Source organism: Nitrosomonas sp. (assembly GCA_016703745.1).
In the GTDB taxonomy this organism is placed as follows: Bacteria; Pseudomonadota; Gammaproteobacteria; order Burkholderiales; family Nitrosomonadaceae; genus Nitrosomonas.
The window spans coordinates 1,786,374-2,017,059 of record JADJBK010000006.1 but is presented as its reverse complement, the minus strand read 5'-3'; the positions used below and the strand labels follow the sequence as shown (position 1 = coordinate 2,017,059).

Genomic DNA, 230,686 nt, shown 5'->3' with positions numbered 1-230,686 from the left:
CCCTTCCTGCCCCCTATCGTCGATATCGGTAAAACCCAGGATATGAGCGGTCCGCTCGCGTGTTGGATAATAGCGATAATATTCCTGTTTGAAATGTAGCCCCTTGATATTGAGTTGCGCCACATCCGCCGCCAGATCGGGGGATAGCCGCCTTTTCAGATAAACAAATCTTCTGTTGCTGCTGACGCGCTCCTGCAGAGCATCCCGTGACATGCCGAGCAATTCGGACAAGGCTTTGAATTGCGCCTGAGTCATGTCGATCTGCTGTGGATCAATCCAGACGGATTTAACTGGCGCGCTGATCGCCAGAATTTCGCCATTCCGGTCCTTGATACTACCGCGTGGCACGCTTTGTTCGATTATCCGGCTATAACGCAGCTCACCTTGTTGCTGTAAAAAATCCTTGTTAAATTTTTGTAGATAGACTGCGCGTCCAGCCAATATGACCAGCCCGAACATCAACAAACCCAGCACCAGACGGGAACGCCAGCCGGGAAGGATTTCAGTGTCTCCAGCTTGATTTGATTTAACTGAGGTACGCTTCATGTCATCTGGCCCGGGTTTTACCTGATTGAATTACCAGCAAATTTGTAGTCGCTGGCATGGTCATCTTTAATTGAGTTCTGGCGATGTTCTCAACGCGGGCATGCATAGCAAGTGTGCCTTGTTCGAGTAATAACTGATCCCGTTCGGTAGCGAACTGTTTTGCCAGCGTCTGTTCTTTTTCCTGTGCCGTGAAGAGGTTACGTGCTTCATGGCGAGCGGTCACAATGCCCAAAGCCGAAATAATCAATATCAGAAACAACGCCATGTTTAACTTGATCATCTGTTTATAGCACTGGCCTTAATTTTCTCGGCAACACGCATAATTGCGCTGCGCGCGCGCGGGTTGGCGGCAATCTCATTTGTATCCGGGCGAATCTTTTTCCCGATCAGCAACAATTTTTGCTGACTATGCCGCATGCGCTCATCCTCACGAATCGGCAGCTTGCGCGGCAAGGTATCTGCCATGGCTTGTGCGCGCATAAAATTCTTGACAATGCGGTCTTCCAGCGAGTGAAAGCTGATCACAACCAGCCTGCCGGCAGGGTTTAGTCTGGCCAAGCACAGGGGCAGTGTTAGCGATAATGCCTCAAGCTCCTGATTGAGATAAATCCGGATCGCCTGGAAGGTACGCGTTGCCGGATGCTGCCGGTACTCCCGCCCATGGCTGCGCGCGCGCACGACCGCTGCAACAGTTTCGGCAAGCTGAAGCGTGGTAGTAATGGGCCGCCTGCTCCGTTCCATAACAATTGCGCCTGCAATCTGCCCAGCATACCGTTCTTCGCCATAATCTCTGATTGCCTCCCGCAATGTCACTTCATCAACCGTTGCCAGCCACTGCGCTGCTGTTTCCCCTCGAGTGGTATCCATCCGCATATCCAGTGGCCCATCATGACGAAAACTGAATCCACGATCCGCCTTTTCCAGCTGCATCGATGACACTCCAAGATCCAGCAGGATGCCGTCCACTCCTGTTATCGCCAGCGATTGCAACGTCACTTCGAGCCCGGTGTAACTGTTATGCACCACATGCAGCCGCTCGTCCTGAATGGATTTTGCTGTGCTGATGGCAACCGGATCCTTATCAAACACAATCAGCCGACCCCGACTGCCCAGTTTCGACAGAATTAAACGGCTATGCCCGCCATGGCCAAACGTACCGTCAACATAAACCCCATCCCTCTTGATCGCCAGCGCATCGATTGCCGCGTTGAGTAAAACGGGGATATGCAAAACTTCAACCACGCACTACAGTGAAAACCCTTCCAGTTCAGGCGGGATATTGCCATTCGTGTAAACCAGCGCTGCTTCAATTTCCTGATTCCATCGATCACCATCCCAAAGCTCGAATTTTGTCCCCTGTCCGGCAAGAACAACTTCTTTCGTCAATCCCGCAAATTGCCGCAGGGGGGGGCTGATCAGTATTCTTCCGGAGCCATCTATCTCAACATCACAGGCATTGCCAACAAGCAAACGTTGTAAACCGCGTATTTGAGGATCGAAACTGGGAAGACTGTTTAGTTTTTGTTCTATTGGCTCCCAGGCGGGCTGGGGGTAGATCAGTAAACATCTGGAAGGATCGGCTGTGACGACAATATTTCCCCCGCAACTGGCAGTCAGCTCGTCCCGATATTTCGCCGGGATTGCAAGCCTGCCTTTGCTGTCAAGGCTTAATTGCGTGACGCCACGGAACATTCCGCCCCCTCATTCATTCGTTAAAGCGAGATTCCAATCGATCAAGTGAGTCAATTTTATCCCATAAAACTACACTTAATCCACATTATTTGCTACTTAATCCCACTTTAATTAAAAATTATTTGCGGGTCAAGTAGAATCAATTTTTTTATATTCGTTAACAGTTGGTTAAGCTGAATACTTACGCATTCTGTCGAATGACGAAATACTGAATTTCTATGACCCCTATCTATTGGCAACAAGCCGTAACGGAACTGTCATTGCGCGATCCAATTCTGTGTCGTCTTTTTCAGCAATTCAGTGAAGCTTCTCTTGGGCAGCAGAATGATGCTTTCACGACGCTGGCACGTGCAATCGTCGGTCAGCAAATTTCAGTCAAAGCAGCGGCCAGTATCTGGAAACGCGTCTGTATAGCGCTTCCAGAAATTACGCCGCCAGCATTCATGGCTGTGGAACCAGATTTGCTGAGAGATTGTGGCTTGTCCGCCCGAAAAATTAACTATCTGCAGGACTTGGCGGGTCATTTTGAACATGGCCTCTTAGGTCGAACAGACTGGAGTAATCTGTCAGATGAGGAATTGATCCGGCAGTTGGTTTGCGTCAGGGGTGTGGGTCGCTGGACAGCGGAGATGTTTCTGATTTTTCACCTGCATCGCCCGGATGTTTTGCCACTGGATGATATTGGTCTGCAACGTGCGATAAGCATCCATTACAATGGCGGTTTGCCCATGCACAAGCGCGAGATCAATGCTGTTGCACAAAACTGGCAACCATGGCGTTCTGTCGCTACCTGGTATCTGTGGCGCAGCCTGGATCCTTTTCCGGTTATTTATTGAATGCCTGGGTAGCCAAACACCAGGAAAAATACCGATTTAATTTCATATGTACTCTTGAAAATGCAAAAACAGCGTGTCGTTGTGGGTATGTCCGGCGGAGTGGATTCCTCGGTTGCCGCTTATCTGCTTAAACAGCAGGGCTGGGAGGTTATCGGGCTTTTTATGAAAAACTGGGAAGATGACGATACCGACGAATATTGCTCCTCTCGTCAGGATTTTATTGATGCGGCTTCAGTCGCTGATCTGCTGGATATGCCGCTGGAAGTAGTCAATTTCTCGGCGGAATACAAGGAGCGGGTATTCACTCAATTTTTAGCGGAATATCGGGCAGGTCGTACTCCCAATCCGGATGTGCTCTGTAACAGTGAAATTAAATTTAAAGCATTTCTCGATCATGCGTTGCGTCTGGGCGCAGATTGGATCGCAACCGGACATTATGCGCAGATCCGTGAAATCGCCGGGACATTCCAGCTGCTTAAAGGTGAAGATGGCAACAAGGATCAAAGCTATTTTCTGTATCGACTCAATCAACAACAACTTTCTAAAACTCTTTTTCCAGTCGGTCATCTTTACAAGCATGAAGTCCGTCAGATCGCCCGTGAGCAAGGGTTACCCAACGCCACTAAAAAAGATAGCACCGGTATTTGCTTTGTGGGTGAGCGTCCCTTCCGGGAATTTCTCAGCCGCTATTTGCCGGTGGAGCCGGGAGAGATCCGTACACTCGATGGCAAAATTGTCGGCACTCATCAAGGACTGATGTATTACACCCTGGGGCAACGGCAAGGGCTTGGAATTGGTGGGATATCAGATAAAAATGAGCAGCCCTGGTTTGTTGCCGACAAAGACATGACCCAGAATATCCTTTACGTCGTCCAGGGACACGATCACCCCGCGTTGCTTCATGCCGGCCTGACGGCAGATTCGTCTACCTGGATCAGCGGCATACCCCCCCGTCCACACTGGGTTTACGCCGCCAAGATTCGCTATCGTCAAACCGATGCCCCATGCGCCATCCTGGAAATTGAGAAAAATACCTTCCAGATTGGCTTTGCTGCCAGGCAGTGGGGTATTACCCCGGGGCAATCGGTGGTGGTATATGAAAGCAAGGTTTGTCTGGGCGGGGGAATGATTGTTCAGCAATCTGACAAATATTGATGCCAACTATTTTGTCGTCACTCATAACGCTCCTCCTGTAAAACAGTTAACGGGGAGATAGCAGCATAAATCCGCAAGATGACATTCTATGTACGTCCTTGCGGCGTATGAATTGCAGGGTGATTCCGCTTCAGTGAACCACCCTGAGCGCAGTCCGTCATGCTGGCCTTCATGACGACAATCTCAGACGTGAGATTTTTGTCTGGAAATTTTTCTTAATAAGTGATGCGCCCACCTATTGGCCGATGTGCCACACATGTTTTTCACAAAGTGTTAACTGGTATTTTGAGGTAAGTCACGCCATTGTCTTCTGCTGGCGGCAGTTGTCCTGCTCTGATATTGACTTGCACGGACGGCAGTATCAGAACAGGCATTCCCAGTGTGGCGTCTCGCGCAGTTCGCATGGCGACAAACTCTTCTTCGCTAATGCCATCATGCACATGAATGTTGTGCGCTCGTTCTTCAGCCACGGTACTTTCCCATTTTACCGGGCGATCGCTGGCAGGATAATCGTGACACATGAACAGCCTGGTTTCTGGCGGGTAATCCAGTAATTTACGGATTGAACGGAAGAGCTGTCGCGCATCTCCGCCGGGGAAATCTGCGCGCGCGGTGCCGGCATCCGGCATAAACATGGTATCGCCAATGAAAACGGCCTCTCCAAACTGGTAAGCCAGGTCAGCCGGAGTATGGCCGGGGACGAGTATTGCCCTGCCACGAACCCCGCCCACGTCAAAGTATTCTCCATCAGCAAACCGGTGATCAAATTGGGTGCCATCAGTACTAAAATCTTTTTCCAGGTTAAACATTTTTTTAAAAACGGCTTGAACTGTGGAAATTTTGTCGCCAATCGCTGTCTTTCCACCCAACTCCATTTTTAGATAATGCGCCGATGAAAGATGGTCGGCATGCGCATGAGTTTCAAGTATCCAGTCCACAGTCAGATTTTGTGAGCGGATGAAGTTAATCAGTTTGTCAGCTGCCTGATGCGATGTCCGCCCGGATTGGGGGTCGTAATCGAGCACGGGATCAATAATTGCACAATGGCCGGATGGTTGATCAAACACAACATAACTGACCGTAGCGGTAATGGGATCAAAAAAACCTTCAATGTTGGGTTGCATGATATTCTCCTGTTAGTTAATGCAGAAACATAATATCATTAAACGATATATTTAAAAATATTTTTTTTTAATATATTATATTCTGCTATGATGATTGGCATGGCGAGTGGGTGAGTACTTCAACTGCCAGTAGTTAGTGATAAATTATTACAGCAACACTTCATAATGAATACAGATACTAAAAATAAAGTAGAGTCCATTCCTGCGGGGCAAGATATGTCTGCTTTGCTACAGGAGAAGGCTTCGGCAGCCAAGGCATGTGCTCTCTTAAAAATATTAGCGAATGAGGACAGACTGCTGATTCTGTGCCAGCTCATGCTGGGTAGCAAAAGCGTAAGTGAGCTGGAGCAGTTGCTGGGCATCCGGCAGCCGACGTTATCACAACAATTGACCGTGTTGCGTGAGGAACAGCTGGTCACCACGGAGCGCAGCGGGAAATATATTTTCTATACCCTGGCAAGCCACGAGGTATCTACTGTTATGCATACCCTGTATATGCTTTATTGTCAGAAAAATGAATAAAATTTTTCTTCCTGGCATATTTCCCACGTAACCAAAGTAAATTCCTAAAATCAACTCTATCCTCACATCGTCTCCAATCCTTTTAAGTTTTTTCATAAGGAACACACCATGAATACGACAACTGAAGCAAGCTGGAATAAACTAAATGAGAATTTTTCCGTATCCGGCCAGATCAATCCGGAAGACATTCCTGCAATTGCAGCGGCGGGCTACAAATCGATTATCTGTAACCGTCCTGATGGAGAGGGTGGCGAGGCGCAGCCGACAAGCGATGCCTTAAAAATAGCCGCAGAAGCAGCAGGTTTGCAGTTTTCCTATCTACCCGTTGTCATTGGCGGGGTGAATGCTGAGAAGCGCGAGGCCTTCCAGCAGCTACTAAAAACGCTGCCTGAACCCGTATTTGCTTTTTGTGGCTCAGGCAAGCGTGCCACGGCGTTATATGCTGTGGACGAGTCGACACAGATCCCGCTGCCCGAGCAAGACACGATTACCGACGCGTGTAACTGGGAAGGGGGTGCACCAGAAACGCATGCGTTTACGTATCAACATCCTGAACAAAGAACAGCACCCGTTATCCCCGCATGCCATTGGGACAATGCTTTCGATATTGTTGTAGTAGGCGGGGGATCGGCGGGTATTGGTATCGCCGCCAGTCTGCTGAACCGGCGTTCTTCAATACGTATTGCCATCATCGAGCCAAATGACAAGCATTATTATCAGCCAGCATGGACACTGGTTGGCGGCGGTGCCTTTGACCCGGCGGATACGGTACGTGACATGGCTTCGGTTATGCCCAAAGGCGTACAGTGGATTCAGGCAGCCGCAGCGGGCTTTTTGCCGGATAACAATCTGGTGCAGTTGGCCGATGGTCGGGCCATTAGCTATCAGCAGCTGATCGTTTGCCCCGGTATTCGTCTCGCGTGGGAAAAGATCGAGGGTATTGAGCAAACACTTGGCAAGAATGGCATCACTTCCAACTATCGGTTTGACCTTGCACCTTATACCTGGATGTTGGTCAAGCAGTTAAAAAACGGCAAAGCTCTGTTCACTCAGCCACCCATGCCGATCAAGTGCGCTGGCGCGCCGCAAAAAGCCATGTATTTATCCTGTGATCACTGGCAGAAGCAAGGGGTACTCGATAAAATCGATGTCGAATTCAATACGGCGACTCCCGCTTTGTTTGGTGTGGCCGAATTTGTCCCACCGTTGATGGCGTATATCAATCGTTATCATGCCAAACTGGCCTTCAATTCCAATCTGGTCAAGGTTGATGGTGACAGAAAGCTGGCTACATTCGAAGTCAAAGATGAGCACGGACAAGTCACGCGTGTTGAAAAACCGTTTGATATGCTGCATGTCACCCCGCCGCAGGCTGCACCAGATTTTTTGCGCAACAGCCCACTGGCCGACAGCAGCGGTTTCTGTGAAGTCAATCCTAAAACCCTGCAGCACGCGCGCTTCCCAAATATTTTCTCATTGGGTGATGCTTGTTCCTCGCCCAATGCCAAGACGGCCGCTGCCGCCAGAAAACAGATTGTCATCGTTGCTGAAAATCTGCTGGCCGCACGTGAAGGGCTGGAGCCAAAATTGATTTATGACGGCTATGGCGCTTGCCCGCTGACAGTGGAAAATGGCAAAGTCATTCTTGCTGAATTTGGTTTCGGCGGAAAACTGCTTCCCAGTTTCCCACTTGACCCTACCGTTGCCCGTAAATCTTACTGGTGGCTCAAAGCCAGGTTTTTTCCATGGCTATACTGGAACGCTATGCTGAAGGGACGCGAATGGCTGGCACGTTCAACGGGTGTCAACTAAACACCCTTATCGAATTGTATTGACATGGAAATAGTGCTGATCAGCCTGATGTTGGGAGCAGTTACCGGTTTCATTCTGGCTTTGACCGGTGCGGGTGGAGCGATTATCGCGATTCCCCTGCTGGTTTTTGGTTTGAACTTGTCCATGACACAGGCCGCACCTATTGCCTTGCTCGCCGTGGCATTGTCAGCAGCTATCGCGGCTTACCTCGCGTTTAGCAACCTGAAAATTGTGCGTTATCGTGCGGCAGGTCTGATTGCTGTAATGGGTATGCTGGTTGCGCCACTTGGTATCTGGGTGGCGCAATTTCTGCCTGATCTGCTGTTGACGTTATTATTTTCAGTGGTATTGGCTTATGCTGGCTGGCGTATGTTTCAATCATCCAGCCAGCATGAACTACTTGAAAAATCTGTATTGCCCGAGTCTGCGCACTGTCAGTTCGATACCGTTAAGGGCCGCCTCATCTGGAACGAGCCTTGCGCCAAAGCGCTGGTACTTGCAGGACTATCAACCGGATTCTTGTCTGGCCTGCTGGGCGTGGGTGGAGGATTCGTCATCATTCCCGTACTTAAGCGCGCAACCACGCTTCCCATGCAATCCCTGGTTGCCACCTCTCTCGCTGCCATCGCGCTGATTTCGACGGCAGGTTTTCTCTCTGCTGCTTTTGTCGGCGCCATGCAATGGGTGATCGCGATACCGTTTGGTTTGGGCGCCGTATCAGGCATGCTGGTCGGCCGCTTTTATGCTGGCCGCTTCAACGAAACCCTGCTGCAACGTGGTTTTGCAGCGATAGCAGGGTGTATTGCCTTCGGGATGCTGGTGAGTTTGATTATGAGCTTTTTTTAACTGAAATTTGCTAACATGTCCGGCAGTTATAATCCGGACATCAATTGCGGTTCATTCTGTGCCAGCTATGGCGGTTAAGGAACCTCTGATCAATAACCGATCACCGATATAATTCTGCATCAAACTTTTTCGAGAAGCTATTCATGAAACCTTACCAACAGATGAGTTTTGCTGATGCCGAATACGCCAATAAGGGCAAAGTCACGCGCCGCGAGAAGTTTCTCGATCAACTTGATGGATTATTGCCTTGGCAGGCTATGATTGATGTTATTGAACCACACTATGCGCCAGGCAATGGGCGTGGCCGCAAACCATTTGCCTTGGAATTGATGCTGCGCGCGCATGTTGCGCAAATTATCTACAACTATTCCGATCCGGGCATGGAAGATGCGCTGTATGAGATTGAATCACTGCGCCGTTTTTGCGGCATTCGTCTGGAAGCCGTGCCGGATGAAAGCACCATTTTGCAATTTCGACATTTACTGGAAAAACACGGGTTGATGGATCAAATCTTCCAGGTCATCAACCAAACACTGAGTGAGCGTGGGTTGTTCTTGAAAGCCGGCACCATCGTCGATGCCAGCCTGATTGCCGCACCGACTTCAACCAAAAATAAAAGCCGGTCGCGTGATCCAGAAATGCATTCCAGCAAAAAGGGCAATCAATGGTTTTTCGGCAGCAAGTTTCATATCGGCGTCGATCATGAAACCGGGTTGGTGCATACGCTCAAAGTAACCTCGGGGCATGTCAGCGACGTTGCCGAAGCCGCCGCCCTGCTGCATGGCGAGGAACAGTTTGTCCATGGCGATGCCGGATATCAGGGGCTGGATAAACGCCCGGAGATGCCGGCAGAAAACCCTCCAGTCTGCGTAATCACGATGCGTCCGGGCAAACTGGCCAGGCTCACGAAAGACGATTCCGGCGCGGCTCAACTACTGCGCGGGGCCGCCCGCGAACTGGCGAAACGCCGCGCCAAAGTCGAACACGTGTTTCGGGATATCAAAATCCGCTTTGGGTATGCTAAAAATCGCTATCGCGGCCTGGCCAAAAATGCGGCCCGTTTGACCTTCCTGACAGCCATTGCCAACGTCATCCGTGGTGACGCCTATGAACGTCGACGCCTTGTTGCGTCTGAAATTTGAAAACAAGCCAGTAAATGGACTTGTTTCCAGAGAGAAATAGCTGTTTTCATAAAAATCAGCGTCACTATTTGAAAATAGTGGCTAGTTTTTGAGTGACTGCCGTTCAGAATGTTTGTTTTTCAGAGGTTCCTTAAAAAAATACCATCCTCGGCAACACCACTTCAGCATGAGAAATGTCGTATCGACAAATGGCTGTTTGCTGCCCGTTTTTTCAAGACACGCTCTTTGGCGGCAGAGGCAATTGAAAAAGGCCGGGTACAAGTCAATGGCGTGCGCGCCAAATCATCCAAAACATTGAACGAAGGTGACAGACTGGATATCCGAATTGGCGAGTACCGTTACCATGTCAACGTATTGGCATTATCAAACAGGCGGGGATCGGCTGCCGTTGCACAAATGCTCTATCAGGAGACAGAGGAAAGCCGTATCGCCCGACAGGAACTTACTGAAATACTCAGGATGCAACCTCGTTTGGAAGTAAGAGGACGCCCCACCAAGCGTGTTCGACGCAATCTACAGCGGCTGATCAACGGAGAATGACCACCAAAGCGCGCGCTATTCTCAAAGAAATCTTTGGGTTTTCTGATTTTCGTGGACAGCAGGACAAAATTATTTCACATGTGGTTGATGGTGGCCATTGTCTGGTGTTGATGCCCACCGGAGGTGGGAAATCATTGTGTTATCAGATTCCGGCATTAATGAGAGAGGGTGTCGCTATCGTGGTTTCACCCCTGATCTCATTAATGGAAAATCAGGTTGCGGCACTCAATGAGCTGGGTGTACGCGCGACTTATCTGAATTCATCGCTACCAGCAGAAGATGCATTGAAGGTTGAGCAAGCTATGCTGGCCGGTGTTTACGATCTGATTTATGTCGCGCCGGAGCGGTTATTAACTCAACGTTTTCAGACATTATTGCAACGTGCTTCCCTATCACTGTTTGCAATTGATGAAGCGCACTGTGTCTCACAATGGGGGCATGATTTCCGGCCGGAATACAGTCAGCTTTCACTGCTCCCCAGAAAATTTCCAGAGATACCGCGTATTGCGTTGACCGCCAGCGCCGATGACAAAACTCGTGCTGATATCATTTCCTGCCTGGGTTTGCAGCAAGCGCCCACCTTTATCAGCAGCTTTGACCGTCCGAACCTGTATTACCGAATCGTGGATGGATCCAATAGTCGTGAGCGTTTGCTCGATTTTATCCACCAGGAACACGCCGGTGACAGCGGGATTGTCTACTGTCGCTCACGTAAAAAAGTGGAGGAAACAGCAGTCTGGCTAACTACTCAGGGCATTACTGCGCTTCCTTATCATGCTGGAATGGATACCGCCACACGTAGCCAGCATCAAAAGGATTTTTTGTATGGTGAGAATATCGTAATGGTGGCCACGACTGCATTTGGGTTGGGAATTGATAAACCGGATGTTCGCTTTGTCGCTCATTTGGATTTACCCAAGAGTATCGAGAGTTATTACCAGGAAACGGGACGAGCCGGGCGCGATGGTCTTGCCGCTGATGCCTGGATGACTTACGGATATGGAGACATCATCAAATCCCGCCGCTTGCTCGACTTCAACCCAACACCGGCACCAATCAGACAGGCTGCACTCAATCGGCTGGATGCCCTGCTCAAGTTGTGCGAATCCACAGCCTGCCGCCGAGTGCACCTGCTTCAGTATTTTGGAGAAACACCAAACTATTCTGTTTGTGGTCATTGCGACATCTGTCGAGAGAGCTTGCCCGCTCAGGATGTGACGATCTCCGCGCAAAAAGTGTTGTCCTGTATTTATCGGACGGGTCAATGCTTTGGTGTGGAATATCTGGTTGATGTTCTACTGGGCAAGCTGACCACGCGGATCAAACAATGGAATCACGACAAAATCAGTACATTCGGTATCGGCCAGGAACTGGATGCCGCTGGCTGGCGCGCGATTTTCAGGCATCTGCTGGCACGCGGCTACCTGGAGGTAAGTGATGAGCGCAATACGCTGAAACTAGCCCAGTCTGCACGGGAAATTTTGCGTAATCAGCATAAAATCCTGCTTAGGTTTCAGCCTGAACGGAAGCTGGAAAAAAATAAAAAAGCGAATTACCCCGATCATTTTTCACCCCCCGACCAGCTACTCTGGGAAACACTGCGGCTCTGGCGGCAAACGGTTGCCAAAGATCACGGTGTGCCGGCCTATGTTGTTTTTCACGATACGACTCTGCTGGAATTGATACGTCTGCGACCACAATCCAGCCAAGCGTTACAACAGGTATCTGGTATGGGCACCACCAAGTTTGCGCGCTACGGGGAGTCGTTGCTGAAAATTTTATACAGGACAGGCGGCTAATCTCTAATAAAAGAGTATTTGTCGGCGCATTTCTTCTGGAACAATCGCAACTGTTGCTCAAATACAACAAAAAGTGATCATAAAATCAAAAAATACGGGTTTATTGTTGCATCGATGAAATGTCTTGTGCACAATCCGCCTAACCCTATTGGGTCAGTGAGTATTAATCTAGCAGTGGATAAATTGGTTAATGCGTTCTGTTGGCAGATTACGGACAAGCAGTATGCAATACGATAATTTTTGTTGTTTTTTTCTTAAGGAGAGTTTCAAATGAAAAAAAGACTGATTTCGCTGGCAGTCGCTGGCGCGCTGGCAGCACCTTTGGTGGCTTCCGCTGATGGCACACACGTTACTATCTTTGGCCGTTTGCAAGCTGAATATGCCACTGTCGATGTAGATGGTTTCAATGCACAAACTGCTATTGTTGACGATGCGCTGCAATCCCGCTGGGGACTGCAGGTTGCTGAGGATTTAGGAATGGGCCTGCAAGCAATTGGCCGTGTTGAGTTTTCTTTTAACCCCGGCGCCGGTTCCAACCAGACTGCTCGTGAACAATGGGTTGGTCTGGGTGGCGAACAATGGGGTGAATTGAAATTTGGTCGCGTGCAATCCCCATTCAAGGACTTTGCCGGTGGTCACTCGATCGATCCTTTTGCCTACACCAGCTTGCACGCAAACGGTAGCGGTGGTTTGATGACTGCATCACAAAATGGTTTAGGCGCAGGTGACAACAGTTTCGTCAACAGTGCCGTGCGTTTTGATTCACCCGTAGTTGAAGGCTTCGCGTTGTCCGCTTTGTTGATGCCAGGCGATGCTGATAAGCGTGATCCATTATTGAATCCAGCTAATTCCGGTGGCGAAAACGGTGAGTGGGATTTTCAGGTTGCCGGTAAATACAGCGCGCAATTCAATGACGTTGACTTCAATATTTTCGGTGGCTATTCCCGTGATAATGTTAGCAAATTCCAGAAATTGAGCGGCGTGAGAAAAGATGAGGAAATCTGGCGCGGTGGCGCACTCGTGGGTTTTGCTGGTTTCCGTTTACGTGGCCAGTTTGAATGGGTGAACAACGCCAATCCGTTTGGTGGTGCCGCCACTTGTACCGATGCAGCTGCATTTGGCAGTGCTGCAGGTCCTCTCAGCCTGGATGGTGGCCGTGGCCAATGTAATTCAGCCATGAATACAAATGGCGATGGCTATCTGTGGATGGCAGGTGGCGATTACACGATTGGCAATACCATGCTGGTTGCGCAAGGTGGTATGACTGAAGCAAAAAGCGAAGGCTTCATTGCCAAACGTAATGTCGAAAATATCACCGTTGGTGTGATTCACAGCCTGAGCCGTCGTTCCAGCCTGTTTGGTGGTTATCAGCGTGTCTGGGTTAAAGACAGAAACCTGGTAGGCGTGGATGCCGATCGTAACGTTTACTCGGTAGGCTTGCGTCACGATTTCTAATCAATACGATTAGTTAACTTGCTGTAAAGAAGGGTGCCTGTTGGCACCCTTCTTTATTCTGGAGTCGATTGGATAAGGGATTCGTCAGTAGCCGTTTCATCAGCGGGGATATGATGAGCAAACAGGCTTAATTGCTGGGAGTGCGCAACCGGAAGCAGATTAAAATGTTGATAGGTGGCCGCTGTTGCAATCCGACCGCGAGGAGTACGTTGCAGAAATCCCTGCTGGATCAGGTAGGGTTCCAGAACTTCTTCGATAGTGTCTCGCTCTTCACTGATGGCAGAAGCCAGGTTATCTACGCCGACTGGGCCTCCGCCAAATTTTTCCATGACTGCCAGCAACAATTTTCTGTCAAGCACATCCAGCCCGATCGCATCCACATCGAGCATACGGAGCGCGGCATCGGCTACCTGACTGTCGATGACGCCATTTGCCTTGACCTGTGCAAAATCACGAACGCGACGCAGTAAACGATTAGCAATACGCGGTGTGCCGCGTGAGCGGCGGGCAATTTCCATTGCACCGTCATCTGCGGTGATAATTTCAAGCAATCTGGCCGAGCGCGCCACAATTCTGGTGAGCTCGTCAGCGGTATAAAACTCTAATCGGGAAACTATGCCAAAGCGGTCACGTAATGGATTGGTCAGCATACCCGCACGGGTCGTTGCTCCCACCAGAGTAAAAGGTGGTAGATCGATCTTGACCGATCGTGCCGCAGGGCCTTCACCAATCATAATGTCGAGCTGATAATCCTCCATTGCCGGATAGAGAATTTCTTCAACGATAGGTGATAAACGGTGAATTTCGTCAATAAACAGCACATCGTTGGGTTGTAGATTGGTTAGTAATGCCGCCAGATCACCTGCGCGTTCCAGCACCGGACCGGACGTGTGACGCAGATTGACACCCATTTCACGAGCAATAATATGGGCAAGCGTAGTTTTTCCCAAGCCAGGCGGGCCAAACAGCAACACATGATCGAGTGCTTCCTGACGTTGCCGTGCAGCTGCGATAAAGATTTGCAGTTGCTCACGTATTTTCTCCTGCCCGACATACTCATCGAGTTGATTGGGGCGCAAAGCGCGTTCCAGCGCTTCTTCGCGAGGAGAAAGGGAGGAAGTGGAAATGATTCTATCCGGTTCGATCATGATCAGATTGTATTACTTGGGTTTGGATAGATACTGCAATGCCTGCATGATGCCATCAGATACCGCGACAGCCTCAGGCAACTGCTTAACTGCCATGTTAGCCTCACGGGCATTATAGCCCAGCGATAACAGGGCGTTGAGAATGTCCTTGTCAATTCCTTGTGAAATCGTCGTTACATCAGGCTGAATTAGATTTGAATCAAGCTTATCACGCAGTTCCAGTAATAAACGCTCTGCGGTCTTTTTGCCAATGCCGGGAATTCTGGTCAGCCATGCGCCATCCTGCAGAGCAACTGCCTGACACAGATCGGCAACACTCATCCCGGACAAAATAGCCAATGCAGTTCTGGCACCGATGCCCGATATTTTGTTCAATTGGCGGAACAAAACGCGCTCACTTTCAGCCGCAAATCCAAACAATATGTGGGCATCTTCGCGCACAATCAAATGTGTCTGCAATGTGATTTTTTCGCCAATCGCAGGCAATTGGCACAATGTACTCATCGGTACATTGATCTCGTAACCCACGCCTTGTACATCGACCAACACCAATGGCGGATGTTTTTCAAGCAGCAAGCCACTTATGCGTCCAATCATGAACGTCTACCTCGCCTCATGCGGGGAGATCGGAGCGATAGCGCACTGCCAGCAAGGTTGGTGCTGCCATGAGCATGACAAATCGCACATGCCAGAGCATCAGCCGCATCAGGGCGAGGTCGCCCGGTCAGTTCCAGTAGACGCATCACCATTTCTTGAACTTGCTCCTTGTGGGCATGGCCATTACCAACGACGGCCTGTTTAATTTGCAGGGCGGTATATTCTGCTACGGATAATTCGTGCTGTACTGCAGCGCAGATTGCTGCTCCACGCGCCTGACCAAGCAATAAGGTTGACTGTGGGTTGATATTAACAAATACCTGTTCAACAGCTACCTGTTCGGGGCAATATTTCCGGATGATTTCATCCAGTCCATCAAGAATAACTTTCAGGCGCTGTGGCAGCGAGGTGCCCGTGGTCGTTACGCAGCCACTGCCTATATAGACGATTTGTCCGTCAATATAATCGATTACGCCAAAACCCGTAATGCGCAAACCAGGGTCAATACCAAGGATACGAATACTTGCTCCGATTAGGTTAGATTTCGTCGTCCATTACGGCATTGGTATAAATATTCTGAACATCATCAATATCTTCAAGAGCATCCAGCAGCTTCTGCATTTTAATTGCGTTATCACCGGTCAATGCAATTTCAGTGTCAGGTTTCCAGGTAACTTCTGCCAGCTCCGCCTTGAGACCCGAGTGGTCGATTTTTTCCTTAATGGCGGCAAACATGATTGGGTCGGTTGCTACTTCGATGCTGCCATCATCGTGAGTGACAACATCTTCCGCACCAGCATCCAGTGCCACGTCGAACAATTTCGACTCGTCCGTACCTGGTGCGAATAAAAGCTGGCCACAATGCTTGAACAAATAGGCAACCGAGCCATCCGTACCAAGATTACCGCCATGCTTGGTAAAGGCATGACGCACATCCGCCACGGTTCTGACGCGATTATCCGTCATGCAATCCACTATGACTGCCGCACCAGCGATCCCATAGCCTTCATAACGTATCTCTTCATAGCTGACACCTTCGAGTTCGCCACAACCACGCTTGATCGCGCGCTCAACGTTGTCCTTAGGCATGTTGTGCTCGTAGGCCTTGTCCACTGCCAGCCGTAATCGTGGATTGCTGCTGATATCTCCTCCGCCGAGTCGCGCTGCGATTGTGATTTCCTTGATCAAGCGAGTAAATATTTTTCCACGCTTGGCATCCTGTGCGGCTTTTTTATGCTTGATATTCGCCCATTTGCTATGACCGGCCATCAGTTTCCTCGGTTTTTGTAAAAAAGGATAATGCTACCATCCGTCAAGCATTGTATAAAGAATATGTCTGGATATCACGATAGGGCACCTCTAAAAATCCATGTCTCCTTGCCTGTCCATGTCTCGCGTCAGTATTTTTTATTCTTGCCTTATTTTATTTAACACCCTGAACTTTTAAAGCCAAAATCTGGCGGTATAGCGTTTTTTTAGTTATGCAAGGTAACGAAACCTCAAGATTGTTAATGCCTCTAAAATCAGCCACCCGGATGGCAAGGTGGACAACTGTCAGGTGGGCGTGTTTGCCAGCTTGTGCCAGAACGGCATGGCCAGTTTGATTGATGCACGCCTGTATTTGCCGGAACATTGGGTGAGCGATACGGATCGCTGCGATAAGGTCGCAATACCTGAGGAATGTCAGCATTATCAAAGCAAGTATATGCTGCCTCGAAGGCAGCTTACGGCCGAAGAGCTGGCTGAAATTATTCATAAGCGGCATCAGAGGAGACTCAGTGCCAAACAGTCTTCCACCCGACGGAAATGGCTTTGGAGTAATCTGACAAAGTAGAATTAGCCGGAAATAATGGAATTCACCAAGAGATCGATCGTGGGAGCAATTTTTGCTTTTCCAGGCAGAGTTACCTGATTTTTTGGATTTCAGAGCCACGTTTGAGTGCATCAAAGAAAATTGCGAGGGTGGATGCGATTCAATCCGGTAGTCAGTAATCCTGTGCGGTGGCGGCGATTACAGGTCTTATGATTTTAACTTGTGCGTGGTTCCCGATTCTCTGGAAAACCGAGATTTCAGTTTTGCCTGATGCCGCCGCCCGGAAGCCCTTTTGCGCCACCAGATGACAGCGCCGGTTATGGAAAGCGTTACAACGATCAGGCCCGTCATGCAGATCAGAATCTGCATCGGCAGGCCGAAAACCCGCGCGGTATGCAGCCAGGTAATCCAGCGGTGAACAACATCACCGACAGAATCGTCATTCAGTGTGATGAGCAGCTTTAATGTGCCTGTGTCAGCATCCAGCGCGACGACTGTTTCGCCGTATTTACCACCCAGCTCCTGATCGGTTTTGACGTGATAAAAATAGACACCGCGTTCCCGGTCGAGAAGCAGGAATGTTTCGTGTTCTACCGTAAAGCCTTGTTGCTTCGAAACCGCATCGATGATCGATCGTCCAAGTATCTGTGCTGTGCGCATGTTCACTCGGGGCGTTTCAACTGGATTTTCCCGTGTTGGTAATGCTGCATCCAGATTACGCTTATTCAGTATCGTACTCATGACTGGCTGATAAACCGCATGCAGATTAAAGGCTACTGATGACCAGGCCATGACCAGCAGCATCGGCCATAGCCATAAACCGCCGGCGCGGTGTAGATCGTAATTGAAACGGCCGGCTTTGATCTGCCAGGCGGATTTCCAGCGCCGCCAGAAATAATAGGCGTGTTGTTGCCGTTGATTCGATTGTACATCGGCAGGGCTGAACGGTTTCTTTCCGGGAGGCAGTGTCAGATAAAATCCGGTGAGACAGTCGAAAAACCAGAGCAGCGCGGCTATTCCCAAAATATAGACACCAAACATCAAAAGATGCTCCGGCATCGCCAGCGAATAGTGTAGTCGGAACAGAAATGGCATGATATTTTCTTTGGCGAGCGATGCCTCTCCCCAGACGCGTGTACCGGTCGACTCACCGGTATAAGGGTTGATATAGAGCTCGGTATATGGCAGTTCGAATGGTTTCCCCGTTTCCGGATCGATACGCGGCCGCAAGGAAAAGTGCCAGACTTTGTCCGCTTCATGTCGCAATCGGATTATGTCGATCTGCGCTCGGGGCTCCCGCTGCCCGATCTGCTCATGCAGTGTAAATAAATCAAATGCAGGAGCGGCATCTACTGAATCCGGTACCGGCACCGTTAATAAATCCGGATTCAACCAGCGATCCATTTCATCATGAAATGCCAGCAGGCTGCCGGTTAATCCGACAACCACCAGAAACGGCGCCAATAGCAGACCGGCATAGCGGTGTAACTGAATCAGAGAGTGACGCATGCAGCTTCCTGGACTTTACGTTACAGATACGGGTCAAATGGATATGAGGGACACGCAGGCATACCTGCCAAAATACAGAATATGCACCACTATCTCATAGGCGCATCAAGCAAGTCTTAAGTCCGACATGCTAAGGAGTTGTCCATAATTATTTCTTCACGGCTCCTAATGTTCAATTCTTAGCATACCCGTAAAGGTACGCGGTGCGCCATACAGTGCAGAAAAGGAAGTGCCATTCTCAAAGTATTTTTCATCAGATACGTTGTGGATATTAAGTTGAGCGGTTATTCGCATCAGCCGCATTTTGAACTGATAGCTGGCCATCAGATTGCCTATAACAAATGTGGGTAACTGCGCAATATTCTCTGCGTTGGATTGTCGTTCTCCTGTAGCCTAAATGCCACCACCAATCTTTAACCCACGCAGCAGCTCGTTTCGAAATTCATAGGTGTTCCACAAACTGCCCATGTGTTTTGCAGCAAACGGCAGGCGGTTGCCTTCGTTACCTGAGTTGGTGCTGACAGGGTCTCCGTTCTCATCAAAAACCGATGCATGATCCTTAGTTATTTTGGCAAATGGCAAATGGCTATAAGTAGCAATGATATTCCATCCCGGCAATATTTCGCCGGCTACATCTAATTCAATGCCCTGGGTTTCTGCTTCACCAATGGCTCTGGAGAAACGAGGGTTGCCGGGATCGGGTACCGCGATACCCTGTTTGGTTAATTCAAAATAAGAGAAAGTGGATCGCAGGCGCCCGCCAAAAAATTCGGTTTTTAATCCGGTTTCCCATTGTTGTGCGGTTTCGGGTGGCAGCTTTCTGCGATTTGAATCGATACCATTGGACACGCCAAAATTCTCGGTGTAACTGCCGTAAAGCGATAACCATTCTACAGGCCGCCATAATAAACCACCGCGCGGAGAGAAGCGATCGTCCTTTCCGGTAGTTTCATTAGCAACTTTATCGCGGCTGGTTGCATAGTCGTAACGAAAACCGCCCATGGCATGCAGGTTGAAAGGCAATTTGACCTGATCCTGGAAATAGGCGCCATGCCATGATGTGGTGCTTTCGGCTTTACCAAAAACATCATTCGGATTGGGATTGACAATCGAATCTGGTGGCACAGTCAAAAAAGTGCGATTAAAAATATTGAATGGTTCAGGGTCGGATGGGCAACAAATGCTGCTCGCCTGGAAAAAATCCTGATAATAATAATCGTACCCAAACAGTAGCTTATGCTCCAGCATGCCGGTGGTGATATTGCCGGTGAGATTCAACATGCTCTGATAATCGGTTTGACGAAATGGCGCAGACACTGCGTATCGATCAATATCGCCATCTGGCGTGGCGACTGAAAAAGGAAAAACACCTTTGTTCTGCCTGATATCGTAATGATGAATAGAAAGCCGGTTACTGATCTGCCAGTTTTCATTGAGCTGATGAGACCAGTTGATACCACCAAAATAACGATCTCCCGCCCATTTGTTGAAATGAGGCTCATGAGATACCGCATTACGAGGAAGCGGCGCTGGCCGGTTTCCCAATATTGGAATTCCTCCGAGCTGTGGAGTATTGAAGGACAGGTACTCCATCTCGGCTGTGATCTGTGTTTGTGGGCTGATATTCCATCTCACAACCGGTGAGAAAAAGACTGTTTTCCGATGTGCAGCTGCATCCTGAAATGATCCGGAATTCTCATAGGACAGATTCATCCGGTAAAGCAGGGCACCATTTGCTGTCAATGGGCCAGTCGCATCCACTGCAGTACGATAAAAATCAAAGCTGCCTGCCTGCTGTTGCAAAGAATAATAAGGTGTTGCTAATGGCTGCTTGGTGACAGTATTGATGATACCCCCGGGATCAGCACGGCCAAACAGGATGGAACCCGGGCCTTTCAGTACTTCTACTCGCTCCACGTTGGCCATTTCAATGAAGTTATTAAGTGGAAAAAAAACACCGTTGCGATAAGTTGAGCTAGTGCTGAATCCACGAATGACGGATGAATCTTGCGGTAATGTGCTTGGAGAAAGAAAGGACACGCCACTGACATTTCGCAAAGCGTCTTCAAGCCTGAATGACTGCCGGTCTTGCAGTACCTGACGCGGAACGATCTGGATAGAAAAAGGCGTTTCCATAATAGGCGTATCGGTCTTGGTTGCCGTGCTGGCATTAGCGCGTTTGTAGCTCGTGTTGTAGAGTGAATCCGGTTCCATCGGACTCGTCACCGTAATCTCGGGCAACGGGGTCGGCTCCGAATTTTTCTGCTTGATCACGATCAGGCTGTTATCCACCAGATCATAATCCAGTCGGCGTTTGTCCAGCACCTGGTCGAGTGCTTGCGCGACGGTATACCGTCCTTTAATCGGAGCGGCGGTCAAGCCCTTCACCGCTTTGTCAGCATAAAGCAGCTTGGTCTGCGTGGCCTGGGCCAGATTGTCCAGGGTAACGGACAGCGGTTGCGCGGGCAAATCAAATGAATAGGTTGATTGCGCATGAACAGGATTGGTTAGCCATGACAGCAGTAAAACGGGCAATACAATTTGAAGCAGAGGCAGCATAATTTTTCTCCAGAGTCGAGGATGAACGATGAGCAATATAGTTTGCCCTTCACCTGATAAGACGAGAGACGGATCATGAACTGGTCAATTATTTTTTTCGTTTTGTCTGTGCAAGCGCCGTAATCCTGTGGCTCGTCTACAGCGGAGTGAACTATGGGAAATGGATCGCTTTGGTTGATGGCTCCCGGATTAAGCAGCGTTCCATCTGGGTCATGCTGGTATTGTGAGCTAGCGTGTCTTTCGCCAGTCCAGTCGAATTAATTGCTCTCTGGGAATTTGCGTTACTTTGACCGGTAGGATTTTTTCAAGACCCTCGAGAAACAGGGCGAGATCATTGGCGGCGAAACTGCCGCTGATGGTTTTATCCGCCAAGGCGGTATCGGCAAACACAAAGCGTATCGGGTGGTAGCGCTGCAGCTCAATGGCGACATCATGCAGAGATGTCTGGCGGAAGATCAGGCGATCATGCTGCCAGGCTTCGACTTGCTCGATATCAATAACCTGCTGCACGATCTGGCGATTGCCATCAGGAAAACTCCGGTAGGTATGCTGATACCCTTCGCCCAGACGTTCTCCATTGATTTCGACCGCACCCTGCAACACGGCTACCGTACTCGTTTCGCTTTGCAGGCCAATATTGCCCAGACGAACATTGAATTGTGTGCCGATGTCGCGAATCTTCAGTTTCCCAGTTTCAACGATAAATGGTCTCAACCATTCGTGCTGGACATCAAACCAGACTTCTCCCCGCTCCAGTTGCAGCGTGCGCGATAACAGCGAAATCCGGGCATGTAGACGAGTATCTGTATTGAGTTTGACCATGCTGCCGTCAGTCAGGATTATCTCCTGCCGCTCGCCAAGCCGGGTAGTATAAGTCAGTGTTTCAGATTGATATTCGCTCCAGCCAGCTGTAATCAACAAAGAAGCAGCCAGCAATAGAACGCTGATCCCAAGCGCACGCACCGCCCTTTTTTTGTAGGGCGACTGGCGTGTTCTGAACAGCTCGGGAAGTTCGGCTGCATTTTTGAGTTGATCCAGTTGTGACCACAGTTTTTCGGCATTCTGGTAGGCGGCCCGATTAGCCTCGCTAGCCTGATACCAACGGTCGAAACGTTGTCTGTCCTCATCGCTACAGTGTTCCGACTGCAGCAAAAAAAACCATTCCAGTGCCCGTTTTAGCAATTTTTCCTGCATTGAAGAAACGGGCATGGAATGGACGAGGGAGGGATGAAACAAAAAATGGATGGGGTCAGGTCAGCAGATGCCCCATGTTGCGATGGCAGTGCAGCATCGCCTGAACTAGCCGTCGCTGCACCGTTTTTTCTGAAATCTCCAGACGTGCGGCAATCTGTCTGTAACTTAGCTCATCGAGCTTGCGCAGCAAAAACACATCGCGGCAGGCAGGCGGTATCGAAAGAATGGTATCGAGCAGAATGCGGCACTGCTGGCGCAATTCTACGAGTTTCTCCGGCGTGGGCGCGGGACACAGCAGATCTTCATCGAGCGGGACAAACTTTGCTCTGCCCAGTGGACTACGCCGCAGATCCATGGCGAGATTGTGCCCCACCTCGAAAAGATAAGCAGGCAGATTGATAATGGCGGAGATATCCGAGTGCGTCAGTAGCCGGATATAAGCATCCTGCGCCAGATCCGATGCAGTTTCACGACAACCGGTCAGGCGAACCAGGCTATCAATCAGGCGCGAGCGGTAGAGGTGGTAGAAATCGGTGAGTAATAGCGTATGCGGTAGCGACATGTCCGGTGCAAAAATATATTCGTCAGAATCGACTGAAACCGTATTATCGTAGGAATAGTGCTGTTTGGGAATGTGGCAAATTGTCGCACCCGGTTAACGCCCCCCAAAACGTGCCTGGATGTCTGCCAGCACAGCATAGCTCACTGGTACCAGCAGCAGGGTGGCGAGCATACCGAAAGTCAACCCTGCCGTCAGTGACAATGTTACCGGCACCAGAAATTTAGCCTGTTCGCTGGTTTCGAATAACATCGGTGCAAAACCAGCGATGCTGGTCAGCGCGACCAGCAGAATCGGTCGAAAGCGCGCCATACAGGCGGCGCAGATCAATTCGATCAGTGGGCTGTCCGTCTGCTGGGCGCGACTGCGCTGGATGAAATGCAGCAACACTACGCTGTCATTGACGACGATACCGCTCGCGGCAATCATGCCGATCAGTGACTGAAACGAAAAGTTGAGGCCGACTACCCAGTGAATGAATACTGCACCAAGCCAGGCGACAGGTACGGCCAGCAGGAACAGCAGGGGTTGCAGGTAGGAGCGGAAGCCCACGGCAAGCAGCAGATAGATTACGGCCAGCGCAATCAGAGTATTACGTTTCAGATCCTGCATGATCTCGTCGGCTTCCTCGGCAGCTTCACCACGCGAAACTTCGAGTCCGGGATAGCGCTGTTCCAGCACCGGGAAAAGTTCCGTGGTCAGTTCCTGTTCGATCGTCCGGGCGCTCACCGGCGGGGATTTGACGAGTTGCACATGCAGCGCAATTACGCCCATGCGGTCGGCACGCTGCAATGCCCCGAAACCTGGTGCAAAATCAATTTCGGCGAGCGTCCTAAGCGGGGCCTGATCGCCGTTAGCCAACCTGACCGGCATCGCAAGCAGATGCTCGATCGAGCGGCGTTCATCGATCGGATGGCGGACTTGGATTTTGACTTCCGCGCGATGGCGGATGAAGCGTTGCGCTTCTTCTCCCAGATAACCCTGCCGCACCTGTTCGGCCATATCTCTCAGGTGCAGCCCCAGGCGCTCGCCCTCCGGCCTGAGCCGCAGGCGCAGCTCGGGTTTGCCGGGTTTGCGTGAATCATTCAAATAGGCAATGCCAGGATAATCAAGAATTTTCTCTTTAATCGCGTCAGCAGCCGCATTGAGTGTGGCCGGGTCCTGCGCGCGCAGCTCGATTTCCAGATCGATCAGTTCTTTTTCGGTTGGCGTGTGAAAATCGGGACGGAAATCGCCGATGTCACCGATATGCTTATACCAGCTCTTGATGATTTCCCGGATATGAAAGCGCTGCCGCGCAGGGGTCGTGAATTCGACGTAAATCATCGGATCGACCTCATCAAGCACCACTTCAATGCCTTCGATCAGTTTCGGCAATTCCGGCGTTGGTTCGGGATTGAGTTCCTGTTCAACGGCATCGAGTGCATCGAGAAATTGCTGCACGCGCTGCTGAATCTCGGCGTAAGGCGTGCCAGGCGGTGGTTGTAGATGGACGTGAAATTCGGAATAGCTTACGTCTTCCTCCAGTTTGACGCCGACATAGCCACCCTCTACCACTGCGTAGCCAATCAACAATGCAGCAATAAATGCCGCCAGCGTGGCGTGGTGCCAGTGAATGGCATGTTGCAGCAACGGTCGGTAACGATCGGTGACAAATGCCATAAGGCGTGCATTGAGAGTTGCGCGCACTCGGGCAAGCCAGCCAGTTTTCGGGTTTTTGTCACTGCTGGCTGCCGGCGCCTCCGCCAGATGCGCAGGTAAGATCAGCAGTGATTCAAACAGCGAAAAAACCAGCGTCAGGAGCATAACAGCAGCGACCGGTTTCATGAACTGTGTCGCCCAGCTCGGCGTGACAAAGAATCCGGGCAGGAAAGCGATCAGCGCAATACCTACCCCCAGCGTGACGGGCACGGCAACATCGCGCACGCCTTGAATCGCACCACGCAGCGCCGAACCCCCTCGCTGCTGAATGGTGTGGATGCGTTCGCTGACGATGATGGCGTCATCAACCAGGACACCGGTTGCCAGCACGAGGCCGAACAGGGATAGCATATTCAGGTTCACCCCAACAGCAGGCAACAGCCAGAATGCGCCAAAAAAGGAGAAAACCACGCCCGCTGCCGTCCAGAAAGCCGTGTGCGTATCAAGAAACAGCACCAGCACCAGCAGTACCAGAAGAAAACCCGACATGCCTATCGCCAGCAGCCGGTCGAGCAGCTCGTTGAACGAGCGGGCATTATCGCGGCGGATGATAACTTCGATACCATCGGGAAGCTGTCGCTTCAATTCGGCGATATGTTCCTTGACCACTTCCGCCACCTCGACCAGGTTATGTCGTGGCACGACCGAAATGCTCTCGGACGGTATACCATCACTGGTGTTGTCAAAACGCTGATCGGCAAAACCATCGGTGATCAGAGCCAGTTCACCCAATCGCAGCACGCTGCCATCTGAATGCGTACGTACCACAAGATCGAGCAGCCTGGCCCGATCATAGGCGGTATACCGTGAACGCAGCTGGAAACCGCCGGATTCGGCCTTGAGCTCACCGCCCGGCAGGTCGAGCGATCCTCTGCGAATAGCTTCGGCGACTTCGTTAAGGGTTAACTGATGTTGCCGCAAGCGCGCAGCCGGAATTTCAACGGCGATCTCGTAAGCCACCTTGTTCCACAGCCAGGCACGCTTGACACCTGCCAGCATACCAAGCTCATCACGCACCTGCTCAGCCAGTTGTCGCAACAGCAGTTTATCCACATGCCCACGCAGCACGACCGTGATGGCGGGTGTCTCCCAACCGACATCATCGATTTCGATCCGCTCGACCGCTTTGGGCAGATTACGCAATGACTGGGTGCGCGCCCGCACCGCACTGACAAATGATTGCATGTCGTGCCCCTGTTCAATCTGCACCCGCAGTTCACATTTGCCTTCGGTAGCCATTGTCTTGATCTGCTTGATACCGGTAAGGTCGTGAATAACCTCTTCGATCGGAATACACACGCCTTCCTCGACTTCAGCCGAACCCGCACCGGGATAAAGGGCAGTCAGGGTCACCCACGGTGGTGAAAAACGTGGAAACGCCTGTCTGTCCATTTCCAGCAGGCTGATCATTCCACCCAGCAGGACAATGACCATCAACAGATTCGCGGCAATCGGATTAGCGGCAAACCAGGCGAGAATGCCAGAAGTACGTGAATCGCTCACGGCATGGTTCCGGTGTCGATAATCTGGTAACGCGGCTTACTGTCAATAAGCATCTTTGACGGGGCAGGGGTTACGATCAGCGATCCGGTTTCAATCCCGGCACTGATCCAGGCGTGATCGGTTTCGATCTGATGCAGTCTGACTGGCTGATTACGCAGCACGCCTTCCGCATCGATCAGGGCAATACTGCGGTCACCGCTCAGCGCTTCACGTGGCAGCTGAAAAAGTCCCGGTTGTGGACGCGCCGCAATCTCCGCCTGTACGAACAATCCCGGCAACAAAGGAAATGCTTTTGTCTGCTCCTCCTGGGTGGGATCAATCTCGACCACGGCATGCAGCAGGCCGGTGGATTCACTGAATGCGCCTTCGATACGGACGATATGCCCCTGCCAATGCTGGATCGTGTCACCAAACGGTGCTGTCAACCCGGCCTTGGGACGGGCATTGACGATGGGATTAATCTGGGAAGACTGTTTTGCTGTTGGATCAGGTGCATTGCTTTGCCCAGTCGGCCAGCCAATGACGTTCAGTTGATCCAGCGACAGCGGCAGGCGCACTTCGAATCGATCTGTGGCATACAGCCTGGCCACCCCATCACCAGGACGCACGAATAGCCCCAGCCCTGCCGAATGACTACGAATACGGCCAGTAAACGGTGCTCGCCAGTTACACCGGTTGCGTTGCAACCGTGCCTGCGCGAGATCCGATTCTGCTGCTTTCAGTCTGGCGCGTGCATCCGCGAGTTGCGGCACTCGCAACATTAACGGCGTGGCTGGTTTATCGCCACCGAGCACTTCCCATTCATAATGTGCCTGCGTCGCTTCTTCTTCCTCCACGGCAAGGCGGTGCTTTGCCTGCGCAACTTCTGCCTGCGCCTTAATAATTGCGTGATCATAATCACGTGGATCGACCGTCACCAGCACATCTCCCTTACGAAAAATATCACCACTGATGAATGCGGGATGCAGACCCGTGATACGCCCGGTTACTTCAACGGTCAGATCAATTTCCGTGCGCGGCATGACTACGCCCTGCGAACGCACATCGGGTGTATAGGTTTGTGCAACGGCGCGGATCACCTGTAATGCAGGCGATTTATCAGGGGGTGCCGATGGACGTTGCTCAGGGCGGATGAAAATAAGCCCCAACGCGATGCTGATGCCGACCAGCAGAATGATGATCGGCCATATTATTCTGGTGCTGCTCAAATGCCACCCCCCAGTGCGAGATAAAGACTGATGCGATTGTTCAATAATTGCCGTTGCACAGCGAGATGCGCACTTTGTGCGTTTAACGTGCTGCGGAAGCTGTCGAGCAGCGTTAGGATCTGGATAAAACCATGCCGGTAGGAATAGAGTGCCCGCTCACGGGCGGCCTCGGTCTGGCGTACCGCTTCGCGTAAATCCTGTTCCTGCGCACGCAGCCATTCCTCGGCCGCCAGCGTCTGCTCGACTTCCCGGAAGGCATTGAGCGTCATATTCTGATAGTGATTGAAAATTTCATCCACTCGTGCCTGCGCGAGCTGAATTCCACCGCGAATACGTCCGCCGGTAAACAAGGGCTGCACCGCTCCGGCAAATACATTCCACACTACCGCGCGCGGATCGACGAGTTCTGTCAATGTACTGTCACGCGTCCCACCCGATGCCGTCAGGGAAATCCGTGGCAGCAGCAGTTTAGTCGCACTCTCCAATCGGGCATCGGCTGCGCGCAAACGCGAAAAAAGGGCAGCGACATCAGGGCGCCTGGCCAGCAGTTCAGCGGGTAATCCGGCTGGCAGAACGGGAGGGGGAGCAGGCAGGGAATACGTTGCCTGAGCTGGCTCAGTCTCGCCTGCAGCCGCGATAACATTGTGCAATACCCCTGCAGGATAATGCCCCAATAAAATTTCCAACTGACGGGTGGCAAGCTGCATCTGATTCTGCATCTGCGCCAGTTGTGAGCGAGCATTGGCCAGATCAGTTCTCGCCAGACGCACGTCGAGTCCGCGCGCCAGCCCGCGCTCAAAGCGTCCCTGTACCAGACTGGCAATGGTACCGCGATCGGTGACTGATTGAGCGGCTACCCGCATCTGTTGCTGCGCCTCCAGCAACACAAAATAGGTTTGTCCCACCCGTGCCGCAAGCGATAGTCTGGCTGACTCGAAATCTGCCTGTGTGGCGTGGATCTCCTGCACGGCTGCTTCTCTGAAGGCGCGGATACGTCCCCACAGATCGATTTCCCAGCTCAGATTAAACAGCCCTTCAAACACGCCGAAGCGTGCTGAACCAAAGCCAGCGCTGCGCACTTGTGTATGCTGGTATCCCGGTGCAAAACCCAGTTGTGGCCACAGCCCTGCACCATCAATGCGGGCCTGCGCGATGGCAACCTCCACCCGGGCAGCAGCCGTTTTGAGATCGAAATTGTTTTCCAGTGCCTCGCTGATCAGCAAACTCAGCACCGGGTCATCAAACGATTTAACCCATTGCTGGGGATGGGATTGGCCTGAATTTGCCGCACCACTGCTCCACTGGCTTGGTAACGGGATTGCGAGATTGTCCGCGTGCCGATCTGGTGTGCTCATGCAGCCACTGGTCAGAATCAGCAGAACGAACGGCAGCAGCCATTTGGCTGGATTGTTTTCGTAAATACGAACCAGACAATATGCCATAACAAGGAAAAAGGTCATGTTGCAGGAGCGATAGTCACACTCTTTTGCAGTAATCGCGCCCACCTCTTCCGTCTACCAGGGGGTTGGCTGAGACCGAAGCTACCCAATGCCAGGCTGGCATGCAGCTTGTAAATAAACGACATCAAGTTGTGTCATCCCTCCGAGATTTGACTGCCGGTCAACCCCACCACGATCAGGAAAGCTGCTATAGCCAATCCCGCCCAGCGGTGTAACCAAACCCGGAACGCACGTTGCATGGTCATCCTGATTCATTCCTCAAAGTATAAGTGTGTTCGAAATACACCCTCCCACTCTATAAGACGTATGAACACGCCAAAACCGGACATCAATCGGGTATAAAAAAAGTAATTAATTGATAAACAAGCAGTATATTTTGGGGCTTTAAACTGTAAACCAAAATTACGCCAGGTCATTGCTGCAGTTGGTTCTTAAATCTGCCGCCTGCTTCCAGCGCAATCAGCAACGATGGCAGTAGTATAATAAGGACCTCTCAGTTCCGTTATTTTGATTGCACGGTAAGATGATTAGCCAACAGAGTATTCAGGGCGTCTCTAAAAATTCAGCGTGTTAAACAAGACAAGGCAGGGACGAAAAATATTAACGCAGCACAGGATTGACAGGTCAGGCGATATTGTTTGTGAATCACAACGCATTGTCATGCAATATGGATTTTAGAGATGCCCTTCAATCGGATGTGTCGCATAATCCATGCCTACAGTAGTCCATGCCACGCCTTTTGTGTGGCGTATTCTCACCGCCCAGGCTGGCCGGATAAAGCCGATAGTTTTAACCTTATGATGAACAATAAATTCAATTTGTGTAGTCAAGCATATTTTCTTTCGTCGTCATGAGCGCGCATGCCATTCTTGCTGCCGAGCTTGGTAAATGCCACTACCTGTATGCGCAACCCAGGGATCGTTTGAAGCAATTCCTCTGGCGAGGCAAGCGAAATTTTTTCAAAGAATTTTGGGCGTTGCAAAAACTGAATCTATCAATTGCACCAGGAGAGGTCGTTGGGATTATTGGTCGCAATGGATCTGGAAAATCTACACTTTTGCAACTTATCTGCGGGACATTGACGCCCACCTGTGGAGAAATAATTATTCATGGCAGGTTGGCCGCCTTACTCGAACTAGGGGCAGGTTTCAATCCGGATTTCACCGGGCGTGAAAATATCTGGATGAATGCAACCATTATCGGACTGACCCAGCAGCAAATCAGTGAACGAATAGAATCGATAATTACCTTTTCCGGGATCGGGGATTTTATAGATCAGCCCGTCAAGACTTACTCCAGCGGCATGTATGTCCGGCTTGCCTTCTCTATTGCTATCAATACGGACCCGGATATTCTGGTCATTGATGAAGCCTTATCTGTTGGTGATGGGTCATTTGCCAGAAAATCCTTTGAATGCATCATGCAATTGCGCGATAGGGGTAAAACAATTTTATTTTGTTCTCATTCTTTGTTTCAGGTTGAGTCTCTCTGTAATCGCGCTATCTGGCTGGATCGAGGAAAATTGATGGCTGAGGGAGAAGTCAAGTTAGTCGTAGCGGCTTATCAATCTTTTTTGGACAAACAAGAGACAAAAGATGAGGTGATTGGTGCTGCTTCACAGTTATTTGCAGAAAATGAGCCGGCAGCTTCTACCTCAGGTCATGCCGTATCTGGTCACGCGCGCCTCAAAAGTGTGCAGGTGGAAGTTGACGGCAAATGTTGTCGCCATGCTATCGCCAGTAGCGAACAATCCACACTTTCAGCTTCAGTCAGTTTTGTTTCTGACCTCCATATTCCCTGCCCAACCGTAGGGATCACGCTGCATCTGATAGATGGCAGGGTACTGGCCAGCGCGGGAACTTTCGAGGATGGGATTGTTTTGTCGCGCAAAGATAACGGGGATGGCGCGGTTTCTTTGGTTATCAGTAACCTGCCGCTTCTGAAGGGAGAATACATGCTCAGTGTCTTTTTGCTTTGTGAGCGCGGCATTCACTTATACGATTCAGCCTTGAGTATCGCTACGATACGCGTCCAGCAACAGGGGCGATTACAGGGGTATTTTGCGCTTGCGCACCAGTGGATTTTTAATGATGAAATATAACATGCTCAAATTTGAGCAGACTTCCTGTCAGGTAACATCGAATGTTGTTCCTGGAACAGGCCGCCATACGATGCGTTCATCGGATATCAATCTGGCGGATTGTAAAAACCTGACATTCCCATTAAATGTCTATGCTCATGTGTTGCTGCTGGAAACCGGGCAGGTAGAGGCGCTGCACTATGGTATTTTTGACAATTGTGAAGTGACTATTCCGCAAGCACAACAGGCTGCAACGGATTTGCTGTTATCACATCTTCCCGATACTACAAAAAAAATTCTGGAAGTTGGCGTGGGATTGGGAACCACGTTTGCTGAGCTAAAGCTGCGGGGTTATCAAGTGCAGGGCATTACCCCTGATTCCGCACAAATAGCCATCTTGAATAAACGGTTTGGTCAAGATCTTTCCATTGACTGTCAGCATTTCGAGAATTACCAGGCCAGCCCGGAGAGTTGGGATCTCATCCTGTTTCAGGAATCAGCGCAATACATTGAACCATTGGAGATTTTCAACCAGGCATTGCATTTACTGCCGATTGGCGGCGATATCCTGATCATGGATGAGTTTTCCTTGCGCCGTGAAAAATCAGGCAGTGAAGGGCTGCATTCCTTGCACGACATGATTCGGTTGGCTGAAAGGATGGGGTTCAAGCTGACAGAGCAGATAGATTTATCTACTCTGGCCGCGCCGACCTTAACGCATTTGCTGCGCTTGACAACAAAATTCAAGGATTACCTGATGTCAGAGCTGTCACTGGATGGCGAAACGTTGGACAAACTGGATGAATCCAACAAAAATTATCAACGCCGATATGCTGACGGTTTATTCGGTTATGCCCTGCTCAAATTTAAAAAAACCTCGATTCCCAAATGGCGCGTGGGAATACTTGACGACCGACACACGCCAGAAATGCAGCAGTTGTTCAGCAGAACTTTTGGCCATGACATGTCTCCTCAGATGTGGCATTGGAAATATGGGCAACATGGCAGTCGGGCGCTGGGAGTCTGGCGGAATGATCGCCTGATCGCACATTACGGAGGCATGCTTCGCAGTGCTTTATTATTTGGACAAACCATCACCGCTGTTCAGATTGGTGATGTCATGGTTGATTCAGATGAGCGAGGCATTCTAACTCGTAGAGGTCCTTTTTTTCTCATGGCGGCAACCTTCCAGGAAAGTTATGTCGGCTTCGGCAAACCCATACTGACGGGATACGGCTTTCCAAACGATCGCGCAATGCGGGTTGCCGAGCGCCTCAGACTTTATTCCAGGATTGGCAACATGGTGGAGATCGAATGGCAACCCAAACCAGGAACACCCCATGTATTTACGCGAATCAATGAAATCGATCTGCAGCACGCCATCTGGCAAACATCAACCGTTGATAATCTTTGGCAAAAAATGGCTGTTGATTTCAAAAATGCCATCATTGGCGTGCGGGACAGTGCCTACCTGCGTTATCGCTATCTGGATCATCCGCACCATCACTACCAGCTATTGCTGGTCATTGGCCGCATTGACAGACAGATTCGTGGTTTGATCGTCTTGCGGCATGATTTAAATGAAACTGAAATCATGGATTTGATTGGTCCATTACAGGTCATGCCACTGTTGATCTCGCATGCCAGGAGAGTAACGGGAATGCATCAGAAAAGACGTGTATTTATCCGTATTCCCCAAAATTTCGCTCCCTGTTTCACCCAAACAGGGGGGCGTCGAATCGGGCAGGAAATTCCCATTCCTGCGCCAACCTGGAGTCAGGGTTTACATTCGGAAAAATTACAGGATCTTTGGTGGTTAACGGGGGGCGACATGGATTTTAGATAAAGTACTCTTATTTTTAATGCGGGCACGATATAACCCTTCACTTGAACATGGAGAGAAAAAGTGATCGGAAGCGCCTCGCAACCCCTTTGAGCGTATAAGAAATTCTCGTCGATTGATTGCTATTCGGGTTTGCGGGTATGTTGTACGTAAACTTTTTTTCCAATTCACTGGCCCTTCCGCCAATAAAAGAGCAACTCCCCGCAACGCCTACTGAGGGATATTTTTCTGCCAGATAGCGCAGTCCTGCATGATATCTTTCTGTTACTTTACCATGTGAATAGTGCTGAAATTTAAGCGGAAATACTTTTACATCGATTCCATGCCTTTCCTGCGCGTTAATGGAAAAATCTTCTGCATACAAATCAAATGTCAAATTTTCATCAAAGCGAAGGAGCGCATGCTTAGCGAGCAATGATGTATGAACCAGAATACTCTGGCAATCGAGGGTTTGCACTTTGACTGTATCCGGTATTTCATTTCCAGCATCCAGTGGATTAGAGCCGTCTTTATTGCTACAAATGTGTTTTCCATATCCAACAGGTACATCATGTTCAAAATTTACACCGAAGGTGCCATAGACGTTCTCCGGATCTAAACTATCTACTATGGCCAAGTCACACTTGATTTCGAAATCCTCGTGAACAAAAAACAGCCAGCAATCATTATTGATTTGATTTTCAATGACTTCATTATAAATCATGGGCAAGCCACGATTGAGTTGCCGGTTATCAATGCTGATTAAATCATAACCATTAACATTGGCATTCGATGTGAAAAACCTGCTGTACATTTCCGGGGTAATGAAAACGGTCACCAATTTTATGTCGTGCATACATCAAGCTCTCAGATTAAGTACGGGATGTGTATAGCGGTTACCAATCATTATTGCGTGTCTCAGTTGTCCAAATTGAACAACATCTTCTTCAGAAGCGTAGTCTCGTAATGACTCAAATAATGCCTTGAAATCGTCCGCATGAATGAAATTCAGGGAATCAATATTGTGTTTTTTGATCAGGTGTGCAAAATCGAGTATGCCTTTCTGGATTTCCGCTGAAACAAGTTGTCGTTTTTTCTCATGTTCACTAGTTGTACCGGTCACTGGAACAAAATTCCCGTCAATACAATCAATATGGACTACTCCATTTTTGGGAGACGAGGTTATCAGCTCGATCAAATTAAGATACTCGAGAAACTGTGACTGATCTCCCTCAAACAAGAAGCCGGTTTTGTTCTGCTTGTATGCCACGCCGTCATTCACACCGAGATAAATTCCATGCAGACGTTTCGCCGGGTAATTCCAAAGCTCCAGCAGTTTTACAAGAGAGTTTTGTATGCTTCCTCCCCAGCCCACATCGACAATAACGATATCATCCTGGTCAAAGCAATTCATCTCCGAGAGATAGTCAAAAAGCATGTCACGCTCCGAGACCACCTTTTCCATAATCGACTGCTTATGTCGCAAAATGCAAGTGTGTATGTCTTGTTCAGCCCACTTTGACGGATCCGGACCGATGTTTTTCAGATCCGCTTCCAGGTTATCCAGATCGGTATAGCCGAATCGTTCCAGAATATCTTTCGCACTGGCATTGCCCAATGGCCCAATGAATTGTTTCAGTGCTTCCTCATCATCCGCATGTGTCAGGCTCTTGAGCGAAGGGAAAAGCATGCAGCGGCGGGAAGCCATTAAATACGCAGCTTGGACGTCATCATAAAGCAATTGGTATACCTGGCTCATGATGTCACCATCGCGCGCAAGAAAGTAGATTTTATCGCACGATAATTTTCGGCTCGCAAGCTGTTCATGGATAAAACCGCAGAAAGCAGATATCAGCGCCCCACCGTACAAGAAGCCAAATTGGCTCCAATAATCAGGTGGCTGATCGTGAAAGCCTGATTTCCAGTAGCGGAAAGTAGCGAGTAAGAAAGACAAACCAAGACTGTGCTTCGAATTGAGAAAGTCTACTTTGGAATACAGAAATGAATCTTGCCGATAATATACGTCGTGCTCCATAAAATGGAATGCGTCAAATCCATGGGCTTGTGGCTGTGAAAAATCGGAAATACGGTTGTCTCCAATGTGAATGGTAGAACCGATACTTTCAGGAATATTCTTTTTCAGCCATTCAAATCTGCTGCCATCACCCTTCAATAGATCATCTTCCGATGAAACATATACACCTTCATAAGTGCAAAACCCATTCTCATTCAGAATTCTGGAGACGGTCTCTTTGTCCAGATACATATCCGAAACAAAATATACTTTCTTTCCGGCATCCAGTAGTTTTAAATAAAAGTCATAGACTTCCGGGTGAGCCACGCAGAATTTAAGCTCTGCTGAAATTTCTGCTTCAATTGAGTCGCCTGGCAAGTTGTTATAAATCTCAAGGATGCTGATTTCTTTGCGATCCTTATACTGCTTGCGAGTTTCTGCTTCCTGCTGAATTCGTCTCAAATGAAAATCGGGGGTTTTTGTTCTGAACGAGATATATTCAAATATATCAGTTGGTTTTTTAAAAAACCGACTGATTGCAGTATCAAATACATCGAAGAAGAAATAGTCGTATTTCGTGATGTCAATGGTTGAAAGCGGCAGGTAGTGGTGTTTTTCTAATCTCGCTGCTGGTTTGGCCTTTAATCTGGGAGTAATTGCCTCGTGGTTTTTGTGAAGTGCCCTCAAACGCCACCTTATTCCGTTTAGGCCCTCGTTACGTAAGATGCTAAAAATACGTCGCAAGAGTTTATAACCTGATTCGCGGCGATAGTATTGAAGGGCTAAATGGGATACGGGTTTTCCGTATTGCAAAATTTTTCGTGTTGTTTGACTAAAAAAACGAACAGGCGCTGTCAGCTTCCAGCTTCTTGAATCAAAAATTTCCGCAACAGTGGATCTCAGTTGCATAATCTGCTCATTGCGTTCGGACGTCGTTTGGTTAAGCGCCGCGATTTGCTTCTCGTTTTCGGACACCACTTGGTTAAGGGTTTGGTTAAGCGTGGCGATGCGCTCTTCGTTTTCGAACACCGTTTGGTTAAGGGTAACGATCCGCACTTCGTGCTCAGCTTGCAATCGTTCCTTTTCTGCGAGCAGGCACCGTAATTCATTTTCTGAATGGGCGGAACGTCCCAATTGTTGCTGCAGCAAAATAAGTTGCTGGTGAAAATCCGCCACGAGATGATCGAAATCGTCTGCTGTCCATCTGCGCCACCACTTTTTCCATACCTGCAAACGAAATTGTCGCTGTAGCGGCAAATTATGCGTCAAAGGCTGCGACATGCCGGAGCTACCGAGCTGTACACGGTAGGCGGCACTTACCTTTTCTGAGTGCACAAAATCAGTTTTCCGGGCAACTTGAAGCCAGAAATCCCAGTCTTCGTAGCTGTCAAGATTTTCGTCGAACCTGCAACCCTGCTCAACCAAAATACGCTTGAAAAGTACGGCATGGATGGGAATAAAGTTCCCTGCCATCAATCGGGCTGCAGAAAAGGACTGGTTAAAAACTCCGGAAATTATTCCCGCTTCACCTTCAATTCTCACTCCAGTATAGGCAGCCAAATGGTTTCGCGCATTTTTCAAAGACTCGATCAGATTGGCAATATGATCTGGGTCAAAAAAATCATCATCATCCAGAAAAATGCAATATTCGCCCCTCGCAAGATCCAAGCCACAATTTGCCGCATGGCTGCGTTTTAATGGCCTGCCTGAACCGAATATCCTCAATGGAAATCTTCCGCACCATTCGCTAATTTCACGATGTGTCCCCCCTATCGCATTTACGACCACCACTTCGATATTCGGATAAGTCTGCAATGCAACGGAATCCAGCGCATCGGATAACGTAGCTCGATCCATGCTACGAATAATGACGCTTATCAAGGGAAGATCCTTGCTATCCAGTGGAACACCCAGTGATTTTTGTCGGGTATGCTCGGATTGATATAACTTGAGCGGATCACTCGCCATTTCTTCTGCGGAAAGAAGGATATAAGCTTCAGCTGCCTCGACCTTTGCCGGGAGCGTATAGGTCCGATAATGATTCAGTGATGCGATATGAAGATCGTAACGCTGCCTGGTATTTTGTGAGATAAAACATTTCATGGCAGCAGCTTTGCGCGCTACCACCTCACTGATATCGAGCAGAAGGTTGGGGCGAAGTGGAATACCAACTTCATACAAAGCAACGCGTATATTTGAGCCAATACGCCGGACAGCTTCGATGACAGCCATTGCCAGCATGCGGTGATCCGGGTGCATTTCAAATACAGATGGCGCATAAACCAAATCAGCACCTGTTTCACGAATTGCCGTCAGAATTTCCTGAATCAGTTTTTCATCATAGTGAATCTGTCGATCTGGATAGTTCCAGAAAAGCGGCTTGCCATAACCGAGAATTTCGGCTGCGGCGATACTTTCATTTTGGCGCTGCGATATATAACTATCAGCTTGATCTTCACTGATGTCATACCCGCCATCAGTAACAATAATGACATGGACGGCAGCACCATGTTCAATATGACGCATAATAGCCCCACCGCAGCCAAATACTTCATCGTCGGGGTGTGGCGCAAAGATAAGCGCACAGGTGCAGGAAATTTCTGTTACGGAATGATTAGGTACGAGTAGATTTTCCAAGCGTTTTCTCAGTATCTGGTCTAAATATTTTACATCGAGCGATACCGTATTTTAATTATGCCATCCTGGAATCGGCCCGGTATGTCAATCTGGAACGTTTGTCAGCGACTGACCCGCATCAATTTAGTCGATTCTGCTGTCAAGCCCATGTTCGGCGATTTCTGCGGCGCGCAATAACGCTTTTGCCTTATTTTGTGTTTCAACCCATTCATTTTGAGGAATGGAGTCCGCTACAATACCGGCGCCAGCCTGAACATGCAGCCACCCGTCCTTGATCACGCCGGTGCGTATCGCAATCGCCAGATCAAGATCGCCATTAAAACCGAGGTAGCCAACCGCACCGGCGTAAATGCCGCGTTTGGAAATCTCCAGCTCGTCGATGATCTGCATGGCGCGTACTTTTGGCGCGCCACTGACCGTCCCGGCGGGAAAGGTTGCACGCAACACGTCGATGGCGTTCAAACCCGGTTTGAGCTTGCCTTCCACATTGGAAACAATATGCATGACGTGTGAGTAACGCTCGATTTGCATATTTTCGGTTACCTTTACCGTGCCGGTCTGCGCCACCCGCCCGATGTCATTACGTCCGAGATCCATCAACATGATGTGTTCCGCGCGCTCTTTCGGATCAGCCAGCAGTTCCGTCGCCAGTACCTGATCCTGCTCCGCATTCTGCCCACGCGGCCGGGTTCCCGCAATAGGGCGCACGGTAACGATATCATTTTCCAGTCTGACCAGAATTTCAGGTGAAGCACCGACGATATGAAAATCTCCCAAATGGTAATAAAACATGTAGGGAGAAGGATTGAGACTGCGCAGCGCCCGGTATAACGCCAGTGGTGACGCTGCATAAGGTTTGCTTGTGCGTTGTGAAAGCACCACCTGCATGATGTCGCCTTCGATGATGTATTGCTTGGCTTTCTCCACTGCGGCGAGAAAATCCTGTTCGTGAAATTCACAGCTGGCAGGCTGAGAATCACTCGGTTTTTCATCAGGAATAGGGAGCGCCAGGCGTAATTTTGCGAGCAGTTCCTTTAGCCGATTGATGCCAAGCTGATAGGCATTCTGTTGCGCTGGATCAGCATAGATAATCAGATAGAGCTTGCCAGAAAGATTATCTACCACCACCACTTCTTCCGATAGCAGCAACAAAACGTCCGGGGTGTGCAGTGTGTTTGGTTGTGCCTGCCCTGCCAGGCGGGGCTCAATGTAGCGCACACTGTCGTAGCCAAAATAACCCGCCAGACCTCCGCCAAATCGTGGCAATGCCGCATTGGGCGCAACCTTGAATTTTGCAAGGAATGTTTCAATATAATCAAGCGCATTATCAGTATCAAATTTGCTGGTTATACTGCCCGAAACCGTCTGCACGAGATTATCATAGGCTTCAAGCCGGGTTCTGGCCGGGAGGCCAATTACCGAGTAGCGTCCAAAACGTTCGCCACCTACTACTGATTCAAGCAGATAGGAGTAGGGTTGATTGGCAAGCTTGAGATAAACAGAGAGTGGCGTATCAAGATCGGCGAAGGTTTGCAGCACCAGTGGAATTCGGTTGTAGCCCTGCAACGCCAATGCGCTGAACTCATTTTCAGTCAAACATTGATTCATGAATGGTGATTAGGGTCTGACATGGTGATTGCATCCGTTTATTCGCGGATACGTTAGCGGGACAGAGTAATACATCCGGCTGCTTCAAGAATCGAGCTGACAACAGCATCACAATCCAGTTCGCGCACATCGCGTCCTTCATTGTAGCCATAAGGAACACAAAAAACATGACAGCCAGCTGCCCTTGCGGCAAGGGCATCATTCAGCGAATCGCCGATCAGCAGTGCGGATTCGGGTAAAACTTTAAATTGTTCACAAGCGTGCAGAAGCGGCAGAGGGTCAGGTTTGCAGCGAGGCAGGCTGTCACCAGACAGAACCAGTTCAAAATAATCCAGCAGGCCGGCTGCGCGCAATAACGGCAGAGTAAAGGCTTCTGCTTTATTGGTGATGCAGATCAGATGAAAGCCATTCTGTTTGAGACGATCAAGCCCGGTGATGACATCAGGATAGGGGCGCGTATGAACATGCAGGTGTCTGGCATAGCAGCGTTCATATATGGGCAGCGCCTGCGCGAATAGCTCCGGATCAGGCTCACCATCCAGACTGTTGGTCAATGTTCGTTTGACGAGCCGAGGCACGCCCTTGCCGATAAAGTGTTGAATGGCGGATAACGGTAACGTTTCCCGCTGTAGCTCGCGCAACATCTCATTGGCGGCCTCCGCCAGATCTTCTGCGGTATCGAGCAGCGTGCCATCCAGGTCGATAATAACGATCCGCACTGCTATCGGAAACCGCATCGCACTTGCTGACGAGCCACTTTGAGTATTCATGTGCATGGATACAATTAGAGTTATGAAGTCGCTTTGGCCAATTCTGCACGCAGGGCTGCAATGACGCTATCATAGCGATGTGGATCGCTATCCCTGCCCGCACCAAAAATGGCGGAACCCGCAACAAATGTATCTGCACCAGCACGCGCAATCTGCGCAATATTATCCACCTTCACCCCCCCATCGATTTCCAGCAGAATGCTGCGACCACTGGCATTGATACGTTCCCGGGTAAGCCGCAATTTATTGAGTGCCTCCGGAATGAAGGATTGCCCACCAAAACCGGGATTAACCGACATAATCAGCACCAGATCAATCTTGTCCAGCACATGATCGAGATACGACAGAGGAGTGGCCGGGTTAAACACCAGGCCAGCCTTGCAACCCTGTTCCTTGATCAGTCCGATCGTGCGGTCGATATGACGGGAAGCTTCTGGATGAAAAGAAATAATATTGGCGCCCGCTTTGGCAAAATCTGGAATGATTCGATCAACCGGCTCAACCATCAGATGCACATCGATGACCGCCTTGGTCAATGGACGGATAGCTTCGCATACCAGCGGACCAATAGTCAGGTTAGGTACATAATGGTTATCCATCACATCAAAATGAATGATGTCGGCGCCGGCGTCGAGCACCTGGGTGATCTCCTCCCCCAGCTTGGCGAAGTTTGCTGAAAGGATACTGGGTGCGATTTGAAACATGATTTCTGACCTCAAGTAAAAAGCGTCTATTTTAACTGTAATTCTGCTGGTAGCGGTAACAACGCGCCAAACTTCGTGGAAGAGCCCTGGCGCAGTGCCAGGCACGAAGATATTTACCTGAAAGGGTATGCAACAATGGCTGGGTGCGCTTTAATACTTGTTCTGACAGAGTACGTTACTTTCTACCATACAACGCAGATGCATCAGTCATTGGGATATCACACGCCGGACGAGGCTTACCTGACAGCGAGCGGAAATTATGGTGGCAGTTTACTAAATATACTTAGCTCCCGCCTTTTGCTTTCTTGGGACCGCGTTTCTTCGCCTTAAGTTAACGGCCAGCCATTGCCGTTAACTTTTCGATCTAATCCTTTGAACCAAATAACGGGGTCTTACAATACGAGGTGAGCAAGCCATGCCGACAATATGATGTGGCATAATTGGCGCATTTAGTAAACTGTCGCCGTAATGCGATGCTGCTACATGCTTCCTAAATAGGATTTAGGATTAATTCTTTTCTTCTGGTGAAGACGTGTCTTCCGTCGCTTCCTCAGTCTTGTCGAAATCAGGGGCAGAATCGCGTTCCATAAAAGCAGAGGGAGGTGGTTTTTCCATTGAGTGTCCATCAAGGCTTTTTTTCTCCTCGCATGCACTTAATGCAATAGTCGTGCATGCAATCAATAAATATACATACTTCATAGTTTTTTCCTCAAGTTGATTAGGGTATAGGAAAAATAAATACCTTTTCCCTACGGACTGAATCTACTGAAAGCTGGCTCAATTGTCAAACACGGCGATAATCGATCAAAAAATCGATTAAGGAACCCGGTATCGTATCAGTAGCAAATTTTTCAATTTTTACGTACTCAAAAACGCAGTGATGCTCCTATCATAACGAAATGATAACCTCCCGTTAAGGTATTGAAGGCCTTATCCTGATAGAAGCTGTAGCCATAAGATCCTCTGAGTTTCAGGGAGTCGTTAATGGAATAATTTGCGCCCAGCGCAAGATGATGAAGCATGTTGTCGATTTGCTGGTCTACATCACCCGTTGCTAATCGGAGCTGATTGCCAGTATAGCCAGTTGCTGTATGCCCTCTGGAATGTGAAAGGGTATAGCCGCTGCTGAAGCTCAATTTCCCGGTTGCCTGCCAGTCTGTATTGATTGAGAAGACATAGGTATCGACGAGATAATTGGGTCTGTCACGCAACGCGAACAACACCGTATTTCCGGGTGCCTCGAAGCGTCTGCGGTTAGATGTAATCAGGTATGTCGTAAAATCATTACGCATCCAGCTAAAACTCGCGGTAGTACTCAGTGTTTCATCCGGGGTGAAACTCAGTGAAATTCCCGCAGATTGCTGAGAGTTATTGGTATTTTGCTTGAGTGAAAAGCCATCAGTTATCACCGGCGTGGTCAGGGCGAAAGCCAGACTGTTGTTATTGTTCTTGCGATTTGTGAAATGGTAGTAGCCACTCAACAGAATACTGTCGCTCAGAAGATAGCTCATGGTCGACTTCAAATTAAGTGATTCTGCCGGCTCCGTGAGCAGCCCGGTCTGACTTGCACGCAGATAAGAGGGCGTGATGCGTATGATCAGGCCATCAAGTGGTCGGGTTACCCAATTGATATAGCCTTCGTTGGAGAAGGTGCGCTGTTGATAAAGTGATCGCTGCGGTTGAATACCATTCAGCCCTGTTACTATCGAAGCATCGGTCCAGGTCAGATCCCGGCCAGTATTTTCACCTTTCCAACCAACTGTTATTGTTGATTTGAGTATGCGTGGCCGGAAAGTGGCCGCCAGTCCATAAGTAAAAGATTCAATCGTGTTGATTCTTACCCCGAGTTCCTGAGCACCAAACGGATCGATCAGCCCGCTTGCCGGAAAGGTTGAGTCGTTATCACGGTTGTAATACTTGGCATAACCCTCCAGTCCTGCCCAGGATAATACGGCGGAATTGATGTTGAGAAAGGCGCTATTGGTAACGATCTTACCAGTGCCATAACCGGCAGCCAGCTGATTCTGGGTAAATGAATCCTGATCGAGAATTGACAACCCGTAACCGGAACCTATAGCAGTCAAGCCAAAATTTTTGGTCAATTGGAAATTGTTGGTTAACAGCGTGCTATCTGGTATGAAATGGATGGGGGCATTACTGGGTATGATTCGGTCCGAATTTGCACCAAAGTTGGCAAAATTCGCAAGGGTAAAATCATTCGCCCGATTCTGGAATTTTTCTATTGAACCATCGTAGGTCAGCTGCAAACCGCCTGGTGCACCACTCAGATTTACCGAGAAGCGGTTCATCTGTTCATTAACCGGCATGTCAAAACCGCGCCAGCGCTGTTGCGTTCCTGTATTCGGAGCGGCGCTATTCACATCTCCCCCACCGAGCACAAAGGTGGCAAAACGGTTGCCGTCACGCTGATAACCGTCATAGCTAAAGGTAAGTGAGCCCATACTTCCAAACAGCTCAGGTTTCAAAGCCAATCCACCTCCGTAGGTGAGACGATCGATACTGTAGCGAGTCTGGCCATTTGAATCATCATTGAATCGGGCAACGTAGCCGCTGTTAGCGGAGGTGTAGAGTGGATCGGTGCCACCAGGAACCTGGTTGGGGCTGTAGAGAAAATCAATTCCTCCGGTGGAAGAACGGAAATTTCGGTAATAGCCTGCAAGGCCAATCTTATCCATATCCAGCGCCATCCTGCCTCGATGGGTATAAATGCCATAACCTTGACGCTCCAGTGAGAACACATTGCGCCGTGGATTGCTCACCAGAATGCTGATGTCTGCATCCGGGTAGAAACCGGAACGACTGTTCGAACCGCTTTCCTGATAGTTATAACGCTCCAGAAACTGGGTTCGATCCCCATCCACGCCCCGATGGTAATCAAAGAAGTACAATTTCGGTGTGATTTCAACACTGACTTTATTATCACTTCTGGCCAGTTCATTTTCGGCAAGAAGTAGCTGACTGGTCAAACCTGTGGCTATGAGAAGGGGCAAGCTTATATAAATTTTTATTTTAACGATAGTAAGCTCCTGAGACATCAATATCTGAGATGCTGGTCGATTGAACTACCGTGGACTGCCGCATGACAGCTGCTACAGTTTCTGAGCACCGCACCTGAAATCATTTGCGTGGTCAGCTCGCCTGTCGAGGTACTACCAGATTGACCATGGCGATTGTTGGGTAGCGAGTGGCATTGCAGGCACAGCATGGGCTGACTGACTTCCAGCAGTCGCCGATTGGGTGTACCGTGAGGATTGTGACAACTGGCGCAATTTTCCACCGCCGGGGGATGCTCAAATACATGTGGCCCTCGCACAGCCTGATGACATTGCGTACATTGCTCGGTTCTTCCACCCAGCGTTGTTTTGATGCTGCTATGCTGGTTATGACAATCGGTGCAGGTGATTCCCCCTTCCCGCAACGGGTGATGCGAGATCATGTTGAAGCGGACAAACACATCCTGATGACAGGTGATACACAATTTGGCATGGTTATCCAACCGCAAATTGGCGACATTTGGATCGCCACTGATCTTATCTTTGTGAATGCCATGGCAATCGATACACTGAATACCAGCCTTGCTATGCTCTGAAACTGCAAAATTCATCTTGCCAGCATCCTTCGCATGCCCCTTTCCGGAAATATGGCAGGAGAAACAGGACTTATCTTCCACCTTGCCCGGAAAAATTTCATCTGCCTTGTGACGATGGAGCTCCGCATCGGCATGGCAGGACAGACAATCTCCATGGTACGCAGTGTGAACCTTGGCTTCGGTATTATCGTGGCAGGAAGTACAAGCTTTGACTGGTGGTTTCGGTGATGTGTTTTCTGCCGAATTCACCGGAGAGGACATGATGGAGATGAGCAACAGAAGCACAATCTGAAATTCAGGCAGGCGAAAAAATCGCCCACATAGGGCTAACAGAAATAATGACGGATTAATCTGTCTCCGTACTAACTCGTTTGTAATAGAACAAACCGTGACACCATATAGTTTCATTACCTCTCCCTTTAGCCATCAAAATTAAAAAAACCGTCACAAACAATGCGTGGTTCATTCCGTTGGCAAGGTAAAAGGTTCAATTAATTAGGCTATGTCATCGTTAATTGTTGGTCACTGCAAATAAACACTATTTATCATTTATAAACAAGCCATTAGCCAAAAAACTAATAATTGATATTTTTCTTTAAATTCATTGGGTTACATGACAACCACTAACTAACGATGACATAGCCATTAATTATTGCGACTGCTGCGGAAAGCAGCTTGGAATAGAAAAACTATTCTCGTTTACTAAAGATAGTTTTAATTATTTGATATAAAAAAGAATTAAAGGAGGAAATGTATGGAAGATGCGTCCTGCAATTCGGAATGCAGGACGATTGGGCCAGAACATTGTAGTAAAAAGATTGGGCTGACACCTGCAAGCATAGACTTCCAAGAAGCATCCTTTGCTAACCGGATATCTATTACGGCTGATGGGTTACAACCCTGCCATTGAGGTTTTGTGGTAGACGTGCGTTTTCAGAATAGAGGGCTTTCAGTTGCAGCAGCTGAGCTTCCGAAATAGTGATGGATTCCATCAGAATATACCAGTCAACGCCTTCGCTGCAGGGTGGAGTAGTCAGTGAACCAGCCAGGGAGAAAACCATTCTTTTGTTCCGTGGCAGCAGTTTTTCTGGGTGAATATTGATGGACTCATCGTTTCTGCTTTCCCCCGCTTCAGAAGGAATGTTGTCGAGAATCGACTGAAGCGTCGAGTTTTCTTTACCTAATCCAATTAACACGCCCAGTACGGCGATTTTTCCATCATCACGCACATGAACGAAATGCAGTTCTGCCGGAAAACTCTGATCACCGATCACATGCTCGCTTGGCTCATGAAAGTGGAACTGGATCAGGGAATAATCCTCATGCCCAACAACCAGCTTTCCAGCATAATTTTCCGAGGTATTGACTTGCACGCCATGGCCGCTATTGAAGAAAACCGGGTGATCAGGCAGGTAATGAATGCGGAGGCGATTGGTCTTATGCTGATTGCTCATGATGGATAAATCCACCGGAGATTGGCGCTGCCCTATACTGCAAGTTGCAAACGGGTACATTTCAGGAATACGGGTTTCGGTCAGATGCTGGATAGAACCCCATTCAGCCTGGTGGTCGTGTGACCAATGTATTTCTTCAGCAAGGCCTTTCATGGCGAAGAAAATCAAAATCAACAGACTCCCACTCAAGAAGATTTCTTTTTTCATAACAGTGTGCTCCTGTATTTTTCAGACTAAATCAGCACGGGTTTTTTCGACAGAAATCGATCATCCTGCTTTTTTCATGACGCGCGCCTTGTTCCGGATTGCTTTTGTTTTGTATCCTGGTTTGAGCGGTTGTACTGTTTGGGGTGTGAACAGGTATCTCGACAGCTGGTTGCTGCGCCCGGAATTTCCCTGTTTCCGGCTGACTTTCTGGCGCTGCCAGGCAGGCGCCACTGATGAATAGACTAATCAGAAATATAAACCTTTGTAATCTCATGTGAATATCTCATTACAGAATTGATCAACCATAACACGGCAGAGCCATCCGAGAAAGGATGAGCCTTCTCGGACGGCCTTGTCGACCTTTTTTGTTATTTTATGCGGCAGGTACTGGTTGTTTGAGCAACGGTAAACCCTCTTGCATTGATCAATTGACCCGTTACGCTTCCTTGAATAAAGGTACGAGTGATCGGTGTAGCACCTGCAGTGATATCTCCCGGATCGCTATCGAAATCAAATTCCACTTCATCACCTATCGCTGGTTTAGAGGCAGATTTTTTGGTGTTACTTCCCGAAACGATTCGAGCAACATAATCCCCCGGGACTAGGTCGCCACCATCGACAGAAACCTTGGAGCGGTTTGATTTTTTTTCACATTTTACCCGTATACTCGCTGCGTCAGCATCAGCAGCCGGTAATGCTGCCGCGAACACGGCCAGTGCTGCGGTCAATACGGTTGAGGTCTTAATCATGGTTAGCTTCATCTTTGTTCTCCATCGAATAATTAAAGTTAACATATCTTCGTAAGGTAAGATAAGCATCTACATGCTCTCTTCTTACCACCCGTTCATTCCGCGTATAGATGAAATAGTTCAAACGCATTAAAAAACCTCAAAAAGGCTGATGTGATTACTTCTGAGGCGGATTCAACTTTGAAGTGCATCAATAGATCAAGTTCATGACTATCCCAAAAATACAAAAAAAGTACTTTTATCTGATTCAGGCTTTTTCAGGTATTTCGCTGGTTCTTTTTATTTCCATGACTGGCCATGCTGATTTCAGTGGCAGCGTGACGGCTACAACAGACTATATCTGGCGGGGTTATTCCAAGAGCGACCGGAAGCCAGCGCTCCAGGCCAATATTGACTATGAGTTCAAATCCGGGATTTATCTCGGTGCATTTGTATCCACGGTAAATTTCAATGATGATGAATTCAGAAATCCTTCCCGGATTGAATTCAAGCCCTATGCTGGCTTTGCCTATGCGCTTTCGGATGATTGGCGATTCAATATCGAATGGACGCGTTACATTTTTAACGGCAGGATATTTGGCCGGACAGTGGACTACAACGAGTTTTATCTTTATGGCCATTTCCGTGATCTGCTAACCGTCAATTTCGGTTTTTCCGAAAATGGTTATCAGCAAAATCACATCTCGTTCAATTCCGAGGTTTCGGGGCGTTATCCGATTGCCGAGGCTATCGAACTATCGGGCACTTTCGGCTACAGCAGACAGGCCAAGGTGCTGAACTATGATGATTTTGTATATCTGAATCTGGGTCTGGTCTGGTATGCCTCCCGGAACCTGGGGCTCGATCTTCGTTATTACAAGGGAGAGTATCTGGGGAAAGAAAAAGAAATCCCTTCAGGGTGGCAATTTCATCCCAGAGTGGTTCATAACAGCGTGGTTTTTTCCATCACAATCGGATTTTGATTCTTTTGCTATGTGTACAATGAACCTTTTATGCATGACAAGGAATAGACGGCTGTAAAACCCGAAATCCGTATTTTTGATGAGTGGAGTAATCACCATGCATGGGTCTTCAGTACCTGAAACACGTCAATCCAGGCCATTTGATTCACATGAGCAGCGGGATCAGGAAAAGAACTTGATTGCAGAAATTGCAGCTGGCAATGAAGTCGCTTTTGAACAACTTTATCATCGTTATTTCAAACGACTATATCAATTCATTTTTCATGTCACCAAGCGTCAGAATGGTATCGAAGAAGTCATCAATGATGTCATGTATGTCGTTTGGGAAAAGGCATCGACTTATGATCAGGTATGTCGACCTTCGACATGGATATTGGGGATCGCGTATCTGAAGGGGTTGAAAAATATTGAACAAAGCCTGACAAGAGAGGACCGATTGGTAGAATTTTGTGATGAACTGGATTATTTTCCTGACAACAGCGCACACTGGGTTTCCCAACTGGAGTTAAGTAACTGGCTTGAAGTTGCGCTCAGCAAACTGTCAGTGGAGCAACGGGCCGTCGTAGAAATGACTTACTATCAGGGTTTGCATTACAATGAAATTGCCAAGATCATGCAGTGCCCTGAGAATACGGTGAAAACCCGGATGTTTCATGCTAGAAAAATCTTGGCCAGACTGCTTCCCGAACTTAATGGCAGGAGTAAATAAATGACGATCACAACTACCCGGACTGTCACTGAAAACGAGCATGAAAGGGCATGGAACCTGTTACCGTGGTACATTAATCGCTCCCTGGATTCCACCGAACAGACGCAGGTAAAAAACCATATCAGGAGCTGTGTCGCCTGCAGAATCGAATTACGGCAGCAACAGCAGCTGTTTGACAAGATACAGCAGACCGAACTGCTACAGCAGGTATCGCAGGTTTCATTTGCCAAACTCAAAAATCAGATTAAGGCCGTTCCAAAACCAACTACGCTGGCCGGCCATAAAAAATACAGGAAGTTGCCAACCGCATCTATGCATCACTGCTCCGGAGCAATGAAGTACGCTGCTCTGGCGGCAAGCCTGTTTTTGCTGGCATCAGTATTAATATTTGAGTCTCCGGTGGATATGCCCAAGTTATCCGGCGAATACCGGACGCTGGCCAACGCAACCGAGAGCATGCCAAAGAATATTGCACGCATTGCCTTTGTGGAAGACAAACTGGAACCCCAGCAAATCGAGGCTATTGTGCATGGGGTGTCAGGCCATATTGTGAAAGGGCCATCCAATAATGGTATCTACGAAATTCAGATCGGCAATTACGAAACCAGCCAACCGGTACTTGATGACGCCATCTTGCAGCTGCGTAACAATGCGCTCGTTATTTTTGCCGAGTTTTCCCAAGGGCAATCTTCTTCTGATTAGGACTATCATGCTGTTGAAAACTCAAACAAAATGCTGTTTATTGGTTTTTGCTCTGATCATGCTGCTGTCAGCTGCTTTGCCAATCCGGGCAGAGCAGGCATTATGGATTGATCCCCAGCTCTTCGATCACGAGCAGGAAAACAATATTATTCTGGTAACTTATACCGAGAAACAGTCCAATCGCATTCAGATTGGCACGGCCAATCAGACTTATCGTCGTCGAGGAGAGTACAGCAGCTCAACCTGGAGTAGAAAAGTAGCCTCGACCATTGAAACGGATTACAAACTAAAAACTCTCTCGCAGTGGCTTATCAGTGCAATCAATGAATATTGCGTAGTTTATCAGGTGGATAGCAATCAACCGCTGAATGAAATCATCAACAAATTATCGAGTGATATCCGTATCAACCATGTTCAAGGATTAAATTATTTTCGGGTGATGGCGGATAGCTACAACGATCCTTATTATCGCCTGCAAACTCATATCCAGCCGATGAATCTGGCTGCAATACATAGCAGGATTACTGGCAAAAATGTAAAGATTGCGATCATTGATACAGGCGTAGACGTTACCCATCCTGATCTTGAAGGGCAGATCAGGGAAACCAGGAATTTCGTCGCCCAGAAATCCCCGGAATTTAATAAAGACCTTCATGGCACGGCAATTGCTGGAGTAATCGTGGCCAAGGCAGACAATGAAGAAGGCATTGTTGGTATTGCACCTGACAGTCACGTCATTGCATTGAAAGCTTGCTGGGAAATCAATACAGGCAGTATAGAAGCGGTCTGTAACAATTTCAGCCTGGCGCTTGCGCTCAATACGGCGATCGAAATGAAGGTCGACATCATTAATTTAAGCCTGACCGGCCCATATGATCCTCTTCTGGCCAAATTAATCGAAACCGCCATTCAACGCGGCATCACCATCATTGCCTCTCAGTCGGACAAGGTGGATGGAAACAACGGGTTTCCGGCTTATCAACCCGGTGTGATTGCCGTTCAGAGTCTGGGTAGCAGGGCGATTAAAACCTCCTCAAAAAATCAGCGATCCACCGTATTTGCACCGGGTGAAGAAATACTGACGACCTTTCCCAAAGGCACTTACGACTTTATTTCTGGAAATTCACTGGCAACAGCCCATGTTTCCGGACTTGCAGCACTATTGTTGCAACAACGCAGCATAACCCGCCAGGAACTTCTTGGGTTGTTGGCAAAAGCCAATTATTCTGGATTCTACAAAATCCTCAGCAATGGCTTGCTGGGCGGCCATCCATTCGTGAAACCGGCAGGCCACATCATGACAACCAGAGCAAGCATGGCCAGACCGTGATTAATGAGCGAACAACTCTGCTCCGAATACAGATTACCCGAAAAGATTCAGTACACCATCCAACCCCACGTGGTTGAGGCAATAAGTAGCCTGCGCCTGCACTACCGGTTTAGCATGAAAAGCGATGCCCACTCCTGCCGCACCCAGCATTTTGATATCGTTCGCACCATCACCGATGGCAATCACCTGCTCTTTGGATAGCCCCAGTGCATCTCGTTTTTGCTTGAGAATCTCCCCCTTGGCGGTTGCGCCGATGATATTGCCCAGCACTTTCCCGGTTAGTTTGCCATTCTGAATGTCGAGTGTGTTAGCAAAAGCATAATCCAGCCCCAGACGCTTCATGATCCGCTCGGTAAAAAAGGTAAAGCCACCGGAAACCACCATCGTCTTGATCCCAACTGATTGCATGCATTGCAGCATTTTTTCCGCACCCAGACTCAATCGTAGCCGTTCGTCATAAACTCTTTGCAGCACACTTTCTGGCAGACCTTCAAGCAATGCAGCGCGACGAGTAATGCTCTCCGCAAAATTGATCTCTCCGCGCATGGTGCTTTGCGTAATGGCTGCAACTTCAGCTTTGATCCCATGAAAATCGGCGATTTCATCGATAGACTCGATCGCCAGCAATGTAGAATCCATATCCATGACTACCAGACCAAAATCAGCCAGTTTTTTTCCTGGCGGCACGAATGCAAAGTCGAGAGTAGTCTGCTTGCAAAAAGATTCAATCTCCGGATGCGGTTGCGCATCGAGCATTCGGAATGCTTCTCCCGTTATGCGCTCGATCTGACTCGCCCCGGCCAGTTTGGCCAGCGCCCGCAAGTCGCTGTTTTCTATTTCGGTTCCTTGAATGATCAGATTCATATCGTTTGGTTAAAAGTAGTTCGTCTATTAACAGTCAGCATCACTCGCGCAATCACCACTTAAATTGGTATCAACCGGCATATTGTACCCGTCCTGTGTTGCTCGGGCAGGTCTACTGCCGTTCACCAATATCATCTGGCTACCCCGACTGATTCGCGCACCTTGAGCGACTCCCGCGCAATTAAGGCTTCCCTGGCAGGGATGCTATAATCACGGAAATCAATTTACTGCGACTCCGATATGCCGACGCCCCATCTTACCGCTGATTTGAGCGGCCCTATCTTTGATCTGGAAAAACGTATTCTCGACGCCATGCCAACCATTGAACACTGGTTGCGCAAGCAATGGATCGAGCATGCGGTTCCTTTTTATTGTTCGGTTGATCTGCGTAATAGTGGCTTCAAGCTTGCGCCAGTGGATACCAATCTTTTTCCAGGCGGGTTCAATAATCTGAACCAGACATTCATCCCGTTATGTGTACAGGCGATGATGACCGCAGTTGAAAAGATTTGTCCGGATGCGAGCAATATTCTGCTGATACCGGAAAATCATACCCGTAACACCTTTTATCTGCAGAATGTTGCTACGTTGCAGGCGATCATGCAGCAGGCGGGGTTGAATGTCCGTATTGGCTCGCTGTTGTCGGAAATCACACAGCCTACACCGATCACCCTGCCCAATGGAGATACGCTGCTGCTGGAACCCGTCGAGCGCAGCGGCAACCGGCTGCGTACCAGCAATTTCGATCCCTGCGCGATTCTGCTCAATAATGATCTATCTGGCGGGGTGCCTGCCCTTCTTCAGAATCTGCAACAGATTATTCTGCCGCCATTGCATGCAGGCTGGGCAACGCGCCGGAAGTCATTGCACTTTAGCGCCTTCGATACGGTAGCGCAGGATTTTTCTGAACTGATCGGCATTGATCCATGGCTGATCAACCCTTACTTCACCTCATGCGGCAAGGTGAATTTTCACGAGAAACAAGGAGAAGATTGCGTCGCCGCTGCAGTCGATGAAATCCTGCGGGAGATCCAGGAAAAATATACGCAGTACGGTGTCAAGGAAAAACCGTTTGTCATTGTCAAGGCAGATTCCGGGACTTACGGCATGGGAATCATGAGCATCAAGGACAGCAACGAGGTTTATCAGCTCAACCGCAAGCAACGCAACAAAATGGCTACGGTCAAGGAAGGCCTGCAGGTCAGCAATGTGCTGGTACAGGAAGGGGTCTATACCTTTGAGAGCATCAACCAGGCCGTAGCTGAGCCGGTCATTTACATGATTGATCGTTATGTGGTTGGCGGTTTTTACCGAGTTCACACTGGCCGTGGTGTCGATGAAAATCTCAATGCACCAGGCATGCATTTTGAACCACTGGCATTTGACACCACCTGCGTTCAGCCAGACCGTGCCGCCCAACCGGATGCGGTTCCCAATCGATTTTATGCCTACGGAGTCATTGCCAGACTGGCGCTGCTGGCTGCTGCCATTGAGCTGGAACGTTATACACAGCAGACTGCTGCACTGTCGATAGCCACAACCCGATGAAACTGGCTTTCATTCTCGATCCACTCGATACCCTCAATCCCAGGAAAGATTCGAGTTACGCAATGATGCTCGAAGCGCATGCCCGTCAGCATCAGATTTATGTGCTTCAGCAAGGGGATATCATCTGGAGGAGTGGGGTAGTCACAGGTTTTGCCCGCAAACTCGACTTTGTCGATCCTTCCATCAGGGGCAATGTCTGGTATCAGCAGGAAGAGCGTCAGGAATTGGCGCTTGCGGAGTTCGACGCGGTGCTGATGCGCAAGGATCCACCGTTCGACATGGAGTATGTTTACAGCACTTATTTATTGGAGCTGGCCGAGGAGCAAGGTGCATTTGTAATCAACCGCCCCCGGGCCATCCGTGATCACAACGAAAAGCTTGCCATCATGGAGTTTGCGCCGTTCATTCCGCCGTCTCTGGTGACGCGGCAGGAAGCCCTCATTCGTGATTTTCTGGCTGAACATAAAGATATCATTCTCAAACCACTCGATGGCATGGGCGGCGCCAGTATTTTTCGGGTGCATAGCACCGATCACAATATTGGTGTAATCATTGAAACGCTCACCCACTACGGAACACGTACCATCATGGTGCAGCGTTTTCTGCCGGAAATTGTGGAAGGGGATAAGCGAATATTGCTGATTGCCGGTCAACCGGTCGCACAGGCGCTTGCGCGCAAACCCAAACCCGGAGAAACACGCGGCAATCTTGCCGCTGGTGGTACGGGAATTGCGCAACCTTTATCACCTCGTGATCGGGAAATTGCTGAAATGCTCGGCGAAATTCTATATCGGCGTGGATTGATGCTGGTTGGGCTGGACGTGATCGGAGATTATGTGACAGAAATCAATGTCACCAGCCCCACCGGAATGCAGGAAATTACTGTGCAAAGCGGCATCAACGTGGCGGGTCTAATGATCGACGCGCTGGAAAATAGCATTCGCATACGCAACACCTGACGACTACGCTGCCGCACCGCGAATCTTGTTAACCATGTTCTCCAGTTTTGCAACATCCGGCACGCCCAACGTGTGCCCATTGCGCTGAATCAGTCCATCCCGGGTCAAATCATTCAGCTCACGAGTCACCGCTTCCCGATGTGTGCTGATGAAACACGCCAGTTCCGCGTGCGTTGGAACCGGATTGATGACGGCAGAATTGGCTGAAACCATGTGGATTTTCGCCAGCCGCAACAGTTCAACATGAATGCGATGCCGCACACAGAGCGTGTGATCGTATACACGTTCTGTCAGCCGTCGTACCTGACCCGCAAGGCGCTTCAGAATTTCGGTACAAAAATCGGGGCTGGCATGAATCAATTCCAGAAAAGCTTTGCCAGACATGGAGGCCAACAGTGCATTGGTTTTGGCGACAGCCGCTGCGGATCGAGGCAGTCCATCAATCGCCGTCAGTTCACCAAACATCTCTCCCGCTGGCAAATCACACAGGATCACCTCATCGCCGGATAACGCATAATAATGAATGCGAATCGTCCCTTCCAGAATGAAAAAGACACTGTTGGATTTGTCGTGATAACGCACAATCTCCTCACCTGCGGCGTAGCGCTGTTGATGGCATGATTGCCCGATTTTTTCCGGGTTATCTGAAAAAAATTCCTGAAGCTCCCTGACGGCCTCGAATAGCAATGGAGGCGAATCAGCTAAAAAATGATTGGTGCGGGTAGATATACTCATCATCAATACTCCCTGTGTTATTCAAGCCAAACTATCCGTAACACTTACCATGAATCCCGAATCGCCCATTCTCGAACCCAGGTAAACTCAAATAGACATTTAACTTACAACAGCTTATTGCGAACTAAGGATCGGGCCACCTGTTTTAACATATTCCAGCTGTCCATGAATGAGCACTTTTGTTGCGTAATATAGGTAAGCAATCCCCACCCCGGGAGGACACTCCACGTAGAAATGCTGATTAACAAGATCGTGATTTGTTAACCCACCGACCAAACCATAGGTAAACCCTTTATTTTCTTTGAGAGAAATAGCCAGTACAGTCTGGGTGCCGCTATTATGCTCTTCAGCAATAACGCGCTGACCCGCCGGGTGATGAGGGTTATATTTAAGCACATAGCTGTACGCCATTTCCACTCTCCTTGTCTAAAAGGACCCTAAGCCGAACAAAGCAACGGATTGCCTGTTTTAACATACTCCACTTGTCCAAAAACGACTTCTCTATTTGCCCTATACAAACAACAACGATTATTTTCGTGCTCAAGATAAAAATGCTGACCATAGTAAGCTGGATTTGCACCGTAATAAGTGAATCCCCCTTCAATATAAAAAGTTGTGGGAACACCATTATTATATTCGGTAATGCCGCAACGCTCACCCTGTCTTCTATGGGGTTCATGTGTGACTACGTAGGAAAAACTGGATGAATAACTATATTGACGCGATTCTCCAGCCAGCGAGTTCACGACAAGCGTAGCAGGCTGATCGAAATCCTTTTCAACCTGAAAAAAGAGAGTGCGGTTATGGATATCCCTGAAGACTACTGAGCCAATTTCACCCATTTGCCTGCCTGCTTCGATTGTACTCAAAATTTCCGATAATGCTTTTTTGATATCTTCGCTCAAAAGCGTTACCGTCAACTTGCTTTCTTTTATGCATTCAGTCATAGCGACTCTCCTTCAAAAATTAAATGTTGCTCTCAGTAAAAACGTGCGCTCCGGCAAGAATCGAGGCGCTGTAAATTCAGATTGATAAAAATTCCAGCTTCTGAAGAAAAACTTTTCGTCGAGCAGATTTTTGATTTCAAAGCTGAGGATTCCCCGGCGCCGGGGTAACCTGAAACCAGCATGTAAATCCAGTAGAAAGAAAGAGTCGAAACCAGCATTTTTACTATCTGCCTTGCGTTTCAGGTCCTGACTGACAAATGTAGAAGTAAACCGCGCAAAAACCCCTGTGGGATGAAAATACTCGGCTGACAAAGGCACGCTTAATGTTTCAATCGCTACCGGATCCTGCTTATCCAATTTGATTTGATTCTTAACATCATTTCGCGTAAATCTTTCAAATTGTATCTCGCTGCGAAATGCCCAGTAAGGATGCGGGGTATGGTAGAGATATCCGCGTAAAATCTGTTCTTTCTGTTTCTCAAATTCAACGATTTCCGATGATAGCATTCGCTCAAATTGAGGGACATGCATGGCTCGTTCCGAGATTTCCATCCCGGTATAAAACTGCTTCGCCAACCGTGAATCCAGGCCGATACCGACACGACGGGATTCTGATCCGTTGAGATCATCAAAGAACTGGTTAAAGCCTGCAATCTGGGTGGGTTCCAATGTTTGTTGAGCGATCAGATGCGGTTTGGTCATTTCAAACCAGGCAAATCGCAAACGCAAATCTTCCAGAATATCCCACTGAACCCCTATCTTGGGATTTAATTTACTTGTTTGTTTTTTAGTATCTTCATTGAAAACAATCCTGGAATCGTCATGACTCAATCCCAAGGTTGCTGTCAAATTTTTGAGCAGGAGGAAATTTGAGTACATATAAACATTGTTCCGGTAAACATCATTGTCAAGCCGGTAAACGCCGCCCCCCAGGACAGAATTAAAATGTTTACTTCTGAACAGATGTTGAGCTTCGGTCTGGAAGCCGTATAGTCTTGTGAAATCCGCATTTCTGCTGGGTTTCTCCGATCTATCCAGATATCTTCCAGAAAAAAGCAGATCCTGGTTTTGTGACAGGGCATATCTTGCGCCAGCTCTCGCAACATACTCATTTATCTCTCTGTGTGAATTTGGATTAAAAATCCGGGGATCAAAATCCTGAGGCAGGTCGCCATGTTCCGACTCCCGTCTTCTGAATTCCGCCTGTACATTGAATTTTGGCGTCACCGCATACTGCATGAAAGCATTGTAAACGTTGTGTGTCTGGTCATTATTGGGGCGAAACCCTTTGGTCTGATAATGCAACTGGCCTACGCTGATCGAGGCGCGATCGAACAGGGCGGAGGCGACGACTTCGTCGCCCAATGTGCCGTTACTGCCAAGCATGCCGGACGCTACCAGTTGCGGCTTGTTGCGCTCCATCAACGGGGCAAATTCGTTGAATCCCGGCGCCGACAATCCGGTGCCGGTGATGATGTTGAGATCAGCAACCGCCATGCGCGGCTGTACCGGGTTGACGTTGATCGGCTGTAGCAGTTGCGCCTGCAGCAGTTCACTGGTGCGGGCGATTTCATGGCGTGGAATATTGGCATAGGCATCCGACAGAAAACGGTGTGCGGAATGGCTGGAAGGATCAAAACTTAGCGATTTTGCAGTTTCCATCAGCGCGCGTTTTTCAAAACCGAGATTGTCGTAAATACGTGCCAGACTCGATCCGCGTGCGGCCTGATCCTGGTCGAGCAGTAGCTTTGAGCGATAGACCGCGCGATTATTGTTCAGCCCGATCGATTGCTGGATATCGTGCAGTGCTTCTATCGGCCGGTTCTGTGTCTGTTTCTGGATGGCATCATATAGCCAGGGAGTCGGATCAAGCGGATCACGCAGCCGGGCAAGATCAAACTGGGTACCGGCAAGGCCATAACGTTTCTCTTCAAAATAGGCTTTACCAAGATAGCTGCGAATCAGTGAATTGGCAGGATCAAGGCTCGCAGCAATTTCGATCTCGATACGCCCGGCCTCAAGTTTGCCTTCACGCACCAGCGCAAGCCCCAACCCCAGTCGCGGCAGGGGATCGGCCTGATCGAATATTATGGCCTGATTGAATGCAGCCTTGGCCTGCTGCATATCGATACGTAGCAGATGCGCGAATCCGAGCATGGCCTGAGTTCTGCCCAGACGCGGATCGAGGCGAACCGCCTGCTGCGCAGCTTCCAGTGCGCGATCGAGATCACCATCAGCCATCCGCAATTCCGCCAACCGCGACCATGCAAGTGCGGATTGTTCATCCAGGCTAACGGCTGTCTCAACACTGGCAAGCGCCGCTTCGATGTCAAAATGTGCCTGTTGTACGTAGGATAAAGCGAGTTTGGCAACCGGCGATGCCGGATCATGCTCAACCGCCTGGTTTGCCAGAGCGAGTGCGGCGCCTTTGTCATTCTGCACGACAGCGATGATGGCTTGCAGGGCATAGGCGTTGCTGTTACCAGATTCGAGCCGTTGTGCCGCATCGATACTGTCTCTGGCCTCCATCACACGTCCAACCGACAGCAGCAAACCGGCACGGAAGGTCAGCAGTCCTGCTGTCCGCTCAGATGAATCCATTTCACCCAGGAGTTCCAGCGCTGACTGCAGCTGACCTTGCCGGTAATAGTCGAGAACCTGTTGCCAGATCAACGTCGCAGATTCAGAAAATATCCCCCTATCCAGCCGATGATCGATGACAGCCGGATAATAAAGTGCCCACTGCACCGCATCCACCGGGCGAACCATCTCCGCCTTGCGAGGCGCCTGATCTCTCAATGTAATGGCGGATTCCTGATCTGCCAGCAATACACTGCCGTGTGCATTGCTCGCGCTGACTTTCCCCTCATAAACCACGATGCGGACCTGATCGAGATCGGAATCAATAAGAAACTCCGTACCTTCAACGCCGGCATTGATAATGGGTGTTTTGATCCTGAAAGGCCTGGGTGTGCGGGTGATGATGTGCAACTTGCCTTCCAGCAGTTCCAACAACGTGGCGGACTCCGTCTTGGCAGGCGCAGTGATGATCACGGAGGTTTTCTGATCGAATCGCAGCATGCTGTCATTGCTGAAACGCAGCGCCACACGACTGTGCGCACGCACACTGACCCAATCACCCGGGCAAAAGACGGTACCCAGTTCCACTCTACGCCAGTGAGATTCGCCACTGCGACGATATTCCGTAATTCCTTCGACTGAGACCGCGCGCGCTGCGATGATGACGCAAGGAGCAGCAGGAATTGATTCATCTGCGAGCGCGACACCACCAGCAAGAATGAGCAGCATGCTGAACAAAATCTGCCATAAAAGTTGGCAGGTTTTGTGTCGTTCCTGTTTTCCCATACGGAAGACGTACATCACTTCACCCTATTAAGCAAGAGGTTATATGCCAATGATACCGGCTATGCGCTTCCCATGCTAGATGGATACCAGCATCTACAGGAAAGATTTTATGTATTTTCAGTCAGAGTTCCTGTGACTTTTGTCACAGGAATGCCTTATAGATGAATGACGGATACCGACTTGACCTTGACATCTTTACCAATCAACGGGAAAATGCGCTTGTTTCAGACTTAACGTGGCGAATTAGCTCAGTGGTTAGAGCAGCGGAATCATAATCCGTTGGTCCGGGGTTCAAATCCCTGATTCGCCACCATTGCCTACTTGTAGATTCTGCTCAGACTACCTTTTCCTGCAAATTACTTCTTACAGGAAGTAAAGCTTGCTTTCCATATGGGTTGATCATTGAACTCGCCCGGCCTTACTTTCTATGCCAGGCCAGTTTTGTAGTTGCATATTAGCCAGCTCATTAAATCGCTATTGAGGGTGTCCCTACACGACATATATCGCTGATTCACAGAACAGGCCTATATCTACTCCTATTAAATACAGGCCGCGCTGATCTTGAAATTTTATCGGTATAATAGCCACGTATCACTGCAGGAATTTACCCTTTCATAAAAAAGTCAAAGGAGCAGGATTTGATACCCTCACCAATACGTGTCGCCATTACTGGTGCGGCAGGACAGATTGGCTATAGTCTATTGTTTCGAATTGCCGCTGGCGACATGCTTGGGAACGACCAAACTATCAGTCTTCGGCTGCTTGATATTCCAACGTCTGCCAACGCATTAAATGGTGTTCTAATGGAGCTTCAGGATTGTGCATTCCCCCTGCTGGCCGATGTCAGTATAACTCATGATCCCTTAGTGGCATTTGATCAGGTTGATCTTGCTATACTCGTTGGAGCACGTCCTCGCAGCAAGGGAATGGAACGAAAGGATTTATTAACAGCCAACGGTGAAATTTTCAGCAAACAAGGCCAAATTCTGAATCAGGTTGCCAAGCGAAATGCAAAAATTCTAGTCGTGGGCAATCCTGCTAATACCAACGCCTACATTGCCATGAAGAACGCACCTGATTTACCCATCGAAAATTTTTCTGCAATGCTGCGCTTGGATCACAATCGAGCGCTTTCCCAACTGGCGATAAAATTAGATCAGCCTGTTAAACAATTCAGAAAAATGGTGGTGTGGGGGAATCATTCCTCAACGCAGCTTCCGGATTTGTATCACGCTGAAGTGAATGGAGATCGTGTAACGCGATGGATCAACGACTCGTCCTGGATTGAAGACTTTTTTGTTCCAACCATACAGCAGCGCGGGGCAAAAGTAATTGAAGCACGGGGGCTGTCGAGTGCAGCAAGTGCCGCTAACGCCGCCATTAATCACATGCGCGATTGGATATTTGGCACCAGTCAGGATGACTGGGTTACCATGGGCGTCCCATCAGATGGTAGTTACGGTATTCCTGAGGGGGTTATTTACGGTTTTCCAGTAACCTGCGCAGATGGCAAATACAGCATTGTAAAAGGACTGGATATCCATTCTGCCTATCGTGATAAATTGTACTCCAGCTACCAGGAGTTAATTGAAGAGCAACGTGTAATCAAGCACTTGTTACCACAATAGGTTGATTAGCAAGATTATCTTCTACATATGTCAATACTTCCCGCACATGACCATCTACTTTGACACCCCGCCAATCATTGAGTAGTCGACCTTTATCATCCAGTATGAAAGTACTGCGTTCTATTCCGCGCACCTGCTTACCATACATATTTTTCATTTTCATTACCGAAAACTGCTGACATACCGTTTCGTCAGGATCACTTAATAATTCAAATGGCAAATTATATTTTTGCTTGAATTTTATATGTGATTTTAAACTATCTCGTGATACACCGACAATTTCACAACCAAGCTGACGAAAGTCAGCATAGCTATCCCTAAATTGCTGACATTCATTGGTACATCCAGGTGTATCGTCTTTCGGGTAAAAAAAGAGAACTAGATATTTGTTTTTGCTTACTTCGGATAACAGTCTGAATAGTTTCTCACTGGTAGAAGTAACTTCAAAATCTGGAATAGATTCTATAACCATAAATATCCGTCACTCCAAATTAAGGAACTTGTTGGTCTATTGTTACAGTAACATCCGTATCACCAATCTTAACTGGCTGACTGTATCCTTCCAGATCCCCACTGGCAGGTACCGCCTGCCCTGTTTTACTGATACGCGCACCAATCACTACTTCCGGAAAACTGGAGAGCTTCATCGCCGGAGTCATCGCCATTCCGTCATCAAGTGTAAATACTACCGGAAGATCCCTGACCTGCACTCTCAGAATTGCCAATGGCATCTTCGGCCCCGTGCTCGCTCTGGCAAAAACAAACAATGTATCCGCAGCAGAAACTTTGCTTGCTAACGTAGAGCTTAAAGTCACTGTTCCCGATATACTGGGAACGCCTGTAGTTTCTAACTGCTTTGTTGTTTTATCTGGGTTAGCAGTAGCTGGAATATCCGCTTCTACATCAATGCGTTGGGCCAGTTGCGCGGACGCGGAAGATTCATTATTTTCACCAGCCATGGATTTTGCTTGTACGATACTTTCCGAAATGGATTTGGCAAACTCCGATTCAACCGGGATTTGTGCCAGTAAACGTTCCCAGAATATCGCTGCGGTGTTGAATTGTTTTTTCTCAAACTCAACTGTGCCAGCCAGTGCCAATGCTTTGGGGTAATTAGGATCAATTTGCAGCGCCTGGTCAATCAGTTGTGCAGGCTTTCCAATTAAGCTTCCATCATTTGTCATTGCCAGGACATCAGCGTAATCACTTAAAAACTGAGGGTTTTCTGGCTGTATCTCGACTAGTTTTGCATAAGCACCGCTTGCCTCATCAAAACGCCCCATAATAGCGTAGCTACGTGCCAGCATCAGCCAGCCTTCAATATCCTCCGGATTGTCTTGCAGGCGTGCAATGAGGTTCTCCATAACGGATTTAATTTGAGCATGGCCATCCGGCATCCCCTCAGTGCCATTTGAATGAAACTGGGTAGCGCTGGCCAGATGCGACTGTGAAAGCAAGCCGCGTGCATCGCCAATCACCGTGTATAGATAAACTGCCAGCAGAGGAACCGCCAGAAAAATGACGATGGTGGCAGCTATTCCATGACGTTTTACAACAAGTGTTTTAACAAAGGGAGGTTCTGTTGATAAATCCTGCAACATACGTTTTTGCAATTCTTCCTTGCTCGCCTCATACTGCTCGCGAGAGAGAATATCATTACGCAAATCCTCATCAAGCTCGGCCATCTGATCCTGATATATATTGACATTAACCCCTTCTCGCTCTACATTTTCTTTTCCCGGCGCATAGCTTCTCAGCAAGACCGGAATGACAAACAATAACGCTGTGACAATAAATATTCCGGCTAACACCCAAAATGCGGTCATACTGATTAATCCTTATTTGCAGCTTTCATGAGCGACTCTATCCGCTTGCGCTGATGCTCGGTTAATGGAGATTCTTTTACTTGCGCACGGCGATGTTTAAGGTAGAAAATTAACGAAACAATACCACCCAGGAAAAAGACGAATGGTCCGAACCATAGCAGCCAAGTAGTCGGTTTCATTGGTGGATCGTAAAGCACAAAATCGCCGTAGCGCGCCACCAGAAACTCTATGATTTCATTATCACTTTTATTTGCCTGCATTTGCTCGCGTATTTCGCGCCGTAAATCATTAGCAAACTCCGCACGTGAGCCGGCAAGTGATTCATTTTGACATACCAGACAACGTAGATTTTCCGCAAGATTGAGCATACGTTTTTCAAGAACAGGATCTTCCGCTACCAATGGAGCTTCATTGGCTAAGCTTATTCCACAAAAAATCAATAGCACTAAGGCAAGCACACATAGCCTAACAATTACAATCAACTGAAATCTCACCGAACTAATCATCATTAATTAACCTTTCAGCTCATTTATCAAAGGTAGGATCTTATCTTCCAGTGATTTAACCGTTACTGGACCAATATGTTTGTACCTGATAATGCCTTCTTTATCTATTACATAGGTTTCTGGCACACCATAGACGCCATAATCAATACCGACACGTCCGTCCGTATCAGCAATACTGATTACATAAGGATCACCAAACTGTTTGAGCCATTGCAGTGCAGTATCACGCTGATCTTTATAGTTAAGGCCAAAAATTGGCACGATTCCCAAACGGGACAATTCGACCAATAAGGGATGTTCGTCACGACAGGCAACGCACCAGGAGGCCCAGACATTAAGCATCCATACCTTACCAATATTATCTTCAGAGGAAAATACCTTGTCATTATCGTGAAGCTGTTGAAGCTGAAAAACAGGTGCAGGTTTGTCAACAAGCGGCGACGGCACCTGACGCGGATTTAGCGTCAACCCAACCCCCAGAAATATTACAACCACGATAAAAATGACCAGAGGTAATAAAGAACGCGTCATGACTTGCTGCCTTCTGGCAAAGAAGTCGAATTGACAACAACGTCTACCGGCAAATCATCTATTTTTGGTCCAGCAGAATCAGAAATGGGGTAAGCCGAAGATTTCTTTTTAATTGCCAAACGATACCGACGATCTGATGCTGCCAATATCCCGCCCAATGCCATGAATACGCAACCGAGCCAGATCCAGAGCACGAATGGTTTGTGATAAACACGAACAATCCAAGCACCATTTTCTACCGGCTCTCCTAAAGCAACGTATAAATCGCGTGTTAAACCAGTATCAATGGCAGCTTCAGTCATTGGCATACCGGACGCGTTATAGGTTCTTTTCTCGGGATGAAGCACGCTCACTTTTTGACCATTTTGCATTACCAGGATTTCTCCCAGCATCGCACTGTAGTTTGGCCCAGTAGTTGGCATGGCCCCATTAAACTGGAAGGTATAGTCTTCGAGTGACACCGTGCTGCCAATATCCATCCGAACATCTTTTTCTATTTCATAACCATTGACCAGAGTCACGCCAACAATAAATACCGCCACTCCAAAATGCGCACAATGCATTCCATAAAAACTTCTTGATTGCCTTGACAGCCTGGCAAGCACGCCGTCTTCTCCACTACTGCTAATTCGATGTTTAATCCCTACCACCACACTAGCCATAATCCAGAAAGCCATCAATAAACCAAAACTAACCAATGGCTTCCATTCTCCCATCATAAATGGCACGACGATAGCGGTAACCATGCTCACTGCAAACGCCCAGCGCATACGAACCATCAGATCAGGCAAGCTGGTTTTTTTCCAGCGTGCAATCGGACCCAAACCTATTAAGAATAACGCTGGCGTCATCAAAGGTACAAATACCGCTTCAAAGTAGGGAGGACCAACAGAGATTTTACCAAGATCCAACGCATCAATGATTAGGGGATAAAGCGTCCCCAGAATGACGCTACCAGCAGCGACAAGCAGCAAAACATTGTTAGCGAGTAACATGGTTTCGCGTGAAGCCAGTTCAAAATTACCACCCATTCCAACTTTTGGTGCACGCCAGGCAAACAATGCCAAAGAGAAACCAACGACCACCACCAGATAAACCAGAATAAAAATACCCCGTGCAGGATCAGTAGCAAATGCATGTACAGAGGTCAGCACACCAGAACGCACCAGAAATGTCCCCAGCAAACTAAGCGAGAAAGCAGAAATTGCGAGTAAAACGGTCCAACTTTTAAAACTACCACGCTTTTCCGTTACCGCCAGAGAATGAATTAATGCTGTTCCAACCAGCCATGGCATAAAAGAAGCGTTCTCTACGGGATCCCAGAACCACCACCCCCCCCAACCAAGTTCATAATAGGCCCACCAGCTTCCGATCATGATCCCGATTGTTAAAAATACCCACGCAACAGTTGTCCAAGGGCGCGACCATCGTGCCCAGGCGGCATCCAGTTGTCCGCTTAATAACGCTGCAACTGCAAATGCAAATGCCACTGAAAAACCAACATATCCCATATACAACATCGGAGGGTGAAGCACCATGCCAGGATCTTGCAGTAGCGGATTCAAATCACTGCCATCGATAGCAGCAGGCAACAATCGGTCAAACGGATTGGATGTAAACAACAAAAAAAGGATAAAACCTACACTCACGAGACCCAGAACACCCAATACACGAGCCACCATGTCATCCGGCAATTTCTGGCTAAATACACTGACGGCAACCGACCAACCAGCCAACATGGTTACCCACAGCAACAGCGATCCTTCATGCGAACCCCAGGTCGCCGCAATCCGAAAATGAAGCGGCAATTGGGAGTTTGAGTTGGAGGCCACATTGAGTACCGAAAAATCATTTGAAGCAAAAGAATAGGCAAGGCATCCAAAAGCAATTATTATAAATACAAATTGACCCTGCACAGCTGGTCTGGCCAGCGCTATCCATGACGGTATCCCTCGAGTTGCACCAATAATAGGTAGCGTTCCCTGAATTAACGCCAACAGCATCGCCAGTATGAGCGCAAAATTACCAAGTTCTGGAATCATTGTTCATCATCCCTTATTGAAAAATCACCATGAAAATTAATCATATTGTTTTAAGACAGATTGCTGTGCCTTTGCCGCTTGCTCCAACGCACTGGCTGCTTCTGGTGGCATATAGTTTTCATCATGCTTCGCCAATACCTCATCCGCATAAAAGACACCATCCGCAGCAATCTTGCCTTGCGCGACTACGCCTTTACCTTCCTTGAATAAATCGGGAAGAATGCCCTGGTAGGCCACTTTGATAACTTGTGCCGTATCGGTAATAGCAAAGTTGATTGTAGTACCGTCACCCTCTCGCTGAATTGAGCCTTCCTCCACCAATCCACCAATCCGGAAACTTTTACCTATTGGCGCTTCATTAGCAGCCACCTGTGTGGGGGTAAAGAAAAACACCAGATTACTTTGAAATACATTCAGTACCAGCAAGACAGCGACTGACAACGCACCCACACCGGCTGTAATAAGCGCAATTTTTTTATGACGCGGTTTCATTCTGTTCCTCAAATAGATGATTTCTCATTCAGACCAAGCTGTTTATGCAAAGTTCTAAAGCGTTTTTTTGCCAAAATTACCTCGCCAACCACACACAGCAAAGCAACGCCATACGACCCCCATACATAAAACCCGTACCCCCCCATCGAAATAAATGTCGACCAACTATCCCATTTCATGATTGCGCAACTCCTCCTTTCAGTTCTGCCACCCATGCAGCGTGGCTTTCTCGTTCAAGTATGATGGATCGGGTACGAATCAGTATCATCACGATTGAATACATCCAAGCAGCCAAAGTCATGATCAACATCCCGGTCAGCATAGCTGTTGCCATCTTAGGTGACTGCACCAGGCTGACCGATGCTCCCTGATGCAGGGTATTCCACCATTGAACCGAAAAATAGATAATTGGAATATTCACAACGCCAACCAGTGCAATTATGGCGCCCGCTTTATCCGCGCGCCGCGGATCATCGATTGCTGCTTGCAATGACATAAATCCAATATATAAGAAAAACAGGATCAACTCTGACGTCAAGCGTGCGTCCCACACCCACCAGGTTCCCCACATCGGCTTGCCCCACCACGCACCCGTCCAAAGCGCAAGAAATGTAAACATGGCACCTGTAGGTGCTATCGCGCTCGCAACCATAGAAGAAAGCCGTGTATTGAATGCCAACCCCATTCCCGCCCAGAAAGCCATTACCAAATACAGAAACATTGACATCCAGGCAGCCGGCACGTGAATAAAAATAATGCGATAGGCCTCACTTTGCTGAAAATCTGTTGGCGCCACGAAGAAACTGACATACAAACCAATAAACAGCAATAGCACAGCAATAACCACAAAAAAAGGAATCATCCTCCCCGCAAGAAAATAAAAAGTTGCGGGTGATGCATATTTAAACCAGTTGATTGCCATATTCTTTAATAGGTTTACGAAAAATTCAGTTTAAGAAAGACAAGCTGGCTAGCCATAGAAGGGCAGCCACGGACTCATCCCATCGATATCCTGAGCGATGCTGCCGTCGCCCAAGGCGAACATACAATGGAAACCAACAAAAATGCACCCAGCAAAGAAAAATGTGCTTCCGACCCCAATCCGGCAGCGCTCGCCTCAACAGCACCAGCACCAAAAATCAGTATGGGAACATAAAGTGGCAAAACCAGCAGCGAAACCAATACGCCCCCACCACGAAGACCAAGTGTTAATGCCGCACCAATTGCGCCAATCAGGCTTAAAACAGGCGTTCCCACCAAAAGTGAGAGTGTCAGCACTGTCAATGATTCCACCGGTAAATCATATTGAATACCCAATACTGGCGCGATCAAAACCAGCGGAACACCGGTCACCAGCCAATGTGCGATTGCCTTACCCACAACCAGCGCAGATAGTGAAACTGGTGATATCAACATTTGCTCAAGTGTCCCGTCCGCATAATCACTGGAGAACATACGCCCCAGCGCCAGCATGGAAGCAAGCAGAGCCGCCACCCATACAATGCCAGGAGCAATCACTCTCAGTATATTCATCTCGGGGCCAACACCCAAAGGAAACAAACTCACGACGATAATAAAAAAGAAGAGGGTAGTGAGCACATCTGCACGACGTCGCATGGCTAATAACAAATCCCGCTTGATAATCCAGAAAATCATTTTTTTCTCAAGAGAAGATCAGGTGCTGCGAGTTTTTTGCAGAAATATCTATTTCCTGATGCGTAGTCATAACGACCAGGCCACCCTTGGATAAATTATATTCCAGCAGCTTTCTGATCAAATCGACTGCTGTCACATCCAGAGCAGTTAGTGGCTCATCCAGAATCCACAGTTTTGTTCGCGTCACCATCAAACGTGCCAAGGCTACTCTGCGACGCTGACCCTGTGACAATACCTTGACGGGTAGCGATTCCCTGCCCATCAATCCAATCTGCCCCAGCGCTTCCTTTGCTTGCTCCTCATCAATCTCGTTTCCAGCCAGCGCACAGGATATCCGTAAATTCTCGATAGCGGTCAGATCATCCTTGATACCACCCAAATGACCCAGATACGTCATAACCCGGCAATAATCCCCATCAAGTTCGCGTATCCCCGTTCCATTCCATGAAATTTCGCCCTCATCTGGTATCGATATCCCACAAAGCAATCGTAGCAGACTCGTTTTTCCACTGCCATTAGCCCCACTCACTAGCAATAATCCGCCCTCATTGACCGAGAAGCTAATATTTTCAAACAGCTTGTGATTTCCCCTGGAAAATCCCAGATTATTGGCAGTCAGCATCCGAATTCAACAAACCAGTCGGTAAATGTCAAAGAGAGTCATTATAACGCATTCATTTCAGTTTTCTTTCCTTGGTTAGCTATTAACCAGCAGAAGAAATTTAATCAGGTTTTGTTAGGCTTGTGCCAACAATACTTTTTTTGGTACCAAAGTGTCACTTTCCTGCCACGCACCCAATCCCAAAAAATAATTATTCTCATCGTACACTCTCAACATGCCATCTTGCTGTGGTTGTTGATTTGCAGCTACCAATTTCCGGATAGCCTGCCCCTGCTGAAAGCGCGAGACTTCCTGATTATTAAGCATAATGCGCGGCATATCCTGTAACAGGCCATCTACCGGAAGCAAAAACCGGGTACGTGAAATCTGTGGCTCCTGTTCAAGCTCTTTCAGAGTACAGGACTGGGACAACTCAAAAGATCCTATGCTAATACGATTCAATGCGGTTAAATAGGCGCTCTCGTAGCCCATTTTTTTGGCAATATCCTCGGCAAGCGTGCGTATAAATGTACCGGAGCCACACCGAACTGTAATCGTCATCTCCCTTTTGCTCCAAGCATCAAGAGAGATATCATGAATAAAAATTTCGCGAGGCTGACGCTCGATAGTAATACCTTCACGCGCATAACGATACAGCGCCTTGCCATCTTTTTTCAATGCGCTATACATCGGCGGTATTTGGCTGGACTGCCCAAGAAAAGTATGCACCACATCAGCAACTTGCTGAATATCCAATTTGGCCGAAATTACATCTGGATCGATAAGCTGCTCAATAACGCCTTCAGCATCCCCGGTATTGCTCACATACCCCAATTTCATTGTCGCCGTATAGGTCTTGTCTGCCTGTAGCAAAGCAGAGGAAAACCTGGTCGCCTGCCCAAGGCAAACAGGGAGCAAACCCTGTGCCATGGGATCAAGTGTGCCGGTATGTCCTGCCTTGGTTGCAGCCAATAATCGCTTACTTACCTGCAGAGCACGATTGGACGTAATGCCAGAGGGTTTGTTCAGCAGCAAAATACCGTTGACTGGCGCGGTGTTACTCAGACTTGCCTCTTTTGATAAGAGGAAGGAAAAGGATGCATAACAAGAGGTTTATGATAGGATTGATCAATCAAACTTTACCAACTGCCTCATCAATCAACTTTGATAGACGCACCCCTCGTTCAATGGATTCGTCATATAAAAAATGTAGCTGCGGGGTCACTCTGAGCTTGATTTTTCTTGCTAACTGACTACGCAAAAAACCATTCGCATGTTCCAGGCCCTCCTTGGCAGACTGCACGTTTTCTGCTTCACCCAACACACTAAAAAAAACCTTAGCATGTGAATAATCACGAGTTACTTCAACTCCGGTCAGGGTAACCAACCGCAGGCGTGGATCGCCTATTTCGTTTTGAATCAGAGTGGCCAGCTCTCGCTGAATTTGATCAGCAACCCGAAAAACGCGCGACAAGTCTTTTGCCATACCTACCCAAAAATTTGACAACAATCAAGCACCGATAAAATCTGACTCAGGAATACTTACAACAATACCCGTTCGGTTTCAATGATCTCATAAACCTCAATCTGATCCCCTACCTGTATATCATTGTATTTCTTAAGGGAAAGACCACACTCAAATCCGGCCTTGACCTCCTTAACATCCTCTTTAAAACGTTTCAGGGAATCCAAGCCATCTGTTTGAATAACAACCCCGTCACGCAACACCCTGACCTGCGCCTCGCGCTTCACCAGCCCTTCCAAGACATAGCAACCAGCCACCACACCAATCTTGGGTATTCGGTAAATTTCACGAATTTCAACCATACCAATGGTTTTTTCTTTGCGTTCGGGAAGCATCATGCCCGAGAGGGCTTTTTTAATCTCATCAACCGCTTCATAAATAATGTTGTAATAGCGAACATCAACACCGGTTGATTCAACAAGCTTGCGTGCACCCAAATCAGCACGGCAATTAAATCCAATGATGACAGCCTTGGATGCCAGTGCCAAATTAATATCAGATTCAATAATCGCCCCAACACCACTATGCACAATATTGATTTTTACTTCATCCGTTTCAATTTTTTTCAGGGCATACTCCAGTGCTTCACTGGAACCCTGTACATCAGACTTGATAATTAAATTCAGAATCGTCATGCCTTCTTTCTGGCCAAATATATCCTCCATTTTGGCAACCTGGAGTTTATCCAGTCTGACATCACGGAATTTCCCTTGGCGGAAAAGGGCAATCTCCCTTACTTTACGCTCATCATCCAATACGATAAAAACCTCTCCTGCTGTCGCCACATCGGACAACCCCTGTATCTCAACAGGTATGGATGTGCCGGCTTCCTTGACTGATTTTCCCAGCTCATCCTGCATCGCGCGAATTCTGCCAAATACGGCTCCAGTCAACACCACATCACCACGTTTTAATGTCCCGGATTGCACCAAGACAGTAGCAACGGGACCTCGACCTTTATCCAGACGCGATTCAATCACAATACCTTTTGCCGGTCCGGTTTTAACAGCCTTCAGTTCCAGCAATTCAGCCTGTAATAACACAGCTTCCAGCAAATCATCTATCCCTTGACCCGTCTTGGCAGAAACCGGCACAAACATGGCATCTCCGCCCCATTCTTCAGGCACAACGCCATGATTGACAAGCTCCTGCTTGATGCGATCAAAATTTGCCTCTGGTTTATCCATTTTGTTAACCGCCACGATAATGGGTGTTTGCGCGGCTTTGGCATGATGAATCGCTTCAATCGTTTGTGGCATCACGCCGTCATCCGCCGCCACCACCAATATCACTAGATCGGTTACCTTTGCGCCACGTGCGCGCATGGCTGTGAATGCCTCATGCCCGGGCGTATCGAGAAAGGTAATCATTCCATGGGAAGTCTCCACGTGGTAAGCACCAATATGTTGCGTGATTCCTCCTGCCTCCCCTCCGGCTACCCGAGTCATCCGAATGTAATCAAGCAACGACGTCTTACCATGATCGACATGCCCCATTACGGTCACAATAGGCGCACGGGATTCTGGATTAGCCTGCGTATCTGACGAGACCGACTCCTCCAGAAAAGACTCCGGATTGTCTGGCGCGGCAATTTTGGCAATATGCCCCATTTCCTCAACCACAATCATCGCGGTTTCCTGATCAAGCATTTGATTGATGGTAACCATCGTGCCCATTTTCATCAATACCTTGATCACCTCAGCCGCTTTAACTGCCATTTTCTGTGAAAGAGCAGCTACTGATATGGTCTCTGGAACCATCACCTCATATGTAACTCGTTCCGTTGGCGCCAAAAAAGCATGTTGTGCCTGGGTATCATGCGCTTTATTTTTTCCGCCACCATGTCTGTCTCTGCGAACGCGCCAACCCTGCCCCCCCGATGTATCTCCACGAACCTTGGTTTCGCGGCGCCTACCGGGTTCTTCTTTCTGCGGGCTAGTCTGTTTTTTCTTCTTGTCCGCTTTCTCCTCCAGCTTGACAGCCGGTTTGTGAATGGTGCGTTCAGGTGTTACTGGTTTAGACTCCGCAGCAGCAGGCATTTCTGCCACCGCAGTCGCCGGAGAAGCAACTATTTCATGTGCTGAAGCTGTTACCGATATTTCTGCCTGCGCAGGTTCTGCAGGTTGTTCGTCCGCTTTACCAGCCGCCTGTTTTTTTCGCTTATCAAGTTTTGCCTGCTTTTCCTTCAACTCCGCAGACTGACGCGCAATCAATTCCGCTTGCTTTCTAGCTTCTTCCTCACGTAACGCCTGCTGCGCAGCATCGATAACGGGTTTTGTTGTCGCTGACTCAGCAGGTTCGGTAACCGCTTCAATTTCCAACGCTGCCGATTCTGCTGTTCCAGAAACATCGGCGCTTTGAGTCAATAGTCTTCGTTTACGCACTTTGACTTCAATTGTTCGCGCTTTTCCCGCACCATCGGATTGTCTGATTTCCGTGGTATGTTTGCGAGTGAGGGTAATTTTTCCCTTAGGCGCACCGGTTCCATGGGCTTTACGCAAGTGATCGAGAAGCTGCGTTTTATCCGTCTCGGTTACCGTATCCGTTGCTAATTTTTTGTGCACACCTGCGGCCTGAAGCTGCTCAAGCAGCAACTCCGGCAGAATTCCCAGGTCTTGCGCAAACTGCTTTACCGTCATTTGAGTCATCAGCAACCTTTTATTTACCTCAAGCTATACTTTACAGGTCATCACCAATACACTTAGTTGGCGATGACCACATTCATTCTATTAGTATGGTCTGTACTAATTTATATTAAAAAATATCGAGCTTCTTTATTGTTGGCACTACATAAACCAATGTTCACGCGCCTTGATAATAATGGCGCTTGCTTGCTCAAAATCAATACCAGTCAACTCAACCAGGTCATCTGCCGCCAGATCAGCCAGCGCATCCCGGGAACTGATTCCCTTAGCCGTTAACTGTCGAGCGAGATCCAGATCAACACCTTCAAGATCAAACAGTTCTTCAGCAGCATGTTCAATTTTTTCTTCTGAGACAATTGCGTCAGTTAGTAAAACATTGCGCGCTCGATTACGTAATTCATCGACCGTTTCCCGATCAAACTCTTCAATTTCCAGCATTTCTTCCAGCGGAATATACGCCACCTCCTCCAGAGTAGAAAAACCCACGTCAACCAAAATACGCGCAACCTCTTCATCAACATCCAGTTTCTCCATAAAGAGCCGGCAATTCACCGTAGCTTCTTCTTCACTTTTTTCCTTGGATTCTTCAACTGTCATGATGTTCAGATGCCAGCCAGTCAATTCAGATGCCAAACGCACGTTCTGTCCGCCTTTACCGATGGATTGCGCCAGATTATCCTCATCTACCGCAACATCCATGCTATGGCTGTCCTCGTCCAGCGTAATGCCACTTACTACAGCAGGCGCCAGCGCGTTGACAACAAATGTAGCGATATCCTCCGACCACTGAATAATATCAACTCGCTCTCCAGCAAGCTCATTGGTCACTGCTTTTACCCTTGAACCAACCATACCGACACAGGTACCAATTGGATCAACACGAGGATCATTGGATTTAACCGCAATTTTTGCTCTGAATCCTGGATCTCTCGCGGCCCCCTTAATTTCGAGCACGCCTTCTTCAATCTCCGGCACTTCCTGCTCAAACAGTTTAATCAGAAATTGTGGTGAGGTGCGGGATAAAACCAGCTGCGGACCACGCGCCGACTTGTCAACCTTCAGTATATAGGCACGCACACGATCTCCCATACGAAGATTTTCGTGTGGAATCATTTGATCACGCGGCAGAAGTGCTTCAATTTTCCCAAATTCGATGATGGCATTGCCTCGATCGAGGCGTTTGATTACACCAGAAATAACCTGCTCGCCACGTTCCAGGAAATCACTCAGATTCTGTTCGCGCTCAGCATCGCGTATTTTTTGGAAAATAACCTGCTTCGCCGCCTGCGCGCCAATCCGGTCAAATGGGATGGATTCCATGGGCTCCTGAATTTCATCGCCTTCGGCCACATCTTTCTGGCGCACCAATGCTTCACTCAGTGCAATTTGCTGCGCAGGATTATCAACAGCATCATCAGGCACAACCAGCCATCTGCGATAACTTTGAAAGTTTCCCGTACTCTGATCGATATTGATCACAACATCAAGATCATCCTGGAAATGCTTCTTGGCAGCAGAAGCCAGAGCCATTTCAAGCGCAGCAAATACAATCCCCTTGCTAACGTTCTTTTCATGTGCCAACGCATCGACCAGTAACAAAATCTCGCGGCTCATATTCCTCCAGCCATATTTTTAACCTATAAGATTACTCTTGAACAAACCACTTATCCAAATTTTGGAACTAATCGCGCTCTATCCACATTACCCAACTGAATTTGCCGCAACTCACCCTCTATTTCCAATGTCAGAACATCGTCTTGCACTGCATGCAGCTTCCCTACGAAATTCTTTTGCCCGTCACAGGAAAGCCGTAACCTGATACGAACCATTTCCCCTTGGTAACGAAAAAAATCGGCCTTTTTCTTCAATGGCCTATCCAAACCCGGCGATGAAACCTCCAGTCGACTGTACGCAACATTTTCGACCGCCAGCAGTTGCGCCAGATGGTTGCTGATAGCAACACAATCTTCCAGGGTAATACCGACATCCTGCCTATCCACGAACACACGCAGCAACTTACCAGGTGACGGCTGTTCAACCTCCACCAGTTCATAACCCATCCCCGTCAAGGTCGGCTCGAGCAACTCAAATAGCAACATAACTCCGCCACAAATAAAAAATGGGCTCGACAAGCCCACCTGCATAACTCGGGGCATTATAACAAAAATCAGTCAATTAACGGCAAGCTTATACGGTCAACTTGACGGGCAACAGAATAGATAATGCTAGAATGTGTCGCCATGGCATTAGAACAGGACAACCAAACCAATATGGCCGGAATATTAATCGTTACACACGAACCGCTAGGCAGCAGTTTTCTTGACTGTATCGAGCATATTCTTGGCAAGCTACCCCCACAATTGGTCAATTACACAATTACACCACAAGCCGATCCAGACAAGGAAATCGTTGAGTTGAAGACCATTCTGCTAACACTTGACCAGGGTAGCGGTGTGCTGATACTAACTGACCTCTATGGCGCCACTCCCACCAACATCGCAAGCAAACTGCTTCAAGATGGCAAGGTGGAATGCTTAACTGGACTCAACCTGCCCATGCTGTTGAGAGCAGTTCAGTATCAGCACAAACCGCTCATGGAAATGATAAGCCATGCACTTTCCGGCGGTCAGACGGGAATATTTCACATCTCCCCACCCAAAAAACCATATGCAAACTAACACACTCACAATACGCAACAAACTGGGATTACACGCACGTGCCTCTGCCAAGCTGACTCGCCTTGCGGAGCAGTTTGACTGTGAGATATGGCTATCGCGGGGAGCACGTAGGGTCAACGCCAAAAGCATTATGGGTGTAATGATGCTGGCAGCAAGCCAGGGTACGCAGGTTGAGCTGGAAACCAGCGGTAAGGATGAAATCACTGCAATGGAAGCACTCAGTACACTAGTAAACGATTATTTCGGTGAGGCGGAATGAGCTTTATTCTCCATGGTGTCGGTGTGTCTGCCGGTATAGCAATCGGACAGGCACACCTCGCCACAACCGCGACACTCAATGTTCCTCGCTATTTGATCCCCGCCAGCCAGATCGATGCGGAATTAGCTCGCCTGGAAAAAGCTTTTGTCACCGTAAGGCTAGAGCTGAAAAACCTGCAGGCCCATGCCATACAAGGATTGGCACTGGCTGAATTTAATGCCTTTCTGGAGCTTCACCAGATGATCCTCGACGACCCGACTCTGTCTCAGGCCGCCATGGAGAGCATCGCCAAAGTACATTGCAACGCAGAATGGGCAATTTCACAACAGATGGATGTGCTGATTGCACAATTCGAAGAAATAGAAGATGCCTACCTGCGTGAACGCAAAGCTGATGTTGTGCAGGTAGTCGAGCGTGTATTAAAGATTTTGCTCGGCCACCCCGGTTATACTCCTCCCGCATCAAAACATGACGGCGCCAGTATCCTGGTGGCGCATGACTTAAGTCCTGCTGATGTCATGCAATATAAACAGCATCAGTTTTCAGCATTTGTAACCGATATGGGTGGGCCCACCTCGCATACCGCCATTGTCGCGCACAGTCTTAATATTCCCTCGGTTGTAGCCATGCAGCAGGCAAAGCGACTGATTTATGAGGATGATTATCTGATTGTTGACGGCAGCCAAGGGATTGTCATCGTCAATCCTGATGAGCAAATTCTCACGGAATACCGCCTGAAACAAAATGAATTGTCACTGGAAAAACGGAAATTGTTACGTCTCCGTTCACTCAATGCTGCCACGCTTGACGGCACTCAGGTTGAATTACTTGCTAACATCGAAATGCCACAGGAAGTCGATCAAGCCAGGGAAAACGGTGCAATGGGCGTAGGGCTGTTCCGTAGTGAGTTTTTGTTTCTCACCCGGGACGACTTGCCGGATGAGGATGAGCAATATGCTGCTTATTCTGCCGCAGTGAAAGGGATGCGCGGCCTGCCAGTCACCATTCGTACTTTTGATCTGGGTGCTGACAAAAACCTGAATAATAACCATCGCGTCTCCACCAATCCAGCACTGGGATTACGTGCCATTCGCATGAGCCTTGCTGAACCTGCCATGTTTCTGACACAACTGCGCGCCATACTTCGCGCATCCAGACATGGCTCTACCCGCATCTTAATTCCCATGCTCTCCAGCAGCCGTGAAATTGATCAGACACTCCACATGGTTGAATTGGCCAAACAAAGTTTGCGCGATGAAAAAAAACTGTTTGATCAACATATTCAAATAGGGTGCATGATTGAAATACCGGCGGCTGCCTTATGCCTTGAACAGTTCATGCGAAAACTGGATTTCATCTCGATTGGCACCAATGATCTGATTCAATATACACTCGCGATCGACCGCGTCGATGAAACAGTTGCGCATCTGTTTGACCCGTTACATCCCGCGATTCTGTGGCTGCTGGCGCGCACAATCCGATTGGCTACCAAAGCTGGTGTTCCGGTTTCTGTCTGCGGAGAAATGGCAGGTGACCCACGCTATACGCGTTTGCTGCTAGGCATGGGGTTACAGCAGTTTTCCATGTATCCCGCGCAACTATTAACAGTAAAACGCGAAATACTCGGCAGCCATCTGCCCAATATCATACCTTTGGCACAAAAAATTCTCAGAGCAGCTGAATCTGACAAGATTCACAGCCTGCTGCAAAAACTCAATAGTTGAACTCAAGCATAAATTGGTATTTAATGCCAGTTGGCCTCGTAACTTTCACAACCAAGCACTACCCATATCTTCATGAACGATTCGCAATCCATTGGCATCGTCGCACCAGAACAAATGCAATTCCATACGCCGCTTGCGTTGAAAAGTGGCGCGGTACTTGACAGTTACACGCTCTCTTACGAAACCTACGGCAGGCTGAACACCGCCAAGTCCAATGCGGTGCTGATTTGTCATGCGTTATCCGGCAGCCACCATGTTGCCGGTGTTTATGCGGATGATCCCAGAAATACCGGCTGGTGGAACAACATGATCGGCCCAGGCAAAGCCATCGATACTGATAAGTATTTTGTGATTGGTATCAATAACCTGGGAGGCTGTCACGGCTCGACTGGACCAATCAGCATCAATCCCAAGACCGAAAAACCTTTTGGTGCAGATTTCCCGCTCGTTACCACCAATGACTGGGCGGAGACTTACATTCACTTTGCGAACAGATTAGGTATCGATCGCTTTGCAGCCGTGATTGGCGGCAGCCTGGGTGGTATGTCAGTCATGCAACTGGCACTGGACGCACCCGAACGGGTACATCATGCTATTGTAATTGCTGCCGCCGCCAAACTCACTGCCCAGAATATCGCTTTCAACGATGTGGCCCGGCAGGCCATACTAACCGACCCTGATTTCCATGGCGGCGATTATTATTCGCATCATACCCTGCCGAAAAGAGGACTACGTCTGGCACGTATGCTCGGCCACATCACCTATTTATCGGATGACTCCATGGCCAGCAAATTCGGGCGAGAGCTTCGTAATGGGGCGCTCTCATTCAATTACGACATCGAATTTGAAATTGAATCGTATCTACGCTACCAAGGTGACAAATTTGCCAATCGCTTTGATGCCAATACCTATCTGCTGATGACCAAGGCACTCGATTACTTTGATCCGGCGGCACTATACAATGGCAATCTGTCACAGGCTTTTAGCCGCGCCAGGGCAAATTTTCTAGTGATCTCCTTCAGCTCCGACTGGCGCTTTCCACCAGAACGATCACGCAGCATCGTCAAGGCGCTGCTCGACAACAAACGTAACGTCAGCTACGCCGAAATCCCCTCAAGCCACGGGCATGATTCTTTTCTGATGCAGGAAGAGCATTATCACCAGCTGATACGTGCCTATATGAACAACATCATCGTTTAAACCATGAATACTTCCATTGACAGCGCCACCCCTCAAAGCAGTAATGCACGACAGGCATTGACAACCCGGCCAGATTTTGGCGCTATTGCCGCGTGGATTGCGCCTCAATCAAGCGTACTTGACCTCGGTTGCGGCGACGGCACGTTATTACGCTATCTGCAAACTAACCTGAAAGTGCATGGCTATGGCGTCGAAATTGATGCCGAAAATGTTCTGACCTGTTTTAAAAATGGTGTCAACGTCATTCAAAGCGACCTTGAATCCGGTCTGTCCGGTTTTGAATCGGACTCATTTGACTACGTCATTCTGTCGCAAACATTGCAGGCAATGAAAAATACTGAAAAAATCATCCTTGAAATGCTGCGGGTCGGCAAAGAAGGAATCGTCTCCTTTCCTAATTTCGGCTATTGGCGAAACCGGCTACAGGTATTGTCTGGACACATGCCAGTCACACCAGGATTACCCTATCAATGGTACGACACTCCCAACATTCATTTGTGCACCTTACGGGATTTTGAAGCGCTCTGCAGCCAACATCACATCAATATTCTTGAACGACGCGTAATGAACAGCAACAAAAAAATCGGGCTATTGCCTGGTCTTCTGGGAACGCTCGCTTTTTATCGGTTCAGCCGCACGGATGGCGATGAATATAGATAACCGTCCAGCGCAAAAAGTCAGTAAACCGCGTTGCTTCGATGATTTCGTCGTGCGGAACAAGTAAATACTTCCAGGGCTTATTGCCATAAAAGTACCGAAAAACGTGTTTTAAGGAACTCATGATGTTTTATTTAACACCAAATGACGATAAACGCCAAGACCAAGAGATAGGGGATTTTCGGTCTTACGCAAAAAGTATCGTTTCTAAGCAATCACGAATACTCGAAATTGGTCCGAGTTACGGTCCCGTATATCCACGTAGAGAGGGATTTAATGTAAGTATTTTAGATCACCTTGATACTGAAATTCTACGTGCCAAATACTCAGCTATGAACGTAGATATAAGCCTAATCGAAGATGTCGATTTCGTATGGAAGGGAGGGGCAATCCACGCAGCGGTTGATGGTCAAAAATTTGATTTTGTATTGGCGTCTCATGTTGTTGAGCATGCAACTAACTTTGTTCAGTTCCTTAATGATATCTGCGAGACACTTGCAAAAAATGGAAAAATTATCCTGATGGTTCCAGACAAAAGGTACTGTTTTGATCTGTTTCAGCCATTAACTGATACAGCAAAGATTTTGAGTGATCATGTAAGAGGCGCCTCTATACATACAATGGAAGCTATGTATCGCATACACTCTCACGTTTCAGTTGATTATAAAGAGCATTTTTTTCATCATAAAAAAGATTTGTATGCTTGGGGGCAAGGATCAATAGAAGACTTGAAATTTATTAATAACAACCCGATTGGTTGGTATACAGATACTTTAGCCAAAATAAAAGAGACAGATTATATTGATTTTCACGAGTATTTCTTTACACCATCAAGTTTTCTGATGATTATTGAAGAGTTAAATTTTTTGGGTCTACTTCAGATGAAAGTGGCTACCCTTACCAGGGCGCGTGGCTGTGAATTTCTTGTGGTACTTGAACCCGGTTTGAGTAATTCAAATGATTTAGACAGATATTCAAAAATGCACCGAGAACTCTCATTAAATATCTTAAGGGAACATCAAGAGGCTTTTAGTGAGATTAAACCATTGCATACAGCACCTGATCTCTCCTTTTTGGCTTAAAAACTGGGACTAGCTTTAGCAGGAAGCAAAGGGTAAGGTAGCGAATCACGAAAAATAAGTATCGAAAGTATCAAATCTTGCAATACAGATATCTATTTGTAGATGGAAATCTCGATGCCGGCAAAGCATACCGCAATCTACTGAAAGCATATGGTTTTATTGGCAGCATGAGTCGCCCGGGAAATTGTTGGGATAATGCCGTTGCGGAAAGCTTGGCAGCCTCAAGCAGGAACGCTGCCAATGGCGGCATTACCAAACTCGCTATGAAGCAGAAGCAGCAAAATCAATGAAAGTTGCTTAACTGAGGTGTCGGTTTTGCTTGACCAGGTTACTGTGTTGATCAAGCATATGCCATAAAGCTCAAGGCATATAGTTTTTATATATTGTTGATATCAATTGAAGGTGTTACGTGATAGATACGCACTACAGCCCTAAAAAAAATCACCTCCTCACTGCGTTACCGGATACGGAATACCAGCGTATTTTTCCTCATCTTGAACTGGTCGAGATGCCTTTGGGTGAAGTATTGTACGAATCTGGAGAAAAACTCCTGTACGTTTATTTCCCCATGGATTGCATCATATCGCTGCTTTATGTGATGGAAAATGGCGCCTCAGCGGAAATTGCCGTGGTTGGCTTTGAGGGGGTCGTCGGCATCGCTCTTTTCATGGGCGGGCAAACCATGCCGAATCGTGCCGTAGTGCAGAGCGCAGGATATTGCTACCGAATACGGCAGCAGCTATTCATGCAAGAATTTAACCGCCATGGCGCGCTACTTCATAAATTGCTGAACTTACACACAAGCACTCATTACTCAGATGTCCCAAACCGCAGTGTGCAACCGGCACCATTCAGTCGATCAACAGCTCTGCCGCTGGCTGCTGCTCAGCCTCGACCGGCTTCCGTCAAATGAGCTGGCCATGACGCAGGAATTAATTGCCAACATGTTAGGCGTACGCCGTGAGGGCGTCACTGAAGCGGCCGGAAAATTACAACAGGCAGGTCTGATTCAGTACAGCCGGGGCCATATCATCGTACTGGACCGAAAAGGGCTGGAGGAACGAGTTTGTGAATGCTATCAGGTGGTTAAAAAGGAATTCGACCGTATACTTCATTCCTGATATTTGTCTGATGACAATGAGTATCTATTTTTTCACTCACCAAATCAATCACAAGCGTATCCAGTGGAGAGAATCGGCTGTACGGCTTGATTCAACACTGACGGTCTCTGGAAAAACCGGGCATTCGACGATCAATCATCGGGTGTGTGAATTTTTCACTGTAAACAACATTGGCTTTGTAAATTAATCAGTTGTGCTTCGTGTTGTGCCGCCTGGCTAAATGCGGGTATGTACACCACCCATGTTCGAAAAGCGCACGTCCACCCATTAACCAAATATCGTTTACACAAAATTCGGGATACTCTCAAGATGAGCGCGATCGTTTCAAGCATTTTTATTTCTCCTTGGTAGGTCACTATTTAATAATATTTTTACGACGAATCTTACGGATAATGCGCTACCGCCCCGGTACATTGTGGCGTAATTCTCAGAAAAACCTGAACTTCCTATACCATTCTGCACTAGAAGTGGTAGTGGGCTCCGACTCCGATATATTCCACTTTGTTTTTAAAAAACTGCCCGCTCGAAGAGTGTCCATCAAAATACTCGAAAAGTAACTGAAGTTTCCGGCCAAGCACCTGCAAATTTTCAAACTCAATCCCCGCTCTGGCCGATATGTCCGTACTCCAGTTATTTTCTTGAAAATTCTTGAAGTCGGCCGCTAGGATTGGCCGCACGGGTGCGGATCCGATGCGCCACGGGCTTCGAAACTCAGCGCCATACTGCACCATCCATACTTTGAGTGCCGAAGGCTCTTTATGAAATAATCCTCCTCCGCCACCATACAAGCGCACACCATAAGGAAATTCATAAGACAATCTCAGATCCACACCTTCATAGCTGAGATTAACTCGCTCAAATGCAGAGCCCGCTTTGCGCAGCAAAAATTCGTCACCCAGATGTGAGCTTTGATGATAAATGCGGCCAAAGGCTGAGAATTGTTTTGCTCGGATACTTGAATATATCGATGCAATAAAATCGGAATTGACTAAATCCGAAGATGACGCACCCAGATTGAAGTCGCTAAAGACGCCACCTTGCAGTCCGACTTCCCACTGTGCGATAGACTGCCCCAAATTCCTGCGGTAAATCGGTATCGTTTCACCGAAACTCACGGAAGCGATATTTCTGCCATCAAAATTATCGTTCTGGAAATTTCGGTAAGCGGCCGAGAAATGTGCCCAACGCGGATCCGCTAATAGCGGTTTGAATAGATGGCCAGCAGGTAGAAGTCCGGTGGGTAACAGCGTAGCATTAGCCACCGCCACCGGTTTCTCGGAGATTTGCTTGACCGGCTGCTGCGAAGGCGCATTAGCCATCGATGGCTGGTATGTGACTTCTGATACTCTGACCCCATTAACACCAGGAATTTGCGACAACATCTGCACCACTTTTTCTCGATCAGCGTTGCCTAAACTGCCTGCAGGGAAGGTTATGACACCATTCTGCACGGTCAATGATGGAATATCCAGCATCAATGTATGCTTCAACACGCCGGTCGCATAACCGGCAATGTAAGTATCGTCCGGTATTGCGGCATACACTGCCTGCGCAGCAAACAGCATAGCTGACAATGCTGCGGCAGATCGCAGATAAAGCATTATTCTTTACTCGATGCATTGGCATTCAGAAACAGATCATTCTGTACAGATTTCACATGCTCCTGGTTTGTTGCCACTTCGATTGCCTTGTCGATACTTTGCTGAGAATCAAGTGTACCGCTCAGGTAAACGACACCATTCTCGGTCGTCACCTTAATTTGAAACGCCTTGAGCAAAGAATCACTAAGAAAGGCTTTTTTAACACGCATCGTAATGACTGAATCATCGATGTATTGATCGGTTGTTTCAGATTTATCGCTAATCGATTTTTTTGCGTCATCGAGTTTCTTTTCTGCTTGCTCTGCTGTTTGCTCAATTTTCTTTTCAGCTTTTTCAATCGAACGATCCAGTTTTTTCCCTGCTGTCTCAGCAGGGCCTTCTTTTTGGCAACCTGCCAAACCAATAACAATAGTCAAACCAGTGATCGCAAGTACAAGGGTTTTCCTTACCTTTGCTAGTCTATTTTGTTCATTCTCAATTTTTATTCTCATCGTTCTTCCTTAAATTTTTATTTAAATCAGTAGCACGGACATTCATACTCAGAAAAGCACCACAAGGACGAGCGCCTCTCCATCCAGATGAACGCTATGCATGAAGCTACTCTCTGGTGTAAAGATTAAGCGGAAAATTGAATATGATCTGTGCGGTATCGTACGTAATACTTTTATAATCTTCTGCTAACAGGATTTTTTGGGAAATATTGTCCGAAAAATTGATTTCTGTGCTGTAGTCATCGCTGATTGTTCACAATCAAGTGTTTTTTTCGCCTAAAAAAGACTTCAGGCCGTTCGCCGGTATCTTGAATTTTATGCATTTTCCTGACGTGCACTCCAGAATGCCGACTTTGACACCCAGCTCAACCGGCACACCGGCTTTGCCTTTGCTGATCTATTCGGTATGCGGCTCAAAGATGGAAAATACTTTTTCTATGTTGGGATTGTTTTGCTCTGGATAACTCGGCGTTTGATCTGGCTGATTTGACGCTGCGCGTGTTGGATGTAGCCTTCGATTTCAATGCTTAACTGATTGATCGCTTGAACCTGAACAGGCGGTATACTGCAATTTCTGAAAATGAATTACAAACCTAACGATTTTGGATGGTGATAAAACAAATGGAAACAGTTGATGAAATTCTAGCCCGCGCGCAGCAACGTGCGGATGAGATGGGTTTACCTTATCAGGGGGCATTGTTGCCAGCAGAAGCGCGGGTGGTGTTGACCGCCATGCCGCAGCAGGCCAAATTGGTGGATGTGCGCTGCAAGGCGGAGCTGGACTGGGTTGGGCGCATTCCAGGTGCGGTTGAGGTGGCGTTGCGCACTTATCCAAGCATGCAGCCTAACCCGGATTTTGTGGATCAGCTTGCGCAGCAAGTAGCAGATGATGCGATATTGCTGTTTATTTGCCGCAGCGGCGGTCGCTCTGATCATGCCGCCACTCTTATGCAGCAGAATGGTTTTATTAATTGCTATAACGTACTGGAAGGCTTTGAGGGTGACAAGGATGAAACCGGCCATCGCGGCCAGCAAACTGGCTGGAAAGCCGCCGGTTTACCGTGGATGCAGAGCTGATTCGTTTATCTGATCATTCCGACCAGTTGATGATGCCGGTATAGGCAGTCAGCAGGATCAACAGTCCAAAGCCGATCCGATACCAGGCGAACAAAGTAAAATCGTGATTGCTAATGTAGCGCATCAGTCCACGAATGGCGATCAATGCGCTGATAAACGCGGCTAATGCTCCCACCATGAACATAGCCAGATCATCAAGATGCACAAATTCCTGATGACGATAAAGATCGTAAAAAGTAGCCGCGAACATGATCGGAATCGCCAGGAAGAATGAAAATTCGGCAGCGGTCTTTCGCGACAGGCCGAATAGCAAGCCGCCGATGATGGTCGCTCCGGAACGGGAGGTGCCGGGAATCAACGCCAGACACTGAGCACAGCCGACCTTAAGCGCGTGTTTCCAGTCCATATCATCCACGCTTTCGACATCGATCACATGCTCACGACGTTCTGCCCACAGGATCACGATGCCGCCGACGATCAGCGCGACTGCTACGGGGAGGGGGTGAAACAGGTAGTATTTGATCGTCTTGATAAACAGTAATCCCAGTATCGCTGCAGGTAGAAAAGCAATGAGCAGGTTGATTATGAATCGATTGGCTTGCTTGCTGCCCAGCCCTTTCATCACCCCGACCAGCCGTTTGCGATATTCCCAGCAAACCGCCAGAATCGCACCCAGCTGAATGGAGACGGTGAATACCTTAGCCTTGTCATCATTGAAATCCAGCAGATCACCCACCAGAATCAGGTGGCCTGTGGAGGAGATTGGCAGGAATTCGGTCAATCCCTCGACAACACCCAGCAAAAACGCTTTAAGTAGTATCAGCCAATCCATAGGTAATCGGATTCTCTTTCAGTTAAGCAGGTAAATGTGAGGGGAAACATCAGAGCTTGTTGTAGATTTCCCCACCTTTTTCTACGAATTCGCTTGCTTTTCTGGCCATGCCATCTTCCAATGCCTCGGCTTCGGAAAGCCCTTGCCGTGCGGCATAATCGCGAACATCCTGCGTGATTTTCATCGAGCAGAAATTAGGCCCACACATAGAACAAAAATGGGCAACTTTAGCGCCTTCCTGTGGCAGGGTTTCATCATGAAACTCTCGTGCTTTGTCAGGATCCAGCCCCAGATTGAATTGATCATTCCAGCGAAATTCAAAACGTGCCTTGGATAAGGCATTGTCACGAATCTGCGCACCGGGGTGTCCTTTGGCCAGATCAGCCACATGAGCCGCTATTTTGTAAGTAATAATCCCTTCCTTGACATCATCCTTGTCAGGCAGTCCGAGATGTTCCTTGGGCGTGACATAACACAACATCGCCGTGCCATACCAGCCGATCATCGCGGCACCGATGGCGGAAGTAATGTGATCGTAACCTGGCGCAATATCGGTGGTGAGCGGCCCCAGCGTGTAAAAAGGGGCTTCATCGCAATATTGAAGCTGCAAATCCATGTTTTCCTTGATCATGTGCATCGGCACATGACCGGGGCCTTCGATCATGACTTGCACGTCATGCTTCCACGCAACATGGGTCAACTCTCCAAGCGTTTTCAGCTCGGCAAACTGTGCCTCATCATTGGCATCGTAAATTGAGCCGGGGCGCAAGCCATCACCTAATGAAAAACTGACATCATAGGCTTTCATGATTTCGCAGATTTCCTCAAAGCGAGTGTATAGGAAACTTTCGCGGTGATGGGCCAGACACCATTTCGCCATGATAGAACCACCTCGCGAGACAATTCCCGTCATCCGCTTTGCGGTCATGGGCACATAGGCCAAACGTACGCCGGCATGAATGGTAAAGTAATCCACACCCTGTTCAGCCTGCTCGATCAGCGTGTCACGAAAGATCTCCCAGGTCAGTTCCTCGGCACGGCCGTCCACTTTTTCGAGTGCCTGGTAGATGGGAACGGTGCCAATCGGTACCGGGCTATTACGGATGATCCATTCACGTGTTTCATGAATATTTTTGCCGGTGGACAGATCCATGACGGTATCCCCTCCCCAGCGAATGGCCCAGGTCATTTTTTCCACTTCATCCTGAATACTGGAGCCTAATGCGGAATTACCAATATTGGCGTTGATCTTGACCAGGAAATTGCGACCAATGATCATAGGCTCTGATTCTGGATGATTAATGTTGGCGGGAATGATTGCACGTCCGCGTGCCACTTCATCGCGCACAAATTCTGGAGTAATCCATTTTTGCGTAGCAGCACCAAAATTCTGACCGGGATGCTGTTTTGTCAATAAGTCATTGTCAGCAAACTCTGCCAATGCTTGCCGCTGATTTTCCCTGATTGCGATAAACTCCATTTCCGGCGTAATGATGCCGCGCCTGGCGTAATGCATCTGAGTGACATTCATACCTGTTTTTGCACATCGTGCCGGACGTTTGAGGCTAAAGCGCATCTCATTCAATTTAGCATCATTCATTCGCTCACGACTGTAATCAGACGTTAGCCCACCAAGCACCTCTGTATCGCCCCGCGCCTCAATCCATGGTTCACGCATCCCGACCAAACCTAGACGGATATCGACATCAACCACTGGATCGGTATAAGGACCAGATGTATCGTAAACATGAATGGGAGGATTTTTTTCCGTACTCTGACTGGTTGAGGTATCCGATTGACTAATCTCACGCATCGGCACCTGAATATCGGGACGGGATCCCTGTATGTAGACCTTGCGTGAATTTGGTAATGACTGGATAGCAGCGGTATCTACGCGCGCGCTTTCATTAGTAAAATGATCCAGACTGGAAAGATTGGTTTTCATGTTATGCTCCTAGAGAGGCCGCAGGGAGCTGGAAATTTTTTCCAGGCTTCCCTCCGGCGGCATTATCCGCATCAGGTATTAAGGGACTTTCTCACCACCATGTCAAAAATGCTGAAATGTGGACCCCTAGCCAAGCTGTCAAGCTAATGGAATTATGGAATAATTGCAAGCTTGATTCTTTTTACCGACAAAAATTGATGAAACCCATGATCAATCTCGAACAAACCCGTTTCAACATGGTCGAACAACAAATTCGAACTTGGGATGTACTCGATCAAAAAGTGCTTGATTTGTTATACAAAACCAAACGTGAGGAATATGTTCCTGCTGCCTATCGTTCCATGTCCTTCGTGGACATGGAAATTCCGCTGGAACATGGTGCCGTAATGCTGACCCCCAAGATGGAAGCGCGTATCATACAGGAATTACATATCAAGAAATCCGATAACATTCTAGTAATCGGCGCCGGTACCGGGTATATGACGGCATTATTGGCGCAGCTCGGCTCGCATGTGTATAGCGTTGAAATTGAACCGGCATTACTGGCTGCAGCAAAAATTAACCTGCAGGTGCATGACATCCAAAATGTAACCTTGGAACAGGGAGATGGGGCAAACGGCTGGTCGCGACATGCCCCCTACGACGTAATCATATTAACTGCTTCGACCCCCGTCCTGCCAGACACGTTCAAGAAAGACCTATCGCCGGGTGGGCGATTGTTTGCCGTTGTCGGGGAAGAACCCATCATGGAAGCGACATTGATAACCTGTACTACGCCAAACCAATTTCACTCAAAACTCCTGTTTGAAACCTGCACCGCTCCTCTGAAGAATGCCATACAAGCCGAGCAATTCCACTTTTAACCACAAAACCTGGCGTCATCCAGTATTGCGTGAAAGCAGTTGTTGCGCATCGTACACTGAACTACTGATAGTTCAGTTCTTTTGAACTCATAACAAACGGGGTGCGTCGGTTTGATCATGAAAAGCCATGCCTATTTTTCTTTCTTGCTGTTTGTGTGCATGATTTCTGTCACCCAGGTACAGTCGGCCGATCTTTTACAGATTTATCACGAGGCACGAGAACATGATGCTCAATATGCTGCGGCGCGTGCCGCTTTTGTCGCAGCGCAGGAACGTCTTCCGCAGGGCAGGGCCGGATTGTTACCGGTTGTCAACTTCACTGGCACAGGTCTGAACCAATACGTCGATACCGATTTTGGTCCGGAACGGCTGATCAAAAATCGCGGCATTGTGCTAAGTGCCACGCAGCCCCTCATTCGTATCGAGAATTTCATTGTCTATGAGCAGGCCAAGAACCAGGTCAGCCAGGCAGATGCGCAATTTGTACTATCCGCCCAGGATCTAATCCTGCGGACAGCACAAAATTATTTTGATGTGATGATGGCGCAGATCAATCTCGATGTGGCTGAAACGCAGAAAAAAGCAATTAATGAGCAGCTAGAACAAGCCAAGCGTAATTTTGAAGTGGGGGTATCCACGATTGTAGATACCCATGAAGCGCAAGCCCGCTTCGATTTAGTTCTGTCGCAGGAAATTGCTGCCAGAAATGCGCTGGAAATTGCGCGACGGACCTTGCAAAGTCTGATCAATCGTTTTCCGCATGACTTACAGAATACCAGTGTGGAAAAAATTATTGCCGATCCGCTATTGCTGCCTGAGGGAGAAATGGAAGACTGGGTACAAGTCTCACAGGAAAATAATTTCTCTCTGAAAATACAGCAGATTGCATTTGAACTTTCCGAACAGGAAATTAGACGCAACAAGGCGGGGCATTATCCGTCGCTTGATCTGGTCGCACAGTACAGTAATCAACAAGGCATAGGTGGCGCATTTACCGGGCGCGGCATTGATCTCACCACCAAATCGATTGGACTGCAATTGAATGTTCCCATTTTTGCCGGTTTATCAGTACAGTCCAAGGTCAGAGAAGCAGTCGCCAATCGTGACAAAACCCGAAATGATCTGGAAAATGTTCGACGCATGACTGCTTTGCAGGTGCGCCAGCAATATTTGAACGTCACCAATGGTATCGCGCAGGTAAGAGCACTACGGCAAGCGCTGATTTCCAGCCGCAGTCAACTGGATTCAACATTACTTGGCCAGGAAGTCGGTGTCCGAACCGAGGTGGATGTTCTCAATGCACAGCAGCAATATTTCTCCGCCCGCAGAGACCTTGCTCAATCCTACTATAACTATCTGATGGCCAAACTACGGCTTCAGGCGGAAGCCGGAAATCTGGATGAAGAAGACATTCTCGAGATCAACTCCCTCCTTTAACAAGGCGCGACAAGCAGCACTACTATCTCTGCAAAGCCTGTTCAATGGCCAGAACCAACTGCTGATCGGATGGCTGGGTACCGGGACTGAATTGTGCGATCAGCTTTCCATCCCGGCCTATCAAAAATTTGTGGAAATTCCAGGTTGGGTATGTTCCAGAAACGTCTGCCAAAGCTTCAAAGAGTGGATGCGCACCACTTTCCTTGACGGTTGTTTTTTCATACATTGGAAATTTAACCCCGTAAGTCAGACGACAAAACTCCTGAATTTCCTGCTCATTACCTGGCTCCTGCCCCATAAAATCGTTAGATGGAAACCCTAATACTGAAAACCCCACTTTCTCGTATTTTGCGTGTAGTTTTTCCAGACCGTCATATTGAGGTGTATAGCCACATTTACTAGCGGTATTGACAATCAGCAATACTTTCCCACTGTGCGTATCGCATAGGTTTTCTGCATCAGTGGATGCGAGTTTCCTGAAATCGTGATTGAGAAGGGTACTCTGACACGCAAGAATCCCTTCTGAAAAAAAGATTAGCATCAAGGCTGCTAAAAAACAGGCATACTTGGGCATGACAAAAACTCTCCTTATAAAATGGGCATAAAAGGCTTTTGTTTGAGATTCCCGGTACAAACATGGTTCAAATACAAGAATAATTATTTACCTGCGCGCTCATGTATTAGCTTACTTTTTGTTTTTGCATGGGTTGGCAGCTGACAGGCTGCACGGAAATTACGCAATGTTCTTTGTGCCTGACCGAGTACGGTATGTGCCTCATAAACCAGCATTTCACTTAATGGCATATCGCTTATGAGACCAGAAGGCACGCCAGTCAACATTTCCAGTCCATCACTCATCTGCTCGGCGCTGTAAATATGAAACTCGCCCTCCTGAACAGCATCGATTACCTCTCTGGCCAGTATCAAATGTCGGCGATTACGTTCGGGAATCAATACTCCCTGTTTACCATCGAGGCCGACAGCAGCACAAACACGATAGAAACCTTCGATTTTTTCATTAATTCCTCCTACTGGCAAAATTTCGCCAAACTGATTAACGGCGCCAGTTACCGCAATACCCTGCCTGAGGGGTAATCCAGACAATGCCGATAGTAGAACATACAGTTCTGCACAAGAAGCAGAGTCGCCCTCGATACCATAATACTGCTGCTCAAACACAATGGAAGCATTGAATGCGAGTGGTGCGTTATGATGAAACAGCGCGCAAAACAAATTCTGCAGGATAAATACACCTTTATCATGAATCGGACCAGATAACCCAACTTCGCGTTCGATATTGAGCAAACCTTCCTCACCAGCAAAAGTATGCGCAGTGATACGCATGGGCAGTCCAAACATCAGATCCCCCATTTCGACCAGACTCAAGCCATTTATCTGGCCAACGGTCTCGCCTGACACATCAATAACCACATCACCATCAACTATCGCCTCCAGCGCGCATTCCAGCGGGTAATTGTGCCGCAAAAAACGTGTCTGCAAAGCAGACGAGACATCTGCTGCTTCAACCAGGTCGCCGCCACGCGCCACGCACTGTGCTGCACTTTCCATAACCAATGTTTCGGTCCGGCTGAAATTCGCTGTCAGCCGTTTTTGATCTTCAGCTTCACGGTGACAGTTTGTCAGCACATTGACAACGGCAGCTGCAGAAAAATGTGGCATCCTGGATTCCTGACAAAGCGAAGCAATAAAAATAGACAGGGCATGATAAGTTTGCAGATTCGCCGTAAACGAGGCGGCAAAATCAACCTTCACTCGGAAATGCCTGGCGAGCTCGGGATCTTCCTCCTGCATGGCATAATATTGTTCGCGAGACCCAATCAGCACTATTTTTACCTGCACAGTTACCATTTCCGGCTCGACCGAAACCATTGGCATGCCCGTAGTCGTTACCGATGGCGCTTCAATCTGTAGTAAATGACTGCGCAACAAAGTGCTTATTTTTTCCCATAGCAATTCATTGGCAAGCAAATCATCAAGGTGCAGCATCAAAAAGCCCTCATGTGCTTTTAGCAAGCTGCCTGCACGAATGCCAGTGAAATTGGAAACCAGCACTCCTTCAACTGCACGATGCTCAATATTACCCATTAATGATTTAAATGAGGGATGCTCTTCAATCAACACGGGGGCGCCGCACAAATGGCGATTATCTACTGCCAGATTGATCTGATAATTAGCAAATATTGTTTTTAACTCTGCGGTAGATTTTTCATTCTCGTTTTCAGAAGATGAGAATATGGCGAGGTTCTCGAGTATATTTTTTATGACGTTGTTTAAGAATTGCTCAACCTTGGTACGATCAGAAAATGACGAATGCAGACTATCAAGCACAGCCATCAATCTTTGTCTCAGTATCGGCTGGATTTTTGATTGCCGCAAAGTAATCAGTGCTTCTTCGCGTTTGTGTTCCAGGGAACGCCTTTTCTCAAGATAGCGAGCCATTTCTTCGTACAATGCCGCCTCATTCTGTTCGATAGCAGCCCTTTCCATCGCCGGAAGCTGCAACATCTCATCTTCGCCCAGTAATTTCCGGGAACGTTTATCCAATAATGTCAGAACCAGATGACCTGATTCGCTTTGAACCACAAAATCCCGCTTTTCAGCAAATGCACATAATTGTGCGTAAGCTGCTGTCTCTTTCTGTCTGAATTTTTGATTGATCCTTTCACTTTCTCGCCTGGTTGTTTCCCCATTCAAATATTCAGGTATTTCTCGGCAAAAATCGCTGGTGAAATGACCAAGCATCTGCTGCAACACGCTTCCCTGTCCTGCAGGCAGACGAATAGCCAGAGGGCGTTCCGGTGTGTCAAAATTATGTATGAAGCACAGATCGGGTGGAACCGGCATGTTGACTGCCACTTCAGTCATGGCCTGTTTTAATAAGGATGAGCGGCCACTGCCAGCGGCACCCAACACAAACAGGTTGTAGTCTGGTTGTTGCATATTCAGCCCAAAATACGCTGCTTGTCTCGCACGTTCCTGTCCAATCCAGGACAGTGGCTGATCGATCAAACTTGCCGTATCTACAAAATGGAGCGCTTCCGGACAAATCTCTACACTTAGTGACTCAGTCGCCAATCTAACTATGGGCATATCAACCTGAATGTTGGGGTAATAGGGTGCTGGCCAGGGGGAGACCACCTTTGAGGAACAACGCACTAATTTGACAGGCAAACCACATCAGTAAAAACAAAATTTGTATAACGATAATTATGCAGTGCCAGATTGACCGGTTGTCAGCGTACTAGACTGCGATTCTGCCCGATGAATTGTTGGTTGACATTGATATTCCGGCACCCATTCCATCAGCACCCGTTTGGTCGCCTCATCTGTTAATGCGGATTGTTCGTTAAACCACGCAACCAGCTTATGAAGCCATTGCTCATCGACGAGAAGAGATTGCGTGATGCGTAATTTTTTATGTGGTGTGGGTAATGTGCTTTCATTTTCTCCAGCCAACTCTTCGTGAAGTTTCTCACCCGGACGCAAACCGGTAAAGACCACTTTGATATCATCCTCATGCAAACCGGACATACGGATCATGTCCTTAGCCAAATCAATAATTTTGACCGGCTCACCCATATCCATGATAAAAATATCCCCCCCTTGCTCCGATCCCTGCATGGCACCGGCCTGAAGAACCAGTTGTGAGGCTTCCTGCAGCGACATAAAATATCGGCTGATTTCTGGATGTGTCACCGTTACCGGACCGCCACGCGCAATTTGCTCCTTGAATTTAGGAATCACGCTTCCTGTACTGCCAAGCACATTACCAAAACGCACAATGACAAATTGTGTGCGTCTCTGGTCTTGCTGTTGAATCTTTCTGGCAGACTGCTGTAATGCCTGGCAAATCATTTCACCCAACCGTTTGCTTGCTCCCATGATGTTAGTTGGATTAACAGCCTTGTCGGTCGATATAAATACGAACTTATCCACATGATGACGGATGGCAGTGCTTGCCAGTACATGGGTACCCACAACATTATTCTGTACCGCCTGCCAGGCATTATCCTGCTCCATGAGGGGCACGTGCTTGTAAGCAGCAGCATGAAAAACCACACCGGGCTGATATTTCTTGAAGATCTGATCCAGTCGTGCTGAATCCTTAACATCACCAATAAGAAAAATGGCTGGGATCTCTGGAAATTCGGCTCTAAACGTTTCCTTAATACCATACAAAGCGTATTCATTGAGTTCCAGCGAAATCAATAACTTGGGTTTGAAGGTTAGAATTTGGCGGCAAAGCTCCGCGCCAATCGACCCACCGGCACCAGTCACCAGAATGACTTTCCCCGTTAAAAGCTCATGCAGTCCCTTAGTATCAAGCAATACAGGTTCACGTCCCAGCAAATCACCAAGATCAATGTTCCGAATAGGAGAAACTGTCATTTTGTTACTAACCATATCGATGTAGGAGGGAACAATCATCGGCTTGATGTTGATACTCGCACAAATTTCGATCGCACTACGGCGCAACGCCTGGGATGCAGATGGCATCGCAATAATGACGTGGCTGATATTAAATTTTTCAACCCACTCTGGCAGCTCATCAATCATCCCCAGCACTTTTATACCATGCAAATGCGCGCCCAGTTTGCTCGTCTTCTCTGTCAACAAACCAACCACTTGCCAATCACGACTTTGTTCCAGTTCCTTGATCAGGTTAGCTGCAGCATCACCTGTACCCAGTACAATGGTTGATTGGCGCTGAATATTTTTTAAGTTTTGCTTACGCTGCTCTTTCCATGCGCGGTAAGTAAAACGGCTTCCGCCCATGATCAATAGCAGCAACATCGGCGCCAGCATCAATACGGAGGGTGGCGCCGTATTCTGCGATCCAAACGGCAGGATGATTGCTGCCGCTGCTATAGCACCTAACGTGACCGAAAAAAATATCTGCTTGAGATCATTCAGGCTTGCGTAGCGCCACAGCCCTCGGTATAGCTTGAAGAGAAAAAAAATTCCTGCTTGAACTGGTAGCACCCACAGTAACGAATTCCAAAGCACCACTTGATGTTCGACTGAAACCTGAAAATCATATCGGAACTGATACGCTAGCCACCAGGCAACAATAACCGCCAGAAAATCATGGACTGCTGCGATAATTCTCCGCCATCCAGCTTTGATGATAATCATTCTATTTACACTAGGAATTTACTGGCTGACGATAGTCATACACCAGCATTGCAACCAGATACGCGCCATATACGGTGACCACTATCATCCCTTGCCTTTCCCAATCCTGGGATATCACACTCAACGCAATAGCACTTGCTGTGAACATAAGTCCATACGCAAACAAGGCAGTATTTCGATGTCCCCACCCGCTACTTAGCACCAATCTCTGGTAATAATGATCCCGGTGAGCATGCCAGATACGCTCACCCTTACATAATCGTTTAATCAGCGTAGCCGACGCATCAACAATAAAAGGAGAAAAAATCAGTAGAGGAAACCATGGCAACCAGAGACCATTTAACCAGCCGTATACTCCCAATGCTCCGACAAGAAACCCCAGAGGAATCGAACCCACATCACCCATAAATATACGGGCAGGGTGAAAATTAAACAGCAAAAATGCCGCTGTGGAACCCGCAATACAAAAATTAACCGCTGCAAATATCTCATCAGCCATCTGTAGCGCACCCAGACCGTAAGCGCCAAACCCGATTAACGCCATACCGGCAGCCAGACCATCCGATCCATCCATGAAATTAAACAGATTGATCATCCAAATTAAAGCCAAGCCAACAATAAAGGTCAAGAACCCTCCATACGGCAGGTATAGTAGTGATGCAACATACATCCAGGCAATCATGCTATGAAATACCAGCCTAAACCACACCGGAAGCGGCCGAATATCATCGATAAAGGAAATAAGTGCCATTAAAGCCACACCGGCCCACAGTAACAACGGTACTGAAGGAATAATCAGCCATGAACTTAGTATCGAGATGACGATCGCAACCCCGCCCGTGCGTGGGACTGGAAAAGCATGCATTGATCGTGTATTTGGATAATCCAATACCTTGAATATTTTCTCTCTCACCAATAGCCATGACAGCACACAGGATAAACCAAATGCAATCAGAGAGGCTGCAACCAGATTATCATTCATCTGCGCGCGGGAAAACCTCAGTCACCATTCATGACAAAGAACTAGATCAGGGATCTGCATTCTACACAGCAATTGAAACCCATAAGCGATTAATCACCGACATCGCCCGGATGCGCTGCAACCCGATCACACCGCGATGGTTTTAATACGATGCGTTTCAATTTGAATTCCAGACAGTGATATTTATTGGCCTAATAACAAACTGGCCAGTAAATTTAATAAATCAAGAAAAATTTACTGACCGGTTATGCCAAACTAGTTAACGAATGTTTGATCGACTACACTGACATCGGATTAGCGGCATAATACAAGTGTGCGGCGCTTGCAGCGGCTCCCTTCTCTACCTTGATGCCACCCATATCTGCTAACGTACTCTCAAGTGCATCGAGACAAAATAGTATCTTTTCAACCCGACTGGAGTTACCCATCAAACCAAAGCGCCAAATTTTACCGGCAAAATCGCCCAGACCAGCACCGATCTCGAGATCATAATTGGCCAGCAAGCGGCGACGAACCTCCTTGTCATCTACGCCAGATGGTATATACACTGAATTTAATTGCGGCAAGCGATAGGGTTCAGCAACGACATATTCAATACCCATTGTTTTCAAACCAGCTTTTAGAGCTTCATGATTATGCTGATGCCGCGCCCAGGAATGCTCAAGTCCTTCTTCTTGCAGCATAACCAGAGCCTCATGAAGCCCATAAAGTGAATTGGTTGGTGCCGTGTGATGATAAGTACGGGAAGCACCCCAGTAACCCAGCAGCAGATTGATATCCATAAACCAACTATGCACTTTTTCAGTGCGTTTCTTAACCAAGTCAGCCACACGCTCCGAAAAACTGACTGGTGATAATCCTGGTGGGCAGGACAAGCATTTCTGGCTACCAGAGTAAATGGCATCTATTCCCCATTCATCCATGTAAATAGGGGTTCCACCGAGCGAAGTCACCGTATCCATAATCGTGTAGCAACCATATTTTTTAGCAAGCTCTCCCAGCGTTTTGGCATCTGACTGCACACCAGTAGAGGTTTCCGCATGGACAAACGCCAGAATCTTGACATCCGGGTTTTTCTTGAGACAATCCTCCACTTTTTGTGGATCAACCGGTTCGCCCCATTTGTCGTCTATGATCAGTGCGGTTCCGCCGCTACGCTCAACATTTTCTATCATTCGCCCACCAAAAACTCCGTTTCGACAGACTATTACTTTGTCACCCGGAACAATCATGTTAACAAAGCACATTTCCATACCAACTGAACCAGGGCCTGATACCGGGAAAGTCAGCAAGTTGGAAGTCTGAAAAGCATATCGAAGCAAGCCTTTCAATTCTTCCATCATCTCGGTAAAAACAGGGTCAAGATGACCAAGCGTAGGTCGTGCCAATGCAGTCAGAACTCGCGGATGCGTATCGGAAGGACCAGGCCCCATTAGAGTACGCTGTGGAGGATAGAATGTGGAAATATTTTTTTCTGGACGGTAGCTATCAGTAGTCATTAATAATCCTGTCATATTATTAGTTAAAAAATTTAGCCACTTACTAACTAACGATCAGTAAGTGGCTTATTTTGTCATCAGCCGAGCAGTACGATTCTACCAAGCAGGCAATAATTTTACTATTCGCCGATCAATGCTTAATGGTGGATGATCGCCCGGTTCTCTTTACCGGGGCGGCTACAGGCAAAACCGGACTGGTCACCTCGGGTGGCAACACTTCCGGCTTACGCTCAAGAGCGAGTTCCAGCACCTGATCTATCCACTTCACGGGCTTAATATCAAGCTTGCTTTTTATGTTAGCTGGAATCTCATTCAGATCCTTAACATTTTCTACGGGAATCAATACCGTGCTGATTCCTCCACGATGAGCAGCAAGCAATTTTTCCTTAAGCCCGCCTATTGGCAATACTTCTCCCCTCAGCGTAATTTCGCCAGTCATAGCAACTGATCCGCGAACCGGTATGCCAGTTAACGCTGAAACCATTGCCAGACAAATACCGATACCCGCACTGGGACCATCTTTTGGTGTCGCACCTTCCGGCAAGTGTATATGAATGTCATTCTTCAAATAAAAATCTTCTGCTATCCCCAATAAGGCGCAACGACTGCGCACAACTGACAAGGCCGCTTGCACCGACTCCTGCATCACTTCACCCAATTTGCCCGTTGTGATGGTTTTTCCTTTCCCCGGCAAAACAACTGCTTCAATAGTAAGCAATTCGCCACCCACTTCCGTCCAGGCCAACCCCGTCACCTGGCCAACCTGGTTCTTCTCTTCAGCCATGCCATAGGTATAACGTCGCACACCAAGATATTTATCAAGGTTACGGGAATTAACCGTAATTTTTCCCTTTCTTTCTTTACTCAGCAGCGCTTTAACCACCTTACGGCAAATTTTGGAAATTTCTCTTTCCATGGAACGCACCCCGGCCTCTCGCGTGTAATAGCGGACGATATCCTGCAAAGCCGACTCGGAAATCACAAAATCAGCTTCAGCCAATCCGTGACCTTTCATCTGCTTGGATAATAGGTAACGCTTAGCGATATTAAGTTTCTCGTCTTCGGTATATCCTGACAGGCGAATGACTTCCATACGATCGAGCAGTGCAGAAGGAATATTCAATGTATTGGCCGTTGCAACAAACATCACATCGGATAAATCATATTCTACTTCGATATAATGATCGACAAATGTATTGTTTTGCTCTGGATCCAGCACTTCCAGCAGGGCTGAAGCAGGATCACCACGAAAATCCATTCCCATTTTGTCAACTTCATCAAGTAGAAATAGTGGATTCTTGACGGCGACTTTTGTCATACTTTGCAAAATCTTACCAGGCATAGAACCAATATAGGTACGGCGATGTCCTCGAATCTCAGCCTCATCGCGCACCCCACCCAATGACATGCGTACAAACTTACGATTGGTTGCTCGTGCGATGGAACGTCCTAATGAAGTTTTCCCCACCCCAGGCGGCCCAACCAGGCACAGAATCGGGGCTTTTGATTTTGCAACCCGCTGCTGCACTGCCAGATACTCGACAATACGCTCCTTGACTTTTTCCAGACCGTAGTGATCTTCGTCTAATATTGCCTCTGCTATTTTTAAATCTTTAGAAATCTTGGATTTCTGTTTCCACGGCAGTGAAACCAGCGTGTCGATGTAATTTCTGACAACTGTTGCTTCTGCGGACATCGGAGACATGAGGCGAAGTTTTTTCAATTCAGATTCGGCCTTTGCCAACGCCTCCTTGGTCAAGGAAGCTCCCTTTATTTTTCTTTCCATCTCTTCGAGATCTGCGCCGTCCTCACCCTCACCCAGCTCTTTCTGAATAGCCTTGACTTGCTCATTCAGATAATAGTCACGCTGACTTTTTTCCATTTGCCGCTTCACCCTGCCACGAATCCGTTTCTCCACCTGCAGAATGTCCAACTCTGCTTCCAGCAAACCAAGCAGGCGCTCCAAACGCAACCGCGTATCAAAAATTTCCAGGATCTCCTGTTTCTGCTCCAGTCTTAGTGGCAAATAAGCTGCCACGGTGTCAGCCAGGCGCCCTCCCTCATCTATTCCGGACAAGGAAGAAAGAATTTCCGAAGGAATCTTTTTATTCAGCTTTACGTACTGATCAAACTGCGAAAAAAGTGCACGCCGCAACGCTTCTGTTTTTGGATCATCAGCGTCATCCATTGGAACTTTTTCTACTTTACCGGAAGAAAAATTACCGTCATCACTAAATTCCTTGATCCTTGCGCGATAGGACCCCTCCACCAAAACTTTCACTGTGCCATCAGGCAGTTTAAGCATTTGCAGGATACTTGAGACCGTACAAACCTGATATACCTCGTTAGCTGCAGGATCATCCGTTGCAGCAGATTTTTGTGCAACCAATAAAATATTTTTACCGGTCTCGGTAGCTGCTTCGAGTGCTTTGATGGACTTTGGCCGCCCCACGAACAACGGAATGACCATATGCGGAAAAACAACTACGTCGCGTAATGGCAATAGCGGCAAATCAGGATCGTTTAACTCCAAATCAATAATATTTTCCGTCATTTTCTCACCCTTAAAGGAAATAGGACTAGATGCAATGCAACCCAAGCAAAGTTATGGCACCCGATTATCAAAAAACAAGACTATTCCCAACCAATATTACCGCTTTTGAATCTACGCCTGCTTCGAGCTTCTCGCTACTTTTGCGTTCTCGGCATAAATTATGATGGGTTGTATATCATCATTTACTGAGTTACTGTCTATTACGACCTTTGCCACGTTCTTTATGGAAGGCAAATCGTACATAATGTCCAGCAAAACCTCCTCCAAGATAGAACGCAAACCTCGCGCACCAGCTTTACGTGCCAATGCTTTCTTGGCGATTGCCGTCAAGGCCTGCTCACGAAACTCCAGCACCACTCCGCCTTCCATATCAAATAACTTGCAATACTGCTTAACCAATGCATTCTTGGGTTCAACCAGAATCTGAATTAACGCTGGTTCGTCCAACTCACTCAGGGTGGCGATTACTGGCAGCCGCCCAACAAATTCAGGAATTAATCCAAACTTGATTAGATCTTCCGGCTCAATGCCCTTTAAAACGGTACTAAGTACCTTTCGATCATCCTGCTGGCTTATATTTGCCCTAAAACCAATTCCACCCTTGTCCGAACGCCTTTGTATAATCTTTTCAATTCCATCAAATGCTCCGCCACAAATAAACAGAATATTAGTAGTGTCAATTTGAACAAATTCCTGATTGGGATGTTTACGTCCTCCTTGTGGAGGCACCAAGGCAGTTGTACCCTCAATTAACTTAAGTAACGCCTGCTGAACGCCTTCTCCGGAAACATCACGTGTGATGGAGGGATTATCTGATTTTCGTGAAATCTTATCGATTTCATCAATATAGACGATCCCACGCTGGGCTTTTTCAACATCGTGATTACACTTTTGCAACAGCTTTTGAATGATATTCTCAACATCTTCACCAACATAGCCCGCCTCGGTCAGCGTAGTTGCATCCGCTATAACGAATGGCACATCCAGTAATCGAGCCAGTGTCTGTGCCAGCAAGGTTTTTCCCGATCCCGTTGGACCAATTAACAGAATATTGCTTTTAGCAAGCTCAATTTCATCACTGTCGTGTGATTTGGAGAGCGTGCGCAAGCGTTTGTAGTGATTATAAACAGCGACTGAAAGTGTTTTTTTTGCTGCTTCCTGGCCAATCACATACTGATCTAGTGTTTGATAAATTTCACGCGGAGTAGGTAAGCTCGGTTTGGCAAGTTTATTGGCGGTCTCGCTAGCCTGCATCTCTTCACGAATAATGTCATTGCAAAGATCAATACACTCATCACAAATAAAGACAGAAGGGCCGGCGATCAGCTTTCTGACTTCGCGCTGACTTTTTCCGCAAAAAGAACAATATAGTATTTTTTCATCACCCGTTTTTCCGGACATTTTTTACCCCGCTCTCGTCAAATATACCATCCCCGTAATCACGTCATGCCTGACTTGTCAGTGCTTCCCTATTTGTCAGAATGGCATCTATCAACCCATATTTCAACGCCGCTTCTGCACTGAGAAAATTATCGCGATCCGTATCCTTTTCAACGGCTTTAACCGTTTGACCCGTATGATGGGACATAATTTGGTTTAACTTGGCTTTCAAAGACAAAATTTCTTTGGCATGAATCTCAATATCAGATGCCTGCCCCTGAAATCCACCCATTGGCTGATGAATCATGACACGTGAATTGGAGAGACAAAAGCGCTTGCCTTTTGCACCAGCAGTAAGTAACAAAGCGCCCATGCTTGCTGCCTGACCAATGCACAGCGTACTGACATCTGGCTTAATAAACTGCATCGTGTCATAGACCGCAAGACCCGCCGTTACCAATCCACCAGGAGAATTAATATACAAGAAAATATCTTTCTCGGCACTTTCCGACTCAAGAAACAAAAGTTGCGCCACAACCAGATTAGCGGATTCTTCCGTAACAGGTCCAACCAGAAAAATAATTCTCTCTCTCAGTAATCGAGAGTAAATATCGTAAGCACGCTCACCCCTCCCGCTGGTTTCAATCACCATTGGGATCAGGCCCAAACCAGTGGTATTCAACACTTTCTCCCAGTAAGCCAAAACTTAATTTTCATGTACGCTCCATAAGCTCTTCAAATGTAGCCGTTTCCTCAATTACCTGAGCTGTTTCCAAAATCCACGAAACAACGTTGTCTTCCAGGACTATCGGTTCAAAATTTTTGACTCTGTCAGGTGAAGCATAATGCCACGCTATGACCTGTTCTGGATTTTCATAGCTTTGGGCAAGCGTCTCGATATATTGCTTTACCTGCTCCGGCTTAACACTTAATTTGTGCGTATCTATTAGCTTGGCAATAATCAGCCCCAGTTTGACACGCCGCTCTGCTTTTTCCACAAACATCTCCCTGGGAAAGTCGGTCTGCTGGCCACGCCCCCCCCTTGCAGACTGCCCTTTATGGAATTCCTCAATCAAGCTATCCACTTCCCGCTGAATTAAGGCTTGCGGCGCTGTCAGGGCAATCTTGTCCAGCAACGCCTGCATGATCTGGTCTTTGAGTCTGGCACGGGTTCGTTGTAACACTTCTCGATGAAGATTTGCCTTGATTTCTTCTCTCATTTTATTGAGATCGCCATCCGCAACTCCCAGCAACTTGGCGAATTCACTATCTATTTCCGGCAATACGGGGGCGCTGACTTGGTTTAGCTTGACCATAAAAGTTACTTTTTTCCCCGCCACTTCTTTGCCGGGGTAATTTTCTGGAAAAACCAAGTCAAAGCTTTTTTCTTCACCTGCACGCAACCCGATTACCGCATTCTCAAAATCCTTTAATAAATGTCCTTCTCCCAGGATAAAACTATAGTCGCTCGCCTGTCCTCCCGCAAAATCCTTACCCTCCAGCTGGCCGTTGTAATCTATATTAACGCGATCACCCATTTGCGCTGCTCGATCAACTGTCTCAAAGGTTACCTGTTGTTTACGTAGAACTTCCAATGTTTTATGAATTGCAGCATCATCAATTGTCAAAACTGGTTTCTTGACCGCAATGCCACTGAAATCAATCAGCTCAAAATCCGGATAAATTTCAAAAGTGACATCAAATGTGTAATCATCCCCATCATTTTCCTGATTTTTGGCAGTAAAATGCGGTTGACCCGCCACTCGGAACTGTTCTTTTGAGATAAGGGCGGTAAATTCTTTCTGCAAAAACTCACTGAGCACTTCCTGATGCAGCTGCATTCCATGTTGCTGCGTTATCACCTTAAGTGGAACTTTTCCCGGGCGAAAACCCTGTAGTTTAATCTTGGGGGCAAGACGTTTGAGCCGATTTTCCACCTCGGCTTCAATTTTTTGGCGAGGAACAGAGAACTCAAAACTACGTTCCAGCGGATTAGTGGATTCCACTTGTGTTGACATTTAAGATTCCTGACAGGTTTTAGATGTAAATTTAATCAGCATGAAAACTGTGTTAGGCACACTGCAACATTTTTGGTGCGAAAGGGGGGACTCGAACCCCCACACCTTACGGCGCCAGAACCTAAATCTGGTGCGTCTACCAATTCCGCCACTTTCGCGCGCCTTCTTCTCAAGCAATCGATAAATCGGGACCAATATAAGTTGCGGCATCGCCTCGTTACTGCTTCCCGATTATACCTTCTTCTTCTCGTAGCTGCTTTCCTGCGCATCAATCGTTGTCATTTCCTGACAAATAAACGTTTTACCGCTTGTTTTGGCGCTATCTGCACCCATCAGAAAAAGATACGCCTGCATCAGATCCACTGGATGAGGCAGTTTGCGATTATCACTTCCCGGATGCGTTTTAATGCGTTGCGGCGAATTTACAGGACCCGGAATCAACGCATTAATGCGCAGATTAGGATAAAGCTCCCACTCTCCTGACTGAATTTTAACTAAAGCCTCCACCCCCGCTTTCGCTACTGCAAACCCGCCCCAATAGGCTTTGGGCAAGTGTCCGTGGGTTTCACCGGTCATGATCACACTGGCATCAGGAGCATCCAAAAGCAATGGCAGGCAGGCACGGGTCAACGCCGCAGGCGCCAGTAAATTAATCTGCATCAAGGCTTGCCATTGTTCAAATTTATGCTGTGCCAAAGGTATCGCACCATATGTCCAGGCAGCATTATGCAGTATTCCATCAAGGCGACCGAATTGTGACGCAACTGCATCAGCCACTGCGACTGCGCTCTCATCGGTTATTTCTGCCAGATCAAAAGTTAAAATAATTGCGGATGCTCTGCCGATCGCCTCAATTTCATCAAAGGCACTTTCCAGCTTTTCAACTTTTCGTCCATGCAGAATGACCGTTGCCCCATGTTTTGCATAGGCAACGGCCGCCGCACGACCCAACCCCTGGCCTGCGCCGGTTACCAGAATCACTCGGTTTTCGAGCAAATCCGGATGGCACTGGTAATTATTCACATTTTCCAACTGAAGAGTATTCGTGGTCATAAAATTAGAAAACCATCCTCGACCGGCAATTGTAGCCGCTGGCCGAGGATGGTTTAGATTTTGTTCCGAGGAACAAACTACATATCCATACCGCCCATGCCGCCCATACCACCCATGCCACCACCCATACCACCACCGGCTGCTTCATCTTTGGGCAGCTCTGCAACCATTGCGTCGGTAGTCAACAGCAATCCGGCCACAGAGGCTGCATTTTGCAATGCCGACCGGGTTACTTTGGTCGGATCCAGCACGCCCATGGCAACCATGTCACCATATTCGCCCGTTGCCGCATTGTAGCCAAAATTGCCGACATTATCCTTTACCTTGTTGACAACCACGGATGCTTCTTCTCCGCAATTGGCTACGATCTGACGCAAGGGTTCCTCTACCGCGCGTATCACAATTTTGATACCGGCATCCTGGTCATGATTGTCACCTTTTACCTTGCTGACCGCGTCGATTACACGAATCAAGGCAACACCACCACCAGCGACAATGCCTTCTTCAACTGCTGCGCGGGTTGCGTGCAGCGCGTCTTCGACACGCGCTTTTTTCTCTTTCATTTCCATTTCGGTTGCTGCGCCCACCTTGATAACCGCAACGCCACCAGCCAGTTTGGCAACGCGTTCCTGAAGTTTTTCCCGGTCATAATCACTACTTGCTTCTTCAATCTGTGCGCGAATCTGTCCAACGCGCGCCTCAATTGACTTGCTGTCACCTGCGCCGTCGATAATGGTTGTGTTTTCCTTGCCGATTTCGATACGTTTGGCACGACCCAAATCTTCAAGCTTCACTTTTTCAAGTGATAAACCTACCTCTTCAGCAATAACCGTACCACCTGTCAGGATGGCGATATCTTCCAGCATGGCTTTACGACGATCGCCAAATCCAGGCGCTTTAACCGCACAGGTCTTAAGTATGCCGCGAATATTATTCACCACCAAAGTTGCCAGTGCTTCGCCATCCACATCCTCAGCTATAATCAGCAAAGGTTTGCCAGCTTTGGCGACTTGTTCCAGAATGGGCAACAAGTCACGGATATTCGATACTTTTTTATCGTGCAACAATACGAAAGGATCATCCAGCAAAGCAGTCTGCTTGTCCGCGCTGCTGACAAAATAGGGCGAGAGATAGCCACGGTCAAATTGCATTCCCTCAACGACATCGAGTTCATTTTGCAGACCTGAACCATCTTCAACCGTGATAACGCCTTCCTTGCCAACCTTGTCCATGGCGGCGGCAATGGCTTCACCAATTTCGGTATCCGAGTTGGCTGAAATACTGCCGACCTGGGCAATTTCTTTGTTGGTTGTGCAGGGTTTAGATTGTGTTTTTAGTGCGGCAACGGCTGCGGTTACCGCCTTATCAATCCCCCGTTTCAGATCCATCGGGTTGATGCCAGCAGCAACATAGCGCATTCCTTCCTTGACAATCGCCTGCGCCAGGACAGTAGCCGTTGTTGTACCATCACCAGCGGTATCTGAAGTTTTGCTGGCCACTTCCTTAACCATTTGTGCGCCCATATTTTCGAATTTGTCTTTCAATTCGATTTCCTTGGCAACCGATACACCGTCCTTGGTAATGGTAGGTGCGCCATAAGAACGTTCCAGTACAACATTCCGCCCTTTAGGACCTAAAGTCACTTTAACCGCATCCGCCAGAACATTGACGCCATGAACCATGGCATGACGCGCGCTATCACCGAATTTCACTTCTTTTGCAGCCATATTTATTCTCCTGATTTCAGTAAATTATTCAAACCTGATTGCCTGTTAGCCTTCGATTACACCCATGATGTCCTCTTCACGCATCACCAGCAGCTCTTCACCTTTAATTTTTACTGCCTGACCAGCATATTTGCCGAACAACACCCTGTCGCCCACTTTGACTTCAAGCGGTCGAATTTCACCTTTGTCATTCGCTTTACCTTTGCCCACAGCGATGATTTCACCTTGATCCGGTTTTTCAGCTGCCGTATCGGGAATCACAATCCCTGAAGCGGTCTTGCGTTCTTCTTCGAGCCGTTTGACAATTACACGGTCATGCAAAGGGCGTATATTCATGAACATTTCTCCTGAGTTTGTTAACAATTTGATAGAAAGATATTAAATCGAGCACTACGTTCTCGGCTGAGCATCAGCCGGTTGGATAGATTTCGTTATTAGCACTCAACTCCAACGAGTGCTAATAATAGTGGTTATGACAAGGAATTTCAACCCCATGAGTGATAAAAAATTATCTCTACGCAGTAATCAGGCGGTGTGGCACCCCTGTACACAAATGAAAGATCATGAAAAATTTCTTCCACTTGAGGTTACAAAGGGAATCGGCGCATGGCTGTATGACCAGAATGGTGATCGTTATCTGGACACCATCAGCTCTTGGTGGGTGAACCTTTTTGGCCATTGCAACCCCCGCATCAACGCAGCAATTATCGATCAGCTGCAAAAAATTGAGCATGTCTTGCTGGCAGGCTGCACACACGAGCCGGTTGTGCTGTTATCTGAACGACTAGCCAAATTGGCGCCAGGGGACCTGGGTCACTGTTTTTATGCCAGTGATGGGGCCAGCGCGACTGAAATTGCGCTGAAAATGAGCTTTCAGTACTGGCAGCAATGCGGCTCTCCCACCAAAAAGAATTACATCAGCCTGCAAAATGGCTATCACGGCGAAACTCTTGGTGCTTTATCAGTAACAGATGTACCATTGTTCAAACAAACCTATGCGCCGCTACTGCTTCCCAGCATAACGGTACCCACACCTGACTGGCGCCAGGCCACAAATAACGAAACTCCGTATGATTGCGCTCTGCGCGCAGCGGCGGCATTAGAACAGCATCTTGAACAGCACCACGCCGAAATAGCCGCATTGATTCTGGAACCGCTTATACAAGGTGCGATTGGCATGGGCATGTATCACCCTGTCTATTTGGAACGCGCCCGCCAGCTATGTGACAGATACCAGGTTCATCTGATTGCCGACGAAATCGCCGTTGGCTTTGGTCGCACCGGAACGATGTTTGCCTGCGAACAGGCAGCGATCACACCAGATTTTCTCTGCCTGGCGAAAGGGTTGAGTGGCGGTTATTTGCCCCTCTCGGTCGTGATGACAACAGATAACATCTACGCAGCATTTTACGATGACCTTACCAGCAAAGCATTTCTGCATTCTCACTCCCATTCCGGCAATGCGCTTGCCTGCCGCGCCGCGCTGGCAACACTCGATATTTTTGAGCAGGATAATGTTCTTGCGAGCAATGCGGTAAAAGCACATCTGTTTAATCAACACCTGCAGTCGCTAAAAACCCACCCCAAGGTGGAGAATTTCCGGAATTGCGGCATGATCTGGGCTTTTGACGCTCGAGATCCTGTGGCAAACTTTGCCAATCGTTTTGCGCAACTGGGATTGGAACAACAACTGCTGATCCGCCCGATCGGGCGCGCGGTTTATATCATCCCGCCTTATATTCTTGAAGAAAACGACATGCAACTCATCGCAAATGGAATACTACAGATTCTCGATCAACTGACCGAGTCATAGCCTGGCAAGCTTAATCATAATTGGAAGGACGGTTCCATGCACATCACATTTCTAGGCGGGGCGGGCGAAGTAACGGGGTCATGCTATTTAATAGAAACAAAAGAAATCCGCTTTCTGGTGGATTGTGGAATGTTCCAGGGGGGGCGTGAAGCAGATCATAAAAACCGGACAGCCATTAATTTCGATCCAGAAAAAATTGATTTTGTGTTGCTGACTCATGCCCATATCGATCACTCCGGCCTGCTGCCGCGCTTAAGTGCGCTTGGTTTCCGGGGAGCAGTTTACACAACGGCAGCAACAGCCGATCTACTGGCCGTTATGCTGAAAGATAGCGCCTACATTCAGGAAAAAGAAGCCGAATGGCAAAATAAAAGCCTGCTGCGCAAAAAACACCAGCTGACCCATGAGAATGCCCCACTTTATACGGTGGCGCAGGCTGAAGCCCTGCTGCAACAAGTGCGTGGCCTCCATTATGACGAAACTCTCCAGCCACACCCATCCGTGCGTTGTCAGTTTCGTGAAGCAGGCCATATTTTAGGTTCCGCCATTATCGAGGTCTGGATAACATCCGGCTTGCGGCATTGCAAAATCGTTTTTTCGGGTGATTTAGGGCAACCGGGACATCCTATTGTGCGCGATCCGGCACAAATCGAACAAGCGGATTATCTGCTAATCGAATCTACCTACGGAAATCGCCTGCACCGCAGCATGGAAGCGACCCGAGACGAACTGGTAAAAGTCGTCAACGATGCGATTACACAAAATCGCGGCAACATCATTGTGCCCGCTTTCACAGTTGGACGCACCCAGGATTTGCTGTTTCTGCTGGCTGATCTTCAACGACAGGGGCGACTAGGAAAAATGAATCTCTATGTCGATTCTCCGATGGCATTAGCCGCAACCGAGATCACCTTGAAACACCAGACGCTACTCGACCAGGAAACCATTGAAGCTCTTAACTGGTTCCGCCAGCAAAACGAAAACCTGAAAATCCACTTTGTGCAATCAGTGGAAGAATCGATACAACTCAATCAGGTACAGCAGGGTGCCATCATACTTTCCGCCAGCGGTATGTGTGATGCCGGCCGAATTAAATACCACCTGAAATACAACCTTCCACGGTCAGAATGCAGCATCCTGATTACCGGTTTCCAGGCGGCAGGTACGTTGGGTCGAAGATTAGTGGATGGCGCAAAGCAAGTACGCATATTTGGTGAAGAAATACCCGTAAACGCCTCTATCCATACCATTGGAGGACTATCAGCCCACGCTGATCAGGCAGACCTGATCAACTGGCTAAAAGGCTTCCATAACGCCCCGACCAAAACCTATATCGTTCATGGAGAATCCAGCAATTCAGAGGCATTAGCCGATGCCATCTATCACCAGCTCCAATGGAAAACAACGATCCCGCAGCGCGGCATGACTGAATTACTGGAATTGACAGATACCTGAAAGCGTCCCTGAAAATCTGGGGTTTATACCAACCCCGAAATCAACAAAAATACGGACCCACATCCAATTGATTTTCAAGAAAATATTCTTTGAACGCCCATACATGGCAACAGAACTCATATTTGAAGAGACTACTTATTTATTAGTCCGAAGTAAGGTTAAAACCACCGCCTTTAAGGCGGTAAGATTTATCTTTTAAAATATTGGACGTACCATGATGCTAAAAAAAGTAGGGGAGTATCATGGACTATCGTTATGGAAGTCACACAGTTTTCAAGATACAGTACCATTTTGTATTTGTAACAAAATATCGCTATAAGGTACTGAGAGGTGACATAGGACTGAAGGTCAGGGAACTGATAAGGCAGACGTGCGAGGCATTTGAAATAGAAATTCTGAAAGGTGTTGTCAGTCAGGATCATATACATGTATTGGTATCTGCGCCACCAAACATGGCGCCCAGCGAAATAATGAGGCGCATCAAAGGCAGAACTTCTACGAAGTTGTTTGAAAGTTTTCCGGACTTAAAAAACGCTACTGGGGGCGCCATTTTTGGGCGCGAGGGTACTTTTGTGTAACATCAGGAGAGCTGACAGAAGAGATGATCCAAAACTATTTGGAGCATCATTTTGAACCTAAAGGTGATGATAATTTCAGTACCGAAAGCTAAACGGGTCTTAAGACCCGTATCCTGACTTTAGTCATTGTCACTAACCCACCAGCTTTAGCTGGTGGTTGTTTAGTCCTGGTTAATAATGAACCTCAGTCACGCCTCCAATCGAACCCTCGGAGTGCGACTCGCGCTATGCAGTCGACTGGGAGGCGGTAACGCATGACCCAATCCGAGGCACAAACCCGGTCAGAGTTGATCAACCAGCAACTTGCGCAGTCCGGCTGGAACATCAAAGATCCCACTCAGGTTGTCGAGGAGTTCGACATCCTCACCGCCTTGCCGGAAGGCGTGGCGGAACCGCGTACGTCTTATGAGGGTCACCAGTTCAGCGATTACGTTTTACTGGGAAAAGATGGCAGACCCCTGGCTGTGGTGGAAGCCAAAAAATCCAGTAAAGATGCTGCCATTGGCCGTGAACAGGCCAAGCAATATTGCTACAACATCCAGAAGCAACTGGGCGGTGAATTGCCGTTCTGCTTTTATACCAATGGGCACGAACTCTATTTCTGGGATCTGGAAAACGCGCCACCGCGCAAGGTCGTCGGCTTTCCCACGCGCAACGATCTGGAGCGCTTTGCCTACATTCGCCGCAATCGCAAACCACTGACTCAGGAATTGATCAACACCGCCATCGCGGGTCGGGATTATCAAATCCGCGCGATTCGATCGGTGCTCGAAGGCATTGAGCAAAAAAAACGTGATTTCCTGCTGGTGATGGCCACCGGCACCGGTAAGACTCGCACCTGCATTGCCCTGGTCGATGCACTGATGCGTGCTGGCCACGCCGAGAAGGTATTGTTTCTGGTCGACCGCATTGCACTGCGCGAGCAGGCAATCGGAGCATTCAAGGAACATTTACCCAACGAACCGCGCTGGCCCCATGTGGGCGAAAAATTGGTTGCCAAAGACCGCCGCATTTATGTTGCCACCTATCCCACCATGCTCAACATCATCCGGGATGAGGCACAGCACCTGTCTCCGCACTTCTTCGATTTCATCGTCGTCGATGAGAGCCATCGCTCCATTTATAACACCTACGGCGAGATCCTCAATTACTTCAAAACGACCACCTTGGGACTCACAGCCACGCCTACCGACATCATTGATCACAACACCTTCAAGATTTTTCACTGCGAGGACGGCCTGCCGACCTTTGCCTACACCTTCGAAGAAGCCGTAAACAACACGCCGCCCTTCCTCAGCAGTTTTCAGGTCATGAAAATTCAGACCAAATTCCAGATGGAAGGCATCAGCAAGCGCACTATCTCGCTGGAAGATCAGAAAAAACTACTGCTGGAAGGCAAAGAAGTTGAAGAAATCAACTTCGAAGGCTCGCAGTTGGAAAAACAGGTCATCAATAAGGGCACAAACACTCTGATTGTCAGGGAATTCATGGAGGAATGCATCAAAGATTCCAATGGTGTGCTGCCTGGCAAGACTATTTTCTTTTGTTCGACCAAGGCGCATGCCCGCCGTATCGAAGAAATTTTTGACAAACTCTACCCGCAATACAAAGGCGAATTGGCTAAGGAACCTCTGAAAAACAAACATTCTGAACGGCAGTCACTCAAAAACTGACCACTACTTCAAATAGTGACGCTGATTTTTATGAAAACAGCCGTTCCTCTCTGGAAACAAGCTCATTTACTGGCTTGTTTTCAAATTTCAGACGCAACAAGACATCGACGTTCATAAGCATCACCACGGATGACGTTGGCAATGGCTGTCAGGAAGGTCAAACGGGCCGCATTTTTGGCCAGGCCGCGATAGCGATTTTTAGCATACCCAAAGCGGATTTTGATATCCCGAAACACGTGTTCGACTTTGGCGCGGCGTTTCGCCAGCTCACGGGCGGCACCGCGCAGTAGTTGAGCCGCCCCGGAATCGTCTTTCGTGAGCCTGGCCAGTTTGCCCGGACGCATCGCGATCACGCAGGCTGGAGGGCTTTCCGCCGGCATCTCCGGGCGTTTATCCAGCCCCTGATATCCGGCATCGCCATGAACAAACTGTTCCTCGCCATGCAGCAGGGCGGCGGCTTCGGCAACGTCGCTGACATGCCCCGAGGTTACTTTGAGCGTATGCACCAACCCGGTTTCATGATCGACGCCGATATGAAACTTGCTGCCGAAAAACCATTGATTGCCCTTTTTGCTGGAATGCATTTCTGGATCACGCGACCGGCTCTTATTTTTGGTTGAAGTCGGCGCGGCAATCAGGCTGGCATCGACGATGGTGCCGGCTTTCAAGAACAACCCACGCTCACCCAGCGTTTGGTTGATGACCTGGAAGATCTGATCCATTAACCCGTGTTTTTCCAGTAAATGCCGAAATTGCAAAATGGTGCTTTCATCCGGCACGGCTTCCAGACGAATGCCGCAAAAACGGCGCAGTGATTCAATCTCATACAGCGCATCTTCCATGCCCGGATCGGAATAGTTGTAGATAATTTGCGCAACATGCGCGCGCAGCATCAATTCCAAGGCAAATGGTTTGCGGCCACGCCCATTGCCTGGCGCATAGTGTGGTTCAATAACATCAATCATAGCCTGCCAAGGCAATAATCCATCAAGTTGATCGAGAAACTTCTCGCGGCGCGTGACTTTGCCCTTATTGGCGTATTCGGCATCAGCAAAACTCATCTGTTGGTAAGGTTTCATGAATAGCTTCTCGAAAAAGTTTGATGCAGAATTATATTACTTGCGGGGAATTAATCAGAGGTTCCTTAGGGCGAGGTTCGATGTCTTTTTCCAGGGCATCGGCATGCAAATCAATCATGCCCGGCAGCAGATAACGATTACCCAGATCCATGACATGCGCGTCTTGCGCCAGAATCGGATCGATTGGCTCAATGCTGGCAATCAAACCATCCTCAATCAATAAACTGGCGTGTTCCACAATGCGATCAGTCAATACCAGACGCGCGTTGTTAATCAAAAAATTCATGGTTGGCTCCAAAAGTTGACTTAAGTATTAGCTGCTGGCACAGCAAGTTCCACCACGTCATCCGCTAAACGCTGGACCAGATCAGTATGGTGAAAAATCGCCAGCATGCCGGTGCCGTGCGCTTTCTTGCGTTGAATCAGCGCCACGACACGATCCGTGGTGCTGGCATCCAGACTGGCGGTTGGCTCATCCAGCAGTAACAGCCGGGGTGAGGCGATCAGCCCACGCGCCAGATTGACTCGTTGTTTCTCACCACCGGAAAAGGTTGCGGGTGGTACTTCCCACAGCCGCTCGGGGATGTTGAGTTCGGTCAGCAGTTCGGCGGCGCGTGCGCGACCTTCCATTCGGTCAATCCCTTGCTGATACAAAGGCATTGCCACCACATCCAGGGTTTTTTGCCGGGGTAAGGTGTGTAAAAACTGGGTCACGAAACCGATTTCCTGTCGCCTGAGTTCAAGTATGTGATGTTCGGACGCCAAGGCCAGATCCAGGGTGGCGCCCGCCGTGGTTTCATAGAGCAGGCGGCCACTGCTGGGCAGATAGGTTCGGAAGATACTTTTCAGCACCGATGATTTACCGGCGCCGGTAGGGCCAATCAACGCCGTCAGCCTGCCGGAATAAACAGACAAATTAACCTGCGACGATGACGGGATGACTTTGTTTTGCTCGTGCAGAAAAAAAGTCTTGGACAAATTTTCAACACGTAATAGCGGTTTTCGGATCATGATCGATGTCCTCACAGTGCCGAAGCGACCAGTTGTTGCGTGTAGGCATGTTGTGGGTCTTCGAGAATCTGGTCAGTCAACCCGCTCTCGATCACGCGTCCGTATTTCATCACCAGCGTGCGCCCGGCCAGCAGCCGAATCACGCCCAAATCATGCGTCACTACGATCATGGCGGTATCCAGCTCGGCCTGGATTTCCAGAATCAAATCCAGAATTTTCGCCTGTACCGACAAATCCAGCCCCGTCGTCACCTCGTCCAGAAACAGCAGCGGCGGCTGAGTCGCCAGCGCCTTGGCGATTTGCACTCGCTGCTGCATGCCGCCGGAAAAGTTTTTCGGCAATTCATCCATGCGCTCAGTCAACACTTCGGTGCGCGCCAGCAATTCGCGGGCGCGCTCGCGAATCTCACGGTAATTCATCACCTGGCTCATCAATAGGCGCTCGGCAATATTACCGCCTGCGGAAATATCAAAATTCAGCCCCAGATTGGGATTTTGATAAACCATGCCGAAACGATGGTTGCGCAGGCTGCGACGCTGTGCCGGATTGAGTTTGAATAAGGATTGCTGTTCCGATTCATCATAAAAGATGGCGCTGCCGCTGTAGGGCATTTGATCAAAATACAGGCATTTGACCGCTGTCGATTTGCCGCTGCCGGACTCGCCCATGATGCCCAGAATTTCACCTTTATAAAGGTCGAAACTTAAATCGTGCAAGGCGACGATGCTGCCGCAATGCGGGCAGATATTGGTCTCAAACTCGGGACCGGTGCTGGTGAAACATAAAGTACAGCCCGAACCGTAAACTTGCGACAACCCCTTGACTTCCAGAATCTTATTCATGCGCCAACTCCTGCTGCTGTTCGCAATAATCGCTGTCGGAACATTGATAAATCCGTACACCGTGTTCATCGATAAACTCATCCAGAAAGCTTGTCTTTGAACCGCACAGCCTGCACGCTCTGCGTTCGCCATTACTATCGGTAAAATCTTCAATGCGAAACGGTACGTCATCGAACGCCAGCGGCTCGGCCGGGCAATGCGGCGGTACCGCGTAGATTTTTTTCTCACGTCCCGCGCCAAACAGAATCAAGGCATCGGAGTTGTTCAGTCTGGGCACGTCGTAACGCGGAATCGGCGACGGGTCGATGATGTAATGACCGTTGATCCGGGTCGGATAACGATGGGAAATGGTAATTTCGTCAAACTTGACGATGTCCTCGTACAGCTTTACCAACAGCCGTGAATAATCGGCCTCACCGTGCATGATTTTGCGTTTGTCTTCGCTGGGCTCGACGATCACCAAGGCATCCGGGTAAGGCACTTGCAGCACCAGAATCTGGTCGGCACGCAAAGGCTGTTCCGGTATCCGGTGACGCGATTGAATTAGCGTGGCTTCCTGCAAGCGCGTAGTGGTATCGATGCCGGGGCAAGTCATTTCGATAAATTTGCGCAAATTGACGGCATTGACCGAATCGTCGGAACCCTGGTCGATGACTTTCAGCGTGTCATCAATGCCGATCAGGGCCAGCGTCAATTGCAGACCGCCAGTACCGAACCCCCGCCCCATCGGCATTTCACGGGATGAATACGGTACCTGATAGCCAGGAATGCAGATCGCTTTAATGATGCTGCGGCGTATTTCACGCTTGGCGTATTCGTCCAGAAAGGCGAAATTAATGTCACTCATCATTGGCCTCCTGTTTTTGTCGCGTGGTGCGCAGGCGATCCATATCCGACTGGAAGGTGACGTAATGTGGCATTTTGTAGTGCGAAGCAAAGCCCATCGAATCAATGCCGTCCACATGCAGCAATACAAATTCCGGGTCTTCCGATGGATTTTCCGGCCCATCCTGCATGCCTTTTTGCAAGGCACGGTCCAGAATCGCCATAGAAATCGCTTTGACCTCGTTATGGCCGAAGCAAGCGCCGTAACCCAGCGTAAAGGTCGGCAAGGCGTTCTTGTTTTCATTATCCTGATACATCGCGACCACTTCACATTCGGTCATCAGCACCTCGCCTGCTTCGACCAATTCACCGGTGATCGGATGCGGCAGCATGACCGGCAGATAACCGACCCGCAGTTCCGCCACGGTCGGATGCACGTCGCCGTAACCGCGCATGTTGGAATAAGCAATCGCCAATAATGAGCCGGTTTCGCCGCGCGCCATGGTCGCCAGGGCCGCTGAGCGGGGCACCGGAAAAATCAAGGGTTCGCGGGTAATGTCAAATGGTTGTTCGCGCGCAGCCTGGTTGATCTTGGGCAACAGCCCTTCGGCGCGTAAGCTATCCAGCACTTTCGGGAAGGAATCCGGCACCGTCTGTTCTGGCAACCCGGCAAACAGGGTTTTGGCGATGGCTTGAAACTGTTCAGGGCTTTCGTTCAGCAATTCCATGCGCAGCAGGCGTAGCGCGTAATCGGTAGTCGGCCCTAACATCTGTCCGCCGGGAATATCCTTGAACGACGCTGAAATCCGCCGAATCAGGCGCATGTCAGTGGTATCGTGCGCGGCTGTTTCCAGCAGCCGAGGCTTGGTGGAACGATAAGCGCGTAGCGCGAAACTGGCTTCCAGCGTATCTCCCAGACTCTGTTTGATGGCCAGCGCGGCGAGTTTGGGGTGATACAGGCCGCCTTCCGACAGAATGCGTCCGTGCAAAAAATACAGTTGATTTTCAATGGTGGCGATATCGAGAGGCACAGCGCCTTCCGCTTGTCTGACTCTCAGGTACTCCATGGCATCGGCAGCGCCTTCGATGGCTTTGCCACCGCCTTTAATGGCGACATAACCCATCAGTTTTCCTCCGTAATACGTGTGGTTCTGGGTACAGCAACAAGGCCGTCATCCGCGATCAGCAGCATGTCAACCCCCATGGGGAAAGCACTGTTCCACTGTGAACGCTGTTGAATCCAACCCGAATCCAGTCCTTGCAAAGACAGGGTTGCAAAGGTCTCGATGCCGGGACCGCTTAACCGATAACGCGGGTTGCCCGCGCAGACGCTATCCACCAGCACTATCAGAGTCGCGCCGTATTCCGGGCTGGCCAGGGTGCCCAGGCGAGGTTCAAAATCCACGGGCCGGGCACCCTGGCAGATAATGTACATTGCCTGTTCCAGCTTGCTGGGCCTGAGTTGCAGGCGCAGCAAGTCGTTGTCAGTCAGCAGGCCGTGCGGGTCGGCCAGACTGGTTTCGCCATCGATCAGCGTGGCCAGCACGCCCAGCGCATCGCGCCCGCCAGCATTCGGAAGCGCCACGATACTACCGGGGCGAGAAAATGCGTTCAGCAGTTGCCGAAAGGTCTGTTGTTGAAAATCGGCCTGCCAGATTTTGTCAATCATCGTCGTCATCCTCAGCCGCGTTGAGCAGCGCAAAATCCACGCGGGTTTTGGCCAGCATGGCATTGCGCACTGCCTGCTGTTCGGATAATTGCTGCAAGCCCATCTCCAGTAATTGATGCAAAGCCTGCCAGCCGGGCAATTGATGCGCCAGAACAGCATCGCACACCGCCAGCAGTTCTATTTTTTCGCTGTCGTCGTCCAGCAGTTGAGCCGCTCCTTGAAAGCGCTCGCCATCGCTGGTCACGAGTTCCACCCAGGCGCTGGCAAGCGGTATTTCACCAAGGAAATACGGGTCGTTAAACGCGCTGTCGCGTAATTGCAGCATCGCCAGGCCGGTTTGCGTGAGCTGTACCGGCTGAATCATCCATGGCGCGCCCCATTCATCGAGCCATGCCTTGAGCGTTTGTTTGGGCTGGCAAGCCAAGGCTTTGGGCCAGTCGCATCTGGGTATATTCATTAGTTCAGTGCCTTTCTTAACCAGGATGACATGTTGTCAATCACGATAATGACGATCAAAATCAAAATGATCAGCGCTGAAGCCTCGTCGTAATTAAACAGGCGCAGCGCATCGTGCAATTCCAGACCAATCCCGCCTGCTCCTACCAGGCCGAGTACCGTGGCCATGCGCACATTGCGATCAAATATATACAGTATGTTACCCACAGCCTCTCGCAACATGGAAGGCCAGGCGGCGAACATGATTTTTTGGGTAAAACCGGCACCGACCGCTGACAGGGCTTCATATTTTCCCGCAGGTACCCGCTCCATGTTCTCCGCAAAAAATTTACCGAGAAAACCGGCGGTGTGAATTGCCAATGCGAATATCCCTGGCATGGGCCCCAAGCCGAATGAACTGACAAAAATCAGCGCCAGCAATAGATCGGGCATGGCACGCATGAAATTCAGCACCTCGCGGGCAATCCGGTAGGTCAGGGCATTGGGCGTTAACGGGCGGGCTGCATAAGGCGCCAATGTGATGGCGATAATGAAGGCTAATACCGTTCCCCAAAATGCCGTCAGCAGGGTTTCCAGAATTAAAACTAGATAACTAGATATGTTGCGAAAATCGGGCGCGCCGTAGCGGCTCAGATATTCAGCCATATCTTCGACGCCATAAAGCAGATCCTTGAATTCAATGCCGATATCGACCACGATGAGCCACAATAGCGCCAACATCAGACTGAACCACAGCGGCAACCAGTTTTTGGGTTTTTGAGGTAATGACTTAGTGAACATTGAGCAGGTCTCCCAGAGCTTTTCGCCGGAATACGTCGGATAAGCGATCCAGCAGCGTCACCAGCAGATAAATGGAAATTGCGATCATGCCAATACGTTCGTAATTGAATAAACGCATGCTCATCACCATGTCATAACCGATGCCGCCAGCGCCTACCAGGCCAAGAATAGAGGCAGCGCGCAGGTTGTGATCGAGGATATACAATAACGAGCCGATAAAATCCGGCACGGCTTGCGGCAACATGGCGTAGAGAATGCTCTGAAATTTATTGCAACCGGTTGCCTCCAGACCTTCAATGGCCTCGGCGCTGACGACTTCAATGGCCTCGGCAATGAACTTGCCCATAAAGCCTACCGTCACCAGCGCAAGCGCCATAATGCCGGGCAGCGGCCCCAGGCCCAGCGCTGACACGAACACCAGCGCCCATACCAGTTCCGGTAACGCGCGAATGGAACTCAGCAGATCTCGGCTGAAACGGTACAGCCAGGGATGCGGACTGGCGTTCCTGGCTGCCAGAATACCCAGTGGCAGTGACAGCACTATCGCCAATGCGGTTGCCAGTAGCGTCATTTCAACCGTCTCCAGCATTTTTTTACCCAGTTGCGGCAAATAGTCCCAATCAGGCATCACCCAGAGATGTTGAGTAAAATCCAGCAGGCGAGGCATGGCGCTGAGCAGTTTGTCCGGCGACATGCCAACCACCGATGCCGTGAAAAACATCAATACCAGCGGCAATGCTAAAGCCAGCACCGTTACGACCGGTGGCTTGCCATCAGGCGTGGGCCAGCGCCAGTTTATCTGCATGACGGCTCTCCAGAGGGGTGGTAATGCCGTAAATAACGGCTAGTTTGGACGGACCCAAATGCTCGGGGCTGCCATCAAACATTACGGATCCGGCATTCAAGGCGATGATACGATCGGCATATTGTCTGGCATATTCCACCTGATGCAGGTTGACGACGACGGTAATGCCCTTCTCGGTACAAATTTTGCGCAATAACGCCAGCACATCCTCGCTGGCTTTCGGATCAAGGCTCGCGACAGGTTCATCGGCCAGAATCAGCTTGGGCTGCTGCGCCAGGGCACGGGCAATGCCCACGCGTTGCTGCTGTCCGCCCGACAGCTTGTCGGCACGACTCCAGGCCTTGTCCAGTAAATCGACTTCCCTGAGTGCCGCTTCGGCGATCTGAAAATCAGATTGGGGGAACAAATAGAACAAACTGCTTAGCCAGCCTCGCTCGGCCAGCCGCCCGATCAGCACGTTAGTCATGACGTTCAGGCGATCGACCAGATTGAATTGCTGAAACACCATGCCGATGCGCGCACGGACTCGGCGACGGTTACGCGGAGTCAACACTTCACCATCGATGCTGATTTCGCCACTGGATGCGGGATCGAGCGCATTAATGGTTCTCAGCAACGTCGATTTACCTGCGCCGCTGGGACCCAGTATGGCGATGAATTCTCCAGCTGCGATATCCAGATTGATATTTTTCAGGGCACAAAAACCATCTGGATAAGTTTTGGTGACGTTTCTCAAAGTGATGCAGGCCATACGGTATCCTCAGGATAAATGACAAGACTCAGCCTGTTAAAGGGTGACGCCATCCTTTGCATGCAACTGAGTGGCTTAATTCAAATTGCTGGAGTTACTTCAATATTTGCTCGCGAATCAGACCCAGCTCGCTGGCCAGATCGCGAATTTTCTGATACTCCGCCGGTGTTGTTGCCACGTATTCGCTGAGCTCGCCATAGCCTGTCACTTCTTCCATTTCCTTGTGGGCGTTTAAAATGGCCTCGCGAATTTTACGTTTCATGTTTTCCGGCAGGTCTTTGCGATAAGTCAAAGGCGCGCCTGGCAGGGGGTCGGATTTCAGCAAAATCCGATTAGATTGTTTGGTGATCAACCCTTTTTTCAACATCTTGTCGTAAGTAATGTCATTGTCTGCCGCTGCGTCAACCGATTTGTTCTTAACTGCCATTTCCGCCGCATCATGTGAACCGGCATAGGTGAATTGACCGAAAAACTCTTTTGGCATCATACCGGTGGCTTGTTTTACCATATAAGCCGGAATCAAGCCGCCCGAAGCGGAGGCAGGGTCGACAAACGCGACGCTTTTGCCTTTCAAGTCCTGAATCGATTGCGCATTAGAGTCTTCCGGTACTACAAATATCGAGCGGTAAGTCGATAGGCCAGTATCCGAGTGCACGCCCACCGCAAAGGCCTCGGCATTGGCTTCCCGTTCGGCCAATATATAAGTCAGTGGGCCAAACCAGGCAATATCCACCCGGCCTCTTTTCATGCTCTCAATAACGCCAGCATAATCGGTTGCCGTAAAAACTTTAATGGGTTCTCCGATTTTTTGTTCCAGATACTGACGCATCGGCTCAAATTTCTGAATCATTTCTTCATTATTTTCCGCCGGAATAAGCCCTAACACTAAACCTTTGGCGTCAACGATGGTTTGCATACTCAACGTCGCCAACAGCGCGATGGTTAATTTTAACTTTTTGAAATTCATGACAGATTCCTGAATCATTAAAAATAAAAAACGCTATGGAAGGTCAATGGAAACCTGCGACCTGTCTGCCCGAAAACGCGCCAGCGAATATTCGATGGGCTGCTGCGTGTTACGGTCGATGTTGATCGTTTTTATTTTCAGTATCGGCATATGCCGTGGCATCGCCAGCAGCAGACCGTCTCCATCAAGTGGCAGGGTGGCGCTGATTGTGCTGCTTCGTCTTATCGGATCAATACCCATACTTTTCAAAAAAGCATGCAACGAACCGTTTTGATAATCGCGTACTCCATCACCCAGGCGTTTGAGCGGCAAGTAATGAGAAATCAAACAAAATGGTTTGCCATCAACCTGACGCAAGGTTTCCAGCCACAGCATCGGCTCGCCTTCATCGATTTGCAAGCGTTTGGCTACGTTGCCTTTGGCCATAATTTCCAGCTTGCGCAGTAAGCGGGAATCGCTGGTTTTTCCCAATGCTTCCAGGTTCTCGGTAAAACGGCTGTGTTTGCCGATTGCATAATCGACCGGCGCATCCAGCACGAACACGCCTTTGCCATGCACTCGCTCGACCAACCCCAAATCTACCAGCTCATCAATACCACGGCGCAGGGTGTGGCGATTGACTGAAAATCGATCCGCCAGCTCCTGTTCGGAAGGCAGGCAATCACCCGCCTGGTAATGCTGTAAAACGTCTTGTTGCAGACTATCGGCGATTTGCCGGAAGATGGGTTTGCCGTGCTTTCTATCCAACATGCTATCTATACATATCTATATGAGTTGCGATGCGGTGCATGGTAGCTGGAAAATGTGATGGTTTCATGACAATGCTAACGTGCTTCTGGCTGCGTTAAGATTTGATCTATGCTCTGCCGTTAGACTCCATCCCTATGCAGTGCTAAATCTCCTCTGATGCCGCTTATGAATAATCTTAGCCTGTTTCTCACTGCCATCTCACACCCAGACTGGAACATGAAGATGCTGCGCGGCCTGGCGATCAATTTCGCTCATTTCGCCCAAGCACTTCCGGAAGCTCCGAAGATCAGATTTGAGAAATCACTTGGTATTTTCACGATATAATCGCAATTAATTGTTGCAAAACATAAGGTTATTTTAATAAAATTTTGTACTTGGGTACAGTATGGTTAACCTGGTAAAGCAGAATTACCAGGAACCAGAAAGCTATTTTCTTGTACTATTACGAGTGATTAACACATGATGCAAGCCTGATTAACATGAGGGAATAAAATGGATTTGAAGAAATGGACGAATGAAAAATTAGCGACAACTCGCGATGAAATTGATGCCTGGTCACTCAAATACTCGAAATCGGTCTGGAGCGGGAAAATTGGTATTTTGGTCGGGCTGCTCGGAGCATTTGCCATTTCGACCGGGATAGTTTTTATATTTTTTGATGGCCTGGATGTAATGAATCTGGTTCTCATTATCTTAGGCTCGATCGTTTGCTTTACCTGGTACAAAACCGAAAAACAGCTCAAAACCAATACCGGATTTCTGGCTGAGATTAAAACTGAAATTGCCCGTCGTGCGAAAAAACAGGAACAATCATCTGATCAGTAGGTAATAGAGCGTCTCTAAAAATTAGGCACCTCAAATAAAGCGTGATGCGAACAAAAAATATGGCTATGTCATCGTTAATTGTTGGTCACTGCAAATAAACACTATTTATCATTTATAAACAAGCCATTAGCCAAAAAACCAATAATTGATATTTTTCTTTAAATTCATTGGGTTACATGACAACCACTAACTAACGATGACATAGCCAAAAATATTTTTGCCGCATACCATAATAGTTAAAGAAAACTTTTTAGAGATGCCCAGTAACTATTTACAAACCTGCACCTATAGCTTGAAACCGTATCAGAAATGACTATTCCTGCCAACCGGCCACCATGCTCAGTTCATAGAAAAACCTGGAAACGCGCAGGTATAGGACTGAGTGTGGCTTTGGCGCTTGCTGTTCTATTTGGGCTACTGGGATATTTCTGGTTACCCGACTTTGCCAGGAACCAGGCAGAAGCAATGCTCTCACGGGAGCTGGAACGGCCAGTATCGATTCAGGCTATCGAGATCAGACCTTATTCGCTCGAATTGCTGGTTCACGGGTTTCATATTGGTGAAAAACGGGTTGCAGACGATACGTCTCTTGCATTTGAAAGATTATATGTCGATCTCAGTATCGAATCCCTCTTTCGATTGGCGCCCGTCATAAAAGCTATTACCCTGACAAAACCCAGCTTTTATCTGCGGCAGGAAAAAAATGAATCACTTAACATTTCGGATCTGCTCGCAAAGTTTGGAGCATCACAATCATCTGATCATGCCTCTGTCGACAAAAGTGAATCGAAGTTCTCCATCAGCAATATCCAGATCATAGATGGTTATGTTGAGTTTGATGATCGTGTAGCTGACAGCATTCAGCGTATTACAACGATCAATATTGGCATTCCCTTTCTTGCCAATTTTGAGAGCGCGCAAGTCAATTGGGTGGAGCCATACTTTAACGCCCTGGTTAATGATGCGCCTATAGCATTGGCAGGTAAGGCACGGCCATTCATGGATGATCGGGAAGCAAGCCTGGCACTCACGTTCGATGATATTGATCTGACCACTCTCACGGGCTACATACCGCTGCCACCCGGACTACACCTGCTTGCGGGTCTGCTCGATAGTGATCTGCAACTGACTTTCCTGCAGCGCAAAGGAGCCGCACCCAGCATTACGTTATCCGGAAAAGTGGCTCTCAAGCAATTAGCAGTTGAAAATCTTGCGGTTGCATCACCATACGATGTAAAACTTGAACGATTGGATGTCCAGTTACCAGCAGTTCACCTTGCAGCGGAATCCCTCTCAAAACTGGCGCTAACCCTGACGGATCTCTCGCTGATTGCACAGGGCAAGACCGAGCCTGCCTTGTATCTGCCCAAATTCAGCATTGGTGAAATTGGCGTCGATCGCTCGCAACAACAGATTAAAATTGACCATATCACACTGGAAAATTTGTCTGCATCTCTGCAGCGACTCAAGACTGGAACGCTTGACTGGCACCAGCTATTTGAGTCCGTCCCGTATACATCCCGTTCTCGACAAATAGCACCGGATAGAATGGCATCCGACGCACAGATATCCCAATCCATACCAATCCTGATTCCCATTCCTGGCAGTAAACCCATTGTCACTCAGGTCATCCCATTTCCTGCGACCAAACCTGCTTACATTGCAGCGGCACCCGTTATATCTGATATACCTGATAGTGACTCGCACATAATATCAGCCGCAACGATCACCCCAATTCCCGGACGAAAACCGGATATATCATCACCATCGACCCTCGCTGCGGCAAAAACCGAATCCGATCAGTCTGGTGATCGATGGAAAGTCAGTATTGGCCAGGTCAAACTGGTTGATGCGTCTCTACGATTTGATGATCACAATCTGCCCAAAGCAGCGCCAATGATGATCGAAAAGATGAATCTGACACTTGATCACATTGACCTGAACGGATCAGAGCCGCTGGCTTTGGGATTGCAAGCCAGGGTTAACCAGCATGGGCACGTCGATATCCAGGGATCATTTGCCTGGAACCCCTTGCTGGCGGCGATGACGCTAAATTTACAAAATGTTGACCTCGTTTCGTTGCAAGGTTGGGCAGAAGATCACCACCACACCTTGCTGACCCGAGGTGACTTTTCCTTTCAAGGCAATATCAACGCTCAGCCTGATGAACACAAAACTGTTAGCATCAAGGTTGACGGTAATGCACAACTGGCGGATTTCAATGTACTGGACAAACGGAATTCTGCGGAACTGTTACGCTGGAAAGCAATCGACTTTTCGACCATTCATTTTGATAGCACAACACTTCGCACAGAAATTGGAACAATCACACTACGCGATTTTTTTGCCCGCCTGCTATTAACTTCGGCAGGTAAACTTAATCTTGGCGACGTCGTGCGCAAGGATGAAACCCATACTGACAAGACGACTGCCACACCGGAAGTTGCTGCCTCATCAGCGACCACAACTGGCGAACTGCCACTCCGAATCGATCAGATCAGTTTGCGTAATGGCCATATCAACTTCACCGACCAGTTTATTCAGCCGAATTACCGCGCCAATCTGACGGGACTGAAAGGACAGATCGGACCAATACGTCCAGACAAGACCACCACTATTGATATTCTCGGCGCAGTCGATCGGTCTGCGCCACTGACCATCAAAGGGAAAGGTGATTTTCTCGGTAAAACCTTTTTTCTGGATCTGACGGCGACCGCGAAGGGAATCGATATGCCGCCGTTCAGTCCCTACTCGGGCAGATATGTCGGTTACGCCATCCAGAAGGGCAAGCTCTCAGTCGATGTCAATTACCACGTGGAAAACGAACAGTTAAGTGCACAGAATCAGATTTTTCTCGATCAGTTGAAACTAGGTGACAAGGTTGAGAGTCCAGATGCGGTTTCATTGCCACTCAATCTGGCAATTTCCCTATTGCAGAACCGGCGTGGTGAAATCAATCTGCGCCTGCCGCTCAGCGGCTCGATCAATGATCCCCAGTTCAGCATTGGCAGTATTATCTGGGAAGCGTTTCTCAATATCCTGACCAAGGCGGCAACTGCCCCTTTCGCATTACTGGGCTCACTGCTCGGTGATGACGAATCATTATCCGAGCTGAGTTTTTCTCCAGGCCAGGCAATGTTGGATGAGGCCGCCATACAGCGACTGCAATCCCTCTCACAAATCCTGCAGGATCGTCCTGCACTCAATCTCGAAATTACCGGGCTGGCGGATTCAGTTTATGATCACGACGAACTCAAGCGCGCGTTGCTCAAACAAAAGATCAAAAATCGGAAAATTACTGATACCGCGAAGAAAGGCCAGGCAAGTAGCACAGTTGACGAAATCGAACTCGATGATGCTGACTATGACCGATATCTGGAAGTTATTTACAAAGATGAAAAATTTGAAAAACCTAAAAATTTCATTGGATTAACCAAGAGTTTACCCGCAAGGGAAATGGAAGAACTGATCCTGAAGCATACCGAAATCAGCGAGGATGATTTGCGCAGACTGGCTGAGCAACGCGCCAGCGCTGCGTACACGTGGCTGATCGAGCAGGGAGAAATTTCCAATGAGCGTATTTTTCTGTTAGGCAGCAAAACTGAAGCAGCAGAAAGCAGTGAGCAGCAGAATAATCGCGTTCAGTTCTCAATACGCTAGCATCCGCAATTACGCTTCACCACCGAGCGCATCCAGCAAGTCTGGCAGCAGCAGTTTCAACTCTGCCGTCATCATATGAAAATCACTATCAAATCTATCCTGGGCAGAATCAGCCGGCTCTTTTTCGATATCCTGCAAGGTCAATCGCTTAACCAGCAAATTCTCATCCAGCATAAATGAAATCCTATCCTGCCAAGTGAGCGCTAACTTGGTCACTTCCTTGCCATCCTTAACGTGCCGCGCAATATCCTGTTCATCCAACGGCTGTCGGTTATAGCTGATGGAAACCTTTTTATCGCTCCGACTGCGAAAAATGCTATCTGCGTCGATGGAAAATACCTGTGGCAGGAGATCGCCAGATAACCAGCCCGTCATGGCTGAGGCCGGCGCCATGGTTGTATCAACCCGTCTGAGCGTGATTGCCGAAGCCGATTTCAGAAAAGCTTCCGCCACCGTATCTGCTTTCGCAATATTGGCATTATCAATACCAAACCAGCCATCAACCGGGTCTATCCACACATGGATTTTTTGCCGAATAGCAAAAGCACGTGACAACAGCTCGTAATAAGCCGCCTCCTTAATTTCCTTCTTTTGTTTACGTCCTGGTGCATATCCCTGCCTGGCCTCCATCTCCTGCGCACGAACACTGGCCAACTGATTGACTACCGATGCTGGTAACAGCTTTTTCTCAACCCCCAGGGCAATCAATAGTTGCTCACCACGCGCATAAACCAGGCTGACTTCTTCGATGCCGGGCGGCACCCAGCCGATACTTTGCATTTCCATGCTTGTGCAGGTTTGCAATACTCGCTTGGACAGTAACGCTTCAAGTTCGACTGATGTCATTTGCCATCCATCGACACGATAAATCTGTAAATTTTTAAACCACATTGATCCAACTCACTGGTTATGAATATGAAGGGCTATGTAACGCATACCAAAGATTGCTCATGCAAGGCATGCTGATTTCAGCAGGATAGAGATGCAATTTTACCGCCTCTGAGCAGTACCGTGATGCAGTTATTGGTGGTTTCTTTGCCAGATAGAAGCAAAAATGATCAACTGAGCCATTCGAAAATCAATAGCTTCTAATCTTCAAATCGAATACCTGAATGTTGTAATCATCGATACTCAGTTGATCATGCGCAAATTTTTCTCGGGTCGTGCGGCTTGTTGGTATGGTGGAGATATCCGGAACACGTAGACTGTTACCCAGGCGTCTGGATTGGGTTGCAGATTTCTGATCCGTAATGAGATAAGCATCGAGATCGTGCTTTTGTAATCCTGCTGAGCTGTTATCTTCATAGCGTGACGCCACAGCCAGATTTTCATATCTCGTTTTAACCGCACTCCGGGGAGTAATGATGTTTATGGATGCTGCTCCAGTCAGTTTTTTTGCGTCTGTTCGTTTACCCATAACCGATGGCGTGTTGGTATAAGTGACGTGTCCCTTCTCATCTTCAACTTTATAGATACCGGAAGAAAGACATGCCAGCGGAAAAGTACAGAACAACCCCAACAGCAGCCAAGAGAAAAAATAAAATATCTTCATGCAGGAACCTCGACCTGATCTGAGCAAAACAGTGTTTCAGAACGAATGAAGCCGGATTCTAGTTCAATTCCCCCCCTGACAAAAAGGGGATAAGCAGCATTTTTGCCGTCTTTTCTACAAGCTGTAATACATGGCAAATTCCACCGGATGCGTAGTCATGCGCAGCAAGGTTGCCTCCTCTGATTTGAGTGCAATAAAGCCATCGATCATGTCATTGGAGAAAACATTACCTCGTGTCAGGAATTCCCGATCGCGATCAAGATTTTCCAGCGCTTCTTCGAGTGAAGCGCAAGTGTTCGGCACCATGGATGCCTCTTCGGGTGGCAGATCATACAAATTCTTATCCATGGGCTCTCCCGGATGAATCTTGTTCTGAATACCATCGAGCCCCGCCATTAATAATGCCGTAAAGGCCAGATAAGGATTGGCAGACGGATCCGGAAAACGGATTTCGATGCGGCGCTGTTTGGGATTGCTTGCGTAGGGTATTCTGATTGCAGCCGAGCGATTACTTGCCGAGTAGGCAATGTTGATCGGCGCTTCGTAACCGGCCACCAGGCGTTTGTAGGAATTGGTTCCAGGATTGGTAATCGCATTCAGCGCCTTTGCATGCTTCATGACACCACCAATATAATAAAGTGCGAGTTCCGACATGCCCGCATAACCATTGCCAGCAAACAGATTCTTGTCATCCTTCCAGATGGATTGATGAACATGCATGCCGGAACCATTGTCGCCGACGATGGGTTTAGGCATGAATGTTGCGGTCTTGCCATACGAAATAGCGACATTGTGAATCACATACTTCATAGTTTGATTCCAGTCTGCGCGTTTAACCAAACTGCTGAAACGCGTCCCGATTTCGCACTGACCTGCATTGGCTACTTCGTGATGATGCACTTCCACCGGAATGCCAAGTTCATCCAGAATCATGCACATCGCAGAGCGAATATCGTGCAGGGAATCTACTGGTGGCACCGGAAAATAACCACCCTTGATAGCTGGGCGATGTCCGGAATTTCCACTGTCATAGCTTCTTTTGCTACTCCAGGTGGCTTCTTCGGATTCTATTTTGAGTGAACAGCCCGACATATCGGTATGCCAGCGCACTGAATCAAAAATAAAAAATTCCAACTCGGGGCCTAAAAATGCAGTATCACCTATTCCAGTCGATTTCAGATAGATCTCGCCCCTTTTTGCCAGTGAACGTGGATCACGGTTATAACCCTGACCATTGGAGGGATCTACCACATCACAAGTCAGTAACAACGTGGTTTCTTCCATGAACGGATCCAATGACGCTGTTTCCGGATCAGGCATCAAGAGCATGTCAGAAGCCTGAATACCTTTCCAGCCAGCAATCGAGGAGCCGTCAAAAGCATGGCCATCTTCAAATTTGTCAACACCAAATGCATGCGAAGGAACGGTAACGTGGTGCTCCTTGCCGCTGGTATCAGTAAAACGTAAATCTACAAATTTAACTTCATGATCCTGGATCATTTTCATCACATCAGCTACCACAGTCTTTCTCCACAGAGGTATTACATTATCGGTCAAGCATCATCGGGCTTAGGATGAGGGAGGCGTTGGTACGTCAAAGAGAATCTCTGCACAGCAAGGAACCTTCTACAGCAGGCAATTATAACTGTTTGCAACATATTATTCATCCGGGGAATTGCCGGTAATTACAAGCAATTTTCTCGCTTACAATAAGAGCTTATCTCGTTCGTCACTTCGGTCTAAAACATAATTCCATGAAAAATATATTATTTCCGTCAGCAATTTTTTTTCGGCCAAATGTGATTGGCTGGCTGACGGGACCGGCTCTATTGATAATGACAATCCTGCTACCTGCACCGGAAGGCATGTCTGTATTAGCATGGCGCACGGTCGGCATTGCCATGTTGCTTGCCGTCTGGTGGACAACCGAGGTGCTGCCTATTCCGGTTACGGCGCTGCTGCCCATCGTACTTTTTCCCGCAATGGGTATTCTGACTACCACAGAGAGCAGCGCACCTTATGCATCGCCAACTATTTTTTTGTTACTGGGCGGTTTTCTAATTGCCATGGGGCTGGAAAAGTGGAATCTGCATCGCAGACTGGCACTTAGTCTTCTGATGCGCACCGGCAGCCACCCGGCGATGGTGCTAGCCAGTGTGATGGGCATCACCGCATTCCTGTCGATGTGGATCAGTAACACTGCCAGCACACTGATGATGATTCCGATTGCGCTGTCACTGATATCCGGATTGACCAAAACGTGCGAACACGATCGTTTTGTCCTGAGTTTGGTACTCGGCATTGCTTATTCAGCCAGCATCGGTGGTCTGGGCACGCTGATCGGCACGCCACCCAATATGTTGCTTGCCGCTTTTATGCGCCAAACCTACGGATATGACATCAGTTTTCTCGACTGGATGCTGCTGGGAGTCCCTGTCGTGATGGTGCTGCTGTGTCTGGCCTGGTGGGTATTGCACAAATGGACCTACCCCGTTGATGCCAGTAAAATCCACCTCTCGCAGGATTCAATTGCCAATGAACTGCAACAACTTGGCGTTTTATCGACCCCAGAAAAACGGCTTACTGTTGTGTTTATTCTGGTTGCCACGGCCTGGATTTTACGGGTTCCTTTTCAGCAGTATTTTTCCTTGATGCTGTGGCTGGACGACACACTGATTGCCGTCATCGGAGCCATCCTGATATTTGTCATTCCCGCTGGAGACCCATCCAACAAAAATGGCGCGCTTATGGATTGGGAACGAACACGCAACCTTCCCTGGGGCGTATTGCTGCTGTTTGGCGCCGGACTCAGCCTGGCTAATGGCATCGAGAAAACCGGTCTGGCCTTATGGCTCGGCGAATATCTGTCCGGAGCAACCATGCTTCCCCCACTGATCATGCTCGCTGGTCTGGTCACGCTGATCATCTTCATGACCGAACTCACCAGCAATACCGCCACCACTGCCACTTTACTGCCGGTAATCGCGGCATTGGCCATGGCCAGCGATATGCCCATCCCCATGCTGCTCTTTGCGCCTGCCACCCTTGCAGCCAGCTGCGCCTTTATGCTGCCGGTTGCAACCGCACCCAACGCCGTTGTCTATGCCACTGGAAACGTCACCATTGCACAAATGGCGAGTACCGGATTTAAGTTGAACCTGATTGCCATCATTGCCATTACCACTCTGACTTACTGGTTGATCCCCGTTATTTTTGCATAGCAATCTTTTTCTGAGGCATTCATACAATCAAAAGCGGCATCAGTCCCATCCTCTCACCAAGCATTACCTATCCAAACCGTTTCTTCATCACGTTATACATATACTGCAGTCGATGGGTCATCAAGTGGGACTGATGAATGATAGCCGCTCCTTTCAGGGAAATTCGAGCGCGGATTTCCGCATGAGCCAGATAGAATCTCGCCTTTGAACCAGCCTCATCAAGAGAAGTATAAAAGGCCATGCTCTCGCCATCCACGAATACATTCAGCGCGTCTTCCTGAGCATCGGTGAGTAAAAACCCACCTACAGCAGGCACATCCCAAACCCGCTGATTTACACTGGTGGGCATGTGTTCGGCAGTAACATTCAGATTCACGTCACTGCCCATGAACAATGCAGGGAGTTCATTGTGATAGTCAAGAGGAGAAAATACCTTTACGCCGGGGCAGAGCTTTTCCCAGTATTTATCGCCAAATAACGTCACATTCAGCTCGCGAAAACGATCAATTAACCTTTTCCTGGTATCCATGGATGCCTCGGCCAGCGCTACCTGAACGGCAGCAAATAGCTCCCTGTCTTCTTTTTCAAGCAATTTCTCGCACAACCCGACAAGAGTGGCGCGATTAACCTTTTGCTTGTTCCAGAGTTCTTTTGCAGCTTTACGCACCGGCTTCGATGGTTCAACTCTGGCCTTCAACCACCAGGAATGCCCCACAAAAGAAAGAGGAAAACGAAATCTCGCAATCTGTAACGGATCTGTCTTCTCCGCATTAAAGAATCGACCATTGGCCCCGGTTGGCAAAAAAACAGCCTCGCCATAACCGTTATTACTAAGCCATGGAAATGCGGTACGTTCGAAGCAGAATAACTGCAAATTCGAAGTTGCATTTTTGTTGGCCGCCCCCAAAATAGGCATGGGGTGATCGACGAACCACGATGCTGTTGGAATATCATATCGTTCCAGCAACGCCGCAAGCACACCTGTCTCATCAAATCCGATGTGATTGATAGTGAGCACAAAATCAGGTTGATAAGTGACGAGTGCAGTTAATAATGCGGCTACGAACTGATTTTCGCCGCTACCTTTTTTCTGAGCAGGCAACTTTGCTACCTTCCATCCCAAATCCTCAGCGGCATTAATTGCGTCCCCAACCACAAGGTAACCCGAATCGAAAATGAGAACCCGTGGCGCCCGCCTAAATTTTAAATAGCCGAGTGCTGCTCTTAATCTTGCATCATCCATAATTCTTCCAGAGCGTTATCGCAATACCTAACATCAATACCTGGGAATCAGTCAGAACTAAGGCTAAATCTACTACGCCAATGGGATTGGCGGTTCGTATTTCCTCAAGTTTTTGTTGCATAGCAAGGCTATGTAGTGTCTGCCCAAAAACCAGTTCTCAAATTTAAAAACAATAAGTTGCCTCTAATTCTAACAAAGAAGATTGCGGAGATTTTGAACCCGCCTTACTTAATAACCACGCATCCGATACCACATACCGTCTACTGCCATGCGCAAGCGCTTGTTATAAATCGTTTCTCGAATACTTATCCCCAATTGTTCCGACTCTGGCAATTCAATAATTAATTGCTACAGAGCCTTTATTTTGCCTGCACGCTAACAATAACTTCATAAAACTGACATAGCGCCATCACATGACTCGATAAAAATGTAGAGAGATTCAATGAGTTTCACGACTTAATTTCTTTATATTTGGAGGAATCAGCAATGAGTGAATCGATAACTGCAACTGCAGAAATGCTACAAAACTCATTTTTTAGAGATAGCACAAGCAGTGTTCCTGAATTAGGACGGCGTTCTACAACAACCCTCGAAAATAAGACTAACATTGTGACGACATGGGCGAGACATTTGTCTGAAGTGCGTGAAGCTCAGAAATTAAGATATCAAGTATTTGCGATCGAAATGGGCGCGAACTTCCCTGATATCTTGCCAGGTTATGATATTGATATATTTGATGATTATTGTGAACATCTCCTGGTGCGGGATCGTAAAACATGGGAGGTTATTGGAACGTATCGCGTATTGACGCCTGCGCAAGCTAAATTAGCTGGAAAGTTCTACAGTGATGGCGAATTTGATCTGCGCGCGTTGCAGTCATTGCGTGGGCGTCTTGCAGAGATCGGCCGTAGCTGTGTTCATAAGAATTATCGTCAGGGCAGTGTCATTTTGGCGCTTTGGAAAGCGCTCGTTTTGTTCATGACGCAGAATAGACTCGATGATGTTGTGGGATGCGTCAGTATTCCCATGAATATGCAGGTAAATAACAATCAAATTGGAATGGGATATGCGGCGGCAAGTATCTGGCGGCAGATGAAGGAAAACCATCTGGCGAGTCAAGAGTTGCAGGTTATCCCGCGCTTACCTTTGCCCGTTGAGCAATTAGACCAAATGCTTGATATTGAACCTCCCGCATTGGTTAGAGGTTATTTAAGAGTCGGCGCCAAAGTGCTGGGTGCTCCTGCATGGGACCCTAATTTTAATACTGCGGATTTGCCGATGCTAATGCGCATGAAGGATTTGCCCGAACGTTATCGTAAACATTTTCTGGGGTAAGCATGCGCGATCATTATGGTTATTTGCAAAACCAACTCAATGAGCCGTCTGCAACTTCAGCATTCAATTGTGAATTGGAAGATTACCCAGAAGAGAGCTATGAATTAAAAGTTCGTACAATCTTTATTTCTGATCTCCATCTTGGTACTCCGGGTTGTCAGGCTTCGGCATTGCTGGATTTTTTAAAAACCTACTCGAGTGAGCAGCTGTACCTGGTCGGTGACATTATTGACGGTTGGCAGTTACGTCGGCGCTGGTACTGGCCTCAGACCCATAATGATGTAGTACAGAAGTTGCTGCGTAAGGCACGAAAAGGCTGCAAGGTTGTTTATGTGCCGGGCAATCATGATGAATTTGCACGTCAATTTCTGGGGCATTCTTTTGGTGGCATTGAAATTGTCGAGGAAGCTGTTCATGAAACAATTGATGGCCGGAAATTCTGGGTTATCCATGGGGATTATTTTGACGGGGTAATTCAGTATGCAAAATGGTTTGCTTATGTTGGTGATAATCTCTATGAATTTACACTGAAGTTGAATCGCTACTTGACCTCGCTGCGGACTCGATTCGGTCTTCCCTATTGGTCACTCTCTCAGTACCTTAAATATAAAGTTAAAACCGCAGTCAATTACGTACTTTCTTTTGAGCAGGCCGTTGCAGCTGAGGCGAGTCGCCGCGGACTCAATGGTGTGGTCTGCGGACATATCCATCATGCTGAAATTCGTGACATCAATGGAATTACTTATTGTAATGATGGCGATTGGGTTGAAAGCTTAACTGCATTAGTAGAGCATCTTGATGGAAGTATCGAGCTGATCCACTGGCCACAACATGCGCGGCAATTAGCTAATACGATGGAAGTCACGCTAGAAGAAGGCTGTCTGCCTGCAAGCAAACCAATTATGACAAATAAGATCAAGGATAACGAAAAGGTATCTGCATGAAGATTGCTTTGATAACTGACGCCTGGCAGCCGCAGGTTAACGGGGTCGTAACCACTTTAGTTGAACTCGTGGCAGAACTTGAGAAACTTGGTCATCAATTTATGATCATTCATCCAGGCTTGTTTAATACGAGACCTTGTCCGGGCTATGCCGGTATTGATCTTGCTATTCGACCTCAAAAAAACTTGCAAAAGCTACTCCTGCAATATAATCCTGACGTAATTCACATTGTAACGGAAGGGCCGCTAGGTTGGGCAGCACGATCAATATGCCTCAATAAAGGCTGGTTTTTTACGTCTGCATTTCATACCAAGTTTCCTGAAATTTTTAAGGCGTCGCTGGGGATTCCGGTTTTCCTGGGGTATAAGGTGCTCAAACATTTTCATCAACCTTCTTCAGGTGTAATGGTGCCTACTCAATCAGTGCTGGAAGGGCTTCAGAAGCGTGGCTTCCAGAACCTTAAATCTTGGTCGCATGGTGTGGATACCGAACTGTTCCGATTCCATGATAAACCCGCTCATTTTCCTGCATTAGACAGGCTTCCAAGGCCAATTTCTCTATTTGTAGGTCGCATTTCTTATGAAAAAAATATCCAGGCATTTCTGGACTTGGACATCCCGGGTAGTAAGGTGGTTAGCGGTGTAGGGCCACTCGAGGGTGAGCTTAAAAGACGCTACCCCAACGTGCTTTGGCTGGGTATTTTGCCGAGAAACGAACTGGTTCAGCTTTATGCAAGTGCTGATGTATTTGTTTTTCCGAGTGCTGCCGATACGTTTGGTCTTGTTTTACTTGAATCAATGGCAACTGGCACTCCAGTGGCCTGTTTCCCGGTTGATGGACCGCTCGAGGTAATTGGTGATAGCGGTGCCGGCGTTATGTTGCCAGATTTAAAAGAGGCCGTACTCGGTGCGTTCGAGATACCCCGTGAGAAGGCTCGTGAACGGGCAGAAACATTTAGCTGGGGAACGGCGGCAAAGCGGTTCGCCGATCACCTGGTGCCTGTATAAGGGAATGCCACGAATAGTTGCCTGACAGAATATCCTTTGAATCATAATAAGAGCGAATCGATTTCATACCGGCGATTAGGCTACCGGTTTTTGTTGCGACGCTATTTTCCTCAGCTGGCGGGCATTAATATCTCGCAACAACTTATTAGCACACGGTACGAGATCCACCCTGCCTGGGTATACGAGCCACCTGGCGATGCTGTGTATACCGTTATTGCTTTCCCTGGTTTGTCTGTGCACGGTTACAGGGATAATCGCATGGTCGCTGTTGCTAAAGCTCTTTCATGCCTGGGTTTTCGAGTGATTGTTCCGTGTATTTCGGACATTGAGCAACTGACTATTCATCCATCGACGATCAATAAATTTGCAGCATTGATTGAGACAATCGCGGCTCATTCAGAATTAAATCCAAGTCAGCGGCAGTTAGGCATTTTCTCGGCTTCATATTCGGGTGGTATCGCGATACTGGCCGCTTCGCATCCACAAATTGCATCTTTCGTAAAGGCAATGTGCTTAATTGGTACATTTGCAGATTTTAGAAATGTAGTCCGATTTGTTCTGGATCACGAAAAAATCGATGAATATGCGCGCTTTATTCTACTGCGAAACCTGCTTTCTCAAAGCTCATATCAAAATCCAGAAGTTGTTCAATTATTTGATATCGCGGTGGCGGACAATGGCTTTAAGAAAAAACGGCCATTGCTGCCTTATTCCCTGCAGTGCGTTTCTGTAAACGCAGCGCATTTTTTCTGTCGATTATTGGAAGATGCTGCTTTTAGGTATCAGCTAACTCAACATGCTTTAGACGAAATCGACCAAAGAGAGCATTGGCTAAATCGGTTTGATTTAGATAAACAACTTACTCATATCAATTTTCCAATTAGCTTGATACATGGGTATCATGATCAAGTAATTCCGAGTCAAGAATCCGTTTTTCTGCATAACCGGCTGACGCAGTTAGGTAAAAAAAGCCACTTGATATTAACGACGTTACTCGATCACGGGGATTTTGTTCTAAACAGGAATTTCTTCATCGAGGCTGACAAGCTTGCTCAGGGATTAGGTTTTTTTGTTTATGAACTATGTGCAACAGCGCATAGAAATTCTTAATCACTCCGAATGAAATGCAGCGGAACGATAACGTCAACAACCCATCCATTTCTGGTTTTTTATGATTTTTGGTAACCGCTCAGCGCTGCCATTGCCCGTTTATCAGCGAACAATTTTTTATAGCCTACACATATACCCATTGATTCAGCAAGTTTCGCGCAGATAAAATAATTTCGGATGCGGTCATGCCAAGTGGTCCGCCCGTTTGGTCAAACAATCTGTCTGCTGCAGCGCCGTGCAGATAAACCGATAATAGCAATGCCTTTTCCGGGGCGAGCCCTTGCGTCAGTAACGCACCGAGAAAACCGGACAGGACATCACCGGTGCCAGCGGTGCTCAGACCGGGATTGCCAGTTGCATTGAAGAAATAGCGACCATCCACAAAAACACAAATACTTCCAGCGCCTTTCAAGACCAGTGGGCAATTAAATTTTTCAGCCAGTCTACGTGCGGCTTTCGGCCGGTCTCGCTGTACTTCATCGGTCGTTACATTAAGCAGGCGCGCTGCCTCCGAAGGATGGGGTGTCAATACACCGGGAGCCTCACGGTGTTTCAAGGCATGACTTAATTCTTCATGAATGGCAATCAGGTTAAGCGCATCAGCATCGAGCACCAGTGGCAAATCACCATGCAGCGCCTGTTGTAGAAAATCACAGGCTGCAATCTCACTTCCCAGCCCTGGGCCAATTACCAGACAATCAAGCGGTTTCATCTGCCTTAACAATTCACGGGGACTGCGCAGCATCAATTCCGGTTGGCCAAAATCGATTGCTGGCGCATGATCAACATCCGCCAGCAATCCAAGATGTACCCGCCCCGCCCCGAGATTGAGCGCGGCACGGCCAGCAAGTATGGCCGCTCCAACCATACCGGTCGCCCCTCCCAGAATACCGACACTGCCAAATGTTCCTTTGTGGCTGTTGGCAGGTCGTGGAGCAGGCAGGCAGTTTTCGATATGCTGGTCATCCAGTAACCAGGATTGCGCCCTTATCAAGGTTTCCGGCTGTAATCCCAGATCACAGACCAGAATTTCTCCGCAGTGATTACAACCGTCGTTTGTCAACAGCCCTGGCTTGAAGGCGATAAAGGTGGCTGTGATAGTTGCCTGAATGCAGACATCTCGCACCTCACCCGTGTCACTCATCAGCCCGGAAGGAATGTCCAGCGCCAGAACAGGCACGTTCAGTCTGTTCACCTGCCGGATAGCTTCTTGATACCATTCCGGCAACCGGCGATCGCTATCGAGACCCATGCCAAACAGGCCGTCAATCACTGCATCCCATTGTTGAGCGGCATGCTCTCCTGCCGGAAGATTGATTTCAATGGCGCCACCGGCATCATGCCATTGCTGCATGGCGTAGCGCGCATCCTGCGGCAGCTTTTCGGCTTCCCCAGAGAATACCAGCGTCACCTTTACCCCCCAGGCTTTTAAATGTCGCGCCACAACAAAAGCATCACCACCATTATTGCCAGGCCCAGCCAGCACCAGCGCCCGATTTTTATTCTGGCCAAGCAACCGGTCACGGGCGATGCCAGCCGCAGCTAATCCGGCTATCTCCATCAAGGCAGGCGGATTGGGCGCATGTAAAATACGGAATTCTATTTCACGTATCTGTGCAGTCGTATAAACAGGGCGGGTATTCATCAGTTAAAGGGTCTACTCGTGTAAAATTACGTTTTTTCTTCGGCAGTCCAATTCTCCATGATGCAATTTCGTGGGCGCACCGCGCTATCGGCTTTTCGTTCTCAGAAACTACTGGAAAATATTCAGGCAATCGTACCGCACATTCGCGCCATTGCCGCACAATACTGGTATTTCTGCCAGGCGCAGTCGGCGTTAACCAGTGGCGAGATTGTCCACCTGGCGCAGCTGCTCGAAGCAGTTCATTCCCCTGCCGCATTGACGCAAGATAACAACTGGTATCTGGTCGTGCCGCGCCTTGGAACGATATCACCGTGGTCATCCCGCGCAACCGATATTGCCCATCATTGTAATCTCACCTCCATCACGCGTCTGGAACGCGGCATCATTTTTCATCTGCAGTCATCGTCCATACTGTCCACCAGCGATCGTCAGCAGGTTGAAACCTGCCTGCATGACCGCATGACCGAATCAGTATTACGCACATTTACCGATATTCCCAGGCTATTCCAGCACAACACACCCGGCACGCTCAATCACATTGCCATTCTAGATCAAGGCGCTTCAGCGCTGATTGATGCCAACAAAAGAATGGGGCTTGCGTTGTCTGCAGATGAGATCGACTATCTGCTCGAGTATTTCACGCAAATAAAGCGCAACCCGACCGATGTCGAACTGATGATGTTTGCCCAGGCCAATTCCGAACACTGTCGGCACAAGATTTTCAACGCAGACTGGATCATCGATGGCAAGCCGCAACCTCATTCTCTTTTTGCGATGATCCGGCATACTCATGCCTCACATCCCGCTCACACCATTCTGGCTTATGAAGATAACGCAGCGATTCTGGAAGGGGAAGAAATCAGCCGGTTTTATCCTCGGCAGGATGGTGTCTATAGCTATGTAAATGAGCTGACGCACTGGATGATCAAGGTAGAGACACACAACCATCCAACCGCAATCTCGCCCTACCCCGGTGCGGCAACCGGTGTGGGCGGTGAACTGCGTGATGAAGGCGCAACTGGCCGTGGCGCTAAACCCAAGGCAGGATTTAGCGGATTCTGTGTATCAAATCTGCGTATTCCGGATGCGCTGCAACCCTGGGAATCTACTCATGAAACAAATGGCCGGTTTTATGGCAAGCCAGCGCACATTGCTTCCGCGCTGGAAATTATGCTCACGGGACCGATCGGTGGCGCCACCTTCAACAACGAATTTGGCCGCCCCAATCTAGCCGGTTTTTTTCGCACCTATGAGATGACCGTTGCCAGTGAAGTACGTGGTTATCACAAACCAATCATGCTTGCCGGCGGCATCGGGCAGATTTCAGCATTGCATACTCAGAAACAGCATTTCGATGAAGGTATATTGCTCATACAGCTCGGGGGACCGGGAATGGCAATCGGTCTGGGTGGCGGCGCCGCATCCAGCATGGATGCGGGCAGTAACGAAACCAGCCTCGATTTTGACTCGGTGCAGCGCGGTAACGCCGAAATGCAGCGCCGTGCGCAGGAAGTCATTGATCGCTGCTGGCAGCGGGAAGGTAGCGGTCAGGTCAACCCCATTCTGTCGATTCATGATGTAGGCGCGGGCGGGTTATCCAATGCCCTGCCTGAACTGGTACATGGCGCAGGATGTGGCGGACAGTTCGATTTGCACGCCATTCCTTCCGATGAGCCGGGAATGTCTCCCTTGCAGATATGGTGCAATGAAGCGCAGGAACGCTACGTGATTGCCATTCATCCGGAATCCCTGCCCCTGTTCGATGCCATTTGCGCACGTGAGCGCTGTCCGTATGCGGTAGTTGGTAAAGCACTGGCACAACCGCAGTTAGAGGTTGTTGATTCAGAAATGTCTATTGTTGCAGCAGACATTCCTTTATCTACCTTACTGGGCAAGCCCCCCAAGATGGTGCGCGATGTACAGCGCATGCAGCCTCGGTTAATAACGGCCCATTACACTGGCATTACCCTGGAAAACGCGGTGGAACGCGTGTTGCGATTACCGACAGTTGCGGACAAAACTTTTCTCATCACGATCGGTGACCGCACAGTCGGTGGATTGACTGCACGCGACCAGATGGTCGGACCGTGGCAGATACCTGTTGCGGATGTGGCCGTGACTACCGCAGGTTTTCAGACCTGTCACGGCGAAGCCTTTGCTACCGGTGAACGTGCACCGCTCGCGCTGATTGATGCGGCTGCTTCAGCGCGCATGGCAATCGGTGAGGCCATCACCAATCTGGCTGCGGCTGCGATTGATCAGCTGGATCGCATCCGTCTTTCTGCCAACTGGATGGCGGCAGCCGGTCATCCCGGTGAAGATGCCAAGCTATATGATGCGGTTCACGCGGCAGCAATGGAGCTGTGTCCGCAGCTCGGCATCAGCATTCCGGTCGGCAAGGATTCCATGTCGATGAAATCAGCCTGGCGTGACCCGGATAAAACTGATAAAGCAGTCATCGCGCCGTTATCACTCGTGATTTCGGCCTTTGCCAATACGCGCGACGTGCGCAAAACTCTGACACCACAACTGCGTACGGACAAGGGAGCGACCGAGCTGATTCTGATCGACCTGGGCAACCGGAAAAATCGCTTGGGAGGCAGTGCGCTACTTCAGGTCTACAATCAGACAGGTAACGAATCTCCTGATCTTGATCAGCCCGGCCTCCTCAAAGCTTTTTTTGACGCCATTCAGATACTGAACGCCCGCAGACTATTACTTTCCTACCATGACCGATCCGATGGGGGGCTATTCACCACCCTGTGCGAAATGGCTTTTGCCGGTCGTTGCGGGGTTACGGTGTCCCTGGACGCACTGATTGATGCCGCCAGCGAAGAAGCCGTCCTGGCAACCCTATTCAACGAAGAGCTGGGCGCGGTCATTCAGATTGAAACTGAACATCATCGTACTGCCATGACGGTGCTGGCCAGTCTTGGCCTGGAGCATCTTAGCCATGTGGTGGGGAATCCGGATCCAAAAAATGAGATCCGCATTCTCCACGGCGGTAGACAGATTTTTCAGCAGCAACGGAGCACATTACAACGCACCTGGTCGGAGACGACCTATCAAATGCAGAAATTACGTGATCATCCTTTGTGCGCACAGCAGGCGTTCGATCGGATTCTGGATACTGATGATCCGGGACTGCATGCTCATTTGACGTTCGCTCCCAGAGCAGGCGAAGGATCAGCAGTGAATATTCTGACGACGCGCCCAGCAGTTGCCATCCTGCGTGAGCAGGGTGTGAACGGTCACGTGGAAATGGCGGCTGCCTTTGATCAAGCTGGATTTTGCACAGTTGATATCCATATGAGTGACATCCTTGCAGGCCGCATCTCTCTGCAGGATTTCAAGGGTCTGGTGGCCTGTGGCGGCTTTTCTTATGGTGATGTGCTGGGCGCCGGCAGAGGCTGGGCGCACTCCATTTTGTTCAACACTCGTGCACGTGATGAATTTGCTGCCTTTTTTGCCAGGCCAGATACATTCTCACTGGGAGTCTGCAATGGTTGTCAGATGATGAGCCATTTACGCGCCATCATTCCCGGAACGGATCACTGGCCGATTTTTCTACGCAATCAGTCAGAACAATTTGAAGCGCGGTTCGTCATGGTTGCCATCCAGCCCAGTCCATCCCTGTTTTTTCAGGGTATGGCAGGTAGCCGTCTGCCAATCAGCGTCGCCCATGGGGAGGGGCGTGTCGTTTTTGAAAATTCTGCACAGCAGCGCAGGGCAGAAAACTATATTGCGCTGCAATTTGTTGATCATCATGGAACTCAAACCGATATTTACCCACTTAACCCTAGCGGTTCGCCATTGGGTATTACTGGCATGACATCAACCGATGGGCGTTTTACCATTCTGATGCCGCACCCGGAACGGGTATTTCGCACTGTTCAGCATTCATGGCACCCGGAAGACTGGCCTGAACATTCACCATGGATGACCATGTTCACCAATGCGCGCAAATGGGTTGACTGAGCGTACCGGGAGTGGCATCCATGTCAATTCAACAGGATAACAACAATGATCGAACACAGCATTCGCGATAACTGGATAGCATCCGTGGCCATTTTTGCCGCCTTTATCACTCTCACATCCATCACCTCATCATCAGAGGCACAGATCATCCCGCCACGCAAACCCTCTTCCACCAGCGAGGTGCACTCTTCCTCCATAACTGAATGCGTCAAGACAGCCACATGGACCGTACCTGGCTCGGGAACCCGCTCATTTTCCGAAATTATTACTGCAGCTGCAAAGCAATCCGTTGTGCTACTCGGTGAAACCCACATCAATCGCGAACACCATCGCTGGCAACTGCAAACACTGGCGGCATTGTACGCCGCACGATCCGATATGATCATCGGCTTCGAAATGTTTCCACGCCGACTGCAGCCCGTGCTGGACCGCTGGGTAGCAGGCAAGCTGACGGAAGCCGAGTTTCTCGTGCAATCCGAGTGGCACACCGTCTGGAACAGCGATGCCAGCCTCTATATGCCATTATTTCATTTTGCGCGCATGAACCGCATCCCGATGCGTACACTCAATATCGACACTCGTCTGCGTAAACTGGTCTCGGAAAAGGGGTTCCATGCCGTTCCCGAACGCGAGCGTGAGGGCGTGACCCGACCTGCGCCACCCCGTGCCGCCTATCTTGATTTTCTCCTGCCCATCTATGCCCAGCATGAACGCCCCGGCAAGAACACCAAAGAAGCCACACGATCAAATCCGGATTTTCTGCGTTTCGTTGTTGGTCAGCAATTGTGGGACCGCGCCATGGCTCAGGCCATTCATGCTGCCTCAGATAACGGCACATCAGGCACGCATCCCCTGGTCGTCGGCATCATGGGCACCGGGCACATTCTGCAAGGCTTTGGTGTGCCGCATCAGCTCAATGATCTGGGTATAACCAGAATTGCTTCATTACTGCCATGGGACACGAATAAATCCTGCAAACAACTGGTTCCCGGCTATGCAGATGCGGTTTTCGGGCTGGATCCATTCATCGCCGAGATGGCTGCTCCATCACACCAGCGACTGGGTATCCGCTTCGAGTTCAGCGAAACCGCGAATGGTGCACAGGTACTGCAGGTTGAACCCAGCAGTATTGCTGAGACCACCGGATTGCTAGACGGTGATGTCATTAGCGAAATCGCCGGGATTTCGATCAGAAAAAGCAGTGATCTTACTGATACCGTCAGACGACAGGCACCTGGGACCTGGCTGCCGTTGAAAGTCAAACGGAATGGCTCGATGATCGAACTGGTAGCCAAATTCCCACCCCTGGAAAAATGAGCAGATCTGACAGATTCGTGATGTTTCACTGGAGATCTGCAGCCTGGCTGTATCTAATTATGCTGATCAGCCTGCCCTTGCAGGCGGCAACCGATATTCATTACGCCATCAAGGTCACAATCGACCCGTCATCCCGCATGCTGAGCGGAAAAAGCCAGATCACACTGCCATCTACCGGAGAATTCGAGCTGGTGCTGAGTCACCGCTTCACGGTTAGTCATCTGCAAGTTAATGGCGCACGGGTAATACGACAGGCGACAGGATCAGGCGGTATTCAATCATGGCGTGTTACGATCGCAACCGCCGGGAAAAAGGAACGGCCTGAGATCACACTACACTGGCAGGGAGAACTGGCTGAGCTCGATCAAAATCTTGATCACGCGCAAACCCTGGGACGCCCTATTCCAGTGAGTGGTCATGCCGGTACATTTCTCCCCAATTCTTCCGCATGGTACCCCGCCATATCCGGTGCACTTGCACGCTATCAGGTTGAACTTGCGCTGCCATTTGGCCAGCGCGGATTGGTAGCTGGAAGACGAGTGCAAGAATCTGAATCCGAAGCTGACGGCTATCATGCCCGTTTTGTCTTTGAGCACCCATCCGATGGCATTGATTTGATGGCAGGGCCTTATCAGATCAGTAAGAGCACAATACGTAGCGCCATCAGTACCAAAGAAATCCAGTTGAACACTTACTTTCACCCTGAAATCAGTAATCTGGCAGGAGATTATCTGGATTCCGTCAAGCAATATATTGCCTTCTATGAGCAGTGGATTGGTGAGTACCCCTTTACCGAATTCAGTGTGGTATCCAGCCCGACACCAACCGGCTTCGGTATGCCAACGCTGACTTATCTCGGTGTCAATGTTCTCAAACTGCCCTTTATTCGCGCAACCTCCCTGGGGCATGAAGTGTTGCATAACTGGTGGGGAAATGGCGTCTATGCCGATTACTCACGTGGCAACTGGTCGGAAGGTCTGACGACTTTCATGGCGGATTACACTTACAAGGCCCAGCAAAGCAGTGAAGCTGCGCGTGAAATGCGTTTGGATTGGCTGCGCGATTTCACTGCTCTTGCCCCCGGTCAGGATCAACCACTGCTTGCCTTCACTTCCCGTACTCATGGTGCTTCCAAGATTGTCGGTTACAACAAGGCGGCTATGTTCTTTCTGATGCTGCGCGACTGGTTGGGAGAAGCCGTCTTTGACCAGGCCATCCGTAAGTTATGGCGTGAGCAGCGCTTTCATATCACGGCGTGGCAGGATATCCAGCGGATCTTTGAACAGGTGGCCAATCGTTCACTTGACGCTTACTTCAGACAGTGGCTAACTCTAACAGGAGCGCCAGAGATCAAAGTTACGCAGGCGATCAGCGATACATCCAGCGATGGCCAACACAGATTGACTGTCGTACTGACGCAATCTGATGACGCCTATCAACTGCGCGTGCCCTTGCTGATACGCGACCAGTTCGGTATTGAAGAAAAGCGGTATGCCGATCTGCAATCCACGCAGCAGGCTTTCGAGTGGATACTACCATCGCTACCAGATGAAATAGTGCTTGATCCGGATTTCCAGTTGTTTCGATTACTCGCTACTGAAGAAGCAGTACCTATATTAAGAGAAGGCATGGTCAATCGATCAGCCAGAACCCTGCTTCTATCTCGGCCAGACTCTGAAAATTTTCGCATTGCCTCTACTCTGATTGGCAATCTGCAAGGACACCAGCCCTTACTGGTCAGCAAGCAAATTGACTTTAATCAGACGCCACTGATAGTGGCAGGTTTAACCCGGCAGGTAAGTGACTGGTTGATGCAGCGCAACTTGCCAGCCATGCCGCAAGCTATTCAGAATGAAAAAGCCACCGCATATGTATGGACAATGCGCTCATCCGATGGAGCAGTCATTACGATCCTGTCGGCACGGGATAATGATTCGCTACGGGCATTGGGTCGCACGCTACCACACTACGGCCGCCAGAGTTATCTGGTATATGATGGTGCAACTGTTATTGAAAAAGGGATCTGGCCAGCACAAACACCAGTCATCAAGGTGCAGGCAAACAGAAATTGATTTTGATCAGGCATTGATTTGCTCTGGTTTGTACAGTGAATAATCGAGCTGGTGTCGATTCAGCAACTTGTAGAATTCGGTGCGGTTACGCTTGGCGAGCTTGGCGGCTTGCGTAACGTTACCGGAAGTTATTTTCAGCAACCTGACCAGATATTCGCGCTCAAACCGCTTACGCGCCTCCTCGAAAGAGGATATCTGAGTTTCGTCCTTATGAATGGCGTCACGCACCAGTTCCTCTGAAATAATGGGGATAGTGCTCATGACCACGCTCTGCTCGATTACATTCATCAGTTGCCGGATATTGCCCGGCCAGGGCGAGGTCAACAAGAAATGGACTGCTTCAGGGGAAAGCCCGTTGATACTTTTCTCGTGCTTCAGTGCAAATACTCGCAAAAAATGGTTGGCCAGTAACGGAATATCCTCCTGGCGCTGCGCAAGTGAAGGAATGGTCAGGCCGACAACAAATAGCCGGTAAAACAGGTCTTCCCGAAAGTTTCCTGCTGCTATTTCTGCTCTGAGATCCTTATGGGTGGCAGATATCACACGCACATCAATGGAAATATCCTCATTGGAACCCACCGGCCGAATCATTCTCTCCTGCAGGGCACGCAGCAACTTTACCTGAAGCAGCAAGGGCATATCACCAATTTCATCCAGAAAAATACTGCCCCCTTCGGCCAACTGGAAAAGACCGGTATGATCTCTGACTGCACCGGTAAATGCCCCTTTGACATGCCCGAATAATTCCGACTCCAGCAGATGTTCCGGAATAGCGGCACAATTGATCGTAACAAAGGGTTGGTCACTGCGGGTGGACCCTTGGTGAATGGCGCGTGCAAACAGCTCCTTGCCCACACCACTTTCGCCGTGCAGCAATACACTCGCATCTTTTTGCGCTACCAGTTCGACTTTAACCAGTAGATCTTCCATGATTGCACTTTGCGTGATAATGCTACTTTTCCACTGATTTTCCTGATCACTCTCGGTGGATAACTGCGTACCGGTCACCACACCCAGAGATAGCGTCATTGCGCGCTCAATCTGACTCAACAGAATTTTAGGATCATAGGGTTTGGTAAGATAGCCAAAAATTCCTCGCTGCACTGCTGCAACAGCATCAGGAATGGTTCCGAAAGCGGTCAGAATGATGACCGGCAGAGTAGGCATCGTTCGGTGTATCTGCTCAAACAATGCCATGCCATCCATTCCCTTCATTTGCATATCGCTGATCACCAGGTGGGGGCGGGTAATATCGAGGTGATTCAAAGCGGTCTCAGCACTGACTGCTGTCGTTATGTGATACCCGGAGGATTTCAATCGCATGGATAGCAGTTCCAGCAGATCAACATCATCATCTACCAGGAGAATTTTTTTAGCGGTGCCCATTATCGGTTGCGTCGGATCCAATTCTACGGATGAGGTTTCTCTCAATATTTTTAATTGCGTTTATCTTTTGTTTTAACAAGCCAATTTCTGCGCGACTGGCATTCAATTGCATAGATAACTGTTGTACTTCTTTTTTTGCTGCAATCTGTTGCCGTAATAGAACATCCAGTATATCGGAAAAGGCCCGTAAATCAGAAGGCAGCGCGTGGCTGCTTTTAATCTGCTGCAACTGGTTAGCCGCCACCCTGGTATCAAAATATTTTGTATCTGCCTGCAGCAGCAGCATCAAGAACATAAACTGTTCAGCAGGCTCGGTACTATTACGATAGTAAGTACTGGCGTAATTATATTCCCAGGCAAACTCAAGAGCAGTTTTATTCCGTAGCCGGGAGACATAATCCATCATGTCCTGCACATGCGCAGGTACTTCCGTGATTTCTGACACGGGTACCGGTGCCTTCACAAACTGCATTTTCGGCTCCATCAGACTGCATCCCGCAATCAGCACAACCAGCAGAAGTCGCATAAGAATATATAAATTTCTGGTAGCTATCGGAACAAGCATATTAAATTGGCAGAGTTAATCGGAAATTCGCACCAGGGCAGCCAGTCTGAATAAGTTCAACGTTACCGCCATGCTCAAGCGCGTACTCCCTGGAAATAGCTAGTCCGAGACCGGTTCCTCTGACGTAATGATGCGGCAGGTTGCGGCCTTGGTAAAATGGCTCAAAGATTTTAATACGATCTGTTTCATGCACGCCGGGGCCTGAATCACAGATATCGATCTGAACCCCAACTTTCAGGCTGGTAACAGAAATTTTTATTTGGCCGCTATCCGGGGTAAATTTCACGGCATTGGATAACAGGTTATCCAGAATAGTATCCAGCTTCTGTTTGTCGCATTCTAGCGACAATTCTGGACAAAGCAAGTAAATTTTAATTTGCTTGCGCACAATAGATAGATCATGCGCCCGAACGGCAGCGATGATAAATTTCCTCACATCAACGGATTGCTTGACAAGCTTGGCCGCATTTCCTTGCAGGGCGCTAAAGCTGAGCAAATCTTCAATCTTCCGCTGCAATTGCAGACTATTGTCATGCAGAATGCTCGCAATACGTGACTGCTGTTGGTTAAGACTGCCGGGAACTCCCTCTACCAGCAGGCCAGATCCCTCCCGGATCGAGGTCAGGGGCGTTTTAAGCTCATGCGAGACGTGCCGGAAAAACTGCATTTTCTGCTCCTCCAATTTAAGCAGTCTAAGCCTCAACCAGTCGAGGCGTTCACCGAGATAAACCAATTTTCCAGGCCCATTTACTCGAACTGGAATTGTCAGCTTTCCTTTGCCCATGAGCGAGATGGCTTGATCAATCTGGCGTATCGGATAGGCAATAATTGTTGAAAACATCAAGGCCAGAAAAATCACCAGCGGGACAAGAATCACCACCTCTGATTCCACCAGTGAACGCGTTTCTGAAGCAATTTGATTAATATGCTCAACACTTTGCCCAATCAACAGAAAATTGTTAGTTGAGAATTGCTGGGAAAGTACTAACAAGTTGGCAAATTGTTCAGGCAGCGCCTGCAAAATTTGTGGTTGTTCGTTGAGTGCCAGAACCTGACCAAAAATACTATTCTCCTGGGATTGTATTTGTCTCAACAATTGAAACTGACTCTGCTCGCTGATCACATCAAACATACGCTTGATAGTAGCGTCGAATTTATTATGCCCCAGCAGATAGCCTTCCAGCAGCGTCGTATCGTCCAATGCCAATGCCTGATTGACACTGCGCTCCATTGCCATGATCTCATCTATCAGAGTACGACTACTGTGGGTAATCTCGGTCGCACGATACACCGCATTGCGACTTATTATCGTTAACTCATCAATACGGGCGGCACTGTAGGCAAGTGCTAATATCAACGGAAGAGCGACAACAGCGAACCCGATCAGCACCAGCCCGAAGAAAGATTTTGGCCTGAATCTGGTTTTCTGTAATTTGTGTGGCGGGAAAGTGCCATTAACAACCTCTTCCCGTTGATCAGATTTCATTTTTTGAGCTGTTGCAGTATCATCCATACCCATCGATATCGTTGATTGTATAAATTAGTAACGCACGATTTATCATCAATTCCCTGAAACGTTATTCAATCAAGAAACAAGCAAAGCGGGCTTATTTGCTATTGTCGAGCCTGCCGCCAAGAGTTACATTTAGAATTTACCGTGTATCGGCCATGAGCGTTTATACTTGGCCATCTTATTACTATGAGCACAAATTAATTAAACAATCACTGTCCGCCATGCTATTGATGATAGATAATTACGATTCGTTTACTTACAACCTCGTGCAATATTTTGGTGAGCTGGGCGAAGAAGTCAAGGTAGTACGCAACGATGAGATCACTCTGGAACAGGTTTCGCAACTGATGCCCGCGTGCGTGGTCATCTCACCCGGACCTTGCACCCCAGACGAGGCCGGCATATCCCTGCAACTGATTCAGCATTATGGTGGCAGCCTGCCTTTGCTTGGTGTTTGCCTGGGGCATCAAAGTATTGGGCAAGCATTTGGTGGTCGTATTATACGAGCCAAACAAGTTATGCACGGTAAAGTATCCCCAATTTTTCACGAAAACTCAGGCGTGTTTCGTGGTTTACCCAATCCATTCATGGCAACCCGATATCATTCCCTGATTATCGAACGCGAAAGTCTGCCGGATTGCCTGGAAATCACGGCCTGGACAGAGACAGGTGAAATCATGGGGATACGCCATCGCACACTGACGATAGAAGGTGTGCAGTTTCATCCCGAATCAGTCCTGAGCGAACACGGTCATCAGCTGCTCAAAAACTTCCTGCAGTTTACTCACACCCATCATCCAACCAAGGCACTGTTAAGCGCGTGACACCCCAAACCATTCTCGAGCAAGTTCTTGAGCATCAGGAAATTGCGCATGACGACATGACCCAGCTAATGCGCGCCATTATGGCAGGAGAAGTCTCTCCAGTCATGACTGCTGCGTTAATTACAGGCTTACGGGTAAAACGTGAAACAGTTGGAGAAATTACTGCGGCGGCAGAAGTCATGCGCGAACTGGCTGTTCCCATCAGGGTAACGGATACCACACACTTAATCGATACCTGCGGTACTGGTGGCGATGGCGCAGGCACATTCAATATCTCAACTGCAACAGCATTCGTTGCGGCAGCGGCGGGGGCGCGGGTTGCCAAGCATGGTGGCCGGTCAGTTTCAAGCAAGGCGGGTAGTGCGGATGTGCTGGAAACCATGGGAATCAATCTCGCGCAAACACCTCAGCAAATAGAACGCTCAATCCATGAAATCGGCATCGGTTTCATGTTTGCCCCCAATTTCCACCATGCGATGAAACATGCCGCTCCCGTGCGGCGTGAACTGGGAATTCGCACCCTTTTTAATCTGCTGGGCCCGCTGACTAATCCCGCCAAGGCAAGCAATCAGTTGCTGGGCGTCTTCCATCCCAAACTGACAAAAGTATTGGCGCACGTCCTGCAGCGCCTCGGAAGCCGGCGCGCCCTGGTCGTGCATGGCAGCGACGGGCTGGACGAGATCACCATATCCGGCCCCACCCACGCAGCTGAGCTACGAGATGGGGAAATTTACGAATATACCCTGCAGCCAGGAGATTTTGGCTTACTCTGCGCGTCTATCGAAACTCTGCAGGTAACCGGCCCGGCTGATGCGGCAGCAAAATTACTGTCCGTGCTGGAAAATCAGCCCGGACCGGCGCGCGATATCGTGCTGCTCAATGCTGGCGCGGCTATTTATATTGCCGGACTTGCCGAATCAATCGCTGCAGGAATCGAATTGGCACGCAAAGCACTTACCAGTGGTGCCGCCAGAGAGAAATGGCAAGCACTGATCAAATTTTCCAATAAAAACTAAATTGCACGCATCATGTCCGTAATTCTTGACCGTATTCTGACGGTAAAAAAGCAGGAAATTATCAACGCCAGTCAACGCAAACCGTTACAGGCAGTTCAACAGGAAATTGCCCTGGCTGCACCGATCAGGAATTTTGTTCAGGCTATTCATGACAAAATCGCGCTACGACAAATAGCAATTATCGCTGAGATCAAGCGCGCAAGCCCAAGTAAGGGATTGCTGCGTGGCACCGCAACTGTACCCACTGCGTCACTACCCAAGACAACAGCCACTTCTCCGGAAGCTACTTTACCCCCTGATTTTGATCCGGACAAGATTGCAGCAAGCTATGCCAGTCATGGCGCAGCTTGCCTGTCAGTACTAACGGATGAGCAATTTTTCAAAGGAAGTGCTGATTTTTTGAAGCAAGCTCGGGCAGCGTGCCTTCTGCCCGTTCTGCGCAAGGATTTTATTCTGGATGAGTACCAGGTCTATGAAGCCCGCGCAATGGGTGCGGATTGTATTCTATTGATTGTTGCGGCATTTCACTCTCCTGTATTTCGCGATGATCCAGCCATCAACCAGAGTAAAAATACGCTCATACACATGCAAAAACTGGAATCCATCGCCCACAATCTGGGTATGGCAGTGCTGGTGGAAGTGCATGACAGGAACGAACTTGATCTGGCATTGCAACTCAAGACCCCTCTCGTAGGAATCAATAACCGCAACCTGCGCACATTTGAAACCAGACTAGACACCACCCTTAAACTGGCACAATTTATTCCGGAAGATCGCATCGTCATAACAGAAAGCGGCATTGTATCGAGAGATGACATCGCAACCATGCAGGCACACAACATTCACACTTTTCTGATTGGTGAAACCTTTATGCGTGCACCCGATCCCGGCATGGCGCTCAGCAATCTATGTGCCGTTGACAATCAACCGTAATATTTTGACTCGCGTGTATTCAACTTTTCTTACGTGCAGTCACCTGAATCTCAATACGCATACGCGGATCGGACAAGCCTGCTGAAATCATCATGGCTGCGGGACGGACCTTACCAAGGTATTCACGTAATACGGGCCAGCATGGTTCAAAATCGGCGACGTTTGGCAATACATAAGTAACCCGAACGATATCCTGCAAGCCAGATCCCGCCTGCTGCAGCGCGGATTCAATATTCTTGAAACACTGCTCAGCCTGCTCGAGCAGATCATCCGATATCGTCATGGCAGAATAATCAAAACCCGTGGTGCCGGATACAAAAACCCAGTCACCCTCTACAACCGCACGGGAATAACCAATCATCTCTTCAAATGCGGACCCTGAACTGATCAATCGCCTTGTCATCATCTCTCCTGTTAATGAATAGTATATGCATGCTAAAACACTTCTTCCACCCACACATTCGATAATTTTACCGCCGCGCGCACCCAGTAACACGCTCTGGAGCAGGAATTGCTCCATTCACCAAGCGCCGGCTGTGCTTGCATTCCTGGAAGGAAGTGACAGAAGCCGTGGTGCAATATTTTTCTTTTGGTGGATACGCTTGCCGTGCCTGTCGGCATATTCAGAATAGCAGCACTATGATTGCCAATGCCCTCAAAGTACTGCATTAAAGTTCTTGAGGTAAACATCAAATTCTAACTGATTTCCAATACCTGCTTCGCCAGTAGATGTTTTCCATATGGGAAATAGTGACGCCTGCGCTGGTGGAAGCATGCAGAAATTTCTTGTCTTCCAGATAAATGCCGACATGACGGGTACGCTTGCCTGTCTTGAAAAAGACAAGATCACCCGCTTTGAGCTCGTGCCTGCCGATTTCATTACCCAGCTGTGCCTGTATGCCGGTTGCTCGTGGCAGATTCAGGCCAAACGCAGACTGATAGACGGTTCTGACCAGCGCCGAACAATCAATCCCAGAACGGCTCTCCCCACCCAATTGGTAAGGCACTCCGCGCCATTGCTGATAATGCGCGTAGAGCCGGTCAAGAATAACTTTTATGTCTGCGTCAGTGTCTTTATTGAGAGAAAACTGTGAAGGATATGATAATACACCGGTGTTACTGGTAAACGTACCACATCCCGTTACGATGCCGATACTCAATAATGCTATGAAGAAGTATCTGAACGCAATATTGCTGGCTTGTCTCATCTATTTTAAATATTTGAACTTTGCCTTTTCATTGTAACGGCTTTTTAGGAACAAGTTTCAGCAGTTTACCGTTTACTTCATCCGTCAGCAGATAAAGTGCTCCATCTGGACCTTGCTCAACATCACGGATACGTGCCATACCCGTGAGCAACGATTCTTCGGCGATAATTTTTTGACCATCGAGAACTAATCTGACTAGCTTCATACCTGCCAGCGCGCCGATGAACAGGTTTCCCTGCCAGGCTGGGAAAAGATCTCCCGTATAAAAAACCATGCCGGAAGGCGCAATGGAAGGCACCCAATGATAAACCGGTTCTTCAAATCCTTGCTCGGCATGCTCATCCTTGATGGGAACCATCCAATAATGCATGCCATAGCTGGCATGTGGCCAGCCATAGTTTTTTCCAGGCTCAGGAATATTAATCTCATCCCCGCCCCGAGGACCATGCTCGTGTATCCATAATTTGCCTGTTTGCGGATGAACCGCTGCACCTTGCATATTACGATGACCATACGACCATATCTCCGGCTTAGCCTGCTGGTTGGCAATAAAGGGATTAGATTCGGGAATACCGCCATTTGGACGAATTCTGACCAGCTTCCCAAGGTGATTGTTAATCTGCTGCGCTTCCTGCATAAAATCCCAACGATCGCCCTGGGTGATGAACAAATTGCCATCTGGTGCGAAAGCCAATCGGGAGCCAAAATGCTGTGCCCCCGGGGTCTTGGGAAGTTGGCGGAAAATAACCTGCGAATCCTTGAGTGTCAATCCATCCAGTCTCGCACGCGCCACTGCCGTACCAGCCAGCTGCCCCTGCGGCTCGGCATAAGAAAGATAAACCAATCGGTTACGCGCAAAGTCTGGATCGACCGCGATATCGAGCAACCCTCCCTGTTTTTTGTTGAGAACGGTCGGCACCCCCATCAAGGGAGCGGAAATTTCCCCCTCAGCTGAAATAATACGCAATTGCCCGACGCGCTCCGTCACCAATAATCGTCCATCCGGCAAAAAAGCCATGCCCCAGGGAAAATTCAGACCAGCAGCAACGGTTTCGATCTCGAAAGTGGATGACAGCGACTGGGAGAATGGTGTTGAAATCGATAGACACCAGAAAAAAATAACCAGCACGACACGTCTACCCAGTGATTTATTCATCACGCTCTCCGGGTAAAGCTAAAATAAAATCTACCTCGCCGAGGTAAGCAATGCCAGCGAAGAATTACTCCACAGATGGATCGGTGACAAAACCAATACGACTGATGCCTGCCTGCGCAGCAGCACTCATTACCTTGGCAACCAGTTCATAATGAGCCTCGCGATCGGCACGGATATGTAATTCGGTATCAGGAGATTCCGTAATCGTTTGCGCAAAGCGTGCAGGTAATCCATCGAGAGTCACCCGTTCACCACCCCAAAAAAAATTACCGTCAGCATGAATAGCAAACTCGATATGTTCTGGCTGCGTCAGATTGGGTGTGCTGGATGCTTTCGGCAGATCCACCTTGACCGAATGCGTCAACAGAGGTGCAGTAATGATAAAAATAATCAGCAAAACCAACATGACGTCCACCAGTGGCACGACATTGATTTCAGACATAGCGCCCTTGCCTTGATAACGGGCTGAATCGCCGAATGCCATCAGTCTTTTGCTCCCATCACTATCCCTACCGCACCAGCCAACGGTATAGCAGGCGATACAAATGAAGCCGGCGTATTTCCCTGTGCCACAGTTTTATCTGATTCCACCCCGACCTTACCACCCATTGTGAAAATAGCGTAAAGATCATGGGCAAAGCTATCGAGCTGTGTCATCCATACACGATTGCGGCGAGTAAAGGCATTGAATGCGAGCACTGCAGGAATAGCCACCGCCAGTCCCAATGCAGTCATGATCAGCGCCTCTCCAACAGGACCAGCCACCTTATCCAGCGTACCCTGCCCGGATATGCCGATTTGAATCAGGGCGTGATAGATCCCCCATACCGTACCAAACAGTCCAATATAAGGAGCCGCAGAGCCAGCAGAAGCAATCACGGTCAGACCATTTTCAATTTTTGCCGCTTCCTGATCAAGAGAATTACGCAGCGCACGGGTAAGCAACTCTCCAGTACCACCCGCAGCGGCCAGTTTCTCAAATCCATGTTTGCGCGAATCACTCGTTACTGCCAGAGCTGTTTTTGCTAATTGCACGAAGGAATGTTCACCTTTTGTCTGTTTTATCTCCGCCTCCAACTGTGAAATCGTATCAATATTCCAGAAGCGTTTCAAAAAATGATTGGCACGGCGCTTGGCCAGATAATTGGAAATACTTTTGGTCACAATCAGATACCAGCTGGCAACCGACAAAGCCAGCAGCAAACCAAGCACAGCCATACCAACATGGTCTATCTGTGCCAGAAAATTGGCAAAGCCCAGTGAATTTTCCATCAATTACTCTCCTTGAATAACAAAATTAAAAGGCTGCAAGGCAACCGTGCGTACAGGCTGTCCATCGCGGGTAGCGGGTCGGCAGCGCCAGGTTTTTACTGTCGCAACCGCAGCACTGTCTAGCCGGGAATAGCCACTACTTTTGACGATTTTTGTTTGCGTGATTTTTCCAGATTCATCCAGTTCCACCTGCAATGTGAGCTTGCCCTCCTCTCCCAGGCGTCTGGATAACGCCGGATACGGTGGACGCGCCATCTCGGGACAGGATACGGATAATTCGGTAGATAACGTAACCGGGCCAGCCGGCATTTGCGCCGGTCTAGCCGCCGCCACGGTTTGTGGTACTGTTTCTGCAGGTGTGAGCGGAGACTCCTCGACAGGCATAACAGGAGCAACAACATCCTGCTGTGTTGTGGCCGGCGCTTTTGCGACCAGCTGGCGCCTGGGCTTCGGCTTTTCCTGCACAACTGGCGGCTGTGGCTTAACCTGCGGTGGTTTGGGTTCCGGCTGCAGATCCACCTTTGGCGCTTCGGGAATATCAGCTTGGACAGGAGGAGAGATAAACTCAGCGTAAAGCGTCACTGCTGACGTCTCCACCACATTGAAACGATGCTGCATCAACCCATAAATTAAGGCCGCATGCACCCCAAGCACAGCAACCAGGCTGAGTAAAGAAGTAATAGTAATAACTGGCTGACGATTTGTTTTGAATATACCCATGACGAGATATTACCGCAAACGATAATGATTATCAATATAGACACTATCTTTTCCGCAATGATAATTTAATTAACCTATTGTGCCAATGTGGCAAATTGTCGCACCCGCAATTCACCTCATATTGTCATGGAGATGATCGCAGTCAATATTCACTCGGCGCGGAGATCGATTACGTGGCCTTGATTGATGTATTCAGACCTAACTAGTGTCTGCCCGAAAACCCCATTTTCACCCTCAATCCACCTGATTCCTGATCACCCTGAGTAAAACATAGCCGAGCGATACCGCCAGCAACACGTCCATTTGTGATTTTTTTATGATTTTTGGGAAATATTTCCGAAAACCCCGAATTTTGCCCAGCAGTCATCGCTGATTGTTCACAATCATGCGTTTTTTCGTCTAAAAAGATTTTAGTTACTAGTTACAAGTTATAGTTACGGTGACAGTTTACCAAATAGACCAAAAAACCATTAACAGTAATAACTTGCCGTGAGCCTAAAGCAAAAAACGCATGCTCAAAAGAAAGGAAAAGGGTTGAGATGGAATATATTTGGTGAACTGTCACCGTAATTCCAACACAAACACCGCAACAAACATCGAACATGTTGGGGTTCATTGCTTTCACCCCAACCTACTCGCTACCCTCTATTGCGCAGGGACATCCGTGATTGATTCGATATCCGGTATCTCGCGTCAATTATCTTGGCCGCTTTGACGACAATTATGATGGCCGGTTGAGTTTATTAGCTACTTCATGATTTTTTCTGGTTTTTCCTCCTATAACTTTCACTGTCGATTTCGATGATGGTTGCGTGATGGATGATCCGGTCGATGGCGGCAACAGTCATCATGGTGTCGGGGAAGATTTGATCCCACTGGCTAAAAGGCTGGTTTGAAGTAATGATGAGACTTCCGCTTTCATAGCGATGGGCAATGAAGTCAAACAATACTTGTGTTTCCGAATCGGTCTTTTTGACATAGCCGATATCATCAACGATCAGTACACGGTATTTATCCAGCCGCGTCATGGCGGACATCAAGTCCAGTTCTTTCCTGGCTTGCTGCAGAAGTTGAACGAGTGCGGTAGCTGATATCCACTTGACGCGGATGCCTTGTTCAATCAAATGCAACCCCAATGCTGCCGCCACATGTGATTTGCCGACACCGGAGGGACCGATCAGCAACACATTGTCTGCCTGGCTTGCCCAGTAGGTATTGTCGCGCAGCGTGATGATTTTTTTCTGAGCGGCTTGAGGCAGTTCGGTCAGAGCCAGAGTGGCAAAGCTTTTGCCGCGCGGTAGTCTGGCTTCATGCGTCCAGTTGCTGATTCTGCTTTGGAAGCGCTGGGCGACTTCCTGTTCGCACAGGGCGGCGAGATATTGGCTGTAGCTCCAGGCGTGTTCTGCGGCTTGATCCTGGAAGTGCCGGTAATGCTGGCCAAAGGCAGGGAGTCTGAGTTCCTTGAGCATCAGTGGGAGCGATTCAGACATGAGCTGCCTCCTTGCGTTGCCCAGTTTCCGCTGAGGAGTTGATCGTAGGTATCCGCAGTGTGTTGTTTAATTGGGATGTCCGGCTGTGGCGCATGCTGCCGCAGAAATCGCTTTTGCAGTGTTTGCAGTTCAGGTAGCGGATGTTGTTGCAACAATTCAGCGGCCAACTGGCTCTCGCAATCATAGTCGTAGGCAAAACGCAGCACTGATACCATCCATTTGCAAGCGAGTCCGGGATCAAATTGTTGTTGTACCCGCGCCCACAGCTGGTGATACTGTGGCGTTGGCAACAGATCATCCCGCAGCCGGGAAAAGCGAAAGGCTTGTGGCTTTGCCGCCAATGCATGAATCACATGACGGTAATCGATGCGCCGGGCGCGTCCTTCCGGCGCTTTCGGATACGCGCGCGGTAAGGTAATGACCGGTGTTTGGCCGACAAAGCATTCCAGACGATCGTGATAGAGATGAACCCGGATGTTCTCGCCAATGAGTCTGGATGGCACACTGTAGAGTCCCCGTTTGACCGCTATGGTGCTACTGGTGGTCACTTTGACGGTCAGTTCACTGAAGTCCATGAAGCGGTAGCGTGGCAGTGGCTGGAGATGCGATTGCTCTTCCGCCAATCGCCCCCTGCAGCGCAGATTGAGCTTATCGACGATCCGTTCAAGAAAACGGCGGTAGGCACCCACACTTTCGAAATCCGCCGATCCCCGCAGTTTGATCGCCTGCTCAATCCGGTGTTTGAGCGAACCATGGGCATTTTCTACGGCGCCATTTTCATGACTGACGCCCAGGTTATTGACCGTAGGCTTCATGCCGTAGTGTTGACACAGCGCCGCATAAGATTGCGTGAGTTCTTGTTTTTGGCTCGCATTGACGTATGCGGCACTCAGGCTGTCGGTGCGATGTTCCCTGGGCACGCCGCCCAGTTTATGCAAGGCGGTCTGCAATCCATCGGCCAATGCACTATAACTTTCCCCGCCCCGGATGATATGAACCGCGCGCCAATGACTATAAGCCAGACAAAACTGATACAGCAGGTGATCAAATGGTTTGCCTGCAATCGTAATTGCCGTGCGCGGCCAGGTAAAATCGGACAACCCCTGGTGCCCGGCAGGCACCGACTGGCAAAACATGACCGCCTTACCGGGACCTTGCGTTGCCCGCCAGTGTTTTACACGGCGCTGCAAGCTTCTGAGCAATTTCTCCGGGTATTGGCCGGGATATCGATCATCCAGGTACTCCCAAAGCGTAGTCCCGGTCAGTTCAGGTTCCCCGTACAGCAATGGAACCAATTCGGTCTCCCAAACCAGCTCAAAAGGATCCTGGCGCGTGCGCCATTGCCGTTGCGACTTCTCCACCCGCACACCCTTCTCAATCCTGCGGCCACTGCGGATACTTACCCCCGCTTTCGCAGCCGCTGTCTCCTGACCATGCCCTATCTGACGATTCTTCATATAAATAGCTTCCTGTTGATGAGTGATATGTTTTCCAGGCAAGTTCTTTCTCCTTATATAGAAAAGAACTCATACTGATACTTTCACTCAACCGGTCAAGATAATTGTCGTCAGACCGGACAGGTTAATTGTCGTCTAATACGTGAGCCTAAAGCGAAAAAACGCATACCCAAAAGAAAGGGAAAAGGGCTGAGATGGCATATATTTAGTGAACTGTCACCGTAATTTAAACCGCATTGGGTAGGTTGGCGGTGAGCTTGCGAACCCCAACACAAACACCGCAACAAACATCGAACATGTTGGGGTTCATTGCTTTCACCCCAACCTACCCGCTACCCGCTGAGATGGAATATATTTGGTAAACTGTCACCGTAATTCGTAATTCGCCAACCGATTAAATTATCGCTTATTAAGTCACGGATTCAGGTTAGTCTCATTTGCTGTTGATACGGCAAAACGCCTGGTTTTTTCCAATTCTGTAACAGTAAGACAAATGTTTATTTGATCAACCACAAAGCCGTTAATATTATCCTGTTTTCCGATTTCCAAAACACGATTGAATCGTTGGTGGTTTATCATGTCATCAAAAGCCATCGGAGAAATCGTACTCAAGCTTCTGTCAGCCCCTTCTTCAATCAAACCATATCCCACCCATAATTCACCATCATCAACATGAGCACTGATATCTACCGGATAGTTCGATATAAATGTCTGTATGACAGGTTGAAGCTCTGTAGTCTCAAAGCCATTTCGTACTGACGCAATAAAAGGGACTGGATAATCTGAACCACTGTTATTTGTCCATTCCAATCCATTAAATAACCATAGCTCGTCGGGTTCGCTTTTGAGCCGAAAACCAACATAAACAAATCCATCCTTAAAATGATGTTCTTCGGAAACAATCAAAAAATGATCCAACATGACACGATTAAATTGGTTGTATTCGGCATATAGCATTGTTTGTGGAAAACACAGCTTTCCGGGAGATGAAAGCTGGATCTTGTTTTCTGAATTTGCTTGAACCAATGTAGAACAAATGATAAAAACAATTGAAAGAAGGGTTCTTAAAAGAAGATTTTTCATAAATTATCTCCTTAATTAGACGCTATTAATCTGGCACACGTACTCGTTGGAAACGAAGCTCGCTTGCTCGCTATATCTTCGATTGTTACCGTGTCGTCCAGGGTAATTAATACCCGAGCAAAACCTTTCGAATGGGCTTCATCAAGAAGACTCTCGTAATCGCTGGCATCATATTGCGCTGCCAGTGACAGAGAAGTTGATACTGCAAATAGAAAAAATACCGAGAAAAGATTCCGTATTATCCTATGCTTGCTTGCTTGCTTGCTTGCTTGCTTGCTTGCTTGCTTGAAAACAGGTTACCCATGTTAGCTCCTTATTTTTGGAGAATGAAATATCGCTCAACCTTGCAGATCAACTCATCCTGCATGTCGGCACCAGTAAGCTAACAGCACCAAACTACGAAGTCAATGCGGCATAATGTCGCAGCTCGGCAGGATGTGCCGACCGCAAGGAGGCGCATCGGTTGTATCATTCAAGCCCCCTTGGGAGTTGCGCGCAATCAGGTTGAAAATGGCGCGGAGGGCGTTGCAAACAAGTATCAGGCTGAAGTGTCGAGATACAATAATATTTACTTCTGTTCTTCCTCCGCTATCTGACTCTGGTCTGCCTTGAAGCTATCAATGATCAGCAAAAAAGCCCCTATAAAAATCGCCGAGTCGGCAACATTGAAAGCTGGCCAGTGATAGCCCGCCACGTGAAAATCGAGAAAATCCACCACATGCCCCAGCATGATCCTGTCCAGCAGATTTCCAATTGCTCCTCCTAGAATCAGGCTAAGCGCGATGGAGAATCGTTGATTGTCGGCATGCCTGGACAACAGGTACACGATCAGGATGGATGCCAGCAGCGCGATGGCGCTGAGAAACCAGCGTTGCCAGCCTGAGGCATCGCTCAAAAAACTGAAAGCGGCGCCGGCATTGTAGGTAAGCACCAAATTAAAAAAATCCGTCACTTTGATGGCATCACCAAAAATCAGAATAGACTCGATCCAGCGTTTGCTTATCCAGTCCAATAGCAGTACCAGGGTTGCCAATGCCAGGCTGTAGCGTAGTTTCATGACTGCTGTTTCCAAAAGAACCTCATCAGGCATGATGCCGGATTTCTCCGGCACCGGAAAGATTGCTGACACAGCGACCGCATAGCGAAGGATGATCAGTATGCGTACCGACATCCTGCCGGTAATGCCAGCACCGTTCACACTTCTGACAGGGGCTCGGTCTGACGATAATCGCTTCTTCATCCATCGTGGCAACCGGATGCAGGATGACCTCAGATGTAATCAGAACAAAGCGAAGATCTTCGCCCAGGGAATCAAGTAGCGCATAATTTTCACCTGCCGCACCTATCTCCACGATAGCAGCGAGTGAGGAACCTATTTCTCCCTGAGCCCGCGCTTCTTCCAGCCGTTTCTGCACCCGCGCGCGCAGTTGGCGTAACTGCTGCCAACGGTGCAGACGCTGCTCAACTGCCGCCGCATTGTCGAACGAAGGCGGAAACTGGTGCCAGGTATGCAGCAGCACGCTGTCGTCCTGATTCCCAACCAACTGCTGCCAGACTTCCTCGGCGGTAAAACTCAGAATGGGGGCAAACAATCTGACCAGACTGTGGGTAATATGATAGAGCGCATTTTGCGCAGCACGGCGTGGCGTACCGCTAGCCGCCGTAGTGTAAAGACGATCCTTGAGTATCTCCAGATAAAACCCGCCCAGATCTTCCGAGCAGAAATTATGCAACCGCGAAACGATTTGATGAAAGTCGTAAACATCATACAGCTGCGCGAGTTCAATCTGAAATTTATGCGTGTAATCAATCATATAATGATCAATTTCCAGCCAGGATGCAACCGGCAACACATCATTGACTGGATGAAAATCTGCTAGATTGGCCAGCAAGAAACGCAAGGTATTGCGGATACGGCGATAGGTTTCAACCGTGCGCTTGAGAATTTCGTCGGAAATGAACAGCTCACCAGAGTAGTCCGTCGAAGCAACCCACAACCGCAGAATATCGGCACCCAGAGTATCCACGATTTTTTGTGGTGCGATGACGTTACCCTTCGATTTACTCATCTTGTAACCCTGGCCATCGACGACAAAACCATGTGTCAATAACGCCCGATAAGGTGCCTGGCCATCAATGGCGCATCCGCTGAGCAGTGAGGACTGGAACCAGCCGCGATGCTGGTCGGAACCTTCCAGATAAAGATCCGCCGGGTAGCTCAGCTGCGGATTGCTTTTCAGGACTGTCGCATGCGATGTGCCGGAATCAAACCAGACATCGAGCGTATCAGTCAGCTTGCGATAGTGTTGCGCATCCTCACCGAGAAAGCTGGCCGCATCCAGACTGAACCAGGCTTCAATTCCTTCCTGCTCAACAAGCTGGGCGATTTTTTCCAGAAATTCATCGCTGCGCGGATGCAGTGCATTAGTGTGCCGATGCACAAAAAATGGTATCGGCACACCCCAGTTACGCTGACGGGAAACGCACCAGTCGGGCCGATTTCTGATCATCGCCTCCAACCGGGCACGCCCCCAGGCAGGATAAAAACGGGTGGATTCCACCGCATCCAGTGCCATCTCACGTAATGGCGTTTGCGTAGATGTTTCGTCCGTTGATCGCATGCCGATGAACCATTGGGGTGTCGCACGGAAGATGATCGGAGTTTTATGGCGCCAGCAATGCGGGTAGCTATGCTCGATGGTTTCACTATGAAGCAGATGACCACTGCCTTGCAATGTCGCGATAATATGATCATTGGCCTTCCACACGAACTGCCCACCGACCAGCGGCGTGCTATCGACAAACTTGCCATCGCCTCCCACTGGGCTTTCGTTCGGCAACCCGTATTGTTGCCCGACAAAGTAGTCGTCCAGCCCATGTGCGGGCGCGGTATGCACCAGCCCGGTACCCGTTTCCAGCGTAACGTGCCGGCCACAGATAACAGGCACCTTACGGGATGCGAAGGGATGCTGCAGCACAAGATGTTCCAGCATCTGTCCTTTGCAGCTGGCAATCAGGTCACCAGCAAGCCCATAGCGGACAAGACAGGCCTGCACCAGTTCAGTGGCGAGAATCAGCCAGCCTGAACCGGTTCTCACCAGGCTGTAGTCGAATTCTGGATGCACGCAAACCGCCTGGTTGGCCGGCAGCGTCCATGGAGTAGTGGTCCAGATGACGGCCTGAACGATGGCATCAACCGGTATCGTAGTTGTAAAAACAGGATCCAGCGGGTGTGTCTTCCCCTCTGCAACAGCAATAACATCAAAGCCGACATCAATAGCAGGAGACGGTTTGTTCTCATATTCCACTTCCGCTTCCGCCAGGGCTGAACCACAATCGATACACCAGTTAACCGGCTTTTGTCCCTGGTAGAGGTGACCGTTGCGCTGAATCCTGCCCAGCGCACGGATAATACCCGCTTCAGTGGCATAATTCATCGTCAGATAAGGGTTTTCCCAGTCACCAAGCACACCAAGACGAACGAAATCCGCTTTCTGGCGTGCCACCTGCTCACGCGCAAATTCCCGGCACAATTTCCTCACCTGGTCAGCAGGCAGGCGCTTGCCGTGTTTTTTCTCAATCTGGTGCTCGATCGGCAAGCCATGACAGTCCCAGCCAGGAACATAAGGCGCATCAAACCCCGCCAGGGTTTGGCTCTTAACGATGATATCCTTGAGAATTTTGTTGACGGCATGACCAATGTGAATATCACCGTTGGCATAAGGCGGGCCATCATGCAGCACGAATTTCGGGCGTCCCTGACAAGCTTCACGAATTTTTCGGTAAAGTTGCTTTTCCTGCCAGATTTTCAGCATCTCCGGCTCGCGCCTCGCCAGATCTCCGCGCATGGGAAACAGGGTATCAGGCAGGTTGAGCGTGTCTTTGTATTGGATAGTCATGAATGAAAAGAATAAGCCTCAAGCGGAATATTGTGCTTTGCCAGAAAAAATTGCCGGGCATCTGCGACATCCCGGGCAATTTGCCGGATAAGGATATCCAGATCGGCATATTTTGCTTCATCGCGCAATTTATGCAAAAAATGCACACATAGCCGATGTCCGTAGATTTCCCTGTCAAAATCGAAAAGGTGCACTTCCAGCACCGGTCTACCCGCTTCATAAATAGTCGGTCGCGTTCCTAGACTGGCCACACCCGGCAGACGTCGATCCGGGTGCAGACTATCCTGGTCGCTTATTTCCACTACAAAAATGCCGCTCAATGGTGGATTATCAGGTTTCAGACGAATGTTGGCCGTTGGAAAACCAATTTTCTTACCCAGTTTGTCTCCGTCGACCACCCGTCCGCTGATACAGTAGTCCCGTCCAAGCATGGTTTTAGCCTGCTGCATATTGCCGCTCGCAAGCGCATTTCGTATGGATGTGCTGGATACGCGCAATCCATTTATGGAAAAACTTGGCATGATTTCGAGTTCGAAGCCATCCGGTCGATCTGCATATTGCTGCAATAACGTGCGGTCACCGCTGCGGTTGGCACCAAAACGGAAATCATCACCAATCAGCAACCAGCGCACATCGAGCTCCTGGCGCAATATCCGCGAGATGAACATGTCAGCTGGAATATTTGCAAACACCCGATTGAAGTGAACGAGCTGCACGCGCGCGATACCCGCCTGTGCCAGCAGTGACAGCTTCTCCCGCATACTGGTCAATCTTACCGGCGCCTGTCCCGGTGCAAGAAATTCTCTCGGATGCGGCTCAAACGTCATGGCGCAGGCAGTTAAATTCAGCCTTTCTGCCGCCTGCTTTACTTGTCCCAACATTGCCTGATGCCCCAGATGCAGGCCATCAAAATTACCGATTGTCAACGCCAGAGGCTGCCTGGCAGAACCGGTAGCCCGCCTGGTAATTAACATAAATGACAAAGCATTAGGTGGTTAAGCTTGCAGTTCTATTTATGCGGTCTCGGTATCAAGCTCAACTATCTCCTGTTGCGGAAAATGACTCATCTGATAGCCCATCCACAATCTGCCGGCAATGAATCCGGCAATCGCATCAGCATGGTGTTTAAGTTGAGGGTTACCCATTTCTTGTGTTGTCTCGCGAAACAGGTGCAGCCAGCGCCTGAACAAATCCGCATTCAGCTCGGGCAAAGCGATATGCTTGGGCATAGGCGCACCTCGAAAACGGCTGGTACCGCGTAACTGGGCTGACCAGAAATTGGTCATCTGCACAAAATGGGCATCCCAATCGATGACATGTTCTTCGAAAATGGGACCAAGACCGGGATCTTGTCTGGCTTTGGTATAAAAATCATGCACCAGCTTTGAAATTTCTTCCTCGCTATACAGCGCCGGACTGGGTTCGGGAATAGGATTTTGCATCATAATGAATGTCTATCAACAATCAACGTCATTTGTAAAAATAAAAAAACCTGGAAAATCGGCCTGCAAGAATCGCCTTGCCATAACCGGCACATCAACCCGTCATGAGTTTTTATTTTCTCACACTTGTGGTCACACTTCGAATCTTTGTATATGCTTGAGTTTTCAATGCGCCCTGTCCAATGGGTTACCAACCGTATGTCAAGTTTCTTTCCAGCAGGGTTCATTGCTTTATTTCGTAATGTTCATGGCTTCCGGCATTGGGGATGCAGTCTGCTGCTGTTATTGACTGCCTGCGCAGAACCATGGAACAACCCCTACCCTGCCGCGCAGTCTGGCGAGAATATTCTCTATAATGCCTTTGCCGAACGGCCCAAACACCTCGATCCGGTGCAATCCTACAGCTCGAACGAGATTCTTTTTACTGCACAGATTTACCAGCCGCCACTGCAATATCACTATCTAAAAAGACCATTTGAGCTGATCACGCAGACGGCAACCACTCTGCCAGTGGTTCAGTACTATGATGCCAATGGAGTGACATTGCCTGCCGATGCGGAGGAAGTTGCTTATTCAATTTACGAAATACATATTAAGCCTGGTATTCGCTATCAACCCCATCCCGCGTTTGCCAGAGATGATCGGGGTGATTTTCTTTACCACACCCTGACAGCACCGGATCTCAAACAAATACAGAAAATAGCAGATTTCGGGCATAACGACACCCGCGAACTACTGGCAGATGATTATCTATACCAGATCAAACGCTTGGCACATCCTAAACTGCACTCCCCAATCTTTGGCTTGATGGCGGACTACATCGTGGGGTTACGCGACTATGCGGATGCCCTGAGTAAGCATGCAACAACCAACCCCAGCGACACTTACCTGGACTTGCGTCAGTTTTCCCTGCCAGGCGTGGAGAAGGTAGATGATCATACCTACCGTATTCGCATCAAGGGCAAGTATCCACAATTCATCTACTGGCTCGCAATGCCATTTTTTGCGCCAGTGCCATGGGAAGCAGACCGTTTTTTCTCCCAGCCCGGTTTAGCAGAAAAAAATATCACGCTTGACTGGTATCCAGTCGGAACCGGACCTTACATGCTGACTGAAAACGATCCCAATAGCGTCATGATCCTGGAGCGCAACCCGAATTTTCAGGGAGAGTATTACCCAGCAGAAGGCATGCCAGAAGATGTCGAGACAAATCTGCTACAGGATGCAGGCAAGCCGCTGCCATTTATTGACAAGATTATCTTCAGCCGGGAAAAAGAAAGTATCCCTCGCTGGAATAAATTTCTGCAGGGGTACTATGACGCTTCTGGCATTGGATCCGACAGCTTTGATCAGGCTGTGCAGATAAGCAGTCAAGGCGAGGCAGTCGTCACCGAGGAAATGGAGAAACAGGGTGTCCGTCTCGAAACGGCAGTGGCACCCTCGACCTACTACATGGGTTTCAATATGCTGGATCCGGTAGTCGGCGGACGTACTGAGCAGGAAAAACAGGCTGCACGCAAGCTGCGCCAGGCCATATCGATCGCAGTCGATTATGAGGAATACATTTCCATTTTTGCCAATGGGCGAGGACTGCCCGCGCAGAGCCCCATTCCTCCCGGCATCGAGGGGTATCGCGATGGCGAAGCGGGAATCAACCCCCTTGTTTATGAATGGCATAATGGCGCGCCCAGACGCAGGCCCATTGAAGCAGCCAAAAGATTACTGGCTGAAGCGGGCTATCCGGGTGGTGTCGATAACAAAACCGGCAAGCCATTGGTGCTGTATTTCGACGTTACCGCACGTAACGCAGATGACAAGTCGATACTCGACTGGATGCGCAAGCAGTTTCGTAAAATTGACATCCAGCTGGTAGTGCGCAGCACGGATTACAACCGCTTTCAGGACAAGATTCGCAGCGGTAACGCCCAGATTTTTGAGTGGGGATGGAATGCCGATTACCCCGATCCGGAAAATTTCCTGTTTCTGCTCTATGGTCCGCAGCGCAAGGTAGGGGATAACGGCGAGAATGCGGCCAATTATGACAATGCCGAATTCAACCGCCTGTTCGAACGCATGAATAATATGGAACCCGGCCCGCAGCGCGCCCAGATCATCGACCAGATGCTGACAATATTGCGCGAGGACGCCCCGTGGTTGTGGGGGTTTCATCCCAAGGAATACGCTTTGTATCACGACTGGTATCATAATGTGAAGCCCAACCGGCTCTCCAACAACAACATGAAATACTGGCGCATCGATCCCGATTTACGCGCACGCAAGCAACGGGAATGGAACAAGCCGGTTTTGTGGCCGATTGGTATCGTGGTATTTTTGTTGATGAGCGGGCTGCTGCCCGCATGGCTCGCTTACCGTCGCCGTGAACAAGGCCGCAGTTCCGCCATTTCAAGCAGTTGATCGCAACCCATCTATACAGATGCTAAATTACATTATCCGTCGAATTCTCTACGCCATCCCGATCCTGATCGGCGTCAATCTCGTCACGTTCATGCTCTTTTTTGTAGTCAACACACCTGACGACATGGCGCGCATGCAGCTTGGCACCAAACATGTCACGGACGAGGCCATTCTTAAATGGAAACAGGCGCGCGGTTACGACAAACCATTGATTTACCACGATGCCGCACCGGGTACCCAAAAACTCACCGATACTATTTTTTTTGAAAAATCCCTCGCCATGTTTGCGTTCGATTTTGGCCGTGCCGATGATGGCCGTGACATTGCCCTGGAAATCCAGAACCGGATGTGGCCCAGCCTGGCGATCGCCCTGCCGGTATTTTTACTCGGATTGCTCGCCTACATTACATTTGCCCTGTTAATGGTATTTTTTCGCGCAACCTATATCGATTTCTGGGGCGTAGTACTCTGCGTGGCATTGATGTCCATTTCCAGCTTGTTCTACATTATCGGTGGTCAGTTTCTGATCAGCAAACTATGGCATTGGGTGCCGATCTCTGGTTATAGCAGCAATATCGATGCCTGGCGCTTTTTGTTTCTACCGGTTCTCATCGGCGTAATCAGCGGCGCGGGCGCCAATTCACGCTGGTACCGCACCATTTTCCTTGAGGAAATGAACCGGGAATATGTGCGCACGGCGCGTGCCAAGGGACTGCCCGAGCGTGTCGTATTGTTCAGACATGTTCTCAAGAATGCCATGATTCCCATTTTGACCGGGGCGGTTGTGGTTATCCCACTCCTGTTTCTTGGTGGATTGATCACCGAATCATTCTTTGGCATACCGGGACTGGGCAGCTATACTATCGATGCCATCCAGTCGCAGGATTTTGCTGTGGTGCGTGCCATGGTGTTTTTGGGTTCATTGTTGTACATCGTAGGTCTGCTGCTGACCGATCTATCCTACACGCTAGTTGATCCACGGGTGCGCCTGGAATAACCACCATCGAGAGAGTATTCATTACCTTTGGAAAACCGGTACTTGAAAAGCATAAAAAGCAAAATAGTCCTGTTCGCGTTGATTGCAACCCTGTTACCATCGATAGGACTGGGATTGCTCACTTTCCGGCAGAATGAGGCACTGGTCAACGATGGTGTTACGCGGGAGTTACGCGCATTGACGAACAATGTTTCACAACTCCTGGAAACCTGGCTAAATGAGAATATTCTCGCTGTCCGCGCACTGGCAGCGGCCAATCCCGTCATTGAAGGACTAGCCGTATCCAGCCAGCCTGAAAACAGCAACGAGGTGGAACGAACACACAGCATCACGGCCAGTTATCTGCTATCGGTCCTGGGAAAGCTGAATAATATTACTGCGCTAGCCGTCTTTGACCTTGAGCGTAAGTTGATTGCCAGTAGCGCGATAACTCCCGAAGCCGGCGCTGCGCTGCAAGACTGGCCACAGGCTGCACCTATGACCCCAACCCATACCAATCACGCCGCCTCTCTCGCAGGCTGGGAGATCTATTATTCGGCGTCCAGATTCAGCATCATTTTCCCGGTGCTTTCTAATGAAAACACGCTCAAGGGTTATCTTGCCGCCACACTTGATCCTGACACCCTTGCCAGGCAACTGCGAGAAACCCGCAAATTTTCGCTCGGAGAAATCATTCTGCTGGATCAGGCTGGCCACGTTTTTCTCAGCAGCGCGACGCAACTCGATCAAACCGCGACGCTTGATCCGGGAATTTTTTCGGTATTACGCAATCCCGTTTCAGAATCACTGATTTACGATGGGCTTGTTTATCCGCTTGCAATCGGTCTGGTTAGTGCTTACGAGAAACTGCCTGCCTTCATTCTGGTAGAACGGGATTATGCTGACGTACAGACTGCCTGGGTCAAGCTGCGTGACCGCTTTCTCACTTTGGTTGCTATTCTGATAGCCGTCATCACTGCGTTTGCTTTATACATGGGGTACACCATAGTCGCATCACTGGAAAAGCTGAATGCTGCCGCGCGAAGTATTGTTGACGGAAAGCTGGACGTACATCTGCAAGTTCATCAACGCGATGAAATTGGTCAGCTGGCTGACATGTTTAATCAAATGACTGATGCATTACGGCACAAACATGCCGAAATCATGGCAGTAAATGAAGATATCCAGCAAAAGAATCAGTTACTGCAAAAATTATCCGTGACCGATGGACTAACCGGGCTATATAACCGCAGCAAACTCGATATGATTCTGGTCGACCAGCTGGCGCGATTTAAACGCAATAACCGTCCATTTTGCCTGTTGATGATTGATATTGATTACTTCAAGCAGATCAATGATGAACTTGGTCATATAATGGGGGACAAAATTCTCATGACGGTATCAACCGTACTGCTGAAATCCATACGGGCAATTGATTACGCCGCACGTTACGGCGGAGATGAGTTTATGATCATTCTGACGGAGACCGATATGGATGCCGCCATCAAAACTGCCGAACGAATACGAACACAAGCAAGCGCACTTTGCCAGGCTTTCGATGCCTCACCGGTCAAAATTTCGCTCAGTGTCGGCATTGCTCAAAGCCAGCATAGTGACATCATGCCCAATGATCTGATTGCGCGAGCAGATGCAGCATTGTATGAAGCCAAAAAAGCCGGACGTGATCAAGTCAAAATTGATTGTGGCAGAGCGTTATCCACATGAGCACCCGAAACCAGCCTGATAGCGTTTGATGGAATATAAAGATTATTACCAGATCATGGGGGTGGCGCGAGATGCCACGCAGGCAGAAATCAAGCAGGCCTACCGCAAACTGGCACGTCAATACCATCCGGATGTCAGTAAGGAACCTGGTGCGGAAGCACATTTCAAGGAAATTGGCGAAGCCTATGAGGTGCTCAAAGATCCTGAAAAACGCGCTGCCTACAACCGGCTGGGTGAGCGTTGGAAAAGCGGGCAGGAATTTCAACCACCACCAGAATGGGATCAGGGATTTGAATTCCATGGCAGACCCTTTTCTCAAACAGATGCCTCGCAATTCAGTAGTTTCTTTGAAAGCCTGTTTGGAAAAAGACATCAATCAGGCAGACCAGGCCAGGCGCATGGTTTTGATCTGAAAGGACAGGATTCCCATGCCAAAATTTCTATTGACCTCGAGGATATTTTTCTAGGTGGCGTTCGCAGTCTAATGCTCCAGCATACCGAACTGGGGTCAGATGGCAGACCGCAAATCAAGGAACGGACTCTGAATGTGCGTATCCCCAAGGGCATCCTTCAGGGACAGCATATTCGCCTGGCTGGCCAGGGAAGCGCCGGGCAAGGGCAGGGTAAGGCGGGTGATCTTTACCTGGAAGTGATGTTCAAACCCCATCCATTGTATAAAGTAAACGGTAAGGATATCTCAATGGAATTGCCCGTTGCCCCATGGGAAGCCGCACTGGGAGAAGTTGTCCAGGTTCCCACCCCGCAGGGCAGCGTAGATCTCAGAATACCGGCTAACTCCCAGTCTGGTCAAAAACTAAGACTTAAGGAACGCGGTATTCCAGGAGCCGCGCCAGGCGATCTTTATGTCACATTGAAAGTTGTGCTGCCACCCGCAGAAAATGAACAGGCAAAAGCCATCTATCAGGAAATGAGGCAAAAAATGGCATTCAATCCACGCGCAAAACTCAATGGCTAAGTGGAATGGGTTGTTTACCGGTTACCTCTATCCATTAGTACTGTCAGGATGTATCAACCATGACCAATACCCAAATTAAAATCCGTATCCAGCTTGACCCATCCGTCCAGCGAGCGGCATCCGATCTGCCTGACCCGGAATCAGAAGCTGACAGCAATCTTCCCGCTGACGATGAGCAGATTTACGATCGGCGAAAGCTTTTTCTGGCTGCATGTATATTGCTGCCAGCCCTCGCGGGGCTGATCTGGCTTATTTCTGCTGTGTGGGTAACTGATGAGATTGATCCTCAGCGATCTTTACCGGAATCATCCTCCTTATCCGAGATGCCAACCACAGCACAGATTGAACATGACACCAGATTATCTGAGTCAGCCAGGCTGCTGGGGGCCGCGCCAACCCACGAAACTGACGCTGTCACGGTTGCTGATGTGACTGATATGACTGATATTGCACCACCGGATCATGAAGCGGTATTAACTACGCGGGAAGCTGAGATCGCAGCCACTCCCATACCTCAGCCAACACCCACAGTAAAACCCATATCTTCTTCAGATAATTCTGCAGAGCTGGAAGTGGATCACGCGTTCAACCCACACTCGGTTACAGACCAGGTTTTTCGTGCGCAACTGACCTCTGCCATCAGCCAGCGTGAGCCTGTAGACGATATCAAACAGATATCGCTGGCAGGCCGATCGAGTCGGCCAGTCTATTTATTCCTGCACTTGCATAATCTGAAAAATGAGACTATCCGGATCAACTGGTTTTTTCAGGAGCAGTCGATCGCACAAGTGCTGCTGCCAGTAGGAAACAATGACTGGCGGACTTATTCCAGCAAAACTCTGAATGCCAGACGCCTGGGAAAATGGCGGGTCACCGCCCAAGACTCATCCGGCAATCTGCTGGCAGAATTTCCGTTCGAGGCGACACCGTGAAGTATTGCAGCCATTGCGCTAATGAAGTCACACTCCGCATACCGGAAGGCGACACACTGCCTCGCTTTGTCTGCTTGAATTGTCAATCCATTCATTATCAGAATCCCAAAATGGTAGTGGGCTGCATACCGGAATGGGAAAATCGCATACTGCTGTGCCGGCGGGCAATCGAGCCGCGCAAGGGTAAATGGACACTACCTGCGGGCTTCATGGAAAATAATGAAACCCTGGCACAAGGTGCTGCGCGTGAAACGCTGGAAGAAGCAAACGCCCGCGTGGAAATTCTCGATCTTTATGCTGCTTATAGCCTGCCGCACATCAGCCAGGTTTATCTGTTATTTCGTGCAAAGCTGCTTGATCTGGACTTTTCGCCAGGAATCGAAAGTCTGGAAGTCAGCCTGTTTGAGGAACGTGATATTCCATGGGATGAAATCGCTTTTCAGGTCATCCGCATTCCACTTGAACGTTTTCTGGCGGAACGCCGCACCAGTCAACCTGTCTTTCATACAGGACAGATCGATCACAATCCGATTTGACTTACCATTGTCCAGTTACGAGGGTTCCTGTCATGAAAAATAGATTACCTGGTTTTAACTTCTGGCCGATTTGCTTGCTGTTGTGGTTCCTCAGTACCCCCTCACTAGCCGGATTGACCGCCGACCAGACTGCTTCCACCTCGGTTGACATACTACTGGAAATATCACCAGCGAATCAGGCCAGCGAACCCGCTCAGTCTGCTTTACTCCTTCACTATGAACCTCTGCACGGCGGACTGCGGGAGGGAATGACCAATCCATCGCTAACAATCTATCAGGACGGTTATATTCGCGTGTTTTATCCCGCTTACATGAAACAGGAAGGAACCTATGTCGCTCATTTGAGTTCGGCCGGTTTGGAAAAACTTTGGCAGAAACTCATAGACCCACGTCTGTTGCAATTCGATTCACAGAAAATTCGCAACGAAATGTATTTTCAGGAACGCAGCAGAAGCGAACGACCTTCGATAAGGCAAGGGAAATCTGACGAGGTGACCGCTGTGGTGGAATTTTATCCCAATCGGGGATCCCCGCATTCAACCGCCATTCCGGGCAAGCCTGATGAGAAAAAGACGATTTCGTGGTACGGACTGAAAACTGACGCAATGCGCTATACAACAGTTGCCGAAATTCAGTTGCTTTACGAGATTTGCGAGCAACTTGATGCCATCATGCGCAGCGATCAACTCAGTAAAATTCCGTAACAAGCATGCATAAACAGTTCCTAATAAAGCTGGCGGTCACAGCAAATCTGCTAGTCTTGATTCCGGCACAGGCTGGAGTTTTCATGCTGAGCGACCAGTCTGCCAATACGATTACTCACCCGACCGGTTACAGCGGAAAAGGGGGTGAACTCTCCGTCTCGGTGGGTATTGCTTCACCCGAAATGGCCATTCCTACACTCAATGCCATTCATACCTGGAATAACCTGAAACCCCTACCTGGCAACGTCATCAAGACCAGCCATGACGTACCGAATGACCAATTTGATTTTGAATCCGTGTTACTGCATGAGCTAGGACATTGCATCGGCCTTAACCACCCCACCCTGTCTTCGGAGTCGGGTTTGAGTGGATCTGACCGGGATTACACCAAAACCATGCGAGGCACGAATAACCGGTTTGATTTACATCCCGGGCTCGATGGTGTCATTGGATCCGATGACGACCAGCGTGACGATGATATCAATCTGTTCTGGTTCCACCGGGAAAGCAACCATCCTTTCACCCATGCTTCGATAGTAGATAGCACCACGTACAGCCGGGATCTGCAGAATCTACCCCCAGGCCACCTGTTTGCAGCCAATGCCAGCCTGGAAACCGCTCAACTGCTAGGCTTCGGAAATTCAGAAGCCGTGATGCAACAAGGTATCTCGGCGGGGGAGACCCGCAGAGCGCTGAGCATGGATGACAGCGCGACCCTGCGTCTGGCCATGAGTGGTTTTGATAAAACGGCTGGAACAGGTGATGACTACACACTTGCACTTGAATTTGCTGGTGTAACCAATAACGCGGATATTGTGATCAGTTTTAACTCAACGGGCTTTGCCTCTTGTGAAATCAACGCCACCGAGTTAAGACCGGGCCACTTCGTTATCAGACAAGCCAATGTTTACTTTAATAACAATGTTAAGTGGTTTTTCAATACCACGCCTAATACGAAACCAGGACTGACGATAACCGCCAATAATAGCAATAATAGCGTTTCGGTAAGGCAAATCGATCAACTGTTGATCGATGTTTCGCTTTTGCCGGGCATCCATGAACAATCCCCCGCCGATTACTGGTTACGTGCCGAAACTCCAGTCGGGGAGTATTGGCTAAATGAACAGCTGGAGTTTGTTCGATCAGACCTGCCGATTCGCGCCTATGGCGGAATGCTGATTTCACTTAATCGCTTCCCCGTATTCAATATCCCGGCAAACGGATTACCGTTAGGGGAATACAGGCTAACATTTGCAGTTGACAATAATCAAGATGGGATATTTGATTCCAGCTTTACTAGCGGCATCACTATCGACATCATTCCATGAAGTTTCCCACCGATTTGCGTATCAGTGATAACTGATACGCAAACTGATGCACCCATTCCATCTGGCTAAGGCTGAAAAATCCTGCTTTTCATTCAGGGGATTATGATAAGGTGTGCCTTTATAGGAGGAGAATATTCATGGCTAAAGGGCAACAACGCAAAAACAAGGAAGCAAAGAAACCCAAGAAGGAAGCGCCACCGAAGTCAACAGGTATGTGATCGCACCCAGTCGCGCCATTGCTCAAATAGTGTTTCATTGAGCGCAGCAATAACAGAACGGCGCCAGGTATGACCAGACCAGTAGTCATCACTTACCAGCGTGCACCGATAACCACCGGCTTCTTCGAGAATCAGGCAGCCGGCAGCATAATCCCAGGGTTTCTGGCCGCCATGCAGGTATAAATCAAAATAACCGGCAGCGGTGTAGCACCACTCCAATGTGCAAGCGCCATAATTCCGTTGCGAAGCATAGGGCGGGGAAGCGGCAATTGCACCGGCCAATTGCCGATCCAGTCGCTTGAGGTCGACATTGGCAATTGCACGTTGCAGCGAAATCTGACGTCTGGATAGAGGTAATGCCTGACCGTTGAGATACGCACCTTTGCCCCGTTCAGCATAAAAACATTCATTGGTCGCGGGGTTATACACCACACCAAGTTCACTTCTGCCATTACGCATGAACGCAACAGAAACTGCAAAATAAGGCAAGCCATTCATGAAATTGGATGTTCCATCGATCGGATCAATACACCACAATCCTGAATGTCCTGCCTCCCACTGCTCAAGCTGCACTGCGTCCGCCATTTCCTCCGCCACCACCGCAGCGGGAAAAATCACACGCAACTTTTCCGCCAGGCTGTTCTGTGCCGCCGTATCCGCAACAGTATAGAAACTGCCGTCACTTTTGTAGATACGCTCCACCCGCAAATAACGCGGCATGATTTCTTCATGCGCCACCATTTTTACGGCAGCGACCATCTGCTCCAGCAAGCTCAATCAACCCGCCACTTGATAGAACAACCCATGCCGGGTATTTGCTCTTGTGGTCCGTGACCTGTTTGGGCAACCTGCACCATTGCCTCGAACAAATCACGCCGCAGGTCAACCGGACCTGCGGCCTTGCGGGAAGCGTCCAGGCGACCACGATATTGCAGCGCAAGCTGATTATTGAATCCAAAAAAATCAGGGGTGCACACCGCACCGTATGCTTTGGCAATGGCTTGTGTTTCATCCCAGACATAAGGAAACGGATAGGCGTATTCTCTCGCGATTCTGGTCATATTATCGAATGAGTCCTCCGGATAATCCGCAGGATCATTTGACATGACCGCAATACTCCCGATCCCGTATTCTGCCAATTCTTTGACATCACGAATAATCCGGTCACGGATCGCCTTTACATAAGGGCAATGATTACAGATGAACATCACCAGCAATCCATTCTTCCCTTGTGCTGATGCCAGGTTATAACGTTTGCCATCCACACCAGGAAGATCAAAATCCACCGCCTTCCAGTCAAAATCACAAACGGGGGTTTCCAGACTTGCCATATTATTTATTGCTCCCTTTCCATTAAGTGCTGCCCGCTATGCTTTATCAAAATTGGCATAACATCTTCGATAAATACAAATACCGGGCAGACCACCAAAAACTTCTTGCGTCCTGCATATAATGGTAGCATGGAAATGTTATCAATCTTTTTGAGCTGCGCGACTAAAAGCAGTGGTTGCCCTTGCTAGCACGCTTCTATCATCACGAATCCATATCGGCTGGCACAACCGTTGTTCTTGATCATGACAACAGCCATCATGCTGCCCAGGTATTACGCCTGAAAATCGGGGATCAGGTTACGTTGTTCAATGGCGCGGGTGGCGAGTTTTCGGGAGAGCTGTCACAAATCAAGAAATTGCAGTGCCAGGTGCAGATCAGCTGTTTTCACGATATTGAGCGAGAATCATCCTTGTCGATTCAATTGGCGCAGGCAGTTTGTGCCAATGAAAAGATGGATTGGGTTATCCAGAAAGCGGTTGAGCTGGGTGTGACGCATATTCAGCCGCTACAGACTCAACGTAGCGTCATACGATTGAGTGGTGAGCGGGCGGAGAAACGGCAGAATCACTGGAAACGCGTAATTATCTCGGCCTGCGAGCAATGCGGTCGCAACACCATTCCCCAGTTATTGCCCTTATTGATGCTGACCGAATGGCTGGAACAAAAACTCAAACAACCCAAGTCATCAGGCAGTCATAGCCTGATTCTATCTCCTACAGCCAACTTGCGCCTGGCACAGTTAACTGCACCCGGTGACGGTGAATGCACAACAATTTTAGTCGGCCCGGAAGGCGGATTTACCGTCGAAGAAAGTAAAGCGGCCAACCTGGCTGAATTTTCCGCCATTCAGCTGGGCAAAAGAATTTTGCGTACTGAAACCGCCGCTCTGGCTGCTATTGCCGCTATGCAATCCCACTGGGGCGACTATTGAATAAACTTCAAAATAATTGACATGCAAATAGATACGAATTTCATCACCTGGTTTCGTGCGGTTACACCTTACATTCAACTTTTTCGCAACAAAATCTTTGTGATCGCCTTTGGTGGCGAAGTCGTCGTTGATGAAAAATTTGTGGCGCTGGTTCATGATTTCAACCTGCTCGCCAGCCTTGGCATTCGTCTGGTACTGGTTCATGGTGCACGCACTCAGATTGAATCCCGCCTGCAGACTGATGCGCATGAAATTGCTTATGTGCAGGGAATGCGCGTCACCGACGCAAATACACTGCAATACGTCAAGGAAGCCGTCGGTCGCGTTCGTAGCGAAATAGAAGCGCGGCTGTCCATGGGGTTGCCTAACTCCCCAATGGCCCATGCCGCCATCAAAGTAGTCAGCGGAAATTTTGTCACTGCTCGTCCTGTCGGAGTAGTTGACGGCATTGATCTGCAATATACCGGAGAGGTTCGTCGCATCGATGCCGGCGCGATTCATGAACAATTGGCACAAGGCAATGTGGTATTACTCTCGTCGCTTGGCTATTCACCGACTGGCGAGATTTTTAATCTGACCCTGGAAAATATCGCTGCAGAAGTGGCCATTGCCTTGCAGGCAAATAAGCTTATTTTTTTGATGAACAAACCGGGGGTCTGTCAGTTATTAGAACCGGAAGAATTCCTGTTACATGAACTAACCGTCAAGCAGGGAAAAGTCTGGCTAAAACAGGCGATAGAATCCGGGTATCCGGATGAAGATACCCTGCTCTATCTCCCCTGGGCGCTACAAGCTTGTGAACGCGGCGTGGCACGCGCACATCTCATTAGCCACCATGTCGATGGTGCCCTGCTGCTCGAACTTTTCAGCCACGAGGGAGTAGGCAGCATGATCGCGCGCGATCCGCTACAGGTTATCCGGCAGGCAAAAATTGAAGATATTGGTGCCATTTTGCAACTGATCGAGCCACTGGAGAACAGCGGCATTCTGGTACGGCGCAGTCGTGAATTGCTGGAAATGGAAATTGACTATTTCATGGTTCTGGAGCATGACCAGATGATTATTGCCTGCGCTGCACTTTACCCTTTTCCCGATGAATCCGCCTGTGAGCTCGCCTGCCTTGCGGTACACCCCGACCATCGCAAAACTGGCATCGGGCGCACGTTGATCGACTACCTTGAACAGCATGCCAGGCAAAAGGGATTCAACCGGCTATTCGTCCTGACAACCCGTACCGCCCACTGGTTTCTGGAACGCGGTTTTAATCCCGCCACACTCGATCAGCTTCCACATCCCAGGCAACAACTTTATAACTATCAGCGACGTTCCAAAGTATTTCAGAAAACGCTGACTGAAAATCAACCAAAATAACCCTGATATTCATCAGCACATCCTGGCTTAGCCATCATATCAGCTCCATAAAAGACCCCGCAGATCAACGGCACCCTTTCCTGGCATCGCTGGAGCGCTTTGTTGGACGTTAATTCATTTCTGTCCTTCAGTGGGGCAAAGGCATCTGATTTCAGGTTAAGTGTATTTAGTAAACCGTCACCGTAATTCCACCGTAATTCCGTAATTCTATGAAGATAAATTTTAATAATTGTAATGCCAGCCGCTATTTCGCCAATGCCAACGATATGAATAACCTGAATACCAATTGTTATAAAACATTTGCTGCCAGTGTTTACGCCATTGAAAATCATCCAGTTCTGATTTTCGCGCCTCATTTGCTATTTTCAACAATTCCAGGGCTTCTTTATCCCCCTGACCGGCAGTCATATTGAGCCACTTTTGCGCTTCTCCGTAATCGGCACCCATTTCACCTAGTCCGGTCAGATAGACTCGCCCTAATGCTTTTTGAGCCTCAAAATCACCTCTCTCAGCAGCTTCTCGCATCCATTTAATCGATTTGTAACTATCTTGACGCACGCCATCACCTCTAAAAAAACGCAGCGCAAGATCATAAGCAGCACGCGAATCGGTTGCGGCTATTTTTTCCAAGGCTTGGATCTTAATTTCTTCGGGTGAATTCATGTCTTCAGGTTTGAATGAGGTATAATTTTTCGGTCGTTCATTACAACCCTGATCGTCACAAATAGTGATGGTTTCCGGCCTGGGCTTTTCATGAGCACAGGCGGACAGCAGTAATAACGTCAGAAACACTGGCAACAATTTTGTTAGTAGCTGTTTAGACTTCACAAGTAAATTCCCCTATAACCTTGTTCAATTATTATGCATTATTCATCCAGTTTGACATGGACGTTGAGCATATTAAATCAAAACGATAACTTTTTCTCATGAGGTGTGTTTATGGTCATCAAACCATTTAGGCAATTGTCTGCTTTAATTTCCGTACTTATACTGAACGGCTGTGTTCAACCCGGTGTGCAGACCGGCGGCAGCAGTAATTTAATATCGGGATCAGCGGGCGGCGGGACCAGCGTAAATGCCAACAAATCACTGGAACGCTGCGCCACGCCACTTGGCACTCTTGCTGTAAGCGATGGTCGAATCACTGGTGCGCATGGCGTTACCACTGTCGATCCACTACTCCGGCTTGCTGTTCAGCAATCCAATTGTTTTGTGATTACCTCTATTGGCAACATGGCTACCGAAGCACAACTGGATCGCATTCTGGATAAACAAAGAAATTCTGGTGAAGTCCGCGCCGGTTCCAAACAACACAAAGGCCAGCAAGTTGCTGCGGATTATTTTTTAGAACCACAAATTATTGTTAATAATGAATCAACCAGTGGTGGTGCCGCTAGCGTGGGTGGCGCCTTATTAAATATCGGCCTGGGTGCAGCGGGTTTGGGCGGCATTGCCGGTGCTGCTGGTGCACTTTCCGGATCAGTGGGAACCAGGACTTCCGATGTGGCCTTGACGCTTACCGATATTCGTTCAAGAGTTCAAATTGCCATTGCTCAAGGTAGCTCTACTGCCAACAATATGAGTCGCACGGGAGCAGGCGCATTCGGTGGCTGGAGCGGCCTATTCGGTGGCGCTATCGGCGGAGGTATCAGCGCTTACAGCCGCACACCCGAAGGTATTGCGGTAGCAGCAGCTTTTTTTGATGCTTACAACGGGATGGTGCAATCGCTTAAAAACTATAAAGCACAGGAAGTTAAAGGGGGTTTAGGTCGTGGTGGCGCTTTAGGTGTTGGTGAATAAGTTAACTGTGACCACAATAAAGCCCCAATTGCTTTATGCAACCGGGGCTTTATTGTGGTGGTCCATTTGCAACCGAACCAGGCAGTTTCTATTTTTTGTCAGAATGAGATCCATCGGATTTATTTGAGTTGCGAAATCAGATGCGCCGTTTTACACTTCTCCTTTACCAAAATAGCTCGGAATATCTTTGTATCAGGTAGGCTTTTTTAACCAACCAGGAGTCTGGATGTGATGAATGATTTAGGAGTCAACAACCGACGAGGATGGGAAAGAAGATCACCGATTGGTCTCTTCTGTCCCTATCAGCTTGGAATCAAGAACGGCAGACGTAGTAACGTGCGACGTGCTGAAGCAAGTGCTGCATATGTTGATAACTACGCCTGGCACATTGGTTTTTGTTGCCTGGCAATCGTGCTACTGAGCGCGACCGACGCCTTTCTGACGCTCAATATTCTGGCTCGCGGCGGAATGGAGCTCAATGAATTCATGGCCGTGCTGATTGAAGATAACACCTCTAAATTTGTGATGTTCAAACTGGCGCTAACATCCTTGGCCGCTGTTTTTCTGGTCATTCATCATGAAGTTGAAATTATGGCCAGATTTCGTTGCAAAAATCTACTATACGCCATATTGACCGGTTATCTGTGTCTAGTGAGTTACGAACTGATCCTGCTCAATTTTATCATTCCAGTCTACTAAACGAGAGATCATGGAGCAACCAGGGCGATGGCTGATGTTCGCTGGCGCGGCAATATTGGCGTTAGGGTTCGTACTGCATTTTGCTCCCTGGCTGCTGAGCTGGTTTGGTAAATTACCGGGCGATATTCGAATTGAAACCGGGCGCGGCAGGATTTTTATCCCAATTACCTCAATGATTCTGATTAGTATTGTGCTGAGTATCGCTGTCAATCTGTTCAGAAAATAATTAGCTAACCCAAGATGGTGTTTGACATATCGCATCAGAAACTTCTGGTTTTTCCATGAACATCACCTTTATCGGCGGCGGTAACATGGCAGCCGCGATGATTGGCGGCTTGCTGCAACGGGGATCTTCCCCTGAAATGGTGACCGTTGCCGAAGTTAATGCGGACAGGCGCGCACAACTTCAGCACCAGTTTGGCATCCACGCCAGTCCTACTGTAATTGAGGCAGGCATAAATTCTGAAATCTGTGTATTGGCAGTTAAACCGCAGCAACTGCGGACCGTGGCAACTGAAAATGCCACACTATTGCACGATAAACTGGTCATTTCAATCGCGGCCGGTATTCGCGCAGCGGATTTAAGTGTCTGGATGGGTAACCACCCGCGTATCATACGCGCTATGCCCAATACTCCCTGCCTGATCGGAAAAGGTATGACCGGCTTGTATGCGCTACCAGGTGTGGGTGTTACACAAAAATTGCAGGCAGCTGATGTTCTTGGTGCGGTTGGCTCCGTGATCTGGTTTGACGATGAAGCTCAGCTGGATGCCGTTACGGCCATATCAGGCAGTGGTCCCGCCTATGTGTTTTATCTGCTGGAGGCCATGCAGCAAGCGGGAACAGAACTGGGGTTGTCTCCCGAAACCGCACGACAGCTTTCGCTGGAAACCTTTGTTGGTGCATCCCTGTTGGCTGCGGAGAGCCATGAATCCTTCAGTACATTGCGTGCTCGCGTTACCTCACCCGGAGGCACTACCGAACAGGCAATTCTCTCTTTGGAAAAGGCTAATGTTAAATCCGCACTGACAACTGCAATTGAAGCCGCATACAAACGCTCACAGGAAATTGGCCATATCCTGGGTCAATCTTGATGTACACAACCAATCTCTGACTTAATCACTCTAAAATAGCCATGCCCAATCAAATCTTAATGTTTTTACTTGATAATCTACTAGGCTTATTTTCACTGGCCTTGCTGCTGAGATTTTACATGCAATGGCTGCGCATACCACATTATCACCCTGTCTCCCGATTTATCGTCACCGTTACCGATTTCATCGTCCGCCCTGCGCGCCGTTGGATTCCGGGCTGGCGCGGTATGGATCTTTCGACCCTCGTCCTGGCCTGGCTTACCCAGTTCATTCTTCTCCTCGGACTGAGTTTTTTACATGGACAGAGTGAGGATAGCTTGCTCGGATTAGGTTTATTGGCACTTGTAGCCATCGCCAGATTGACGCTGATGATCCTGCTGGTCTCTATCATCATGCAAGCGGTTTTGTCATGGGTCAATCCACAAAACCCATTGATGCCGCTACTGGAAAGTGTCACCCAACCCTTGCTCGGCATATTCAGACGGGTCATCCCACCGATTGCCAATGTTGATTTATCACCTTTATTTGCACTTCTGCTGTTACAGGTGCTGCTGATGTTTATCGGTAACCTGCAATACCAGATTGCATCATGGCTTTGACCCACTGGTACCACTTTGACCCTGTCGGCGATCTGGTTTTGCAACTGCATGTACAACCTGGCGCCAGAAAAACTGAAATTGTTGGACTGCACGGTGACGCGCTTAAAATTAAATTGGCTATACTTCCCGTTGAGGGTAAGGCAAATGGGCTGCTAACAAAATTTCTGGCCGAACGTTTCACCGTACCGCTTAAACACGTCTCATTGGTGAGTGGTACGCACTCACGCCACAAATTGGTTCGCATCAGGCAAACCAGTTGCAACCCTGAAAGCCTGCTTGAGACGTGACATCCCCAGCAATCACACCTGCTTTATTCCCATTTTTTTCTGCCCGGAGCGCTAGTGATGCACGCAGTTTTTCTCGATTTTGATTCGGTCACAAGGGGAGATATCGATCGTTCCGCACTCGAAAAAGTAACGTCTCCATGGATTTTTTATGGTGATACCGATTCCAACCAGCTGGCCAAGCGAATACAGGAAGCGGAAGTTGTTGTGACCAACAAAACCGCGCTTGACCAGGATGCCATTTTTTCAGCGAACAAACTCAAGCTGGTCTGCATATCGGCAACGGGTTACAACAACATCGATCTGGTTGCGGCTGCCGAAAGAAATGTCGCGGTATGTAACGTGCGTAGTTATGCGACACAATCAGTCACACAGCATGTTTTTATGCTGATGCTGGCGTTGACCCGACATTTCATTGATTATCAACATCTGATCAACAGTGGTGGCTGGCAGGCGAGCCGTTTTTTCTGTCGTCTCGACCATCCGATCGAAGAGCTGACCGGTAAAACCCTGGGCATCATCGGTTATGGCGAACTTGGGCGCTCAGTTGCACGTGTAGCGGAAGCATTTGGCATGCAGGTGTTGATTGCGGAGCACAAGGGCGTGGCAACCCCATCCATTCGCACAGGTAAAATGGCATTTGATGAAGTGCTGGCCCTCGCGGATTTCATCAGCCTGCATTGCCCGTTATTCCCCGAAACACATCACCTGATCAGTGAACGGGAATTTGCATTGATGCGACCTTCCGCCTATTTGATCAATACTGCGCGCGGGGGTCTCATCGATGAAACCGCACTATTGCGGAGTTTGCAGACCGGACAGATTGCCGGTGCAGCAATCGATGTGCTACAGAAGGAACCACCCACAGCGAATCACTCCCTTCTAACTTATCCTCATTCAAACCTGATCATCACGCCCCATATTGCGTGGGCAAGCCGGTCAGCCAGGCAACGTCTGCTTGAGCTCGTCGCAGAAAATATTGATAATTTCCAACAGGGGCGCAATTTTAACCAGATTACCGATGCGCTGAAGGATCGGGCAGGTCAAAATTAATACAACTCAGTCACGAAAATTGCGAAATTGTAATGGCTGTTCAGTGATGCTGCTTTTCACCAGTTGAATAACTTCCTGCAACACATCACGCTTGGCACCCGTTACACGTACCACTTCCCCCTGAATACTTGCCTGAGTTTTGAGTTTGCTATCCTTGATGAGCTTGATGATTTTTTTTGCAAGATCACTGGCTACTCCCGTTTTTATCGTAGTTTTACGCCGCACCTTATTGCCGCTAATTTTCTCGATATCTCCATGCTCAATACTGCGCACATCGATCTCACGTTTGGTAAATTTGGCAATCAATATGTCCATGACCTGGGAAAGCTTAAACTCGTCATCTGCATAGATGAATAACTCATAATCAGTCTGCTCGACTCGCGCATCCGATCCCTTGAAGTCAAAACGGGTGCTAACTTCCTTGTTGATCTGGTCGACAGCGTTACGTATTTCCTGTTTATCGACTTCTGAAACAATATCAAATGAAGGCATGTATGCTCCTGATTTTGATTACAAGTTTGGATTGATCAGTTTTTCTTATCCAGCCGTTTTCTGGAAATACGTAATCTGAGCGCGTTCAGTTTGATAAATCCAGCAGCATCCGCCTGATTGTAGGCCCCTTCATCTTCCTCAAATGTTGCGATATCCGGGTCAAACAGGGAATCTGTTTTTGAATCGCGTCCGAGCACGATGACATTGCCTTTGAAAAGTTTAAGTCGCACCCAGCCATTGACATCCGCCTGAGACTCATCGATTAATGTTTGTAAAAGCTTACACTCTGGGCTCCACCAGTAACCGTTATAGATTAGGGCAGCGTAACGGGGCATCAAATCATCTTTGATATGCGCCACTTCACGATCCAATGTAATGGATTCGATTGCGCGATGCGCGCGCAGCATGATCGTGCCTCCGGGAGTTTCATAGCAGCCCCGTGATTTCATGCCAACATAACGATTTTCAACCAGATCCAGCCTGCCAATTCCATGTCTACTACCCATCTGGTTTAACCGGGTCAGTATCTCTGACGGTGATAAACGCTCGCCATTCAACGCAACGATATCGCCACGCTCATATTCAAGTTCAATATTTTCTGGACTATCAGCAGCTGTTTCGATAGATTTCGTCCAACGCCACATGCTCTCTTCCGGAGCTACTGCCGGATCTTCCAGCGCGCGACCTTCGTAGGAAATATGCAACAGATTCGCATCCATGCTGTACGGCGAACCAGTATGGTGTTTCATTTCAATTGGAATACCCTGTTTCTCCGCATAGGTGAGCAGTTTTTCCCGAGAGGTCAAATCCCATTCGCGCCATGGCGCGATGACATGCATATCCGGCTGCAACGCATAATAACCAAGCTCGAAGCGCACCTGATCGTTTCCCTTGCCCGTTGCTCCGTGAGATACCGCATCCGCACCAGTCTGCCGCGCGATCTCGACCTGCCGTTTGGCAATCAACGGCCTTGCGATACTGGTGCCCAGCAGGTATTCCCCCTCATAGATCGCATTGGCACGAAACATGGGAAACACATAATCCTTAACGAAGGTTTCTCGCAGATCCTCGATAAAGATTTCTTTTACCCCGAACTTACGAGCTTTCTCGCGTGCCGGTTCGATTTCCTCGCCCTGGCCGATATCCGCCGTGAAGGTAACAACCTCGCATTGATAGGTATCCTGCAACCATTTAAGAATGACAGAAGTATCCAGTCCGCCAGAAAATGCCAGTACAACTTTTTTAATCTTATTCAAAATAAGCAACCTTCAAAATTGACTAATCGTTCAAATTACCCAGCAACAAGTACTCCATTAGCGCCTTCTGCGTATGCAAACGGTTCTCCGCCTCGTCCCACACTACAGATTGCGGACCATCAATCACATCAGAATCGACTTCCTCACCTCGGTGCGCGGGCAGACAATGCATAAAGAGCGCATCTTGCTTTGCTACAGCCATCATCTCGGCATCCACACGAAAATCAGCAAAGTCGGTTTTGCGCAGATCGGTCTCATCTTCAAATCCCATACTGGTCCAAACATCGGTAGTCACCATATCCACATCCCGGGCTGCCTCCAATGGAGAGGAAAACTGTTCATAGTGATCAGTTCCATAAAGTCCCGCACGCTCAGGCTCGACTTCATAGCCAGGTGGCGTAGCTACATGTACGTTGAAATCAAAGACTTCTGCCGCCTGTAGCCACGTATTGCACACATTGTTGGAATCTCCGATCCACGCTACTGTTTTACCGGAGATATCGCCACGATGCTCCATAAAGGTAAAAATATCAGCCAAAATCTGGCAAGGGTGGTATTCGTCGGTCAGGCCATTGATAACGGGCACACGCGAATGCTGCGCAAAACGTTCGATAATGGAATGTTCATAGGTACGGATGGTAATAATATCCACCATTCGTGACACTACTCGCGCGGCATCTTCCACCGATTCACCGCGACCAAGTTGGGTATCGCGAGTAGAGAGATAAATAGCGCTGCCACCGAGCTGATGCATACCTGCCTCGAATGACAGCCGAGTCCGGGTCGACTGTTTGTCGAAAATCATAGCGAGCGTACGATCTGCAAGCGGCCAATAGCGGCGATACTGTTTGAATTCGTTTTTGATCCAGCGAGTGCGCTCGAAAATATATTCGAATTCAGCTCGGGTTAAATCATTGAATTGCAGGAAATGTTTGATCCGCATTAATTATTGTTTGAAGAATAGAGATTTCAGGTATGCCCAATCCTGCCTTCCACGGGAGAGCTTGGACTTGCCTGGTAAATTTTTCTGGGCATACGCCCGGCCAGATACGCTTCACGTCCGGCTTCTACCGCCTTACGCATGGCTTGCGCCATCAGTACTGGGTTATGGGCGCCTGCAATTGCCGTATTCATCAGAACGCCATCGCAGCCAAGTTCCATCGCAATCGCTGCATCTGATGCCGTCCCAACCCCTGCATCGACCAAAACCGGCACGCGTGCATTCTCGATAATAATCTGTAAATTCCAGGGGTTAAGAATCCCCATACCCGAGCCAATCAATGACGCGAGCGGCATAATGGCAACACAGCCGATATCTTCCAGTTGTCTGGCGACAATCGGATCATCTGAGGTATAAACCATTACCTGAAATCCTTCCTTGACAAGTAATTTTGCTGCTTCCAGTGTAGCCACCACGTCTGGAAACAGAGTTTGCTGATCTCCGAGTACTTCAAGCTTTACCAGCGAATGACCATCAAGCAGCTCACGCGCCAAACGTAATGTGCGAACTGCATCCATGGCGGTGTAGCAACCTGCAGTATTAGGAAGCAGGGTGAATTTTTCCGGCGAAAGCACGTCCAGCAGATTAGGCTCATTGGGATGTTGACCAATATTGGTGCGACGGATAGCAACCGTAATAATTCGCGCACCACTAGCTTCCACTGCCGCCAGCGTTTCAGTAAAATCCCGATACTTTCCGGTACCCACCAGCAGGCGGGAATGATAACTTTTTCCGGCAATGCTCAACAAGTTGTCTGTATCGATCATGAATAATCAGTTTTATGCGCGTGAAGATATAGCAATACAAACAACCGGACAGATTTTCGGTAAATCCAAATACCCAATATCAGCCACCACCAACCGCAACAATAATTTCCAGCTGATCGCCGTCAGTGAGTATTCGGCTGGAAAATGTGCTTCGCGGAATAATCTCGCCATTGCATTCGACAGCAATGCGTTTGTTCTGCAACGATAGCGACTCCAGTAGTTGTTGAACGTTGTCCACATTGTCAAAACACCGGGACTGGCCATTAATGACAATTTGCATAGTCTAAAAAAAATTTAAGTGCCATGTTTCAAATGTTAAGATTCGTATTCTAGCATGCGGGTGTAGCTCAATGGGAGAGCAGAAGCTTCCCAAGCTTAAGACGAGGGTTCGATTCCCTTCACCCGCTCAACAGAATCTTTACATCTGCTCGCCGATCAAACGAGATTGCATTCAAAATTTGAGAATACCATGTTGAGTTGTTGTTGCACCCGATGGATGAATTTGTTGATAAAGCTGTCAGGATTGTTGCTGTTATCGATGCTGACTCATGGCTTTGCGATTGCCGAACAGGTTTCCAATACAACGACACCATTACCGGTTCTGGGATGGGTTGAAAACGTCCGTATTGAGCCTTGGGGAGTAAAAACACGGGCAAGGCTGGATACGGGCGCCAAGACTGCCTCAATCAGCGCGCACGATATTGAATTATTCAAGAAAAATGGTGCGCAATGGGTCAGATTTATCTTTGATTTCAGCACAGCTGGCAAGGAACGATCCATACAGATTGAACGTCCTGTGATTCGCATCGGGAAAATAAAACAGCATAATGGACCCTTACAGGAGCGTCCGGTCATTCATATGGATATCTGTTTAGCCGACGAAGTGAGAACAGTTGAATTTAATCTGATTGATCGTCGCGCATTGAATTATCCGGTTTTGCTTGGGCGTAGGGTGCTGGCAATGCGCGCACTGGTCGACTCTTCGCGAACTTCTCTAAGTAAAGCTGACTGTGGCCATAAGAAGAAAAAGAAGAAAAAGGGAGTAAACGAAAATACCCCCCTTGATGCCGGAACAGTTGAATGAGACGACTGCACTTATTACTGCTCACACTCTTGCTGTGTGTGACGGGTCTGGGACTGGCTTATTACAAGGTTACAGTTATCGGTCTGCCATTAATGGCCTCTGAACAGGCGTTAGTCTGGAACATCGAAACCAGTATTTCATTTCGCGCGAAGCCAGAAAGTTCCATTAAGGTGTCATTACCCCTGCCGCTGAATCCCCCGGGTTTTACCATCCTGAGCGAGGATTTCACAAGTGCCAATTATGGATTGGCAATCGAACAGGATGAACGTGGCCGTGTAGCGTTATGGGCCAAGCGGCGCGCACAGGGAAAACAGCTGCTGTTCTTCCGGACAGCTTTAATCGATGCGAAAGAAAGCAATTCCGTGGGTGATAATAAATCCATTTCCAAACTGACTACTTCATCAGCTTCAACGCCTGTTTTTCCCGCTATTCCGCAATATCCGTCCAAGCTGCTGCCAGTAATTGAAGGATTGCTTGACAAGGCACGGCAGCAATCAGCTGACACCGTTTCCTTCTCACAACGCGTCATTGAAGAGTTAAATTCAACTACACCCACACCGGAACTAAAAACACTCCTGAAGCAGATTGACCGACCACGTGAGTTTGCTAAAAATATTGGCTGGATACTCGCTGGTGCGCGCATCCCTTCCCAGATCATCCGCGGTTTACGTCTGGAAGAAGGCAAAGAGCATTCCGAGCTTGAATCTTTTCTACAGGTTTATGATGGCGCCCAGTGGCGCACACTCAATATTCACAATGGTCAGGAAGGATTGCCAGATAATTTCGTAGTTTGGCAGCTAAATGCTGACAAAATTTTTTCTATTGAAGGTGCCAGTGAGTACAGCATCAAATATTCGGTTGGCAAAACTTTGCGAGAAGTACTTGATATTGCGGAAATTATGTCGGAAAAGAAGGGGCTGCATTTAATGGAATTTTCCCTGCATTCTCTGCCAGTTCACAGTCAGAATGTTTACAAGGTATTATTGATGGTGCCATTAGGTGCGTTGATGGTAGTTTTAATGCGTAATCTGATTGGTATTAAAACCTTTGGCACCTTTATGCCTGTGCTGATTGCACTGGCTTTCCGCGAAACCGAACTACTCTGGGGTCTGATACTCTTCAGTCTCATTATTGGTATCGGCATGCTGCTGCGCGCCTATGTCGAGCAATTAAAGCTGCTGCTCGTACCCAGGCTGGCCGCTGTGCTTACCATGGTCGTATTACTAATGGCTGGTATCAGCGTGATCATGCACAGACTGGGTTTGGAAATGGGATTGTCGGTTGCCTTATTCCCGATGGTCATTATGGCCATGACGATAGAGCGTATGTCACTGATCTGGGAAGAGGCCGGGCCTACCGAAGCATTCAAGCAGGTATTTGGCAGCTTGATTGTTGCCATCGCAGGCTATCTCGTCATGAATATTGACGAACTACAATATATGTTCTTTGTATTTCCTGAGCTATTGCTTGTAGTGCTGGCGATCATCATTCTGCTCGGACGCTATTCCGGTTACCGTCTGACAGAGCTGTGGCGGTTTCGCGCGCTGGCCAGGCGCTGATTTCATGCTAAGAACCTGGTTGAATCTCAAAAAAGCCGGCATCGTTGGCATGAACCGCCGCAATGCCGACTATATTTCAGCTTACAATCAACGATCACGTTTCCCATTAGTCGATGACAAGTTACGGACAAAAATTCTAGCGGAAAAAGCGGGTATCGCTGTACCAGAGCTCTATGGTGTCATTGAAATCGAACATGACATTGCCAATTTTGCCAGTATTACTCAGAATCGCGAAGACTTCGTCATCAAACCAGCGCATGGTTCAGGTGGTAACGGTATCTGCGTTGTCACTGGACGACTTTACGACCGTTACCGTCTCAGCAATGGCAATCTGTTGACACAAGATGATATTGCCTATCACCTCTCCAATATTCTGAGTGGTCTTTACAGTCTGGGCGGACAGCCAGACCAGGCGCTGATCGAGTATCGTGTAAAATTTGATCCGGTATTCGAGGCCGTTTCCTACCAAGGTGTCCCTGATATTCGTACCATTGTATTTAAAGGTGTGCCGATCACGGCCATGGTACGACTACCAACCCGCATGTCCGAAGGAAAGGCAAATCTTCACCAGGGTGCCGTTGGTGCAGGTGTTGATCTCGTCACTGGACGGACGACTTCCGCCGTTTGGCAGAACTTCCCCACTGATCACCATCCCGATACCGGCGCACCAACCAGCGGTGTGCAAATACCGCACTGGCAAAAACTATTGACCTTGGCCGCACAATGTCATGATCTGGTTGACCTGGGGTATCTCGGTGTCGATATTGTGCTTGATCGCGATCTGGGACCACTGGTGCTGGAATTAAATGCCCGACCCGGATTATCGATTCAGATCGCCAACGCTAAAGGACTCAATAAGTTGCTACAAGCTGTTGAGCAACTTGAAACGATCCCGGTTTCCCCGCAGAACCGCGCCGCACTGGGACAAGCAATTTTTCATAGAATATAGATCACTCACCTTGAAAAATTTAAATATCATTCGAATACTGAATTGGGAAAGACGCAAATTTGACAATCCCCCCCATAATAGGGCAATCTTTCGCGGTTCTGCAGCTGTGCTGCGGCATTTCTCAGAATAAAGTTCTTCTGGCAGTTACACATTAGCCGTAACGCATCAGTGTATAAGCCCTGGTAGCTCAGGGGATAGAGCAACCCCCTCCTAAGGGGTAGGTCGGACGTTCGATTCGTCTCCAGGGTACCAACTTAGTTTAGCTTTTTTTATCTCTCACCGGAACCTTGAATAACACCGGAAGTGATTCTGTATCTTGTTGTTTTTTGTACGGTAAGATTGATTTATAGGAATCATCTCCACCAGCTTCCGCCGAAATTGTTGGAGCAACTATTCCACCAGGTGTATAGGGTTGCGTAAAGATGGGATCCTGCTTCGATTGTAGTGATGGCTTGCGAGCAGGAGAATGGTGGGGAGCGACTATTTTCTTTCCCTGCAATGGACTTCCAGTCACTGGAATATCTGCAACAAACCCGGGGACGTCCATTAGCTCAAGTTTGGCATTCAATAATCGCTCTATATTGACCAAAAGCTCCTTTTCATGCTCACTAACGAGCGAAATAGCCTTACCTTTGCTGCCTGCACGACCAGTTCGCCCTATTCGATGAATATAGTCTTCTGGCGTACCGGGTAATTCAAAATTGATAACATGGGAAAGTTTATCAATATCCAGACCGCGAGCTGCCACATCTGTTGCAACAAGTGCCTCAATTTCGCCTAGCTTGAAAGCCTCGAGTGCCTGGGTACGCTGCTGTTGATTTTTGTCACCATGAATTGCCAAAGCGGATATGTCATGTTGCGCCAGCAAAGTTGCCAGTTTTCCAGCACTCTGCTTGGTTTTTACAAATATTAAGGCTTGTGTTAATTCTGATTGCCTGATTAAATGAACCAACAACTTAAGTTTATCTGCCGAACGAACCAGATGCACAACATGTGATATAGATTCATTTACCGTATTTTTTCTTGAAACTTCAATTTTTATTGGGTTCTTTAACAAACTATCTGCCAGTTTTCTGATCTCTACCGAGAAAGTTGCTGAAAACAGCAGACTCTGGCGTTGCCCAGGAAGCAATGCCATCACGCGCTTGATATCAGGCAGAAACCCCATATCTAGCATGCGGTCTGCTTCATCCAATACCAATATTTCAGTTTTGGAAAAATTGACTACCTTTTGCTCGACGTGGTCCAGCAATCGTCCCGGTGTGGCGACCAATATCTCGACACCATTACGTAAAATTTGTGTTTGTGGCGGCATGCTAACGCCCCCATAAATAGCCGCAACTTTGAGTGGAAGATATTTTCCATACTTTCGAACACTTTCATCAATCTGGATGGCCAGCTCACGGGTTGGCGCCATGATTAGCGCGCGCACAGGGTGTTTGGCTGGTGATACGCTCGTGTTTGCAAACGCTTGCAACTGATTAAGTAATGGTAGGGTATAACCGGCAGTTTTACCTGTCCCTGTTTGGGCGCTTGCCATCACGTCCCGACCGGCTAAAATTACAGGAACTGCTTCGGCCTGGATAGCAGTTGGTGTCACATAACCCTCATCAGCAACTGCTTGTAAAATTTCTACGGACAAACCCAGTTGCGCAAATGTTATTTCACTGCTCATAGATCACAAGATTAATCTTCAATAGTAAGCCTCTAAATTTTTTCTAATATATTTTGCCTGGCGTTTTGTCAAAAAGGATATTGGGGATTTACATCTTTAGAATATTAAAAACCAGCAAACTAGTTTTTCCAATATTTATCCCTACAGTCCTGACCTAGGATAATCAAACCTTATTTTTGCTCAGAATCGCCCTAAAATTGAGTACGGCAGCTTTCAATCGCTTGAAAGCTGAACCAGATTTATGAAAGGCTTGTAATGCGATTGGTGCACAACCAATTGCAACAGCATCTACAAGACAATACCAAGCCGCTACGCCGCTTGGAGGATTGCCTTGTGATAAATTGAATACGGGCTCGATAGTCGCCCATCGCCAGGTACCTGCCGCTGTTCCAATCAACTCCAACCAGGTAGTGATAAAAAAAGCCGCCAGATAAACCAGTGGCGATCTCCCTTTAAACAAATAAATCAATAAAACAATATACAGCAGCGCACCAACCTCATCTCCCTGTTCCGGAATTCCGCTGATTCCCCAAGCAGACCACAGACCACAGGCTACAATCACAAATACCGCAATCTTTTTGGCATGGTTAAGAAAAAAACCAGACCGCGCCAATGCAACTGCGGTTAGATAGACCATACCATGTCCAGGAGGAATATACAGCGGGACGTTTTCCAGTCGGTAGGTGTACCCTCCCATATAAATTGATGCAAAATGTTCGCCAGCCGTAGCAAATGTGACGGCAATCGCCACTTGCATTCGTATCTCGCGATTTTCTCCCAGCAAAAGCCCAAATAAAAAAATCCAAGCTACTACACCCAAAAAATTCTGAAAAGCTAAGCTTGCATGCGCGTCTATCACAAGACTTATCGCTACGCAAAAGAAGGTGAGCCCGGCGATAAAATAATCCCGCTTACAATGTATATGGATATTCTTTGATTCCGGGAGACGATTAAATACATTCATAGCGCCACAAATGAAAAAACCGCCCTATCAGACGGTTAAAAAAACCACTAAATTAGCTCTGCTCGTTTCAGAACATATCAGCTTTACTTGATTCTTTTTTATCGGCGGCAAATAAATCTTACGATATTGAATAAAAAACTCTTCAAGCATAAAAATTTATAAAATATATGTACCCGCATAACCAGAGGAAAACAGAAAAACTGTTTTCCTCGCAGGAGCAAATTTCATTAATTAAATTGACCTACTGATTATTAGTCTTTTCCTTTTTTGGTTTCTTTAGCACTGGCCTGAAATTCGTCGTGATATTTGAATTTAGGCTCTCCGCTAAAAACACCATCCAGTTTGTAATGTTCGTGCATGGCTTTTTCGTTTTTGACCATTTCATCAAATTTAAAAGTATATTTCGCGTCCACATCCGGTGTAAACGGGGTATAAGGCGGTTTGGCACCTTTCCACGGAGAACCTTCGTAATTCAGGTGGCAGGCATTGCAGCTTTCTTCAAAATGGAAGTCCTGTCCTTTGTCCGCCAGTGTTTTACGCGGAGTGGTCTTGCCGGATTTCTCAAAGGTTTGTCCCGCCTTGCGATGATCACCACGATATTGTCGCCCAGCACCATGGCAGGATTCACAACCAACCGCTGCCAGCATTTTGTTCGGGGCGTCGATGTTGTAGCCGCCTTTTTTGTTAAAACCATCTACATGGCAACCTACACAGTCTTTGTCTTGGGTGTAGTCTTTGGCCGGATCAAGTTTGGCTTTGATCTTGGCTTCTTTTTGACATTGGGTTCTAGTGATTTCATCGCACTGGCATGCGCCGTGCTGTTCCAGGATTTCGCCTGCGCCTTGTGGCACGAGCTGCATTTCTTGCGGCCTTCAAACGGTGCTTCCGCTGCCATGAGGTTGCCAGCTATCAGGGTGATGAGCGCGACCGCCAGCAGTTTGGCGGTAGTGATGAGTTTCATTGTTTCTCCTTTTGTGGGGGACGGTTGGTCAAGTCGCCAGTTAGTCGCCTGTTTTTCGGGCGACTAACTGGCTTGCAACTGCCCTGGTTTTATCAAAATGACCTGCGATTCGCTCGCCGTCCGCTATTGTACCCGATCACGACAGGCTGTAAATCATTGCAAACAGGGTATCCCGTAATCATTCTCCACTCTGATCGGATGACTCTGCCAGCAGTCTGTATACCCAATACCCGCCTTGCTGGTAGATCAGTCTCGGGGTGTCAAGTTCCAGCGGCGGCGGTCGGTCGGTTAGGGGCAGTAGCGGTGCAATCAGGGTCTGGTCACTCGCTTCATCTGTCAGAAAAAAAGCACGAATCAGTTCTTCCGATAGTGATTGCAGGGTGTAGGTGGTGTAGCCGCGCCGCCCCATTTCAGTTTTGAGGTGGCTGATCATGCCGTGAATGTTACCGGTCATGCGGTAGTTTTTGTAAGCTACTCCGAGTTTTTCCGGGTATAGCAATCCCAGTTTGTACAGGTCGGTGACGTGTACTACCAGGTAGGTTTCCCGCTCAGGATCACTTAATGCGCGCAATTCAGCCAGTCCGATTTTATGCGGTTGGGCCAGTGCGTGGGTGAAACGCTGAAACCGGGTGCGCTCTTCATCACTCACTACGGTGGCAACCTGTGCACTCTCGTAATCAAGGATGGCAGCGCGCTGTGTCTGCCAGACTTCCGGGATAATGAGCGGTTCATGTAACGGGCTGCGGGACAGGACATGACGTCCGGTCAGTAAGGCCAGTTGCGCGGAGGTGTCCCACCAGGCAAGTATCGTGGCATCTGCTGCGGCATGTTTCTCAATAGCCGCCGCCAGTGCACTCAATTCAGCTGGTTTGCGATCAAGTATTAATAGCGGTTCGCTGGTGAGATTCTGCCAGTCAAGCAACACCGGGGGATGTTCCGCACGTCGCCCAAAATAGGCGTAGGCAACGACTTGGTCTACCTCCGGTACACGCACTTCGTATTGATCAATGGTCAGGTCAGGCCATGCGCTCAGTTCCAGTTGCGGAAATTTGCTGCTATCTCCCGTCTCCAGCAATTGATACTGATATGGAGCCGTTCCAGGAGTGAACCATAGCCAGGAAAACCAGGCGAGTAAAATAAATCCTCCCGTTACCAGCAGGATGCCGAGTAACGGGAGGATCTTGTCCAGCCAGCCCGCTCGCGCGCGCTGGCCAGTCGTCAGTGGCTCGCTCAAGCCTGTTTCTGCTTGCGGCTGCGCCAGCCAAGCAAGGCCAGTGTGCCCGCGAGCAGCATGCCACCACCCAGTCCACCCAGGGAGATTTTGTCCTCAGGGGTCGTGATGTCCAGCAGGCTGGTTTTCTTGCTCTCCAGTTTGTTCACCCGTTCCTGCAGAGCAGCCATTTCCTGCATTTTGGTGTGTTCATCCTGAATTTCAACATAGGCACGGTTGATCGGACCCCAACCTTCGGTATAGGTCCAGCCACCCGGGTTGGTATGCGCCAGACCAACGTGCATTTTTGCCAGGTCGTTTTCAGCCATTTCCAGTACTTTCAGTTCGATCGAGGCCGGGTTGTTGCCTTTCGACCAGAAGAGCTGGGTGAAAATATGGAAACCAGGTTTCTCTGGCTCCGGAGGAGCAGGACGATTGGTTTTCTGTCCCGTCAGGTTGCCTGCCTTGTACAGCTTTTCAACCAGTTCATGGGCTTCCTGATATTTGGCCAATCCTTCCAGTGTGCCTTTGTCCATCAGTTCCAGGTAGGAGCGGGCAAAACGTTCGGAGTGACACTGGGTGCAGGTGACAACCCAGGAGTCAAGCCGTGCTTCTGACCAGTCGCTGGTGATGTTTTCTGCAATGCCCGGAACAAATGGGTAGTTCGCCCAACGAATCTTGCGTGTGATGTTGTGGGTGTATTCGCCTTCATACTCGAAATGGCAACCCGCACAGGTCGGTGCATTTTGTCCACCAACAGCGTAGGCATCTTTCAGCGGTGCTTCCCAGTTCCATTTATCGCCCAGCATGGCAACCATCTTGCCGTGCTTGGACATGGAATAGGTTTCCCAGTTGTTGTGGTCTACTCCGCTATGGCAGGTGGCGCACGCTTCCGGTTTGCGCGATTCGGCTGCAGAAAATTCGTGACGTGTATGGCAGGAGTCACATTTGTTCTGGTTGGTATGGCACATGGTGCAGCCTTCCGCAACTTCTCTTTGCGGCATCGCGGCCCAGACGGTGGTCTCAACGTTGGCGCTGTAGTCAAGCGCATGGGATGGACGTCCGTCCGGCCATTGTCCATTCGGCCAGATCATGGTGTCACGCTCGGATTCACGTTCGGCAAATTCACGCAGGTGGCAGGCACCACAAACATCTGCTGTCGGCATGATCAGGTCTTTGCTGTGATCAATCTTTTGCTTCGAGTCCGCATTGATCGATACGTGACAGTCTATACAGCCAACTTCTTTCAAAGGTTCTTTCTCGCCTAACTTACCCATCGAACGCAGATTGGCTTCGACTTCTTCTAACTTGGCTTTCTTGTAGTAGGTCGGATCACTCGGCTGCAGTTTGCGAACCTTGTCCAGGTTCGCATGGGTGCTGCGCTTCCACGCCTGTACCCATACCGGCGACTCATCTGTGTGGCATTCTACACATTCCTTCCGGCTCGCCTTGTCGCGCATTGAGGTCGGTGGCTTGTAAAACGTGGCCGGATCCAGGTACATGCTGTACGGTATCGGCTCCCAGTATTCCCCCATCGTGCCCTTACCCGCCCCTTGCGCCGGATCCTTGTAACGCTTCACCAACGCTTCGTGCGTCTCTTTCGGCGTCGCCTTGCTACGATCCAGACCCAACGCTTCATACGTTACATCCGGCACCGTCGATATGTTCGCCTGTACCCCACCAGCCAGCGCTAATCCACAAGCTAGCAGTACTCCCTTCAGCCAAAATCCGGCATGCATGTCTCTCTCCTTATTTACAATAGATAACACTCTTCAGCCGCAAACAACACAGCCTCAACCCATAACCCTGATAGCACCTGAAAGGCGACTCTTGTGCCTTGATGCTTTGTTTTTATGAATAATTCCCTTTCCAGCGATTGAATCTATGACGCTCGCTGATTTACTAAATGTTAATTCAGCCTGTTTTTTGTCGCCAGCCGCAATCGCAGTTCTGATTGCCTTGATTGCGGTTCTTAATTTTGAACGCAAACTAAAATTGTGTTCGCGTTTTTTGACTGTTTGTCTAGCTCTCTTTTTAGCTTGCGCGGTATTTGCCATAGTTTGTTTGTACCCTTATATCTGTTACCAGTTGCTGACGTGTTTCAACATAACACGTGATTCTACGTTTATTTTAAATTTAATGCAAAAATAGTCTCTTGCAACCAGCCATCTCCGCTTCCATACAAACACAAGGAAAAGAAAGCTATTCAGCGATTTTCAAAAGCAGGTTTTCGTAAACTTTCTTTTTAATCAGAGCACCATAGAATTATAAATTAAAGTGACAGATAATCACCATGCCAACACTCTCCTTTCGCAAGCATTTAAGTGCGCCCGATTTAACCAAGAAAATTCGCGCTTGTTTTGAGAGAATTGAAGACAAAGAAAGCGGCAAAGTATTCTTCCCAAGCGATTGCTTGATGTCGGGATTTGCGGTTATTTAGCTTAACGCATCCTTCATTATTGCAATTTGACCAAGACAGGGAAGATGATTTAATTCGGGCCAATCTAAAATCCTTGTATGGCGCTGACCACGCGCTATCGGATACTTATTTACGGAAACGACCGAATAATGTCTCGCCTAAGCTCTTGCGCCAGGCGCGCACGTTGGAATTGAGAATAAAACGCCTAATACCTTAAAAATAAAAGACCATCACTTCGAACATAACTTCGGGCACGGTTACCGGCATTTATCCACTGTCTTTGCCTGTTTGATGATGCTGGCGTTTTTGGTCGATCAGGCACAGCAATATTGCCGTATCTTGCATCAATGAGCAAAACAAATTGCAAGACGTAATAAATGCTTTCAGGAGAAAGCACGCTGATTCCTTACCTACCTTCTTCCGGACTGGAAGACTTTGTATAAATTCATTGCCTTTGGAATAAAACTAACCGTACCAGTCTTTAAGGATTCGACTCAATACGCCAACCAGGGCAAAGTATGTTCGAGGGTGTTTTCCAGAAGAAGTAGCCAATCTTAAAAAAATCGATTTAAGTCAGATGGTTTTGCTTTATCGTAAACCATAGATTTTGCAGCAAATGTTCTTTAAGTTAGCGGGAGGTGCTGCACTTTCGTGCTATTTCTTGACAATTACAGTGGTGGCTTTATAATCACACGCCTGCCAGCCGATAACCACAAGGGAATTGGTAATTGCAGAAATAAAGCTTCATAAGCGGGAATAGCTCAGTGGTAGAGCACAACCTTGCCAAGGTTGGGGTCGCGAGTTCGAGCCTCGTTTCCCGCTCCATTTAGAAATACTCGAAACACATTAGAATCCAGAAAAAGATTTCGCTTTTCTCTTAATGTAGCTCGACTCAATTAGGCGGGGTGGCAGAGTGGTCATGCAGCGGCCTGCAAAGCCGTCTACGCCGGTTCGATTCCGACCCCCGCCTCCATAAGAAATATTTGTGATTGCCCGGGTGGTGAAATTGGTAGACACAAGGGACTTAAAATCCCTCGGACCTTAACGTCCGTGCCGGTTCGACTCCGGCTCCGGGCACCAAAATAGATGACTTATACACGCCTCTCCAGTAACCAATAAATCTGGTGCATCAAGATTTAACCAAATATTTTTTGATCTTTCCCTCCCAAAAACAAGAGCTCCCGCCAAGATGCAAGGAACTAACAGCAGGAACGCAGGGAGACAACGGTTACCAGCTTTTCAATATGTTATTCGATCATCAGCTTTGGAAACTTACCCTGATCGATAGTGATGGTCAAATACGGCTTGAAACGGGTACTTACAGATATCTGAAAGCTACCAATTGTAATAAATACCAATGAGCCGATAATTTTGCTGCCGAGCTTTTTGTGTGCACGAAGTGACGATATATTGTAAAAATTAACTCGACTATATACGTAGACAATTCCACGCTGGAACATAACGGTATTCGCGTATTCCCACAGTTTGGCAAAAGTATAGGAAAAACGAAATTCAGGCACAACAAACACATCATAATCCCACGCATTCTGACCTGCGGGCGGCAACATGTAGGTGCACCTCACTTCGTCTTCCCGGTATTTGTCAAAATTTAACCACAAATTACCAGCGAATCGGCCTTTCTTCAATGCAACAAAACAATTTCCCCCATGATTAAAACGTGCCTGCAGCGTGCTGAATGGCCTATCCATTTGCTGCAAAACCCCATCATTCACATCAATTTGTCTTATCTCAATATCAAGTGCCTTATTGATCGGCACTAGCTTTTGTGGCGAGACGGGTTGCCGTGTTATGTAATATTTGTGCAGTCTTATTTTTCTAAAGCTGAGCCGATAAAGTACCTTGCCAAATAAATACAATAGCGTGTTTAAGGCTCCCAACTCCTCCAGATTCAGCTTTATTTTCTGTAGCATTTTTTAGTAAGTATCAGAAGTTATGTAGCTTGCCTATATTTATAAAATTTGGTTAACCGCATCGGTATCTCCAAAAATTCTGATTTTTTTCTCGCATTCTTTAACGACAAACAGATTGATCTTAATGGCGCTCTTCTAAACATGGTTGTTACAGATCGCCAATACTCACTAACGGCAACTCTTCCCCATGAAGCTGAAAATAGCGCTGGCTTTAGTGCAATGATCGGCATTCATTCATAAAAGGCATTATCAGAAACTTAACGTAATGGCATAGATACCGATTGATCGCGGCTACTATTTACCAGTATAAACAGAACCAGCAGCATGCTGAAACTCCAGGCGGAAGCAGCCAATACCAACAGAGTTTCTCGCTGCCCGCTAAAGTCCGCACAAATGCGCGCAATAGCAGCCAGCGACATCAGGAAAGTGATGGTCAGTATCAGCGGAATTCTTGAAGGATACTGTTTGACGTGCAAAAGCGTGACGCGCACCATCACATTGACTGAAAGCGTACCAAGTGCGCCAATGGTAATAGCATGCACCATCGTACTGGCATGCATCCCTCCATTCAGTTTTACCCATCCGAGCAATCCAAGTCCCAGCGCCAGCCAGGCGTAACCCAGCCCCAGGCAGATGAGATCCGGGCGTGCCAGGCAATGCCACAACTGCCAGCGGAGCAGACGGATACCAGTCAGCATTCCCGCCAGAATCAGCATCATGCCAGCTACCGGTTTAATGACCGGTGATAACATAACAGATGCCAAAACGGTGACAATTAACCATCCTTCGATATGTGGCTGCACTCGGGCTTCCAATTCCCTGCCCTGACGATAGAATTCTCCGGCAACAGCAGGTGCGAGCATTCTCCCGCCCATGAACAGCATCAACAGTGCGAATAATTGCACGCTTTCATCGATCAGATGACGACTCCATTCGAATGCCGCTATCTGTCCAGTCAAACCAGTAACGATAGTCGCAGCACAAATCATTCCCAGCAGCGGCGCAAGCAAGCGATTGCGCCATTTTTTGGCCACCCATAAACGTGGCAGTAACCGCCAGGCGAGCAGCATGGCAAAACCACCATTGCCGACAAGACTCAACCATCCCCAGTCACCTGTCAGTACGGTCAGCGTGCTCACCCGCGCCACCAGCCACATCCCCAGCAACAGCAATAGATGCCAGGCAGGCATGGGTCCCAGCAGGTAGCCCGCAATCAGTGCCAGCGCATAGCCAAACAACATCTCATAGGCATGCATGGCAGGCACAGCCAGAATGACAGGAGCAAAACCGCCCCGGGCAAATACGGTCATTGGTATGATCAGTAGCGCATAAATACAGGCAGCAATGAAAAACCATTGATGCGCATGAATCTTCTGACGCCAGAAGAACTGCTGATTATCACGCATTCACGTCTGCGCTTGCGTGATCTGACTATTTGGCGGCACACTCTGTGTAAGCCAGACGTTGCCACCTATCGTCGAACCACGCCCAATGGTGATGCGACCCAGAATAGTTGCACCCGCATAAATAACGACATCATCCTCAACAATGGGGTGGCGCACAATTCCCTTGACCAGCGCGCCATGCTCATCCACAGGAAAGCGCTTCGCTCCCAAGGTTACGGCCTGATACAGGCGCACATTGTTGCCGATAATCGCGGTTTCCCCAATCACCACACCGGTACCGTGATCAATAAAGAAACTTCTGCCAATCTGCGCACCAGGATGGATTTCTATGCCAGTCATCGAATGCGCGATTTCGGACATCATGCGTGCAATCAGGGGGATGCCCAATTGGTACAATTCATGCGCCAGCCGGTAATAGGTAATGGCCGCGATACCGGGATAGCACACCAACACTTCATCGATACAGTGTGCAGCGGGGTCGCCAATATAGGCCGCCATAATGTCATCATCAAGCATTTGGCGAACTTCCGGCAAACGCTTGGCAAATGCCTGGGTAATCGCCACCGCGCGTGCATGATCTTCCTGACTAAGTACTTCCGTCTCGGCATGAAAATGCAGCTCATGCTGAATCTGCACCAGTAAGGTACGCAAGGTTACATTTAAAATATAACCTACGTAATGATCCACTCCCTCGACAGACAAATCAGCCGGCCCCAGGCGATTAGGAAACAGCGCCATGCGTAATCCATCCGCAACCGTAGCGATTACTTTGCGAGAAGGCAGCCTCGGTGGTCGGGTATGTCCCTGTCGCTGTTCAAGTGCCGTTGTACGCACAATATGTAATTCCGCGACAACTTCATCGGTCTCCAAATACGTACTTTTCAACAACAAATCACTTGTACTGATGTCATCATCCACCACGACGCTCTCCTGTTTAACCCTGTTGACCGGGTTGTTGCACAAGCAGGTTATTGTACCTGCCATTGCCAGTTTTGCTACCATTCGTGGATTGTGATCTCTGCAGGCAACTCTATGAGCCCAACCCTGATTTGTGGTGATATCGGCGGAACGAAAACCCTGCTGCGAGCGGTAACGGCACAAGATAATATCTTTAACCACCTTCTCGATCGCCACTACGATAGTCGTGCCTATGTTCATTTTGATGAGGTACTACATGATTTTCTGCAGCACCTGTCCGTTGCTCCAGAAGTGATCTGTCTGGCCATTGCCGGACCGGTAACCGCTCAACAAGTGACACTGACCAACCTAAACTGGCACATCAACGCCCAACACATTCAACAACGGTTTTCAATCCCTCTCGTCAGAATCATGAATGATTTCGAGGCAGTCGCCCACTCGATCGAAACACTCTCCCATGACGACCTGGCAACTCTGCAGACGGGCAGTCCACAACCCGATGCAACCCGCGTAGTACTGGGTGCTGGCACCGGTATGGGTGTAGCCTGGCTGGTAAATTGTGTTAATGGAACAACCATACTTGCCACCGAAGCCGGACATATCGATTTTGCGCCTGCTAACACCTTGCAGATTGCACTGTTCGATTATCTGAAGATACGCTACGGACACGTATCAGTTGAACGTATTCTTTCCGGACAAGGATTAGTGGATCTTTTCCATTTTTTACAGAAATATACCCCCGAACCTGGACAAGTAAACGATAGACAACCTGCAGTGAACGAAGCTGCAATGGTTACCAGGCTGGCATTCGAACAGCAAAACCCCACCGCCTTGCAGGCACTTGAGCACTTCAGCGAGATTTATGGCGCCTATGCGGGCAATCTGGCGCTGGCGGGGCTATGCCATGGCGGAGTCTACATTGCAGGCGGTATTGCACCCCGCATTCTGCAAAGCCTGCAGCAACCCGGCTTTATCAATGCCTTCCAAAGTAAAGGGCGATTCCATACCCTGATGCAAACGATTCCGGTTTATGTCATTACCCATAACAAAGCGGGTCTGCTGGGTGCTGAATCCGTAGCCAGACAGATGCTGCACTCCACAGGCAATGCCCATACTAAGCGACCATTTCTTCAATAAACAGGCGATCATATGGAAAGCTACGAAGCTCTGATGGCTACCCTGGCGCTCACGATGGGCGCCTCCTGGGCAAGCGGCATCAATTTATACGCCGTGCTACTGGTACTCGGCCTGGGATCTGCCACTGGCAATGTCGCGCTACCCGACGAACTGGCAGTTTTATCCAACCCCTGGGTTATTGGCGCGGCTGCGATCATGTATCTGATAGAGTTTTTTGCAGACAAGATTCCAGGATTCGACAGCATCTGGGATGCCATACATACTTTCGTGCGTATTCCGGCTGGCGCCCTGCTGGCGGCCGGAGCGGTCGGCGATGTTTCTACCGGTATGGAAATTGCTGCCGGCATTCTGGGTGGTGGGGCAGCTGCGACCAGTCATGCAACCAAAGCAGGTACCCGCATGATGATCAACACCTCACCCGAACCAGTGACCAACTGGACCGCTTCGGTCAGCGAGGATCTGCTGGTATTGGGCGGTTTATGGACAGCATTAAATCATCCACTGGTTTTCCTTGGTTTGTTCACTGTTTTTATGGGTCTTGCCATCTGGCTATTGCCCAGATTATGGCAATTAATCAGATCATTATTGCAGAAATTATTCAAGCTTACCGGGTCTGCCAAGGAATAATCCTCTCGCTTTGTCAGACCTGCTTTTGATCATGTTATGATAATGGCAACTATTTAGATCCAACCCTTTACATCCTCATCAATCCTCATCGAATTCATGATAAAACCCGAGCAAGTTGCGCAATATCTGCAAGATCATCCTGATTTTTTTGTAGCACACCCCACCCTGCTGGATTCCATTCAGTTGTCGCACCTGGAAGAGCATGCCGATGACGAGCAAGTCATCTCGATCACTCAACGGCAGGTAATGATGCTGCGCAAGAAAAATGAATTATTGCAGGACAAATTGATGGCACTAATTGAAATTGGCGAACAAAATGATGCCATTGGTGAAAAAATGCATCGCCTGACAGTGGCTCTGCTGGGATTCAGTTCACTGGCAGAGATGTTGCATGGACTGCAATATCACTTGTGTGAGGACTTCTCCATTCCACATGTTGCCTTACGGCTATGGAGATCGGATGACCTCGATCCCCCACTTCCCGATTCAGTGGTGGATACCGTCAGCGACCAGTTGCGTATCGTCACCGCCGGACTGTCACACCCACGTTGTGGCACAGATGTTGACGACGAAATCAAGCAATGGTTTGGCAGTGACATGCAGCATCTGCAATCCTTTGCACTCATTCCCCTGAAAAAAATGCAGCATTTTGGTCTCCTGGTTCTGAGCAGCCCAGAAGTAGAACGTTTCTATCCGGATATGGGTACGCTTTATCTGACACGCCTCGGTGAACTGGCAAGCAGCTCTGTCATCCGTCTGATGCGACAATTTCCTCAAACAACTGTTGGCACGGATGAATCCACAGCATGAAAAACAGGAAACCGCACTGCCACCCATTTTCAGGCAGTATCTCGTCTATCTCAGGGATGCCCGCAGACTAGCCGCACTGACTTTAGTCAGTTATGAACACGATCTGGCTACATTGGCACGTTTTACCACACAGAAATACCCGGATGACTCGCGAGTGCCCGATGACCTTTTACGGCAACTGCAAGCGCACGATATTCGCTATTTCATTACACGACTGCATGGCGAGGGATTATCTGGCAGAAGTCTCGCAAGAATGCTGTCGGTCTGGCGCGGTTTTTATCGCTACCTGATCCGCCACCACCACCATAGCGACGATCCCTGTTTGGGTGTCCGTGTTCCCAAGTCAACCCACAAACTGCCCAATGCGCTCTCACCTGATGAAGCGGCCCAACTACTGACTTTCAAGCCAACCGATCCCCTGGCAATCAGAGACCTGGCTATGTTTGAATTATTTTATGGCTCAGGTCTGCGACTGGCGGAACTAGCCAGCCTGCAACCAGTGGATATCGATTTCAATCAAGGCATGGCACGCATCACCGGCAAAGGCAGCAAAACACGGCTTGTACCAGTTGGCAAACAGGCGCTACAGGCATTACAGGCATGGTTACCCATTCGTGCCACTCTATTACCACCGGGCGAAACGGCTCTGTTCTTGTCACAGCAGGGACGTCGCATTCATACCCGCACTATTGCCCTGCGCCTGAAACAACGCGCCCTGCTACAGGGGCTGGACAATCACGTCCACCCACATGCACTCAGACATTCTTTTGCTTCCCATTTACTGCAATCGAGCAGCGACCTGCGCGCGGTGCAGGAAATGCTCGGTCATGCCAGCATTCGCAGTACACAGGTCTATACGCATCTGGATTTTCAACATTTAACCAAAATTTATGATCAGACACACCCACGTGCCAAAAAGAAAAATAGCTAGGAGACTCGCGAACAGATCGCATTCGAAATTAAACGAAATTATCAACCGTTTTACCATCCAGATAACCGATATAGGTTCACAAGATTGTTGATACAATTTTCTACGAGGCTCAATTTTGCGACAAGAGTCTTCACAAACCGGGTAACCGGATTTTAATTATTTTTAGGAGAAATTAATGAAAATCAACAAACTTGCCTGTGCTTTGGCACTGAGTATTATCGCCAGTCCAGCCTGGGCAGACCGTATCGGCGGTGGTTCGCGCGCCGATTTTCTATCTGATGAGCTGGTGATCCCCTGTGTCAAACTCAAAAACTATGCGGATGATGACAGCCTGGAAGGTCTTTACTTCGATGTCCGCATGGAAAGACGTGGAGATTCCTTTAATTATCAGCTGGTCGAGGCCATTAAGGAAAACTCGGATGTCTGCCGAAAAATCGCAGCACTGGCAGCATTTGAGGATGATGATTATGACGACAGTGATGATGATGATTCGGATGACGATAAAGGATTTGATTCCACCCCAATCAGTGGCGGCAAAGCAACACGTCTGTTTGTTGGCTGTGAAATCGATAACGATGATGGTCGCGAATCCAAAGTCGAGCTCAAGGTACTGAATCTGGCTCCGGGTAACTACCGCGCCCGCGTTACCTCCGGTGACAATAGTGAGACCAGTCTTGAAAAAACAGCATCACGCTTCGAGACTGAGTTCAAATTCAAAAGTGATACGGATGACAACGATAAAACCTTAATCACAGACGATTTTATTCAGAACAACACTGTGACGGGAGAGATTCTGGATGCAAATGACGGGGTTGTTCTCAGTGCAAACGCAGTCTGCAAGATTGATGACTGATTGACTGCAGCTGATTAATTCTTAAAGAGATGTGGCCAGATTCAGTGACTGGCCACATTTCATCAAAAATATCGGAGACAACTCCCGGTCTTCTGCTAACTTTCACAGGCGATTTTCCACTCTATTTCATCCATGCTTTCAGCTCGTACCACCTTCCATTCCTGTGGCTGGCTATAAGAACGGATAAGCCTGCCCTGTTCCATATTCCAGCCGAACAATTTGAACGCAAGAATTCTAATATGCTTTCCCTGACAGTCGTATTCACGACGGATGGTTTTGGATAAAAAATTTACGCCGGATGCTTTCTGTTCAGTTTTAAAATCCAGCAAAATCCACATCTTGACTTTATCAGCTGCCCGGCGGGCCGAGCTCAGATCCGCATAAACGGTATAACCGCCTTTCTGATTACCCTCGCCTATCTGAATCCATTTAGCTAGTGTATCGGTCGATGTCATGATCAGCAGCAAAGTTAACAGTATTTTTTTCATTGTTTATTTTAACGCTCTCCAGAAGATAGCAGATTATTTAACTTATTGATAAATAATTATTTATCTATCAATGCGGTGATTAGCCGAGCTTCAACATCTCGATATTGAGCACTGTTGTCCCTGGCATGGGATGACTGAATCCAAGCCGGATTCTGTCGAAGAATCTGAATTATTTCATACCAGCCTTCCGGCAGATGCCGTGATTCTGTCGATGGATCAACCTGCTCGACGTGCATGGCAGCATGGCCACGATGCATTAACTTATTCAGTAGTTGCCACTGACGCAAATACAGTATTTGTAATGTATTGTCATCTACGCACAACCAACTGGTGCCTTGAATTTTTGCCTGAATTTCTTTGCCGTAACGACGAAAGGTAGACCATCCTGTTCCTGCCAGTGCACCCAGCAAACTGGCCGCCCCCAGGCTTAACCCGCCTACCATCAGATCAATTCCGGCACCGGCAGCTGCACCCTTAAGAGCGGAGCTGCCCATATCCAGACCGTAGGCTTTCAGTACGCCGGGAGCAAATAAATCCAGCTGCCATTGGCCATCCTGTATAGGGAGGTTCTGCAGAGCGACATCCTGCTGGGTAAAATTAAAGATGGCCAATAAATCATAGAGACAATCCTGCTCGGCCAGTCGAATCGCTTGCTGCATTTTTTGTGTGGCAGACTGTGCAATCACCTCCCGATCTTTTGGAACAACAGTTTGTCGATAACATGCCGCCATGACAATCAATACCACAATTCGTCTGGCTGCGGATTGACAGAGCTGCTGCCAAACCTGTGCGCGAAAATTAATCAACCGCTGCAACGGTTGATAGTAGCCCTCCGCAATACTCTGTATTTTCTGGTACAGACGCTTTTCCGCCTCAAAAGCGAAGGCAACCGTATCCAGTTCAAGGGATGCATGAATATTAAACTCAGCAAGTTTCTGCCGCCATGTGTCCAGGTCTGCCCGACGCGCCTCGATAAAGTTAAACACCGGAATGATTGGTTTCAGAGTTTTGCTGAGCAGCTCAATTTCAATCAGGTATTTTTCCAGGATGGGTTCGCGTACATCGATGACATACAGCAGGACGTCACTGCGCAAAACCTGCCGGATAACTTTTGCCTCTTGTTCCAAGGGGTCATCTGGCGTAGTCCGCTCAGTAAATTCCGTCAAAATTGCTGCCTGTATGGTACTTTTTCTGCTGCCAGCCATTCTGACCAATTTTTCACGCAAAGCATAAACATCCTCGATTCCGGGGGTATCGTACAGATTGAGAATGGCTTCGTGCCCGGCAGAAATGGTTGCGCGTTCCACATGACGGGTTGTGCCAGCGGCGTCTTCTATCCTGCCAAATGCGGTGCTGCGCAGCATGGTGCGAATAAGCGAGGTTTTGCCGGTATTGGTATGACCAACTACCGCAATATTGAGTAATGATGCTTCCCGGCCGTTTGCCGGTCTGGCTGTTTGCATTTCAAATAATCTGGCTAGTGAGTGACAACATGTTCAGCAGGAATGTTACAGCTCTGCGCCAGTCGGAACCATGCCAATTTGCGCGATTCAGTAATTGGTTCCGCTGATTGACTATTTAGAAGTAACAGCCACGCCGGGCCAGAAGTGGCCGCGACGAGGTCGTTGATCATGCGCTGCACACCCCGATCCGGCAGTCGGTAAACCGCTACGCCAATCAACAGCGGCTGCCTGCTCTTTTTTATTCTGTCCAGCATTTGATGGAAACTGGCCTGATCCACGATATTGTATTGACCCTTCACATCTTCTGGCCAGTGTACCCGGTCATCCAGCTCGATTCCTGTTACCAGCGCCTGGATTGGTATATCACCGTTGTGCCCGCTTGCCATTGGCACGTCACGCTCGTCAATCTGCCCAGGATCAGCATCCACTACGCTGGTATCGGGATCCTGCTTCAACAGACCTTGTCGAAGGCCGATGTAATAAGGCAGGTACAGATCCAACTGATAGCGGCGTTCTGACCACTTCAGCATCAAGGATGAAAGTGCAGCCAGCAACAGACGCGGCAGTAATCCATAAGCAATCAATGCACCCAGCAGAAATTTTGCCCAGACTCCTCTGGTTGCAGCATCCTGCAGGATGCTTCCCGAAGAATTGGCGCGGCTTGCCATAATTTGCTGGCTATCAGGCTGCACCATTCCCAGCCATTCCATGGGAGCAGCTAGCAAGCGGGTCAACTCAGGCAAGGCATGTTCCGACAAAAGCGTCGTTCCCCAGATAAAATCATACTGCTTTGCCGTCATCAGAAGAATCAGTATTGCGATACCCGCTAGCAGATAACTCAACCAGAGCCGGTGTGTGAGCAAACTGAACCGCCATTTGCCAACCCTGCCACCGAGACAGGCTTCCCACCAGCCCCTCGCCGCGCCCATAGCCAGGGGATCACTTTCTTTTTCTTTTAACCTGGCAGGAAGCCAGCCCGCCAGTTGCGCTACCATACCTGTGCTCAACCCATGAATACTAAATAATATGCCGACCAGCCACAGCAACATCGACAGAAAATTAAAACCCAGTAATACAGCAAGCAACCAATAAATATTCAAGGTATCAGCCACATCCACCGCCTTGAAGGCCGCCAGACCGCCCAGCAACGCGGCAATTATCAGCACCACTCGATAAGCGCGCCGAAATAATTTCTCAGGTTGCTGTAAGTGCCTGTTAAGCGCGTTGTCCTGAATCAGGCGGCGCGCTCGCGTCATCAGCCGTTCATAAAAAATATCCAGGCTGAACTGGCCAGTGGTGTGTGGCGCCATATCCTGGATACTGGCGTATGAAATTGCCTGTTTCTGATTGCTCTCGATATACCGTAATTGCTCAAGCTTCACCAGATCACGGAAATCGTAATTCTTGATTGCCATTACAGTTGATATAACATAGTTGGCAAATTTAATAAAATTGATAGCATCAAGAAATCGTGAAAGTCAGCTGACCCGGAAGGTGCCCGATACACAAAGCTGACATGACAAGCAATCGATTAAGTAAGGACAATCTACAGAATGACACTCAACAAAGAAAAAAATAATTCAGGACTGACCCAAGCCGTTACTAAACCTGTCGCCATATTCAGATTTTTTCCGATCGAAGGCCCGGGCTATTTTGCCACATTTCTCGACCAGCATGCTGTCCCTTGGCAATTGCTCAGACTGGATGAGGACGATAGCGTTCCAGACGATCTCTCCAGTTTCAGTGGGTTAGTTCTGATGGGTGGCCCTATGAGTGTTCACGACAATTTACCCTGGATAACGCCTATCATTCGGCTGATAAAACAGGCGGTTACTTCTGATATCCCCGTTATGGGAAATTGTCTCGGCGGGCAATTGCTGGCTACGGCGCTTGGCGGGCAAGTCAGCAACAGTCCAATTAAGGAGCTAGGATGGGGAAAGGTAGAAGTAAGCGATACTCCAATTGCACGCAACTGGCTGGGGAATATCACCGAGTTTGAAGCCTTTCACTGGCACGGCGAAACTTTTAGCCTGCCACAAGGTGCAACCCGTCTACTCTCCAGTATGTTTTGTACTAATCAGGCTTTCATATTTGGCAAACATATCGGATTGCAATGTCATCTCGAAATGACATCCGACATGGTGAAAGAATGGTGCCTCCTGAATGCAGATGAACTTCAACAGAATCAGACCAGTCCGGCAGTACAAACTCCGGATGAGATACAAAGCGATCTGCATCAGCGCGTACCAGCACTGCAAACAGTTGCCTATCGGATTTACAAGAACTGGATCACCACACTGGATAAGCATGATGCGTGCATTCAACCCATCCAGCAACCTGAAAAATAGAATAGAACGGCAACAGGTCGCGTACTGTCACTATCTATCGTCCCACCAGCCAGACAGGGCATCATGTTGCATAAACCAGACTTGAACAATCAACGCGGTTGTTGATTCTTCCGATCAGTTTTAGTGGATTTTTCTTTTGTAACTGGATTCTGCAGGGTATAACCCTTCTCTTTCATCTTGTATCCCCCATATGCGCCCGCACCCGCCGCAACCAGCGTCCAGCAGCCAGATAACAGGGGTAATGTTGCCAGCAACACAACTATAATCAATCTTTGTTTTTTATTTATCATATTTTCATTCAAAATGTTATCTTAAATTATCCGCAATATTTCAGATATTATCCGATCTCAACAGATAGCGCGTCACAGATACATATGCACCTAGCCATCCCAGCCCAATTGCGATAACCAGCAGTATCAAGCTATCCAGCCAGACAAAATGATCAAGCTTGAACGTGGTTTCATACAATCTGGCCAGCTCAAACAGTGCCTTGTTGATCTGAGCGATACTAACGGCAAGTATTAGCCAGGCCAGTAGTGCACCAGCCAATCCCTGAATCGCCCCAAAATACAAAAATGGCCGACGGATATAGCTGTTAGTGGCGCCCACTAGCCTGGATACTTCAATTTCATCGCTACGGGTCAGAATCTGCAAACGAATCATGTTGAATACCGCAAATACCAGCGCCGCGCCAAATAAAATAGCCAGCATGATAGCAATAATTCTGCCCAGACTCAGAATAGCATCTAGTTTTCGTGCCCAGTCAGTGTCCACCAGCACATGTGCGATTTTTGGCCAGGCCAGTATTGTGGTGCGCAGTGCTTCGATTTCGTCCACCGTTACATTTCCAAGATTGACAGCAAATACATCAGGCAAGGGATTTTGCTCGAGATTACGCATGATCTCCGCCAGCTCGGTCTCCTGCTGCAGCTGTTGTAACGCAATTTCCTTGGAAATAAACTGAAAATGTGCGATAGCAGACATTTTTTCCAGATTAGCATTGATGCGCTCGATATCGTCCGATGCCGCATCAGTATTCATCAGTACACTCAATTGCGGGGACTCGAGCGACTCTCCAGAAACAGTACGCAGATTATCCAAAGTCAATAGAATACCGGCCGGAAAACTGAGTACGATACCCATCACCACAATGCTTAACACGCTGCTGGCCGGTGAGCCGATCAGCATTTCGAATGCATGACCGACTGCCAGTCCATGTTGCCGCAGCCACCTGATCATTGTGCCAGCTTCCCCTGATACAGTTGCAGCACACGCGACTTATTCTCAATCAACGCCAAATCATGGGTAGCAATCAGCACGGTCACACCCACCTGATGGAAAGACCGGAATACCCCCATGATTTCCTGCGCATAGGCGGCATCAAGATTTGCTGTCGGCTCATCTGCAATCAGCACAGTTGGGCGATTAACAACTGCACGCGCAATACACATACGCTGTTTCTCACCACCAGACAGGCTGACTGGATTGGCTTTTCCCCGGTGCAGCAGTCCCACTTTATCCAATGCGGCACGTGCGCGCGCAGTAGCTACCTTGCTTTCCATCCCCACGACTTGCAGCGGCAATAAAACATTATCGAGCACGGGACGATCGTACAGAATTTTCTGCTCCTGGAAAATCAAACCAAGACCTCGCCGCAGATAAGGAACAGCACTTCGTTTCATCGTACTGGAATCCAGCTTGCCAACCTTGACCGTGCCAGAAGTTGGTTGCTCGATAGCAGCAATCAGCTTCAGCAACGTACTCTTGCCCGCACCGGAATGTCCGATAAAAAAAACCAGTTCACCTGCCATAATCGAGAAACTGACCCCCTGCAGCGCCTGAAAGCCACCCGAATAGACTTTGCTGACCTGCACGAACTGGATCATGACGAGTGGCTGGTTCAGTCAAAAAGCGCTTGCGCAAATTCTCTGGCATCGAAAGGCCGCAGGTCATCCAGTCCTTCGCCCACCCCAATAAAACGCAGAGCAGGTGGCTCACTGGCGTACTGTGCCGCAATTGCGGCGATAACCCCGCCCTTGGCTGTTCCATCCAGTTTAGTCAATACCAGACCAGTCACACTCAATGCCTCATCAAATGCCTTTAACTGACTGATTGCATTCTGCCCGGTATTGGCATCCAGAACCAGCAATACCTCGTGTGGCGCATCCGGAATAACCTTGGCAATAACGCGTTTGATTTTTTTGATTTCTTCCATCAGATGCGCCTGGGTTGTCAGCCGCCCGGCAGTATCCGCCAGGACAATATCGATTCCACGCGCCCTGGCGGCACTAACCGCATCAAAAATGACCGCACTCGGATCGCTCTTTTTCCCAGGCTCACTCTCCTGCGAAATCACCGTAATATTGTTGCGCTCTCCCCATACTTTGAGCTGCGCCTGTGCGGCAGCGCGATAAGTATCGCCCGCAGCGAGTAACACCGACTGCCCCTGTGACTGAAAATAATGGGCAAGCTTACCAATTGTTGTGGTTTTGCCCACACCATTAACGCCTGCAATCATGATGACAAAGGGCTTTTTCTCTTGTGTCTCCATCGGTCGGGCAAGCGGTTCGAGCAACTCGGTCAGCGCATCCTGTAAAGCCAGTTTTAATTGTCCAGCATCATCTAGAGCGTCACGTTTGACACGCTTACGTACCGAGTCCAACAGATGATGGGTAGCAGTAATACCAGCATCAGCGGTCAACAGCGCGGTTTCAAGCTCCTCATACAGGGTTTCATCAATTTTCCTACCGTGGAATAAGCCTGACAGCTGCTTGCTGAGACTTTGTCGGGTACGCGCCAGTCCTTGCCGGATTTTGTCTGCAAAACCAGGGGATGGAACAGATCGATCAGCCGTTGTTTCTTCTACTGGTTTTTTGGATTTGAAAATACTAAACATACTGATCAGAGGTTGCCTCAAAAAGAAAATAATAGCGAAAAACTGCCAAGAGGAGCAAAGGTTGTTTGCTGCACGCCAATGGGGAATTATACGCTGCAGCGTACCTTATCGTATTGACAACAATTACAAGTTATTCAGGAATGCGCCTGGCCAGGCTAAAGCCTGGCCTTTGCTGGAGAAACAGGCGCGGGTGTTGGTGGATAATCGGAATAATACAGAGGTGAGAAATCAGTTTCGAACGTTAATATTGGCACAATTTGTAGACTGCGCCACATGGCGAAGCCTACATTACAAATGGAAAACACTCAGAAATGCTTGCGCCATACCAGCTCCAGAGCGCGCGGCTCACCCAATAGCACTTGTGTGCCATTATTATAGGAGCGGTTTGCATAGACCGCATTGTTAAGGTTGCGCCCATGTAACGCAAACTCACCCAGTCTCGTGCGGTAGCTGACAACGGCATTCACATTCACATAATCCTGCATCACTATTGTATTGGCGCGATCCGCAAAGCGATCGCCAACATAACGGATACCAAAACCAAGGCTCAACGGCTCAAATGGCCGGTAAAACGTCCAGATATTGGCGGTGATTTCCGGTACGTCATTTGGCCGGTTGCCTTTGCGTGACACACCCGCGCCCGAGACTCGATCGCTAAACTTATCGTACTGGGCATCGGTCCACGCAAAATTGCCATCGAACGACCACTGCTTGTTGGGGCGATAACCAAGCGCAAATTCGACACCGTACGACGACTGTTTGCCAATTTGCTGGACGGTGTCCGGATTGCTGGTATCGCGCGTCAGCATGTTGCGGCGACTGAGATCGAAGAAAGCAAGCGTGGTTTGCACACGATCATCCCAGAATGCCCCCTTTAAACCGATTTCCCATTGCATGCTTTTGGTCAGATTGAAATCACGGTTGGCGGTTGTCAGGGTCACAATTTGGGCAGGTGGCTCTGCCGCGCCGCTCCATTGGCCATAAAATGTCAACGTAGGCAGAAGGTCATAGAGTACACCAACACGCCACGAATCCCCATGGTAGGTTTTCTGAAAATCATTAGCCGAATTTCTCAGATCGAATGATTTGACATGGGAAATATCATGCCGATAACCGAGCGCCAGTTTGATTGATTCGGTTAATTTCAGCAGATTCTCGGCATACAATCCCGCCGATCCAATTCCGGTTCTCCGCTGCGGAGAAAATGGATCGGGCGAACTGAAACTTCCCGGGGTGGGCCGCACAAAATTAACCGTATCACCACCACCAAACGGTGCATTGTTATTGCGCTGCTGATGATTAAAATAATATTCAACCCCGGTCAGCACCCGGTTGGACATGCCGAAGAATGTATGCTCCAGCGAGGCTTCGGAACGATTACCAAAAATATGCTGATCGTGATCAATGCGTAGAAAATCGCCACGATCCACCTGGCCAGTCGTCGTGTTAAACGTATAGACTTCAGCATTCTTCCATTCTCGATTTTCGATATTCATATAGGACTCGTTGCGTAGCAGCAGCCCATCAATCGGCTTCCAGTCAAAATTGAGTCGCACCCAGGTCACGTCTTTATCCACGCGGTCATCATCGACATTGTAATTATTGCGGATGACGCGCTTATCGATCTTGCCGTTGACGAGTGGCGTGCCGAAGTAACCTTCACCATGATCCAGAAAGGTATCAATGGCAAGACGTGCTTTCAGGCTGTCGGTAATATCCATTGCTATCTCGCCCGAAACATGCAGATCGTTGTAACGGGTACGCTCGACAAAACCCGATGAACCCCTGTTGGCAGTAACATAGTTGACATCTAGCCGATAGGCGACGCGATCCGTGATTTTCCCACCACTGCCGCCTGCAAACCGCCATTTTCCCCAACTGCCATAACCAGCCTCGAGCTGGTGACGGGGAACACCATCCGCACGCTTGGTCACAAAATTCATCGAACCAATCACCGATCCTAAACCATGCAGCATCGAGGACGCCCCCTTGATGATCTCGATATGTTCGTAATTAAACGTGGAGCGCGGCGCCACCGCCAAGCCGGGATAGCGGTTACCATCAATCAGAATCGGCAGACTGGTTACATCAGAAAAGCCGCGCATCGAAAAACAAGGTACGCCAAAACAAATACCCGTAGTCACGCCCGGCGCACTCTCTACTGCCTGCAGCGTCGTGGTATAACCCCGCTCCTCCATTGTTTTACTTGTGACGACATCGACACTGCCGGGAATTTCCTGAATGGTAACTCCGAGCCGACTGCCTGTCGTGCTTGGCATGTCAAGTGGAATTCCTTCCATGTAAGTTACAATCGGCGTTGTCTTGATCTGGATCGACGGTAACATCACCGTATCAGACTGAGCCACGACTGGTTTTTCTTTCACCCTTACTTCTTTTTTGACACCCTTAATCATTTCTTGGTGTCTATCAATCGGTTCAGCTGCAAAAACTAACCCGGATTGGATCGAAATTCCCGCGAACAAAACAAATAGTCCACTACAAAACAGCGCATAACACTCACGTTGATCTATTTTCATTTTTTGATAATTCCATCTGAGAGCCGAATAAAATCAGAAAGCATGCACGCAAAAAATCTTATAGATTATTTGCATCAGCGTAAATTGCGCGGGCATGATAACCCAATGCTAACCAATTGAAAATGCGACAAATTGTCGCACCAAGGCCAGGGGGGATTTGGAAAATCAGAAAAAATCGGAATTGTTGACTGGATAGCACTAAAAATGGGTTGAGCTATATCACCGCAAAACCACTATCTGGCGACAAGTCCTGCCAACTCACTGCATTTACTCCAGATAACACGGTTCTTCAGTCAGAGTCGTTTTCAATGATTCTTGTATACGAAACTCTGGCCAGGCATGGGCGCCAGCACAAGGAAAATGAGTGGAAGATAGTGCTTAGTTTTGCGTGCTTTACTAATGCCGGAACTGTAGCGGATACCTGAATGGGACAGATCCCCAATAATCAGCACCGGCATTTCGGATATTCAAGGAACCTCTGAAAAACAAACATTCTGAACGGCAGTCACTCAAAAACTGGCCACTATTTCAAATAGTGACGCTGATTTTTATGAAAACAGCCGTTTTTCTCTGAAAACAAGCCCATTTACTGGCTGGTTTTCAAATTTCAGGCGCAACTCAACAACAGCGATCCAGAAAAAACAGTAAATGGGCGCGAAAATAATTACACGTTACCACGCCCCATTTATAATTCACCTCATACCGCCAAGGTTAGGAAATTTACCGCCAACGTATCTCAAGTTTTGGATGCAGATCTAATTCTGGTAATTTTTCACTGGTATAGAAATTTTTCAGATTATTGTTTCCAGATACTGACATAAAGCGCCACCCATAATTTTCTGCAGCATTGGAAGCAATAATACTCAAGCGATCAGTAACATCAAAATCAACCCATCCCTGAGTCCACGCCGCATTTGCAATGGCATCTGGTGTAGACTGGTAATCCAACCCCGCAGCTCCTGCTCCTGCAATATGCCAACTCAAACCATTTGATGCCTGATTCCAGGTCGCCTCATTCTCTTTCCAAGGCAACAACATAGCGTGCAAGGCAATAACATGATTGTACAGCTCTTTATACACGGATAGAACTGCAGACTCTATTACGGCTCCATCTGGAACCGGCCCTCCTTCAGAAGCAAAGATATTGAATCGAATTAGCGGAACATAATTTTGAAGATAAAGCGGTAATTTTTGGCTGCTTCCAAAATTCCTGGTTCTATGATAGGTGGACAGATAAGTATCATTGGCATCGTTGGGATTATTCTCGCTACGCTGCAAAATCACTGTAGTTATATTCTCTCCACCGCCTCCACCATTATCCTCGCCAGGAATAACGTTTAACAAGATTGCTTCGGACAAAGCTGTCGCTCCAGAATTGTCATTAGCTTCTGCTGTTATGGTGTAGCTACCCAACGCTGAAGCAGTCCAGGTAACTGAATAGGGTTCTGATGTCAGTGTGCTAATAATACTGCCATTGACCCGAAAGACCACTGAATCAATTAATCCATCACTATCGGTGGCGTTTGCAGCAATTGTCACCGTATTATTGAGTGGAACATTCTCACTCTGCACAGGAGATATTAGGGAAATCTCTGGTGCTAGATTGCCAGCTCCCCCGCCTCCACTACCTCCTCCTGGTTTAATCCATCCGATGGGTTTATATACCCAGATATTCCCGTTAACTGCATTTTCAAGGCCAATAAACACATCAAATCCCGGAATATATTCCCATTTACCGAGAATACCGGTTCCCACATTCAGAGGGGGAGACTCCCCCTGACCAAGCGGCTCCATATTAAACTGCCAGCCGTTTACAGAAAGCGACTGGGGGGGAGTGATTCGCCAAACTTCCTGCCCCCCACACCACAACAGAAAATTTTCTCGCTTGGGATCATAATCCAATCCACAATTGGATAGCGGAATACCAGTAGCAGCGGTATAGCTCTGAATCCATGACACAAAATCAGCGCCAGTTTCTGTCATCACAACTTTTTGATCACGATTGGTAGTTCTTTCCGGACGCAAATCCCAGAACTGGAAAGGCTGTGTGTTTATGCCAGATTTAAGAAAAACTTTTCGAACCGGGTCGTAACCACAGCTTGTCTGTGCAGATGGACTGCCCCAGAATATACCCACAATTTCATACTGATCCAGAGCAGGGTTATGGATATCGGTTATCTGATAACGGTGCAGTGCAAGCCCCGTTCCCCCACCCCTGCGAGACGCCACATAAACCACATCGTACTGATCAGATTCAGGGCTATATGCGGTACACCCATTTATATGGCCACGTAAAGAATACTGATCAGGAAGATATTTGGGTAGATCACGGTTCTCCCACATTTCTCCTCCCTCGATACCTGGAAACTGACCAGCACGCTGAACATGTGATCCTGTCGCACCCCCGACCTTGTTCGGGTTAGCTTTACCCGGATCAAACAGGTAAGGACCGGTAGATCTTAATAATGCCGGGTCATTCTCACTGGGTCGTCGATAGGCGCCACCATCGGGATATATAGCCCCCCCAAAATTCAGATATCGATCAATGATGGGCAGGAAAACCGCATTGTCGTAGGTATGTGCCGAAACAGGCGCAGCATCTGCACCATCAATTGTCGTCATTAATGATGGTGCGATTTCACTGGGTAACGAAGCGCGCTCCCACTTGAGAGATCTGGAGCGCCAGCGATAAACATCATTACCAGTATAATTGGCATGTCCTCCGCCATAGAGGAGCAGATCCCCACGATTACTGTCCCAGGCAAAACTACTCCAAGCCAGAATGATTTTATCCGGCGGTGGATTGCCCAAGCCTTTAAGTGGACGCAGTTCAGGTGGCGTCCATGCTTCAGAAAAAGAATTTAAATTAACTTTTTTCCAGGTTCCCTCGGGCATATCCGTTACAACGCCAAGTAACGGTCCCTCCGCATAGGGGGAAGCCTGCGCTGGAAAAATACCTCCAAGCATGAAAAACACCGCGACCGCTCGAACCAACAAAATAGACAGAAAATTACCTGCGCAAATTTCTTTATTTGGCTTCATAACGCACATCCTCCGCTTATCCCGATTCCACAAACTTACAGAAAACTCAAAATCAGTTCTACTTTACCAGATTAACAAGACTTCAACTAAGCTCAGAGTCTTATTGTGATAACACCTTACTTTTCATACAAAAAGCCAAATTTTTATTATGTCACTATTGCAATTAAGGTTATTACGGTTCAGACTGGGAATCCGAAGTACTTCGTCCATTCAAAAAAAGAGGGGGATCAAGTGAGAACGAGTTTATATTTGATACAGTCAGTGGTAATGGGTCTGTTTTTAATTTGCTTCAGCGCGATGGCAGTTGCTGTTGAACTCGTACCAGAGGTCAGTGATGCCCAGGTTGTTGCACAATACAACTACATCATCCATATTCTGGCAATGCTGCTGGTAGGGTTTGGGTTTTTGATGGTATTTGTCCGCAGGTATGGTTTTGGCGCAATTACTGGCACCTACCTGGTAGTTGCTGTTAGCCTGCCGCTCTATATTCTGCTACGTGCCAATGGCGTTTTTGGGCACGCCCTTGATCCGCACACGCTCAATGCATTACTTTTTGCTGAACTGGCAACGGCTGCTGCCTTAATTGCAATGGGCGCAGTGCTTGGACGTTTGCGAGTTTTCCAATATGCATTGTTGGCGTTGTTACTGGTACCACTTTATTTGTTGAATGAGTGGATCGTATTGGACAATGCATTCGGATTGACAACCGGATTTCAGGATACAGCCGGCTCCATAGTCATTCATGCCTTTGGTGCCTATTTTGGTCTGGCCATGTCTATCGTGTTAACGACTGCTTACCAGCGCAGCCAGCCAATTCAATCCGATCCTACTTCTGATCGCTTTGCCATGCTCGGTTCCGCAGTTTTGTGGCTTTTCTGGCCGAGTTTCGCTACAGCACTCGTTCCTCTTGAACAAATGCCACAAACCGTTGTGAATACATTACTAGCACTCTGTGGAGCATCGATTGCCACTTATTTCGTCAGCACAGCGGTTAACAAGGGCAAAACATCGATGGTAGACATGGCCAATGCTGCTCTGGCTGGTGGCGTAGCGATTGGTTCCGTTTGTGATGTGGTCAATCCTGTTGGCGCATTTGCAATTGGTCTGCTGGCCGGCACCATTTCGGTTATCGGTTATCGATACATTCTTCCCGCACTGGAATCAAAACTAAATATTTACGATACCTGCGGCGTGCATAATTTACACGGCATGCCGGGCTTATTAGGCGGTTTCAGCGCGCTGCTGGTTGTTCCAGGCATTGCAACTGTTCAGCTTACTGGTATAGGCATCACGCTGGTTATTGCGCTAACTGGTGGGCTTCTGGCGGGTATATTGATCAAACTCACCGGCACAACCACCGAACCTTATGAAGATAGCGTTGAATTCACCCATACCGAGGGACCTGAGAATGAAACTCTGGTTGCCAGGCTGCAAGCTCGTATAGAATTACTGGAAAATCATACAACAACGCTGCCAAACACTGCCAGATTTGGGTCACACACGACCGAGATTCCTGATAAACCGGCTTCCTAAATGCTATAGTAAAACCCTCTGCCTGGACGTTTGCATGATTGATCGAAGCGTCCGGGCCATTTCCTCGCCAGAAAGCCTCCTGCTTGAGCATCATGGATACCGGAATCCCCCTCCGGTCATGCTCTCTAAACCGTTTTGCATCCTGATTGGCGTTTTATCGACTCAATTAACGATGAACAGGGTTACAAAATGTTCACTTGAAGTCTGTTAATCCGATAAGCTAGAATCGATGTTGATAAAATAAAGATAAGAAGTTGACCAGTTATTTTGGCTTTGTTGAGGATTACACGAAGTTTCCATGCGTATTTTGATCATTGAAGATGATGACATCATTGCTACCAATATCTACGAATTCCTGGAATCAAAAGGGCACATAGTAGATGTGGCGGTAGACGGTAAAAATGGCTTGTATCTGGCGATTACCGAGTCGTTTGATATTATTTTGCTTGACTTGGGTTTGCCAAATATGGACGGCCTGCAGTTATGTCGCAAGCTACGGAATGAATTGCTGATTGACAAGCCGATTCTAATGCTGACAGCACGTGACACCCTGGCAGATAAATTATCCGGATTTGATAGCGGTGCGGATGACTATCTGGTTAAGCCTTTTGCGCTAAGAGAAGTCGAAGCGCGACTGGAAGCCATGCACAAACGCTATAAGGGCAAAGTTACCCACCGCGTGGTTGAAGCCGGGGCACTTTGCTTTAATCCCCGCACCATGACCGTTACCTTTACAGGTAAACAGATCAAACTGCCGCCGAAATGTATGCGTCTGCTGGTAATGCTAATGAATGAACCAGGCCGAATCTATAGTCGAAAGGAGTTGGAGCTGGAAGCATGGGAAGAAGAACAAAGTACGAGTGATACCCTTCGCAGCCATATGCATATATTACGTCGGGCGCTAGTTCAAGCGGGTGGATATGATCCAATTGAAACCATACATGGTCTAGGATATTGCCTGACGGACGCTCGTGCTCAGAATCAAGCATAATCTCCGCTTACGCATTGCATTTACGATTACGGTATTCAGCCTGATCATTGTTGGGTTGTTTGGTATCAGGTTATACCTTTCCTCACAGGAAATAGAAGAAGACCATATCAGACAGGTGATGGAAATGGAAATGAACCATCTGACGCGCTACTACCAGGAAAGTATGGGTTTTTCCTCTGGCGTGAGCTCTAATCTGCGCAGCTACATCATTCATGACCTTACTGAAGAACAAAATCTGCCCGAATATCTCCGTGGCCTGAATAGTTTCCATCATGTGGTATATCTGAACAGTGAAGAGCTTCGCGTGTCAGTGCGTTTCATCAATGATGTTAAGTTTTTGATTGCTTATAACATCAACCTGCATGAAATACGTCAACGAGAATTTATGACACAGATTATTTTTTCGTTGATTGCTATTCTGATACCCACCTTCTTGTTTGGCTACTTGTTATCCGGGGTGCTCACCAAACAAATGACGGATCTAGTCGAACAAATAGAAAGTCTCGCTACCAGTAATGGAAAAGAATTCATTAGAATCAAACCAGAGCATGGTGAAGAGATTATCAAGCTTGCGCGTGCGCTCAAGCATTACCAAAATCGCCTGACAGAAACACTGCGTCGCGAACAGGAATTTACTGGCAATATCAGCCATGAATTACGCACACCTATTACCGCCATTTTGACGGGCTGTGAATTGATTCTGACCGATCCCAATATATCAGAAAAGACTATTGCACGAGTCAAACAGATCGAAACCGCCTCCAGAAGAATGGGTGAGCAGATCCAGTCACTCTTATTTCTTGCGCGCGAACAAGCCCTGGGAGCCATGGAGCCGGTGGCGATTTCTGAATGCGTCTATGATGCAGTAGAGCTATTCGCTCAGGATATCAAAAACAAGAAAATACTGTTTGATGTGGATATCGCTCCCGACATGACGCTTATTCTGAATCGCCAGGCAATCTATACCGTGCTGCTTAACTTGCTGCGCAATGCCGTGCAATACACGGAAAAAGGTTTTATTCGCGTAACCTTTGAAAAAAATATCCTGTCGATTGGCGATTCAGGCATCGGCATCGAACCGGAGTTTGTACCGTTTCTGTTTGAACGTTTTTTTCGGGGAGCAAAGACGGGAGAGGGTTTCGGAATCGGACTGGTTATCGTCAAACGCATCTGCGATTATTATAACTGGAAGATCAGGGTGATCTCTGAACCCGGTCACGGTACAACATTCCAGATCCTGCTCCAAGAGCAGAATTCCACAACCAGCCCGTTGCTGGTTGTGGAATAGATTGAGCTGCAGAGCGCCTTGATCAGGTTTTTTTGATTTTTCTACCGGATAAGGGATGATCGGAGAACCTGTCAAAATACTCGAATCCTCTCACATCAACTATACCGCCATGGCGAACGTGCTCCGTCTCAAAGTGTTCCAGGAACTCCATGAAAGTATGGTCAACCAGGGTTGCCTGCTGAAAATCAATAACAACCTCCTTACCTTTCTCGATTTGATGGAAAGCTTTTTTAAAACCGATCAAATTCGAGAAAATAGCCGCATCTTTGATTGTCAATAAATACTTTCCGGCATCATCTTTATTCAACTCAAAATGAGCCTTGAACAAATTGCCAATTTTGGCACCATTGACGATATGAAACACAAACTTCGTCAGAATACCGGAAGCTACGCCCATCAGCAGATCGGTAGCGATCGTGACAAGGATCGTTACCACGAAAATAGTCAGCTGCTCACTACCAATTTTGTAGGTTTTGAAAAACTCATGTGGGTGCGCCAGTCGAAATCCGACAAATACCAGCATCGCCGCCAATGCTGCATTGGGAATCAACTCAATGACCGGAATCATTAACAGCATGGCAATAAACAGGAAAAAACCGTGGAAAAAATTGGACCAGCGGGTACGTGCGCCAAACCCTACATTAGCTGAGCTACGGGCAACTTCTGAAATAGCCGGTGATCCACCCAGCATCGCAGCCAGGGTATTACCGGCCCCTACCGCAATCAGATCCTTGTTGAAATTGGACTGCCGCTTCCATGGATCGAGATTGTCGATTGCCTTGACTGTCAGACAGGATTCCAGACTACCGATGATCAGAAACATCAATACATATTTCCAGAAGACCGCAGTACCGATTCCGGAAAAGTCGGGATTAAAGCCGATCACACCCCAGAAATCACCAATTTCAACCAGCGCGTGCGCATCCTGGGTTGATTTGAAGTCAAGCAACAATGCCGCCGGTATGGCGAGCAGCAACACAATCATCGGAGCAGGAACTTTCTTGGCAAGGGGATGACTGATTTTGGGCATGATAAACATGATCGCGAGACTGATGAGTCCAATTGCCGCAATAGTGATATTGGCATTACTGATAGAACTGGGTATCGCCGCGTAAAGATCAAGCGGTTTCATGCCGGCCAGATCGGCAGGATTAATTCCAAGCAGAATATGGATCTGTTTGGAAATGATGATTAATCCTATCGCCGCCAGCATGCCGTGTACAGCCGAATGCGGAAAGAAATCACTGAGCGAGCCTGCTTTCAGGAAACCAATCACGACCTGCAGCGCACCAGCCACGACCATCACGCCCAGTGCCATCCGCCAGCCTTCTTCCCCCCCACCAAATGCCAGTACACAACCTGCAACAATCGTGATCAATCCTGCCGCCGGCCCCTTGATGGTCAGAGCGGAACCAGCAAACAGTGCTACTAGCATACCGCCAATCATGGCAGTCAGCACTCCCATTGCAGGCGGAAATTCTCCCGCCTTGGCAATACCCAGACTCAATGGCAGCGCCAGTAAAAAGACCAGAAAACCGGCAACAGCATCAGTTCTTAAATTTTCCTTTAAGCCAGATAAGCCATCTTTTGGTATGTCTTGATGAGGTGAGTTCATTTAATTTTTTCCCCGTTGTATAAATAGAGTTGTGAAGCAAGTACTAAAAAATGCTGCGGTTGATCAAGTAGCGCGATTGGGAATTTCATGATTGGTTTTAATGTGTGGCCCCAGAAAAATACGTGAATACATTCTGATTACTGATAACCCGACCAGGATATAACTCAAGGCAAGAATAATGGCAAAATCGGTTTGATCTGTATGGATATAGGTAAACACCAAATCAACTCCGAGAAACGATGGTGATATCGGGAACAACATCAATCCCAGACAAGACAGAAAGAAAAGTAGCGCCAGTTTGGGATGCTCGTAGACATGCCCCTGAAAATCATTCCAATTTATTTTTCCTTCGAGTCCTTGCAATCTGTTCAGCGTGGCATAGCCGACTATCCCAGAAAGTAATATCCCACCCAGATAAATTACCAACTCGACAAACCTGGCTTCTTCATAGAAAGTGACGGCCAGGGCAATCCATAGATGATAAACAATGATCAGCACCCAGCTGAATTTCGCATTTTTCCTTTCCGTAAAGGAACGTAATACCATCAGCAAACCAATAAATGCAAAGAAAGTCGGAAGCTGCTCATAAAGCGAATCAGGAATCCAGTTTTTTGCAAAAAGACAGAAGACGCCAATAAATGTGCTCGTCAATATAAAGTTGTACACAGTATTTTCGCGAACATGATCGAGTTTTCTGCCTATCCATTTCATCGGGTTCCAAAGGATGACGTACATGACCGAGTCCAGATGAAATTCCTTGACGGCCAATATATAAAGAGAATATTTAATCTTCCGCATAGTTTCATTTTTATCAACATAGTGTCGTGGAACAAAATTGAAAAACTGCTCACGAATCAAATAAGCCACGACCGAAGGCGCAATCAGAATCTGGTAGGTTCTGAGCAACGCATTTCCGGTCAAATGAATCAACGCCACATCATATAAACCGAATGCCACCTCAATGAAGATAATGCCGATCTGGGCAGCAGAAGAATAAGCAATTTGGGTTTTAATCGACGACTGTACGCGTGCAATTAATGTGGCAACTATGCTGGTGGCTAAACCTGTTATTGCAACCAGCGCCACGATGAAGGGCAAGTGTTCCCAAAATGGATAGGTTCTTAGCAGCAGAAACACGCCAAGATGTATCGAAAGTGAGCCATAAAAAATAGCACTGGAGGGCGTGGGTCCTTCCATGGCGCGTGGTATCCATGCGGTAAAAGGAAGTTGTCCTGATTTTACGGCTGCGGCTAGCAAAATCATCAGTGAAATCATAATGCCCATAGTCGTATGTTCATGTAACTGTGTCCATACCAGATGACTATCCAGCAATTCTGAGAAGGTGATGTTCTTGTGCCATAGATGATGGCTTAACCAGATGGCAAACAAGAGCCCCATGTCCGCCACCCTAAATACGGTAAATACCTTTAACGCATTTTTTACCGGCAAAAAGCGCTCACGATAAAACCCGATCAATAAAAATGAGCAAATTCCCAGTATTTCCCAGCCCAAAAACAAGGTTTCAAAATTTCCTGAAAATATAACAATGTTATAACCCAGATAAAATAACAGTAACGTATTGAAAAATCGTTTGTATCCTTGATCACGATGCAGATAATGCTGACAGTACAAGGTCACCAGAAAAATCAACAGCGAACCTATGAGCATGAACACAGCGGTCACCTTATCGAAATAAAGTGAAATATCAAACTGATAGGTAGGGGAGTTATATAAAGAATATACCGTAACCTGATGCGTATGGAAATGATCGGATAGTATCCAGTAAGCAACAAGTAACCAAACACAAATTAAGTGAAAACCAATAGTAAGCAACGAAACCCAGGCAACAGGACGCTCTCTGTTAGCAGGTAAAAACAGACTGAGCAGAAATCCAATCAGTGGGATATAAATCAGGTATTGGAGTAATTGGGAAAACAAAATAGTCATTTCAGCACCTTGCTGTTATTTTTGACGAGATAAACAGGTATATTTTCTCTGGTGGCATCAACGATGTGCGTTGTTGGTGCCCTGAAAGCGGATTCGATGACTGGAGTGGGATCAGAAATAGTATCAACAGTTTCTGGTAACGGTTTGAATGGAATGAATTCCCCGTCTTTGAACAGGAAAATTTCACGTGTGTCGGGGTGAACAGCCACGATATGCAACCATTCATTGATATAGAACTCATAGGTCGCGGGTTCCTGGTTAATGGACCGCAAAACAACCTCAGGATAATGTTCCACGATAACCAGCAACCTGACTGGATCATGTACTTCGATCATCTGGCTGGGTAAGCCAGGCCGCAGGTCGCCATCACTACCATTGGCGACACCGAATAGCCCCATAATATTGTATGGCAGCTTCGTGCCTGCTCCCATTCTGTGGTTATCCATGCGCGAGAAAAAATACTCGAGATTTATCCCCCCCAGTACGGGGGCTACTGGCCGCATAACCATAAGCAGATACTTTCCATCTGGATCAATAGCGTGGTTAATGGAATTCAGGAATGCTCTGCGATCCAGAAAAAGCCTGCTGGTCAATGACCGTCTTCCTACAACACAAATTGCGTTGGTTGCATGGTTTAACTCAGGCCGGGGTTCAAATAAGGCTATCGAGCGCCTGCGGGTGCTCGCATGAACACTTTGTGCCGTATTTTTGACATTGATTGACAACAAGCGCCGTGAACGCTCCTTAGAATTAAGATCCAGTGCGCCAGCGATTATGGGCACATTCCTGTGGTGACGTTCCAGATTTTCTGGAGATAAGGCATTCTCGTCAAAGTAAGAGGCATCATCGCGAGTTGTGTCATGCAATGCGCCAACAAACTGGGTGCTATCCGGAATATTGATTCCCTTGGAACGCAGGATCTCTCTGACTTTGGGGTGGTTCGCAATATGACAGATCACGCGCGCATTTACCGAACCCGGTCTGCCTGAGCAGGCCCCACAATCATAAGCTGCATAATGTGCATTATTGGCGCTGCTTGCACCATGGCCAAACACATAGAAGATCGGTGCGAAATGATCGATGATTCCGATACCTCTCAGCAGGTTTTCCAGCCGAATTGCCATTTCATCGATCGTAAAGCCAATTTGCAGGCCATTCTCAACATCATCGGGATTTTTATTCTCAATGGTTAGCGATGAGAGCTGGTACATGTGCGTGGCAGAAGAAGCCATGGCAGGCGAGGTTGTTGGCCAGAAGAAATTTAAAGCCAGCCTCACGGCAGAATATATCCCCAAGGTATGGGCAGTTAGCCAGCCCCGGAACATAGTATGTGACAGGTTGGATAGCAAGGGCTCACTTTTCCTGGCATGTTGCGTTTGGGTTTCCTTGATCAGATATTTTGGTGTAACAGGTGCCGGACAAAGCTTCATATGGAATTTTCCATGCTCTGGCTGGAAATAGAACTCAACTCCAAAAAAACCTGGCATACCAAAAGTTTCACATTCAGGATCCAGTCTTTCGATGTAGCTGCGCAAGGAAGATTCTCTGTCATCCAGGCAGAACATTGCCTGGAAGCTTTTATTTACGGAGAGCTCTTCCTGCGGCTTGTCCTGTTGCTGAATGGCCGCCAATACCGAGTTGTAATAAGACCATTCGAAGGCATCATGCCATATCTCCAGGGCTTCATCGAGCTCCGTTCGCGGCACATCGGCGAAAAGCGGCTCTGCGCGGCTGGTTAGCTTGCTGGCCATGGGTGACCAGATATCGCCAAACTGCGCATCCAGCGAATCGATTTCCAGCAGCAATTCAAAAACGACTAGATCATGCAGGGTTATTTTTTTTCGATTAAGGAAAAACTGGGGCTGATCTTCTGCGACCGCCACCATTCCGGACCATCCTGGATGCGCAAATTGCTGGTCGTACAGATACTGCTCATACAATGTCTCATCACCGACCAGAATACGTAGTAGCCTGCTAATTGAGCAGTCGTCAGAAAGTAATATCTCCCGCGCGCGGGGCTTCTTGAAAAAACTGATCCTGCTTTCCTGCTCCATTTCACGCACAGCCTGGAGAAAGTCCTGATCACCAATTGGAAATCCCCAGATCGAAATTCCCTGATCCAGATAGTTACATAAAATTCTGAATAGGAATGGATGGGTCAGCTGGTCAAGATCAACACGATATACGGCCTCCCAATTTGCTCGCAACAACCCGATTCTTGGGTAAACATAAGTGTCATAATCATGTTCAACAAGTTTTTTTATGCAATCATTCGTTTTATCTCTACCCACTCTTTCGGATACGATCCTTTCGAGAACATCCTTTCGAATCCGCCCCGACTGATAAAGCGCACGATATTCATCCAGTTGTAGCTTTGTCTTGTAGCCAAACAGTTTCGTTGCAGTTCTGCATGCATCATGAAATTTCTGTTGCTGAAACGTGTGAAGCGTATTGTGATGAATGAAGTCTTTTAATGGTGCCTGAGCGGGCAGATAGTGCTTTAAATCATGCAGCACCTTATGTTCATCAAAAGAAGTTTGTTCTAAGTGCACTCGTAATTCTCCTTAAATAGACATACTTGCTGGCATTCATAACAACACTGGTGATAAGCGAAAGATGCCACTCTGTGACCCCAGCATAGCTGATTACCACTCAATCAATTTAGCTCACTCTGGCAGCTACGCCTTTGCCTTTGCCTTCACCTCGGTTAACCAAGATTTCCCGCGAAAAAGTAACACACCCCATGTGAAGAATTCGTGAAGCAAAATAATAAAATGATGTAGCTTAAAACTCTGGTAATTATTCACCGAGAAAAATATAACAAGTACTTGACAGGTTTTTTGTGCGGAAAAACGGGAAGGGGCGTTCATATCACCGAGGACAGGAGTAAACAATGTAGCAAAGTATCGCCCGGCATCAGGCACTCGGCAAGTCGGGGTAAAACTCGCTCAGCTCGGCGATAAATAGGCGTTATTGATTATCCGCGATCTGTTATTGAGTAGAAGGCGCTATCGAGAGCTGCCGACTTCACCGGAAGGAATAGCGACCAATGTACTGGCAGACCGGTTAAAAAGCCGGAAACTGCCGGCATTGTTATGCGGCAAGCGTATCAACAAGAACCGGTAAGGCACGAATATATACTGACAAAGAAAGGAAAAGATTTGTGTCCGGTGCTGCAGGCTTTAGTGAAATGGGAAAAACCTATTATCCAGACACCACGGTACTTAAACCTGGGTAGGGCGCAACGGTATAAATTGCTCGGCACAGCCAATTGCACACGTTTTCCATGATGCCGAAACGCCCAATGGTAAAACACGCTTTCGCATGGTTAGAAAAATGCCGACGGCTGTAGAAAAATTGTGAACGTAAGCTCAACACCAGCCCACAGTTCGCCCATCCTGCTTTCTTGGTATAGTTACCACAAAGACTGTGAACAGATTCTAAGGGCTGAACTATAGAGAACAAACAAACCGTCCGGGCTTATAGCAAATAGTCCGGCAAGGCATCAGTGCCAAGGTGCAACGGGAATAACCGAAATACTGTTTTTCGGGGAGCCCTCAATGATTCTATCGCTGTATGTCAGGTAAACCAGCACGTTACGCTTGGGATCGTAAAAACGGACAACCTGCAGGGATTTAAATAGTAACGAAGTACTTTTTTTGAATACTTCCTCACCATCTGTCTTGCCGTTCTTGACGGTGTCTGGCAACTGGATTGGTCCGGTTTGCCGGCAGGCGATTGCCGCATCTGCGGTATCCTCTGCCACGCCAACTGACCCACTGATTCCGCCGGTTTTAGCGCGACTCAAGTAGCAGGTTGCGCCAGGAATATCCGGATCATCAAACGCCTCGACCATAATTTTATCATTTGCACCCAGCAGCTTGAATTTCGTAGATACGTTGCCAATTTTCTCAGCGCATAATGAAGTTGAAAGTAGCGTGATAACAGCAAACCAGCCAATTTTCCTGCAAGTTGTCCAGCTTGATGAATTAATAAGAGTCGG

The 230,686-nt window shown here is 48.4% G+C and carries 201 protein-coding genes, 7 tRNA genes, 9 pseudogenes and 1 riboswitch (2 of these 218 only partly in view); of the genes and pseudogenes, 84 read left to right on the top strand and 133 right to left on the bottom strand.

Going from position 1 to position 230,686, the window contains the following annotated elements:
* The 4 genes in view from IPG31_10660 to mraZ are tightly spaced (at most 15 nt apart) and all read right to left on the bottom strand, a layout consistent with a single transcriptional unit that may run on beyond the window.
* Nucleotides 1–546, bottom strand: partial view of a penicillin-binding protein 2 gene (locus tag IPG31_10660; protein ID MBK6618787.1) — the 5' end (the start) only. The gene continues 1,200 nt to the left of window position 1, outside the view; the window shows 546 of its 1,746 coding nt (coding positions 1–546); it begins with the start codon at nt 544–546; the stop codon falls past the left edge of the window.
* Between the two features lies 1 nt (nt 547).
* Nucleotides 548–826: a cell division protein FtsL gene (gene ftsL / locus IPG31_10655; protein ID MBK6618786.1), complete on the bottom strand. Its 279-nt coding sequence runs from the start codon at nt 824–826 to the stop codon at nt 548–550.
* Nucleotides 823–1,776: a 16S rRNA (cytosine(1402)-N(4))-methyltransferase RsmH gene (rsmH, locus tag IPG31_10650; protein MBK6618785.1), complete on the bottom strand. Its 954-nt coding sequence runs from the start codon at nt 1,774–1,776 to the stop codon at nt 823–825. The genes ftsL and rsmH overlap by 4 nt, the downstream gene beginning before the upstream one ends.
* Before the next feature lie 15 nt (nt 1,777–1,791).
* Complete coding sequence (gene mraZ, locus IPG31_10645; protein MBK6618784.1) at nt 1,792–2,238, bottom strand: division/cell wall cluster transcriptional repressor MraZ; 447 nt, start codon at nt 2,236–2,238, stop codon at nt 1,792–1,794.
* A 218-nt stretch (nt 2,239–2,456) separates the two neighbouring features.
* On the opposite strand from mraZ, the gene IPG31_10640 reads away from it, so the two are divergent.
* Together IPG31_10640 and mnmA are read left to right on the top strand one after the other, a co-directional pair.
* Nucleotides 2,457–3,074: a DNA-3-methyladenine glycosylase 2 family protein gene (locus IPG31_10640; GenBank protein ID MBK6618783.1), complete on the top strand. Its 618-nt coding sequence runs from the start codon at nt 2,457–2,459 to the stop codon at nt 3,072–3,074.
* 60 nt (nt 3,075–3,134) lie between these two features.
* Complete coding sequence (mnmA, locus tag IPG31_10635) at nt 3,135–4,229, top strand: tRNA 2-thiouridine(34) synthase MnmA (protein MBK6618782.1); 1,095 nt, start codon at nt 3,135–3,137, stop codon at nt 4,227–4,229.
* A 263-nt stretch (nt 4,230–4,492) separates the two neighbouring features.
* Here the strand turns inward: mnmA and IPG31_10630 are convergent, their stop codons facing one another.
* The gene (locus IPG31_10630; protein ID MBK6618781.1) at nt 4,493–5,353 is read right to left on the bottom strand and encodes an MBL fold metallo-hydrolase; all 861 of its coding nucleotides are present in this window, start codon (nt 5,351–5,353) and stop codon (nt 4,493–4,495) included.
* 216 nt (nt 5,354–5,569) lie between these two features.
* Here IPG31_10630 and IPG31_10625 point away from each other — a divergent pair, with 216 nt between their 5' ends.
* The 7 genes from IPG31_10625 to IPG31_10595 all read left to right on the top strand — a co-directional run bounded on the left by IPG31_10625 (nt 5,570) and on the right by IPG31_10595 (nt 13,469).
* On the top strand, nt 5,570–5,875 hold the full coding sequence (locus tag IPG31_10625; GenBank protein ID MBK6618780.1) for a winged helix-turn-helix transcriptional regulator: 306 nt from the start codon (nt 5,570–5,572) through the stop codon (nt 5,873–5,875).
* A gap of 108 nt (nt 5,876–5,983) precedes the next feature.
* On the top strand, nt 5,984–7,687 hold the full coding sequence (locus IPG31_10620) for a TIGR01244 family phosphatase (protein MBK6618779.1): 1,704 nt from the start codon (nt 5,984–5,986) through the stop codon (nt 7,685–7,687).
* Nucleotides 7,688–7,711: 24 nt separating this feature from the next.
* Complete coding sequence (locus IPG31_10615; GenBank protein MBK6618778.1) at nt 7,712–8,533, top strand: sulfite exporter TauE/SafE family protein; 822 nt, start codon at nt 7,712–7,714, stop codon at nt 8,531–8,533.
* Between the two features lie 143 nt (nt 8,534–8,676).
* Nucleotides 8,677–9,675 (top strand): IS5 family transposase, encoded by a 999-nt coding sequence (locus IPG31_10610; GenBank protein ID MBK6618777.1) that lies wholly within the window; start codon nt 8,677–8,679, stop codon nt 9,673–9,675.
* A gap of 108 nt (nt 9,676–9,783) precedes the next feature.
* Nucleotides 9,784–10,215: an RNA-binding S4 domain-containing protein gene (locus tag IPG31_10605; protein ID MBK6618776.1), complete on the top strand. Its 432-nt coding sequence runs from the start codon at nt 9,784–9,786 to the stop codon at nt 10,213–10,215.
* The gene (recQ, locus tag IPG31_10600; protein ID MBK6618775.1) at nt 10,212–12,014 is read left to right on the top strand and encodes a DNA helicase RecQ; all 1,803 of its coding nucleotides are present in this window, start codon (nt 10,212–10,214) and stop codon (nt 12,012–12,014) included. The genes IPG31_10605 and recQ overlap by 4 nt, the downstream gene beginning before the upstream one ends.
* Nucleotides 12,015–12,284: 270 nt before the next feature.
* On the top strand, nt 12,285–13,469 hold the full coding sequence (locus IPG31_10595; GenBank protein ID MBK6618774.1) for a porin: 1,185 nt from the start codon (nt 12,285–12,287) through the stop codon (nt 13,467–13,469).
* 53 nt (nt 13,470–13,522) lie between these two features.
* Here the strand turns inward: IPG31_10595 and ruvB are convergent, their stop codons facing one another.
* The 4 genes from ruvB to IPG31_10575 are packed head-to-tail and all read right to left on the bottom strand — an operon-like array spanning nt 13,523 to nt 16,483.
* The gene (gene ruvB, locus IPG31_10590; GenBank protein MBK6618773.1) at nt 13,523–14,617 is read right to left on the bottom strand and encodes a Holliday junction branch migration DNA helicase RuvB; all 1,095 of its coding nucleotides are present in this window, start codon (nt 14,615–14,617) and stop codon (nt 13,523–13,525) included.
* Nucleotides 14,618–14,629: 12 nt separating this feature from the next.
* The gene (ruvA, locus tag IPG31_10585) at nt 14,630–15,214 is read right to left on the bottom strand and encodes a Holliday junction branch migration protein RuvA (GenBank protein MBK6618772.1); all 585 of its coding nucleotides are present in this window, start codon (nt 15,212–15,214) and stop codon (nt 14,630–14,632) included.
* The gene (gene ruvC / locus IPG31_10580; protein MBK6618771.1) at nt 15,211–15,735 is read right to left on the bottom strand and encodes a crossover junction endodeoxyribonuclease RuvC; all 525 of its coding nucleotides are present in this window, start codon (nt 15,733–15,735) and stop codon (nt 15,211–15,213) included. Before ruvC ends, ruvA begins: the two co-directional genes overlap by 4 nt.
* Before the next feature lie 16 nt (nt 15,736–15,751).
* The gene (locus IPG31_10575; protein MBK6618770.1) at nt 15,752–16,483 is read right to left on the bottom strand and encodes a YebC/PmpR family DNA-binding transcriptional regulator; all 732 of its coding nucleotides are present in this window, start codon (nt 16,481–16,483) and stop codon (nt 15,752–15,754) included.
* A 274-nt stretch (nt 16,484–16,757) separates the two neighbouring features.
* Here IPG31_10575 and IPG31_10570 point away from each other — a divergent pair, with 274 nt between their 5' ends.
* Nucleotides 16,758–17,048 (top strand): transposase, encoded by a 291-nt coding sequence (locus tag IPG31_10570; protein ID MBK6618769.1) that lies wholly within the window; start codon nt 16,758–16,760, stop codon nt 17,046–17,048.
* Between the two features lie 186 nt (nt 17,049–17,234).
* Here the strand turns inward: IPG31_10570 and IPG31_10565 are convergent, their stop codons facing one another.
* The 10 genes from IPG31_10565 to IPG31_10520 all read right to left on the bottom strand — a co-directional run bounded on the left by IPG31_10565 (nt 17,235) and on the right by IPG31_10520 (nt 29,550).
* Nucleotides 17,235–18,536, bottom strand: coding sequence for a PepSY domain-containing protein (locus IPG31_10565; protein MBK6618768.1), 1,302 nt, complete (start codon nt 18,534–18,536; stop codon nt 17,235–17,237).
* 165 nt (nt 18,537–18,701) lie between these two features.
* Nucleotides 18,702–18,896, bottom strand: coding sequence for a TonB-dependent receptor (locus tag IPG31_10560; protein MBK6618767.1), 195 nt, complete (start codon nt 18,894–18,896; stop codon nt 18,702–18,704).
* Between the two features lie 33 nt (nt 18,897–18,929).
* Nucleotides 18,930–21,095, bottom strand: coding sequence for a TonB-dependent receptor (locus tag IPG31_10555; protein ID MBK6618766.1), 2,166 nt, complete (start codon nt 21,093–21,095; stop codon nt 18,930–18,932).
* A 228-nt stretch (nt 21,096–21,323) separates the two neighbouring features.
* On the bottom strand, nt 21,324–22,304 hold the full coding sequence (locus IPG31_10550) for a FecR domain-containing protein (GenBank protein MBK6618765.1): 981 nt from the start codon (nt 22,302–22,304) through the stop codon (nt 21,324–21,326).
* A gap of 40 nt (nt 22,305–22,344) precedes the next feature.
* On the bottom strand, nt 22,345–22,851 hold the full coding sequence (locus tag IPG31_10545; protein MBK6618764.1) for a sigma-70 family RNA polymerase sigma factor: 507 nt from the start codon (nt 22,849–22,851) through the stop codon (nt 22,345–22,347).
* A gap of 93 nt (nt 22,852–22,944) precedes the next feature.
* Nucleotides 22,945–26,052 carry an efflux RND transporter permease subunit gene (locus IPG31_10540; GenBank protein MBK6618763.1) on the bottom strand — a complete coding sequence of 1,036 codons (3,108 nt, stop codon included), beginning with the start codon at nt 26,050–26,052 and terminating at the stop codon, nt 22,945–22,947.
* Entirely contained in the window at nt 26,049–27,260 is a 1,212-nt protein-coding gene (locus IPG31_10535) for an efflux RND transporter periplasmic adaptor subunit (GenBank protein MBK6618762.1), read from the bottom strand. The genes IPG31_10540 and IPG31_10535 overlap by 4 nt, the downstream gene beginning before the upstream one ends.
* Entirely contained in the window at nt 27,257–28,720 is a 1,464-nt protein-coding gene (locus IPG31_10530; GenBank protein MBK6618761.1) for an efflux transporter outer membrane subunit, read from the bottom strand. The genes IPG31_10535 and IPG31_10530 overlap by 4 nt, the downstream gene beginning before the upstream one ends.
* An 81-nt stretch (nt 28,721–28,801) precedes the next feature.
* Complete coding sequence (locus IPG31_10525; protein ID MBK6618760.1) at nt 28,802–28,975, bottom strand: hypothetical protein; 174 nt, start codon at nt 28,973–28,975, stop codon at nt 28,802–28,804.
* A gap of 419 nt (nt 28,976–29,394) precedes the next feature.
* Nucleotides 29,395–29,550 (bottom strand): hypothetical protein, encoded by a 156-nt coding sequence (locus tag IPG31_10520; protein MBK6618759.1) that lies wholly within the window; start codon nt 29,548–29,550, stop codon nt 29,395–29,397.
* 20 nt (nt 29,551–29,570) lie between these two features.
* Here IPG31_10520 and IPG31_10515 point away from each other — a divergent pair, with 20 nt between their 5' ends.
* Both IPG31_10515 and IPG31_10510 read left to right on the top strand, forming a co-directional pair.
* A complete protein-coding gene (locus IPG31_10515; protein MBK6618758.1) occupies nt 29,571–30,821 on the top strand; it encodes an ABC transporter ATP-binding protein in 1,251 nt (416 codons plus the stop codon).
* Nucleotides 30,808–32,646 (top strand): GNAT family N-acetyltransferase, encoded by a 1,839-nt coding sequence (locus IPG31_10510; GenBank protein ID MBK6618757.1) that lies wholly within the window; start codon nt 30,808–30,810, stop codon nt 32,644–32,646. The genes IPG31_10515 and IPG31_10510 overlap by 14 nt, the downstream gene beginning before the upstream one ends.
* Before the next feature lie 37 nt (nt 32,647–32,683).
* Here IPG31_10510 and IPG31_10505 read toward each other — a convergent pair whose 3' ends face one another.
* The 11 genes from IPG31_10505 to IPG31_10455 all read right to left on the bottom strand — a co-directional run bounded on the left by IPG31_10505 (nt 32,684) and on the right by IPG31_10455 (nt 46,387).
* Nucleotides 32,684–33,478: a hypothetical protein gene (locus tag IPG31_10505; GenBank protein MBK6618756.1), complete on the bottom strand. Its 795-nt coding sequence runs from the start codon at nt 33,476–33,478 to the stop codon at nt 32,684–32,686.
* Between the two features lie 3 nt (nt 33,479–33,481).
* Nucleotides 33,482–37,273: a PIG-L family deacetylase gene (locus IPG31_10500; protein ID MBK6618755.1), complete on the bottom strand. Its 3,792-nt coding sequence runs from the start codon at nt 37,271–37,273 to the stop codon at nt 33,482–33,484.
* Between the two features lie 123 nt (nt 37,274–37,396).
* On the bottom strand, nt 37,397–38,881 hold the full coding sequence (locus tag IPG31_10495; GenBank protein ID MBK6618754.1) for an anthranilate synthase component I: 1,485 nt from the start codon (nt 38,879–38,881) through the stop codon (nt 37,397–37,399).
* Nucleotides 38,882–38,934: 53 nt separating this feature from the next.
* Entirely contained in the window at nt 38,935–39,618 is a 684-nt protein-coding gene (locus IPG31_10490) for a phosphoglycolate phosphatase (protein ID MBK6618753.1), read from the bottom strand.
* A 53-nt stretch (nt 39,619–39,671) separates the two neighbouring features.
* On the bottom strand, nt 39,672–40,355 hold the full coding sequence (rpe, locus tag IPG31_10485; GenBank protein ID MBK6618752.1) for a ribulose-phosphate 3-epimerase: 684 nt from the start codon (nt 40,353–40,355) through the stop codon (nt 39,672–39,674).
* A gap of 507 nt (nt 40,356–40,862) precedes the next feature.
* The gene (locus IPG31_10480) at nt 40,863–41,054 is read right to left on the bottom strand and encodes a hypothetical protein (protein ID MBK6618751.1); all 192 of its coding nucleotides are present in this window, start codon (nt 41,052–41,054) and stop codon (nt 40,863–40,865) included.
* Nucleotides 41,055–41,221: 167 nt separating this feature from the next.
* Complete coding sequence (locus IPG31_10475; protein ID MBK6618750.1) at nt 41,222–43,366, bottom strand: hypothetical protein; 2,145 nt, start codon at nt 43,364–43,366, stop codon at nt 41,222–41,224.
* Between the two features lie 44 nt (nt 43,367–43,410).
* On the bottom strand, nt 43,411–44,373 hold the full coding sequence (locus IPG31_10470) for a hypothetical protein (protein MBK6618749.1): 963 nt from the start codon (nt 44,371–44,373) through the stop codon (nt 43,411–43,413).
* A 470-nt stretch (nt 44,374–44,843) separates the two neighbouring features.
* On the bottom strand, nt 44,844–45,626 hold the full coding sequence (locus IPG31_10465) for a carbonic anhydrase family protein (protein ID MBK6618748.1): 783 nt from the start codon (nt 45,624–45,626) through the stop codon (nt 44,844–44,846).
* A 31-nt stretch (nt 45,627–45,657) separates the two neighbouring features.
* Nucleotides 45,658–45,900 (bottom strand): hypothetical protein, encoded by a 243-nt coding sequence (locus IPG31_10460; GenBank protein MBK6618747.1) that lies wholly within the window; start codon nt 45,898–45,900, stop codon nt 45,658–45,660.
* A 94-nt stretch (nt 45,901–45,994) separates the two neighbouring features.
* On the bottom strand, nt 45,995–46,387 hold the full coding sequence (locus tag IPG31_10455; GenBank protein ID MBK6618746.1) for a hypothetical protein: 393 nt from the start codon (nt 46,385–46,387) through the stop codon (nt 45,995–45,997).
* 275 nt (nt 46,388–46,662) lie between these two features.
* Between IPG31_10455 and IPG31_10450 the strand changes: the two genes are divergently transcribed.
* The 4 genes from IPG31_10450 (at nt 46,663) to IPG31_10435 (ending at nt 50,078) form a co-directional block, all read left to right on the top strand.
* Nucleotides 46,663–47,337: a hypothetical protein gene (locus IPG31_10450; GenBank protein ID MBK6618745.1), complete on the top strand. Its 675-nt coding sequence runs from the start codon at nt 46,663–46,665 to the stop codon at nt 47,335–47,337.
* A 97-nt stretch (nt 47,338–47,434) separates the two neighbouring features.
* On the top strand, nt 47,435–48,046 hold the full coding sequence (locus tag IPG31_10445; protein MBK6618744.1) for an RNA polymerase sigma factor: 612 nt from the start codon (nt 47,435–47,437) through the stop codon (nt 48,044–48,046).
* Nucleotides 48,047–48,748, top strand: a complete 702-nt coding sequence (locus IPG31_10440; protein ID MBK6618743.1) for a zf-HC2 domain-containing protein — start codon at nt 48,047–48,049, stop codon at nt 48,746–48,748.
* A gap of 7 nt (nt 48,749–48,755) precedes the next feature.
* Entirely contained in the window at nt 48,756–50,078 is a 1,323-nt protein-coding gene (locus tag IPG31_10435) for a S8 family serine peptidase (GenBank protein MBK6618742.1), read from the top strand.
* A gap of 33 nt (nt 50,079–50,111) precedes the next feature.
* Here IPG31_10435 and serB read toward each other — a convergent pair whose 3' ends face one another.
* Nucleotides 50,112–50,942: a phosphoserine phosphatase SerB gene (gene serB / locus IPG31_10430; GenBank protein ID MBK6618741.1), complete on the bottom strand. Its 831-nt coding sequence runs from the start codon at nt 50,940–50,942 to the stop codon at nt 50,112–50,114.
* A 240-nt stretch (nt 50,943–51,182) separates the two neighbouring features.
* On the opposite strand from serB, the gene gshA reads away from it, so the two are divergent.
* Entirely contained in the window at nt 51,183–52,490 is a 1,308-nt protein-coding gene (gene gshA / locus IPG31_10425) for a glutamate--cysteine ligase (protein MBK6618740.1), read from the top strand.
* Nucleotides 52,487–53,449, top strand: coding sequence for a glutathione synthase (gshB, locus tag IPG31_10420; protein ID MBK6618739.1), 963 nt, complete (start codon nt 52,487–52,489; stop codon nt 53,447–53,449). The genes gshA and gshB overlap by 4 nt, the downstream gene beginning before the upstream one ends.
* 3 nt (nt 53,450–53,452) lie before the next feature.
* Here gshB and IPG31_10415 read toward each other — a convergent pair whose 3' ends face one another.
* The 4 genes from IPG31_10415 to IPG31_10400 form a co-directional block, all read right to left on the bottom strand.
* A complete protein-coding gene (locus IPG31_10415; GenBank protein ID MBK6618738.1) occupies nt 53,453–54,184 on the bottom strand; it encodes a Crp/Fnr family transcriptional regulator in 732 nt (243 codons plus the stop codon).
* A gap of 114 nt (nt 54,185–54,298) precedes the next feature.
* Entirely contained in the window at nt 54,299–54,595 is a 297-nt protein-coding gene (locus IPG31_10410; GenBank protein MBK6618737.1) for a hypothetical protein, read from the bottom strand.
* Nucleotides 54,596–54,621: 26 nt separating this feature from the next.
* A complete protein-coding gene (locus IPG31_10405) occupies nt 54,622–55,131 on the bottom strand; it encodes a hypothetical protein (GenBank protein MBK6618736.1) in 510 nt (169 codons plus the stop codon).
* A gap of 12 nt (nt 55,132–55,143) precedes the next feature.
* Nucleotides 55,144–58,512, bottom strand: coding sequence for a TonB-dependent receptor (locus IPG31_10400; GenBank protein ID MBK6618735.1), 3,369 nt, complete (start codon nt 58,510–58,512; stop codon nt 55,144–55,146).
* A 222-nt stretch (nt 58,513–58,734) separates the two neighbouring features.
* On the opposite strand from IPG31_10400, the gene IPG31_10395 reads away from it, so the two are divergent.
* Nucleotides 58,735–58,810 (top strand) — tRNA-Met (locus IPG31_10395).
* A gap of 325 nt (nt 58,811–59,135) precedes the next feature.
* Entirely contained in the window at nt 59,136–60,125 is a 990-nt protein-coding gene (locus tag IPG31_10390; protein ID MBK6618734.1) for a malate dehydrogenase, read from the top strand.
* Here the strand turns inward: IPG31_10390 and IPG31_10385 are convergent.
* The 15 genes from IPG31_10385 to rimP form a co-directional block, all read right to left on the bottom strand.
* On the bottom strand, nt 60,103–60,597 hold the full coding sequence (locus IPG31_10385) for a peroxiredoxin (protein ID MBK6618733.1): 495 nt from the start codon (nt 60,595–60,597) through the stop codon (nt 60,103–60,105). The two genes, IPG31_10390 and IPG31_10385, sit on opposite strands and share 23 nt — an antisense overlap.
* 19 nt (nt 60,598–60,616) lie before the next feature.
* Nucleotides 60,617–61,951, bottom strand: a complete 1,335-nt coding sequence (ccmI, locus tag IPG31_10380) for a c-type cytochrome biogenesis protein CcmI (protein MBK6618732.1) — start codon at nt 61,949–61,951, stop codon at nt 60,617–60,619.
* 5 nt (nt 61,952–61,956) lie between these two features.
* Nucleotides 61,957–62,457 carry a cytochrome c-type biogenesis protein CcmH gene (locus tag IPG31_10375; protein ID MBK6618731.1) on the bottom strand — a complete coding sequence of 167 codons (501 nt, stop codon included), beginning with the start codon at nt 62,455–62,457 and terminating at the stop codon, nt 61,957–61,959.
* Between the two features lie 6 nt (nt 62,458–62,463).
* On the bottom strand, nt 62,464–62,988 hold the full coding sequence (locus IPG31_10370) for a DsbE family thiol:disulfide interchange protein (protein ID MBK6618730.1): 525 nt from the start codon (nt 62,986–62,988) through the stop codon (nt 62,464–62,466).
* Entirely contained in the window at nt 62,985–65,030 is a 2,046-nt protein-coding gene (locus IPG31_10365) for a heme lyase CcmF/NrfE family subunit (protein ID MBK6618729.1), read from the bottom strand. The genes IPG31_10370 and IPG31_10365 overlap by 4 nt, the downstream gene beginning before the upstream one ends.
* Before the next feature lie 36 nt (nt 65,031–65,066).
* Nucleotides 65,067–65,522, bottom strand: a complete 456-nt coding sequence (ccmE, locus tag IPG31_10360) for a cytochrome c maturation protein CcmE (GenBank protein MBK6618728.1) — start codon at nt 65,520–65,522, stop codon at nt 65,067–65,069.
* Between the two features lie 8 nt (nt 65,523–65,530).
* Nucleotides 65,531–65,701: a heme exporter protein CcmD gene (ccmD, locus tag IPG31_10355; protein MBK6618727.1), complete on the bottom strand. Its 171-nt coding sequence runs from the start codon at nt 65,699–65,701 to the stop codon at nt 65,531–65,533.
* Nucleotides 65,698–66,444, bottom strand: a complete 747-nt coding sequence (ccsA, locus tag IPG31_10350) for a cytochrome c biogenesis protein CcsA (GenBank protein MBK6618726.1) — start codon at nt 66,442–66,444, stop codon at nt 65,698–65,700. The genes ccmD and ccsA overlap by 4 nt, the downstream gene beginning before the upstream one ends.
* 74 nt (nt 66,445–66,518) lie before the next feature.
* Nucleotides 66,519–67,178 (bottom strand): heme exporter protein CcmB, encoded by a 660-nt coding sequence (ccmB, locus tag IPG31_10345; GenBank protein MBK6618725.1) that lies wholly within the window; start codon nt 67,176–67,178, stop codon nt 66,519–66,521.
* Nucleotides 67,179–67,185: 7 nt separating this feature from the next.
* On the bottom strand, nt 67,186–67,800 hold the full coding sequence (gene ccmA, locus IPG31_10340; protein ID MBK6618724.1) for a cytochrome c biogenesis heme-transporting ATPase CcmA: 615 nt from the start codon (nt 67,798–67,800) through the stop codon (nt 67,186–67,188).
* A 114-nt stretch (nt 67,801–67,914) separates the two neighbouring features.
* Nucleotides 67,915–68,844: a tRNA pseudouridine(55) synthase TruB gene (gene truB, locus IPG31_10335; GenBank protein ID MBK6618723.1), complete on the bottom strand. Its 930-nt coding sequence runs from the start codon at nt 68,842–68,844 to the stop codon at nt 67,915–67,917.
* Nucleotides 68,845–68,911: 67 nt separating this feature from the next.
* Complete coding sequence (gene rbfA, locus IPG31_10330; GenBank protein ID MBK6618722.1) at nt 68,912–69,265, bottom strand: 30S ribosome-binding factor RbfA; 354 nt, start codon at nt 69,263–69,265, stop codon at nt 68,912–68,914.
* Nucleotides 69,266–69,321: 56 nt separating this feature from the next.
* Nucleotides 69,322–71,952 (bottom strand): translation initiation factor IF-2, encoded by a 2,631-nt coding sequence (infB, locus tag IPG31_10325; protein MBK6618721.1) that lies wholly within the window; start codon nt 71,950–71,952, stop codon nt 69,322–69,324.
* Nucleotides 71,953–72,090: 138 nt separating this feature from the next.
* Nucleotides 72,091–73,563 carry a transcription termination/antitermination protein NusA gene (gene nusA / locus IPG31_10320; protein ID MBK6618720.1) on the bottom strand — a complete coding sequence of 491 codons (1,473 nt, stop codon included), beginning with the start codon at nt 73,561–73,563 and terminating at the stop codon, nt 72,091–72,093.
* 50 nt (nt 73,564–73,613) lie between these two features.
* A complete protein-coding gene (gene rimP / locus IPG31_10315; GenBank protein ID MBK6618719.1) occupies nt 73,614–74,048 on the bottom strand; it encodes a ribosome maturation factor RimP in 435 nt (144 codons plus the stop codon).
* Between the two features lie 171 nt (nt 74,049–74,219).
* Here rimP and IPG31_10310 point away from each other — a divergent pair, with 171 nt between their 5' ends.
* The 8 genes and pseudogenes from IPG31_10310 (at nt 74,220) to IPG31_10275 (ending at nt 80,670) form a co-directional block, all read left to right on the top strand.
* A complete protein-coding gene (locus tag IPG31_10310; protein MBK6618718.1) occupies nt 74,220–74,627 on the top strand; it encodes a PTS fructose transporter subunit IIA in 408 nt (135 codons plus the stop codon).
* Nucleotides 74,617–74,886: an HPr family phosphocarrier protein gene (locus tag IPG31_10305; GenBank protein MBK6618717.1), complete on the top strand. Its 270-nt coding sequence runs from the start codon at nt 74,617–74,619 to the stop codon at nt 74,884–74,886. Before IPG31_10310 ends, IPG31_10305 begins: the two co-directional genes overlap by 11 nt.
* A complete protein-coding gene (gene ptsP / locus IPG31_10300; protein MBK6618716.1) occupies nt 74,883–76,610 on the top strand; it encodes a phosphoenolpyruvate--protein phosphotransferase in 1,728 nt (575 codons plus the stop codon). The genes IPG31_10305 and ptsP overlap by 4 nt, the downstream gene beginning before the upstream one ends.
* A gap of 72 nt (nt 76,611–76,682) precedes the next feature.
* Nucleotides 76,683–77,810, top strand: a complete 1,128-nt coding sequence (locus IPG31_10295) for a homoserine O-acetyltransferase (GenBank protein MBK6618715.1) — start codon at nt 76,683–76,685, stop codon at nt 77,808–77,810.
* Nucleotides 77,811–77,813: 3 nt separating this feature from the next.
* A complete protein-coding gene (gene metW, locus IPG31_10290; protein MBK6618714.1) occupies nt 77,814–78,470 on the top strand; it encodes a methionine biosynthesis protein MetW in 657 nt (218 codons plus the stop codon).
* A 119-nt stretch (nt 78,471–78,589) separates the two neighbouring features.
* The gene (locus tag IPG31_10285; protein ID MBK6618713.1) at nt 78,590–79,549 is read left to right on the top strand and encodes a methyltransferase domain-containing protein; all 960 of its coding nucleotides are present in this window, start codon (nt 78,590–78,592) and stop codon (nt 79,547–79,549) included.
* A gap of 128 nt (nt 79,550–79,677) precedes the next feature.
* A pseudogene (locus tag IPG31_10280) lies at nt 79,678–79,820 on the top strand (IS3 family transposase).
* A gap of 237 nt (nt 79,821–80,057) precedes the next feature.
* Nucleotides 80,058–80,670 (top strand): annotated as a pseudogene (locus IPG31_10275) (Crp/Fnr family transcriptional regulator).
* Between the two features lie 461 nt (nt 80,671–81,131).
* On the opposite strand, the gene IPG31_10270 reads toward IPG31_10275, so the two are convergent.
* The 3 genes and pseudogenes from IPG31_10270 to IPG31_10260 all read right to left on the bottom strand — a co-directional run bounded on the left by IPG31_10270 (nt 81,132) and on the right by IPG31_10260 (nt 83,287).
* Entirely contained in the window at nt 81,132–82,271 is a 1,140-nt protein-coding gene (locus tag IPG31_10270; protein ID MBK6618712.1) for a DUF1207 domain-containing protein, read from the bottom strand.
* The gene (locus IPG31_10265; GenBank protein MBK6618711.1) at nt 82,271–82,762 is read right to left on the bottom strand and encodes a BON domain-containing protein; all 492 of its coding nucleotides are present in this window, start codon (nt 82,760–82,762) and stop codon (nt 82,271–82,273) included. The genes IPG31_10270 and IPG31_10265 overlap by 1 nt, the downstream gene beginning before the upstream one ends.
* Before the next feature lie 337 nt (nt 82,763–83,099).
* Nucleotides 83,100–83,287 (bottom strand): annotated as a pseudogene (locus IPG31_10260) (ISNCY family transposase).
* Between the two features lie 96 nt (nt 83,288–83,383).
* Here IPG31_10260 and IPG31_10255 point away from each other — a divergent pair.
* Nucleotides 83,384–83,839, top strand: coding sequence for a rhodanese-like domain-containing protein (locus IPG31_10255; protein ID MBK6618710.1), 456 nt, complete (start codon nt 83,384–83,386; stop codon nt 83,837–83,839).
* Nucleotides 83,840–83,852: 13 nt separating this feature from the next.
* Here IPG31_10255 and IPG31_10250 read toward each other — a convergent pair whose 3' ends face one another.
* Together IPG31_10250 and thiC are read right to left on the bottom strand one after the other, a co-directional pair.
* Nucleotides 83,853–84,671, bottom strand: coding sequence for an undecaprenyl-diphosphate phosphatase (locus IPG31_10250; protein ID MBK6618709.1), 819 nt, complete (start codon nt 84,669–84,671; stop codon nt 83,853–83,855).
* Nucleotides 84,672–84,720: 49 nt separating this feature from the next.
* On the bottom strand, nt 84,721–86,616 hold the full coding sequence (gene thiC, locus IPG31_10245; GenBank protein MBK6618708.1) for a phosphomethylpyrimidine synthase ThiC: 1,896 nt from the start codon (nt 86,614–86,616) through the stop codon (nt 84,721–84,723).
* Between the two features lie 31 nt (nt 86,617–86,647).
* Nucleotides 86,648–86,754: riboswitch (TPP riboswitch) on the bottom strand.
* Between the two features lie 68 nt (nt 86,755–86,822).
* Here thiC and IPG31_10240 point away from each other — a divergent pair.
* Both IPG31_10240 and IPG31_10235 read left to right on the top strand, forming a co-directional pair.
* The gene (locus IPG31_10240; protein ID MBK6618707.1) at nt 86,823–87,479 is read left to right on the top strand and encodes a protein-L-isoaspartate O-methyltransferase; all 657 of its coding nucleotides are present in this window, start codon (nt 86,823–86,825) and stop codon (nt 87,477–87,479) included.
* 117 nt (nt 87,480–87,596) lie between these two features.
* Nucleotides 87,597–88,916, top strand: coding sequence for a TolC family outer membrane protein (locus tag IPG31_10235; protein ID MBK6618706.1), 1,320 nt, complete (start codon nt 87,597–87,599; stop codon nt 88,914–88,916).
* 22 nt (nt 88,917–88,938) lie between these two features.
* On the opposite strand, the gene IPG31_10230 is transcribed toward IPG31_10235, so the two are convergent.
* From IPG31_10230 to groES, 13 genes are all read right to left on the bottom strand, one after another.
* Entirely contained in the window at nt 88,939–89,490 is a 552-nt protein-coding gene (locus tag IPG31_10230) for a glutathione peroxidase (protein ID MBK6618705.1), read from the bottom strand.
* 83 nt (nt 89,491–89,573) lie between these two features.
* Nucleotides 89,574–92,027, bottom strand: coding sequence for an AAA family ATPase (locus IPG31_10225; protein MBK6618704.1), 2,454 nt, complete (start codon nt 92,025–92,027; stop codon nt 89,574–89,576).
* Between the two features lie 117 nt (nt 92,028–92,144).
* On the bottom strand, nt 92,145–94,073 hold the full coding sequence (locus IPG31_10220) for a polysaccharide biosynthesis protein (protein ID MBK6618703.1): 1,929 nt from the start codon (nt 94,071–94,073) through the stop codon (nt 92,145–92,147).
* 10 nt (nt 94,074–94,083) lie between these two features.
* Entirely contained in the window at nt 94,084–95,055 is a 972-nt protein-coding gene (locus IPG31_10215) for a glycosyltransferase family 4 protein (protein MBK6618702.1), read from the bottom strand.
* Between the two features lie 278 nt (nt 95,056–95,333).
* On the bottom strand, nt 95,334–96,554 hold the full coding sequence (locus tag IPG31_10210) for an alanine--glyoxylate aminotransferase family protein (protein MBK6618701.1): 1,221 nt from the start codon (nt 96,552–96,554) through the stop codon (nt 95,334–95,336).
* Between the two features lie 130 nt (nt 96,555–96,684).
* Nucleotides 96,685–99,108 (bottom strand): endopeptidase La, encoded by a 2,424-nt coding sequence (lon, locus tag IPG31_10205; GenBank protein ID MBK6618700.1) that lies wholly within the window; start codon nt 99,106–99,108, stop codon nt 96,685–96,687.
* 111 nt (nt 99,109–99,219) lie between these two features.
* Nucleotides 99,220–100,509 carry an ATP-dependent Clp protease ATP-binding subunit ClpX gene (clpX, locus tag IPG31_10200; protein ID MBK6618699.1) on the bottom strand — a complete coding sequence of 430 codons (1,290 nt, stop codon included), beginning with the start codon at nt 100,507–100,509 and terminating at the stop codon, nt 99,220–99,222.
* A gap of 43 nt (nt 100,510–100,552) precedes the next feature.
* Nucleotides 100,553–101,149, bottom strand: a complete 597-nt coding sequence (clpP, locus tag IPG31_10195) for an ATP-dependent Clp endopeptidase proteolytic subunit ClpP (GenBank protein MBK6618698.1) — start codon at nt 101,147–101,149, stop codon at nt 100,553–100,555.
* Between the two features lie 52 nt (nt 101,150–101,201).
* Nucleotides 101,202–102,506 (bottom strand): trigger factor, encoded by a 1,305-nt coding sequence (locus tag IPG31_10190; GenBank protein ID MBK6618697.1) that lies wholly within the window; start codon nt 102,504–102,506, stop codon nt 101,202–101,204.
* A 73-nt stretch (nt 102,507–102,579) separates the two neighbouring features.
* Nucleotides 102,580–102,664: transfer RNA gene (locus IPG31_10185), tRNA-Leu, on the bottom strand.
* A 73-nt stretch (nt 102,665–102,737) separates the two neighbouring features.
* On the bottom strand, nt 102,738–103,559 hold the full coding sequence (locus IPG31_10180; GenBank protein ID MBK6618696.1) for an SDR family NAD(P)-dependent oxidoreductase: 822 nt from the start codon (nt 103,557–103,559) through the stop codon (nt 102,738–102,740).
* 77 nt (nt 103,560–103,636) lie between these two features.
* Nucleotides 103,637–105,286, bottom strand: coding sequence for a chaperonin GroEL (groL, locus tag IPG31_10175; GenBank protein MBK6618695.1), 1,650 nt, complete (start codon nt 105,284–105,286; stop codon nt 103,637–103,639).
* A 45-nt stretch (nt 105,287–105,331) separates the two neighbouring features.
* Nucleotides 105,332–105,622 (bottom strand): co-chaperone GroES, encoded by a 291-nt coding sequence (gene groES, locus IPG31_10170; GenBank protein MBK6618694.1) that lies wholly within the window; start codon nt 105,620–105,622, stop codon nt 105,332–105,334.
* Nucleotides 105,623–105,779: 157 nt separating this feature from the next.
* On the opposite strand from groES, the gene bioA reads away from it, so the two are divergent.
* The 4 genes and pseudogenes from bioA (at nt 105,780) to IPG31_10150 (ending at nt 110,757) form a co-directional block, all read left to right on the top strand.
* Nucleotides 105,780–107,099 carry an adenosylmethionine--8-amino-7-oxononanoate transaminase gene (gene bioA, locus IPG31_10165; GenBank protein MBK6618693.1) on the top strand — a complete coding sequence of 440 codons (1,320 nt, stop codon included), beginning with the start codon at nt 105,780–105,782 and terminating at the stop codon, nt 107,097–107,099.
* Nucleotides 107,100–107,135: 36 nt separating this feature from the next.
* On the top strand, nt 107,136–108,554 hold the full coding sequence (locus tag IPG31_10160) for an MBL fold metallo-hydrolase (protein ID MBK6618692.1): 1,419 nt from the start codon (nt 107,136–107,138) through the stop codon (nt 108,552–108,554).
* Between the two features lie 242 nt (nt 108,555–108,796).
* A pseudogene (gene tnpA / locus IPG31_10155) lies at nt 108,797–109,224 on the top strand (IS200/IS605 family transposase).
* A gap of 162 nt (nt 109,225–109,386) precedes the next feature.
* Nucleotides 109,387–110,757, top strand: a pseudogene (locus tag IPG31_10150) (DEAD/DEAH box helicase family protein).
* A 128-nt stretch (nt 110,758–110,885) separates the two neighbouring features.
* Here IPG31_10150 and IPG31_10145 read toward each other — a convergent pair.
* The 13 genes from IPG31_10145 to phnF all read right to left on the bottom strand — a co-directional run bounded on the left by IPG31_10145 (nt 110,886) and on the right by phnF (nt 120,740).
* The gene (locus tag IPG31_10145) at nt 110,886–111,866 is read right to left on the bottom strand and encodes an IS5 family transposase (protein MBK6618691.1); all 981 of its coding nucleotides are present in this window, start codon (nt 111,864–111,866) and stop codon (nt 110,886–110,888) included.
* A gap of 49 nt (nt 111,867–111,915) precedes the next feature.
* Nucleotides 111,916–112,170 (bottom strand): hypothetical protein, encoded by a 255-nt coding sequence (locus tag IPG31_10140; protein ID MBK6618690.1) that lies wholly within the window; start codon nt 112,168–112,170, stop codon nt 111,916–111,918.
* 20 nt (nt 112,171–112,190) lie between these two features.
* Nucleotides 112,191–112,895, bottom strand: a complete 705-nt coding sequence (gene phnL / locus IPG31_10135) for a phosphonate C-P lyase system protein PhnL (protein MBK6618689.1) — start codon at nt 112,893–112,895, stop codon at nt 112,191–112,193.
* Nucleotides 112,896–112,906: 11 nt separating this feature from the next.
* A complete protein-coding gene (locus IPG31_10130; GenBank protein ID MBK6618688.1) occupies nt 112,907–113,737 on the bottom strand; it encodes an ATP-binding cassette domain-containing protein in 831 nt (276 codons plus the stop codon).
* Nucleotides 113,730–114,587 (bottom strand): alpha-D-ribose 1-methylphosphonate 5-phosphate C-P-lyase PhnJ, encoded by an 858-nt coding sequence (locus IPG31_10125; protein ID MBK6618687.1) that lies wholly within the window; start codon nt 114,585–114,587, stop codon nt 113,730–113,732. The genes IPG31_10130 and IPG31_10125 overlap by 8 nt, the downstream gene beginning before the upstream one ends.
* Entirely contained in the window at nt 114,577–115,686 is a 1,110-nt protein-coding gene (locus tag IPG31_10120) for a carbon-phosphorus lyase complex subunit PhnI (GenBank protein MBK6618686.1), read from the bottom strand. The genes IPG31_10125 and IPG31_10120 overlap by 11 nt, the downstream gene beginning before the upstream one ends.
* A complete protein-coding gene (gene phnH / locus IPG31_10115) occupies nt 115,686–116,240 on the bottom strand; it encodes a phosphonate C-P lyase system protein PhnH (protein ID MBK6618685.1) in 555 nt (184 codons plus the stop codon). The genes IPG31_10120 and phnH overlap by 1 nt, the downstream gene beginning before the upstream one ends.
* A complete protein-coding gene (phnG, locus tag IPG31_10110) occupies nt 116,224–116,688 on the bottom strand; it encodes a phosphonate C-P lyase system protein PhnG (GenBank protein MBK6618684.1) in 465 nt (154 codons plus the stop codon). The genes phnH and phnG overlap by 17 nt, the downstream gene beginning before the upstream one ends.
* A complete protein-coding gene (gene phnE / locus IPG31_10105; protein MBK6618683.1) occupies nt 116,688–117,467 on the bottom strand; it encodes a phosphonate ABC transporter, permease protein PhnE in 780 nt (259 codons plus the stop codon). The genes phnG and phnE (IPG31_10105) overlap by 1 nt, the downstream gene beginning before the upstream one ends.
* Entirely contained in the window at nt 117,457–118,272 is an 816-nt protein-coding gene (phnE, locus tag IPG31_10100; protein ID MBK6618682.1) for a phosphonate ABC transporter, permease protein PhnE, read from the bottom strand. Before phnE (IPG31_10100) ends, phnE (IPG31_10105) begins: the two co-directional genes overlap by 11 nt.
* Nucleotides 118,241–119,023 carry a phosphonate ABC transporter ATP-binding protein gene (phnC, locus tag IPG31_10095; protein ID MBK6618681.1) on the bottom strand — a complete coding sequence of 261 codons (783 nt, stop codon included), beginning with the start codon at nt 119,021–119,023 and terminating at the stop codon, nt 118,241–118,243. The genes phnE (IPG31_10100) and phnC overlap by 32 nt, the downstream gene beginning before the upstream one ends.
* 94 nt (nt 119,024–119,117) lie before the next feature.
* Nucleotides 119,118–119,990 carry a phosphonate ABC transporter substrate-binding protein gene (gene phnD, locus IPG31_10090; protein ID MBK6618680.1) on the bottom strand — a complete coding sequence of 291 codons (873 nt, stop codon included), beginning with the start codon at nt 119,988–119,990 and terminating at the stop codon, nt 119,118–119,120.
* 33 nt (nt 119,991–120,023) lie between these two features.
* Nucleotides 120,024–120,740, bottom strand: a complete 717-nt coding sequence (gene phnF, locus IPG31_10085; GenBank protein MBK6618679.1) for a phosphonate metabolism transcriptional regulator PhnF — start codon at nt 120,738–120,740, stop codon at nt 120,024–120,026.
* A gap of 492 nt (nt 120,741–121,232) precedes the next feature.
* On the opposite strand from phnF, the gene IPG31_10080 reads away from it, so the two are divergent.
* Complete coding sequence (locus tag IPG31_10080) at nt 121,233–121,565, top strand: hypothetical protein (protein MBK6618678.1); 333 nt, start codon at nt 121,233–121,235, stop codon at nt 121,563–121,565.
* Nucleotides 121,566–121,874: 309 nt separating this feature from the next.
* Nucleotides 121,875–125,225 carry a DUF748 domain-containing protein gene (locus tag IPG31_10075; GenBank protein MBK6618677.1) on the top strand — a complete coding sequence of 1,117 codons (3,351 nt, stop codon included), beginning with the start codon at nt 121,875–121,877 and terminating at the stop codon, nt 125,223–125,225.
* Nucleotides 125,226–125,234: 9 nt separating this feature from the next.
* Here IPG31_10075 and IPG31_10070 read toward each other — a convergent pair whose 3' ends face one another.
* The 3 genes from IPG31_10070 to glnA form a co-directional block, all read right to left on the bottom strand.
* Nucleotides 125,235–126,116, bottom strand: a complete 882-nt coding sequence (locus IPG31_10070) for a recombination-associated protein RdgC (GenBank protein ID MBK6618676.1) — start codon at nt 126,114–126,116, stop codon at nt 125,235–125,237.
* A 187-nt stretch (nt 126,117–126,303) separates the two neighbouring features.
* Nucleotides 126,304–126,777, bottom strand: coding sequence for a DUF4124 domain-containing protein (locus tag IPG31_10065; GenBank protein ID MBK6618675.1), 474 nt, complete (start codon nt 126,775–126,777; stop codon nt 126,304–126,306).
* Nucleotides 126,778–126,891: 114 nt separating this feature from the next.
* Nucleotides 126,892–128,283: a type I glutamate--ammonia ligase gene (glnA, locus tag IPG31_10060; protein ID MBK6618674.1), complete on the bottom strand. Its 1,392-nt coding sequence runs from the start codon at nt 128,281–128,283 to the stop codon at nt 126,892–126,894.
* A 248-nt stretch (nt 128,284–128,531) separates the two neighbouring features.
* Here glnA and IPG31_10055 point away from each other — a divergent pair, with 248 nt between their 5' ends.
* The gene (locus IPG31_10055; protein ID MBK6618673.1) at nt 128,532–129,998 is read left to right on the top strand and encodes a DASS family sodium-coupled anion symporter; all 1,467 of its coding nucleotides are present in this window, start codon (nt 128,532–128,534) and stop codon (nt 129,996–129,998) included.
* Nucleotides 129,999–130,065: 67 nt separating this feature from the next.
* Here the strand turns inward: IPG31_10055 and IPG31_10050 are convergent, their stop codons facing one another.
* Nucleotides 130,066–131,241, bottom strand: a complete 1,176-nt coding sequence (locus IPG31_10050; protein MBK6618672.1) for a glycosyltransferase — start codon at nt 131,239–131,241, stop codon at nt 130,066–130,068.
* Between the two features lie 516 nt (nt 131,242–131,757).
* Here IPG31_10050 and IPG31_10045 point away from each other — a divergent pair.
* Genes IPG31_10045 through IPG31_10030 form a run of 4 tightly spaced genes read left to right on the top strand, consistent with a single transcriptional unit; the run spans nt 131,758 to nt 135,637 of the window.
* Nucleotides 131,758–132,576 carry a GNAT family N-acetyltransferase gene (locus IPG31_10045; GenBank protein MBK6618671.1) on the top strand — a complete coding sequence of 273 codons (819 nt, stop codon included), beginning with the start codon at nt 131,758–131,760 and terminating at the stop codon, nt 132,574–132,576.
* A 2-nt stretch (nt 132,577–132,578) separates the two neighbouring features.
* Nucleotides 132,579–133,520, top strand: a complete 942-nt coding sequence (locus IPG31_10040) for a UDP-2,3-diacylglucosamine diphosphatase (protein MBK6618670.1) — start codon at nt 132,579–132,581, stop codon at nt 133,518–133,520.
* Nucleotides 133,517–134,527 (top strand): glycosyltransferase family 1 protein, encoded by a 1,011-nt coding sequence (locus IPG31_10035; GenBank protein MBK6618669.1) that lies wholly within the window; start codon nt 133,517–133,519, stop codon nt 134,525–134,527. The genes IPG31_10040 and IPG31_10035 overlap by 4 nt, the downstream gene beginning before the upstream one ends.
* A gap of 36 nt (nt 134,528–134,563) precedes the next feature.
* Entirely contained in the window at nt 134,564–135,637 is a 1,074-nt protein-coding gene (locus IPG31_10030; protein MBK6618668.1) for an alpha/beta hydrolase, read from the top strand.
* 124 nt (nt 135,638–135,761) lie between these two features.
* Here IPG31_10030 and IPG31_10025 read toward each other — a convergent pair whose 3' ends face one another.
* On the bottom strand, nt 135,762–137,282 hold the full coding sequence (locus IPG31_10025) for an NAD(P)H-hydrate dehydratase (protein MBK6618667.1): 1,521 nt from the start codon (nt 137,280–137,282) through the stop codon (nt 135,762–135,764).
* Between the two features lie 57 nt (nt 137,283–137,339).
* Between IPG31_10025 and purL the strand changes: the two genes are divergently transcribed.
* Genes purL through IPG31_10010 form a run of 3 tightly spaced genes read left to right on the top strand, consistent with a single transcriptional unit; the run spans nt 137,340 to nt 144,649 of the window.
* On the top strand, nt 137,340–141,260 hold the full coding sequence (purL, locus tag IPG31_10020; GenBank protein MBK6618666.1) for a phosphoribosylformylglycinamidine synthase: 3,921 nt from the start codon (nt 137,340–137,342) through the stop codon (nt 141,258–141,260).
* A 45-nt stretch (nt 141,261–141,305) separates the two neighbouring features.
* The gene (locus tag IPG31_10015) at nt 141,306–142,577 is read left to right on the top strand and encodes a ChaN family lipoprotein (protein MBK6618665.1); all 1,272 of its coding nucleotides are present in this window, start codon (nt 141,306–141,308) and stop codon (nt 142,575–142,577) included.
* A complete protein-coding gene (locus IPG31_10010; GenBank protein ID MBK6618664.1) occupies nt 142,574–144,649 on the top strand; it encodes a M1 family peptidase in 2,076 nt (691 codons plus the stop codon). Before IPG31_10015 ends, IPG31_10010 begins: the two co-directional genes overlap by 4 nt.
* Nucleotides 144,650–144,655: 6 nt before the next feature.
* Here IPG31_10010 and IPG31_10005 read toward each other — a convergent pair whose 3' ends face one another.
* The 3 genes from IPG31_10005 to IPG31_09995 all read right to left on the bottom strand — a co-directional run bounded on the left by IPG31_10005 (nt 144,656) and on the right by IPG31_09995 (nt 148,086).
* Nucleotides 144,656–146,035: a sigma 54-interacting transcriptional regulator gene (locus IPG31_10005; GenBank protein MBK6618663.1), complete on the bottom strand. Its 1,380-nt coding sequence runs from the start codon at nt 146,033–146,035 to the stop codon at nt 144,656–144,658.
* A complete protein-coding gene (locus IPG31_10000; GenBank protein ID MBK6618662.1) occupies nt 146,022–146,507 on the bottom strand; it encodes a hypothetical protein in 486 nt (161 codons plus the stop codon). The genes IPG31_10005 and IPG31_10000 overlap by 14 nt, the downstream gene beginning before the upstream one ends.
* A gap of 94 nt (nt 146,508–146,601) precedes the next feature.
* Nucleotides 146,602–148,086 (bottom strand): HAMP domain-containing histidine kinase, encoded by a 1,485-nt coding sequence (locus tag IPG31_09995; GenBank protein MBK6618661.1) that lies wholly within the window; start codon nt 148,084–148,086, stop codon nt 146,602–146,604.
* A gap of 248 nt (nt 148,087–148,334) precedes the next feature.
* Between IPG31_09995 and IPG31_09990 the strand changes: the two genes are divergently transcribed.
* From IPG31_09990 to trpC, 3 genes are read left to right on the top strand one after another with little or no spacing between them, the layout of a single operon-like run.
* Nucleotides 148,335–148,937 (top strand): aminodeoxychorismate/anthranilate synthase component II, encoded by a 603-nt coding sequence (locus IPG31_09990; protein MBK6618660.1) that lies wholly within the window; start codon nt 148,335–148,337, stop codon nt 148,935–148,937.
* Complete coding sequence (gene trpD, locus IPG31_09985) at nt 148,934–149,953, top strand: anthranilate phosphoribosyltransferase (protein MBK6618659.1); 1,020 nt, start codon at nt 148,934–148,936, stop codon at nt 149,951–149,953. Before IPG31_09990 ends, trpD begins: the two co-directional genes overlap by 4 nt.
* A 12-nt stretch (nt 149,954–149,965) precedes the next feature.
* Nucleotides 149,966–150,886: an indole-3-glycerol phosphate synthase TrpC gene (gene trpC, locus IPG31_09980; GenBank protein ID MBK6618658.1), complete on the top strand. Its 921-nt coding sequence runs from the start codon at nt 149,966–149,968 to the stop codon at nt 150,884–150,886.
* 19 nt (nt 150,887–150,905) lie between these two features.
* Here trpC and IPG31_09975 read toward each other — a convergent pair whose 3' ends face one another.
* From IPG31_09975 to IPG31_09910, 14 genes are all read right to left on the bottom strand, one after another.
* On the bottom strand, nt 150,906–151,289 hold the full coding sequence (locus IPG31_09975; GenBank protein MBK6618657.1) for a RidA family protein: 384 nt from the start codon (nt 151,287–151,289) through the stop codon (nt 150,906–150,908).
* A gap of 32 nt (nt 151,290–151,321) precedes the next feature.
* On the bottom strand, nt 151,322–151,555 hold the full coding sequence (locus IPG31_09970; GenBank protein MBK6618656.1) for a hypothetical protein: 234 nt from the start codon (nt 151,553–151,555) through the stop codon (nt 151,322–151,324).
* Between the two features lie 20 nt (nt 151,556–151,575).
* Nucleotides 151,576–152,094 (bottom strand): C40 family peptidase, encoded by a 519-nt coding sequence (locus tag IPG31_09965; GenBank protein MBK6618655.1) that lies wholly within the window; start codon nt 152,092–152,094, stop codon nt 151,576–151,578.
* A gap of 28 nt (nt 152,095–152,122) precedes the next feature.
* Nucleotides 152,123–153,250 (bottom strand): PQQ-dependent sugar dehydrogenase, encoded by a 1,128-nt coding sequence (locus IPG31_09960; protein MBK6618654.1) that lies wholly within the window; start codon nt 153,248–153,250, stop codon nt 152,123–152,125.
* Nucleotides 153,251–153,314: 64 nt separating this feature from the next.
* Nucleotides 153,315–153,734 carry a biopolymer transporter ExbD gene (locus IPG31_09955; protein ID MBK6618653.1) on the bottom strand — a complete coding sequence of 140 codons (420 nt, stop codon included), beginning with the start codon at nt 153,732–153,734 and terminating at the stop codon, nt 153,315–153,317.
* Nucleotides 153,734–154,522, bottom strand: coding sequence for a MotA/TolQ/ExbB proton channel family protein (locus IPG31_09950; protein MBK6618652.1), 789 nt, complete (start codon nt 154,520–154,522; stop codon nt 153,734–153,736). The genes IPG31_09955 and IPG31_09950 overlap by 1 nt, the downstream gene beginning before the upstream one ends.
* 3 nt (nt 154,523–154,525) lie before the next feature.
* Nucleotides 154,526–155,242: an energy transducer TonB gene (locus IPG31_09945; protein MBK6618651.1), complete on the bottom strand. Its 717-nt coding sequence runs from the start codon at nt 155,240–155,242 to the stop codon at nt 154,526–154,528.
* 752 nt (nt 155,243–155,994) lie between these two features.
* Nucleotides 155,995–156,732 (bottom strand): ATP-binding protein, encoded by a 738-nt coding sequence (locus tag IPG31_09940; GenBank protein ID MBK6618650.1) that lies wholly within the window; start codon nt 156,730–156,732, stop codon nt 155,995–155,997.
* Nucleotides 156,711–158,189 carry an IS21 family transposase gene (locus tag IPG31_09935; GenBank protein MBK6618649.1) on the bottom strand — a complete coding sequence of 493 codons (1,479 nt, stop codon included), beginning with the start codon at nt 158,187–158,189 and terminating at the stop codon, nt 156,711–156,713. The genes IPG31_09940 and IPG31_09935 overlap by 22 nt, the downstream gene beginning before the upstream one ends.
* A gap of 414 nt (nt 158,190–158,603) precedes the next feature.
* On the bottom strand, nt 158,604–159,272 hold the full coding sequence (locus IPG31_09930; GenBank protein ID MBK6618648.1) for a hypothetical protein: 669 nt from the start codon (nt 159,270–159,272) through the stop codon (nt 158,604–158,606).
* Nucleotides 159,273–159,840: 568 nt separating this feature from the next.
* Nucleotides 159,841–160,329 carry a lipoprotein signal peptidase gene (locus tag IPG31_09925; protein ID MBK6618647.1) on the bottom strand — a complete coding sequence of 163 codons (489 nt, stop codon included), beginning with the start codon at nt 160,327–160,329 and terminating at the stop codon, nt 159,841–159,843.
* Nucleotides 160,330–160,354: 25 nt separating this feature from the next.
* Complete coding sequence (gene ileS, locus IPG31_09920) at nt 160,355–163,171, bottom strand: isoleucine--tRNA ligase (GenBank protein ID MBK6618646.1); 2,817 nt, start codon at nt 163,169–163,171, stop codon at nt 160,355–160,357.
* On the bottom strand, nt 163,168–164,145 hold the full coding sequence (locus IPG31_09915) for a bifunctional riboflavin kinase/FAD synthetase (GenBank protein ID MBK6618645.1): 978 nt from the start codon (nt 164,143–164,145) through the stop codon (nt 163,168–163,170). The genes ileS and IPG31_09915 overlap by 4 nt, the downstream gene beginning before the upstream one ends.
* 39 nt (nt 164,146–164,184) lie before the next feature.
* Complete coding sequence (locus IPG31_09910) at nt 164,185–164,616, bottom strand: group III truncated hemoglobin (GenBank protein ID MBK6618644.1); 432 nt, start codon at nt 164,614–164,616, stop codon at nt 164,185–164,187.
* A 195-nt stretch (nt 164,617–164,811) separates the two neighbouring features.
* Between IPG31_09910 and IPG31_09905 the strand changes: the two genes are divergently transcribed.
* The 8 genes from IPG31_09905 to IPG31_09870 all read left to right on the top strand — a co-directional run bounded on the left by IPG31_09905 (nt 164,812) and on the right by IPG31_09870 (nt 174,205).
* The gene (locus IPG31_09905) at nt 164,812–167,028 is read left to right on the top strand and encodes an ABC transporter substrate-binding protein (protein ID MBK6618643.1); all 2,217 of its coding nucleotides are present in this window, start codon (nt 164,812–164,814) and stop codon (nt 167,026–167,028) included.
* Between the two features lie 19 nt (nt 167,029–167,047).
* Nucleotides 167,048–168,025: an ABC transporter permease gene (locus IPG31_09900; protein ID MBK6618642.1), complete on the top strand. Its 978-nt coding sequence runs from the start codon at nt 167,048–167,050 to the stop codon at nt 168,023–168,025.
* Between the two features lie 42 nt (nt 168,026–168,067).
* Nucleotides 168,068–169,729, top strand: coding sequence for a diguanylate cyclase (locus tag IPG31_09895; GenBank protein MBK6618641.1), 1,662 nt, complete (start codon nt 168,068–168,070; stop codon nt 169,727–169,729).
* Between the two features lie 28 nt (nt 169,730–169,757).
* Nucleotides 169,758–170,705 (top strand): DnaJ domain-containing protein, encoded by a 948-nt coding sequence (locus IPG31_09890; GenBank protein ID MBK6618640.1) that lies wholly within the window; start codon nt 169,758–169,760, stop codon nt 170,703–170,705.
* 59 nt (nt 170,706–170,764) lie between these two features.
* The gene (locus tag IPG31_09885; GenBank protein MBK6618639.1) at nt 170,765–171,637 is read left to right on the top strand and encodes a DUF2914 domain-containing protein; all 873 of its coding nucleotides are present in this window, start codon (nt 170,765–170,767) and stop codon (nt 171,635–171,637) included.
* A complete protein-coding gene (locus tag IPG31_09880) occupies nt 171,634–172,173 on the top strand; it encodes an NUDIX hydrolase (protein MBK6618638.1) in 540 nt (179 codons plus the stop codon). The genes IPG31_09885 and IPG31_09880 overlap by 4 nt, the downstream gene beginning before the upstream one ends.
* A gap of 32 nt (nt 172,174–172,205) precedes the next feature.
* Nucleotides 172,206–172,877: a hypothetical protein gene (locus IPG31_09875; protein MBK6618637.1), complete on the top strand. Its 672-nt coding sequence runs from the start codon at nt 172,206–172,208 to the stop codon at nt 172,875–172,877.
* A gap of 83 nt (nt 172,878–172,960) precedes the next feature.
* The gene (locus IPG31_09870; GenBank protein MBK6618636.1) at nt 172,961–174,205 is read left to right on the top strand and encodes a hypothetical protein; all 1,245 of its coding nucleotides are present in this window, start codon (nt 172,961–172,963) and stop codon (nt 174,203–174,205) included.
* A gap of 203 nt (nt 174,206–174,408) precedes the next feature.
* Here the strand turns inward: IPG31_09870 and IPG31_09865 are convergent, their stop codons facing one another.
* Both IPG31_09865 and IPG31_09860 read right to left on the bottom strand, forming a co-directional pair.
* Nucleotides 174,409–175,194, bottom strand: a complete 786-nt coding sequence (locus IPG31_09865; protein ID MBK6618635.1) for an inositol monophosphatase family protein — start codon at nt 175,192–175,194, stop codon at nt 174,409–174,411.
* A 2-nt stretch (nt 175,195–175,196) separates the two neighbouring features.
* Nucleotides 175,197–175,754: a thioredoxin family protein gene (locus IPG31_09860; protein ID MBK6618634.1), complete on the bottom strand. Its 558-nt coding sequence runs from the start codon at nt 175,752–175,754 to the stop codon at nt 175,197–175,199.
* A 182-nt stretch (nt 175,755–175,936) separates the two neighbouring features.
* Here IPG31_09860 and IPG31_09855 point away from each other — a divergent pair, with 182 nt between their 5' ends.
* Together IPG31_09855 and argA are read left to right on the top strand one after the other, a co-directional pair.
* Entirely contained in the window at nt 175,937–176,686 is a 750-nt protein-coding gene (locus tag IPG31_09855) for a 16S rRNA (uracil(1498)-N(3))-methyltransferase (GenBank protein ID MBK6618633.1), read from the top strand.
* A 21-nt stretch (nt 176,687–176,707) separates the two neighbouring features.
* A complete protein-coding gene (gene argA / locus IPG31_09850; GenBank protein MBK6618632.1) occupies nt 176,708–178,057 on the top strand; it encodes an amino-acid N-acetyltransferase in 1,350 nt (449 codons plus the stop codon).
* 222 nt (nt 178,058–178,279) lie between these two features.
* On the opposite strand, the gene IPG31_09845 is transcribed toward argA, so the two are convergent.
* Nucleotides 178,280–178,885: an SEL1-like repeat protein gene (locus tag IPG31_09845; protein ID MBK6618631.1), complete on the bottom strand. Its 606-nt coding sequence runs from the start codon at nt 178,883–178,885 to the stop codon at nt 178,280–178,282.
* Between the two features lie 111 nt (nt 178,886–178,996).
* Here IPG31_09845 and IPG31_09840 point away from each other — a divergent pair, with 111 nt between their 5' ends.
* The 7 genes from IPG31_09840 to IPG31_09810 all read left to right on the top strand — a co-directional run bounded on the left by IPG31_09840 (nt 178,997) and on the right by IPG31_09810 (nt 183,586).
* On the top strand, nt 178,997–179,857 hold the full coding sequence (locus tag IPG31_09840) for a hypothetical protein (GenBank protein ID MBK6618630.1): 861 nt from the start codon (nt 178,997–178,999) through the stop codon (nt 179,855–179,857).
* Nucleotides 179,858–180,088: 231 nt separating this feature from the next.
* Nucleotides 180,089–180,556: a hypothetical protein gene (locus IPG31_09835; GenBank protein ID MBK6618629.1), complete on the top strand. Its 468-nt coding sequence runs from the start codon at nt 180,089–180,091 to the stop codon at nt 180,554–180,556.
* Nucleotides 180,557–180,566: 10 nt separating this feature from the next.
* On the top strand, nt 180,567–180,782 hold the full coding sequence (locus IPG31_09830; protein MBK6618628.1) for a DUF2905 domain-containing protein: 216 nt from the start codon (nt 180,567–180,569) through the stop codon (nt 180,780–180,782).
* Between the two features lie 55 nt (nt 180,783–180,837).
* Nucleotides 180,838–181,650, top strand: a complete 813-nt coding sequence (locus IPG31_09825) for a pyrroline-5-carboxylate reductase (protein ID MBK6618627.1) — start codon at nt 180,838–180,840, stop codon at nt 181,648–181,650.
* 41 nt (nt 181,651–181,691) lie between these two features.
* Entirely contained in the window at nt 181,692–182,249 is a 558-nt protein-coding gene (locus IPG31_09820; GenBank protein MBK6618626.1) for a YggT family protein, read from the top strand.
* Nucleotides 182,240–182,536 (top strand): YggU family protein, encoded by a 297-nt coding sequence (locus IPG31_09815; GenBank protein ID MBK6618625.1) that lies wholly within the window; start codon nt 182,240–182,242, stop codon nt 182,534–182,536. The genes IPG31_09820 and IPG31_09815 overlap by 10 nt, the downstream gene beginning before the upstream one ends.
* Before the next feature lie 57 nt (nt 182,537–182,593).
* Nucleotides 182,594–183,586 (top strand): 2-hydroxyacid dehydrogenase, encoded by a 993-nt coding sequence (locus IPG31_09810; protein MBK6618624.1) that lies wholly within the window; start codon nt 182,594–182,596, stop codon nt 183,584–183,586.
* A 6-nt stretch (nt 183,587–183,592) separates the two neighbouring features.
* Here the strand turns inward: IPG31_09810 and IPG31_09805 are convergent, their stop codons facing one another.
* The 5 genes from IPG31_09805 to thiS form a co-directional block, all read right to left on the bottom strand.
* A complete protein-coding gene (locus IPG31_09805) occupies nt 183,593–184,078 on the bottom strand; it encodes a YajQ family cyclic di-GMP-binding protein (protein MBK6618623.1) in 486 nt (161 codons plus the stop codon).
* 35 nt (nt 184,079–184,113) lie between these two features.
* The gene (locus IPG31_09800; GenBank protein ID MBK6618622.1) at nt 184,114–185,334 is read right to left on the bottom strand and encodes an argininosuccinate synthase; all 1,221 of its coding nucleotides are present in this window, start codon (nt 185,332–185,334) and stop codon (nt 184,114–184,116) included.
* Nucleotides 185,335–185,356: 22 nt separating this feature from the next.
* On the bottom strand, nt 185,357–186,277 hold the full coding sequence (argF, locus tag IPG31_09795; GenBank protein MBK6618621.1) for an ornithine carbamoyltransferase: 921 nt from the start codon (nt 186,275–186,277) through the stop codon (nt 185,357–185,359).
* A 26-nt stretch (nt 186,278–186,303) separates the two neighbouring features.
* The gene (locus tag IPG31_09790) at nt 186,304–187,101 is read right to left on the bottom strand and encodes a thiazole synthase (GenBank protein MBK6618620.1); all 798 of its coding nucleotides are present in this window, start codon (nt 187,099–187,101) and stop codon (nt 186,304–186,306) included.
* Nucleotides 187,102–187,180: 79 nt separating this feature from the next.
* Nucleotides 187,181–187,381 (bottom strand): sulfur carrier protein ThiS, encoded by a 201-nt coding sequence (gene thiS, locus IPG31_09785; GenBank protein MBK6618619.1) that lies wholly within the window; start codon nt 187,379–187,381, stop codon nt 187,181–187,183.
* A 56-nt stretch (nt 187,382–187,437) separates the two neighbouring features.
* Here thiS and IPG31_09780 point away from each other — a divergent pair.
* The 5 genes from IPG31_09780 (at nt 187,438) to IPG31_09760 (ending at nt 190,945) form a co-directional block, all read left to right on the top strand.
* Nucleotides 187,438–187,508, top strand: a tRNA-Gly gene (locus IPG31_09780).
* A 62-nt stretch (nt 187,509–187,570) separates the two neighbouring features.
* On the top strand, nt 187,571–188,185 hold the full coding sequence (locus IPG31_09775; protein ID MBK6618618.1) for an ATP-dependent zinc protease: 615 nt from the start codon (nt 187,571–187,573) through the stop codon (nt 188,183–188,185).
* Nucleotides 188,182–189,744, top strand: coding sequence for an inactive transglutaminase family protein (locus tag IPG31_09770; GenBank protein ID MBK6618617.1), 1,563 nt, complete (start codon nt 188,182–188,184; stop codon nt 189,742–189,744). Before IPG31_09775 ends, IPG31_09770 begins: the two co-directional genes overlap by 4 nt.
* Nucleotides 189,745–189,748: 4 nt before the next feature.
* Entirely contained in the window at nt 189,749–190,693 is a 945-nt protein-coding gene (locus tag IPG31_09765) for an alpha-L-glutamate ligase-like protein (GenBank protein MBK6618616.1), read from the top strand.
* Nucleotides 190,694–190,869: 176 nt separating this feature from the next.
* Nucleotides 190,870–190,945: transfer RNA gene (locus IPG31_09760), tRNA-Arg, on the top strand.
* A gap of 7 nt (nt 190,946–190,952) precedes the next feature.
* Here IPG31_09760 and IPG31_09755 read toward each other — a convergent pair.
* The 6 genes and pseudogenes from IPG31_09755 to rpsT all read right to left on the bottom strand — a co-directional run bounded on the left by IPG31_09755 (nt 190,953) and on the right by rpsT (nt 197,560).
* The gene (locus IPG31_09755) at nt 190,953–192,368 is read right to left on the bottom strand and encodes a DEAD/DEAH box helicase (GenBank protein ID MBK6618615.1); all 1,416 of its coding nucleotides are present in this window, start codon (nt 192,366–192,368) and stop codon (nt 190,953–190,955) included.
* 259 nt (nt 192,369–192,627) lie between these two features.
* Nucleotides 192,628–193,332, bottom strand: a pseudogene (locus tag IPG31_09750) (hypothetical protein).
* Between the two features lie 251 nt (nt 193,333–193,583).
* Nucleotides 193,584–194,293: pseudogene (locus IPG31_09745) on the bottom strand (cytochrome C554).
* A 178-nt stretch (nt 194,294–194,471) separates the two neighbouring features.
* Nucleotides 194,472–195,527 carry a hydroxylamine oxidation protein HaoB gene (haoB, locus tag IPG31_09740; protein ID MBK6618614.1) on the bottom strand — a complete coding sequence of 352 codons (1,056 nt, stop codon included), beginning with the start codon at nt 195,525–195,527 and terminating at the stop codon, nt 194,472–194,474.
* Entirely contained in the window at nt 195,524–197,242 is a 1,719-nt protein-coding gene (locus IPG31_09735) for a hydroxylamine reductase (GenBank protein ID MBK6618613.1), read from the bottom strand. Before IPG31_09735 ends, haoB begins: the two co-directional genes overlap by 4 nt.
* 54 nt (nt 197,243–197,296) lie before the next feature.
* Nucleotides 197,297–197,560: a 30S ribosomal protein S20 gene (rpsT, locus tag IPG31_09730; GenBank protein MBK6618612.1), complete on the bottom strand. Its 264-nt coding sequence runs from the start codon at nt 197,558–197,560 to the stop codon at nt 197,297–197,299.
* Between the two features lie 236 nt (nt 197,561–197,796).
* Here rpsT and IPG31_09725 point away from each other — a divergent pair.
* The 4 genes and pseudogenes from IPG31_09725 to IPG31_09710 all read left to right on the top strand — a co-directional run bounded on the left by IPG31_09725 (nt 197,797) and on the right by IPG31_09710 (nt 199,002).
* Nucleotides 197,797–198,417 (top strand): annotated as a pseudogene (locus IPG31_09725) (hypothetical protein).
* Between the two features lie 255 nt (nt 198,418–198,672).
* Nucleotides 198,673–198,747 (top strand) — tRNA-Gly (locus IPG31_09720).
* Between the two features lie 74 nt (nt 198,748–198,821).
* A tRNA-Cys gene (locus IPG31_09715) sits at nt 198,822–198,895 on the top strand.
* Nucleotides 198,896–198,913: 18 nt separating this feature from the next.
* Nucleotides 198,914–199,002, top strand: a tRNA-Leu gene (locus tag IPG31_09710).
* A 167-nt stretch (nt 199,003–199,169) separates the two neighbouring features.
* On the opposite strand, the gene IPG31_09705 is transcribed toward IPG31_09710, so the two are convergent.
* From IPG31_09705 to IPG31_09695, 3 genes are all read right to left on the bottom strand, one after another.
* Nucleotides 199,170–199,853: a GNAT family N-acetyltransferase gene (locus tag IPG31_09705; GenBank protein MBK6618611.1), complete on the bottom strand. Its 684-nt coding sequence runs from the start codon at nt 199,851–199,853 to the stop codon at nt 199,170–199,172.
* 257 nt (nt 199,854–200,110) lie between these two features.
* The gene (locus IPG31_09700; protein MBK6618610.1) at nt 200,111–201,259 is read right to left on the bottom strand and encodes an NnrS family protein; all 1,149 of its coding nucleotides are present in this window, start codon (nt 201,257–201,259) and stop codon (nt 200,111–200,113) included.
* Entirely contained in the window at nt 201,260–202,243 is a 984-nt protein-coding gene (locus IPG31_09695; GenBank protein ID MBK6618609.1) for a serine acetyltransferase, read from the bottom strand. It abuts the gene before it with no gap.
* Between the two features lie 48 nt (nt 202,244–202,291).
* Between IPG31_09695 and glk the strand changes: the two genes are divergently transcribed.
* The 5 genes from glk (at nt 202,292) to IPG31_09670 (ending at nt 206,535) form a co-directional block, all read left to right on the top strand.
* On the top strand, nt 202,292–203,314 hold the full coding sequence (glk, locus tag IPG31_09690; protein MBK6618608.1) for a glucokinase: 1,023 nt from the start codon (nt 202,292–202,294) through the stop codon (nt 203,312–203,314).
* A gap of 12 nt (nt 203,315–203,326) precedes the next feature.
* Complete coding sequence (locus IPG31_09685; protein ID MBK6618607.1) at nt 203,327–203,941, top strand: DUF4126 domain-containing protein; 615 nt, start codon at nt 203,327–203,329, stop codon at nt 203,939–203,941.
* A gap of 96 nt (nt 203,942–204,037) precedes the next feature.
* The gene (locus tag IPG31_09680) at nt 204,038–204,751 is read left to right on the top strand and encodes a DUF484 family protein (protein ID MBK6618606.1); all 714 of its coding nucleotides are present in this window, start codon (nt 204,038–204,040) and stop codon (nt 204,749–204,751) included.
* The gene (gene xerC / locus IPG31_09675; GenBank protein MBK6618605.1) at nt 204,735–205,682 is read left to right on the top strand and encodes a tyrosine recombinase XerC; all 948 of its coding nucleotides are present in this window, start codon (nt 204,735–204,737) and stop codon (nt 205,680–205,682) included. Before IPG31_09680 ends, xerC begins: the two co-directional genes overlap by 17 nt.
* 175 nt (nt 205,683–205,857) lie before the next feature.
* Nucleotides 205,858–206,535: a hypothetical protein gene (locus IPG31_09670; GenBank protein MBK6618604.1), complete on the top strand. Its 678-nt coding sequence runs from the start codon at nt 205,858–205,860 to the stop codon at nt 206,533–206,535.
* Between the two features lie 95 nt (nt 206,536–206,630).
* On the opposite strand, the gene IPG31_09665 is transcribed toward IPG31_09670, so the two are convergent.
* Genes IPG31_09665 through IPG31_09655 form a run of 3 tightly spaced genes read right to left on the bottom strand, consistent with a single transcriptional unit; the run spans nt 206,631 to nt 209,901 of the window.
* Nucleotides 206,631–207,023: a hypothetical protein gene (locus IPG31_09665; protein MBK6618603.1), complete on the bottom strand. Its 393-nt coding sequence runs from the start codon at nt 207,021–207,023 to the stop codon at nt 206,631–206,633.
* Between the two features lie 56 nt (nt 207,024–207,079).
* The gene (locus IPG31_09660; GenBank protein MBK6618602.1) at nt 207,080–208,486 is read right to left on the bottom strand and encodes a DUF3482 domain-containing protein; all 1,407 of its coding nucleotides are present in this window, start codon (nt 208,484–208,486) and stop codon (nt 207,080–207,082) included.
* 14 nt (nt 208,487–208,500) lie between these two features.
* Nucleotides 208,501–209,901 carry a DUF2868 domain-containing protein gene (locus tag IPG31_09655; protein MBK6618601.1) on the bottom strand — a complete coding sequence of 467 codons (1,401 nt, stop codon included), beginning with the start codon at nt 209,899–209,901 and terminating at the stop codon, nt 208,501–208,503.
* 138 nt (nt 209,902–210,039) lie between these two features.
* Here IPG31_09655 and IPG31_09650 point away from each other — a divergent pair, with 138 nt between their 5' ends.
* Nucleotides 210,040–210,834, top strand: a complete 795-nt coding sequence (locus IPG31_09650; GenBank protein ID MBK6618600.1) for a type 1 glutamine amidotransferase — start codon at nt 210,040–210,042, stop codon at nt 210,832–210,834.
* Nucleotides 210,835–210,923: 89 nt separating this feature from the next.
* Here IPG31_09650 and IPG31_09645 read toward each other — a convergent pair whose 3' ends face one another.
* The 6 genes from IPG31_09645 to IPG31_09620 form a co-directional block, all read right to left on the bottom strand.
* Nucleotides 210,924–211,124: a hypothetical protein gene (locus IPG31_09645; GenBank protein ID MBK6618599.1), complete on the bottom strand. Its 201-nt coding sequence runs from the start codon at nt 211,122–211,124 to the stop codon at nt 210,924–210,926.
* Between the two features lie 40 nt (nt 211,125–211,164).
* Nucleotides 211,165–212,073, bottom strand: a complete 909-nt coding sequence (locus IPG31_09640) for an ABC transporter permease (protein MBK6618598.1) — start codon at nt 212,071–212,073, stop codon at nt 211,165–211,167.
* A complete protein-coding gene (locus IPG31_09635) occupies nt 212,070–212,720 on the bottom strand; it encodes an ATP-binding cassette domain-containing protein (protein MBK6618597.1) in 651 nt (216 codons plus the stop codon). The genes IPG31_09640 and IPG31_09635 overlap by 4 nt, the downstream gene beginning before the upstream one ends.
* 14 nt (nt 212,721–212,734) lie before the next feature.
* A complete protein-coding gene (ftsY, locus tag IPG31_09630; GenBank protein MBK6618596.1) occupies nt 212,735–213,730 on the bottom strand; it encodes a signal recognition particle-docking protein FtsY in 996 nt (331 codons plus the stop codon).
* A 305-nt stretch (nt 213,731–214,035) separates the two neighbouring features.
* Nucleotides 214,036–216,267 carry a TonB-dependent receptor gene (locus IPG31_09625; GenBank protein ID MBK6618595.1) on the bottom strand — a complete coding sequence of 744 codons (2,232 nt, stop codon included), beginning with the start codon at nt 216,265–216,267 and terminating at the stop codon, nt 214,036–214,038.
* 720 nt (nt 216,268–216,987) lie between these two features.
* Nucleotides 216,988–219,309 carry a DNRLRE domain-containing protein gene (locus tag IPG31_09620; GenBank protein ID MBK6618594.1) on the bottom strand — a complete coding sequence of 774 codons (2,322 nt, stop codon included), beginning with the start codon at nt 219,307–219,309 and terminating at the stop codon, nt 216,988–216,990.
* A 267-nt stretch (nt 219,310–219,576) separates the two neighbouring features.
* Between IPG31_09620 and IPG31_09615 the strand changes: the two genes are divergently transcribed.
* The 3 genes from IPG31_09615 (at nt 219,577) to IPG31_09605 (ending at nt 223,121) form a co-directional block, all read left to right on the top strand.
* A complete protein-coding gene (locus IPG31_09615) occupies nt 219,577–220,842 on the top strand; it encodes an ammonium transporter (GenBank protein MBK6618593.1) in 1,266 nt (421 codons plus the stop codon).
* Between the two features lie 298 nt (nt 220,843–221,140).
* Nucleotides 221,141–221,833, top strand: a complete 693-nt coding sequence (locus tag IPG31_09610) for a response regulator transcription factor (GenBank protein ID MBK6618592.1) — start codon at nt 221,141–221,143, stop codon at nt 221,831–221,833.
* Nucleotides 221,814–223,121 (top strand): HAMP domain-containing histidine kinase, encoded by a 1,308-nt coding sequence (locus tag IPG31_09605; protein MBK6618591.1) that lies wholly within the window; start codon nt 221,814–221,816, stop codon nt 223,119–223,121. The genes IPG31_09610 and IPG31_09605 overlap by 20 nt, the downstream gene beginning before the upstream one ends.
* Before the next feature lie 22 nt (nt 223,122–223,143).
* Here the strand turns inward: IPG31_09605 and IPG31_09600 are convergent, their stop codons facing one another.
* From IPG31_09600 to IPG31_09590, 3 genes are all read right to left on the bottom strand, one after another.
* Nucleotides 223,144–224,736 (bottom strand): SulP family inorganic anion transporter, encoded by a 1,593-nt coding sequence (locus IPG31_09600; GenBank protein ID MBK6618590.1) that lies wholly within the window; start codon nt 224,734–224,736, stop codon nt 223,144–223,146.
* A gap of 63 nt (nt 224,737–224,799) precedes the next feature.
* A complete protein-coding gene (locus IPG31_09595) occupies nt 224,800–226,683 on the bottom strand; it encodes a hypothetical protein (protein MBK6618589.1) in 1,884 nt (627 codons plus the stop codon).
* The gene (locus IPG31_09590; GenBank protein ID MBK6618588.1) at nt 226,680–229,235 is read right to left on the bottom strand and encodes a DUF2309 domain-containing protein; all 2,556 of its coding nucleotides are present in this window, start codon (nt 229,233–229,235) and stop codon (nt 226,680–226,682) included. Before IPG31_09590 ends, IPG31_09595 begins: the two co-directional genes overlap by 4 nt.
* A gap of 316 nt (nt 229,236–229,551) precedes the next feature.
* On the opposite strand from IPG31_09590, the pseudogene IPG31_09585 reads away from it, so the two are divergent.
* Nucleotides 229,552–229,921: pseudogene (locus IPG31_09585) on the top strand (helix-turn-helix transcriptional regulator).
* Nucleotides 229,922–230,188: 267 nt separating this feature from the next.
* On the opposite strand, the gene IPG31_09580 reads toward IPG31_09585, so the two are convergent.
* Nucleotides 230,189–230,686: the 3' portion of a CreA family protein gene (locus IPG31_09580; protein MBK6618587.1), read on the bottom strand. It continues 21 nt past the right edge of the window; the window shows 498 of its 519 coding nt (coding positions 22–519); its start codon lies beyond the right edge, outside the window; its stop codon occupies nt 230,189–230,191.

What these genes read in the sequence shown, in the direction of transcription:
- IPG31_10375 (MBK6618731.1), bottom strand. Translation starts at nt 62,457, where the DNA reads ATGATTAGTTCGGTGAGATTTCAGTTGATTGTAATTGTTAGGCTATGT.
- IPG31_09670 (MBK6618604.1), top strand. Translation starts at nt 205,858, where the DNA reads ATGAAAATCAACAAACTTGCCTGTGCTTTGGCACTGAGTATTATCGCC.
- groL (MBK6618695.1), bottom strand. Translation starts at nt 105,286, where the DNA reads ATGGCTGCAAAAGAAGTGAAATTCGGTGATAGCGCGCGTCATGCCATG.
- IPG31_09685 (MBK6618607.1), top strand. Translation starts at nt 203,327, where the DNA reads ATGGAAAGCTACGAAGCTCTGATGGCTACCCTGGCGCTCACGATGGGC.
- IPG31_10235 (MBK6618706.1), top strand. Translation starts at nt 87,597, where the DNA reads ATGAAAAGCCATGCCTATTTTTCTTTCTTGCTGTTTGTGTGCATGATT.
- IPG31_09930 (MBK6618648.1), bottom strand. Translation starts at nt 159,272, where the DNA reads ATGAAAAATCTTCTTTTAAGAACCCTTCTTTCAATTGTTTTTATCATT.
- IPG31_10080 (MBK6618678.1), top strand. Translation starts at nt 121,233, where the DNA reads ATGGATTTGAAGAAATGGACGAATGAAAAATTAGCGACAACTCGCGAT.
- IPG31_09705 (MBK6618611.1), bottom strand. Translation starts at nt 199,853, where the DNA reads ATGCTACAGAAAATAAAGCTGAATCTGGAGGAGTTGGGAGCCTTAAAC.
- IPG31_09840 (MBK6618630.1), top strand. Translation starts at nt 178,997, where the DNA reads ATGGTCATCAAACCATTTAGGCAATTGTCTGCTTTAATTTCCGTACTT.
- IPG31_09875 (MBK6618637.1), top strand. Translation starts at nt 172,206, where the DNA reads ATGAAAAATAGATTACCTGGTTTTAACTTCTGGCCGATTTGCTTGCTG.
- IPG31_10145 (MBK6618691.1), bottom strand. Translation starts at nt 111,866, where the DNA reads ATGAGTTTTGCTGATGCCGAATACGCCAATAAGGGCAAAGTCACGCGC.
- IPG31_09970 (MBK6618656.1), bottom strand. Translation starts at nt 151,555, where the DNA reads ATGCAGTACTTTGAGGGCATTGGCAATCATAGTGCTGCTATTCTGAAT.
- ccmD (MBK6618727.1), bottom strand. Translation starts at nt 65,701, where the DNA reads ATGAAATGGGATAGTTGGTCGACATTTATTTCGATGGGGGGGTACGGG.
- IPG31_09665 (MBK6618603.1), bottom strand. Translation starts at nt 207,023, where the DNA reads ATGAAAAAAATACTGTTAACTTTGCTGCTGATCATGACATCGACCGAT.
- IPG31_10625 (MBK6618780.1), top strand. Translation starts at nt 5,570, where the DNA reads ATGTCTGCTTTGCTACAGGAGAAGGCTTCGGCAGCCAAGGCATGTGCT.
- IPG31_10305 (MBK6618717.1), top strand. Translation starts at nt 74,617, where the DNA reads ATGCAAACTAACACACTCACAATACGCAACAAACTGGGATTACACGCA.
- IPG31_10160 (MBK6618692.1), top strand. Translation starts at nt 107,136, where the DNA reads ATGCACATCACATTTCTAGGCGGGGCGGGCGAAGTAACGGGGTCATGC.
- IPG31_10010 (MBK6618664.1), top strand. Translation starts at nt 142,574, where the DNA reads ATGAGCAGATCTGACAGATTCGTGATGTTTCACTGGAGATCTGCAGCC.
- IPG31_09790 (MBK6618620.1), bottom strand. Translation starts at nt 187,101, where the DNA reads ATGATCGATACAGACAACTTGTTGAGCATTGCCGGAAAAAGTTATCAT.
- IPG31_09600 (MBK6618590.1), bottom strand. Translation starts at nt 224,736, where the DNA reads ATGAACTCACCTCATCAAGACATACCAAAAGATGGCTTATCTGGCTTA.
- IPG31_09835 (MBK6618629.1), top strand. Translation starts at nt 180,089, where the DNA reads ATGAATGATTTAGGAGTCAACAACCGACGAGGATGGGAAAGAAGATCA.
- IPG31_10005 (MBK6618663.1), bottom strand. Translation starts at nt 146,035, where the DNA reads ATGGGCACCGCTAAAAAAATTCTCCTGGTAGATGATGATGTTGATCTG.
- ruvA (MBK6618772.1), bottom strand. Translation starts at nt 15,214, where the DNA reads ATGATTGGACGCATAAGTGGCTTGCTGCTTGAAAAACATCCGCCATTG.
- ftsL (MBK6618786.1), bottom strand. Translation starts at nt 826, where the DNA reads ATGATCAAGTTAAACATGGCGTTGTTTCTGATATTGATTATTTCGGCT.
- IPG31_09915 (MBK6618645.1), bottom strand. Translation starts at nt 164,145, where the DNA reads ATGTTAATTACCAGGCGGGCTACCGGTTCTGCCAGGCAGCCTCTGGCG.
- IPG31_10190 (MBK6618697.1), bottom strand. Translation starts at nt 102,506, where the DNA reads ATGTCAACACAAGTGGAATCCACTAATCCGCTGGAACGTAGTTTTGAG.
- IPG31_09700 (MBK6618610.1), bottom strand. Translation starts at nt 201,259, where the DNA reads ATGCGTGATAATCAGCAGTTCTTCTGGCGTCAGAAGATTCATGCGCAT.
- IPG31_10270 (MBK6618712.1), bottom strand. Translation starts at nt 82,271, where the DNA reads ATGCTTTATCTGCGATCTGCCGCAGCATTGTCAGCTATGCTGTTTGCT.
- IPG31_10415 (MBK6618738.1), bottom strand. Translation starts at nt 54,184, where the DNA reads ATGAGTATATCTACCCGCACCAATCATTTTTTAGCTGATTCGCCTCCA.
- IPG31_09595 (MBK6618589.1), bottom strand. Translation starts at nt 226,683, where the DNA reads ATGACTATTTTGTTTTCCCAATTACTCCAATACCTGATTTATATCCCA.
- mraZ (MBK6618784.1), bottom strand. Translation starts at nt 2,238, where the DNA reads ATGTTCCGTGGCGTCACGCAATTAAGCCTTGACAGCAAAGGCAGGCTT.
- IPG31_10365 (MBK6618729.1), bottom strand. Translation starts at nt 65,030, where the DNA reads ATGATTCCAGAACTTGGTAATTTTGCGCTCATACTGGCGATGCTGTTG.
- phnD (MBK6618680.1), bottom strand. Translation starts at nt 119,990, where the DNA reads ATGAATTTCAAAAAGTTAAAATTAACCATCGCGCTGTTGGCGACGTTG.
- IPG31_10610 (MBK6618777.1), top strand. Translation starts at nt 8,677, where the DNA reads ATGAAACCTTACCAACAGATGAGTTTTGCTGATGCCGAATACGCCAAT.
- groES (MBK6618694.1), bottom strand. Translation starts at nt 105,622, where the DNA reads ATGAATATACGCCCTTTGCATGACCGTGTAATTGTCAAACGGCTCGAA.
- IPG31_09925 (MBK6618647.1), bottom strand. Translation starts at nt 160,329, where the DNA reads ATGAAACTACGCTACAGCCTGGCATTGGCAACCCTGGTACTGCTATTG.
- IPG31_10255 (MBK6618710.1), top strand. Translation starts at nt 83,384, where the DNA reads ATGGAAACAGTTGATGAAATTCTAGCCCGCGCGCAGCAACGTGCGGAT.
- ccmA (MBK6618724.1), bottom strand. Translation starts at nt 67,800, where the DNA reads ATGCTGACTGCCAATAATCTGGGATTTTCCAGGGGAAATCACAAGCTG.
- ftsY (MBK6618596.1), bottom strand. Translation starts at nt 213,730, where the DNA reads ATGTTTAGTATTTTCAAATCCAAAAAACCAGTAGAAGAAACAACGGCT.
- thiS (MBK6618619.1), bottom strand. Translation starts at nt 187,381, where the DNA reads ATGCAAATTGTCATTAATGGCCAGTCCCGGTGTTTTGACAATGTGGAC.
- IPG31_10565 (MBK6618768.1), bottom strand. Translation starts at nt 18,536, where the DNA reads ATGCGTCACTCTCTGATTCAGTTACACCGCTATGCCGGTCTGCTATTG.
- nusA (MBK6618720.1), bottom strand. Translation starts at nt 73,563, where the DNA reads ATGAGCCGCGAGATTTTGTTACTGGTCGATGCGTTGGCACATGAAAAG.
- IPG31_10265 (MBK6618711.1), bottom strand. Translation starts at nt 82,762, where the DNA reads ATGAGAATAAAAATTGAGAATGAACAAAATAGACTAGCAAAGGTAAGG.
- IPG31_10045 (MBK6618671.1), top strand. Translation starts at nt 131,758, where the DNA reads ATGCTACAAAACTCATTTTTTAGAGATAGCACAAGCAGTGTTCCTGAA.
- IPG31_09965 (MBK6618655.1), bottom strand. Translation starts at nt 152,094, where the DNA reads ATGAGACAAGCCAGCAATATTGCGTTCAGATACTTCTTCATAGCATTA.
- ileS (MBK6618646.1), bottom strand. Translation starts at nt 163,171, where the DNA reads ATGACTATCCAATACAAAGACACGCTCAACCTGCCTGATACCCTGTTT.
- purL (MBK6618666.1), top strand. Translation starts at nt 137,340, where the DNA reads ATGATGCAATTTCGTGGGCGCACCGCGCTATCGGCTTTTCGTTCTCAG.
- mnmA (MBK6618782.1), top strand. Translation starts at nt 3,135, where the DNA reads ATGCAAAAACAGCGTGTCGTTGTGGGTATGTCCGGCGGAGTGGATTCC.
- ccsA (MBK6618726.1), bottom strand. Translation starts at nt 66,444, where the DNA reads ATGGCAATCAACTGGTTTAAATATGCATCACCCGCAACTTTTTATTTT.
- IPG31_09620 (MBK6618594.1), bottom strand. Translation starts at nt 219,309, where the DNA reads ATGAAGCCAAATAAAGAAATTTGCGCAGGTAATTTTCTGTCTATTTTG.
- IPG31_09755 (MBK6618615.1), bottom strand. Translation starts at nt 192,368, where the DNA reads ATGAGCAGTGAAATAACATTTGCGCAACTGGGTTTGTCCGTAGAAATT.
- IPG31_10575 (MBK6618770.1), bottom strand. Translation starts at nt 16,483, where the DNA reads ATGGCCGGTCATAGCAAATGGGCGAATATCAAGCATAAAAAAGCCGCA.
- IPG31_10120 (MBK6618686.1), bottom strand. Translation starts at nt 115,686, where the DNA reads ATGGGTTATGTCGCCATTAAAGGCGGTGGCAAAGCCATCGAAGGCGCT.
- clpX (MBK6618699.1), bottom strand. Translation starts at nt 100,509, where the DNA reads ATGTCCGGAAAAACGGGTGATGAAAAAATACTATATTGTTCTTTTTGC.
- IPG31_09660 (MBK6618602.1), bottom strand. Translation starts at nt 208,486, where the DNA reads ATGCAAACAGCCAGACCGGCAAACGGCCGGGAAGCATCATTACTCAAT.
- ccmE (MBK6618728.1), bottom strand. Translation starts at nt 65,522, where the DNA reads ATGAAACCGCGTCATAAAAAAATTGCGCTTATTACAGCCGGTGTGGGT.
- IPG31_10180 (MBK6618696.1), bottom strand. Translation starts at nt 103,559, where the DNA reads ATGACCACGAATACTCTTCAGTTGGAAAATGTGAATAATTACCAGTGC.
- IPG31_10035 (MBK6618669.1), top strand. Translation starts at nt 133,517, where the DNA reads ATGAAGATTGCTTTGATAACTGACGCCTGGCAGCCGCAGGTTAACGGG.
- IPG31_09900 (MBK6618642.1), top strand. Translation starts at nt 167,048, where the DNA reads ATGCTAAATTACATTATCCGTCGAATTCTCTACGCCATCCCGATCCTG.
- IPG31_10025 (MBK6618667.1), bottom strand. Translation starts at nt 137,282, where the DNA reads ATGAATACCCGCCCTGTTTATACGACTGCACAGATACGTGAAATAGAA.
- phnF (MBK6618679.1), bottom strand. Translation starts at nt 120,740, where the DNA reads ATGTTGGATAGAAAGCACGGCAAACCCATCTTCCGGCAAATCGCCGAT.
- IPG31_10230 (MBK6618705.1), bottom strand. Translation starts at nt 89,490, where the DNA reads ATGCCCAAGTATGCCTGTTTTTTAGCAGCCTTGATGCTAATCTTTTTT.
- phnG (MBK6618684.1), bottom strand. Translation starts at nt 116,688, where the DNA reads ATGAATATACCCAGATGCGACTGGCCCAAAGCCTTGGCTTGCCAGCCC.
- IPG31_10615 (MBK6618778.1), top strand. Translation starts at nt 7,712, where the DNA reads ATGGAAATAGTGCTGATCAGCCTGATGTTGGGAGCAGTTACCGGTTTC.
- rbfA (MBK6618722.1), bottom strand. Translation starts at nt 69,265, where the DNA reads ATGGCAAAAGACTTGTCGCGCGTTTTTCGGGTTGCTGATCAAATTCAG.
- IPG31_09975 (MBK6618657.1), bottom strand. Translation starts at nt 151,289, where the DNA reads ATGACAAGGCGATTGATCAGTTCAGGGTCCGCATTTGAAGAGATGATT.
- IPG31_10370 (MBK6618730.1), bottom strand. Translation starts at nt 62,988, where the DNA reads ATGACGCGTTCTTTATTACCTCTGGTCATTTTTATCGTGGTTGTAATA.
- metW (MBK6618714.1), top strand. Translation starts at nt 77,814, where the DNA reads ATGAATACTTCCATTGACAGCGCCACCCCTCAAAGCAGTAATGCACGA.
- phnC (MBK6618681.1), bottom strand. Translation starts at nt 119,023, where the DNA reads ATGGCCTGCATCACTTTGAGAAACGTCACCAAAACTTATCCAGATGGT.
- rpsT (MBK6618612.1), bottom strand. Translation starts at nt 197,560, where the DNA reads ATGGCAAATACCGCGCAAGCTAAAAAGAGAGCTAGACAAACAGTCAAA.
- lon (MBK6618700.1), bottom strand. Translation starts at nt 99,108, where the DNA reads ATGACGGAAAATATTATTGATTTGGAGTTAAACGATCCTGATTTGCCG.
- IPG31_10495 (MBK6618754.1), bottom strand. Translation starts at nt 38,881, where the DNA reads ATGAATCAATGTTTGACTGAAAATGAGTTCAGCGCATTGGCGTTGCAG.
- xerC (MBK6618605.1), top strand. Translation starts at nt 204,735, where the DNA reads ATGAATCCACAGCATGAAAAACAGGAAACCGCACTGCCACCCATTTTC.
- IPG31_10285 (MBK6618713.1), top strand. Translation starts at nt 78,590, where the DNA reads ATGATGTTTTATTTAACACCAAATGACGATAAACGCCAAGACCAAGAG.
- IPG31_09870 (MBK6618636.1), top strand. Translation starts at nt 172,961, where the DNA reads ATGCTGAGCGACCAGTCTGCCAATACGATTACTCACCCGACCGGTTAC.
- IPG31_09695 (MBK6618609.1), bottom strand. Translation starts at nt 202,243, where the DNA reads ATGGCAGGTACAATAACCTGCTTGTGCAACAACCCGGTCAACAGGGTT.
- IPG31_10550 (MBK6618765.1), bottom strand. Translation starts at nt 22,304, where the DNA reads ATGCCCGTTTCTTCAATGCAGGAAAAATTGCTAAAACGGGCACTGGAA.
- IPG31_10000 (MBK6618662.1), bottom strand. Translation starts at nt 146,507, where the DNA reads ATGCAGTTTGTGAAGGCACCGGTACCCGTGTCAGAAATCACGGAAGTA.
- IPG31_10605 (MBK6618776.1), top strand. Translation starts at nt 9,784, where the DNA reads ATGTTTGTTTTTCAGAGGTTCCTTAAAAAAATACCATCCTCGGCAACA.
- IPG31_10250 (MBK6618709.1), bottom strand. Translation starts at nt 84,671, where the DNA reads ATGGATTGGCTGATACTACTTAAAGCGTTTTTGCTGGGTGTTGTCGAG.
- IPG31_10595 (MBK6618774.1), top strand. Translation starts at nt 12,285, where the DNA reads ATGAAAAAAAGACTGATTTCGCTGGCAGTCGCTGGCGCGCTGGCAGCA.
- IPG31_10400 (MBK6618735.1), bottom strand. Translation starts at nt 58,512, where the DNA reads ATGTACGTCTTCCGTATGGGAAAACAGGAACGACACAAAACCTGCCAA.
- IPG31_09890 (MBK6618640.1), top strand. Translation starts at nt 169,758, where the DNA reads ATGGAATATAAAGATTATTACCAGATCATGGGGGTGGCGCGAGATGCC.
- IPG31_10440 (MBK6618743.1), top strand. Translation starts at nt 48,047, where the DNA reads ATGACGATCACAACTACCCGGACTGTCACTGAAAACGAGCATGAAAGG.
- ccmI (MBK6618732.1), bottom strand. Translation starts at nt 61,951, where the DNA reads ATGACCGCATTTTGGGTGTTAGCCGGAATATTTATTGTCACAGCGTTA.
- IPG31_09905 (MBK6618643.1), top strand. Translation starts at nt 164,812, where the DNA reads ATGTCAAGTTTCTTTCCAGCAGGGTTCATTGCTTTATTTCGTAATGTT.
- recQ (MBK6618775.1), top strand. Translation starts at nt 10,212, where the DNA reads ATGACCACCAAAGCGCGCGCTATTCTCAAAGAAATCTTTGGGTTTTCT.
- phnH (MBK6618685.1), bottom strand. Translation starts at nt 116,240, where the DNA reads ATGACGACGATGATTGACAAAATCTGGCAGGCCGATTTTCAACAACAG.
- IPG31_10640 (MBK6618783.1), top strand. Translation starts at nt 2,457, where the DNA reads ATGACCCCTATCTATTGGCAACAAGCCGTAACGGAACTGTCATTGCGC.
- IPG31_10125 (MBK6618687.1), bottom strand. Translation starts at nt 114,587, where the DNA reads ATGATGAGTGACATTAATTTCGCCTTTCTGGACGAATACGCCAAGCGT.
- IPG31_10455 (MBK6618746.1), bottom strand. Translation starts at nt 46,387, where the DNA reads ATGAAGCTAACCATGATTAAGACCTCAACCGTATTGACCGCAGCACTG.
- IPG31_10435 (MBK6618742.1), top strand. Translation starts at nt 48,756, where the DNA reads ATGCTGTTGAAAACTCAAACAAAATGCTGTTTATTGGTTTTTGCTCTG.
- IPG31_10225 (MBK6618704.1), bottom strand. Translation starts at nt 92,027, where the DNA reads ATGCCCATAGTTAGATTGGCGACTGAGTCACTAAGTGTAGAGATTTGT.
- IPG31_10525 (MBK6618760.1), bottom strand. Translation starts at nt 28,975, where the DNA reads ATGAATCAGGATGACCATGCAACGTGCGTTCCGGGTTTGGTTACACCG.
- IPG31_10210 (MBK6618701.1), bottom strand. Translation starts at nt 96,554, where the DNA reads ATGACTACTGATAGCTACCGTCCAGAAAAAAATATTTCCACATTCTAT.
- IPG31_10410 (MBK6618737.1), bottom strand. Translation starts at nt 54,595, where the DNA reads ATGGCGTACAGCTATGTGCTTAAATATAACCCTCATCACCCGGCGGGT.
- infB (MBK6618721.1), bottom strand. Translation starts at nt 71,952, where the DNA reads ATGACTCAAATGACGGTAAAGCAGTTTGCGCAAGACCTGGGAATTCTG.
- IPG31_10075 (MBK6618677.1), top strand. Translation starts at nt 121,875, where the DNA reads ATGACTATTCCTGCCAACCGGCCACCATGCTCAGTTCATAGAAAAACC.
- IPG31_09805 (MBK6618623.1), bottom strand. Translation starts at nt 184,078, where the DNA reads ATGCCTTCATTTGATATTGTTTCAGAAGTCGATAAACAGGAAATACGT.
- gshB (MBK6618739.1), top strand. Translation starts at nt 52,487, where the DNA reads ATGAAACTGGCTTTCATTCTCGATCCACTCGATACCCTCAATCCCAGG.
- IPG31_10460 (MBK6618747.1), bottom strand. Translation starts at nt 45,900, where the DNA reads ATGAGATTACAAAGGTTTATATTTCTGATTAGTCTATTCATCAGTGGC.
- IPG31_10240 (MBK6618707.1), top strand. Translation starts at nt 86,823, where the DNA reads ATGATCAATCTCGAACAAACCCGTTTCAACATGGTCGAACAACAAATT.
- IPG31_10530 (MBK6618761.1), bottom strand. Translation starts at nt 28,720, where the DNA reads ATGACCTTTTTCCTTGTTATGGCATATTGTCTGGTTCGTATTTACGAA.
- IPG31_10465 (MBK6618748.1), bottom strand. Translation starts at nt 45,626, where the DNA reads ATGAAAAAAGAAATCTTCTTGAGTGGGAGTCTGTTGATTTTGATTTTC.
- IPG31_09860 (MBK6618634.1), bottom strand. Translation starts at nt 175,754, where the DNA reads ATGGCAAGTCTGGAAACCCCCGTTTGTGATTTTGACTGGAAGGCGGTG.
- IPG31_10555 (MBK6618766.1), bottom strand. Translation starts at nt 21,095, where the DNA reads ATGCTGCCTCTGCTTCAAATTGTATTGCCCGTTTTACTGCTGTCATGG.
- rimP (MBK6618719.1), bottom strand. Translation starts at nt 74,048, where the DNA reads ATGTTGCTATTTGAGTTGCTCGAGCCGACCTTGACGGGGATGGGTTAT.
- IPG31_09945 (MBK6618651.1), bottom strand. Translation starts at nt 155,242, where the DNA reads ATGGGTATATTCAAAACAAATCGTCAGCCAGTTATTACTATTACTTCT.
- IPG31_10310 (MBK6618718.1), top strand. Translation starts at nt 74,220, where the DNA reads ATGGCCGGAATATTAATCGTTACACACGAACCGCTAGGCAGCAGTTTT.
- phnE (MBK6618682.1), bottom strand. Translation starts at nt 118,272, where the DNA reads ATGCAGATAAACTGGCGCTGGCCCACGCCTGATGGCAAGCCACCGGTC.
- IPG31_10385 (MBK6618733.1), bottom strand. Translation starts at nt 60,597, where the DNA reads ATGGTTATAGAATCTATTCCAGATTTTGAAGTTACTTCTACCAGTGAG.
- IPG31_10505 (MBK6618756.1), bottom strand. Translation starts at nt 33,478, where the DNA reads ATGCACGACATAAAATTGGTGACCGTTTTCATTACCCCGGAAATGTAC.
- IPG31_09955 (MBK6618653.1), bottom strand. Translation starts at nt 153,734, where the DNA reads ATGGCATTCGGCGATTCAGCCCGTTATCAAGGCAAGGGCGCTATGTCT.
- IPG31_09820 (MBK6618626.1), top strand. Translation starts at nt 181,692, where the DNA reads ATGCCCAATCAAATCTTAATGTTTTTACTTGATAATCTACTAGGCTTA.
- IPG31_10040 (MBK6618670.1), top strand. Translation starts at nt 132,579, where the DNA reads ATGCGCGATCATTATGGTTATTTGCAAAACCAACTCAATGAGCCGTCT.
- IPG31_10050 (MBK6618672.1), bottom strand. Translation starts at nt 131,241, where the DNA reads ATGGATGATGCAAGATTAAGAGCAGCACTCGGCTATTTAAAATTTAGG.
- IPG31_09810 (MBK6618624.1), top strand. Translation starts at nt 182,594, where the DNA reads ATGCACGCAGTTTTTCTCGATTTTGATTCGGTCACAAGGGGAGATATC.
- IPG31_10065 (MBK6618675.1), bottom strand. Translation starts at nt 126,777, where the DNA reads ATGAAGATATTTTATTTTTTCTCTTGGCTGCTGTTGGGGTTGTTCTGT.
- IPG31_10445 (MBK6618744.1), top strand. Translation starts at nt 47,435, where the DNA reads ATGCATGGGTCTTCAGTACCTGAAACACGTCAATCCAGGCCATTTGAT.
- IPG31_09615 (MBK6618593.1), top strand. Translation starts at nt 219,577, where the DNA reads ATGGGTCTGTTTTTAATTTGCTTCAGCGCGATGGCAGTTGCTGTTGAA.
- IPG31_09635 (MBK6618597.1), bottom strand. Translation starts at nt 212,720, where the DNA reads ATGATCCAGTTCGTGCAGGTCAGCAAAGTCTATTCGGGTGGCTTTCAG.
- IPG31_09735 (MBK6618613.1), bottom strand. Translation starts at nt 197,242, where the DNA reads ATGCATGCCGGATTTTGGCTGAAGGGAGTACTGCTAGCTTGTGGATTA.
- IPG31_09830 (MBK6618628.1), top strand. Translation starts at nt 180,567, where the DNA reads ATGGAGCAACCAGGGCGATGGCTGATGTTCGCTGGCGCGGCAATATTG.
- rpe (MBK6618752.1), bottom strand. Translation starts at nt 40,355, where the DNA reads ATGTTTCAAATCGCACCCAGTATCCTTTCAGCAAACTTCGCCAAGCTG.
- gshA (MBK6618740.1), top strand. Translation starts at nt 51,183, where the DNA reads ATGCCGACGCCCCATCTTACCGCTGATTTGAGCGGCCCTATCTTTGAT.
- IPG31_09640 (MBK6618598.1), bottom strand. Translation starts at nt 212,073, where the DNA reads ATGATCAGGTGGCTGCGGCAACATGGACTGGCAGTCGGTCATGCATTC.
- IPG31_09655 (MBK6618601.1), bottom strand. Translation starts at nt 209,901, where the DNA reads ATGGCAATCAAGAATTACGATTTCCGTGATCTGGTGAAGCTTGAGCAA.
- argA (MBK6618632.1), top strand. Translation starts at nt 176,708, where the DNA reads ATGCAAATAGATACGAATTTCATCACCTGGTTTCGTGCGGTTACACCT.
- IPG31_09885 (MBK6618639.1), top strand. Translation starts at nt 170,765, where the DNA reads ATGACCAATACCCAAATTAAAATCCGTATCCAGCTTGACCCATCCGTC.
- IPG31_09680 (MBK6618606.1), top strand. Translation starts at nt 204,038, where the DNA reads ATGATAAAACCCGAGCAAGTTGCGCAATATCTGCAAGATCATCCTGAT.
- IPG31_09610 (MBK6618592.1), top strand. Translation starts at nt 221,141, where the DNA reads ATGCGTATTTTGATCATTGAAGATGATGACATCATTGCTACCAATATC.
- IPG31_09825 (MBK6618627.1), top strand. Translation starts at nt 180,838, where the DNA reads ATGAACATCACCTTTATCGGCGGCGGTAACATGGCAGCCGCGATGATT.
- ruvB (MBK6618773.1), bottom strand. Translation starts at nt 14,617, where the DNA reads ATGATCGAACCGGATAGAATCATTTCCACTTCCTCCCTTTCTCCTCGC.
- IPG31_09815 (MBK6618625.1), top strand. Translation starts at nt 182,240, where the DNA reads ATGGCTTTGACCCACTGGTACCACTTTGACCCTGTCGGCGATCTGGTT.
- IPG31_09775 (MBK6618618.1), top strand. Translation starts at nt 187,571, where the DNA reads ATGTTGAGTTGTTGTTGCACCCGATGGATGAATTTGTTGATAAAGCTG.
- argF (MBK6618621.1), bottom strand. Translation starts at nt 186,277, where the DNA reads ATGCGGATCAAACATTTCCTGCAATTCAATGATTTAACCCGAGCTGAA.
- IPG31_10470 (MBK6618749.1), bottom strand. Translation starts at nt 44,373, where the DNA reads ATGAAACTATATGGTGTCACGGTTTGTTCTATTACAAACGAGTTAGTA.
- phnL (MBK6618689.1), bottom strand. Translation starts at nt 112,895, where the DNA reads ATGATCCGAAAACCGCTATTACGTGTTGAAAATTTGTCCAAGACTTTT.
- IPG31_09910 (MBK6618644.1), bottom strand. Translation starts at nt 164,616, where the DNA reads ATGATGCAAAATCCTATTCCCGAACCCAGTCCGGCGCTGTATAGCGAG.
- serB (MBK6618741.1), bottom strand. Translation starts at nt 50,942, where the DNA reads ATGAATCTGATCATTCAAGGAACCGAAATAGAAAACAGCGACTTGCGG.
- IPG31_10510 (MBK6618757.1), top strand. Translation starts at nt 30,808, where the DNA reads ATGATGAAATATAACATGCTCAAATTTGAGCAGACTTCCTGTCAGGTA.
- ccmB (MBK6618725.1), bottom strand. Translation starts at nt 67,178, where the DNA reads ATGATTTTCTGGATTATCAAGCGGGATTTGTTATTAGCCATGCGACGT.
- IPG31_09650 (MBK6618600.1), top strand. Translation starts at nt 210,040, where the DNA reads ATGACACTCAACAAAGAAAAAAATAATTCAGGACTGACCCAAGCCGTT.
- IPG31_09770 (MBK6618617.1), top strand. Translation starts at nt 188,182, where the DNA reads ATGAGACGACTGCACTTATTACTGCTCACACTCTTGCTGTGTGTGACG.
- phnE (MBK6618683.1), bottom strand. Translation starts at nt 117,467, where the DNA reads ATGTTCACTAAGTCATTACCTCAAAAACCCAAAAACTGGTTGCCGCTG.
- trpC (MBK6618658.1), top strand. Translation starts at nt 149,966, where the DNA reads ATGTCCGTAATTCTTGACCGTATTCTGACGGTAAAAAAGCAGGAAATT.
- IPG31_10545 (MBK6618764.1), bottom strand. Translation starts at nt 22,851, where the DNA reads ATGTCGCTACCGCATACGCTATTACTCACCGATTTCTACCACCTCTAC.
- IPG31_09645 (MBK6618599.1), bottom strand. Translation starts at nt 211,124, where the DNA reads ATGATAAATAAAAAACAAAGATTGATTATAGTTGTGTTGCTGGCAACA.
- IPG31_09950 (MBK6618652.1), bottom strand. Translation starts at nt 154,522, where the DNA reads ATGGAAAATTCACTGGGCTTTGCCAATTTTCTGGCACAGATAGACCAT.
- IPG31_09995 (MBK6618661.1), bottom strand. Translation starts at nt 148,086, where the DNA reads ATGAAATCTGATCAACGGGAAGAGGTTGTTAATGGCACTTTCCCGCCA.
- IPG31_10220 (MBK6618703.1), bottom strand. Translation starts at nt 94,073, where the DNA reads ATGATTATCATCAAAGCTGGATGGCGGAGAATTATCGCAGCAGTCCAT.
- IPG31_09940 (MBK6618650.1), bottom strand. Translation starts at nt 156,732, where the DNA reads ATGTCTGAATCGCTCCCACTGATGCTCAAGGAACTCAGACTCCCTGCC.
- IPG31_10130 (MBK6618688.1), bottom strand. Translation starts at nt 113,737, where the DNA reads ATGAATAAGATTCTGGAAGTCAAGGGGTTGTCGCAAGTTTACGGTTCG.
- ptsP (MBK6618716.1), top strand. Translation starts at nt 74,883, where the DNA reads ATGAGCTTTATTCTCCATGGTGTCGGTGTGTCTGCCGGTATAGCAATC.
- IPG31_10630 (MBK6618781.1), bottom strand. Translation starts at nt 5,353, where the DNA reads ATGCAACCCAACATTGAAGGTTTTTTTGATCCCATTACCGCTACGGTC.
- IPG31_09765 (MBK6618616.1), top strand. Translation starts at nt 189,749, where the DNA reads ATGCTAAGAACCTGGTTGAATCTCAAAAAAGCCGGCATCGTTGGCATG.
- IPG31_10480 (MBK6618751.1), bottom strand. Translation starts at nt 41,054, where the DNA reads ATGAAGTATGTATATTTATTGATTGCATGCACGACTATTGCATTAAGT.
- glnA (MBK6618674.1), bottom strand. Translation starts at nt 128,283, where the DNA reads ATGAAAATGATCCAGGATCATGAAGTTAAATTTGTAGATTTACGTTTT.
- IPG31_10070 (MBK6618676.1), bottom strand. Translation starts at nt 126,116, where the DNA reads ATGTGGTTTAAAAATTTACAGATTTATCGTGTCGATGGATGGCAAATG.
- glk (MBK6618608.1), top strand. Translation starts at nt 202,292, where the DNA reads ATGAGCCCAACCCTGATTTGTGGTGATATCGGCGGAACGAAAACCCTG.
- IPG31_10620 (MBK6618779.1), top strand. Translation starts at nt 5,984, where the DNA reads ATGAATACGACAACTGAAGCAAGCTGGAATAAACTAAATGAGAATTTT.
- IPG31_10515 (MBK6618758.1), top strand. Translation starts at nt 29,571, where the DNA reads ATGAGCGCGCATGCCATTCTTGCTGCCGAGCTTGGTAAATGCCACTAC.
- IPG31_09625 (MBK6618595.1), bottom strand. Translation starts at nt 216,267, where the DNA reads ATGAAAATAGATCAACGTGAGTGTTATGCGCTGTTTTGTAGTGGACTA.
- IPG31_10295 (MBK6618715.1), top strand. Translation starts at nt 76,683, where the DNA reads ATGAACGATTCGCAATCCATTGGCATCGTCGCACCAGAACAAATGCAA.
- IPG31_09935 (MBK6618649.1), bottom strand. Translation starts at nt 158,189, where the DNA reads ATGAAGAATCGTCAGATAGGGCATGGTCAGGAGACAGCGGCTGCGAAA.
- thiC (MBK6618708.1), bottom strand. Translation starts at nt 86,616, where the DNA reads ATGAAAACCAATCTTTCCAGTCTGGATCATTTTACTAATGAAAGCGCG.
- IPG31_10405 (MBK6618736.1), bottom strand. Translation starts at nt 55,131, where the DNA reads ATGACTGAATGCATAAAAGAAAGCAAGTTGACGGTAACGCTTTTGAGC.
- IPG31_10140 (MBK6618690.1), bottom strand. Translation starts at nt 112,170, where the DNA reads ATGAATTTTTTGATTAACAACGCGCGTCTGGTATTGACTGATCGCATT.
- IPG31_09990 (MBK6618660.1), top strand. Translation starts at nt 148,335, where the DNA reads ATGCTATTGATGATAGATAATTACGATTCGTTTACTTACAACCTCGTG.
- IPG31_10055 (MBK6618673.1), top strand. Translation starts at nt 128,532, where the DNA reads ATGAAAAATATATTATTTCCGTCAGCAATTTTTTTTCGGCCAAATGTG.
- IPG31_10015 (MBK6618665.1), top strand. Translation starts at nt 141,306, where the DNA reads ATGATCGAACACAGCATTCGCGATAACTGGATAGCATCCGTGGCCATT.
- bioA (MBK6618693.1), top strand. Translation starts at nt 105,780, where the DNA reads ATGAGTGATAAAAAATTATCTCTACGCAGTAATCAGGCGGTGTGGCAC.
- IPG31_09960 (MBK6618654.1), bottom strand. Translation starts at nt 153,250, where the DNA reads ATGAATAAATCACTGGGTAGACGTGTCGTGCTGGTTATTTTTTTCTGG.
- IPG31_10450 (MBK6618745.1), top strand. Translation starts at nt 46,663, where the DNA reads ATGACTGGCCATGCTGATTTCAGTGGCAGCGTGACGGCTACAACAGAC.
- IPG31_10490 (MBK6618753.1), bottom strand. Translation starts at nt 39,618, where the DNA reads ATGCGGTTTCCGATAGCAGTGCGGATCGTTATTATCGACCTGGATGGC.
- IPG31_10215 (MBK6618702.1), bottom strand. Translation starts at nt 95,055, where the DNA reads ATGAATGATAATCTGGTTGCAGCCTCTCTGATTGCATTTGGTTTATCC.